Below are 230,686 nucleotides of genomic sequence, written 5' to 3' on the forward strand. Positions count from 1 at the left end.
ACCTCGTCGGGCGCTGCCTTCCCGGTGAGCGTGGAGCACACGTTCGGCACCGCCACGATCCCGGCCAAGCCTCAGCGGGTGGTCGTGCTGGGGGTGACCGACGTCGACACGGTGCTGGCGCTGGGGACCACCCCGGTCGCGACCACCGGCTACGCGTTCTTCCCCGACCGCCTGGGACCCTGGGCGGAGGCGCTGGTGACGGGGGACAAGCCCGAGGTGCTGCAGAGCGACTCCGAGCCCAACCTCGAGCAGGTCGCCGCGCTCGCGCCCGACCTGATCGTCGGGGTGTCGGCCGGGTTCGACGACGGGGTCTACGCCCAGCTCAGCCAGATCGCGCCCGTCGTCGCGCGACCGGCCGGGGTCGCGGCGTACACGGCCAGCCGCAACGACGCGACGCGTCTGATCGCGAAGGCGATGGGGGAGGTGGACCGCGCCGAGGAGCTGATCGCCACGGCCGACGCCGCCTTCGACGCGGCGGTGGAGGCCAACCCCCGGTTCGCCGGCGCCACCGCTACGGCGGTCCTGCCCTACCAGAACCAGTACGGCGCGTACCTCTCGGGCGACGCCCGCGGCCAGGTCCTGGACCAGCTCGGCTTCGAGCTGCCGGCCGAGATCGCGGCGCTCGACAAGGGGGACAGCTTCTTCGTGCCCGTCTCGTCCGAGCGGGTCGACCTGCTGGACGGCGACGTGGTCGTCATGCTGACCGACGAGGCGTCGCGCGCGCAGGTCGAGGGGGACAAGATCCTCGCGGGGCTCCCCGTCGCGAAGCGGGGCGCGATCGTCCAGCCCGACATCGACCTCCGCGGCGCGATGACCTACAACACCGTGCTGTCGGCCCCGTACGCGGTCGAGCAGCTGACCCCGCTGCTCGCCGAGGCGCTGGGCCGCTGAGCGGTCCGGCAGTCAGGTCTGCAGGACGGCCTCGACGTCGACCGAGACGCGCAAGGTGGTGCCGAAGACGGCGATGCCCGCGCTGACCGCCTGGTTCCAGCTGAGCCGGAAGTCCTGCCGCTTCAGCTCGGTGCTCGCGCTGAACGCGGCGCGGACGCCGCCCCAGGGGTCCGGGCCGGACCCGAGGTAGGAGAGCTGCAGCTCGACCGGTCGCGTGGTGCCGACGAGGGTGAGCCGGCCCGGCAGCACCCAGCCGGTGCCCTCCCGCCGCGGGTGCTCGGCCTCGAACCGCAGGGTCGGGTGGCGCTCGACGTCGAGGAAGTCGGGCGAGCGCAGGTGGGCGTCGCGCTGGGCGTTCCCGGTCTCGATCGAGCAGGCGACGATCTCCACGTCGACGCGCGAGCGGGTCACGTCCTCGTCGACGGTGATCGCGCCGGCGAAGTCGGTGAACCGGCCGGTGACGGTGGCCAGCCCGAGGTGGTGGGCCCGCGCGCTCACGGTGGAGTGCGCGGTGTCCAGCACGTAGATCCCGGGCGCGGGCACACCCGTGCCGCCCAGGCGGGTCAGCCTCAGGTCGCCCATGCCCCAGCCGGGCTGGGCCGGGACGACGACGGTCTGCGCCTTCGGCTCGTGGGCCGCCGCGGCGACCAGGAGCGTCCCCGGGCCGGGCGGCAGGCCCGGCAGCGTGAACCCGCCGTCGTCGCCGGCGACCGCACGGGCGAGCTGCTGCCCGTCGGCACCCAGCACGGTGACCGTGGCCCCGGCGACCGGCCAGCCCTCGCCCGTGAGGACGCGGCCCGACGCGGTCGTCCCCGGGGTCGCGGCGACCGGTCCCGTGCCCGTCCGGGTCCCGGGGAGCGGGCCCGTCGTGCTCATCGGTGGTCCACGGACGCGTCCGCGCGCACGTCCTGCTGCTCGGCGCCCGCGCCCAGGGTGACCCGGAGCGCGGAGACCGCGTCCTCCTCGACCGTGACGGGGAGCGCGACGGGCGCGTACCCGGCCGCGGTGAGCGTGTACCGGCCGGCGCCGAGGTCGTCGAACAGGTAGTCGCCGTCCTCGCCGGTGGTCGCCGCGGCCACCACCTGGCCCTCGGCGTCGACCAGCGTCACCGTGGCCTCGCGCACGGCGCGACCGTCGCCGGCGACCACGGTCCCGGCCAGTCGACCGCCCCCGGTGACCACCAGGTCGCAGGCGAGCGCACCGGACTCGGCCACCTCGATGCCGCGGGCCAGCGGCCGGTGGTCGGGGGACTGCGCGGTCAGCACGTAGCTGCCGCCCATCAGCCGCTCGAAGCTGTAGCCGCCGTCGGACCCGGTCCGCGTCGAGCCCACGACCTCGCCGGTGACGTCGGTCAGGGTGACCAGCGCGTCGGCCACCGGCTGGTCGCTGTCGTCCTGGCGCTCGTGGCGCAGCACGCGCCCGGTGATGGCCGAGCGGCCGGCGAGGGTGACGTCACGGACCACCGGCTGGTCGCCGATCGCGACCAGGCTGGCGGTCGGGGCGAGCTGGGCGGCGGCGACGATCAGCAGGAAGGTGCCGCCGTGGGCCAGGGGGAGCGTGTAGCGGCCGTCGGCGTCGCTGACCGTGCGTCCGACCTGGCGCCCGGACTGGTCGGCCAGCGTGACCTGCGCGTCCGCGAGCGGGCGGGAGGCGCTCTGGCGCACGACCCCGGAGACCTGCAGCTGCGGCGGGGCGGGTTCCGGCTCGGGGTAGGGGTGCGCCTGCGTCGGCGGGATCCTGGGGTCCAGCTCGTGGCTGACGCCGTCGACCGCGCGGCGGGCCGTGCCGTTGGCCGGGCCCCCGGCGCTGACCAGGCCGTTGCTCCGGTTCGGGTGGACGCCGTGGTGGTCGGTGGTCTGCTGGACCGTCCGGGCCTGCTCGCTGCCCGCGTGGTCCTCCGGGGCGTTCCAGTGCTGCTCGACCTCGCCGCCGAACGCCTCGGCGGTCTGCTCCTGGCGACCGCGGAGGACGACCTCCTTGAGGAAGAGCGAGACGACGAAGGCCAGCAGCGCGAAGGGCGCGGCGACGAGGAAGACGTCGGCGATCGAGGCCCCGTACGCGCTCTGCACGATCGTGCGGATCGGCCCGGGCAGCGCCGAGAGGTTCGGGATGCCCCCGCCGCCCGCCGCGCCCGCCTGGCCGGGGTCGATCCCGGCGGCGGCGAGGCCGTCGGTGAGGTGGCTGGTGACCCGGTGCCCGAGCAGGGCCCCGAGGGCGGAGACGCCGATGGCGCCACCCAGCGAGCGGGTAAAGGCGATGAAGGAGCTCGCCGCGCCCAGGTCCTGCGGGGCGATGATGTTCTGCACCGCGAGGACCAGGTTCTGCATCATCATGCCCACGCCGGCGCCGATGAGCAGCATGTAGGGCGCGACGACCCAGTAGTTGGTGTCGTACGCGATCGTGCCCATGAGGCCGAGCCCCGCCGTGAGCAGGACGCCGCCGGACACGACGAAGGCCTTCCACCGACCGGTCCGGCTGATCACGAGGCCGGAGATGGTCGAGGACAGGAAGAGCCCCGCGATCAGCGGGATCGTCTTGACCCCCGCCATCGTCGGGGTCTCGCCGCGGGCGAGCTGGAAGTACTGGCTGAGGAACACGGTCGCACCGAACATCGCGATGCCGACGAAGAGGCTGGTCAGCGCGGACATGACGACCGTGCGGTTGCGGAAGAAGCGCAGGGGGATGATCGGCTCGGGCGCGGTGCGCTCGGCCAGCACGGTCAGGGCGATCAGAGCGACGCCGCCGCCGACCATGAGCCAGGTCTGCCAGGACCACCAGTCGAAGCTCTTGCCGGCGAGCGAGACCCAGATGAGCAGCGAGGAGACGCCCGCCGCCAGCAGGATCGAGCCGAGGTAGTCGATGTGCACCTTGCGCTTGACCACCGGCAGCTTGAGCGTGACCTGGAGGGCGATGAAGGCGGCCACCGCGAACGGGATGCCGACGTAGAAGCACCAGTGCCACGACAGGTGCTGGGTGAGCGCCCCGCCGATCAGCGGGCCACCGACGGTGGCGAGCGCGAAGGTGGCGCCGAGGTAGCCGGAGTACTTGCCGCGCTCGCGCGGCGCGATCATCGAGGCCATGATCACCTGCGCCAGCGCGGTGAGGCCACCACCGCCGATGCCCTGCACGACGCGCATCGTGATCAGCGTGCCCATGTTCTGCGACAGCCCGGCCACGGCGGAGGCGACCACGAAGAGCACGAGCGCGATCTGGACCAGCAGCTTCTTGGAGAAGAGGTCGGAGAGCTTGCCCCAGATCGGGGTCGAGATGGTCGTGGCCAGCAACGCCGCCGTCACCACCCAGGTGTAGCCGGACTCGCTGCCACCGAGGTCGGGGATGATCACCGGCAGCGCGTTGGACACGACCGTCGAGGACAGGATCGCGACGAACATGCCGAGCAGGAGGCCGGTCAGGGCCTCCAGGATCTGGCGGTGCGACATCGTGAACTGCGGAGCGCCGTCGTGCGGAGCGGTCTCCTGGGTGGTCGCCGTGGGTGGGGCGATCGTGGCTGCTTGACTCATGATTCCTTCGTTTCGGTGTTCCGGCCGGCGGGCGGCTGTTCGTACGCCGCGACGCTGCGGGTGAAGCGGTCGAGCAGGGAGACGAGCGCGGCGACCTCGTCGTCGCCCCAGTGGTCGAGGCGTTCGGCCAGCCCGGCGCTGAGCGCGGCCCTGCGCCGCTCGAGCTCGGCCGCACCCTCCTCGGTCAGGCCGATGCGGCGGCTGCGGGCGTCCCGGCTGTCGGTCTCGGCGGCCACCAGCGCGAGCCGGCGGAGGGAGGCCAGCTGTCGGCTGACGGTGGACCCGGTGAGCCCGAGGTCACGGGCGAGGTCGGACTGGCTCGGCTGACCGAGCCGTTCGACCGCGTCGAGCAGGAGCACGCCCGGCGTCATCGACGGGCCCCGGACGAGGTCGCGCTCGACCTTGACCAGCCCCGCCAGGGTGCCGACCAGCTCGTCGCAGGCCGTCACCGTCGCCACCTACGCCTCCCCCGGGGTCGAGCGCGGGCTGGGCCCGCGTCTGCCTGACGTGCTGATCCTCCGCATATCCGCACTATGCAAACTGTAACTCAAGAGGAGGAATTCCCTCCGCTTTGCGACGTCGATCACGATTCTGGTCGGACGTGCGCGGCGAGACAGGGCAGAGTGGGTGATCGTGAGCCAGGCGTCCCGGATCCCGCTGCGGGCCGACGCCGCCCGCAACCTGCGCCGGATCCTGACGGCCGCCGCCGAGGCCTTCGCCGAGCAGGGCGGCGACGTGGCCATGGAGGAGGTCGCCCGTCGGGCCGGCGTGGGGGTCGGGACCCTCTACCGGCGCTTCCCCGACCGCGAGGCGCTCGTCGTCGCGGTCGTCCGTGACAGCTTCCAGACCCTCGTCGACACCATGCGCGAGGCTCAGCAGCAGGAGCCGCGGGCCTGGGACGCGCTGGTGCGGAGCATGAGCCACTCCCAGGAGCTGCGGCTCTCCACGCCCCCGAGCGGTCCGCTCGCGGCCCCGTCCCGCGCCGCGCTCGTGGCCGACCCGGTCATCCGTGGTCTCCGTGACGACTTCGTCGAGGTCCTCGAGCAGCTGGTCGAGCGGGCGCAGGCCGAGGGCGACCTGCGCGACGACGTCGGCGCTGGCGACGTGGCCCAGCTCTTCGCCCTCGTCGTCAAGGCGGGGCGTCCCGGCGGCGGGCGCGGCGCCGACCTCGCGTCGGGCCGGGCCCTCGCCGTGGTCCTCGACGGGCTGCGGACGGGTGGACGCACCACGCTGCCCGGCCGGCCCCTGGCCCCCGGGGACCTCGCCCGGCCCTGACGGCGGCCGCCCGGCGCGGATCGGCTCAGGAGCGGCCGATCTCCTCCTCGAGCTCGTGCCGGTTGAGCCGGCTCGGGCGGAAGGCGCGCAGGTCCACCAGGACGGGTTCGGTCGCCACGCCCGGGCCCCCGGCCCCGACCCAGTCGACCAGCGCGGCCGTGGTGGCCTCGTCGAGCACCTCGCCGACCCAGACGGCTGCCCCGCCACGCTCGAGCCCGCTGGTGCCCGGGACGACCACGACCACGTTCGAGTGGTCGCAGGCGTCCAGGCACGTGCTGCTGACGACCCGGGTCGAGCCCGGGTCGACCTCGTCGCGGAGGCGCCGCAGCTGGGCGCGGTGGTCGAAGCCGGGGTGCTTGGTCCGGTTGCCGCAGTCGCCGCCGCGGCACACCACGACGACCTGGCGGTCGTCGACGTCGGACGCCGGGGTCCGTCGGCGCTGGCGTCGGCTCATCGAGGTCCGTCCTGGTCGGGGAGCGGGGCTCCTCGCGGGTCGGGGCGGCGGCCTCGACGGGGCAGGGGCCATGGTGCCTGCCCCGGCCGGCCCGCCGCCCGGGCGTCCGTCGTCGGCCGCGCGTGGTGTCCACGACCGGTCGCCGACCCGCTCCTAGCGCCTACGATGGCTCGCGGTGTGCCGGGAAGTCTGGTCGGCGTGGTTTCAACGACCCCTCCGGAGGCACCATGAGCACCCCTACCCGTCCGAGCAGCGTCTTCCCCCGCGGGTCCTGGGCCGAGGCGTCCCGGATCGCCGCCGTGCTGCGGGGCGAGACCGTGGGTGGGGCGCTCCTGCTCGGCGCGACGGTCGTCGCGCTCGTCTGGGCCAACTCGCCGTGGTCGGCCGCGTACGCGGGCCTGCGCGACCTCGAGGTCGGGCCGGCCGCCCTGCACCTCGACCTGAGCCTCGGCACCTGGGCGGCGGACGGGCTGCTGGCGATCTTCTTCTTCGTGGCGGGCCTGGAGCTCAAGCGCGAGTTCGTCGCCGGCGACCTGCGTGATCCCCGGCGGGCCGCCCTGCCCGTCGTGGCGGCCGTCGGTGGCATGGCCGTGCCGGCCCTGGTCTTCGTCCTGGTCAACCTCCGCACGGGCTCCGGAGCCCTGGCCGGCTGGGCCATCCCGACGGCGACGGACATCGCCTTCGCGCTGGCGGTGCTCGCGGTGGTCAGCACCCACCTGCCGAGCGGGCTGCGGACCTTCCTGCTCACCCTCGCGGTGGTCGACGACCTGCTGGCCATCACGATCATCGCGCTCTTCTACACCCGCGAGCTCCACCCGCTGATGCTGCTGCTCGCGCTCGTCCCGCTCGCGGCCTTCGGGCTGCTGGTCCAGAAGCGGGTGCGGTCCTGGTGGCTGCTCGTACCGCTCGCCGTCGTGACGTGGGCCCTCGTGCACGCCTCGGGGGTGCACGCGACGGTCGCCGGTGTCCTGCTGGCCTTCACGGTGCCGGTGATCCGCAGCCGTGCGGCCGGCGGGCCGGAGGCGGGACCCGGCATGGCCGAGCACTTCGAGCACCTGGTCCGGCCGCTGTCGAGCGGCTTCGCGGTGCCGGTCTTCGCCTTCTTCGCCGCGGGCGTGACGGTCGGCGGGGTCTCCGGGCTCACCGAGTCGCTGTCCGACACGGTGGCGATCGGCATCGTCCTCGGGCTGCTCCTGGGCAAGACGGTCGGTGTCTTCGGCGCCACCTACCTGATGGCGCGCTTCACGCGGGCCTCGCTGGACGAGGACCTCTCCTGGGTCGACGTCGCCGGCCTCGCGGTCCTCGCCGGCATCGGGTTCACGGTGTCGCTGCTGATCGGCGAGCTCGCGTACGGCAGCGGCAGCGAGCGCGACGAGCACGTCAAGGTCGGCGTCCTGCTCGGTTCGTTGCTCTCGGCGCTCGTCGCCGCGGTCGTGCTGCGCCTGCGGAACCGGGTCTACCGCCGGCTGTGCGAGGCCGAGGAGCTCGACAGCGACGCCGACGGGACGCCGGACGTGTACGAGGTGCCCGGCAAGAGCGTCTGAGCCCGGGGTCCCGGAGGCGCGGAGGTCGTCCCCGAGCGGCCGGGCGCCGGGCGGTGCGCCCTCCGTGACGACGGGGCGGTGGGTTGCTGCCCACCGCCCCGCCGGTCCTACCGACCGGTCAGGAGACCGTCACGGTCTTGCTGAGCGGCGTCGAGCTGACGGAGGTGCCGACCTTGAAGGTCCGCTTCCCGCTGCCCAGGACCCACTGCTGCGTCCTCGTGCTCCACGAGGAGAGCTCCCGGGCGGAGACGGTCATCGAGAGCCGGGTGGAGGCTCCGGGCTCGAGGTCCGCCCGCGCGAACTGCACCAGGCTCCGCTTCGTCTGCTGGACGGACTTCGGCAGACCCTTGGCCGTGCCCACGTAGACCTGGGCGACGGTCGCGCCGCGCTTCTTGCCGGTGTTCTTCACCTTGACCGACACGGTCACGGTGCCGTCGCCGGCCGGGGTGACCGTCAGCCCGGACAGCGCGAACTTCGTGTAGGACAGCCCGTGGCCGAAGGGGAAGAGCGGCTTGACGCCCTTGTCGACGTACCAGCGGTAGCCCATGTCGAGGCCCTCCGACCAGAGGATCTGGCCGTCGTCCCCGACCGACCGCTCGGGGTGGCCGGCGAACGGGGTCTTCTTGTTGCTGGCCGGGAAGGTCATCGGCAGCTTGGCGCTGGGGTTGGCCTCCCCGTACAGCAGGTCGGCCGTCGCCGTGCCGCCCTCCTGGCCCGGGTACCACATCTCGAGCACCGAGCGGACGTCGCGCAGCCACGGCATCAGGACGGCTCCGTCGGTGTTCAGGACCACGACCGTGTTCGGGTTGGCGGCGGCGACCTTCTTGACCAGCGCGTCCTGGTCGGGCCCGAGCGTGCCGACGTCACCGGCGGTGGTCGTCGTGTTGGCGTCGTCGACGAACACCACGGCGGTGCTGGCTCCACGCGCGGCCTTGACCGCGGCCTTGACGTCCGCGTCGTGCGCGGCCCAGGCGAAGCGGAAGCCGGGCGCGGCAGCCGTGTTGGTCGCCGGGGTGTAGGTGAGCTTGATGGAGTGCGGGCCCTTGGTGAGCGGCACCGAGGCGCCGCCGTTGTCGAGGCCGAGGTACTGGCCGTTGACGGTGGGTCCGTTGGGGTAGGTGTTCTGGAGGATCGTCGAGGGCGCGGTGAGCGTCTGCGCCACCCCGTCCAGCGTCAGCGTCGAGTTGACCGCCGCGCCACGTCCGCCGCCCTGCTGCAACCCGGGGTTGATGCCCTGGTTGTAGCCGGCCGGGTCACCCGTCTGCGCGCCGGCCGGGCGCTGGAGCCACAGCGAGTAGGTGTCGGCGGCCGGGGTGTTCAGGTAGCCGGTCCAGGTGTAGGTGTGCCCCTTGACCAGGCCCGCCTGCTTGCCCGGCAGGGTCGCGTCGACGGTGGTGGCGACGACCTTCCCCTCGGCGTCGGTCTCGACCCGGGTGAGACCCGCCGTCGTGCCCGCCTCCGTGGTCGTGAGGGCGGTCGACGGGACGGTCTTGCCGACGCGGTCGATGCCCGGCGCGTACGTGATCGTCGCGTTGCCGGCGTCCTGGCGCAGCACGTCGAGCGGGCTGATGTTGTTGCGCTGGCCGAAGCCGCGGGCACGCTCGCCGTTCGGGGCGGCGGGCATGAGGTCGGCGGTCGGTCCGACCACGGCGATCTCGGACTTGCGCGTCCGCTTGAGGGGCAGGGTGCTGCCCTCGTTCTTCAGCAGGACGCCGGTCTCCTCGGCCAGCTCCCGGGCGAGCCGGTTGCCTGCCGCCTCGTCGACCTGGCCGTCCGCCGGGCTCGCCGTCCGCGGCGGCACGCCGGTCTTGGCGGTGCTGGGGTAGGTGCTGTCGTCCAGCAGGCCGAAGCGCTGGTACTGGTAGAGGACGCGGGCGTCGGCGCTGTCGAGCGCGTCGGCGTAGCGCTTGTCGAAGGCGCTCGAGCCGGGGTCGACGAGCGGCTTCAGCTTCGCCGACGTCAGGTTGGACGTGGCGAACTCCTGGTCCATGCCCTGGAGGAGGTCGCTGGTGGCGTGCGAGCCGCCGTAGTCGCTGGTGACGAAGCCCTTGAAGTCCCACTGCGCCTTGAGGATGTCGTTCAGCCCGCCGGAGTTCTGGCAGGCGTAGTCGGGCTGGTCCTCGAAGCCGGCGATCTGGTAGATCGCGTACGAGCACATCAAGGAGCTGACCTGGCCCTGCTTGACCGCGGCCTCGTACGGCGGGAGGTACAGCTGGCGGGCGGCCTGGTCGTTGACCACCGACGTCGCGTTCTGGTTCTGCCCGTCGTAGAAGGCGAAGTGCTTGACCTGCGAGAGCAGGCCCTGGCTCTGGATGCCGTTGATCTCGGTCTGCCCCATCTCCGCGGAGACGAAGGGGTCCTCACCGTTGGTCGTCATGTTGCGCTGCCAGGTGGGGAAGCGGGCGAGGTCGATCTGGGGACCGTAGACGAGGTCGACGTCCAGCGCGCGGCCCTCCTGGCCGACGGCCTGCCCGAAGCGGGAGAAGGCGTCGCGGTCGAACGACCCGGCCAGCCCGAGGCGTCCCGGGTAGGCGGTGGCGTCCTTGTAGACGTTGATGCCCTGCGCGTCGGCCTCGCGGAAGTCCGGCACGCCGAGGCGTGGCACGCCGAGGATGATGCCGGCCGAGCCGTGCGGGTCGGGGTCGGTGCCGCCGTGCACGAGCTGCAGCTTCTCGTCGACCGACATCGCCGAGAGCAGGTAGTCCACGGTCGCGGTCCGTGGGGCCCCGGTGACGATCGGCGGTGACGTGGCGCCGTCGGGCGCGGCCAGCGCGGTCGAGGTCAGCCCGGACAGCGCGATGGCTGCGCACCCGGTCGCGGCGAGGAGCCGCCGTCGAGCAGTGGTCATGAAGGTTGTCGCCTCTCTGCAACAAGTATGAGTAAAACCTTTGCAGAGGCTATGAATCTTCATCTCGGCCGTCAATGGTCGAGCCGCCCATCACCGGAGGTGATGAGGGCATCGCCAGATCACGGCTTCTGCGGCGTCGTCGGTGAGACCAGGCTCGACCCGTGCGGCGCGCAGCGCGCCGCCTCCGTCGGGAAGGATCCCATCACGCTCATGGAGAGCAGCCTCGTCTACAGCCAGTCCCAGTGGGACATCGTGCTGGCCAGCTTCGTGCTGGCCGGCTTCGCGCTGTTCGCCACCTTCGTCTACCTGCTCGCCACCCGCAGGGAGCTCTCGCCGCGCTACCGGCCCGCCGGGTCGGCCGGCGCGCTCATCGGCCTCGTCGCCTCGGCCGCGTACCTGCTGCTCACGGTGTCGTGGCTCAGCGGCTTCGACTTCGACCGGTCCACCGCGACCTTCCACCCGTCGGACTCGGTGCTGCAGTTCCGCAACGCCTACCGCTACGTCGACTGGGCCGTGACGGTGCCGCTGCTCACCTTCGAGCTGCTCTTCGTCTCGACGCTCACCGGCGCCCGGGCGCGCAAGAACCGGCTGGTCCTCGGTGCGCTCGCCTTCCTCATGATCGCCACCGGTTTCCTCGGCGCCGACACCTTCAACAGCACCACCGGGCGTCTCGTCTGGGGCCTGGTCTCCACGGTCTTCTTCGTCCCGCTCTACGTGACCCTGCTGCGGACCGCCTTCCGCTCCGCCCGTGAGCTGGGCGAGCCGGCGGGGCCGTCCCTGCGGCGCGCCGGGCTGATGCTGTCCTGGACCTGGGGCGTCTACCCGCTCGCGTACTGCATCCCGTTCTTCTTCGCCGACTCGCCCGGCTGGGTGGTCGCCGCGCAGCTCGCCTTCACCCTGACCGACATCGCCGCCAAGGTCGGCTACGGCTTCTTCATCCACGCGGTCGCCAAGGCGCGCACGGCGCTCGACGTGTCCGCCGGCGAGACGGTCCACCCCGAGGACGTCTACGTCGACCAGGTCAAGGTGGCCGACGCCCGCCTGGTGGCGTGACCCTCCTCCACAGGACACCCGTCCGGCCGGCGCCGCAGTCCGGCGCCGGCCGGCCCGGGCCCGCACGGGTCCTGCGGCGGGCGACCTCCGCCTCGCGGCTGATGGCGGCCGCCCTCGTCGCCGTGGGTCTGCTGGCACCGGGCGGTCTCGCCGGGCACCAGACGCCGCTGCTCGTCGCCGGCTTCGTGCTCGGGCTGCCGCACGGGGCGGTCGACCACCTGCTGCCGGTGCGGCACGCCTGGGTGCGCCGCGGTCTGCGTCCGATGCTCGTGGTGCTGGCCGCGTACGTCGGGGTGGCCCTGCTCGCGTACGCCGGGCTCCGGCTCGCCGGACCGGTCGTGCTGCCCGTGCTGCTGGTCGTCTCGGTGCTGCACTTCGGCGCCGGTGACCTCGAGGTCACCGGCGCCGGGCGCGGCCGCGGCGGTGCCGTCCGCCTGCTGCTCGCGGCGGGCCGCGGGGCTCCCGTCGTCGCCGGGCCGCTCCTCGCCTGGCCGGCGGCGACCGGGTCGGCCCTCGCGGTGGTCGGGCTGGGGGCGGCGCCCGGCACCGCAGCCGCGACGGTCGCCGGCTGGGTCCTGCTGGGCCTGGCGCTGGCCGCCGCCGGGCTCGCCCTGCACGACGGCCGACCCGGTGACGCGCTCGACGTCGCCCTGCTGGTCGCGCTGTTCGTCCTCGTCCCGCCGCTCGCCGCCTTCGGGGTCTACTTCGGCGCCTGGCACGGGCTCCGGCACACCGCACGCCTGCTGGCCGACGACCCCGCGAACGCCGACGACCTCGACGCCGGACGGCTCCTCGCGCCGCTGGGCCGCTTCGTCCGGGCGGCCGCCCTGCCCAGCGTCGTGGCGCTCGGCACGGCCGGGGCCCTCGTGGCCCTGGCCGGCTCGGACGCGAGCCTGGCCGCGCCGGTCTTCGACCTGCTGCTCGCCCTCACCGTGCCCCACGTCGCCGTGGTCGCCCTGCTCGACCGCGACGACCACCGGGACGATCCCGCGACGAGCACCGTGAGCCGTTGGTCGCGGTCCGAGGTCCCGGCTCAGGCGCGGGCCGGGACCAGCAGCCGCAGCGCGGCTCGGAGGCGGTCGAGGTAGGCCTCGCGGGACCCGACCTGGTGCTTGAGCCCGACGGACACGCTCGTCAGGGTCTGCGCCACGAGGGAGGCGTCGTCGACCCGCGCGGCGAGGGCACCGGCGACCAGCGCCTGGAAGCGCTCCGGGGCCTCGTGGGCGGAGGGGTCGAGCAGCTCGGGGTTGTCGTCGATCACCCCGGGGACGTCGCGCGCGAGGGGTCCGACCCAGCGGCCCGCCCACCGGTCGTACGCGGCGAGCAGGCGTCCGGGCAGCGGCACGGCCTCGTCCGCCAGCAGCCCCTCGACCGCGCGCAGGTCGTCGGCGAGCGCGCGGGAGACGGCCTCCCGGAACAACGCCTCCTTGCTCCCGAAGAGGAAGTAGAGGCCCTGCCTGGAGATGCGCGCCTCCCGGGCGACCGCGTCCATGGAGGTCGCCCGGTAGCCGTGGCGGGCGAAGGTCTGCAGCGCGGAGGCGAGCACCGCCTCGCGCCGACCGTCCTCCACCTGGGTGCCCTCGTCCACGGCCCGACCCTAGCAAGCGGGTGGACGTACTAGACAGAGTTCGACCACTGCGTACAGTCGCGTTCATGGACCAGCCGCTCGTCACCACCCGCTACGGCCCGTCGAGCACGGCCGACGACGTGCTCGAGGGTGTCGACCTCACCGGCGTGCGTGCCGTCGTCACCGGGGCGTCGTCCGGGCTCGGGGCGGAGACGGCCCGCGCCCTGGCGGCGGCGGGCGCTGCCGTGACGCTCGCCGTGCGCGACGTCGCCGCGGGCACCCGGGTCGCGGACGCGGTCGAGGGCGGCGGCGCCCGGCGCCCGGAGGTGGGGCACCTCGACCTGGCCGACGGGTCGTCGGTCAGGCGGTTCGTGAGGGCGTGGGAGGGTTCGCTGCACCTGCTGGTGCTCAACGCCGGCGTGGTGACGTCGGGCCTCGAGCGCACCGCGGAGGGCCGCGAACGGCAGATGGCGACGAACCACCTCGGCCACCACGCGCTCGCCGTCGGCCTGCACCACGCGCTGGCCCGCGGCGCCGCGGAGCGTGACGGGAGCCGCGTCGTCGTGCTCAGCTCGACCGCGCACATGCGGGCCGACGTGGACCTCGACGACCTCGACCTCGAGCGCACCGCGTACGACCCGCAGGTCGCGTACGCGCGGTCCAAGACCGCCAACGTGCTGTTCGCCGTCGAGGCGACCCGGCGCTGGCAGGGCGACGGCGTGGTGGCCAACGCGGTCAACCCGGGCGGTGTCGTCACCGGGCTGCAGCGCCACTTCTCGCCGGGGCAGCGCGCCTCGCTCGAGGCGGCCGAGGCCGCCGGGGCCTTCGTCTGGAAGAGCGTGGGTCAGGGCGCGGCGACCACGGTCGTCGCGGCCGTGGCGCCCGAGCTCGCGCACACCGGCGGGCACTACCTCGACGAGTGCCGGGAGGCGTACACGGTCGACGACGACGCCTCGCTGGTCGACCACCCGCACGGGGTCAAGCGCTGGGCGCTGGACCCGGGCTCGGCCTCCCGGCTCTGGTCGCTGTCCGAGGGGCTGACGCGTCCCTGACGCACGCCGCGGCGGCGCCGGCGCCGCTGGTCACTCCGCGGCCCGCGCACCGGGGAAGGCCGCGACCCACGTGTGCTCGAAGATGATGTTGGTCTGCGTGGACGCCACCTCAGGGTGCGCGGACAGCTGCTCGAGGACGAAATCGCGCAGCGCGGAGCTGCCCGGCACGGCGACGTGGACGAGGAAGTCGTCGTCGCTGGCCAGGAAGTAGAGGTCCAGCACCTCGGGGCGTGACCTCATCCGGGTGGTGAAGTCGCGCAGGAGGTGGCGCGCACCCGCCCGCAGGCGCACCGCGACCAGGGCCTGCAGCGGGCTGCCGGTCGCCTCGAGGTCGATGTCGGCGTGGTAGCCGCGGATGACGCCGCGCTCCTCGAGCTCGCGCACGCGGCTGTGGCAGGTCGAGGCGGCCAGCCCGACGCGGGCGGCGAGGGTGCTGTTGGGGATGCGCGCGTCGGCGCTCAGCACCTCGAGGATGCGCCGGTCGACGTCGGTGAGCTCGCGGGCGGCGGGCGAGGTCCGCCGTTTCTTCGGCCCGGGTGTGCCCGCCTCGCCGGTTCTCGCAGATTCGTCGGTCTTGTGTCCGTCCACCGGCAGATCCTCCCAGGGTGCTGGTGCCGGGCACGACTTCCTCCCTAGGTTCGTGCCGACGGCCCGGTGCGGACCGGGTCGTGACGTCGAGGAGGTCGGTCAGCATGTCGGTCGTGGGAGTCCCCGCAGAGATCAAGGACAACGAGAACCGGGTGGCGCTGCAGCCGGACGGCGCGGCCGAGCTCGTGCACGCGGGCCACGAGGTCGTCGTCCAGGCCGGCGCGGGGCTCGGGTCGCGCTTCGCCGACGAGGAGTTCGTCGCCGCCGGCGCGACCGTCGTCGCGAGCGCCGACGAGGTGTTCGAGCGCGCGGACCTGATCCTCAAGGTCAAGGAGCCCGTGGCCGCGGAGTACCACCGCTTCCGCGAGGGCCAGCAGCTCTTCACCTACCTGCACCTGGCGGCCGACCGACCGCTGACGGAGTTCCTGCTCGAGCGCAAGATCGACGCGATCGCGTACGAGACCGTGCAGACCCCGGACCGGCGGCTGCCGCTGCTGACGCCGATGAGCGAGGTCGCCGGGCGCATGGCCGTCCAGGCCGCGGCGCACCACCTCGAGAGCCCGCGGGGCGGTTCCGGGGTGCTGCTCGGCGGCGTCCCCGGGACGCCGGCGGCCAAGGTCACGATCATCGGCGGCGGCGTCGCCGGCACCGAGGCGGCCAAGATCGCCGTGGGCATGCGCGCCATCGTCCGGGTCTTCGACACCAACCCGTCGCGCCTGGCCTACCTGTCCGACGTCTTCGAGGGTCGCCTCGACCTCGTGGTCCCCAACAAGGCCCGCCTCGCCTCCTACATCGCCGACTCCGACGTGCTCATCGGCGCGGTGCTCGTGCCCGGCGCCAAGGCACCCAAGCTGGTCAGCCGCGAGACGATCGCGACGATGCGCCCGGGCAGCGTCGCGGTCGACATCGCCATCGACCAGGGCGGCTGCTTCGAGACCAGCCGCGCGACGACGCACTCCGACCCGACCTACGTCGAGGAGGGCGTCGTGCACTACTGCGTCGCCAACATCCCCGGCGCGGTCGCGCGCACGTCGACGCTCGCGCTGACCTCGGCGACCTTGCCGTACGCCGTCGCCGTCGCCAAGGACGGGGTCCGGGGCGCCGCCCGGTCGTCGGCCCCGCTGGCCGCCGGCCTCACGACGCTGGCCGGGGCGCTGACCAACGAGCCCGTCGCCGCGGCCCACGGGCTCGCCTTCACCCCGACGGCCGACGCGCTCGGCTGACCCCTGATCGAGGGGCGGTTCGGCGGTCGGCAGCGGGCACCCGGGCACGGGTGCCCGCTGCCTCGGCGGAGTCGTCCAGGCGTGGAACGACACGCACGTAGTCGTGTGACAGTTGTGACAGATGTGAATCCTGTGGTTCCTGCGGCGGCCGTTGTTGGCGGTGCACGATGTCTGCCCACCCCCGTTCCGCTTCCCCAGGAGCAACCGTGCCCGTCCTGCCCAAGGTCCCCCTGCGTCGACCTCGAGCCCTCCGTCCGCTGACCGCCGCCGTCCTCGGCGCCGCCCTGCTCGTCCCGCTCGCGCCGGCGCTGCCCGCCTCCGCAGCCCCGTCCGCACCCCACGCCGCGCCCTCGAAGCCGGCCAAGCCCACCACCAAGCCCGACCGCGCCACGCGGGCGACGCTGGCGGCGTACGGCGACGCCGACGACTCCGGGCGGGTGCACCTGACTGGCTTGCTGCGCTGGAGCAACGGCAAGGGCCTCGGCCACAAGCAGCAGGTCGAGCTGTGGAGCCGTGTCGGCAGCCGCTGGTCGCTGGTCCGCCGGGCCACGACCGACCGCTCCGGCGAGGTCGAGCTGAGCGTCCGGCCCACGGCGAACACGACCTACCAGCTGCGCTTCGCCGGGTCCCGCAGCAGCGAGCTGTCCTCGCCCGCGAAGGCGTCGACGAGCCGTACGCTCACGGTCCACGCCGTCGCCCGCGTCGCCCTCACCGCTCCGGCCACGGCGAAGCGGGGGGAGCGGTTCGGCATCACCGGCACCGTCGCCCCCGGCGGTTCGCGGCGCGTCACCGTGCTCGGCAACGGCCAGACCTTCACGACCCTCACCACGCGCGCGGACGGCACGTTCTCGGGCCACGTCCGGCTGCGGATGACCACCACGCTGACCGTGGTGCTGCCCGGCAGCCCGACGCTCGACGAGACGGCCAGCGGCCCTCGCCGCGTCCGCGTCTCCTGACGACGAGCCGGCGCCGTCCCCGCCCTGCGGCGGGGGCGGCGCCGGTGTCAGGGCCGGCCGAGGCGCTCGGCCAGGTCGACCAGCGAGGACACCTCGAGGTCGGGGGCGACGAAGTGCGGCGGGTAGGTGTTTCCGGTCCGGTTGACCCAGCCCGTCGCCAGGCCCGCGCGGTGGGCGCCGTGGACGTCCCACGGGTGCACGGCCACCAGCATCAGCCCCGCCGGCTCGACCCCGCACCGCTCCGCGGCCCAGCGGTAGGAGCCGGGGCCCGGCTTCCAGGTGGGCGCGTCCTCGACCGAGAGGAGCTGCTCGAAGAGGCCGTCCACGCCGGCGGTGCCGAGGAGCGTCGCGCAGGTGCTGCGCCCACCGTTGGTCAGGGCCACGACCCGTTGCCCGGCCGCGGCGAGGGCCTGCAGGCCCGGCGCCACGTCGGGGTGCAGCGGGATCGTGGCGAAGGCCTGCAGCAGGTGCTCCTTGGCCTCCGCCGCCGGGCGCTGGAGCGTCACGCCCTCGAGGGCCTGGTCCAGGAGCGCGTCGGCGACGGCGGCGAACGGCGCGTTGTCGCCGGTGGCGGCCAGGGCGAACCCGTCGCGCAGCACCTGGGCGAACCAGCCGGCGGCGAGGTGGCCGGGCGCGCCGACCTCCTCGAACCGTCCGGCCAGCGCGGAGGTGTCGGACAGCGTCTCGTTGACGTCGAAGAGGACGACCTCGGGTCGCACGGCTGCTCCTGTCGGCCCGGGCCCGCCTTTTTACGTACGGGGTCTTGGACGGCTCTCGGCGGGATGGAAGGCTGTGCACCTGCGGCTCGGTCCCAGGGCACACCTGATCGGATGGCTCCTACCCGGTCCGCGGCACCACACACGCGAAACCCGAGGAAAGAAGCGCCATCTCCATGACGACCGAGGCCCAGCAGCCCGAGCGCGAGGAGCACGTCGACAACTCGACGCGCGAGACCCACATGAACACGCCCGAGGCGGGCGGTTGCCCGGTCGACCACGGCCGGATCAGCCACCCCACCGAGGGCGGCAACTCCAACCAGCGGTGGTGGCCCGAGTCCCTCAACCTCGCCATCCTGCGCAAGCACGGCGCCGCCTCCGACCCGATGGAGGCCGACTTCGACTACGCGGCCGCCTTCGCCACGGTCGACCTCGACGAGCTGCGGGCCGACGTCAAGCAGGTCATGACCACCTCCCAGCCGTGGTGGCCCGCCGACTTCGGCCACTACGGCCCCTTCTTCATCCGGATGGCGTGGCACAGCGCCGGCACCTACCGGATCGCCGACGGCCGCGGCGGTGCGGGCGCGGGCATGCAGCGCTTCGCCCCGCTGAACAGCTGGCCCGACAACGCGAGCCTCGACAAGGCGCGCCGCCTGATCTGGCCGGTCAAGCAGAAGTACGGCCGCCGGCTGTCGTGGGCCGACCTGATCGTCTTCACCGGCACGGTCGCGCTGGAGGACATGGGCCTGCCCGTCTTCGGCTTCGCCGGCGGTCGTCGCGACGCCTGGGAGCCCGACCAGGACGTCTACTGGGGCCCCGAGACCACCTGGCTCGGCGACGAGCGCTACACCGGCGACCGCGAGCTGGAGAAGCCGCTCGCCGCGGTCCAGATGGGCCTCATCTACGTCAACCCGGAGGGCCCGAACGGCAACCCGGACCCCATGGCCTCGGCCCGCGACATCCGCGAGACCTTCGGCCGGATGGCGATGAACGACGAGGAGACCTTCGCGCTCATCGCCGGCGGTCACACCTTCGGCAAGACCCACGGCGCGGCCGACCCCGAGGGCCACGTCGGCCCCGAGCCCGAGGGCGCCCCGATCGAGCAGCAGGGCCTCGGCTGGGCGAACAGCTACCGCTCCGGCAAGGGCGGCGACACGATCACCAGCGGCCTCGAGGTCACCTGGACCTCCGAGCCGACCAAGTGGGGCCAGAAGTACCTGGAGAACCTGTACGGCCTGGAGTGGGAGCTCGGCAGGGGGCCGGGCAACGCCTGGCAGTGGTCGCCCAAGGACGGCGCCCGCGCGAACACCGTGCCCGACCCGGAGACCAACGAGCCGACCCGGACGCCGGGGATGCTCACCTCCGACATCGCGCTCAAGGTGGACCCGGTCTACCGCGAGATCGGCGAGCGCTTCCTGAACGACCCGGGCGCCTTCGCCGACGCGTTCTCGCGCGCCTGGTTCAAGCTCACGCACCGCGACATGGGCCCGATCCAGCGCTACCTCGGCCCTGAGGTGCCCAGCGAGGAGCTGATCTGGCAGGACCGCGTGCCCGCGGTCGACCACCCGCTCGTCACCGACGAGGACGTGACCGAGCTCAAGCGGCGCGTGCTCGACTCGGGCCTGACGGTCTCGCGGCTCGTCGCCACGGCGTGGGCCTCGGCGTCGACCTACCGCAGCAGCGACAAGCGCGGCGGGGCGAACGGCGCGCGGATCCGCCTGCTGCCGCAGAGCAGCTGGGAGGTCAACGAGCCCGACGAGCTGCACCGCGCGCTGCGGCTGCTCGAGCAGGTGCGGGAGGACTTCAACGCCGCCAGCACCGGGGCCAAGATCTCGCTGGCCGACCTGATCGTGCTCGCGGGCGACGCGGCGGTCGAGAAGGCGGCGGCCGACGGCGGCCACCCGGTCCAGATCCCGTTCGTCCCGGGCCGGACGGACGCCAGCCAGGAGCAGACCGACGTCGAGTCGTTCGCGCCGCTGGAGCCGTCGGCCGACGGCTTCCGGAACTTCCTCGGCAAGGGTCACCGCCTCCCGGCGGAGTACCTGCTGGTCGACCGGGCCAACCTCCTCGGGCTGACCGCCCCGGAGCTCACCGTCCTGGTCGGCGGGCTGCGCGTCCTCGGCGCGAACGTGGGGGAGTCGTCGTACGGCGTCCTCACCGACCGCGTCGAGGTGCTGAGCAACGACTTCTTCACCAACCTGCTGGCCTTCGGCACGGAGTGGAAGCCGGTCGAGGGCACGCCGGGCACCTACCAGGCCGTGGACACCGCGACGGGCGCGGTCCGCTGGACCGGCACGCGCAACGACCTGGTCTTCGGCTCGAACTCCGAGCTGCGGGCGGTGGCCGAGGTCTACGCCAGCGACGACGCCGCGGACAAGTTCGTCGGCGACTTCGCGCGCGCCTGGAGCAAGGTCATGATGGCCGACCGCTGGGACCTCTGAGCGGTTCCCTGACCGTGCCGAGCGGTAGGTTGCCGCGGGCTGTCCCGGCGTGTCGGGCGCCGCAACCTACCGCTCGGCGGTTCAGTCGGCGAACCGCAGCAGGACCTTGCCCGACGCCACCGGGTCGAGCGCGGTGGCGAGGGCGGTGAGCGCGTCCGCGACGGCGTACTCGTGCGTGACGACCCGGTCGACGGGCAGCGAGCCGTCGGCGAGGGCGGCGATCACCGCGTCGATCTCGTCGTTGAAGCGGAACGAGCCCACCAGCTCCAGCTCGCGGGCGATCGCCGTCGCGACGGGCACGGGCTGCGGCCCCGGGGGGAGCAGGCCGACCATCACGACGCGTCCGCCCCGGGCCGTCGCCTCGACCGCCGTGGCCAGGCCGGCCGGGCTCCCGGACGACTCGACGCTCACGTCGGCGTGCACCCCGGCCAGCGCCTCGGTGTCGGTGGCCAGGAGGGTCCGGCTCGCCCCCAGGCCGCGGACCCGCTCCAGCGGCTCCTCGTGCAGGTCGACGACGACGACCTCCGATGCCCCGGCGCGCACGGCCACCGCGACCACCAGCGCCCCGATCGGCCCGGCCCCGACCACGAGCACCCGGCGGCCGCGGACGTCGCCGGCCCGGCCGACGGCGTGCCAGGCCACGCTCGCCGGCTCGACGAGCGCCGCCGTACGCAGCGGGAGCCCGGCCGGCAGCACGCGGAGCATCCGCGTGGGCAGGGCCAGGTGGCGGACGAAGCCGCCCTGGGTGTGCGGCAGGTGCGCGGCGCTGCCGAGGTAGGTGCCGGCGGGGGAGAGGTTCGGTCGGTCGAGCGGGTAGGGCACCGAACCGTCACCCGCGTCCGGGCGGGCCGGGTGCACCGCGACCGGGGTGCCCGCGGGCGGGCCGGAGCCGTCGGCCGCGGCCGTCCGTACCCGTCCGACGACCTCGTGGCCGAGCAGCAGCGGCTCGCGCAGGATCGACGCACCGGCCGCGCCGTGGCGCCAGTAGTGCAGGTCGGACCCGCAGATCCCGCCGTACGCGACCTCGACGAGCGCCTCGTCCGGTCCGGGCGGGCGGACGGGGACCGTCTCGAGCCGGACGTCGCCCGCCGCGTGCACGACGAGCCCGAGCGCCTCGGTGGGCAGGGCAGGTTCAGCCACGTCGCGCTCCTGGTCGGTGTGCGACCCGGCCCGGCGCCGCCCGCAGCCGCACCGTACGGCACCTCGTCCGGGGCTCGGTCGTTCCGGGTCCCTCGGCTCCGGGTCCGGGGGCTGTGGTGGGGTGGGCGTCCGTCGGGGAGGTTCAGAGGGACGTGAGGAGCGGCTGGTGCGAGGTCGGACCGTGTGGGTCGGGACGAGCTGGAAGATGACCAAGACGCTCGGCGAGGCGCGGGCGTGGGTCGACACGGTGGTCACCGGCCTCACGGCCTCCGCGCGGGCCGCGGCGCCGGCCGGGGTGCAGCCCTTCGTGCTGCCGGCGCACACGGCCCTCGCGAGCGTCCGCGACCTGCTGGGCCCGGCCTCGCCGCTGCTCCTCGGCGCGCAGAACGCGCACCAGGGCCCCGAGGGTGCGGGGACCGGCGAGGTGTCGATGCGGATGGTCGCCGACGCCGGGGCGGAGCTGGTCGAGCTCGGCCACTCGGAGCGCCGGGCCTCCTTCGGCGAGACCGACGCGACCGTCGCCCTGAAGGTGCGCGCGGCGCTCGACGCCGGCCTGCGGCCCCTGGTCTGCGTGGGGGAGCCCGGTCCGGTCCGCGACGCCGGTGAGGAGATCGGCTTCGTCGCCGCCCAGGTCGCTGCGGCGCTCGCGCCCGTCCGACCTGAGGAGCGCGGACGGGTGCTGCTCGCGTACGAGCCGGTGTGGGCGATCGGGGAGCACGGGCGCCGGCCCGAGACCGCGGAGGTCGCGCCGGTCCTGGCCGAGGTGGCCCGCCTTGGTGGCGGGGGGTCGGACGGTGAGCGTCCGCTCGTCCTCTACGGCGGCAGCGTCGACCAGGGCAACGCCGCCGCGCTGCTGGAGGACCCGTCGACCGACGGGCTGTTCGTCGGCCGCGCGGCGTGGGAGCCCGAGGGCTTCCTCGGGCTCCTCGCGATCGCGGCGTCGGTCGCCTCCGCCGCGCGGCCCTAGGCCGACGTCGGCTGGAACAGCCGCGTGTCGTAGTAGGTGGCGAAGCGCCTCACCAGGCCCTCGCCGTCGACGTCGAGCAGGCTCGCGCCGCGGTAGGTGATGTCGCGCCCGCCGGCCAGACGCGCCTCGCTCGTCCACTCGAGCACCCCGACCTCGCCGTCCAGCACGCGGCTGAAGGTGGAGCGCACGTGCTCGAAGGTCGTGAGGTACTCCGACCAGAAGGTCCGTGCACCGTCGTGCCCCTCCAGCTCCTGGCCGGTCTCGGGCCGCAGCAGCACGATGTCGGGGGAGAAGGCGGCGGACACGAAGGCCTCCACGTCCCGGTCCTGCTCGAAGGTCGTGAGGCGGTCGGCGAAGTCCTGCGCGTGGTCGGCCATGGCCGTCTCCTCGTCGTCTGGGGGTGTCGTGCGGGTCGTGCTCGTGCCCACCCTTCCCGACGGCGGGCGCGGGTCGATGCGCAGGGACGCGTCGGCGTCAGGCCGGCCTCAGCTCCCGACGGGCTTCGTGGACCCCCGCACCACCAGCTCGGGGTCGCCGGCGTGGTAGCGGGCGCGCTCACCGGTGGCGAGCTCGCTCTGCAGCATCGAGAACGCGTGGACGCCGAGCCCGCGGAAGTCGAGGCGCATCGTGGTGAGCGGCGGCGAGAAGTACGCGGCGGCGGGCATGTCGTCGGTGCCCACGATCGAGAAGTCGTCGGGGGCGCGGAACCCGCGGGTGGCCATCCCGCTGAGGAAGCCGAGCGCGATCTCGTCGTTGCCGCACAGGACGGCGGTGAAGTCGTCCCCGGGCCGCAGCCGGAGCCCGGCGAGCTGTCCCGAGCGCGGTGACCAGTCGGTGGCCAGGTCGACGACCACCGGCTCGAGGCCGGCGGCGTCCATGGCGTCGACGTAGCCGCGGGTCCGCTCGTGCGCCTCGTTGCGCCCGGCCGGTCCGGCGACGTGCACGACCTTCGTGTGGCCGAGGTCGAGCAGGTGCCGGGTGCCGCGGAGCGCCACCTCGTGGGAGTGGATGCTGGCGACGGCGTCGTCGGTCTCGGGGCGGTCGGAGATCGTCACCAGCGGCGTGCTCGCCCCCATCCGGTCGCGGAGCAGGTCCTCGACACCCGCGTACGGGGTGACGACGACGATGCCGTCGACCGGGATCGACAGCAGGTGCTCGAGCGTCTGGGAGACGTCGGCGCGGAAGCCCGGGTCGTCGCGCTCGACCTCCATCTGGGTGATCGTCAGGGTCAGCCCGGCCGTGCGCGCGGCGAGCCCGAGACCGGTCAGGGCCTCCGCGCTGCCGTAGTTGATCGGGCCCATGGAGAGGACGCCGACCAGGTTCGTGCGCTGGTTGCGAAAGCTGCGGGCCGACTGGTTGCGCCGGTAGCCGAGGTCCTCGACCGCCGCGGCGATCCGGTCGCGGGTGTCGTCGCGCACGTAGCCGACGCCCGTGAAGTAGCGCGAGACCGTCTGCGTCGAGACACCGGCCAGCCGGGCGACGTCGGCCATGCTCGGGCGTCCCGCGGGCTTCGCCGACGGGCGTACGGGGGCCTCGGTCGCGGTGTTCACAGGGGACATCGTCCTCGCATCCACGTCGGCTCGGTTGGGGCGTGAGGAACCGTTGACGGCTCCTCAGCCGGCTGTTAGGTTATCGGTCACCCCCGCAAGTTACCGATAACTTGTGGCGGGTTCGCCGGAGTCGTCGCCGACCCTGCCGGGGTCGAGGGGCGTCCACCCACGTCCCGAGAGGCCGTCTCCCCATGCCGCAACGCCGCCGCGTGATCGTCGACACCGACGCCAAGAACGAGGCCGACGACCAGTACGCGATCGTCCACGCGCTGCTCTCCCCGACCCTCGACGTGCGGGGGATCGTCCCCGCCCACTTCGGCTCCGAGCGCAGCGCGACCTCGATGCTCGACTCGCGCGCGGAGGTGGACCTCCTGCTGCGCCTGATGGGTCGCGACGACGTCACCGTCGCCAACGGGGCCGAGCACGCGATCCCCGACGCGGCGACGCCCGCCCCGTCGCCCGGCGCGGACCTGATCGTCGCCGAGAGCCTGCTCGCCTCGGCCGACGACCCGCTGTTCGTGACCTTCCTCGGCCCGCTGACCGACATGGCGACGGCGATCCTGACCGACCCGGCCATCGTCGAGCGCGACGTCGTCGTGGTGTGGATCGGCGGGATGGGCTACGACGTCGACTGGTCCTACCCCGCGATCGAGTTCAACCTGCGCAACGACATCACCGCCGCCAACGTCGTCTTCGACTCCGGCATCACGGTCTGGCAGGTGCCCGCCCCCGTCTACACGATGGTGTCGGTCGGCTACGCCGAGCTCGAGGAGAAGATCGCGGGCACCAGCGAGCTCGCCGACTACCTGATCGCCCAGCTCGTCGAGTTCAACGAGGCTCACCACGGCGAACCGATCGAGTCCCGTTCGCTCGGCGACTCGCCGGCGATCTCGCTCGTGCTCAACCCCCGCGGCGGCGTCTCGCGCACGGTCGCGTCGCCGCGCTTCGGGGTCGACGGCGGCTACCTGCCCGGCGCCGGCCACCCGGTCAAGGTCTTCGACGCCGTCGACGTGCGCTACCTGCTCGAGGACATGTTCGCCAAGCTCCGCCGCTTCGGTCGCGACTCGGGCGGCTCGGCCGGCTCGAGCGGCCCGATCGGCTCGGCCCCGCAGGCCTCCTGAACCTCCGTCCCTCGCTCGACCCGCCGCTCGCCCTTCAGATCAAAGGAGACTGGAATGACCCGCTCGACCTGGACCCGCCGAGGGTTCCTCGGCCTCTCGGCGGCCGCGGCCGTCGCCGGCACCGCGGCCTGCACCGGCACCGGCACAGCCGGTGGCACCGCCGGCGGCGCGGCCTCCGGGCCGGCCTCGAACAACCTGCGCCTCTTCACCTACGAGGACGACACGACGATCGCCAACCTCAAGGCCGCCGTCGCGACGTTCGACAGCCAGAACGGCACGACGACCAGGGTCGACAGCCTCCCGGGCTCGGGCGCGGCGGTCTACCCCGACAAGCTGCGCGCCGAGCTGCTCGGCGGGTCCGGCCCGGACATCTGGCGGATCTGGGGCGGCCAGATCGGGGCGCCCTTCGCGAAGGCCAAGCAGGCGGCCGACCTCGCGCCGTACTACCAGAAGTACGGCTGGGACACCAAGATCAACACCAACGCGATCGCCGGCATGACCTTCGACGGGATGAAGGCCGGCCTGCCGATCGTCGTCGCCGCGATCGGGGCCTGGTACTCCAAGGAGTCGATGGACAAGGCCGGGGTCTCCGACACCCCCAAGAGCTACGCCGAGCTCGAGGAGATGAACGACAAGCTGGTCGCGGCCGGCATCACCCCGTGCACCCTCGGCGGCAAGTACGGCTGGGACGTCATGCGCCTCTTCGAGTACCTCCTCGAGGTGTCGGCCGGGCCGGACCTGCACGACAAGCTGCTGAGCGGCGAGGAGAGCTGGGACCGCCCGGAGGTCGTGACCGCGTTCACGAGCTTCAAGAAGTGGCAGGACAAGAAGTGGCTGCCCAACGGCGTCCTCGGCCTCGACCCGAGCGACGTCGAGACCGACTACGTGTCGGGCAAGGCCGCGTACACGCTCACCGGCACCTGGACCGAGGCGCAGGGCATCCAGGCCGCCAAGAAGAGCTCCGACGACTTCGGCACCTTCCAGCTGCCGACCGACCAGACGCCGGAGCGCCACTCCGGCTTCGTCGAGGGCTACATGATGAGCGCGCGCTCGGGCAACCCCGACAAGGCGGCGGCCCTGCTCGACTACCTCGTCACCCCGGACCTGCAGGCGACGCTGCAGATAACGTCCTCGACGGTCACGGGTGCGGAGCCGGACAAGAGCAAGCTGCCGCTGTCCTACGAGTGGACCGAGATCAACAAGACGAGCCCCTTCTACACGATCCAGGACCAGGCCTTCCCCAAGAAGACCGCCGACCAGTACTTCGCGATCCAGAGCGACGTGCTGCAGGGCAAGACCTCGCCCGCCGACGCGGCCAAGGCCATGCAGTCCGCCGTCTCGGCGATGGCGAAGTCCTAGGAGCGGCGTGGCGACCGCGACCGCGCTCGCCCCGGCCACCCGCGAGGGGGCCGGGGCGGGCAGGCAGAACAAGAAGCGGTACGGCGGGCTGCGGCCCTGGCTCTTCGCCCTGCCCGCCCTGGCCGTCTACGTGACGTTCCTCGTCTACCCGGCCGGGACGTCGCTGTTCTTCAGCTTCACGAACTGGGACGGGCTGAGCCCGACCTACGACATCGTCGGGCTGGCCAACTACGAGGCGATGACCAAGGACCCGGTCGTCGTCCAGGCCCTGCTGAACAACCTGGTCTGGACCGTGGTGACCATCGTCGTGCCGGTGGTCATCGGCCTGACGCTGGCGATCCTGCTCAACGGCAAGGTGCGGGGCAAGACGCCGTTGCGGCTGCTCTTCTACACCCCCTGCGTGCTGCCGCTGGTCTCGATCGCCTCGATCTGGGGCTGGCTCTACAACCCGGACTACGGCGTGATCAACGAGACGCTGCGCGCGGTCGGCCTCGGCAGCCTGGCCCAGCCGTGGCTCGGGCAGGACTCGACCGCGCTGGCCGCGGTCATGGTCCCGGCGATCTGGCTGCGCGTCGGCTTCCCGATGCTGCTCTACCTCGCGGCCCTCCAGGGCATCCCGGCCGAGCAGTACGAGGCGGCGACCGTGGACGGCGCGACCCGCTCGCAGCAGCTGTGGTTCATCACCATGCCGAGCCTGCGGCCCGCGCACTACATCGTGCTGGCGCTGTCGCTGATCGACTCGTTCAAGGTCTTCGACATGATCTACGCGATGACCTACGGCGGACCGGGCACGGCCACGCAGGTCATGGGCACCTGGATGTACGCGAACGTCTTCCAGTACTACCAGGCCGGCTACGGCACGGCCATCGCCGTCGTGATCACCGTCATCGCCGTCGCGGTGAGCATCCCCTACGTCCTCTCCCAGACCAAGGAGCACTCGTGAGCGCCTCGGCCCCCGGGCTCGCCGCCGCCGCGGCCCTGCCCGACGCCGTCATCGGCGAGGACCCGCTGGCCCGTCGTCCGCGGGCCAAGGGCGGCGTGGTGGCGACGATCATCCTGTCGGTGGTCGCGATCTTCTGGATCTCGCCGCTGCTGCTGCTCGTCACCACGGGCCTGCGGCCGCTGTCGGACTTCGTCGCCAACGGCCCGCTCTCCTGGCCGAGCGAGTGGACGTGGGCGAACTTCCGCGAGGCCTGGGGGATCGGCAAGTTCGCCGACACCTACCGCAACTCGGCGCTGCTGCTGGTGGTCAAGGTGCCGCTCGGCGTCCTGATCTCGGCGATGCTCGCCTTCGCGCTGGCCAAGCTCAACATGCGCTTCCGCCGCACGGTGATGTTCGCGGTGTTCCTCGGGCTCACGATCCCGATCTACATCACGATCGTCCCGGTCTTCATCATGCTGCGCAGCGCGGGCCTCACCGACAACGTGCTCGGCCTCGTCGGGCCCTACCTGGCCTTCGGCATCCCGCTCGAGGTGCTGATCCTGCAGTCCTTCTTCCGCCAGATCCCCGACTCGATCATCGAGTCGGCCCGGATCGACGGGGCGTCGGAGTGGCGGATCTTCTTCACCCTGGTGCTGCCGCTCTCGCTGCCCGCGCTGATCACCGTCGCGATCCTGGACGCGGTCGCGACCTGGAACGAGTTCCTGTTCGCCCTGATCATCCTGAGCTCGGACACGAACAAGACCATCCCCGTCGGGCTGCTCAGCTTCCAGGGACAGTTCTCCAACAACAACACCGGCCTGGCCGCCGGCATCCTCATCGCCGTCGTGCCGATCCTGCTCGCGTACGCGCTCCTGCAGCGCTGGATCGTCGGTGGGCTGACCGCCGGGGCCGAGAAGGGCTAGGTCGTGCCTCTCGCACCCCGGGCGGCGCAGTGGCAGGAGGTCGAGCTCACGCTCGAGGGCCCGGACGCGGCGAACCCGTACGTCGAGGTCGAGGCGTGGGCCGACCTCGTGCACGAGGACGGCTCGAGCGTCCGTCGCCCGGTGTTCTGGGACGGCGGGCGGACCTACCGGGTGCGCTTCGCCTCGACACGGCCCGCGGGTCGCTGGCGCTGGATCGTGCACTCGGCGTCGGCGGAGCACCGCTTCGCGCCGTCCGCCGGCGAGCTCGAGGCCGCGCCTCCCGAGAACGGGAGCGCGCACCCGGGTCTGCGGCACGGGTTCGCGACGATCGCGCCCGGGGCACGGGCGATGACGTACGCCGACGGCACGCCGGGCTTCATGGTGGTCGACACCGCCTGGGCGATGCCGTTCCGCGCGACGCCGGCCGAGGTGGAGACGTACGCCGCGGACCGAGCCGCCAAGCACTTCACCACCGTCTTCCTGATGGCGGTGCAGCCCGACCGCGGGGCCCGCGGGCCCCGGGCCCGCGGTGTCGAGCAGGGCTTCGACGTGGCGTTCGAGGACCTGCCCGACGGCCACCTGAACCACCTCGTCCCGGCCTACTGGCGCTGCTTCGACGAGATCAGCGCGATCCTCCTCGCGCACGGGCTGACCCCGGCCCTCGCGCCGGTGTTCCACGGCTTCGGGTGGAAGGGCCTTGACGCGGCCGGTCCGGCGGTCGAGCCGGGGGAGTACGCCCGCTTCTGCCGCTACCTCGTCGCCCGCTACGGCGCGCGGCCGGTGGTCTTCCTCGTCGCCGCCGACGGGACCGGTGAGGAGCAGGGCGTCGAGGCCGGCGGTCGCGAGATCGAGGCCTGGGACGCGTACGCCCACCCCGTCGGCCTCCACCACCGCCCGCACTCGCTGAACCGCGCGCACCAGGACGCGGCCTGGCTCGACTTCCAGTCCTGCCAGACCGGGCACGACGGCGACCACGCCCCCGACCGGCTCGCGACCATGTGGGCGCAGCGGCCGGTGAGGGCGGTCATGAACGGCGAGCCCACCTACGAGCACGGCGGACGACGGGGCAAGGCCGCGGGCTGGTGGCAGGGCCACGAGGCGTGGTCCAACGTGTGCGCCGGCGGGCTGCTGGGGGTCGCGTACGGCGCGGGCAGCCTGTGGCAGTGGCGCACCTCGCCGACCGAGGAGGGCCACGCGCCGTTCTTCCTCGCCGAGGGGGCCGGCTGGCGGGAGGCGCTCGACTTCGAGGGCGGCCGGTACGTCGGCCTGGTCGGCCACGTCCTGCGCGGGATCCCGCTGCACGACGCCCACCCCTGCTGGGACGTCGTGCTGCGCAGCCGGGGGCTGATGGTGCCCGGCCGGTGCTTCGTCTCCTACGCCGAGCACGGCGGGGACTGGGTCTTCCTCGACGCCGACGGGCGGGTCCCCGGGCGCTACTGGCTCGTCGACCCGACGACGGGCGAGGTCGTCGGGTCGGGCGTGCGCCCGGGCAACGGCGGCGTGGTCCCCGGCGAGCCGGAGCGGCCGATGGTGCTGATCTGCGCGGACGAGCCGCCGGCCGTCGCCTCCGTCGGGTGACCCCGGGCGGGTCCCTTTGCCGCCGGGGCGCGGGGTCCTTACAGTGACCCCCACCTGCCCCGGTAGCCACAGGCGTTCCCGGGGCGGAGGTCGCAGACCGGGCACGAGGCCGCGATGCGTGAGGCTCTTCGAGGAAGAAGGGGTGTCATGGCCGAGCTGACCCGTACGAGACCGGGCGTGACCGCGGCGCCGGTCGAGGACCCACCACCCCGCCGCCGCCGGACGGCCGCCCGCCGGGAGGCGCTGGCCGGCTACGCCTTCATCTCCCCGTGGATCGTCGGCTTCTGCGTCTTCACCCTCGGCGCGATGGTCTACAGCCTCGTCATCTCCTTCAGCCGCTACAACCTGGCGACCAACCGGGCCAAGCCGGTCGGGCTGAAGAACTACCGGCTGCTGGTCGAGGACCCGTCGGTCGTGCGCTCGCTGGGCAACACGCTCTTCTTCGCGGTGATGGCCGTGCCCCTGGAGATCGTCTTCGCCCTGCTGCTCGCGGTCCTGCTGAACCGCGTCGGACGCGGCGCGGGACTCTTCCGCACGCTCTACTACCTGCCGAAGATGACGCCGTCGGTCGCCACCGCGTCGGTGTTCCTGCTGCTCCTCAACGGCAACACTGGCGCCATCAACCGCTTCCTGGCGATCTTCGGCATCGAGGGGCCGCAGTGGCTCCTCGAGCCCGCCTGGGTCAAGCCGTCGATCGTGCTGATGACCCTGTGGGGCGTCAGCGGGACCATGGTCATCTTCCTCGCCGCGCTGAAGAACGTGCCGCGCGAGCTCTACGAGGTCGCGGCGCTGGACGGTGCCGGCCCGGTCGCGCGGTTCCGGAACATCACCCTGCCGATGATCTCCGGCGCGGTGTTCTTCAACGTGATCGTCCTGACCATCGCCGCGCTGCAGGTCTTCGACTCCGCGTACCTGCTCTTCTGGCGCGACCAGCAGCAGGCCTCGCCCGAGGCGTCGCTCTTCTACGGCGTCTACCTCTACATCCAGGCGTTCCGGCAGTTCAACTTCGGCTTCGCCTCCGCGATGGCCTGGCTGCTGTTCGTGATCATCATGGTGATCAGCATCGTGCAGGTGCGCGTCGGCAACCGCTACGTCTACTACGAGGGGGACCGCTGACATGGCGACGACGGAGTCCTCCACCCCGGTGAGCACGGCCGGGCAGCTCGTCGGCCTCGAGGCCGCGGGCCCGCAGCGCAGCGCGACCCGGACCCCGCCCCAGCGCGCGGGCGGCGCGGGCGTCGGCCGCCGCGTCGCGACGGTCGTCCTGTGGGTCCTGCTCGTCGGCTTCGCGCTGCTGTTCCTCTACCCGCTGGTGTGGCTCCTCGCCGCCAGCCTCAAGCCGCGCGGGGAGGTCTTCGACAACAAGCTGATCCCGGACACCGTGCTCTGGAGCAACTACGTCGAGGTCTTCGACCGCCTGCCGCTGGCCAGCTGGGCGGTCAACAGCGTGGCGATCGCGATCATCGCGGCGCTGCTCGTCACCTTCTCGAGCTCGCTGGTCGCCTTCGGCTTCGCGTACTTCCGCTTCCCGGGGCGCAAGGTGCTCTTCGGGCTCGTGCTCGCGACGATGATGCTGCCCGGCGCGGTGACGATGGTCCCGCAGTACCTGATCTGGCTGAAGCTCGGCCTGGTCGGCACCTGGGTGCCGCTCTTCGGCGCGAACCTCTTCGGCTCGGCGTTCTACATCTTCCTGCAGCGGCAGTTCTTCCTCGGGCTGCCGCGCGAGCTGTTCGAGGCGGCCCGGGTCGACGGCGCCAGCTACTTCGGGCTGTTCCGGCGCATCGCGCTGCCGCTGTCGGTCCCGTCGCTGATCATCATCTTCCTGTTCGAGTTCCAGGCGAGCTGGAACAACCTCCAGGCGGCGCTGATCTACCTCAACGCGGGCTCGGTCGAGGGCTTCACCGTGCCGCTCGGCATCTCGTACGCCATGACCCAGTTCAGCCCCTCGGCCGGCGGCCAGGGCGACTACCAGTACGTGATGGTCGCGTCGCTGCTCGTCACCCTGCCGATGCTTGCCCTGTTCACCTTCGGCCAGCGCTACTTCGTCGAGGGCGTCGCGACCCAGGGGCGCAAGGGCTGACCGGGGTCCGTCCGCAGCTCGGGGCCCGTGCACCGGCGCAGCTCCACAGGTCGATCACGGAGCGCCGGAGGGCGTCCCCTGACGGCATGGTCGACGTGTCCCGGTCGGGGCTACGGCGTCCCCCGTCCCTCGTCGCGGGTGTCGGCGCCGACCTGCGGCGCCGACGGGCGGATGCCCTGCAGGGCCGCGTTCGCCAGCAGCCGGGGGTTTCCCCGCCTCGCCCAGACGGCCCCGAGGGCGTACCCGGCCGCACCGATGACGTAGAACCAGCGCCATCGGCCCTCCTGGACGAAGAAGTTCGCGAGGAACAGGACCGCGGCGACGACGAACGTCCAGAACACCCGCTGCCTCGCGGGCCTGCTCGCCGTGAGGTCGACCAGGATCTGGGCGATCGAACCCGTCCCCGCCGGGAGAGGTGTGCCGCGGCGCAGGGCCTTGCTCACGCGTCGTGCTTCGGCTGGGTCGGTCTGCTCCATGAGTGGCCGGAGCCGGCCGTTGCGCTGCCTCTTCCAGGCCACGAGCGCGACGACGAGGAGCAGCACCACGGGGCCCAGGGCGAGCGCGAGCCCGGGTGGCCACCACCAGCTGCGGCCGGCCAGGTGGTTCAGGACGAGCATCTCGATCACGAGCGCCACCAGCAGGACGCCGCCGACGCCGGCGAACCTGATCACGTAGCGCCGTCGCCACATCCGGACGTTGCGCGACGAGACGCTCGATGCCACGCGACCATTCGAGCACGGGGCCCGGTTCCGTGCAGCGATGACAGAAGTATTGCGACCCCGCCGACCGGGCTCGAGGTCAGCGGTGCGAGGTCAGCCGGTGCCAGGCCCGGCCGCAGCATCGGGTGAGTTCCTGCACCGTCACGGTGCAGGAACCCACCCGGTGGTCGACGATCAGCCGCCGAACTGGTCGTACGCGCGCTTGGCCGCGGCCTGGGCGTCGGTGAGGGCCTGCTCCGGCGACTTCTGCCCGAGCAGCACGGCGCTGAGCGCGTTGCGCAGCTCGCTCTGGATCGCCTGGCCCGCAGGCGAGGAGCCCTGCGACTTCGCGGCGCCGACCACCTCGTAGTAGGTCGCGATGGTCTCGTCGAAGCCCTTGTTGCCGCTCGACTTCACGAACTTCTCGCGCAGCGTCTTGTCCACGCTCGGCGAGCCCGTGAAGAGGCCCGTGTTGATCGAGCCCGGCTTGCCGGCCAGCGTGGCGGCCCGCGCCTCGGCCGCCGCCGTCCAGTTCGCCTCGTTGGTCAGGTCGACCACGTAGGCGCAGGCGGCGTTCATGTTCTTCGCCCCGGCCGGGATCACGAAGGAGGTGCCGCCGGAGACCGACAGCGGCTGCCCGGTCTGGTCCTTGAAGGGCGTCGCCGAGATGTCGACGTCCTTGGTGTACGGGCTCAGCACGTTCACGTACCACTGCGCGTCGATCTGCGCGCCGACCTGGTCCTTCACGAACTGGTTGTTCTTGCCGAAGGTGTCGAAGGCGTCCCCGAAGCTCTTCGCCTTGGCGTAGCCGCCCTGCGCGTCGTAGAGCTGCTTGAGGTACGCGATGGCGCGCGCGTTGTTCGGGTTGTCGAGCGTCGGCACGCCGGCGTCGTCCATGACCTGGCCCCCGAAGCCGAGCACCCACGCCGAGATCTGGCCCTCGGCGACCGGGTCGAAGCCGAGCCGGGTCGGGTTGCCGCCCTCGGTGACGGTGAGCTTCTTGGCCGTCGCCAGGAGCGCGTCGGTCTTCGAGGTGTCGAAGTCGGCGGCGGTCAGCCCGGCCTGGTCCAGCACGCGCTGGTTGAGCATGATCGCCGAGGGCTGGAAGAACTGCGGCGCGGCCCAGACCTTGTCCTTGTAGGTCACGTCCTTGACGACCGCCGGGTACCAGTACGACGACGGGTCGACGCCGTAGAGGCTGAAGCAGGAGTCGAGCGGGACGATCAGGTCCTGCGCCGCGTACGTGGCGACGTACTGACGGTCCATCTGCACGACGTCGGGCAGGGTCTTGCTCGCCGCGCGCGTCGTGAACTTCTGCGAGTCGAAGCCGGTCTCGTCGAGGTTGATCTTGACGTCGCCGATCTGCTGCTGGGCGCTGGCGAGGCGCGCCTTGCCGACGTCGTCGGCGTTGTTGAAGCCCCACACGCTCAGCTCGCCGCTCACGTCCTTGGTGAACTGGGCGTCCTCGGCCGACCCCGCGTCGTCGCTGCCGCCGCCGCACGCGGCGAGCGGCAGGGCGCCGAGGGTGAGCGCGAGCGCCGCCAGCAGCGTGCGCCGGCGGGCGTTGGTCTTGCCTGGTCGAGACGTCATCGTCTGCTCCCGTCGATGGTGGTCACCGTCCCAGCATCGTGGCAGGCCGCCGTGCCCGCCCGCGACGCGCCGTCGCGTCGAGCACCGGGAGGTAGCGGCTCAGCCGGGCAGCAGGCCGAGCCGGTGCAGCGTCTCCTGCACCCCGGCTGCCGAGGTCCACAGGTACGCGTCCCAGCCGGCCCGGAGCGCGGCGTCGACGTTCACCTGGCGGTCGTCGAAGAAGACGACGCGCTCGCCGGGCACGCCGAGGGCCGAGGTGACGGCGGCGTAGATCGCGGCGTCGGGCTTGGCGAGACCGAGCTCGGCGGAGAAGAACCAGTCGTCGACCCAGCGTCCCCAGTCGGCGGCACGGGACGCCCGGGCCATGGGGTGCGGGGCGTTGGACAGGATCGCGACCCGGACGCCGGCGTCGTGCAGCGCGGCCAGGGTGGCGCGGGCGTCGGGCCTGATGGTCGACCAGACCCGTGCGTCGGTCTCGGCCAGCGCGCGGCGCACGGTCTCGTCCTCCGGGTCGTCCGCCCGCCCGGCCGCGGCGAGCACCGCGCGCCAGTAGGTGTCGGCGTCGTTCCCGCGGTCGTGCGCGTCACGGTGCGCCCAGTAGGCCGTCGCCAGCGTCGGCTCGTCGAGCCCGGCCCGCTCGGCCAGGTCGGCGAGCAGCCGGCCGGGGGAGGCGAGGACCTCGCCGAGGTCGAAGACGACGACGCGCGCGTGCTCCCTCGCCACGGTGGGCGGGGTGGCCGCGCTCAGACGACCGGGGGCTCGCCCGGGCCGCGCAGGTCGCGGCGCTCGACCACGGTCGTGTGGCTGGAGCGCTGACGCTGCGACTGCAGGACCAGGGTCAGGATGATGGCGAGGACGCCGCCGGCCATGCAGATGTAGCCGATGGCGGTCAGGTCGACGCCGCTGAAGCTGTCCTTCACGCCGAAGGCCAGGATGCCGCCGACGACCAGCAGCGCGATGCCCGTTCCGAGTCCCATGTGCCGGACGCTATCAGCGGCGACCGGCGCGCGGGCCCGTTCCGTCGAGGACCCCCGGTCGTGTCCCGGGGTCGAGCTCGTGCACGCCGTCGGTGCGTGCCGCGCGGGGTCGGCCGCGCGCCGCGAAGTCGCGGGCGCGGTGGCTCGAGAGCGCCAGGAGCAGCAGCACGGCGGTCGCGGTCGCGGGCAGCCCGAGCAGGCCGGAGCGGGTCGTGGCGCCGGTGCGCGAGCCGAAGGCGAGGAGCGTGGTCAGCACCGCCGAGCCCATCAGCCAGACGCGTGCCCAGTTGCGCCCGGCCAGGGTCGCGAGCCCGAGCGCCAGCTCGACCAGGCCGAGCAGGGCGAGGAGGAGGGCGACCAGCACGGACACGACCTCCTGCGCCAGCACCTCGAGCAGGTCGGGGTCCTGCGCGGTCAGCCGCAGCAGCGTCTGCGGGGCCACGAAGACGGCGACGGCGGCCAGCGCGAAGAGCACGCTCCGCGCGAGCGCGACCACGCCGCCGAACACGGTCTGGCTGGGCCGGCGGTCCCGGCTGTCCGTCGGCCCGGCGGCCGCGGCCTCCGGAGGGTCGGGCGACTCGCCGACCTCGACGACGGGGAGGTCGCCGTCGGTCTCGATGCGGTCGCCGCCGCCGTTGCGGGCGTGGAAGCCCGAGGAGAAGTGCCGGATCACCTCGACGTGGACGCCCGGGACGGCCGTGGTGAGACCCGCGACGACGAAGTCGCGCTCCACGTCGGTGTCGGCGGCGATCTTGTGGGTGACCTGGAGCGTGAACAGCGACAGCCCGACGCTGCGGTCGTACGTGCCGGCCGCGAGCCAGTCGACGGCGACGCCGCCGGGGAGGAACCAGCCCTCGGGGCAGCGCCAGAAGCGGACGTGGTGCCGCTTGGACGGGCTGCCCTCGACCTGCTGCTGGTAGGCGAAGTCCTGCTGGCGGTCGAACAGGTGCAGCGGGCTGACCGGTGCGGCGGTGTAGCTGCACCGGCGCAACGTCGTCGAGACGATGTGGAGCCCGGTGCGCAGCGACAGCTCGTCGGCCCGCGTCCAGCCCGCCGCCGTCATCGCCGCGTGCACCTCGGCCTCGCTGCCGCGCAGCGCCAGGTTGACCGGGTCGCCGAGGAGGCCGTCGCTGGTGCGCGTACGCCCGATGAAGTAGCCGGGGACGTAGATGAAGGTCAGGATCCGGTGGATGCGGGGGAGCGTGAGGTAGGTGACCACGAGCCAGAAGGGCAGGAGCAGCAGCAGCGGCCACCCGGGTCGGATCCCGAGGCGCAGGAGCAGGTAGGCCAGCCACACGGCGGCGACCCCGGCGAAGGCGAAGAACACCCCGTCGAGGCGGCGCAGCACCCGCGCCGGCAGCCGGTGGTGGACCGGTGCTGCCGCGTCATGGAGGGCGGCCACGCTCATCCAGGGATCGTAAGGTCGCCCCGGCGCGCCGCAGGACGACGGTGACCACGCTCGCGTGGTTTCCGGACCTCCGAGGTCGGCGACCGTAGGCTCTCCCTGGCCCGTCCGTCGTGCGACGCAGGGGCGGGCGAGCAGGAAGCAGGTCTCCACGTGGTGCTGGCGGTGGTCACGGCGCTGGCCGCGGCGTTCTCCTTCGCCCTCGGCTCGGCGCTGCAGCAGCGGGTCGCCGGGGACAGCAACCCCGACGAGGAGAGCCACAGCAGCTTCTTCGCCCGGCTCGCGCGGCGCCCCTCCTGGCTGGTCGGGCTGCTGCTGAGCGCGGTCGCGTTCACGCTGCACGCCTTCGCCCTCAGCCGGGGCGACCTCGCGCTGGTGCAGCCGGTCATCGTCAGCGGCATCGTCTTCGCCGTCGTCATCCGCTCCGCGCTGGAGCACCGCCTCCCCGACCGCTCCACGCTGTTCTGGCTGATCGTGACCTGGGCGGGGCTGGCGCTCTTCCTCGCCGTCCGGCCCGGGACCGCCGACTCCCCGCCGAAGAACGGCCTCGGCGCCGCCCTCGTCGGTGTCGGGGTCGGTCTGGTGCTCCTGGCGATGGCCGCCGCGCGCCGCATCCAGGCGACACAGCTGCGCGGTGCGCTCCTGGCCGGCGCCTCCGGCGTGCTCTTCGGCCTGGTCGCGGGGCTGGTCAAGCTCGTGCTCGCGCGGTTCGGCGAGGGGCTGACCGCCGCGATCCTCTCCTGGCCCCTGTGGGCGCTCGTGGTCACCGGGCTCTGGGCGGTCCTGCTCAACCAGCGGGCCTACCAGGCCACGCGGCTCTCGGTCACGACCCCGGTCCTGAACGTCGCCGAGGTGGCGGTCGCGATCACCTTCGGGCTGCTGGTGCTGGGCGAGAACCCCGGTCAGAGCCCGCCCGTCGTCATCGGTGAGCTCGTCGGCCTCGCGCTGGTCATCGTCGGGGTGTTCAAGCTGGCCCTGCGCGAGGAGTCCGCCACCTCGGAGCCGGCGCCGGCCGTCGAGGCGCAGGCGCGCTGAGCGGGCCGGGCGGGTCGCAACGAACGTGTAAAGGCTCGCTGCCCGGACGCCCGCCTGGTGGGTTCGGGTGAATTCGCGTGGAACACTGATCCGCGCCGCCGGGGCGGCAGGAGATCCTTCGGTGCCCGGCGCTCGCCCGACCACAGTTCCTGGCGACCTCGCTCGCGATCGGAGTACGCATGTCCTACGTCCCCACCCGACGACGTCTGCTCGCCCTCGGCGGCGGCGTCGCCGCCTCCGCGCTCCTCCTGGCCGCCTGCGGAGGTGGCGGGAGCAGCAGCGCCGGCAGCTCCGGCGGGACCGGTGGCTCCGCCAGCGGCTCCATCGTCGTCGGCACCACCGACAAGATCACCTCGCTCGACCCGGCCGGCTCGTACGACAACGGCTCCTTCGCGGTGATGAACCAGGTCTACCCGTTCCTGCTGAACACCCCGTACGGCAGCCCGGACGTCCAGCCCGACATCGCCACGTCGGCCGAGTTCACCTCGCCGACGGAGTACACGGTCAAGCTCAAGCCGGGCCTGAAGTGGGCCAACGGCCACGACCTCACCTCCTCGGACGTGAAGTTCACCTTCGACCGCGACGTCAAGATCGCCGACCCGAACGGGCCGTCCTCGCTCCTGTCGAACCTCGACAGCGTCAGCACGCCGGACGCGACCACCGTGGTCTTCAAGCTCAAGGCCGCCAACGACCAGACCTTCGCGCAGGTCCTCTCCTCGCCCGCCGGCCCGATCGTCGACGAGGAGGTCTTCTCGCCCGACGCGGTGACCCCGGACAAGACGATCGTCGACGGCAAGGCCTTCGCCGGGCAGTACACGATCGCCAGCTACGACGTGAACAACCTCATCCAGTACAAGGCGTACGAGGGCTACCAGGGCCTGCTCGGTCCGGCCAAGACCGGCACGGTCAACGTCAAGTACTACGCCGACGCCTCGAACATGAAGCTCGAGGTCAGCAACAACTCGATCGACGTCGCCTTCCGCAGCCTCTCGGCGAACGACATCGCCGACCTGCGCACCAACGACAAGGTCAAGGTCGTCGACGGGCCCGGCGGCGAGATCCGCTACATGGTCTTCAACTTCGACACCATGCCGTACGGCGCGAAGACCTCCGACGCGGACAACGCCAAGTCGCTGGCCGTGCGCCAGGCGGTCGCCGACCTCGTGGACCGCAGCGCGCTGTCCGACCAGGTCTACAAGGGCACCTACACGCCGCTCTTCTCGCAGGTCCCCAAGGGCCTGACCGGCGCCAACGAGGCGTACAAGGAGCTCTACGGCGACGGCAACGGCGCCCCGAGCGTCGACAAGGCCAAGCAGGCGCTCTCCGACGCCGGCGTGAGCACCCCGGTCGACCTCAAGCTGCAGTACAACACCGACCACTACGGCCCGGGCTCGACCGACGAGTACGGCCTGATCAAGACCCAGCTCGAGTCCTCGGGGCTGTTCAAGGTCGACCTGCAGTCCACCGAGTACGTGCAGTACTCCAAGGACCGCGTCAAGGACGCCTACCCCGTCTACCAGCTCGGCTGGTTCCCGGACTACTCCGACGCCGACAACTACCTGACGCCGTTCTTCTCCAAGAACAACTTCGTGGCCAACCACTACGACAGCGCGCCGGTGCAGAAGCTGATCGGGGAGCAGCTCGTCGAGACCGACAAGACCAAGCGGGCTGACCTCATCGGTCAGATCCAGACCGCCGAGGCGAAGGACATCTCGACGCTGCCGCTGCTGCAGGGCTCGCAGGTCGCGGTCGTCGGCTCGAACGTGAGCGGCGCGGACCAGACGCTCGACGCGTCGTTCAAGTTCCGCTACGCGGCGCTGTCGAAGAGCTGACCTTGACCGTCCTCGACACGGGGGACGCGGGAGTCGCGACCGCCGCCTCCACGGGGAAGACCCGTGGGGGCGGCGGTCTCGGCCGCTACCTCGTGATCCGCTTCCTGCTGATCATCCCGACCGTCTTCATCCTGGTCACCCTGGTGTTCCTGCTGATGCGCACGACCGGTGACCCGATCACGGCCGCGCAGGGCGGCCGGCTGCCACCCGAGCAGCTCGCGGAACGGATCCACGCCGCCGGCTACGACCGGCCCCTGCTCGTGCAGTACGGCGACTACCTGAGCCACCTGCTGCGCGGCGACTTCGGCACGACGCTGAGCGACAACCGGCCGGTCACGCAGGTGCTCGTCACCTACGGCACGGCGACGCTGGAGCTCGCGGTCTACGCGCTGGTCGTGGCGTTCATCGTGGGCATCCCGCTGGGCATGCTCGCGGCGTACCTGCGCGACCGCTTCGGCGACGCGGTGCTGCGGGTGTTCGCGATCCTCTGCTACGCCACCCCCGTCTTCTTCGCGGGCCTGCTGCTCAAGCTGGTCTTCGCGATCGAGCTCGGCGTGCTGCCGGTCTCGGGCCGGGCCAGCACCGGCACCGAGCTGGACCTGCAGCTGCTCGAGGGCAAGACCGGCATCTACCTGGTCGACGCCATCCGGCTGGGCGACCCCGCCGCCGTGGTCGACGTCCTGCAGCACGCCGTCCTCCCCGCCGTGGCGCTCGGCCTGCTGACCGCCGGCATCTTCCTGCGCCTGGTGCGTACCAACGTCATCGGGACGCTCGGCACCGAGTACGTCGACGCCGCCCGCTCCCGCGGGGTGAGCGAGTACCGCCTCGTCCGCAAGCACGCGTACCGGCCGGCGCTCATCCCGATCATCACGGTGATCGGCCTCCAGATCGCCCTGCTCCTGGGCGGTGCGGTGCTCACCGAGACCACCTTCGAGTGGAAGGGCCTCGGCTTCCAGCTCGCGCAGTACCTCACCGCCCGCGACTTCGTCGCCGTCCAGGGCATCGTCGCCCTGCTCGCGGTGATCGTCGCGGTCACCAACTTCGTGGTCGACGTCCTCGCGGCGCTCATCGACCCGCGGGTGCGCTACTGATGGCCACGTCCACCGCCCCCGGACCCCGGGCGGCCTCCGTGCCCACCGTGCGCCGTCGCCGCACCTGGCGCGACCTGCCCGTCGCGCACCAGCTGCGCCAGAGCGTGGGCGTCCAGCGCGGCATGCTCGTCGTGGGCCTCGTCCTGACCGGCGTCTTCGTCCTCGTCGCCCTGCTGGCGCCGCTCGTCGCGCCCTACCGGTGGGCGCAGCGCGAGGCCGACGGTCGCGCCTTCGACACGCTGCATCCGCCCGGCGGCGACCACCTGCTCGGGACCACGCAGGGCGGCTACGACGTCTTGTCCCGCGTGCTGTGGGGGGCGCAGACCGCGCTGCAGACCATGGTCATCGCCGTGGTGCTGTCGATCTTCGTCGGTGTCGCGCTCGGCCTCGTCTCCGGCTACGTCGGCGGCTGGCTCGACCGGGTGCTGGTCGTCGTCGCCGACGCGATCTACGCCTTCCCGACGCTGCTGCTGGCGATCGTGGCCTCGATCGCCATCTCGGGCGGTCAGTCGAGCAAGTGGGGCGGCATCTTCGCCGCGGCGGTCTCGATCACCGTGGTCTTCATCCCGCAGTACCTGCGGGTGATCCGGGCCGAGACCGTCCGCATCAAGGCCGAGGCGTACGTGGAGTCCGCCAAGGTCGTCGGCGCCTCGACCGGGCGCATCATGTTCCGCCACGTGCTGCGCAACGCGACCCGCACGCTGCCGCTGATCTTCACCCTCAACTGCAGCGAGGCGCTCCTGACGCTGGCGGGCCTCGGCTTCCTGGGCTTCGGCATCGAGCCCAACTCCGGCGCGGAGTGGGGCTACGACCTCAACCGCGCGGTCGGCGACGTCACCAGCGGCGTCTGGTGGACCGGGCTCTTCCCGGGCCTGGCCATCGTGCTCGCCGTGCTCGGCGTGACGCTCGTCGGCGAGAGCCTCAACGACCTCGCCGACCCGCGCCTGCGGGGCCGGCGCAGCGTCACCGCCGCGAGCGGGACGGTGGCGGCCACCTCGGTCGTCCCCGGCGGCACGCTGGACTCGGCGGCGGGGCTCGAGGCACCGGACGACGACGCCGACGGAGGGCGGGACCGATGACCGAGCGCACGACCGACCGGCAGGGGCGCACCGGCCCCGTCGTCGACATCCGCGACCTCCAGGTCAGCTTCGCCAGCGACGCGGGCTCGGTGAAGGCCGTCGACGGCGTGAGCCTGCAGGTGGCGCCGGGCGAGGTGCTCGCGGTCGTGGGCGAGTCCGGCAGCGGCAAGACCGTGACGGCCAAGAGCATCCTCGGCCTGCTGCCCGCGAGCGCCACCGCGTCGGGGGTGGTGCTGCTGGCCGCCAAGGACGGCGGCGACGCAACCGACGTCGTGGCGGTCCCGCGCTCACGCCTGCGCGAGCTGCGCGGCTCCGACGTCGCGATGGTCTTCCAGGAGCCGTCCACGGCGCTCAACCCGGTCTACACCGTCGGCTGGCAGATCGCCGAGGGCCTGCGCGCCCACACCTCGATCAGCCGGCGCGACGCGCGGGCCAAGGCGATCGAGGTCCTGGGCCGGGTCGGCATCCCCGACCCCGAGGAGCGCGTCGACTACTACCCCCACCAGTTCTCCGGCGGGCAGAAGCAGCGCGTGGTCATCGCGATGGCGCTCGTGCTCGACCCCGGCCTGATCGTCGCCGACGAGCCGACGACGGCGCTCGACGTCACCGTGCAGGCCGAGATCCTCGACCTGCTGCGGCGCTGCCGCGACGACTTCGGCACCTCGATCCTGCTGATCACGCACAACCTCGGCGTGGTCGCGGACCTGTCGGACCGCGTCGCGGTGATGTACGCGGGCGAGGTCGTCGAGCAGGCCAGCACCGCCGAGCTCTTCGCCCACCCGCAGCAGGACTACACCAAGAAGCTGCTGGCGGCCGTGCCGTACGTGGGTCAGGGCCGGGCGAAGACCGCAGCCCGCGCCGCCGCCCGGGAGGCCGCCCAGGCCGGCGGGACCGAGCCGGCGACGGTGGTCGAGGCCGACGGGCTGCGCATCACCTACCCGGGCCGGCTCGGCCGGGCGGGCTTCACCGCCGTCGACGGCGTCTCGTTCCGGCTGCGGTCGGGCGAGGTGCTCGGCCTGGTGGGGGAGAGCGGCTCGGGCAAGACCACCATCGGGCGGGCGATCGCGGGTCTCACCAAGGTGACCGGCGGGTCGCTGACGGTGCTCGGCCAGGAGATGCGCGGGGTCAAGGAGCGCACGTTCCGTCCGCACCGGCGCGACATCGGGTTCGTCTTCCAGGACCCGGCCTCGAGCTTCAACCCGCTGCTCACGATCGCCGACTGCGTGGCGGAGCCGCTGGTCGTGCACGGGCGCGCCGACGACCCGCGCGCCGCCCGCCAGCGGGTGGACGAGCTGCTCGAGGCGGTGCAGCTGCCGCGGGCCTACGGCGACCGCTACCCCCACGAGCTCAGCGGCGGCCAGCGGCAGCGGGCCAGCCTGGCCCGCGCGCTCGCGCTGGACCCCACGCTGCTCATCGCCGACGAGCCGACCTCGGCGCTGGACGTGAGCGTGCAGGCGCGGGTCCTGGAGCTCTTCGCCGAGCTGCAGGCCGAGCTGGGCTTCGCCTGCCTCTTCATCAGCCACGACCTCGCGGTGGTCGACCTGCTCGCCGACCGGATCGCCGTGCTCTACCGCGGTCGGCTGGTCGAGGAGGGGACGGGCGAGCAGGTCCTGGAGGCGCCGGAGCACCCGTACACGCAGCGCCTGCTGGCCTCGCTGCCCGTGCCCGACCCGGTCGCGCAGAGCGCGCGCCGCGCCGAGCTCGCGCGCATCCAGGCCGTGGCGGCCGACCGGCGCTGACCTCCGGCGGACCCGGCGCCGGCGGCGGTCGGGACCGGCTGGGATGATCGGCCGGTGGTGACCTCGCGACCTGGTGACGGCGGCCTCGCGCCGCGCACCTTCGGTCGCGGGCCGAGCCTGCTCGACCCCATCGCGCCGGACTGGGTGGTGCGGATCCTCGCGCCCAAGAAGGCGCCGGTGCCGTGGGGCGACATGGTGCGCTCGATGCTCACCGTCCCGGTCGTGCTCGGCGCCGGGCTGCTGCTCGGCCAGCCCGGGCTCGCCGTGTTCGCCGGCATGGGCGGCCTCGTGGGGGCGTTCGGCGACAACGGCGGTCCGTTCCGGGCGCGGTTCCGCCGCATCCTGCTCGGCGGCGGCGCAGGTCTGGTGGGTCTGCTGGCCGGGCGCTGGGTGGAGGCGGGCCCGCTCGCCGTGCTGGCGTTCGCGGTGCTGGGCGTCGTGTCGGCGCTGCTGAGCTCGGTCAGCTCCAACCTCTCCTTCGCCGCCCTGCAGCTGCTCGTGTACGCCGCGGTCGCGGCCGCGCTCCCGGCCGGGGTCGGCGTGCACGTCATCGCCTTCGCGTACGCCCTCGGCCTGGGCTGGGCCGTGGCGCTGTCCTTCATCCAGACCCGGCTCGAGCCGCCGGTCAACCAGCCCCGCGCCGCGGAGGTCGCGGTGCTGCACGGGCTCGCCGAGGAGCTGCGCCGACCCGACGGCCAGGCCGACGCCCGGACCGTGCACGACCGGAGGGCCACGCTGACGCGCCAGCTGTCCGCCGCGTACGACGACGTGGTCACCGCGCGCTCGACCTCGGCCGGCCGGCGCGACGACCTGCGCCGGCTCGCGTCGGCGCTCACCGCGTCCTTCTCGCTGGTGACGGCCGTCTTCGACCTCCGGCTGCGCTCGGCCGCGAGCCACCCGGAGCTGGCCGAGCTCGTCGACCGCCTCGCCACGCTGGTCGGTCAGCGCCGCGACCGGCAGGTGCGCGCCGCGCTCGACGCCCTCGAGGACGAGGTCGGGCGGGCCAGCGTCGACGAGGTCGACGCCCGCCCGGTCCTGACGACGCTCACCCAGGTGGTCCGCACGGTCGAGGGGCGCGCCGACTCGACCACGGGCAGCGACCGTCCGTCACTGGCGAGCTTCGCGCCCGGGCGCAAGGCCTGGACGTTCGCGGCCCGGCTCGGCGTGACCATGGCGGTCGCCGAGACGGTGCGCCTGCTGGTGCCGCTCGAGAAGCCGTACTGGATCGTCCTCACGGCCGCGCTGGTGCTCAAGCCCGACCTCGGGTCGGTCTTCGCCCGCGGGGTCCAGCGGACGCTGGGCACGCTCGTCGGGGTCGTCATCGGGGTGGCCATCGTCGCCGTCGTGCCGCACGGGGTGTGGCTGCTGCTGCCGATCGCGGCCTGCGCCTTCGCGTTCCCCTACGGGCGCAGCCTCAACTACGGGCTGCTGTCGACCTTCGTCACGCCGCTGGTGCTGCTGCTCATCGACTTCGGCACCCGCGTCGACGGCCGGGTGGCGCTCGACCGGCTCCTCGACACCGTGATCGGGGCCGGCGTCGTGCTGGTCGTGGGCTACCTGTGCTGGCCGGGGACGTGGCGACCGCGCCTCGGCGAGCACGTGGCGGCCGGGGTGGAGGCGCTGGCCGGCTACGCCCGCGTCGCGTTCGGCTCCGACCGCAGCCTCGTCGGCCCCGCCCGCCGGCGCGCGTACGCGGCCATGTCCGACGTGCGCGCGGAGCTGCAGAGCACGCTGGCCGAGCCGCCGCCCCTGTCGCGGCAGGCGGCCGCCTGGTGGCCGATGATCGCGCAGCTGGAGAAGACGACCGACGACCTCAGCGAAGCCGCCGCCCGGGCGAGGCACCCGGCGGCCCGACCCCCGGGAGACGACGTGGCACAGCTGGTGGCGGGCTTCGACGACCTGGCCGCGTCCCTGCGCGGGCACCGCGACCCGCGGGACCTGCCCGACCCGGCCTCGGCGCTGCTGGACGACCTGGCCGGCGACCTGCGCGGTGCCCGCGGGATCGCCCGGGGGCCGCGTCATGACTGAGCCGGCGCTCGGCGCCCGAACGGCGCTGGAGCTGGCGGACTGGCGACGGCGGGTGGCGTCGCTCTACGCCGCCGTCCGGGCCGAGGCCGACCCGCGGACGGCGCACGAGCTGTGGCGCCGGGGCCGGGACACGCTGTTCGCCGAGCACCCGCAGAGCGCGCTGCGGGCCGACGACCCGCTGCGGAGCACCGGGCTGCCGCTGTGGCCCTACGACCCGGCGTACCGCTTCGAGCTGCCGGTCCTCGCGCCGCCGGACCCGGACCGGGTCCTCGAGCTGCCGAGCGGGGAGACCGGCATCACCACGCTGCGTCCGGTCGGGGTGGTCGAGCTGCCCGACCCCGTCGGGGCCACGGTCACCGTCTGGTGGCTGGAGCAGTACGCCGGGGGCCTGTTCCTGCCCCTGCGCGACGGCACGGCCGGCGTCGAGAGCTACGGCGGCGGTCGCTACCTGCTCGACACCGCCAAGGGCGCCGACCTCGGTGCTGCGCCGGGGCGGGAGGGCGACCGGCTGGTGGTCGACCTCAACTTCCTCTACCACCCGTCCTGCCGCTACGACGACGCCTGGCTCTGCCCGCTCGCCCCGCCCGACAACACGGTGCCGGCGCGGGTCGAGGCGGGGGAGCGGATGCGCTGAGCCCGGGCCGTCCGTGCGGGACGGCTCCCCCGACGGGGCGTCCTCGGCACGGTCGGTCCGGGCTCAGCTGGTCTGCGGCTCGGCCGGGTCGGCTCAGCTGTTCTGGGCCTCCCAGGTGAAGCCGATGGCGGCGGTGCCGCCCTGGGTGTCGTTCGTGGTCTCGGTGCGGACGCTGTAGGTCAGCTGGTAGGTGCGGGTCTCGGGGTTGGCGACCGTGCCGGCGCCGGTGGTGTTCCAGGTGCCGAGGCCGTTGGAGAAGTTCGTGGCGGCGGAGGAGAAGCCGGCGAGCGTGCCGTTGTAGACCGTCGAGCCCGAGGTGGCCGGGGTGTAGCCGGTGCAGCTGCCGAACGAGCCGCCGGTGCCCTGGGTGATGGTCAGGTTGATGTCGCTGGCGAGGGCCTTGGTGGTGGCCGCGCCGGTGCCGTAGAGCTTGACCGCCGAGGGCAGCGAGCCGGTGGAGGACACCACGATGCAGCGGCTGCCGGTGGAGCCGGGCTTGAGGTTGGAGGCCGTGAAGGCGGCGGTGTTGTTGTCGTCGTCGCTGAGGGCGACGGTGCCGGTGGCCCAGTTGCTCGTCGGGTTGGCGGTGGTGGCGGAGTAGGCCGAGTAGGAGGACTGGGCCACGACGAGGCCGGAGGCGGCGAGGGCGACCGGGACGGCGACGAGGCTGACGATCGTGGCGACCCTGCGCGACGGGCGGCGGGCGGCGGTGGCGGAGGTGGTGTTCATGGCGGGGGTCTCCTGACGAGGTCTTGGTGTCCTTCGAGCCAGCCCCCGCTTGCTCCCCGGCCTCTCTGGGCTGGTGAGAAGAACTCTGCCCAGCCGACCTCCATGCGCCCTCAGCCCGACTGACATCGTTTCCTCAAGAGCGTCAAAAGATTGAAGGCTCAATCTTCGATGCTCAAGGAACCCTCAAGCCGGGACCGGCCGACCCTCTGGACGAGGTCGACGGGCGGGCCGCCCGGACCGGACGGCTCAGCCGGCGGAGGCGTACAGCGCGCTGACCTGCGCGGCGGTGAGCGCCGCGGGGAAGAGCGCCGCGTCGTCGAGCGTGCCGGCGAAGAAGCGGCTGCTCGGGGTGCTCGTCCAGTTGTCGATGTTGTCGTAGGCGATCCGCAGGTACCCGTTGGTGACGCCCTCGCCGGCGGTCGTGCTCGTGTCCGAGGCGATCAGCGCACCGTCCAGGTAGAGGCGCATGCCCGCGCTCGACAGGGTGGCCACGGCGAGGTGCCAGCTGCTGTCGTTGTAGGCCTTGGGAGTCACGAGCGTCTTGACCGCGCCGGTGTAGACGCCGAACACCACCTGGCCGCTGTTGGTCATGTAGAGGTGGCGGTCGTAGATCCCCGAGGCGCCGGTCTGCTGGTTGCCGAAGCCGATGAGCTTGCCGCCCGTGGTGGTCGTCGTGCGGAACCAGATGGCGAGGCTGAACGTGTTCGGGAGCGCGCCCGTGATCTGCGGCGAGCTGAGGTAGCCCGACGAGCCGTCGAACGTCATCGCGCGGCCCGTGTCCTGGGCGCAGGGCTTGGCCGTGGTGGTCGTCTTGCCCGCCGAGCCGTACACCCCGGTCCGGTTGTTGCCCGAGCCGTCGGTCGCGGAGGTCGTCGTCGACGACGTCTCGTCCATGCGGTACCAGATCGACGGGCCGAGGCCGGCCACCGCGCTCGCGCAGGTGGCGTAGCCCGAGAGCCCCAGGGAGACCGTGCTCGTGGTCGTGGCGACGAACTTGGCGTCCGCCGTCGTGGCGAGCGCCGTCACCAGCAGCCCCGCGCCCAGGGCCACGCCGAGCCGGCGGAGACCGGCGTGCGCGCCGGACCACGCCGTCGACGTCGACGCGGGCGTCTGCGCCTCGTCGTCCGAGGCGGGTGGTGTCGACCCGGCGCCCGGGTCGTCGGGCTCGTCGTCGTCGCCGAAGCCCCGGTCGCGGCCGCTCGTGGCGACGGCGAGGGTGAGGACCAGGCCCGCGCCGACCAGGCCCAGCGGGAGCCAGCGGCCCTCGCGCAACCAGGTGATCGGCAGGGCGATCCACGGGACGCGCAACGTGCCGATGCCGACGACGGCGCTCAGCGGGACCGGGCTGGAGTCGTCGGCGTTGTTGGCGTCACCACGCGTGACGAGCAGTCCGTCGTCGTCGACGCGGACGAAGCGGTGCATGCGCAGCCGGTCGGGGTGGTCGGGGTCGTGGAAGAGCAGCACGCTCGACAGCGGCGGCACGTGGTCGCCGAGCGGACGGGAGACCGCGACGTCCCCGACGTGCAGCCGCGGCATCATCGAGCCGCTGCTCACCGTCGTGGGGTGCCAGCCGATCGCCGCGGGCAGCGCGCCCCATGCGGCGAGACCGAGCAGCCCGACCAGGAGCGAGCGCGCGAGGGTCACGGCGGCGAGGTGCCACCAGGTCCACAGCCGGGGTGGCTGTCCGCTCGTCGGCGCGGTCAACTGTTCTGCGCCTCCCAGGTGAGGCCGAAGGACGACGTGCCGCCCTGGGCGCTGTCCGGGGTCGTGGAGCTGACCGTGTACGCGAACTGGAAGGTCCGGGTCTCCGAGCCGTTGCCGGTCGGGGCCCAGCTGCCCAGCCCGTTGGCGTACGTCGTGGCCGCGCTGGTGAAGCCGGCCAGCGTGCCCGAGTAGAGCGACGATCCGGAGGAGAGCGCGGTGAAGCCGGAGCAGGAGCTGTACGACCCGCCGGTGCCCTGGGTGACGGTCCAGCTGACGTAGCTCGACAGGCTGCGGGTGGTGGCCGCGTCGGTCGTGTAGAGCTTGACCGCCGACGGCAGCGAACCGCTCGACGTCACGGCGATGCAGCGCGAGCCCGAGGAGCCGGGCTTGAGGTTGCTGAGGGAGAGCAGCGCGGAGCCCGAGTCGTCGTCGCTCAGCACGACCGTCCCCGCGGCGAGCGTGCTGCCGGTGTTGCTGACCTTGGCGCTGAAGCCCGAGTACGACGCCTGGCCGACGACCGCGCAGGTGGCGAGGGCGGCCAGCGGCCAGACCAGCCAGTGGCTCAGACGTACGGCGCGGCGGGACGGGGACTTCACGCGGGCTCCAGACGGTGACGTGCGGTGTGGGGCGCCGCCCCCGCGGCACCTCCGAGGGTAGCGGAAACCGCGGACCGACCGCGGCAGCCGACGGGCGGACGAGGCCGTCCGGGCGGGTGGCTCCGTGTCCGGGGCACACTCGGAGGGGTGACGTCCTCCTCCGCGAGACCCACCCGGCGCACCGTCCTGATCGGGGCGGTCGGCGCGGCCGCCGGCCTGGCGGGCTGCGGCGCCCCCGCCGGCGACGCAGCCTCGAGCACGCCCAGCGCGCCGACGCCGGAGTCGACGCCGAGCGCCACGACGGGCAGCCCCGCCCCGACCCGTACGCCCTCACCGATGCCTTCACCTACGCCCTCGGCCACGCCGGAGCCGGCGCCGACGGGCAGGCCCGACCCCGAGGTGGACGCGACGGTCGCCGACGACCTCGACGTGCCCTGGGGCCTCGCCTTCTTCGCCAACGGCGACGCGCTCGTCTCCGAGCGCGACACCGCCCGGTTGCTGCGGGTGACGCCGAAGGGCAGGGTCACCCGGCTCGGCGAGGTGCGCGGGGTGCAGCCGGCGACCGGCATCGGGGAGGGCGGCCTGCTCGGCGTCGCCCTCGCGCCCGGCGACGAGGACACGGTGTTCGCCTACCTGACGTCGGGCTCCGACAACCGCGTCGTGCGGCTGAGCATCGCGCGCGGGAAGGTCGGCCGGCCCCGGGCGGTCCTGACCGGGATCCCGACGAGCGTGCACCACCACGGCGGGCGGCTGCTCTTCGCCCCCGACGGGTCGCTGTTCGTGAGCACGGGTGACGCGGAGGACTCCGCGCTGGCGCAGCAGCGCGGCTCGTTGGCCGGCAAGATCCTCCGGATCCGTCCGGACGGGCGCGCGGCGTCGGGCAACCCGTACGGCAACCGCACCTGGACCTACGGCCACCGCAACGTCGAGGGGCTCGCCTTCGACGCCGACGGGCGGCTGTGGGCGACCGAGTTCGGTGACAAGCGGGCCGACGAGCTGAACCGCGTGGTCAAGGGCCGCAACTACGGCTGGCCGCGCGTCGAGGGCCGCAGCGGCGACGACCGCTACACCGACCCGGCGGCCACCTGGTCACCCACGAGCAGCTGCTCCCCGGCCGGCCTGGCCATCACCCGCTCGACCGCCTTCGTCGGCGCGTTGCAGGGGCGCTGCCTCTTCTCCGTCGCGCTCGACGGGACGCGGGCGTCGAAGCCGCGCCGGCACTTCGCCGACGACCACGGCCGGATCCGCAACGTCGTCGCTGCGCCGGATGGTTCGCTGTGGATGACCACGAGCAACACCGACGGCCGCCGCACGCCCGGCAAGGACGACGACAAGATCCTGCGCGTCACGCTGTGACCCACCTCCCCGAGCACCGCGAGCGGTAGGTTGCGGCGCCTTTTCCGCCGCCGGAGCCGCCGCAACCTACCGTTCGGCGGAGCGGGCGAGGCCGCCGTCAGCGTGTGGGAGCGGAGCTCAGCCCGCGACGACGACCGCGCCGAGCAGGAGGCGGCGCGCGAGGCCGTCGCCGAGGTCGCCGGCGGTGGCCCGGCCCTCGTCCAGCAGCGCCTTGACCGGGGCGACGTCGTCCTCGTCGAGCGCGACCTCGCCGGCCCGGCTGCGCAGCACGCTGCGACCGCCGGCCTGGTCGAGGGTCGCGGCGAGGTGGTCCCGCAGGTGCAGGGCGGTGCCGTCGGCGAGGGCGTCCAGCGTGCCGAGCTGGGCCAGCGGACCCACGGGGGCCGGGCGCCGCGAGTCGCGGTCCGCGCGGCGCAGGGCGGCCGCCACGGTGTCGAGGTCGGCGGTGCGGACGGCCTCCAGCAGGGCGGCACGCACCTGCTCGACATCGTCGGCCAGGGTGTCCGCCCGCGTCGGGTCGGTGCCCAGCGCGAGGGACCCGCGTACGGCGGCGTCCCCAGCCAGCCTCGCGAGCGCCTGGGTGGTCAGCTGCTCGGCGAGGGCGTAGCGGGTCCAGGTGTGCACGCCGAGGGTGAGGTGCGTGCTGACGCCGCCCAGCGCGGTGGCGGCGTGCAGGAAGCCGCGCGGCAGGTAGAGGCAGTCGCCGGGCTCGAGGACGGCCTTGATCAGCGGGGGCTCGGCGGCCGCGCGCTGCACGGCGGTCCGCCGGTCGGTCCACGGCTGGTCGCGCAGCGGCGCGTCCCAGACGGGGGCGTGGATGCGCCACTCCTTGGTGCCCGAGACCTGCAGCACGAAGACGTCGTGCACGTCGTAGTGGTCGTCGAAGCCCTGGTTCTGCGGCGGGGTGACGTACGCGTTGGCCTGCACGGGGTGGCCCAGCTCGGCGGCCAGGGCGCCCACGAAGTGGATGATCGGCGGCCACACGCGGTGCAGGGCCTGCAGGACCATCGTCGCGCCGTCGCCGAAGAGGCCGACGAGCTTGCTGTCGCTCACCTGGTCGGCGATGCCGGCGCCCACCCCGCCCGGTGCGGTGAAGGCCCGGTCCCCGAGGGTCTGCCCGCTCTTGGCCACCCGCAGGAACGGGGTACGCAGCCCGCGCTCGGAGACGAGCTCGTCCACGGTCGGCTCGTCGAGCAGGTCGGTGAAGGTCCCGCCCAGGTCGGCGGCCCGGCTCAGCAGGGCCCGGCGACCCCAGTACTCGTCGGCGAACGTCGCGCGGTCGACGGCGACGAGCCGGTCCAGGGCGGAGGTGGGTCTGTCGGGCACGGGGTCCTCGCGTGGGTGGTGCGGTGCGTGGGGAGATGACGACGGTGCCCGGCCCGAGGGCCGGGCACCGTCGTGGTGCTGCTCAGGCGCCGCCGTCGGCTCCGCCGTCCTGGACGCCCGGGGTGCCCTCGGCGCCGCCGTCGGCCGGACCCTCGGCGCCGCCGTCGGCACCGCCGTCCTGGACGCCCGGGGTGCCCTCGGCGCCGCCGTCAGCGGGACCCTCGGCGCCGCCGTCGGCACCGCCGTCCTGGACGCCCGGGGTGCCCTCGGCGCCGCCGTCGGCGGGCCCTTCGAGGCTGCTGTCGCTCATGACTCCTCCTGGTGCTCGTGCGGCTCCGCCCGCTCGCGCTGCGGGCCGCGCTCCTGCGCCTGTCGGCGCCTGGCTCAATGCAACCACCCGCCTCCGGACGTCCTCGGGGGAGGGTCGCGTGCACCCTCGGGCGGGTCCTGCGGCCGCCGTCCCGGGCTTCAGCGGGGTGCGAGGAGGACCTCCCTCGGCGCTGGGGCGGGCGGTGTCTGGACGTCCGGGGGAGCACGTGGCGTCGTGGAGCCTCGCAGAGCGGGCTGTCGCGGCGTTCGAGGGAGGGAGGAAGACGCCGTCCGGGGCCCCGGAGCGGGCGCGAGGAGGAAGGAACTGTCGGTGCCCGCAACTAGCATCGCGGGCGTGCAGGGGGACGAGGTGCTGGCCGACGCGGAGGCCGCGTTGGCGGGCCTCCTGGCCGCCCCCGACGAGCAGCCGCTCGACCCTTCCGACGACCTGTCCGACGACCCCTCCGACGACCCGGAGCCGGTCCGACCCGACGCGACCTCGCGCGGGCCGGTCGGCGCGCTGAGCGACGCGGCGATCAGCGCGCTCGTGGGGTCCGAGGCCTTCGCCCGGGCGCTCGTCCTCGTGCGGTCGGGCCACGTGAGCCACGTCGAGGTCGACGACGCCGCGCGGACGGTCTCGGGCCGCGTTCGCGGGACGCACCGCGACGACTACGAGGTGACGGCCTACCTCGCCACCTCGCCGGCGGGCACGACGACCGTGCACCGCAGCCGCTGCACCTGCCCGGTCGCCCTCGACTGCAAGCACGCCGCGGCGGTGCTGGTCGTCGCCCGCCACCAGCAGGGCCCCGGTCCGCGGGTCGAGCGGCCGGAGTGGGAGCGCGTCCTGGGCCCGCTGGTCACTGCACCGCCACCCACGCCGGCCGTGGAGGTCGCCCCGCTCGGGCTCGAGCTGGGCGTGGAACGCATCCCGGCCCACCGCGGCTACGCGGGCCGGCTCGACCTGCGCGCCCGCCCGGTCCGCCGCGGGCGCGGCGGTGGCTGGGTCCGGTCGGGGATCTCGTGGGAGGACCTGGACTTCGTCGCCCGCTCCTACGTGCCCGCGCACCGCGAGCTGCTCCTGCAGCTGCGGGCCGCGGCCGGCTCGAGCGCGCGGCAGGCCCTGCCGCGCAACGCGTGGCTGTCGCTCCAGGCGGTGAGCAGCGCCTTCTGGTCGCTGCTCGACCAGGCGGGCGAGGCCGGCCTGGAGGTCGTGGTCGAGGAGCCGCTGCAGGGCCTCGACGTGCGCGACGGCGCCGACGTGAGCCTCGACCTGCGCCGGGTCGAGCAGGTGGGGCTGCTGGTCGGGCCGCGGGTGCGTCTCGGCGGCTCCGGGGTCGAGCTGACGTCGGTCGGGGTGCTGGGCGAGCCGGCCCACGGCGTCTTCTCCCTCGGTGCGGACTCGCGCGTCGTGCTGGCCCGGCTCGACCGGCTGCTGCCCCGCGAGCTGCGGTCCCTGGTCGTCGGCGCGCGACCCCTGCTGGTCCCGCGCAGCGACGAGCGGCGCTTCGTGGACGAGTTCGTGCCGGGGCTGCGGCGCCACGCCGCGGTGACGTCGAGGGACGCCAGCGTGGCCCTGCCCGTGGACGTGGCGCCGCGGCTGTCCCTGACGGTGACCCCGCGCGAGGAGCACCGGGTCCGGCTCGACTGGTCCTACCGCTACGTCGCTCCCGGCACGGACGTCTCCTACGACCTCGACGACGACGCCCCCGGGCTGGTCCGCGACGGCGCGCGCGAGCGTGCCCTGCTCGAGGGCCTGCCGCTGCCGTACGCAGTCACGCCCGTGCTGCAGGAGCCGGGCTCGGAGCCGGCGACGCCCGCCGCGCACGCGCTGCTCGACGGCCTCGACGCGGCGTTGCTGGTCGAGCGCACCCTGCCCGAGCTCGAGGCGGCCGGGGTCGAGGTGCTGGTCGTCGGCGACCTGCCCGGCTACCACGAGGCCGTCGACGAGCCGGCGATCGCGGTCAGCGCCACCGAGCGCGCGGACACGCCCGACTGGTTCGACCTCCACGTGGAGGTGAGCGTCGAGGGGGAGCAGGTGCCCTTCGACCAGCTGTTCGTCGCCCTCAGCCAGGGCGAGGAGCACCTCGTGCTGGACAGCGGGGTGTGGTTCAGCCTGCGGCGCCCGGGCCTCGACCGTCTGCGCGACCTCATCGAGGAGTCGCGCGCGCTCGACGACCGCGAGAGCGCGGAGCTGAGCCTCAACCGCTACCAGGTCTCGCTCTGGGAGGACCTGGTCGAGCTCGGGGTCGTGGCCACCCAGGCCTCGCGCTGGAACCGCTCGGTCCGCGGCCTCCTGGACAGCGAACCCCTCCCGACGCCCGAGCTCCCGTCCACCCTGCAGGCGACGCTGCGGCCCTACCAGCGCGAGGGCTACGCCTGGTTGCACACGCTCTGGTCGCACGGCCTCGGCGGGATCCTGGCCGACGACATGGGGCTCGGCAAGACGCTGCAGACCCTTGCGCTCGTCGCGCGGGCGCGGCAGGAGCAGGCCGAGGACCCCTCGTACGGCGGGGACGCGCCGGCGCCGCCCTTCCTCGTGGTCGCGCCGACCAGCGTCGTGCCGGGCTGGGTGAGCGAGGCCGCCCGCTTCGTGCCCTCCCTGCGGGTGGTCAGCCTGGCCTCCCGCGCCCGCCGGCGCGCCCCGCTGGCCGAGGTCGTGGCCGGCGCCGACCTGGTCGTCACCTCCTACGCGCTGCTGCGCCAGGGAGCGGACGAGATCGCTGCGCTCCCGTGGTCGGGGCTGGTGCTCGACGAGGCGCAGTTCGTCAAGAACCACCGCTCGATGACCTACCAGGCGGCGCGACGCGTCGACGCCCGCTTCACGCTGGCCATCACCGGCACGCCGCTGGAGAACAGCCTGATGGACCTGTGGTCGTTGCTCTCGGTGACGGCGCCGGGGCTCTTCCCCTCGCCGCAGCGCTTCTCCCAGTTCTACCGGCGCGCGATCGAGCGTGACCGCGACGTCGAGCGGCTGCACCAGCTGCGTCGCCGGGTCCGGCCCTTCCTGCTGCGGCGGACCAAGCAGGCCGTCGCCGCCGACCTGCCGCCCAAGCAGGAGCAGGTCGTGGAGGTCGAGCTGGGCCCGCGCCACATGCGCGTCTACCAGACCCACCTGCAGCGCGAGCGCCAGAAGGTGCTCGGGCTGCTCGACGACCTCGACCGCAACCGCTTCACCGTGCTGCGCTCGCTCACGCTGCTGCGACGGCTGAGCCTCGACCCGGCGCTCGTCGACGAGGCGCACGCCGACATCCCGGCGGCCAAGGTCGAGATGCTGCTCGAGGACCTCGCCGAGCTCGTGGCCGAGGGCCACTCGGCCCTGGTGTTCAGCCAGTTCACGAGCTTCCTCGGGCGCATCCGCGACCGCCTCGACCAGGCGGGCCTCCCGCACGCCTACCTCGACGGATCGACGACGCGCCGCGAGGAGGTCGTCGAGCGCTTCCGCTCGGGCGAGGCGCCGGTGTTCCTGATCAGCCTCAAGGCGGGCGGCTTCGGCCTCAACCTCACCGAGGCCGACTACTGCTTCGTCCTCGACCCCTGGTGGAACCCGGCGACGGAGGCGCAGGCCGTGGACCGGGCGCACCGCATCGGCCAGACCCGCAGCGTGATGGTCTACCGGATGGTGGCCAAGGACACCATCGAGGAGAAGGTGATGGCGCTCAAGGCCCGCAAGGCCGAGCTCTTCGGCTCGGTCTTCGAGGCCGACGGCCTCGGCGGCGGCGAGCTGGGGGCCGACGACATCCGCGACCTGCTGGCCGCCTGAGGACGCCTGCGGGGCTGCTCCTCGCCCGGGCGTCGACGTACGCGTGTGCTCCCCGTCCGGACCCCGCCGTCAGCGTCTAGGTCAACCTGCGCGAACACGCACCCTCCTTGAGCCAATGCTGAGGATCGCTTAGGACGAGGCGTCGGTGCAGTTGAGGCTTCAGCGACAGGATCGTCGTCAGCCGGGCGTGCGGGAGGCCCGGTGAGGACAGGCTCAGCCGGACGCCGGAGCCGGGCACCAGGTGCCCGGCCGAGATGGCGGCGGAGCGAGGTCGTCGCCTCGGGGGAGGTCCGACCGTGTCTGGGGTCGTCGGTGGCGCCGCGAGGTGCGCCGTTGGCTTGGGGGTCAGCACGGCTGGACCGGACAGGGACGTCCGGCTCGGTCACCAGGGGGGATCGACGGGCTCGGGGGTGGACGATGACGTACGACGTCGTCCGGAGGTCGGCGGACCAGCAACAGGCGCCGTGGGGGGCTGCGACGTCAAGGGGGATGCAGGGGCGTTCGGGAGAGCGCAGGGGCCGACGGGCACCGGTTCGACGAGGGGGAGGACCGGCGCCGATGGACGGGCAGGGCGTAGGGGACGCCGTGACCGTTCCGCGGGGGACCTGGGCAGGACCGGACGGTGCCGGACGTGGGCCGGTCCCGGGAGATCGACGTACGGGACCGGCCCACGCCGGCGCATCAGGAGGACCGATGGGCGAGCACGACGCCATGATGGCGCGGTTCGTCCACGACTACCTCGAGCTGCTCGACCACCGGGTCTCCTCGATCCGGCACCACCTCGACCAGCGCAACTTCATGACCGCCCACGTCGCTCTGCTCAGCCTCGAGTCGACCAGCGTGATGGTCGGGGCCGAGGAGCTCGCCTCGGCCGCCGGACGTCTGCGCGAGGCCGTCGAGGAGGGTGAGCGCGACGAGGTCGACGACCTGATGGCCGACGTGGCCGGCGAGGCGGAGCGGACCCGGGAGCAGCTCGGCGAGGGCGGCACCGCGCCCCGCGCGGACCAGCCGGAGCCGTAGCGGGTCAGCGACGCGAGTCGGCCAGCCGGTAGCCGACGCCGCGTACGGTCTCGATGTAACGGGGCGAGGCCACCGGGTCGTTCAGCTTGCGCCGGAGGTTGGCCATGTGGACCTCGACCGCCCGGCGGTCGGAGTCGCTGACGTAGCCGCTGGTCGCGTAGTCGCCGCGCAGCTCGAGGGCCAGCGCGTCCTTGGAGATGACCCGGCGTGCGCCCGACATGATCGCCAGCAGCAGGTCGAACTCGCTGCGGGTCAGCTCGAGCGGGGCGCCGTCGAGGTCCACGAGCCACATCTCGGAGTTGATCCGCAGGCCGTTGTGGCTGAGCCAGCCACCCGCCGCGTCGTCCTCGGCCTGCGGCGGGGCCGCGGGCGTCGGTGCCGCCGCAGCCGCCGGCGCGGGCTCGGCGGGTGCCGACGAGCCGGCCGCGGCCTGCACCGGGGTCACGTAGCGGCGCAGCATGGCCTCGATGCGGGCCCGCAGCTCCCGCGGCCGGAAGGGCTTGGTGAGGTAGTCGTCGGCCCCGGCGTCGAGGCCCATCAAGGTGTCGATCTCCTCGTCGCGCGCCGACAGCATGATGATGTACGTCGAGCTGAAGGACCGGATCTGGCGCGCGACCTCGAAGCCGTCGATGCCCGGCAGGCTGATGTCGAGGGTCGTGAGGATCGGGTCGTACGCCCGGACCGCGGCGATGCCCTCCTGGCCGGACTCGCAGGTGTGGCAGCGGAAGCCGGCCTGGTCGAGGATGGCTGCGAGGAGGTTCCGGATGTCCGCGTCGTCCTCGATCACGACGGCGACGCGTTCCGGCTCGGCTGCCATGGGAGTCACCGTACCGACCCGATGGTCATCGCTGCGGCAGCACGCCCGGACGCGGGCACCTTCGAGGCCCTCCGGGACTCAGGCACCGGTCACCGCCGGCTCCGTCGCGGGTCGTGCCGACGCGGGGTGAGGCCGGTCGTCGGAGCGCGGGAGCGTGAAGTGCAGGGTGGCTCCGCGCTCGGCGTTGTTGGTCGCCCAGATCCGTCCGCCCGAGCGCTCCACCAGGCTGCGGCTGATGGCCAGCCCGAGCCCGAACCCGCCCTGCTCGCGCGCGTCGCTGGAGTCCACCTGCTCGAAGCGGTTGAAGATCCGCTCGAGCCGGTCCTCGGGGATGCCGCGGCCCTGGTCGGCGACCCGGAACTCGACCACGTCGTCGTGCGTCCGGGCGTCGACCGACACGAGCCCACCTGGGTAGGAGAACTTGAGCGCGTTGCCGATGAGGTTGATGAGCGTCTGGACCGCCCGGTCGGGGTCGGCGTGCACGGCGCCCTCGAGCGGGCCGACGCTGACCTCTACGTCGGCCTCGGTCGCGAGCACCTGCATCTGCTCGACGGCGGCCGAGACCACGTCGCGCGCCTGCTGCCGGCCGGGCTGCAGCACCAGCACGCCGGACTCGATGCGCTCGATGTCGAGGATGTCGTCGACCAGCCGGTTGAGGCGGTGGGCGCTGATGGAGGCGATCTCGAGCATCCGGCCCGCGGCCGGCGGCAGGCGACCGAGCGCGCCGCCGGAGATGAGCCCGAGCGAGCCCTGGATCGCGGTGAGCGGGGTGCGCAGCTCGTGGCTGACCATCGAGACGAACTCGGACTTGAGCCGGTCGACCTCGCGGCGCTGGGTCACGTCGCGGAAGATGACGACGGCTCCCACGACCGCGTCCTCCTCGGTGAGCGGCGTCGTCGTGACCTCGACGGGCAGCATCCGCCCGTCCGCGCAGACGTAGCTGTCCGCCTCGGCCGTGCTCACCAGGCCCTCGCGCACCGCCTCGATGATGTAGCACTGGTCCTTGGGCATCAGCCCGCCGTCGGGCGCGCGCTCGTGGAAGGTCGCGTGCGCGTCCCGGCCGATGAGGTCGGCCGCGGCGTAGCCCAGCGCCCGCGAGGTGGCCGGGTTCACGAACGTGATCATCCCGTCGGGGTCGACGCCGTAGATCCCCTCGCCGACCGAGTCGACGAGCAGGTCGGTGCGGGCCGTGATCTGGCGCAGCGACCGCGTCCGCTCGGCCACCCGCTCCTCGAGCTGGCGCCGGAGCCGGTCGTTGTCCAGGCCGAGCAGGCTCTGCCGGGCGAGCACGGCGATCACCACGAGCAGCAGCAGGACGACCGCCGACGGGCTGACCCGGTCCGCGCCGAAGGCGGCGAGCGTGACGCCCAGGCCGATCAGGAAGAGCGTGAACAGCACCGCGGTGCTCAGCAGCGGCGAGCGCTCGCGGGTGCTGGCCTCCGGTTCGGGCAGGCGCAGCGACGGCGCCCAGATGGCCAGCACCAGCAGCAGGTAGCCCGACAGCCAGCCCGCGTCGACGAGCGATCCGTAGCTGAACTGCCGCCCGGAGGCCGCGACGAAGGCGAACGCGAAGTCGGAGGCGGCGAAGCAGTAGAAGCTCGCGGCCACCAGGCCGAGCATCAGGTGGTCGCGCCGCGAGCGTAGGTGGAGCAGGGTCGCCAGCGTGGCCAGCACGACGTCGGTCACGGGGACGACCAGCAGCGGCCAGCCGCCGGGGTTGTCGACCAGCAGGTCGGGGAAGAGGGTGACGTCGGCGACGAGCAGGATCGAGCCGCCGATGACGATCCCGTCGAGCACCATCCGGGTCAGGTCGGTGGTCCGGCGGCGGCTGCTCGGGAACTGCACGAGCCCGGCGACCGCGACCGCCAGGGCGAGCGTGAGGACGAGGTCGCCGGGCATGACGCGTCCGGGTGCGGTGGCCCGCGGCAGGAGCAGCTGCAGCAGGTTCGACAGCGACGCCAGGAGGCAGGCCGCGACGAACAGCAGGTACGCCCGCCGGCGCCGGCCCCGGTGGGCGAGGACCCGCGGGCGGAAGCCGAGGGCCGCGACGAGCCCGCAGCCGGCCAGCGTGGTCAGCGTGACGGTCTGGCGGACGCGGTGCGGCAGGTCGCTGGCCAGGACCACCACCAGGACGGCGAGCACCAGGGCCACGGCGAGGCCGGTCAGCCGGAGCCGTCGGGCCGCCCGCACATGGGCGTCGAGCTGGCCCTCCATGCCGTAAAAATAGCATCGAGAGGCTGCCTCACGGGCTGGTCCGGAGGGCTCGGCGAGCAGTCCTCCACCTCTGCCCGACCTCTCCCCGCCCTCCGCCCGACCTCTGTTCGCCCAGGGCCGGCGGCCGTACGATGTCGGGCGTGACGGAGCAGGTCCGGCGCGTGCTGGTCGTGGACGACGACGAGCTGCTCCGCGAGGTCGCGAAGGCCTCGCTCGAGCTCGTCGCCGGCTGGGAGGTGAGCACGGCGTCGTCCGGGCAGGAGGCCGAGGAGATGGCCCGCGAGCAGCACCCGGACCTGATCATGCTCGACGTGATGATGCCCGGTCAGGACGGGCCGACGACGTTCGCGCGGCTGCGCGAGGACGAGCGCACCGAGGACATCCCGGTCGTCTTCCTCACCGCGAAGAACAACACCGAGGGCTGGCAGGGCAGCGGGGTGGCCGGCGTGATCGCCAAGCCCTTCGACGCGATGCGGCTCGCGGCCCAGGTCAGCCGGCTGCTGGGCTGGGACGCGTGAGCGCCGGCAGCGGGCGCGCGGAGCTGCCCGGGGACGGCTGGGCCGACCCGTCCCCGGACGGGCCGGAGGCCCTCGCCGACGAGCGGCTGCTGGCCGCCTTCGAGCGGCGCGCGACGGCCGCGAACCTGGACCGTGTCGTCCGCGTCGCCGCGCTGCTCGAGCGTGGCGAGACCGGCACCCTGGACGAGGCGGGCCGGCAGGAGGCGGAGAGCCTGGCGCACCAGGTGGTCGGCTCGGCCGGCACCTTCGGCCACCCCGCGGCGTCGCTGGACGCGGCGAGGCTCGAGCGCTTCTTCGGCGTCGGGGCGCCGGTGCACGAGCGGCCGTGGGAGGAGCGGGAGCGCGCCCGCGCGACGCTCGACCGGCTCACCGCCGAGCTCGGCGGCTGAGCCCGCGGCTGCTCAGCGGCTGGTCAACAGCTGTTGAGCGGCCGCTCGCGGTGGGGGACCGACAGCCTAGGTGCGCCAGCCGTAGACCTGCGGCGCCGGCGGCCGCACGGGGACGTCGCGCCGGTGCAGGGCCCACGCGGCCACGACCCCGCCGACCGCGCCGCCGAGGTGCGCCTGCCAGCTGACGCCCGCGGCCCCGGGGAGGACGCCCCAGAGCAGCCCGCCGTAGACGAGCAGGATCACCACGGCCAGCGCGACCTGCCCGGGGCGGCGCGACCACACGCCGCGGACGAGCAGGTAGGTCAGCCAGCCGAAGATGACCCCGCTGGCCCCCAGCACGATCGTCCCGGCGGGGGTGAGGAGCCAGGCGAGCAGACCCGAGGACACGACGCTGACCAGCGTGGAGACCACCCAGCGGGCCACGCCGCCGAGGAGGACGAGCAGGCCGAAGGCGAAGAAGGGGACGGAGTTGCTCGCGAGGTGGTCCCACCCCGCGTGCAGCAGCGGCGCGGTGAAGATCTCGGGCAGGCCGTCGACCTCGCGGGCCCGGATGCCGTACGCGTCCAGGGCGTTGCCGCTCAGCTGGTCGAGCACCTCGACGACCCACAGGCCGGCGAGGAGCAGGGCCATCACGAGCACCGCGTGCAGCGGGCGGACCGGCTGGCTCTTCATGCGCTCCTCCGTGACGGTGGGGCCTCCAGGGTGCCCGGGACGGGCAAACCCGGGTCTGGCTCCAGACGCTCGGAGCGTCCTCCTGGGGACCGGGTGCGTGCCGCTCGTCCACAGGCCGTCGTCGGACCACGGAGTCGTCCACAGGACGCCGCCGGCACCCGGCACGACGAGGGCCGGTCGCACCACAGTCCCGACGTGACCACCTCCTACCGCCCCGCCGCCTCGCCCGACCGCCGGCCCGACGCCCCCGTCCGGCTCCGGGTCCGCGAGCCCGCCGACCTGCTCGCCACGGTCCCGTACCTGCTGGGCTTCCACCCCACCGAGTCGCTCGTGGCCCTGTTCCTGCGCGACGGCCGGGTGCTGCTCGCCGCCCGCTTCGACCTGGCCCGCGGTCTGGCGGAGGAGGTCGCCGACCTCGTCGAGCAGCACGCGGTCACCGGCCTCGTCCTCGTCGCGTACGCCGCGGACGGCCCGCGGGGTCGCGCGGTGCTGGAGGAGCACCGCGCCGCGCTGGCGGGCGTCGAGCTCGTCGATCTGCTCCTCGTCGACGGCCGGCGCTGGTGGTCGCTGACCTGCACCACGGGCTGCTGCCCCGCCGAGGGCCGGGCGTACGCACCGGCGGAGCACCCGATCAGCGCCGAGGCCGTGTACGCCGGCCTCGTCGCCCGCCCCGACCGGGAGAGCGTGGTGGACACCGTCGCCGGGCCCCCGGAGCCGGACTGGGCGGGGCTGCGGCTCCGCGTCGCGGCGCTCGGGCCGCAGGTGGGCGCGGGCACGGCGACGCAGCGCCAGGACCTCCTCGGCCGCGCGGTCGTGGACGCGCTCGCCCGGGTCCCGGAGCCCGGGAGCGGCGGTGCTGCCGCACCCGCGGACGACGACGACCTGCTCGTGCTGGCGCTGCTGGCCCGAGAGACGGTCGTGCGTGACGTCGCGTGCGCGCTGGTGACCCGCGAGGACGCCCGGCGCCACGTCGACCTGTGGTCGGCCGTGGTCCGCCGGGTGCCGCCCGAGGTGGCCTGCGGCCCGCTCGGCGTCCTCGGGATCGCCGCCTGGGCCGACGGGAACGGCACGCTGCTCAACGCCTGCTGCGAGCGGCTCGAGCGCCTCGACCCGGCGTACCCGATGGGCCGGCTGCTGTCCGACGTGAGCCGCCGGGCGCTGGCGCCGGCCTGGTGGGACGCGATGGCCGACGGCCTCCGGCACGACCTCGGCATGGCTCGCTGAGCCGGCGGCGTCCCACTAGGGTTCGGGCATGACGCGCTTCGTGGTCTGCGGCGAGACCCTGATCGACCTGGTCCGGTCCAGCACGGAGGAGGCGACGCCGTTCCGCACCGTCTGGGAGGCCCTGTCCGCGGGCGGCCCGATGAACTCCGCCGTCGCGCTGGGCAGGCTCGGGGCGCAGACGCAGTTCCTCGGGCGGCTGTCGGACGACGCGTTCGGTCCCCAGCTGCGGGCCCACATCGAGGAGGCCGGGGTCGGGCTCGACCTCGCGACCGAGTCGTCCCAGGCGACCTCGGTCGCGGTGGTGAGCCTCGACGGCGAGGGCGTCGCGACCTACACCTTCCACTTCAACGACACCGCGAACTTCGGCTGGCGGGCCGACGAGCTGCCCGCGCTCGGCGAGGGCGACTGGCTCCACATCGCGTCCTTGTCCTGCGTCGTGAGCCCCGGTGCGGAGGTGCTGCTCGACTGGATGCCCGGCGTGCGGAGCGGGGTGTCCTACGACGTCAACGTGCGCCCCACGGTCATCACCGACCCGGGGGAGTACTGGGCGAAGGTCGAGCCGTGGCTGCGCGCGGTCGGCGAGCGCGACGGCATCGTGAAGGCCAGCGACGCCGACATCGACTTCCTCTCGCGCGTCCTCGGCGGCGGCGACGCGGTCGACGTCGCGGCGGGCTGGGTCGAGCGGTACGGCCTCGGCCTCGCGGTCGTCACCCTCGGCCCGGGCGGCGGCGTGGCGATCGAGCCCGGCGGGCGGCGTACGCACGTCCCCGGCTTCCCGACCGAGGTCGTCGACACGGTCGGGGCGGGGGACACGTTCATGGCCGGGTTCCTCGAGGCGCGGGTCGCCCAGGACCTCGACCTGGAGGAGTGCCTGCGGCGCGGGGCTGCGGCCGCGTCGATCGTGTGCTCGCGCCAGGGCGCGCAGCCGCCGACGGCCGCCGAGGTCGACGCGCTGATCGCCGCCGCGCGGGGCTGACCCGCCGGCGGGACCGCTCGAGCCCGCGCGGCGGCACCTGACCGAGCGGCGTGGTCGAGGACGCCGACCTCGTCGAGGCCTTGCGACGGGTTGGAGGAGCGTCCTGCCACGCCCTCAGAGCCGTTCTCTTCGCGCTCTCGTTGAATCGTGCCAGAGCGGCTCGGACGTCAGGCGCCGTCACCCGGCAGGTTGACGCTCATGCAGGCTCGTGGTCTGCTGCTCTAGAACGTTTCATTCGACACCGAGGAGCCTCATGCCCGACTGGTCCGCCGTCCTGGTCTCGCCGAACGCCGACTTCGACGGCGCTCCGCTGCTGCGGACCGAGCTGCGCCTCGACACCGGCCACGGAGCGGTCCGGCGGGCGGTGCTGCGGGCGACCGCGCACGGCGTCCTCGAGGCGTTCCTGGGCGGCGAGCCGGTGGACGACAGCGTGCTCAGCCCGGGCTGGACGAGCTACGAGTGGCGGCTGCGCTACGTCGAGCGCGACGTGACCGCGCTGCTGGGCCGGGCGGCGGGTCCGGACCTGGCCGCCCCGGTCGTGCTCGGCGTCGCCCTGGGCAACGGGTGGTTCCGCGGCCGCCTCGGCTGGGCCGGCGGGCGGGCCTACTACGGCGACGAGCTCGGGGCGCTCGTGCAGCTCGACGTCACCTTCGACGACGGCCACACCCAGACCGTGGGGACCGACGAGAGCTGGACGGCCGGTCCGTCGGCGACGACGGCCAACGACCTCTACGACGGGCAGACGATCGACGCCCGTCGCCAGGACGACGCCTGGCTCCGGCCCGGCCACGTCGACCCGGCGTGGACCGGCGTGCACCGCGGCGAGCTCGACCTCGCCACCCTCGAGCCCTACGTCGGGCCGCCGGTGCGCCGCGTGCTCGAGGTCGCGCCCCAGCGGATCTGGACCTCCCCGGCCGGACGCACGCTGGTCGACTTCGGGCAGAACCTCGTCGGCTGGCTGAAGGTCCGCGTCCAGGGACCTGCCGGGAGCACCGTGACCCTGCGCCACGCCGAGGTGCTCGAGCACGACGAGCTCGGCACGCGTCCGCTGCGCAGCGCGGCGGCCACCGACCGCCTCGTGCTCAGCGGCGGGGCGGACGAGTTCGAGCCGACCCTCACGTTCCACGGGTTCCGCTACGCCGAGGTCGAGGGCTGGCCCGGCGAGCTGACCGCCGACGCCCTCACCGCGGTCGTGGTCTCCTCGGACCTGCGCCCGACGGGGGAGTTCGCCTGCTCCGACGCGCTGGTCACCCAGCTGCACCGCAACGCGGTCTGGGGCACCCGGGGCAACTTCCTCGACGTGCCGACCGACTGCCCGCAGCGCGACGAGCGGCTCGGGTGGACCGGTGACATCGCCGCCTTCGCACCGTCGGCGGCGTACCTCTTCGACGTCGACGACTTCCTGCGCGACTGGCTGCGCGACCTTGCCGCCGAGCAGCGCGCGGCCGACGGCATGGTCGCCTGGGTCGTCCCCGACGTGCTCAAGTACCTGGTCGGCGACGACGTCGGGGCGAGCCCCTTCGGGACCCCGGACTCGACGGCCATCTGGAGCGACGCCTCGGTCTGGGTGCCCTGGGCCCTGTGGCAGGCGTACGGGGACCGCCGGGTGCTGGAGGACCAGTACGACTCGATGGCCGCGCACGTGCGCCGGGTGGAGACGCTGCTCTCGCCGACCGGGCTGTGGGAGCACAGCTTCCAGTTCGGCGACTGGCTCGACCCGACCGCCCCGCCGGAGGACGCGGCCCTGGCCAAGGCGGACCCCAGCGTCGTGGCCACGGCGTCGCTGTTCCGCAGCGCCGACCTGGTCGCGCGGACGGCGGAGCTGCTCGGTCACGACGACCAGGCCCACTTCCGCGCGCTCGCCGAGCGCACCCGGGCCGCCTTCGTCGAGCACTACGTGGACGCCGAGGGGCGGATCGCCAGCGACGCGGTGACCGTCTACGCGCTGGCCATCGCCTTCGGCCTCCTGGACGCCGGGCAGCAGGAGCGGGCGGGGGAGCGCCTCGTCGAGCTCGTGCGCGCGGGCGGCCACCACATCCAGACCGGCTTCGCGGGGACGCCCTTCGTCACCGACGCCCTCACCGCGACCGGCCACCTGGACGACGCGTACGCGCTGCTGCTCCAGCGCGAGTGCCCGTCGTGGCTCTACCCCGTGACCATAGGGGCGACGACGGTCTGGGAGCGGTGGGACTCGATGCTGCCCGACGGCACCATCAACCCGGGCGAGATGACGAGCTTCAACCACTACGCGCTCGGGGCGGTCGTGGACTGGCTGCACCGCACCGTGGCCGGCCTCGCCCCGCTCGAGCCCGGCTACGCGCGCGTCCTCGTCGCCCCGCAGCCCGGCGGCGGGCTGACGTGGGCCCGCACCGCGCTGGAGAGCCGGCACGGCCGCACCGCCGTGGCCTGGAGCCTGGAGGAGGGCGGTGAGCTGCAGGTCGACGTGACGCTGCCCGAGGGGGTGACCGGGGTCGTGCGCCTGCCCGGCCAGCCCGACCGCGAGGTCGGCAGCGGCGAGCACCACGTCCGGAGCAGCCCGGCCGCCGCCGTGCTCTGAACCGTTATCAAGCCGAGGTGACGAGGCCCCTCCGACCTGTTGACGTCGGACGGGGCCTCGGCTACCGTTCCCTTATTGAAACGATCCAGGCACCGCGGCCCGGACGGCTCTGGCCTCTGCGCGGATGTCGTTAACTCCGGAGGTCCCATGTTCCGTCCGACGCTCCGACGAGGGCTCGCGCTGGTCGCGCTCGCCTCGTCCGTCGCCCTGGCGTCGTCCGGCTGCAGCGCCGGCAGCCTCGGCAGCAGCAGCGACGCCGGGGGCAGCGGCAGCGCCGCCGCCACCGAGATCACGTACCTGATCCCGAGCGACGACGCCACGGTCGCGCAGACCAAGGCGCTCATCTCGGCCTTCCAGGCCGCCAACCCGGGCATCACCGTCAAGACCGACACCCGCCCGGGCGGCAGCGACGGCGACAACATCATCAAGACCCGCCTCGCCACCAGCGACATGGCCGACGTCTTCGTCTACAACAACGGCTCGCTGCTGCAGGCGATCAAGCCCGAGCAGAACCTGACGCCGCTGGACGACCAGCCCTTCGCCGGTCAGCTGGACGACAACTTCGCGGCCTCGTCCAAGGGCACCGACGGCAAGCTGTACGGCGGCCCGATCGGCACGGCCTTCGGCGGCGGCGTGCTCTACAACATCCCGGTCTACAAGAAGCTCGGCCTCGAGATCCCGAAGACCTGGGACGAGTTCATCGCCAACAGCAAGAAGATCAAGGACGCGGGCGACGGGGTCGCGCCGATCGAGCAGACCTACGGCGAGACGTGGACCTCGCAGCTCTTCGTGCTCGGCGACTACGCCAACGTCGAGGCGGCGGTGCCCGACTTCGCCAGCCGGTACACGGCCAACCAGGCGAGCTACGCGAACACCCCGGCCGCCCTGGCGGGCTTCCAGCACATCCAGGAGGTCCGCGACGAGGGCCTGCTGAACAAGGACTACGCCTCCGCGACGCTGAACGACGGCATGAAGGCCGTGGCCGAGGGCACCGCCGCGCAGTACCCGCAGCTCGGCGGCTCGGCGGCCAACATCGAGAACCTCGCCCCGGGCAAGACCAACGACGTCGGCATCTTCGCCCTCCCCGGCGACGACGCCAGCAAGAACAACCTGACGGTGTGGCCGGGCACCTCGGCGCTCTACATCCCGAAGTCGACCGAGGGCGACAAGGCGGACGCGGCCAAGAAGTTCGTCGCCTTCGCCGCCACGCAGCAGGGCTGCGACGCCACCCTCGAGGCCTCGCCGCCGCAGGGCCCGTTCCTGTCGAAGGCCTGCTCGCTGCCGGCCGACGTCTCCCAGGTCGCCAAGGACACCCAGGCCTACTTCGACGCCGGCCGGGCGACGCCCGCGCTGGAGTTCAAGTCCCCGGTGAAGGGCCCGAACCTCGAGCAGATCTGCATCCAGGTCGGCACCGGCCAGGAGAGCGCCGACAAGGCCGCGTCGCTCTACGACGCCGACGTCAAGAAGCAGGCCCAGCAGCTGAACCTCCCCGGCTGGGACTGACCCGCCGCCCCTCCGGCCGGCTACCGGGCACGGTCCGCCCTGCGGTCTGCGCGACCCGGAGCCGGCCGGAGGGCTCGCTCCCACCCAGCACGACGCACCTCAAGGAGACTCCGATGGCGAGCACGGTGGACACGCCGCAGGGCCTGCCGCACGCAGCCCCGGCGGTGGCCGGGACGACGGCGGCCGGGGCTTCCGGCCGGAGGCGACGGGGGCCGTACCCGTACTGGTTCCTGCTGGTGCCCGGCGTCATCTACCTCATCTTCTTCGTCGTGCCGACGCTCTCGTCGTTCTACTTCTCCTTCACCCGCTGGGACCTCTTCACCTCGCGCTGGATAGGGCTGGAGAACTACAAGACGTTCTTCGCCGAGCAGGCCCTGGTCATCGGCCTGCGGAACACGGTGGTCTACGCGGTCCTCACCTCGGGGATCAAGGTCGTGCTCGGCATGGCGCTGGCCGTCCTGCTGACGTCCAGGATCATCGCCCGCGGCTACCTGCGCTCGGTGATCTTCTTCCCGGTGCTGGTCAGCGTCATCGGGGTCGGGCTCACCTTCACGGTGCTGATGAACCCCGAGAAGGGGCTGATCAACACGACCCTCGCGCAGGTCGGCGTGGACGGGCCGGGCTGGCTCACCAACCCGAGCCTCGCGCTCGTCTCCGTCGCGCTGGTCGACGTGTGGAAGGGGGTCGGACTGGCGACCGTCATCTACATCGCGGGGCTCGTCTCGATCGCGGGGGAGTACAACGAGGCGGCCCAGGTGGACGGGGCCACCCGCTGGCAGACCTTCCGCAGCATCACGCTGCCCCTGATGCGCCCGGCGACGGCCTCGGTGATCACGCTGTCCCTGATCGGCGGCCTGCGCTCGTTCGACCTGATCTGGGCCATGACCCGCGGCGGGCCCGGCTTCGCCTCCGACGTCATCGCCTCGGTGATCTACAAGCAGTACCAGGCCGGCTTCTACGGCCTGTCCACGGCCGGCTCGGTCGTGCTGTTCCTGCTGGTGACGCTGATCGTGGTCCCGCTGACCCGGTGGCTGAACCGTGGCGAGGAGTCGTAGATGAAGAACACGCGTGGGGTCGTCATCGGCGGCTCGGCCATCGTCCTGACCTCGGTCTTCTTCCTGGTGCCGTTCCTGTTCGTGCTGTCCATCGCGTCGCAGGACCGGGTCCAGTCCAACGAGCTGCGCCTGGCCTGGCCGCGGAACTTCCAGCTGTTCCAGAACATCGCCGAGGCCTTCTCGGCGCGGGACTTCCTGATGGTGATCGCCTTCATCAACAGCGTGATCCTCACCGTGGTCAGCGTCGGCGCGCTGGTCCTGCTCGGCGCGATGGTCGCGTACGTGTGGCAGCGTCGCCCCGGTCGCTTCGGCAGCCTGGTGGGGATGCTCGTGCTGGCCGGGCTGATCGTGCCGCCGGCGATCGTCCCGACGATCTGGGTGCTGCAGCGCGTCGGGCTCTTCAAGACGATGCCTGGGCTGATCCTCATCGAGATCGCGTACGGGCTGCCCTTCTGCATCCTGCTCTTCCGGGCCTTCATCGCGCGCGTCCCCCGCGAGCTGGACGAGGCCGCGGTCGTGGACGGTGCGTCACCGCTGCAGGTCTTCTTCCGGGTGATCTTCCCGGTCCTGCGCTCGGTCATGATCACCGTGATCATCCTGCAGACGGTGTTCGTCTACAACGACTTCCAGAACCCGCTCTACTTCCTGCCGGGCACCCAGAACGCGACGATCCAGACCACGCTGCTCACCTACCAGAGCCAGTTCACGAGCCAGTACAACCTGCTCTTCGCCACCATCCTGCTCGTGACGATCCCGCCGCTGATCATGTTCGTCTTCTTCAACCGCAAGATCGTCGAGGGCATGGCCGCCGGCTCGGTCAAGGGCTGAGCGGTGGGGCCGCGGTCGTCCGGACGTCGGCCGGTCGCGGTGGGCCTACGACCCGGCGGGGGTCCGCTCGTGCGCGCTGCTGCGCCGGACGACGAGCTCGGGGGTGAAGCGGACGCCCTGGTGCTCGTGCGGGGTGTCGTGGTCGGCGGCCTCGATCTCGGAGAAGAGCAGCTCGGCGGCGCGCTCGCCGAGGGCCTCGCGGGGCTGGCGGACCGAGCTCAGCGGCACGGCGGCGGACGCGGCGAAGGAGATGTCGTCGTAGCCCACGAGCGCGACGTCGTCGGGCACCCGGAGGCCGTGCGTCACGAAGCCCTGCAGCAGGCCGATGGCCAGCAGGTCGTTCATGGCGAAGACCGCCGTCGGCCGCTCGACGTCGGGCAGGGCGACGATCTGGTCGGCCGCGGCGACCCCGGACGCCGACTCCATGGTCGGCGTGGTGATGAAGAGCAGCGAGGCGTCGCCGCCGTGCTGGCCGCGGGCGATCTCCGCGCCCATCCGCCGGTCGCGCACCTGGTGCAGCGTCCCCGGCCCGCCGACCACGGCGACGTCGGTGTGGCCCTGGCGGAACAGGTGGTCGACGGCCAGCCGCCCGCCCTCGACGTCGTCGACCGACACCGAGCAGTAGCCCCCGCCGATGCCCGCGCGGTCGAGGATGACGACGGGGATGCCGCGCCGGCGGAGCGCGTCGGCGCGCTCGCTCGGGCCGCTCACCGGCGCCCACAGCACACCGCCGACCCGCTGCTGCTCGAGCACCCGCAGCTGCTCGCTCTCGCGCTCGGCCTGCGAGGCGCTGTTGCTGGCCTGCACGTGGTAGCCGTGGCCGAGCACCCAGTCCTCGGCCCCGCGCAGGACGTCGGTGAAGAACGGGTTGCCGATGTCCATCACGACCATGCTGATCACGCGGCTGCGGCCGGCGCGGAGCTGGCGGGCGGACTCGTTCGGCACCCACCCGAGCTTGGTGATCGCGGTCTCGACACGCTCGCGCGTGGCCGGGCTGACCAGGTCGGGGGAGTTCACGACGTTCGACACCGTGCCGAGCGACACCCCGGCGAGGGTGGCGACGTCCTTCATGCTGGTCGAGGACCTGCGGGGCACGAGCTCTCCTCCGGTGCGCGACGACCACGCCGGGAGGTACCGGCGTTGAAGGTTTCAGCACCCTACCGCGGGGAACGCTCCCGCTCCGTGACCCGGCCCCGCCTCGCGCTGCGACGCCCCGTCCCCACGCTTGACAGCCCCCAGCCCCGGGCCTACTGTCGACCGCAGTTCGTGGAACGTTTCAACGACGAGGCCCGCGGGTACCGGAGGCGTGCCGGCCCCGGTGCCGGTCGCCGCGCCCGGCGAACGTCACCCACCTGCCCCGCCTCCAGAACGGACCCCCGATGACCACCTCGTCGACCGGCGCCCCGACCAGCGTGTCGACCGGCTTCGCCGCCATCGCCGACGTCCTCGCCGAGCAGGCCATCGAGCTGCCGTCGTGGGCCTTCGGCAACTCGGGCACCCGCTTCAAGGTCTTCGCGACCCCGGGCACGCCGCGCAGCGTCCAGGAGAAGATCGCCGACGCCGCGCGGGTGCACGAGCTGACCGGGCTGGCCCCCAAGGTCGCGCTGCACATCCCGTGGGACACCGTCGACGACTACGGCGCCCTGCGTGCGTACGCCGAGGGCCTGGGGGTGCGGATCGGCACGATCAACTCGAACACGTTCCAGGACGACGCGTACAAGTTCGGCAGCCTGACCCACGTCGACGAGACCGTGCGGCGCAAGGCGGTCGAGCACCACTTCGCCTGCATCGACGTCATGGACGCCACCGGGTCGCGCGACCTCAAGATCTGGCTGGCCGACGGGACCAACTACGCCGGCCAGGGCGACCTCCGCGGCCGCCAGGACCGCCTGGCCGAGAGCCTCGCGACGATCTACGACCGGCTCAGCGGCGACCAGCGCATGGTGCTGGAGTACAAGTTCTTCGAGCCGGCGTTCTACCACACCGACGTCCCCGACTGGGGCACCTCGTACGCGCAGGTGAGCGCGCTGGGCGAGCGGGCGATGGTCTGCCTGGACACCGGCCACCACGCGCCGGGGACGAACATCGAGTTCATCGTCATGCAGCTGCTGCGGCTCGGCAAGCTCGGCTCGTTCGACTTCAACTCGCGCAACTACGCCGACGACGACCTCATCGTCGGGGCGGCCGACCCCTTCCAGCTCTTCCGGATCCTCTTCGAGGTGATCCGCGGGGGCGGGCTGGGTCGCGACTCCGAGGTCGCCTTCATGCTCGACCAGTGCCACAACGTCGAGGACAAGGTCCCCGGCCAGATCCGCTCGGTGCTCAACGTGCAGGAGATGACGGCCCGAGCGCTGCTCGTCGACCGTGACGCGCTGGCCAAGGCGCAGGCCGACGGCGACGTCCTCGGCGCCAACGGCGTCCTCATGGACGCCTTCTACACCGACGTCCGGACCGACCTCGCCGCGTGGCGCGAGTCGCGCGGCCTGCCCGCCGACCCGATGCACGCGTACGCGGTCTCGGGCTACCAGCGCCGCATCGAGACCGAGCGCGTCGGCGGCACCCAGACCGGCTGGGGGGCGTGAGATGACCAACCCGACGGTCACCGAGCTGCTGGAGCGCAGCCACCGCCTGGGCGCGGAGAAGAAGAACACCAACTACGCCGGCGGCAACACCTCGGCCAAGGGCCGCGAGACCGACCCGGTCACCGGGCAGGCCGTCGAGCTGCTCTGGGTCAAGGGCTCCGGCGGGGACCTCGGCACCCTGACCGAGCCGGGGCTGGCCGTGCTCCGGCTCGACCGGCTGCGGGCGCTGGCCGACGTCTACCCGGGTGTCGAGCGCGAGGACGAGATGGTGGCGGCGTTCGACTTCTGCCTGCACGGCAAGGGTGGTGCGGCGCCGTCGATCGACACGGCGATGCACGGGCTCGTCGACGCCGCGCACGTCGACCACCTGCACCCCGACTCCGGCATCGCGATCGCCACGGCCGCCGACGGCGAGCAGCTGACGAAGGACGTCTTCGGCGGCCGGGTGGTGTGGGTGCCGTGGCGCCGCCCCGGCTTCCAGCTCGGCCTCGACATCGCGGCGGTCAAGGACGCGAACCCCGACGCGGTCGGCTGCGTCCTCGGCGGGCACGGCATCACCGCCTGGGGCGCCACGTCGGCCGAGGCGGAGGAGCACTCGTGCTGGATCATCGACACCGCTGCGGCCTACCTGAGCGAGCACTCCCGGCCCGAGCCCTTCGGACCGGCGCTGCCCGGCTACGGGGCGCTGCCCGAGGCGGAGCGCCGGGCCAGGGCGGTCGCGCTGGCCCCGACCGTGCGCGCGATCGCCTCCCACGACAGGCCGATGGTCGGCCACTTCACCGACGACCCCGCCGTCCTCGACTTCCTGGCCGCCGCCGAGCACCCACGCCTGGCCGCGCTGGGCACGAGCTGCCCCGACCACTTCCTGCGTACGAAGGTCAAGCCGCTCGTGCTCGACCTGCCGGCCGACGCCGACGTCGAGGCGGTGAAGGCGCGCCTGCGCGAGCTGCACGAGGCGTACCGCGCGGACTACCAGGCGTACTACGACCGGCACGCCGACGCGGGCAGCCCGGCGATCCGCGGGGCCGACCCCCTGGTCGTCCTCGTCCCGGGCGTGGGGATGTTCTCCTACGGCGCGACCAAGCAGACCGCGCGCGTCGCCGGCGAGTTCTACCTCAACGCGATCAACGTCATGCGCGGCGCCGAGGGCGTGTCGACGTACGCCCCGATCGACGAGGCGGAGAAGTTCCGCATCGAGTACTGGGCGCTGGAGGAGGCCAAGCTCCGGCGGATGCCGAAGCCCAAGCCGCTGGCCACGCGCGTCGCCCTGGTGACCGGCGCCGCGTCCGGCATCGGCAAGGCCATCGCCCACCGCCTCGCCGCGGAAGGGGCGTGCGTGGTGATCGCCGACCTCGACGTCGACAAGGCGCAGGCCGCGGCCGCGGAGATCGGCGGCACCGACGTCGCCGTCGGCGTCCGGGCCGACGTCACCGACGAGGACGCGGTCCAGGAGGCCGTCGACACGGCGGTCCTCGCCTTCGGCGGGCTCGACCTCGTGGTCAACAACGCCGGGCTGTCGCTGTCGAAGTCGCTGCTGGAGACCACCGCGAAGGACTGGGACCTGCAGCACGACGTCATGGCCCGCGGCTCGTTCCTGGTGTCGAGGGCGGCCGCGAGGGTGCTCATCGACCAGGGCCTGGGCGGCGACATCGTCTACATCTCGAGCAAGAACTCCGTCTTCGCCGGCCCCAACAACATCGCCTACTCCGCGACGAAGGCCGACCAGGCCCACCAGGTGCGCCTCCTCGCCGCCGAGCTGGGGGAGCACGGGGTCAAGGTCAACGGCATCAACCCCGACGGGGTGGTGCGGGGCTCGGGGATCTTCGCCGGCGGCTGGGGCGCCAAGCGTGCCGCGGTCTACGGCGTCGAGGAGTCCGAGCTCGGCGCCTACTACGCCCAGCGCACCCTGCTGAAGCGCGAGGTGCTGCCCGAGCACGTCGCGAACGCGGTCTTCGTGCTGTGCTCGGCCGACCTCAGCCACACCACCGGCCTGCACGTGCCGGTCGACGCCGGCGTGGCGGCGGCGTTCCTCCGGTGAGCGCCCCGGACCCGGTGTTCGTGGCCGTCGACATCGGCGCGTCGAGCGGGCGGGTGATGGCCGCGCGAGTGGTCGACGGACGCGTCGTGCTCGAGGCGGTGCACCGCTTCGACAACGGGGCGGTCCGCCGCGACGGTCACCTGCGCTGGGACCTGAGCGGGCTGTTCGAGCAGGTGCTCGTGGGCCTCGCCGCGGTCGTGGAGCGCCACGGCGGCGCAGCGAGCATCGGGATCGACACCTGGGCCGTCGACTACGGGCTGCTCGACGCCGACGGCCGGCTGCTCGCCGAACCCGTCGCCTACCGCGACGACCGCACCCACGGCGTCGCCGGCCGCATTCACGCGCGGATCCCGGCCGAGCGGCTCTACGCCATCAACGGGCTCCAGGAGCTGCCCTTCACGACGCTCTACCAGCTCCTCGCCGAGCAGTCCGAGCCCGGCTGGGCGCAGGCCCGCCACGCCCTCCTGCTGCCCGACCTGCTCGCGTGCTGGCTCACCGGCGAGCGCCGGACCGAGGTGACGAACGCGTCCACGACCGGGCTGCTCGACGCCCGTACGCGCACCTTCGACGCCGGCCTGCTCGGCGCCCTCGGGCTGCCCGCCGACCTCTTCGCGCCGTTGATCCGGCCCGGCGAGACGCTCGGCACCGTCACCGCGGAGGTGGCCGCGAGGACCGGGCTCGACCCGGCCACGCGGGTCGTCGCGGTGGGCTCGCACGACACGGCGTCGGCGGTCGTCGGGGTGCCCGCGCAGGACCGGGCGTTCGCGTACGTCTCGTCCGGCACGTGGTCGCTGGTCGGCGTCGAGCTCGACGAACCGGTGCTGACCGAGGAGAGCCGCGCGGCGAACTTCACCAACGAGGGCGGCGTGGACGGCCGCGTGCGCTACCTGCGCAACGTCGGCGGGCTCTGGCTGCTGCAGGAGTCGCTGCGCACGTGGCGCGAGCAGGGCCACGAGGTCGACGCCGACGTCCTGCTCGCCGAGGCGGCCGTGCTGCCCGCCGGCGGACCGGTGGTCGACGTCGACGACGAGCGGTTCATCGCGCCGGGCGACATGCCCGCGCGGATCCGCCAGGCGTGCGGGCGGGCCGGCCGGGAGGCGCCCGGCACCCCGGCGGAGGTCGTGCGCTGCATCCTCGACTCCCTCGCCGTCGCATACGCCCGCACGGTCGCGCAGGCGGTCGAGCTCTCGGGCGCCGAGGTCGACGTGGTGCACGTCGTCGGGGGTGGTTCGCAGAACGCGCTGCTCTGCCAGCTCACCGCCGACCTGTCCGGGCTCGAGGTGCGCTCGGGGCCGGTCGAGGCCACGGCGCTGGGCAACGTCGCCGTGCAGGCCCGGGCGGCGGGGGTGCTCACCGGCGACCTCGAGGACCTGCGCGCGGCGCTGCGCGTCGGCCTCGACCTGCGGACCTTCACCCCGCATCGCTCGACGGTCGGGGTGGGGAATGGTCAAACGTGAGACCAGGCCCTGAGAGGATCGCCGCGTGAGGATCGCGCTGTTCGTGACGTGCCTGGCCGACGGGCTCTACCCCGACGTCGGGCGGGCGACGGTCCGGGTGCTGGAGCGCCTGGGCCACACCGTCGAGTTCCCCGAGGCGCAGAGCTGCTGCGGCCAGATGCACGTCAACACCGGCTACCAGAAGCAGGCGGTGCCGCTGGTCGAGCGGTTCGCCGACGTGTTCGCGGGCTACGACGCCGTGGTCGCGCCGTCCGGGTCCTGCGTCGGCTCGGTGCGGCACCAGCACGCGATGCTCGCGCGCCGCTTCGGCTCGCGCGACCTCCAGCAGCAGGTCGACGTCGTCGCCGCCAAGACCTACGAGCTGTCGGAGCTGCTCGTCGACGTGCTCGGGGTGACCGACGTCGGCGCGTACTTCCCGCACACCGTGACCTACCACCCGACCTGCCACTCGCTCCGCCTGCTGCGCGTCGGCGACAAGCCGACCCGGCTGCTGCGGGCCGTCGAGGGCCTCGAGCTCGTCGAGCTGCCCGACGCGGACCAGTGCTGCGGCTTCGGCGGGACCTTCGCGCTCAAGAACGCCGACACCTCGACCGCGATGCTGGCCGACAAGATGCGTCACGTCCTGGACACGGGCGCGGAGGTCTGCAGCGCCGGTGACAGCTCCTGCCTGATGCACATCGGCGGCGGCCTCTCCCGCATCCGCGCCGGGGCCCGCACCCTGCACCTGGCCCAGATCCTGGCCTCGACCCGTGAGGACGCCGCATGAGCGCCGTGATGCTCGGCATGCCCGGAGCGCCCCCGACCTCACCGCGGGGCACCGGCCACCTCCGTGGCGAAGAGTCGTTCCCCGCGGCGGCGCGCCACTCGCTCGCCGACACCCAGCTGCGCTCGAACCTCGGCCACGCCACCCGGACGATCCGCGGCAAGCGCGCGGCCGTCGTCGCCGAGCTGCCGGACTGGGAGGAGCTGCGCGAGGCGGGCCGCCAGCTCAAGGTCCACACGATGGCGCACCTGCCCGACTACCTCGTGCAGCTCGAGGAGGCCGTGACCGCGCGCGGCGGGGTCGTCCACTGGGCCCGCGACGCCGCCGAGGCCAACCGCATCGTCGTCGACCTGGTGCGGGCCACCGGGTCGGACGAGGTCGTCAAGGTCAAGTCGATGGCGACGCAGGAGATCGCGCTCAACGAGGCGCTCGAGGAGGCGGGGATCGCCGCCTTCGAGACCGACCTCGCCGAGCTGATCGTGCAGCTCGGCAACGACCGCCCGAGCCACATCCTCGTGCCGGCGATCCACCGCAACCGCGCGGAGATCCGCGAGATCTTCCTGCGCGAGATGGGCGACGTCGACCCGGCCCTCAGCGACGACCCGGCCGCCCTGGCCAACGCCGCCCGGCTGCACCTGCGACGCAAGTTCCTGTCGGCGCGGGTCGCGGTGAGCGGGGCCAACTTCGCCGTCGCCGAGACCGGCACGCTGGCCGTCGTCGAGTCGGAGGGCAACGGACGGATGTGCCTGACCCTGCCGGAGACGCTGATCACGGTCATGGGCGTCGAGAAGCTCGTGCCCCGCTACGCCGACCTCGAGGTCTTCCTGCAGCTGCTGCCCCGCTCGAGCACGGGAGAGCGGATGAACCCCTACACCTCGATGTGGACCGGGGTCACCCCCGGCGACGGGCCGCAGGAGTTCCACCTCGTGCTCCTCGACAACGGCCGCAGCGCGGTGCTGTCCGACGCCGAGGGCCGCGACGCGCTCAACTGCATCCGCTGCAGCGCCTGCCTCAACGTCTGCCCCGTCTACGAGCGGGCCGGCGGGCACGCGTACGGGTCGGTCTACCCCGGCCCGATCGGGGCGATCCTGTCGCCGCAGCTGACCGGGGTGGAGGACAACGCCTCGCTGCCGTACGCGTCCTCGCTCTGCGGCGCCTGCTACGACGTCTGCCCGGTGAAGATCAACATCCCGGACATCCTCGTGCACCTGCGTGCCGAGCACACCGAGGCGCAGGCGGCCGCGAGCCGGGTCCCGACCGCCGAGGCCGCCGCGATGCAGGCGGCGTCGCTGGTCATGCGCAGCCCCCGCCGCTGGCGGCTCGCCCTGCGCGGTGGGCGCCTCGGACGGCTCCTCGGGCGGCGGCGCGGGGTCATCGGTGAGGTCCCGCTGCCGGTGCTCAAGCAGTGGACCGACGCGCGCGACCTGAGCCGGCCGCCGACGAGCACGTTCCGGGACTGGTGGGCGCGCGAGCACGGCGACTCCGGTCCTACCGACGGAGGCGGGCGATGAGCGCGCGCGACGAGGTCCTGGCCCGGATCGCCGACGCGCACCGGCTCGCGCCGCCGCCCGACCTGCCGTACGCCGCGCTGACCCGCGACTACCGCCGGGCGGACGCCGGGCCGCAGGACGGCTCCGCGGAGCTGGTCGAGGTGCTCGTCGACCGGTTGCTCGACTACAAGGCCCTGGTCCGGCGCACGACCGCCGACGGGCTGGCGGCGACGGTCGCCGAGGCCCTGCGTGAGCGCGGGGTGCGGTCGCTGGCCGTGCCCGAGGGCGTCGAGGCGGGCTGGCTGGACGCGGCGGCCGACGCCGGGCTGGAGGCGGTGGCCGACCCGGGCCCGGACGGACCGCTCAGCGTGGACGCCCTCGACCGCGTCGACGGCGTGCTGACCGGCTGCGCCCTCGCGGTGGCGGCCACGGGGACGCTGGTGCTCGACGGCACCGCGGGCCAGGGCCGTCGGGTCGTGACGCTCGTGCCCGACTACCACCTCTGCGTGGTGCGGGCCGACCAGGTCGTCGCGGACGTGCCGCAGGCGGTCGACCGGCTCGAGCCCACCCGCCCGACGACCATGATCAGCGGGCCGAGCGCGACCAGCGACATCGAGCTCAACCGTGTCGAGGGCGTCCACGGGCCCCGGACGCTCGAGGTGGTCGTCGTGGAGGGGCCGGCGCTCCCTCCCGATGCCTGAGTACTGCCTCGTCGGTCGAGTCGACCCGAGCCGGCTCGACGAGTACCGCGAGGTCCACGCCCGCGTGTGGCCCGAGCTCCTCGTCGCGCTGCGCGACGCGGGGTGGCGGCGCTACTCGCTCTTCCTCCGCGACGACGGCACCGTGATCGGCTACGCGGAGGCCGACGACCTGGACGAGGCGCAGGCCCGCGTGGCGCAGACCGCGGTGAACCGCCGGTGGCAGGCGGCCATGGCCGGGCTGTTCGTGACCGAGGGCGCGCCGGACGAGGCGTGGGAGCGGGTGCCGCAGGTGTTCCAGCTCGAGCGGCAGCTCGCCGAGGCGGGGCAGGCGTAGCACCGCTCCACCGCTCGGGCCGGGCGTCGGACCGGGGCGCGGAGCCGCCGCGGACACGCCGGCCGGCCGGGGCCGGACGTGCCACGCTGCGGGCATGCCCAGCGACCCGACCCAGGACCTCGCCACCTCCGACCTCCAGGCCGTGCGCCGGCTGCTCGCCGACCTGCGGCAGCAGCTGACCGCGACGCTCGACGACCTCGACGCCCGGGTGGACGCGGCCCTCGCCGCCGACACGGCTCCGACGCGGGCGTACTCGCGCCCGGCGCCCGTGCCCCCGCGCCGCATGGAGCAGATGACGCGCACCCCGGAGCCGACGGCCGACCTCGACGACCTCGTCGACGTGCTCGCCCCGCGCCTGCTGGAGCGGCTGGTCCCCGGGCTCCGGGACGCCCTGCGCGAGGACGGTTAGGCCGGAGGCTCCACGCCGACCTGCGACCGCGGGCTCAGCCGGCGGCCGGCGCCACGTCCAGCGCCCAGATCACCCCGAACCGGTCCCGAAGCTGGCCGGCGAGCGGCGCCCAGGCGGACGCGCCGAGCGGCTGCCGGATCTCCGCGCCCTCGAGCAGCCCCTCCCAGATGCGCGTGACCTCCTCGGCGTCGGTGCCGTGGACGTAGACGTAGAAGGCGTTGGCGCCCTGGTCGTACGGCTGGCCCGGCCACACGTCGAAGGCCATCACCCGCAGGCCCGCCGGGCTCGTGACCTGACCCCACACGACGCGGTCCGCCCAGGCGGGCTCGTCCGAGGCGCCCATCTGCCCGTAGGTCATGGCCGTCACCTCGCCGCCGAAGGCGGACGCGTAGAGGTCCAGCGCGGCGCGGGCGTCGCCGTCGAAGTTCAGGTGGGTCGTCGTCTCGATGGTCATGGCGTCTCCTCGTGCTCCCCGGCGGCCCCTGCGGCCGCCGTCGAGGACGAGTCTTCCGGCAGATGCGGTCAGATCGTGTCCTGAACTTCGACCAGACTGACGGCATGGCCGGCCCCTCCTCGCGCATGCTCGCCCTGCTGTCGCTGCTGCAGGTGCGTCGCGACTGGGCGGGCGACGAGCTCGCCGGCCGGCTGGAGGTGAGCCCGCGGACGGTGCGGCGCGACGTCGACCGGCTCCGCGAGCTCGGCTACCGCGTCGAGTCCCTGCGCGGGCCGGCGGGCGGCTACCGGCTCGCGGCCGGGTCGGACCTGCCCCCGCTGCTCTTCGACGACGACCAGGCCGTGGCGCTCGCCCTCGCTCTCGCGGTGGCGCCGGCGTCCGGGGCCGACATCGCCGAGCCGGCGGCGCGCGCGCTCGCCACCGTGCGCCAGGTGATGCCGCCGCGGCTGCGGCACCGGGTCGACGCGGTGCGCGCGGTGACCGCCGCCGGCACCGTGCAGGCCGACCCCGAGGTGCTCGCCGCGGTGAGCGGGGCGGTCCAGCGCGCCGAGGTGCTGCGGTTCGAGCACCGCTCCGACGGCGACGGGGAGGCGCCCGCGGTACGCCGCGTCGAGCCGTACGCGGTCGTCGCCCGGCACGCCCGCTGGTACCTGCTCGCCTGGGACCTCGACCGCGACGACTGGCGCACCTACCGCGTCGACCGGATGGTGCCGCGAGCCCGGACTCGGGTGCGGTTCACGCCGCGAGACGTCCCGGGCGGCGACGCGGCCGTGTTCGTGGCCGCACGCTTCAAGGGCTCCGCGCGCGAGGACGCGTGGCCCTGCCGTGGGACCGTGACCGTCGCCCCCGCGGCGCTTCGCACGGTCGCGCCGTACCTGCCCGAGGACGCCTTGGTCGAGGACGTCGACGCCGAGCGCCGTCGCCTCACCCTCGGGTCGTGGTCCTGGGTCGGCCTCGCCGGCGTCGTCGCCGGCCTCCCGGTCGAGGTCACGGTCGAAGGACCGCCCCCGCTCCGTGACGCCGTGCTCGCGCTCGCGGACCGGCTGCGAACGGCCGGCGGCGGCTGATCGTCGACCGGTGCCGACGACCGGGCTCAGAGGTCGAGGATGAAGCGCAGGGCTTGGTCGACGGCCCGCATCGCCGCGAGGCCGACCGTTCCCCGATGCCGCACGACGCGTTCGGTGGAGACGACGCGCAGCTGGTCGCACCGTGCGTACGACACGTGGTCCAGCCCCGCGGGCCCCGGCTCGAGCTCCACGTGGCTGCGCAGCCCGTACGCGGCCGAGGTCACCGGGACGACGACGACCAGTCCGCCCGGTCCGTTGTTCAGGACGTCGACCGACACGATCACGGCAGGCCGTCGGAAGCCCGGCTCGTGCCCGAGGGGTTGTCCGAGGTCGACGTCCCAGACCTCCCCCCGCCAGATCACCTCAGGACGTCCCAGTCCCGCTGCTCGGCGACGTGCTGGTCCCAGCGCGAAGGATCCGCGCGGAGCGCCTGGTAGTCCTCGTTGAGCCCGCGCAGGAACTCCTGCCGCTCCAAGGCCTCGATGGCGGCGTGCAGGACGTCGATGACCGGCGTGTTGCGCTGCCGCGCCAGCGACTGCAGCCGCTCGGAGTCGGGTCGCCGCACGCGGACCGTGGTGGTGTCTGCGCTGGCCATGGACCGAAGTGTAGACGATTTGTAGACCAGGCAGCGGGATCCGGACCTGCGAGGATCGGCGGGTGCCCCGACCCGTCCAGGCCCCCGGATCCCCGACCGCCGCCGCACCGCGCGGCCGGATCTCCCTGCTGCTCGGGGCGGTCGTCGGGCTCCTCGTCGGCACGCTGCTCACCAACCTCAGCACCGCCCTGCTCGAGCTGGACGAGAGCGGGACCCTAGGCGCGGCGTGCGAGCACGCCGAGGCGACGATCGCCGGGGCTCCCGGTGGGCTGCTGGTCGGGTTGGACGCCGCGGCCTGCTTCGTCCTGCTCCGCCGGCGCCGTCGGTCCCTCGGGCTGGCCCTGGTCGGCGGCGCCGCGGGGGCAGTCCTCGCCCTCGTCGTCGTGAGCACGTTGCTCTGGCCCCTCGCGACGAACGTGCTGCCCGTCTTCGTCTGCGCGTACTGAGCCGGGCACGCCTCAGCCGGTCTTGGTGAACCCCACCGGCATCGCGTCGAGCCAGCGGCTCGGGTGAACCGCCGTGGTGGCGGCACCGGGGGTGCGGCGCACGGCCGCGAGCGCATCGGCCAGGGCCGGCGCGACGGCCGCGGGGGAGTAGCGCTCGAGGGCCCAGGCCCGGTTCGCCGCGCCGAGGTCGTCGGGGTCGCCGCGTGCGAGCACCTCGGCGACCTGGTCGACGACGAGCAACGGGCGCTGCTCGGGGACCCGCCACGCGCCGGGCGCCTCGAACAGCTCGACGCCGCCGCCGCCGTCGTAGCCGACGACCAGGCAGCCCGACAGCATCGCCTCGACGACGGGCAGGCCGAAGCTGTCGGTGTGGGACAGCGACACGAACACCCGGGACTCGGCGAGGGTGCGGACGACCTCGGCGCGGGTCAGGTCGGCGATCACCCGGACGGGCTCCCCGCTGGTGCGCGGGTCGACCTCGAGCAGGCGCTCGAGCAGGCGCCCCTCGTGCGGCCGCTTCTTCGGCAGCAGGGCGACCCCGCGCTGGACCTCGGCGGGGCCGAACAGGTCGGGGTCGACCGGCGGCGGCACCCGGTGCACCGCGAGGTCGGGGTGCAGGGCCGAGATCACCGCCACGGACTCCCGGGAGACCGTCCAGACCGACGGCGCCGGGTCCCAGCCCGGGTAGGCCGACGCGGGCGCGTCCCAGGTGGCGTAGGTGTAGAAGTGGTTCTGGTTGAACACGGCCTTGCGGGCCCCGGGGGCCGGGTCGACGCCGGGCACCACCGGCGCCTCGGGGTAGAGCACCACGTCGTCGGCGCCGACCTCGAGGGTGGGGCCGCTCACCACGGGCACCTCGCCCATCCAGGCGGGCACCTCGGGCGCCGGCAGCCACAGGGACGCCTCGACCCCGGCGGCCCGCAGGAGCGCGATGTGGCGCAGGTGGACGTCGACCCCGCCGCTCAGGTGCGGGGTGGCGAAGCTGGCGTAGAGGACCCGGCCGGACACGCGCCTCAGTCTGGCGCGGAGGTCGCGGCGTCGGCGACCGGCTCCGCCCGGGCGGCCCGCACGAGCGCGTCGAGGGCCTCGCGGTCGCGCCCCGGTCCCGGACGGGCGCCGCCGGGCTCGGTGACGTAGAAGGTGTCGATCGCCTGCCCGGCCAGGGTGGACACGTGCGCGGAACGGATCGAGAGGCCGGCCGCGCTGAGCGAGGCGCCCAGCGACCACAGCAGCCCAGGGCGGTCGCCCGTGCGGACCTCGAGCACCGACGCCGACTCGCTCGCGTCGCCGACCGCCTCGACGTGCACCTGCGCGGGCTCGGGCCGGGCCCGGGACTCGCGCCGGCGGACGGTCTCCAGCGCGCGCCGGTCACCGGTGGCGAGGCGCTCGAGCTGCTGGACGAGGAAGGCGGCGTCGGGCACGTCGGCGACGCGCTCCGCGTCGAGGCGCCAGGTGTTCACCGCGACGGCGCCCCCGGGCAGGTCGACGGTGTGCAGGACGGCGGCGCGGACCTGCACACCGGCCGCAGCGAGCAGGCCGGCCGTGTCGCTGAACAGCCCCAGGCGGTCCGGCGCGGCCACCAGCAGCTCGACGCCGCCCGGGCGCGGGGCGACCCGGACCCGCGGGCGCTCGTCGAGGGCGACCGAGCGGGCCAGCCCGACGTCGACCAGGGCGGCGAGGTCGGGCCGCGCGGCCGGCCCGTCGACGAGCATCCCCTCGACGTGGTCGGCGAGTCCGTTGATGAGGGAGGCGCGCCACGGCGACCACGCGGCCGGGCCCGCCGCGCGGGCGTCGGCGGCGGTCAGGGCCCGCAGCAGCCCGAGCACGTCGCTGCGCCCGCCCACGGCGGTGACCAGGGCGTCCTGCGTACGCGGGTCCGCGTGGTCGCGCCGGGTCGCCAGCTCGGCGAGCGTCAGGTGCTCGCGGACGAGCAGCTCGACGAGGTCCACGTCGGCCGGGGCGAGACCGATCCGGTCGGCCGCCGCCCGGGCGATCGGCGCGCCGACGGCCGGGTGGGCGGGACCCGCCCCGGGCAGCTTGCCGATGTCGTGCAGCAGCGCGGCGAGCAGCAGCAGGTCCGGCCGCTCGACCTCGGTGAGGTGGCGGTGGGCCTCGACGACGGTCTGCACCGAGTGCCGGTCGACCGTGTGCCGGTGAAGCGGGTTGTGCTGCGGGCGCGACCGGATCGGCGCCCACTCGGGCAGCCAGCAGGTGATGGCGCCGGCCAGGTCGAGCGCCTCCCACACGGGTAGGAGGGCGGGGCCGGCCGCGAGCATTTCGACGAGCGCCTCGCGCGCGGGCTCGGGCCACGGGTCGGGCAGCGGGCTCACCCGCGCACCGATGTTCGCGGCGGTCACGGGGGCGAGGGTGAGCCCCTCACGGGCGGCGAGGGCGCCGGCGCGCAGGCCGACCAGCGGGTCGTCGGCGGCCTCGGCCCGCAGCAGCCCGACCTCCTGCACGCCCGCCCCGCCGGAGACGATCAGCCCGTGGCCCACGGTGCGGTACTCGGGTCCGCGCTCGCGCCGGCCGAAGCCGAGCACCCGGCGCACGGGGGCGGCCTGGCGGGCGGCGCGGACGGTCAGGTCGACGGCGTGCGCCACCCGGCGGGCGTTGAGGCTGACCTCGCGGCGCAGGTCGTCGGGGTCGTCGTGGCCGAGGGTGCGGGCGACGGCGTCGACCTCGCCGGCCAGCAGCCGGTCGAGCGGGCGGCCGGCGGCGAGGTGCAGGGCGTCGCGCACGTCGAGCAGGCGGCCGTACGGCGCCTCGACCCCGGCGTGCGGCCGGTCGGTGAGCCAGGTGGCCGCGAGCGCGCGGAGCATCGTCATGTCCCGGAACCCGCCCCGGGCCTCCTTGAGGTCCGGCTCCAGCAGGAAGGCGGCGTCGCCGGCGCTCGCCCAGCGGTCCTCGAGGGCGTCGAGCAGCTCGGGGAGCCGGCGGCGGGCGTTGGTGCGCCAGGCCCCGAGCAGCGCCGTTCGGGCCCCGCTCACCAGGTCGGCGTCGCCCGCGACGAGCCGGAGGTCGAGGAGACCCACGCCCGCGCTCAGCTCGCGCCCGGCGACGGCACCGCACTCGGCGGGCGTGCGGACGGAGTGGTCCATCTTGACCCGGGCGTCCCACAGCGGGTACCACAGGCGCTCGGAGAGGGCGTCGATGCCGCCCGCCGCGCGGGCGAGCCGACCGTCGTGCAGCAGTACCAGGTCGAGGTCGGAGCGCGGGCCGAGCTCGCGGCGGGCGAGGCTGCCGACGCAGGCCAGCGCGACGCCGGAGGCCGGGGCCGCGACCGAGGCGAAGAGCGCCGCGAGCCCCTGCTCGACGACACCGGTCATCGAACGCCGGCGGCCCGGCCCCGCCTGGGCTTCCCAGGGGGACCGGACCGCGACGTCGAGCCGTCGTTCGGTGAGGACGGACCTCAGGTCGAGCTCGTCCTCAGGCACGGGCGTCAGAGGGCGTCGGCACCGCGCTCGCCGGTGCGGACCCGGACGACGTCGTCGACCGGGACGGACCAGACCTTGCCGTCGCCGATGCGACCCGTCCGGGCGCTCTTGACGAGCACGTCGACGATGTCGGTCGCGTCGTCGTCGGACACGAGGACCTCGAGGCGCACCTTCGGCACCAGGTCGACGGTGTACTCCGCGCCCCGGTAGACCTCCGTGTGGCCCCGCTGACGGCCGAAGCCGCTGGCCTCGCTGACGGTCATGCCCTCGACCCCGAAGGACTCCAGGGCGCTCTTCACCTCGTCGAGCATGTGGGGCTTGATGATCGCGGTCACGAGCTTCACGCGTTGACCTCCTTGTCGGCCTCGGTGTCGATCTTGTCAGCAGGGGCGGTGCGGTGGGCGAGCGTGGAGCCCAGCGCACCGGTGGAGCGCAGCGTGCCGGCGAGGTTGCCGAGGTCGTACGCGCTCTCGGCGTGCTCGACGCTGTCGACGCCCTCGAGCTCCACGTCCTCCGCGACCCGGAAGCCGACGGTCTTCTCGAGGACCAGGCCGATGATCAGGGTCAGCACGAAGCTGAACACCAGGACGGCGAGCGCCCCGACGACCTGGCGCCAGAGCTGGTCGACCCCGCCTCCGTAGAAGAGCCCGTCGACGCCGGCCGGGGCGGCGGAGGTGGCGAAGAAGCCGACGGCGATGGTGCCCCAGAGGCCGCCGACCAGGTGGACGCCGACCACGTCGAGCGAGTCGTCGACGTTCAGCTTGTACTTCAGCCCGACGGCCAGGGCGCAGAGCGCGCCGGCGATGGCGCCGAGCAGGATCGCGCCGACCGGGCTCACCGAGGAGCAGGACGGGGTGATCGCGACCAGGCCGGCCACGATGCCCGAGGCGGCGCCCAGCGAGGTGGCGTGGCCGTCGCGGATGCGCTCGGTGATGAGCCAGGCGAGCGCGGCGGCGCCGGTGGCGACCATCGTGTTGACCCAGACGACCGAGGCGGAGTTGCCCGCGGTGAGGGCGGAGCCGGCGTTGAAGCCGAACCAGCCGAACCACAGCAGGCCGGCGCCGAGCATGACCAGCGTCAGGTTGTGCGGGCGCATCGGGTCGCGCTTCCAGCCGGCGCGGCGGCCGAGCACGATGGCGAGGGCGAGGCCCGCGACACCGGCGTTGATGTGGACCGCGGTGCCGCCGGCGAAGTCGATCGCCTTGAGGTTGTTGGCGATCCAGCCGCCGACGTGGGAGACGGTGCCGTCGTCCTCGGTCACGCTGAAGTCGAAGACCCAGTGCGCGACGGGGAAGTAGACGATGGTGGCCCAGACGACCGTGAAGATCATCCAGGTGCCCCACTTGGCCCGGTCGGCGATGGCGCCGGAGATCAGGGCGACGGTGATGATGGCGAAGACGGCCTGGAAGCCGACAAAGGCCATCGTCGGCAGCCCGGCGCCGGTGTCCTCCATCAGGCCCTTGAGGCCGAAGTACTGGCCCGGGTTGCCGAGCAGCCCGGCGCCGACGTCGTCGCCGAAGGCCATCGAGTAGCCCCAGAGGACCCAGACGACGGAGATCGAGGCGAGCGCCCCGAAGCTCATCATCATCATGTTCAGCACGGTCTTGGCCCGGACCATGCCGCCGTAGAACAGCGCGAGGCCCGGCGTCATCAGCAGCACGAGGGCGGCTGAGGTGAGGATCCAGGCGGTGTCGCCAGAGTTCACGTCGAGTGGAGTCATGCTTGCTTCTTCCTGCAGTGAGGACCTGGACGGAGACGGACGGACTGCTGCCGGGGGACCTGCCCGAACCGCCGTCGTGGCGGCAGGGGAGGATTGCGACTCGAACTCTGCTGGTCGCGTGTTGCACCGGCGGTGCCGTCGGTTACGGCGGCATGACAGTTCTCACGCGTTCGTGACGGACGCGTTTCACGTGTGAGGTCGCGCCGGACTCCGGTCCGCGACCGCTCGAGAGAGGCGGCGGCATGGCCTGGCTGGTCACCGGAGGAGCGGGCTACATCGGCTCGCACGTGGTGCGCGCGTTCCGCGAGGCGGGCGAGGAGGTCGTCGTGATCGACTCCCTCAGCAGCGGCCACGCCGGCTTCGTGCCCGACGACGTGCCCTTCGTGCGCGGCACGATCCTCGACGGCGACCTCGTGCGGCACACGCTGCGCGACCACGCCGTCTCCGGCGTCGTCCACCTCGCCGGCTTCAAGTACGCCGGCGTCTCGGTGAGCAGGCCGCTGCTGACCTACCAGCAGAACGTGACCGGAACCGCCACGCTGCTCGAGCAGATGGACGCCGAGGGAGTCGGCCGGATCGTCTTCTCCAGCTCGGCGGCCACGTACGGCACCCCCGACGTCGACCTCGTCACCGAGGAGACGCCGACGCACCCGGAGTCGCCGTACGGGCAGAGCAAGCTGGTCGGGGAGTGGTTGATCGCCGACCAGGCGCGGGCCGCCGAGCTCGCCGGGGGGACCCTCGCCCACACGTCGCTGCGCTACTTCAACGTGGTCGGCTCGGCGACGCCGGACCTCTACGACACCAGCCCGCACAACCTCTTCCCGCTGGTGCTGCAGATGCTGCAGCGCGGCGGCACCCCGCGCATCAACGGCGACGACTACGATACCCCCGACGGGACCTGCGTGCGCGACTACGTCCACGTCGCCGACCTCGCGCACTCCCATGTGGTGGCGGCGCAGGCGCTGGAGTCGGGACGCCCGCTGGAGCCCGTCTACAACCTGGGCAGCGGCGACGGCGTCTCGGTCCGCCAGATCATGGACGTCGCCGCCGAGGTCACGGGCATCGACTTCACCCCGGAGGTCGCCCCGCGCCGGCCCGGCGACCCGGCTCGCATCGTCGCCTCCGGCGAGCTCGCCGCCCGCGACCTGGGCTGGGAGATGCGGCACTCGCTGCACGACATGGTGGCCAGCGCGTGGGCGGCGCAGCAGCGCCACTCCGGCTGAGCCAGGGGCCCGCGCACTAGGCTCGCCCCGGGTCGCGCCACGACGGCGCGCCAGCGAGGAGGCACAGCGTGAGCAACGTGGTCGAGGTCGGCGACATCCGGGACTGGCAGGGCCTGTCGGTGGTGGACGCGACCGGCTCCAAGATCGGGTCGCTCGAGGGCGTCTACTTCGACACCTCCACCGACCAGCCGGCCTTCGCCAGCGTCAAGCGCGGCGTACCCGCCAAGCTCGTCTTCGTGCCCCTCGCCGGGGCGACGGTCAGCCCCAAGCAGGTCCGGGTCACCACCGACAAGAAGACGGCCAAGGACGCCCCCGCCATCGACACCGACGGCGAGCTCACCTCCGAGCTCGAGCCGACGGTCTACAGCCACTACGGGCTCACCTACGAGCGCGGCGCCACCGGCGAGCGCCGCCTGGGCCGTCGCTGACGCCGCTCCTCGGGCCGACCGTCGAGGGCGGTCGGCGGTGACCGGGCGCAGGGTCCTGCTCGGCCTCGACCTGCTCGCCAAGGCCGCGCTGGTCGTGCTGCTGCTGGTCGCGCTGGCCCACCCCGACCTCGCGAACCTCAAGGCCAAGGGTGCCGGGCTGCGGCTGGTCATCTACCCGCTGGGCGCCTTGGCGGTGCCGATGTGGTGGTGGCTGCAAGGACGCCGGGCTTGGGCCGGACGGCGCTTCCCCTGGGGCGCCGACCTGCTCGTGACGCTGCCGTGGCTGTCGGACCTGCTGGGCAACCGGTTGGACTTCTTCGACACGGTGACCTGGTGGGACGACGTCAGCCACTTCGGGCACTGGCTGCTGCTGACCGCCGGGGTGCTCGCGGCCTGGGCGCCCGGCCGGCGGATCGGTGCGGGCGCGCTGATCATGGTCGGGCTCGGCTTCGGGGCGACGGCGGCGGTGCTCTGGGAGCTGGGGGAGTACGCCGCCTTCATGCGCTTCCTCCCCACGTACGCCTACGCCTACCCCGACACCCTCGGCGACCTGACGCTCGGGACGAGCGGTTCGCTGGTGGCCGGCCTCCTCGTCGCCGTCCACCGCCGCGTACGCCCGCCCGTCCGCGACTGAGTGCGAGAACGCTCCCTGCGCCTGTCGAAGGGCCTCGAAGAGGTTGGCGTTCTTGCAGCACGGAGGAAGGCCGACCCGTCTAGGGCCCTTCGACAGGCTCGGGGAGCGTCCCCCGTGCACCTCGGCGAGGTCGGAAGCATTCCTGAACCTCGACGGCCCGCGCCGCGGGGCGGTCTAGACTGCGGGCATGTCCGGGACGCTCCTGCTTACCTAGCCGCGCGGCGCACGCTGCGCGGCTGCCCCTCGTGCCGTCTGGCAGAGGGGTTTTTTCATGCCCGGACCGCAGAGGACGAGGAGATCGACCATGAGCACGACGGAGGCCGAGCCGGTCCACGAGGCCGCCCACGACGCCGACCGCGTGGAGCCCGACCGCTACGACGCCGTGGCCGCGCAGCAGCGCTGGCAGGCGTACTGGGAGTCGGAGGCGACGTTCGCGGCCCGCGACACCCTGGACGAGCAGGGCTCGAAGCCGCGCGCGTACGTGCTCGACATGTTCCCGTACCCCTCCGGGGACCTGCACATGGGCCACGCCGAGGCGTTCGTCATGGGCGACATCCCGGCCCGCTACCTGCGGCTCAAGGGCCACGAGGTCCTGCACCCGATCGGCTGGGACTCGTTCGGCCTGCCTGCGGAGAACGCGGCCATCCAGCGCGGCACGCACCCGGCCGAGTGGACGTACGCCAACATCGAGACCCAGGCGACGTCGTTCCGCCGCTACGGCCTGAGCCTGGACTGGTCGCGGCGCCTGCACACCTCCGACCCGGAGTACTACCGCTGGACGCAGTGGTTGTTCCTGCGCTTCCGCGAGCGCGGGCTGGCCTACCGCAAGGCGAGCTTCGTCAACTGGTGCCCCAAGGACCAGACCGTGCTCGCCAACGAGCAGGTCGTCCAGGGCGCCTGCGAGCGCTGCGGCACCACGGTGACCAAGCGCCAGCTGACGCAGTGGTACTTCCGCGTCACCGAGTACGCGCAGCGCCTGCTGGACGACATGGCCGAGCTCGAGGGCGGCTGGCCCGACCGCGTGCTGGCCATGCAGCGCAACTGGATCGGGCGCTCCGAGGGCGCGTACGTCGACTTCGCGGTGACGCTGGGGGACGGTTCGCTCCGCGAGGAGCCGGTGCGGGTCTTCACGACGCGTCCGGACACGCTCTTCGGCGCGACCTTCTTCGTCGTCGCTCCCGAGGCCCCGCTGGCCGCCGAGGTCGTCACCGACGAGCAGCGCCCGGCCTTCGAGGCCTACCTGGAGCAGACCAAGCGGATCACCGAGATCGAGCGCCAGTCGACCGACCGGCCCAAGACCGGTGTCTTCCTGGGCGTGCACGCGACCAACCCGGTCAACGGCGAGCAGATCCCCGTGTACGCGGCCGACTACGTGCTGGCCGAGTACGGCACGGGTGCGGTCATGGCCGTGCCCGCGCACGACCAGCGCGACCTCGACTTCGCCCGCGCGCACGACCTGCCCGTGCGCGTCGTCGTCGAGACCGGCCTGCCCGACCCCTCCGAGACCGGTGTCGCCACCCCCGGCGACGGCGCGTACGTGTCGTCGGGCCCGCTGGACGGCCTGGCCGACAAGGCGGCCGGCGTGGAGCGGATCGTCGCGCAGCTGCAGGACGACGGGGTGGGGGAGTCGGCGGTCACCTTCCGCCTGCGCGACTGGCTGCTGAGCCGCCAGCGCTACTGGGGCGCGCCGATCCCGGTCATCCACTGCCCGGCCTGCGGCGAGGTCGCGGTGCCCGACGACCAGCTGCCCGTGGAGCTGCCCTACCTGACCGGCGCTGCGCTGGCCCCGAAGGGCACCTCGCCGCTGGCGAGCGCGACCGACTGGGTCAACGTCTCCTGCCCGCAGTGCGACGGCCCGGCCAAGCGCGACACCGACACGATGGACACCTTCGTCGACTCGTCGTGGTACTTCTTCCGCTACTGCAGCCCCGGCGCCACCGACGCGCCCTTCGACCCCGACGACGTGCGTCGCTGGATGCCGGTCGCGCAGTACGTCGGCGGCGTCGAGCACGCGATCCTGCACCTGCTCTACATGCGTTTCTTCACCAAGGTGCTCTTCGACATGGGCCTGGTGGACTTCGTCGAGCCGATGCGACGCCTGCTCAACCAGGGCCAGGTGATCAACCAGGGCCGGGCGATGAGCAAGTCGCTCGGCAACGGCGTCGACCTGGGCGCGCAGATCGACCAGTTCGGGGTCGACGCGATCCGCCTGACCGTCGTCTTCGCCGGGCCCCCGGAGGAGGACATCGACTGGGCCGACGTGTCGCCGGCGGGTTCGCTGAAGTTCCTGCAGCGGGCCTACCGCCTCGCGGTGGACGTGACGAGCGCCCCGGGCACCGACCCCCGCACGGGTGACGGCGCGCTGCGCCGCGAGACGCACCGGCTGCTGTCGGAGGTGACGAACGCCGTCGAGACGCAGCGCTTCAACGTGGCCGTCGCCCGCGTCATGGAGCTCGTGAACGCCACCCGGCGCGCGATCGACGCCGGACCGGGAGCAGGCGACGCCGCCGTCCGCGAGGCCGCCGAGGTCGTCACGGTCGCGCTGAGCCTGGTCGCGCCGTACGCGGCCGAGGAGATGTGGGAGCGCCTCGGCCACACGCCCTCGGTCGCCGACGCGAGCTGGCCTGAGGCCGACGCCTCGCTGCTGGTCGCCGAGACCGTCACCTGCGTGCTGCAGGTGCAGGGCAAGGTGCGCGGGCGCCTGGAGGTCTCGCCCGACGTGAGCGAGGACGATCTGCGCGCGGCCGCGCTGGCCGACGAGGGCGTCGTCCGCGCCCTGGCCGGGCGCGAGGTGGCCAAGGTCATCGTGCGGGCGCCCAAGCTCGTGAGCATCGTCCCGGGGCGGTAGCCCCGATCAAGACCGGCTCGGTCCCTCCCACCTCGGGGAGGACCGGGCCGGTCGACGTGTGCGTCGGGGTCAGGACGAACCTCAGGATCCGCCCAATGTTGAAGGCTCAACCATCCCTGCGCTGGTGTAGAGCCGTTGACAACGGTGTCCAATGGTTGAAGCGTCAATCTTCTGAGGAAGCCCCGCCCGGGGCCGTGACCCCCAGGAGACCCCGATGTCCGCCGCCCGCCCCGTCCCCGTCCTCGCCCTGCGCGTGGTCCTCGTCCTCGTGGCCCTGGTGCTCACCGCCACGGTCTCCGGCCGCGGCACCGCGGCGGAGGCTGCACCGACGGCCGGCACGACGGCGAGCTCGACGCAGAACGTGGGCCCGGCCCTCGGGTGGGCCCAGGACGTCGTCTACGTGCAGGACGACGCGTCCTCCCGGTGGCCCGTGGCGGCGGCCACGAAGGCCCTGAGCAAGGGCTCGTCCCTGCGCCTGGTCCTGGTCGCGCGCTGCCCTGCGCCGGGCGCGGACGGCGCCCCCGTGCAGTGCATCCGGGTGTCGTCCAAGGACCTCGGCGGCGGGACGCTCGCCGGCACCACCGACTGGACCTTCGTCAAGAGCACCAACAAGCTGAGCACGGCCACCGTCCAGCTCAACGACCGCTGGGCCAAGCACGCCTCGTACGCCGACCGGCTGAACATCGCCGAGCACGAGCTCGGCCACGGTGTCGGGCTGCCCCACGTCAAGCGCACCTCGAGCATCATGAACGCCGTCGCCCACGGCCGGACGAAGCCGGACGCCGGGGACCTGCGCGCGCTGAAGGCGCGCTACTGAGCGGTGCGCCTCGGGCTCTGCGCGGGCGCGCCCGTGGGCCTCAGGAGGTCCCGGCCAGGGTCGCCAGCAGGCCGAGGTGGTCGCTGCCGGGCATCCGCACCGTCTCCAGCGACGTCGCGGTGAGCCGGTCGTCGACGAGGACGTGGTCGATCGGCAGCAGCGGCGGGAAGGCCCGGTCCGCCGGCCAGGTCGGCACCCACCCGGCCCCCACGAGGTCCGCGGCGCTGCGCATGCCGTCGGCGCGCAGCCGCTGCAGCGGGGCGTGGTCGTCGATCGCGTTCAGGTCCCCGGCGACCACGAGCGGCATCGAGAGGTTGTCGCGCACCGCGGTCTCCAGCGCGGCGTGGTCGCCGGCGAAGGCACCGCCCGCGCAGTACGGGTTGCACGGGTGGACGCCGAGCAGGCGGAGCGGGGAGCGCCCGGGCACGTCGACCGTCATCACCCACTGCGTCGCGAGCGAGCCGGGGAGCGGTTCGGCGTCGGTCAGCGGGTAGCGGGAGAAGATCGTCGTGTCGCTGGGCGGGCCGCCGAGGGCGCCGACCGCGTACGGGAAGCGTGCGTCCCACCCCGGCGTCTGGAGCCGCTCGAGGAAGCCGCGGTCGGTCTCGCTGAGGACCACCACGTCGGCGCCGGAGGCGACCTCGCCGAGGCGTTCGGTGTCGGCCCGGCCGAGGTAGACGTTCTGGGCGAGCACCGTGAACGACGGGCCGACGACCGGCCGGTCGTCCGGCACGAAGAACGGGGCCACCCAGCTGACGTGCAGCGCCGTCAGCGCTGCGACGAGGACCGTCAGGAGGGCGACGGGTGCGCGCCGCCGGCTCAGGACCAGCGCGACGACCAGCAGCAGCAGGGCGAGCAGGTAGAGCGGCAGGCCGTACGGGACGAAGGACGCCAGCAGCGCGCCCAGGTCGTCGGTCGGCGCGCCGACGCGGAGCAGCGTCGTGCCCACGGCGGGCACGAGCAGCAGCAGCGCCGCCACGAGCGTCGCGCGTCGCCGGCGAGGGCGGGTGGGCGTGCTGTCCCAGGCCGGGCGTTCGGCGGTCCCGGCCCTCACGCGGCCCGGCGTGCCCGGCGGCGCAGCTGCTTAGTCATGCGGATCTCCTGCGGGTTCGGCTGGTAGCGGCACGGCCGGCGCTCGTCGGTCTCGGCCCAGCCGTGGCTGCGGAAGAAGGCCCGCGCCCCCGCGTTCCCCTCCAGCACCCACAGCGTGGCCTCGGGCTCGCCGCCGTCGTACATCTCACGAACGGCGAACTCGAGGAGTGCCGAGCCGTAGCCCCGGCGCGTCCGGTGGGGCGCGATCCCGAGGTGCAGCACCTCGCCGGAGGAGGAGAAGGCGACGTAGCCGAGCGCGTCCTCCTCGCGCTCGAGGACGAAGACCCGCGCCGACGGGTCGTGCAGGAGACGCCGCCAGCGGCTCGTGACCTCACCGACCGGGTAGGGGTGCTCCTCCGGCGGGAAGAGGTGCTCCAGGTGCTCCTCGCCCGCCGCCCGCTCGATCCGGGTCAGCAGCCGGGACTCGTCGGGGCGGGCTCGGCGGATCCGCAGCCCGGTCTCGGCGTCCTCCAGGGGCGGGTGGCGCAGCTCCAGCTCGTCGATCAGCTCGTGGGCGACCGCGTCGGCCCGGGTGAAGCGGCCCCGGCGCAGCGAGAAGTTCGACTTCTGCACGCACCACGCCTCGGCCACGCCGTCCTCGGAGCCGACCACGAGGCCGTTCTCCCCGGGCGCCACGAGCGTGATGTCGTGCCAGTCGAAGGAGCGCGACGAGAACGGGTTGCGCACGTGCACCCCGTCGTCGTCGGCGACCAGCCGCGGGTGCAGCCCGAAGCGCCAGGCGTAGAGGAGGGCGAGCAGCGCGAGGAGCCCCAGCGCGCCGGGGATCCACGGGGACCCTTCGCGCCGGTAGATCAGGTACGCGAGTCCCGCGACCGCGGCGGCGGCGAGCACGGCCAGCGCGACGACGGCGGTCAGCGTCGCGGGTGCAGCACGCCAGACGCGCCTCGGACCCACCACTGATGCGACACCTTCCCGACACCGACCGTTCAGCCGGACTGTAACGGTCGACGCCCCCGCTGCGTGGCTTCTGACGCCCTGCGGACGAAGCGTCCGGACCTGCACGGGCGCAGCACAGGGATCAGGTCGGCGACGAGGTTCAGGTGCGGACGGGCCGCGGGCCGGTCGTCCACAGGGCTGGTCGGGGAGGCGGTGCGCCGTCCACAGCCGCCCGTGCGGGCGGCACGGCGGGTGCGCACGTCCGTACAAGACCGGTGTGGCCCGACGACACCCTCCGCCCGACCCCGAGACCGCCGCCCTCGCCCGGGCGCGGCTGGCGCGTCTCCTCGGAGGTGGGGACGTCGGGCCGCGACGGGCGGCCGGGGTGCTCGACGACGACGCGACCGACCGTGTTCCTCGGGCCGCGGGGGTGCCGGGGGTGCAGGACGACGGTGCCGGGTCGTCGGAGCCCGGCCGCCCGGTCGGACCCGAGGACCTGGAGCCGGCCCGGCGGTTCACGCCGTGGCACCTGGCGGTCGTCGCCGCGGTCCTCGTGGTCGGGGTCGTGTGGGGCGGCTGGTCCTGGCTCCAGGCCCGGCCGGAGGCGGTCGCGGCGCCGAGCGTGGTGCAGAGCGCCGGTCCGACCAGCGCACCCTCCGTCCTGCCACCGTCTCCGGCACCCGGTGCGGGCTCGGCGGGTCCGGGGCCCGCCGGCCAGGGGGAGGCGAGCGCCGCCGGTCCCGTGGTGCACGTCCTGGGCGCCGTGCGGAGCCCCGGCCTCGTGCGCCTCGAGCCGGGCGCCCGGGTGGAGGACGCCATCGAGGCCGCCGGGGGCCTGCGTCGCGACGCCGACCCCGACGAGCTCAACCTCGCCCAGCCGCTGGAGGACGGCGTGCAGGTCGTCGTCGGCACGACGAAGCACCCGGCGGGGGAGGTGCGGGTCGCCGGTGCCGGTCCGGGTGGGTCGGGCTCGGGGGGTTCGGGCTCAGGGAGCTCCGGCGGCTCGTCGGGCTCGTCCGGCTCGTCCGGGTCCTCGGGGGCCGGCACCGGCTCGGTGGTGGACCTCAACCGGGCGAGCGTCACCGAGCTCGACGCGCTGCCCGGCGTCGGACCCGTGACCGCGCAGAAGATCCTCGACTGGCGCGAGCAGCACGGCCGCTTCTCCCGCGTGGAGGAGCTGCAGGAGGTCGACGGGATCGGTCCGAAGACGTACGCGCGGCTCGCCCCGCACCTGCGGGTGTGACCGCGGTCGTGGACGCGACCCCGGACGCGGGCGTCGCGCGCAGCGTGCACGACCTGCGCATGGTCGCGGTGGCCGCCGGAGCGTGGGCCGGGGCCGGGCTCGGGACGTCGGGCTCGGCGCTCGTGTGGGGCGCGGTGCTCGCCGTCGCGGCGCTGGTGGCCCTGGTGGCGTGGCGTCGTGGCTCGGTGCTGCTGGTCGCGGTGGCCGCCGCGCTCGCCGTGACGGGCGGGACGGGGGCCGTCCGGGCGGAGGTCCTCGCCTCCGGCCCGCTCGCCGGGCTGGCCGACGAGCGGGCCGTGGCCACGGTCGTCGTCGAGGTCCGCGGCGACGCCCGGGTGCACCCGGCGCAGGGCGTGCGCCCGGCCTACGCGAGCCTCCCCGGCCTCGCGGTCGCGGTGGACGGCCGAGGACGGGCCTGGCGGGTCCGCACGCCCGTGCTCCTGGTGGTCAGCGGCGCGGCCGTGGACGGCTGGAGCCGCTGGCCCGTCGGCACCCGGCTGCGGGCGGAGGCGCGGCTGGAGCGCGCCGACCCCGGCGACCCGTACGGCGCGGTCCTGCGCGTGCGAGGAGACGCGACGGTCGTCCGCGCGCCGCCCGCCTCGCTGCGGCTGGTCGAACGGGTGCGCCAGGGTCTGCGCACCTCGGTCGCCCACCGGGCGCCCGAGCCGCGCGCGCTCGTCCCGGCGCTCGTCCTGGGCGACACGTCGGCGCTCACCCCCGAGGTGGTGGACGACTTCCGCACCACCGGGCTCTCGCACCTCACCGCGGTGTCCGGGGCCAACCTGACGCTCCTGCTCGCCTTCTGCCTGGTGCTGGCGCGCTGGGTCGGGGTGCGCGGGCGGGTGCTGCGCGTCCTGGGCCTGGCCACGGTCGTCGTCTTCGTCGGGCTGTGCCGCACCGAGCCGAGCGTCCTGCGGGCGGCGGCGATGGGCCTGGTCGCGCTCGCGGCGCTGGGCGCCGGCGGGCGCGCGGCCGGGATGCGCCACCTCGCCGTCGCCGCGACCGGCCTGCTGCTGCTCGACCCCTACCTCGCCCGGTCGGTCGGCTTCGCGCTGTCGGTGCTGGCCAGCGGGGGCATCGTCTGGTGGGCGCGACCGTGGAGCTCGCTGCTCGGGCGGTGGCTGCCGCGCCTCGTCGCCGAGTCGGTGGCCGTGCCGCTCGCCGCGCACCTGGCCACGCTGCCCGTGGTCGCGGCGATCAGCGGCCGCGTCAGCGTGTCCGGGCTGCTGGCAAACGCGGTGGCCGGCCCGTTCGTCGGCCCGGCGACGGTGCTGGGGTTCGCGGCGGCCGCCGCCTCGCTGCTCAGCGCTCACCTGGCCGCGGTGCTGGGGTTCGGGGCCGCGTGGTCGGCGCAGCCGGTCCTCTGGGTGGCGCACGCGGGCGCCGCGCTGCCCGGGTCGGCCCGTGACTGGCCGGCCTCGCCCTTCGCGCTCGGCTGGCTGGGTGCCGCTGCGCTGGCGGCCGGGCTGGTCATGCCGTTCGTGCTCGTGCGGCGCCGCTTGGTGGTCGCGCTCGCGCTGCTGATGGTCGTGGCCCTCGTCCTCCCGCCGCGCCGGCCGGGCTGGCCGCCGCCGGGCTGGGCGCTCGTGGCCTGCGACGTGGGTCAGGGCGACGGCCTCGTCCTGCGGGCGGGCCCGCACGACGCGGTCGTCGTCGACACCGGCCCCGACCCGGCCGTCCTGCAGCGCTGCCTGGCTGAGCTGGGCGTGCGGCGGGTGCCGCTGCTGGTGCTGACGCACTTCCACGACGACCACACCGGCGGGCTCGACGGCGTCCTCGGGACCCGTCCCGTCGGGCAGGTCTGGGTCTCGCCGCTCGCGTCGCCGAGCGGGGAGGCGACCCGGGTGCGAGCGGAGGCCGCCCGCCTCGGGGTGCCGGTGGTCACCCCGGCCGTGGGCGCCGGCGGCAGCGTCGGCGAGGTGGCGTGGCAGGTCCTCGGGCCGCTGGCCGGACCGGCCGCGGACGTGGCCGCCGAGGACGAGTCGGGCCGGGAGAACGACGCCAGCCTGGTGGTCATGGCGACCGTGGGCGGCGTGCGCGTCCTGCTCACCGGGGACGTGGAACCGGCGGGCCAGGAGGCCATCGTCGCCGCGGGGGCCGACCTGCACGCGGACGTGCTCAAGGTGCCCCACCACGGGTCGTCACGGCAGGACCAGGCGTTCCTCGCCGCGACCCACGCCCGGGTCGCGGTCGCCAGCGCCGGGGTCGACAACGACTACGGCCACCCGGCGCCGAGCACGGTCGCACGCCTGCGTGGGCTCGGGATGCAGGTCCTCGCCACCAACGAGCACGGCAGCGTCGCGCTCGAGGCGAAGGACGGGCGCCTGCTCGTGGCGACCGAACGGTGAGCGGTCCAGCGGAGGTCGGGTCGGTGGTGCGGTCCTCAGCGCGCGGCCGTGAGCCCGGTGACGGGGTCGAGCCGGAGCCGCCGGCTGCCGCACGTCAGCACGACGACGTCGCCGGGTTCACCGGGGGTCGTGGCAGCCGAGGCCGGGTCGGGCTGCCCGCCGGCGAAACGCGCGCGCACCTCCCGCTTGTCCCCGCAGACGAAGCGCCACAGGGCGGGGCCGCCGCGCAGCGGCACCGCGACGACCTGGTCGGCCGTGCGGTCGAAGCGGTTGGTGCCGGCGAGCACGACGACGTCGCCGTAGCGGGCGCCCACGAGCGGGCGGGGCTCGCCGGCCGGGCCGAGGGAGCCGGACAAGCCCGTCGGGAGGCGGGGGAGCGTGGACCCGACCGTGCCCTCGTCGTCGTCGGAGGACCCGGTTGGCCCGGGGCGGCGGAGCGCGACCGGCGACACGGAGACGCCGGTCTCGCTGGTCCCGACCTGGTGGTAGCCCGAGAAGGTCGCCACGGTGTCGCAGCCGGAGCCGCTGACCGCGACCGTCTGCGTCGGGGTGGCGGACGGCGCGTCGGCGGCGGGCGGGTAGACCCAGGTGGCGCAGGTGAAGTGAAGCTCCTCGACCGGGCTGCCGTAGCGCAGCTCGGTGACCCGCTGAGCCGCCACCGTCTGGGCCGTCCACCAGAGCTCGAGCACCGCGACGACGCAGAGCGCGAGGGCGGCGTACCAGCGCCACCGGCGGCGGGCGCCCCGTGGCCAGCACTGGACGACGAGCCAGACGAGCACGCCGAGGAGGGCGCCGAAGAGCCAGAGCCGCACCGAGGCGGAGGTGAGCAGGGCAGCGAACCTCAACCCCTCGGTGTTGGCGGCGAGCGCCTGCGCCTCGCGGCGCAGGTCTGGCGCGAGGAGCCAGCGCCCGACGGCGAGCGGCCCGGGCAGCAGCAGCACCCAGGCGACCACGAGGACGGACCCCGTGCGGCTGGTGACGGGCCGGCGCGGCGCCAGTCCGGCGACCAGCGCGTGCGAGACTGCCCACGCGGTCGAGGTGAGCCACACCAGCAGCCCGATGACGGCGAGGGCGGTCGCGCCGGGGCCGGCCACCAGCTGGAGCAGCAGCGAGCCCAGGGCGACGAGCGAGCCGACCAGGGCGGGCAGCAGGAGCCAGACGCGGCCGAGGTGCTGGCCGCGCCGGACCAGGAGCGTCAGGGCGGCGCTGCAGACGAGCAGGAGCCCCGCGCCGAGCGGCCGGTCGAGCAGCGACAGGGGTCCGAGCTGCTGCAGCCACCAGTCGTGGGCGGGGAGCGCCCCGGTCTCGGGCACGCCGCGACCGACGACGACGAGCCACTGGACGCCGAGCAGCAGCGCCAGCGGGACCGTGGCGGCGAGCCGGACCGTGCGTCGGACCTGCGCGAGCTCATGTCCTGGCCACGGGGACCCGAGGACGGGCTCGACCTCGCGCTTGCTCGCGTACGCGTGGGTGAGGGTCACGGCGTCGCGGCCGGCCGGACCGGCAGGGTCAGGGCGCCGCCCGGCAGGGCTGCGGGCACGGCCGGTCGGCCGTGGCCCTCGGTCGGCCAGTCGACGTCGACGACCTCGAGCGCCGTGCGTCCGAGGGCGCCGCCGAGCAGGACGTGCGGCAGCGACTCGTCGAGGACGACGCCGAGGCTCAGGTCGGTGAGGTCGGCCAGGGTGCGCCGCCGCACGGCGTCGGTCGTGCGGGCCGACAGCTCCCGGGCGAGCCGGTCCAGCAGCCGCTCGCCGAGACCGTCGAGCGTGTCGGGTCCCCCGGGTGCTCCCGGGCGTGGCGGTCCTCCGTCGCCGGCCGCGTCGCGCAGGCGCGCGTCGGTGTCCACGAGGTCGTGCAGCGCCGAGGGTGCGTCCACGAGGGCGACCCCGAGGAGCAGCTCGACCTGGTGCACCGTCCGGGCGTCGAGGGTGTCGAAGGGGCCCAGGCGCAGGCGGACGTCGACCGGCTCGTGGGTGAGGACCGCGTACGAGGCGCGGGTACGGGGGAGCAGCGGCGGCAGCACCAGGCTGCCGGCAGACAGCACCTCGACGGGTGCGCCCTCGCGCTGCAGCAGCACCGAGGTGCGCTCCGCGACGTAGCCCACCGTGTCGACGCGGTGGGCCGCGCTGACGAGCCGGGTGGGGAGGGCCGGGACGGCTCCGGAGGCGGCCTCCGCGTCCGCGCGTCGGCGCAGGACCCGCAGGAGCAGGACCTCCAGCAGCGGCGCGACCACGACGACCCCCTCGTCGGACGGACCCGACCTCCGGCGAGCCAGGTATACACCGGCCCGACGGCACGCGCCCGGTCCTGGCGTCCGAGGGCGGTGGGCGTGTCGGTGGGTCCTGGCATGCTGTCGCCCGTGGCCGCGTCGAGAGCTGGGTCGAGATCTGCTCCCCGGGCCGGGGCGCGGTCCACGGGGTCGCCGTTCGGCCGCACGACCCTCGTCGCAGGGCCCGAGGGGCTGCTGGCCGACCGCGCCGTCGCCGACCTCCTGGCCCGCGCCCGCAAGGAGTCGCCCGAGGTCGAGGTCAGCAGCACCGAGGCCGCCTCGCTCGACGGGTCCCGGCTGACCGAGCTCAGCGGGTCGTCGCTGTTCGCCACCCGCAAGGCCGTGGTGGTCACCGACCTCGCGAACCTCTCGCCCGACGTCGCGCCCGACCTGCTCGACGTCGTCAGCGCCGCGCTGCCCGACGTCGCCCTGGTGCTCGTCCACGGCGGCGGGCAGAAGGGCAAGGGCGTCCTCGACAAGCTCAAGGCCCTCGACGTGGTCGTCGTCGACTGCCCGCCGGTCAAGACCTGGGAGCTGCCGCAGTTCGTGGCCGCCGAGATCCGGCACGCGGGCGGGACGGCCGACGCCGGGGCCGCGCAGGCGCTCGTCGACGCGGTCGGCGCCGACCTCCGGGCGCTCGCCGCCGGGGCCTCGCAGCTCGTCTCCGACACCGAGGGGCACGTGCGCGCGGAGGACGTGCGGCGCTACTTCGGCGGCCGGGCCGACGTCACGAGCTTCGCGGTCACCGACTCCGTGCTGGCCGGCAACACGGGTGCGGCGATGGAGCAGCTGCGCTGGGCGCTGACGACCGGGGTGCCGCCGGTCCTGGTGACGAGCGCGCTCGCCTCCGGGATCCGTGGGCTCGGCAAGCTCCTGGGGGCCCCGCCCGGGCAGCGCGACGTGGACCTGGCCCGCGAGGTCGGCGTCCCGCCGTGGAAGCTCAAGACCCTCCGGGCGCAGGCCCGCGGCTGGGACTCCCGGGGGCTCGCGGTCGCCCTGCGCGCCGTGGCGACCGCCGACGCCGACGTCAAGGGTGCGGCCGAGGACGCGGCGTTCTCCCTGGAGCGCGCCCTGCTCGCGGTGGCGGCGGCCCGCCGGAGCTGAACGCCCGGACGCGTGCCGAGGCCGAAGCGCTCGGCGCGAGGTCCGGACGCACGACGTCCCGGCCACCCATGGGGTGACCGGGACGACGGTGGAGCGTAAGGAGCGCGGGCGCGCTCAGACCAGGCTGGCCGCCTGGCTCGCGATGGCCGACTTGCGGTTCGCGGCCTGGTTGGCGTGGATGACGCCCTTCGAGGCGGCCTTGTCGAGCGCGCGGTTGGCGGCGCGAGCGGCCAGGGTCGCCTTCTCGACGTCGCCGGCCTCGGCGGCCTCGCGAAAGCGGCGGACGTGGGTGCGCAGGGCCGACTTGACGGCCTTGTTCTTCTGGCGCGCCTTCTCGTTCGTCTTGATGCGCTTGATCTGGGACTTGATGTTGGCCACGGGGCGTCTGATCCTTGCGGGTGTGCGGAGCGGTCTGCTGGCAGAAGTCTGAGCGCCTGGCTCGCAGGCACGATCTGACAGACTACCAGCGTGTCCCCGTGGGGCCCAACCTCGCGAGCGGCGGGGGTGCTGGGCCAGGCGTGGAATGATTCCGTGGTGATCCCTGCCCCGACTCCCGGCCGCACCGATCCCTCGCTGATCCGCAACTTCTGCATCATCGCGCACATCGACCACGGCAAGTCGACGCTGGCCGACCGGATGCTCGGGATCACGGGGGTCGTCGACGCACGCTCCGCCCGCGCCCAATACCTCGACCGCATGGACATCGAGCGCGAGCGCGGCATCACCATCAAGTCCCAGGCCGTGCGGCTGCCCTGGCGGCCCTCGACCGCCTCGGACGCGGACGCCCCGCACATCCTCAACATGATCGACACCCCGGGCCACGTGGACTTCACCTACGAGGTCTCGCGCTCGCTCGCCGCGTGCGAGGGGGCCGTGCTGCTCGTCGACGCGGCGCAGGGCATCGAGGCGCAGACCCTCGCGAACCTCTACCTCGCCCTCGAGGCGGACCTGCACATCATCCCGGTGCTGAACAAGATCGACCTGCCGAGCGCGCAGCCCGACAAGTACGCCGCCGAGCTCGCCGGGATCATCGGCTGCGACCCCGGCGACGTGCTGCGGGTCTCGGCCAAGACCGGGACGGGCGTCGACGCCCTGCTCGACGCCATCGTCGCCCAGGTCCCGGCCCCGGTCGGCGACCCGGACGCGCCGGCCCGCGCGCTGATCTTCGACTCCGTCTACGACACCTACCGCGGCGTCGTGACCTACGTCCGCGTGGTCGACGGCGAGCTGAACCAGCGTGAGCAGGTCCAGATGATGTCGACCCGGTCGACCCACGAGGCCCTCGAGGTCGGGGTCATCTCCCCGGAGCCGGTCAAGTCGCCCTCGCTCGGCGTCGGCGAGGTGGGCTACCTGATCACCGGGGTCAAGGACGTCCGGCAGTCGCGCGTCGGCGACACGGTCACGCAGACCTCGCGCCCCGCGACCCAGGACCTCGGCGGCTACAAGAACCCCAACCCGATGGTCTACGCCGGGCTCTACCCGATCGACGCCTCCGACTACCCCGAGCTGCGCGAGGCGCTGGACAAGCTCCAGCTCAACGACGCGGCGCTGACGTACGAGCCGGAGACCTCCGGCGCGCTCGGCTTCGGCTTCCGGATCGGCTTCCTCGGCCTGCTCCACATGGAGATCGTGCGCGAGCGGCTCGAGCGCGAGTTCAACCTCGACCTGATCTCCACGGCACCGAGCGTCGTCTACCGCGTCGTGCTCGAGAACGGCACCGAGCTGACGGTGACCAACCCGTCGGAGTACCCGACGGGCGGCAAGATCGCCGAGGTCTACGAGCCCGTGGTCAAGGCGACGATCCTCACCCCGGTCGACTTCATCGGCACGATCCTCGAGCTGTGCCAGACGCGCCGCGGGGTGCAGCACGGCATGGAGTACCTCTCGGCCGACCGCGTGGAGATCCGCTACACGCTGCCCATGGCGGAGATCATCTTCGACTTCTTCGACGCGCTGAAGTCGCGGACCAAGGGCTACGCGAGCCTCGACTACGAGCTGGACGGCGAGCAGGAGTCCGATCTGGTCAAGGTCGACGTGCTGCTGCAGGGCGAGCCGGTCGACGCCTTCTCCGCGATCGTGCACAAGGACAAGGCGTACGCGTACGGGCTGATGATGGCGGGCAAGCTCAAGCAGCTCATCCCGCGCCAGCAGTTCGAGGTGCCGATCCAGGCGGCCATCGGCGCCCGGGTCATCGCGCGCGAGACGATCAGCGCGATCCGGAAGGACGTCCTCGCCAAGTGCTACGGCGGTGACATCACCCGCAAGCGCAAGCTGCTGGAGAAGCAGAAGGAGGGCAAGAAGCGGATGAAGATGGTCGGCCGCGTCGAGGTCCCCCAGGAGGCGTTCGTCGCCGCGCTCGCGACGACGGAGGCCGCGCCCAAGAAGTGAGCCGCCGGTGAGCGCCGCGACGGACGGCGGCGTCGAGGAGGCCGAGGCCCGGCGGCGCCACATCCAGGCGCTGCTCGCCCGGCCCTCGAGCTCGGGCAGCCGCCGGCTGCTCGTCTGCGCCGGCGTCGGCCTGGTCGTCGCGGTCGGGCTCGTCCTGGCCGGGCTGCTCCGCTACGCCGTCCTCGCCGGCCTGATGTCGGTGGCCGGGACGTACGTGGTGTGGACCTACCTCGCGCTGCGCCGCTTCAAGGGGCAGGGCACCCGGGCCCACGCCCAGCGGGAGGACCCGCGCTCGGGGTTGCGGCAGGTCGCGGCGACGCTGGTGATCCTGGGCAACCTGGCCGCCGTCGTGACGCTGCTGGTGCTGGACAAGAGCAGGGACGCCGACGTCGACGCCGTCCTCGCGGTCGTGGCCGTGGTGCTGTCCTGGTTCCTGCTGCACACGCTCTACGTGCCGCACTACGCACGCCTCTTCTACGGCCCGCCGGAGCACGGCCTCCCGGCCCTGGTGCTCACCGAGCCGGGGACTGAGGAGGAGGTGCGCGTCGCCGGCGGCATCGACTTCAACGCACTGGGCTACTGGCCCGCGTACGCCGATTTCGTCTACTTCGCCTTCAACCTGGGGATGACCTTCCAGGTCTCCGACACCTCGGTCTCGCACCCCGCCGTCCGGCGCCTGGTGCTCGGCCACTGCCTGCTGTCGTACTTCTTCGCCACCGCCATCACGGCGACGGTGCTCAACCTCGTCATCGGCCTGGTGTCCTGACCCTTCTGAGCCCGGCCCTCGCCCGCGACGACGAAGGCGTCGGACCAGAGCGCGGGCCGCGTCGGAGCGGAGCGACGACAGAAGACTCGCTCAGTCGATCCCGGAACGTTCAACGCCCTGCACCAGCTGGCGCTGCAGCACGACGAAGACGACCAGCACCGGCAGGATCGCGACCGCCGAGCCCGTGAAGACCTGGGCGGTGTCGACGCGCTGCGAGGACGTGTACGCGCTCAGCGCGACCTGGACGGTGCGGTAGGCCGGGTCCTGACCGATGAGCAGCGGCCAGAGGAACGAGTTCCAGGCGTTGAGGAACGTGATGGTGCCGACGGCGGCGCAGATGCCCCACGCGTTCGGCAGCACGACGCGGGTGAACGTGCGCCAGCGCCCGGCGCCGTCGATCGCCGCGGCCTCCTCGAGCTCGACCGGGAAGCCGGAGAAGAACTGACGGAACAGGAAGGTGGCGAAGGCCGAGAACAGCACCGGCACCACGAGCCCGCGCAGGCTCGAGATCCAGCCGAGGCTCGACACCATGACGAACGTCGGCACGAAGGTCACCGTCGTCGGCACCATCAGCGTGAGCACGGTCAGTCCGAGGACGAGGCGGCTGGCCCGCGAGGGAACTCGCGCCAGGCCGTAGCCGGCCATGGCCGAGATCGCCACGGTCAGCACCGTCTGGAGCACCGAGACCACCGCGGAGTTGAGCAGGCTGCGGGCGAAGCGGACGTTCTGGTCGGCGAAGAGGCGACGCAGGTTGTCCAGCGAGGGGTCTGCGGGCCACCACACCCACGAGGCCGACGCGAGCTCGGCCGGCGTGGCGAGCGCGTTGCGCAGGATCACGTAGAAGGGCAGCAGGAAGACCAGCGCGAGGGCGGAGAGCAGCACGTACCGGGCGGCGTCGCGCCCGCGGCGGCGGGGACCGCGCGTCACCAGGGTGCTCACGAGCGCCGACCTCTCCGAGGCCCTTCGACAGAGCCTGTGCTGAGCCTGTCGAAGGGCTCAGGGGGCGTCTTCCGCCGACGCGTTCTCGCACCGTCGCCCCGCTCGCGCAGCGCCCGCAGCTGACCGATGCCGAGCACCGCGACGACGACGGTCAGGATCACCGTGCCGGCGCTGCCGAGGCCGAGGTCCTGGGTGCCCTGGCCGAGCGAGACCAGGTAGAGGTAGACCAGCGGCGGACGGGCGTAAGGCGGGTAGGTCCCGACCTGGGTGAGGGTGTTGTAGAACTCGTCGAAGGCCTGGAACGCGCCGACGGTGAGCAGCAGCAGCACGGCGACGGAGGTCGCCCGCAGTTGCGGCAGCGTGATCCAGCGGACGACGCGCCAGCCGGTGGCGCCGTCGAGCGCGGCGGCCTCGTAGGTGTCGGTCGGGATGCGCTGGAGCCCGGCGAGGAACAGCACCATGTAGAAGCCGGCCTGCAACCACAGCCGCAGCGTCACGAGCACGACCCAGTAGAGGTAGTGCTCCCCGCTGAGCCAGCCGACGGGCTCGAGCCCGAGCGCGCGCAGAGCCGAGTTGACCAGCCCGAACCGCGCCCCGTTGAAGATCGACAGCCGCCAGACCAGGGCCGCGACGACGTACGAGCAGGCGGTCGGCAGGAAGAAGGCCGAGCGGAAGAACGCCTGCGCGACCCGGGCCGGGGCGACGAGCAGCGCCAGGCCCAGCGAGAGCGCGAACGTCGTCGGCACGATGAGCACGGCGAAGCCGACGAAGGTCGCCATGCTGAGCAGGAACTCGCGGCTGGTGAGCAGGTAGGCGTAGTTGCCGAGCCCGACGAACGAGGTCGGCGTCACCGTGTTGCGCGCGTCGAAGAACGACAGGTAGACGCTCCACAGCACCGGGACGTAGACGAACACCAGCAGCCCGACCACGAACGGTCCGGTGAAGACCCAGAACCACAGCCGGTCGGAGCGTCGGCGTGCGCCGGGGCGGAGCGTCGCCGCCGTGCTCACGGGAGCCTCAGCCCTTGGCGCGGGCGATCTCGGTCCTGGCCGTGGCCGCGACCTTGCCGATCTCGTCCTCGGGGTCCGCACCCTTGGTGATCACGCGGGTGAGCGCCGAGGTCAGGGCGTTCGAGAGCGCGGGCGTGAACAGCTTGCTCGGGGCGTGGCCGAGCTGGTCGACGAACCGCGCCGCCTCGGCGCCCGCCCCGGTCGCGATCTTGGTCGCCTGGGGCACCAGCCCCGGCTTGGCCGGGATGTGGGTGCCGTAGGAGTTCGAGAAGTCGACCTGGTCGGCCTCCGAGTCGACCCACAGCCACTTCACGAAGGCCCTGGCCGCCTCGGGGTCCTTGCCCTTGGCCGTCACGATCGAGCCGTACGAGCCGAAGGGGACCGCCGGTCGACCGTTGGCCCCGATCGCCGGGAAGGGCAGCACGCCGAAGTCGTCGCCGAGCGCGTCCTGCACGTCGGGCAGCGTCCACAGCCCGGTCCACTGCATCGCCGTCTCGCCGTTGGTCAGCGGGCTCGCGTCGAACCAGTCGGCGGAGGCGCTCTTGACCAGTGCGCCCGACGCTGCGAGGTCCCGGTACGCCGCGAAGGCCGCGTACCCGTCGGCGTCGTCGAAGCCGATCCCGCTGGAGTCGGCGTTCAGCTGCTCGTGGCCGGACGCCCAGACGAGCATCGAGGCGAGCACGGCGACGCCGGAGTCGTTGCCGGCGAAGAAGCCGCCCATGTCCTTGGTCGTGACGGCCTTGGCCGCCGCGACGAGGTCGGCGAAGGTCTGCGGCGGGGCGACCCCGGCCTTCTCCAGCACCGACTTGCGGTAGAAGACCATCTGCATGTCGACGGTCTGCGGGATCGCGTAGACCTTGCCCTCCCAGGTCATCGCGTCGAGGACCGGCTTGGAGAACTGGCTCGCGGCGTCGCCGAGGGTGTCGGTGAGGTCGACGACCTGGCCGGCCTTGATCATGTCGAGCGTCGGCCCGTTGCCGTACTCGAACACGTCGGGCACGTCGGCGGTCAGCAGCGCGGCGGAGGCGAGCTTGTCGTAGTCGCCCGGGTTCCACCGGACGTCGACCTGCGCCTGCGGGTACGCGGCCGCGTAGCGCTTGACCGCCGCCTCGACGCCGTCCTCGCCGTACTCGTGGTACCACTGCGACAGCGTCGGCCGGGCACCGCCGGAGGTGCCGCCGGACGCGCTCGAGGAGCTGTCGGCGCCGGGACGGCCGGTGTTGCTGCCGCAGCCGGCGAGCCCGGCGGAGCCGAGGCCGGCGACGAGCGCGGAGGCACCGAGGCCGGACAGGAACCGGCGGCGGGGGAGCCCCGACGCGGTGGACGGAATACCCATGCGGCGGACTCTAGTTGGGCTCACTGACGATCCCGGGCGCCGGACCCGGGGCGGAGGGTGGAGTCATGCGCGCGCTGGTCTACGAGTCCTACGGCAGCCCCGCGGAGGTGCTGCACGTCGGCGAGGCGCCCGAGCCGCACGCCGGGCCGGGCCAGGTGCGCGTCCGGGTCCGGGCCGCCGGCGTCAACCCGGTCGACTGGAAGCTGATGGGTGGCGCCATGGCCGGCGGTGCGCCGCTCGAGGACCCGGTCGTGCCCGGCTTCGACGCGGCCGGCACGGTCGACGAGGTGGGCGAGGGCGTGACCGGCGTCGCCGTCGGCGACGAGGTCCTCGGGCTGGGCAGCGGGGCGCAGGCCGAGCTGTCGGTGCTGTGGGCGTGGGCGCCCAAGCCGGCCGAGATCGACTGGAGCGTCGCCGCGGCCGCCCCGACCGCGGTCGAGACCACCGAGCGGGCCCTGCGGCTCGTCGGGGTCGAGCCGGGCCAGATCGTCTTCGTCGACGGCGGGGCCGGCGGCGTCGGGGCGGTCGCGGTGCAGATGGCGGTGGCCCAGGGCCTGACCGTGGTCGCCTCGGCGAGCGAGGCCAACCAGGGCTACCTGCGCGAGCTCGGCGCCACGCCGGTCGTCTACGGCGACGGCCTCGTCGAGCGGGTGCGGGCGGCCGCGCCGGGCGGCGTGGACGTCGTCTACGACGTGGCCGGCAAGACTCCCGTCGAGGACCTCCTCGCCCTGGCCCCGCAGCCCGGCAAGGTCGTCTCCATCGCCAACTTCACGCTGCCCCAGCACGGCGGCATCAGCACCGGCGGCGGGCAGCCCGGCGAGCGTCGCGGTCCGGAGTCGATGGCGCTGGCCGCCGACCTGCTGCGTCGCAACGCCGTCGTGATCAAGGTCCAGACGTTCCCCTACGAGCGCGCCGCCGAGGCGTACGCGACGAGCACCTCCGGCCACGTGCGCGGCAAGCTCGTGCTGCTGCCGTGACCCGGCCCGTCCGGGGGGCGTGAGCGTGCCGTCCGCGCTGCCGCTCGGCGACCCCGCCCCCGCCGACGGGCACCTGCCCGCCGAGGTCCGCGGGGCCGTCGGCCAGACGCCCCTCGCCGTCTACCTGCACGTGCCCTTCTGCACGACGCGGTGCGGCTACTGCGACTTCAACACCTACACCGCACCCGAGCTCGGGCCCGACCCGGGCGCGAGCCGCGCCGGCTACGTCGAGCGTGCGATCGGCGAGCTCGACCTCGCCCGTGAGGTGCTGGGCCCCGACGCGCCGCCGGTGTCGACCGTGTTCGTCGGCGGGGGCACGCCGACGCTGCTGCCGCCGGCCGACCTCGGACGGTTCCTCGCCGCGGTCGAGGAGCGCTTCGGCCTGGCCGACGACGCCGAGGTGACCACCGAGTCCAACCCGGACTCCGTCGACGCCGCGGGGCTGGCGCAGCTGCGGGAGGCCGGCTTCACGCGCGTGTCCTTCGGCATGCAGTCGGCGGTGCCGCACGTGCTGGCCACGCTCGACCGCGTCCACACGCCCGGCCGGGCCGCGCGTGCGGTCGCCGACGCCTGGGCCGCGGGCTTCGACCACGTCAGCCTCGACCTGATCTACGGCACCCCGGGGGAGTCGGCGCAGGACTGGTCGACGAGCCTGGACGCCGCGCTCGCGGCGGGCCCGGACCACGTCAGCGCCTACTCGCTGATCGTCGAGGAGGGCACCCGGCTGGCCACCCGCGTACGCCGCGGCGAGCTGCCGATGCCCGACGACGACGCGCTGGCCGACGCCTACCTCGCCGCCGACGACCGGCTGTCCGCGGCGGGCCTGACCGCGTACGAGGTGAGCAACTGGGCCCGCGACGACGCGGCGCGCTGCCGTCACAACCTCGCCTACTGGCGCGGCCACGACTGGTGGGGCGTCGGGCCCGGCGCCCACAGCCACGTCGCCGGGCTGCGCTGGTGGAACGTCAAGCACCCCGCCGCCTACGCTGCCCGCCTGGCCGCCGGCGAGTCGCCCGCCGCCGGCCGCGAGCTGCTCGACGCCGACCAGCGCCGGGTCGAACGGGTGCTCCTCGAGCTCCGGCTCGCCGAGGGGCTCGAGGAGGACGTCCTGACGGCGAACGAGCGCCGGCGCCTGCCCGACCTGGTCCGCCGCGGCCTGCTCGAGCCCGCGGATACGTCGCCGTCCGGCCGCGCGGTCCTCACCCGGTCCGGCCGGCTCCTCGCCGACGGCGTGGTCCGCGACCTGCTCGACTGAGCCCGCCGGGGAGACGCTCCCGCGCCGCTACCCTGGACGACCGTGCCCCCTGCCGAGCCCGCGACCGACCCGGGCGACCTCACCTCGCTCACGCCTGCCTCCTCCCGCGAGACCAAGGACGGCAAGAGCAAGGGCGGCAGCCTCTTCACCGTCATCCTGGCGTTCGCGGCCAACCTGGTCATCGCCGTGGCGAAGACGATCGCCGCCGTGCTCACCGGCTCGGCCTCGATGCTCGCCGAGGCCGCGCACTCGTGGGCCGACACCGGCAACGAGATCTTCCTGCTCATCGCCGAGCGGCGCTCGGGCCGGACCCGCGACGAGCAGCACCCGCTCGGCTACGGCCGGGAGGCGTACGTCTGGTCGATGTTCGCGGCCTTCGGGCTCTTCAGCGCCGGGGCGATCGTGTCGATCAGCCACGGCATCAGCGAGCTGCGCGACCCCGAGCCGGGCGGGGACTACGTGGTCGCCTACGTCGTGCTGGGGATCTCGTTCCTGCTCGAGGGCACGAGCTTCCTGCAGGCGCTTCGCCAGTCACGCAAGGACGCGAAGGCCTTCGGCCGCACCACGCTCGGCTTCGTCCTCAACACCTCCAACCCGACGCTGCGGGCGGTCTTCGCCGAGGACTCCGCGGCACTCGTCGGCATCCTCATCGCCGGGGCCGGGATCGTCCTGCACGAGGTCACCGGCAACGCGGTCTACGACGCCGCCGGCTCGATCGGGGTGGGCCTGCTGCTCGGGGCCGTGGCGGTCGTGCTCATCGACCGCAACCGCCGCTTCCTGATCGGCGAGGCGGTGCCCGCCGATGCCCGGGCGCGCGTCCTGGCCTTCATCCTGGCCCAGCCCGAGGTCGCCCGCGTCACCTACCTGCACCTGGAGTTCGTCGGGCCGTCGCGGCTCTACCTCGTCGCGGCGATCGACATCACCGGCGAGGCGAGCGAGACCACGGTCGCCTACCGGCTGCGCGAGGTGGAGCGCGAGCTCGAGGTCGAGGACGTCGTGGAGGAGGCGGTGCTCACGCTGAGCACGCCCGAGGAGCGCTCGCTCACGGCCTGACCTCAGGAGCGGGCGGTCACGAGCGCCAGCGCCTCGTCGACGCCGTCGACCACGTGCACCGCGTCGGCCATCGGCGAGTCGCGGGCCAGGGCCTCCAGCAGCGGCCAGGCGGGCAGCGTGCGCGTCCAGTGCTCCACGCCGAGCAGCACGAGCGGCGCGGAGCCGAGCCCGCGCGTGGCGTAGTAGCGGTCGTTCGCGGACTGGAAGACCTCCTGCACCGTCCCCGAGGCCCCGGGCGCGAACACGATCCCGCCGCCGCAGCGGTGCAGCAGCGTGTCCTCGCGCAGCGCGTTGGCGAAGTACTTGGCGATCTGCGTGCCGAAGACGTTCGTCGGCTCGTGGCCGTAGAACCAGGTCGGCACGCTCAGGCTGGTCCCGGCCCCCTCCGGCGACCAGCGCCGACGGACCGCGAAGGCCGCCCCGGCCCAGGCGTCGACGTCGACGGCGTAATCCGGCGACCCGGCGAGCTCGCCCAGCGCGCCGGCCAGGGCGTCGGCCCGCTCCCCGTCCGCGGCGTCGAGGTACGGGGCGAGGTAGGCGCCGAGGTTCGCCGCCTCCATGGCCCCCGGCCCGCCGCCGGTCAGGACGACCTTCCCGGCGCGTCCGAGCCCGGCACCGAGCCGCGCGGCGGCCGCGTAGGCCGGGTCGCCGCGTCGCAGCGCGTGCCCGCCCATCACTCCGACTACCCGGGCGGGGTCGAGCGGCCCGGTCGTGTCGTCCAGCGCGCCGTCGATGCTGTGGTCGTGCAGCGTCGCGGCCAGGTCCGCGGTCAGCGTCCGCCCGCGCCGCGACCGGCTCCACGCCCAGGTGGTCGCGTCGGGGCTCTGCGCGTAAGGCGGCTGCGTGCCCGAGGCGTCCACGCCGTAGAGCTCCTCGGGGGAGTAGAGCGTCGGCCGGTAGGGGTCGAAGGGCACGTCGGGCAGCGCGGGGAAGAGCAGCGCCCCGCGGGCGCGCAGGTCGGCGGCGACGTCGACGGGCTCGGTCGCGAAGCGGCAGCCGAGGAACACCGAGCCGCGCACGTCGCGGTGCAGCAGCTCGGCCGTCCGTCCGGTGAGGTCGAGCGAGGAGACGAACCAGTCCCGCAGCGCACCGGCTCGCGCCGAGCGCGCGTCGAAGGTGGCCAGGTCGTCGACCTCGACGCTGCGGGTGCTCACCCGTCCATCCTGGCGGCTGCCCGCCGGGAGCCGCAGCGGCGCACCGGAACGGCTGCGGCACGGCCTCGTCGGGAGCGCGGCTGCGGCGCCGGTAGCGTCGAGGGCATGGAAGAGCGCATCCTCGGTCGAACCGAACGTCCCGTGTCCGTCGTCGGCCTGGGCACCTGGCAGCTCGGCGCCGACTGGGGCGACGTCGAGGAGTCCGACGCCCTCGCGGTGCTCGACGCGGCCGTCGAGGCCGGGGTCACCGTCTTCGACACCGCCGACGTCTACGGCGACGGCCGCAGCGAGAGCCTGATCGGGCGCTACGTCGCCGATCACGACGACATCGACCTGACGGTGGCGACCAAGATGGGACGCCGCCTCGACCAGGTGCCCGAGAACTACGTCCTCGACAACTTCCGCGGCTGGGTCGACCGCTCGCGGCGCAACCTCGGCGTCGACCAGCTCGACCTCGTCCAGCTGCACTGCCCGCCCACCGCGGTCTTCTCCTCCGACGAGGTCTACGACGCGCTCGACACCCTCGTCGAGGAGGGCGCGATCGCCGCGTACGGCGTCAGCGTCGAGACCTGCGACGAGGCGCTCACGGCGATCAGCCGCCGGGGGACCGCGACGGTGCAGATCATCCTCAACGTGTTCCGCCGCAAGCCGCTCGACTTCGTGCTGCCCGCCGCGGCCGAGGCCGGGGTCGGGATCATCGCCCGCGTGCCCCTGGCCAGCGGCCTGCTGAGCGGCCGCTACGACGAGTCGACGAGGTTCGCCGCGGACGACCACCGCACGTACAACCGCCACGGCGAGGCCTTCGACGCCGGCGAGACGTTCTCCGGGGTGGACTACGCCACCGGCGTCCGCGCCGCGCAGGAGTTCTCCCGCCTGGTGGCCGACCTGCCGTTCGAGGCGACGCCCGCGCAGGCCGCGCTGGCCTGGGTCGTCCAGCAGGCCGGCGTCACCACCGTCATCCCGGGCGCCCGTTCGCCCGAGCAGGCCCGGGCGAACGCCGCCGCGGGAGAGCTGCCGCCCCTGGGGGACGACTTCCTCGCGGCCGTCGCCGACCTGTACGACCGCGACCTTCGGGAGGCCGTGCACCCGCGCTGGTGAGGCGCGGGCGCACGGTCCTCGCCCCGCCTAGCGGGGAGTGGCCAGCTGGGCGATCGACGGGAAGCCCAGGGGAGCCGTGTGCCAGGTGAGCGTCGAGGTGCCGGACGTGATCCGCACCCGCAGCCGGTGGGGCGTCTCGACGAGGACGACGTCGACGGCGAGGCCGTCGGCGTCGACCTCTGCCCGGCTGGCGACCAGCGCGCCCCGGCCGTCGCGCACGGTCAGGTCGGAGCGCAGCCAGCCGTCGCGGGCGACCGGCACGACCAGCTCGTCGCCGTTCTCGACGAGGCGCAGGACCCAGCCGTCGGTGGTCTCGTCGACCCCGGCCACGGCCAGGCCGCGCCCGTCGGCGCCGACCGGCGGCACGGCCACGTCGCCCAGCGGGTCGGGCCGGTCGGTGCGGATCGTCTGGTCGATGAGCCGGTCAGCCAGGGCCGCGTCGGCCTCGGCCGAGCCGGCGGCGTCGAAGGCGGGCAGCAGGTGCGCCCACGCGGCGTCCAGGACGCCCTGCATGTTCGCGGTCGCACCGGTCGTGACCAGCACGGCGTCCTGCTCGGGCAGCAGCACGACGAACTGCCCGTACGCCCCGTCGCCGCGGACGGTGCCGTGCCGGCCGCGCCAGAACTGGAAGCCGTAGCCCTGCCGCCAGTCGGGGTTCGGCTCGGCGGGGTTGGGGGTGTGCAGGCTCGTCGCGAGCGCGGCCCAGCCCTCCGGCAGGACCTGGCGGCCCGCGTACGTGCCGCCGGAGAGGTAGAGCTGGCCGAAGCGCGCGAGGGCCTCCGTGGTCAGGTGCAGCCCGCTGAACCCGATCTCGCGCCCCGCCGGGTGCTGGTCCCACGTGCCGGGCTCGACGCCGAGCGGCTCGAACAGCCGCGGGCGGAGGTAGTCGGTGAGCGTCTCGCCGCTGACCTCCTGCACGACGGCAGCCAGGGCGTGCGTGGCGCCGTTGTTGTAGCAGAAGACGCTGCCCGGGTCGGACTCCGGCTCGAGGGTGAGGAAGCCCTGGACGGTGTCGTGGGGGTCGGCTGCGTACGCGCGCTCGAGGGTGTCCTCGTGGTGCCCGGTGGCCATGGCCGCGAGGTCGCGCAGGGTGAGGGCCGCGGTGCGCGGGCCGACCTCCCCGCGCGGGGCGATGCGGTCGACCAGGCGGTCGGTGAGCTCCAGGCGGCCCTCGGCCACGGCGAAGCCCAGCGCGGTCGAGGTGAAGCTCTTGCTCAGCGAGTAGAGCAGGGTCTTGTCGTCCGGGGTGTACGGCGCCCACCAGCCCTGGGCGTACACGCGCCCGTGCCGCAGGAGGGCCAGGCTGTGCAGCTCCTGGTCCGGCGCGGCCGCGAGGGTGTCGAGGAAGGCCGTGACGCCGGCCGCGTCCACCCCCACCTCGCTCGGCTTGGCGGTGGGCAGGGCGAGGTCGTCGTCTCTCACCCGGCGAGGTTAGGCGTGGCCCTGCCGACGGGCGGGAGAGGGGCCGGGTGAGGCTTCAGATGAGGTGCGACCCGGGTGCGGCACGGCCGCACCCGGGTCCTCGTGGCGGTGACGCCGACGGCTCAGGCGGCGACGTCGCGGCGGGCGCGCCCGAGGTTGGAGCCGTGCTCGCGCGCGACCGTCTCGGTCTCGGCGCGCAGCTCGGCGGCCATCTCCTTGAACTGGTCGAGGGCGGGGTTGACCCCGACGAGCGTGAAGTCCGCCTCCGTCACGGTGAGGTCCAGGCCCCAGACGTCGGCGAGGATGCGGCGCATCCACGGGGTCGCGTGGTCCCAGCCCTCGCGCGGGGTGCCCGCGCGGTAGTTGCCGCCGCGCACGACCACGAGCTCGGCCGGCTTGCCGGCGAGGGTCGTCGTGCCGGGACCCATGCGCGGGTCGGTGATGACCAGGTCCACCCAGGCCTTGAAGTGCTGGGAGACGCCGAAGTTGAACAGCGGGACGGCGAACAGCAGCGCGTCGGCCTCGACCAGCTCGTCGACGAGGGTCGCGGCCAGGGCCACGGCCTCCGCCTGAGCCGGGGTGCGCTGGTCCTCGCCGACGAACCCGGCGGTGACGGCGTCGCCCCAGGCCGTCGCCGGGATCACGTCGGTGCCCACGTGACGACGCAGGACGCGCTCGCCCGGGTTGGCCTCGGTCCACGCGGCCTCGACGACGTCGGCCACCGCGCGGCTGTGCGAGCCCTCCACCCGGAAGCTCGAGTCCAGTCGGAAGAGAGTCATGGTGTTCTCCACTACTAGGTTCTGAGTCGCTAGGATTTTCCTAGCGGATAGCCCGATGCTAGCACGGCTAGACTGGGCCGCAAGGAGGCAGCGATGACGCAGACGGTGGACCCCGCGAGCGGCTCGACGACGGGCGAGGCGGGTGCGTGCGCGGCCGTGGCGTCGGCCTGCGCGGAGGCGGCCCCGACGATCGTCCGCTGCGACGCGGCCCTGACCCACGTCTTCGAGATCCTCGGCAAGCGCTGGAACGGCGTGATCGTGGGGGCGCTGTCGACCGGGCCCGCGTCCTTCTCCCAGCTCGCCCGCGGGGTGATTGGCATCAGCGACTCCGTGCTCTCCGACCGGCTGTCCGGCCTGGCCGGCGCCGGGATCGTCACCCGGGTCGTCGAGAGCGGTCCACCGGTGTCGGTGTCCTACGAGCTCACCGACGCGGGACGCGCCCTGCTGCCCGCGATGGACGAGCTCCGGCGCTGGGCCGAGCACCACCTCGTCTGAGCGGTCGGCCCGGGCCCTGAACGAGCTGTAGGCCCGTGCTCCAGGTCAAACTTTTACCTTCTCAGCGCTTCTGAGTTCATTTCTCAGTTTCCTCCCACGGCCGCACCCGCCCGGGTGAGGATGGCAGCGGCTCGGGGGGGCTGGCCGAGGCGACGACGCCTCTCTCCCGTGCACGCGCTCGTCGCACTCGGGGGGAACGTCATGCGCGCACCAGGGCTCGACCCTGCCGTCTTCGTGCACCCGCAAGGGGTGTGCGAGTCGGCGGACGTCGGCGTCGGCACGAGGGTCTGGGCCTTCGCCCACGTCCTCGACGGCGCGCGCGTCGGCGCCGGCTGCAACGTCTGCGACGGCGCGTTCGTCGAGGGCGGTGCCGTCCTCGGGGACCGCGTCACGGTCAAGAACCAGGTGATGGTCTTCGCCGGGGTGACGGTGGCCGACGACGTCTTCCTCGGCCCGGGCGTCACCTTCACCAACGACCTCAACCCGCGCGCGCACGTGCGCCACTCGGTCGACGAGCTCGTGCCGACCTGGGTCGACGAGGGCGCCACCCTGGGCGCCCGCGTCACGGTCGTCTGCGGGGTCACCATCGGCGCGAACGCCTTCGTCGGTGCGGGTGCCGTGGTCACGCGCGACGTGCCCGCGTACGCCTTCGTCGTCGGCAACCCGGCCCGCCAGATCGGCTGGGCCTGCCGCTGCGGGCGCCGTCTGGACCCCGACCTGCGCTGCTCCTGCGGCCGGGCGTGGGCGCTCGACGGCGACGGCCTCGTCGAGAGCGGAGCGCTGTCGTGTACGTGACGCTGCGCGGCGCCGCGCCCACGAGCACCACGCCCGCGGAGAGCCCCGCCTCGGCCGCGGGCGTGGCCCCGGCGCCGGGTCCGGAGGCAGCTGCGCGGGCCGGGCGCGCCGGTCGCCGGGTCCCCGGGGTCGTGCTCGCCCTCGGCTTCACCAGCCTCTTCACCGACATCTCCTCGGAGGCGGTCACGGCGATCCTGCCGCTGTACGTGACCGCCGTGCTCGGCCTCGGGCCCGCGGCGTACGGCTTCGTCGACGGCGTCTACCAGGGGGCCGCCTCGCTGGTCCGAGTCCTCGGCGGCTGGTGGGCCGACCGCAGCGGGCGGCCCAAGCTGGTCGCCGTCCTCGGCTACGGCATCTCCGCGGCGTCGCGGGTGCTCCTGCTGCCGGTCACCGGGGTAGCCGCGCTGACCGGTGTCGTCGCCCTCGACCGGGTCGGGAAAGGCCTGCGCACCGGTCCGCGCGACGCGATGATCGCGGCGGCGAGCACGCCGGAGCGGCTCGGGCGCAACTTCGGCGTGCACCGCGCGCTCGACACCGCCGGTGCCGTCGCCGGTCCGCTGCTCGCCTTCGGGGTCCTGTCGGCCGTCCCCGCCGGGCTCGCCGGCTACCGGGCCGTCTTCGTGCTCAGCGTCGCGGCCGCGGTCGCGGGGCTGGCGGTGCTGCTGCTCGCCGTCCCGCGCCGGGTGGGGGACCCGGCGACGGGCGGCGTCGCGGTGGGTGAGGTCGGCGGGCCGGGCGCCGGGGACGTCCCGGCCCGCTGGCGCTGGCGCGACCTCGCCGACCGCCGGCTGCGGTCCCTGCTGGTCGCCTCCGCGCTGCTCGGCCTGCTCACGGTCGGCGACGGCTTCCTCTACCTGGTGCTGGCCGACGCCGGCGGCATCGGGCTCACCTGGTTCCCGCTGCTGATGGTCGGCACCAACGCGGCCTACTTCGTCCTCGCCGTGCCCGTGGGGCGGCTCGCCGACCGCGTCGGCCGCGCCCGGGTGCTCGTCGGCGGCCACGTCGTCCTCGTCGTGGCGTACGTCGTCGCCGCGACCACCGGCTCCCACCTCGTCGGCGTCGTCGGCGTCCTGCTGCTGCTCGGCTGCTTCTACGCCGCGACCGACGGCGTCGTCAGCGCCCTGGCCAGCCAGGCGGTGCCGGCCGCGAGCCGTGCGACGGGGATCGCCTCGGTCCAGACCGCGGTGGGGCTCAGCCGCTTCGCCTCCTCGGTCTGCTTCGGCCTGCTCTGGCAGCTCACGAGCCGTTCCGTCGCGCTGCTCGCCGTCGGCCTCGCGCTCGCGGTCGCCGTCCCCGTCGCCGCCCGGCTGCTGCGCGGCGTCGCCCGGCCGGTGGTGGAGGTCGCGCCGTGACCCGGGGCCGGCTGCTCGTGCTCGGAGGTGTCGTCGCGGCCTGCGTGGCGCTCGTCGTCGTCTACGTCCTCCAGGTCCGCCACGCCGGGCAGGTCAGCGCGGCGACAGCGCCGCCGGTCGCCACGGTGCCGATGGGCGGGGTGCTGGCCGTGCCGCACGTCGTGTTCCGCAGCACGACCCTGGGGGCCGACTACGGCCGGCTCGCCGCCGTCCCGCTGTCCGACCCGTCGGGTCCTCGGGCGCTCGGCGGCGTCAGCTGCGAGCGGGTCTACGCGACCGCCTCGAGCGGGGTGTGCGTGACGGCCTCCGGCGGCATGGCCCCCACGTACGCGGTCTCGACCCTCGACGCCGGCCTGGCCCCGACCGCCTCCGCCGCCCTGGCGGGGCTGCCGAGCCGGGCGCGGATGTCGAGCGACGGGCGGCTCGTCGCGACGACCACCTTCATCAGCGGCCACTCCTACGCCTCCGCCTCCTTCTCCACCGCGACCGTCATCCGTGACGGCGGTCGGGCGCTGCCCAACCTCGAGACCTGGACGACCTTCCTGCCCGACGGCCAGCGCCTGGTGGCCGCCGACCGCAACTACTGGGGCGTCACCTTCGCCGCCGACGACGACACCTTCTACGCGACGGCGGCCTCGGGCGGCACGACCTGGCTGGTGCGCGGCAGCATCCGGGCGCGGACGATGCGCGCCCTGCGCACCGACGCCGAGTGCCCCTCGCTCTCGCCCGACGGGCGCCACGTCGCGTACAAGAAGCGGCTCGGCAACCCGACGCCAGGCGTCTGGCGCCTCGCCACCCTCGACCTCGCCAGCGGCGCGGAGACGCTGCTCGCCGAGACCCGTGACGTCGACGACCAGATGGAGTGGTTCGACGACGCCTCTGTCCTCTACGCCCTGCCCCGCACCGGCACGGAGGCCACGACCTCCGACGTCTGGCGCGTCCCCTCCGACGGGACCGGCCAGCCGGCCGTGCTCGTCCCGAACGCCTCCTCACCCGCGGTCGTGGCCGCACCCGCCGCCGGCCCCACGCCCGCGGCGGTTCAGACCCCCGAACCCCGCACCACCTCCTAAGGAGTACGACCGATGACGATCTGCTCGTCCTTGACGACCTCCGCCCGACGGGCGCGCTGACGTGGCGACGCTCTTCAAGCTCAGTCCTCGACGCTCGTCCGCCCGGCTGCCCGGCCGCGGCGTCGTCAGCGGGCTGCTCCGTCGTCGCGACGACCCGCAGCCGGGCGCCGGGGGTGGAGACGGTTCTCGGCCCCACGTGCTGATGATCGTGCAGAACCTGCCCGTGCCGCTCGACCGACGGGTGTGGCTGGAGTGCCGGACGCTCGCCGGAGCGGGATACGACGTCACCGTGATCTGCCCCAAGGGCCCCGGTGACCCCTCCTTCGAGGTGATCGACGGGATCGCCATCCACAAGTACCGCCCGGCACCGCCCACCACCGGCTTCGTCAGCTACGTGTGTGAGTTCGGCTACAGCTGGGCGCGGACCGCGGTCCTCTCGGCGAAGGTCTGGCGCGAGCACCACTTCTCGGTCATGCAGGCCTGCAACCCGCCGGACACCTACTGGCTGCTCGCCCGGCTCTGGCGCAGCCGCGGGGTCAGGTTCGTCTTCGACCAGCACGACCTCAACCCCGAGCTCTTCGAGTCCCGCTTCGGCAAGCCGAAGCGCTTCCGCGACCGCGCGCAGTACTACGCGCTGCGGTGGCTGGAGCAGATGACCTACCGCACGGCCGACATGGTCATCTCGACGAACGAGTCGTACCGCGCGATCGCGATGGGCCGTGGCGAGCGCGCCGCCGAGGACGTCGTCGTGGTCCGCAGCGGCCCGGAGACCCACCGCATGCGTCCCCTGGAGCCCGATCCGGCGGTGGTCCGCGACCCTCGCAAGACCCTCGTCTACCTCGGGATCATGGGACCGCAGGACGGGGTCGACCAGGTCCTCGTGGTCATGCACGAGCTGGTCCACAGGCGGGGTCGCACCGACGTCCGCGCGGTGCTCATGGGGTTCGGCGACTGCTACGACGACCTGCGCGCCATCTGCACCCGGCTCGACCTCGACGACTGCGTCACCTTCACCGGCCGTGCGGACCTCGACATGATCGCCGACGAGCTGAGCCTCGCCGACGTCGGCGTCTGCCCGGACCTCAAGTCGCCGCTCAACGACGTCTCGACCATGAACAAGACCATGGAGTACATGGCCTACGCGCTCCCGTCGGTGGCGTTCGACCTGGTGGAGACGCGCGTGTCGGGCGGCGACACGGTGCTCTACGTGCCCTCGGGCGACGTCAGCGGCTTCGCCGACCAGGTCGAGCGCCTGCTCGACGACGACGAGCTGAGGCGCTCCATGGGGCGCGACGCGCGCCGCCGGGTGGTCGACGAGCTCGACTGGCGCGCCCAGACCGGTCCCTACCTCTCCGTGTTCGGGCGGTTGACCGGCGGGCCCTCCGCCGTCGCCGAGCCCACGGGACGCGTGTTCTCCTGGCTCGCGGCGGTGCCCGAGGAAGCGACCTGCGACCACCGCGGGCGGCCCTACGCGACGCTCCTGGACCGTGCTCCGGTCCTCGCGCCGTCGGTGGTCGAGGAGCCGTTCGTCGAGCGGGCGACGGCCGACGAGGTCCTGCTCGAGGACATCCTCCTCGACGGGCCGCCGTCGACGTCGACCTTCGAGCGGAGCCTCGTGTGATCGACCTGCTGGAGACGGTCCAGGACCGGGTGGTCCCGCCGGCACCACACGGTGCTGTGTCGATGTCGGTCGTCGGGTGCGGCTACCTCGGCGCCGTGCACGCCGCGTCGATGGCGAGCCTCGGGCACGACGTCGTGGGTGTCGACGTCGACGCGGCCAAGGTGGCCGAGCTGGCGTCGGGTCGCTCGCCGTTCTTCGAGCCCGGGCTCGGTGCGCTGCTCGTCGACGGCACGCGGGCGGGGACGCTGCGCTTCACCACGGACCCGGCGGGAGCGCCCGGCGCGACCGTGCACTTCGTCTGCGTCGGGACGCCGCAGCGTCGCGGGGAGAACGCCGCGGACCTGCGTCACGTGGACGCGGCGGTCGCGCAACTCCTGCCGCAACTGAAGCCCGGCGACCTCGTCGTGGGCAAGTCGACCGTCCCGGTCGGCACGGCCGAGCGCATCGCCGAGCAGATGGCGGCCGTGGAGCCGGCGGCGACGCTCGTCTGGAACCCCGAGTTCCTGCGCGAGGGCCATGCCGTCGAGGACACGCTGTCACCCGACCGGCTGGTCTACGGGGTGCCCGAGGGCGCGGCGGGGGAGCGGGCGGTCGCGGTGCTCGACCGTGTGTACGCCAAGGCGCTCGCCGCCGGGACGCCGCAGGTCGTCACCGACTACACGACCGCCCAGCTGGTCAAGGTCGCGGCGAACTCCTTCCTGGCCACCAAGATCAGCTTCATCAACGCGATGGCCGAGCTGTGCGAGGCCACCGGGGGCGACGTCATCCAGCTGGCCGACGCGATTGGCCACGACGCCCGCATCGGGCGGCGGTTCCTCAACGCCGGGCTCGGCTTCGGCGGCGGCTGCCTGCCCAAGGACATCCGGGCCTTCATGGCCCGCGCGGGCGAGCTGGGCGTCGACCAGGCGCTGACCTTCCTGCGCGAGGTGGACTCGATCAATATGCGGCGCCGCGTCCGCATGGTCGACCTGGCGCGCGAGGTCAGCAGCGGCTCGATCGTCGGGCGCCGGATCGCCGTGCTCGGAGCCGCCTTCAAGCCGCACAGCGACGACGTGCGCGACTCACCCGCGCTGAGCGTCGCGGCCCAGATGTCCCTGCAGGGCGCCGACGTCGTGGTCACCGACCCGCAGGCCGTCCCGAACGCGGCCGCGAAGTGGCCAGACCTGGTGTTCGAGACCGATCTGGCGACGGCCGTCCGCGACGCCGAGCTCGTCCTCGTGCTGACCGAGTGGCCCGAGTACGTCGCGCTCGACCCGGCATGGCTCACCCCGCTCGTCGCCCGGACCCGGATCCTCGACGGCCGCAACGCCCTCGACCCGGCTCGCTGGCGCGCGGCGGGCTGGACCTACCGCGCGCTCGGGCGGCGCTGACGCCCGCGATACCCGTCACGCCCCCACCCGTACGCCGCTCACCAGGACGAAGGACCAGACGATGAGGACCAACCTCCACCACCTGCTCCAGGAGGCCGCGGCCGCCCGGCCGCAGGCGCCCGCACTCACGTGGAAGGACACCACCGTCACGTACGGCGAGCTCTGGCAGACGTGCGACGCCGCCGCGGGCGGGCTCGGCGCGCTCGGGCTGCGCCGCGGCGAGCGGGTCGCGGTCTTCCTGGACAAGCGCGTCGAGACCGTGGCGACCTTCATGGCCGCCTCGGCCGCCGGCGCGGTGTTCGTGCCGGTCAACCCGGTCCTCAAGGCGGCCCAGGTCTCCTACATCCTCGGCAACTGCGACGTGCGCGTCCTGGTGACCAGCGCCGACCGCCTCGTCACGGTCGCCGGGGAGCTCGCCGCCTGCCCGGCGCTCGAGCACGTGGTCGTGGTCGGCGACCCGGACCGGGAGCTCCCGGCCGTCGACGGGCACCTCACGCTCACCCGCTGGGAGAAGCTGCTCGTCCCCGGGGTCGGCGTCACCGGCACGGCCCCGCTCGACCTCGACGTGGCGGCGATCTTCTACACCTCGGGCAGCACCGGCAGGCCCAAGGGCGTCGTGCTCAGCCACCGCAACCTCCTCGTCGGCGCGGAGAGCGTCAGCTCCTACCTGCACAACACCGCCGACGACGTCATCCTCTCGGCGCTGCCGCTCAGCTTCGACGCGGGTTTCAGCCAGATCACGACGGCCTTCGCCGTCGGTGCGCACGTGGTGCTCCACAACCACCTCGTCGCCTCCGACATCCCCAGGCTCGTCGCGAAGCACGGCGTCACCGGCCTCACCGCCGTACCGCCGCTCTGGCTGCAGATCATCCAGACGGCGTGGCCCGAGGGCAGCACGAGCACGCTGCGCTACTTCGCCAACACCGGCGGGCGGATGCCACGTTCCACGCTCGACCGGCTGCGGTCGCTGTTCCCGACCGCGCTGCCCTTCCTCATGTACGGGCTCACCGAGGCCTTCCGGTCCACCTACCTCGACCCGGCGGAGGTCGACCGGCGCCCGGACTCGATCGGCAAGGCCATCCCGGACGCGGAGATCCTCGTCGTGCGTCCGGACGGCACGCTCTGCGCACCGGGGGAGCCCGGCGAGCTCGTCCACCGCGGGGCGCTCGTCGCCCTCGGCTACTGGGAGGACGAGGCGAAGACCGCCGAGCGGTTCAAGCCGGTCCCCGGCGACCGACCGGCCTGGCGAGCGCTCGAGATGGCCGTCTACTCCGGCGACACCGTCGTGGCCGACGAGGAGGGCTTCCTCTACTTCGTCGGTCGCGCCGACGAGATGATCAAGACCTCCGGCTACCGCGTCAGCCCCACCGAGGTGGAGGAGGCCGCGTACGGCACCGGACTGGTCGCCGACGCCGTCGCGCTCGGCGTGCCGGACGAGCGGCTCGGCGACGCGATCGCGATCGTCGTGACACCGGCGCCCGGCACCGAGCTCGAGGCCAAGACGCTGGTCGCCGCGCTGCGCAAGCAGCTGCCGCTCTACATGGTCCCCAGCCAGGTGGTCGTCCGGCCGAGCATGCCGCGCTCGCCGAACGGCAAGTACGACCGCCCGCTCGTCCGCGCGGAGCTGCTCGCATGAGCACCGCCGACCTGCTGGCGTCGTTCGGGACCGTCAAGGGCGAGCTCGCCGTGGGCGGGGTGCCGGTCAGCCTGCTCGCGGCGCGGGTCGGCTCGACGCCGTTCTTCGCCTACGACCGCCGGCTGCTCACCGAGCGGGTCTCGCTGCTCCGCTCGGTGCTGCCCGACGGCCTCGACCTCACGTACGCGATGAAGGCCAACCCGATGCCCGCCGTGGTGCAGCACCTGGCTGGCCTCGTGGACTCGATCGACGTCGCCTCGGCGGGGGAGATGGCCGTCGCGCTCGACACCGGCATCGACCCGGGCCGGGTCAGCTTCGCGGGCCCCGGCAAGACAGCTGCGGAGCTGCGGCGCGCGGTCGCTGCGGGCATCGTCGTCGAGCTCGAGTCGGTGACGGAGACCCGCCGGCTGCTCGCCGCGGGGAACGAGCTCGGGGTGCGGCCGCGCGTCGCCTTGCGGGTGAACCCCGACTTCGCCGTCAAGGGCTCGGGGATGCGGATGGGCGGCGGGCCCCAGCAGTTCGGGACCGACGTCGAGCAGGTGCCCGACCTCGTCGCCGAGCTCGTCGGCGCCGACGTCGACCTGCTGGGCTTCCACGTCTTCGCCGGGTCGCAGAACCTGCGGGCCGACACCATCGCCGAGGCCCAGCGCCGCACGGTCGACCTGGTCGTCGGCCTGGCCGACCTGCTCCCCACCCCGGTGCGCTACCTGAACCTCGGGGGCGGGTTCGGCATCCCGTACTTCCCGGCCGACGCCCCGCTCGACCTCGGCCTGGTCGCGGGCAACCTCGCGGCCCTGCTGGACGGGCCCATCGCGACGCACCTGCCCGAGGCCCGCACGGTGGTCGAGCTCGGGCGCTACATCGTCGGCGAGTGCGGCGTCTACGTCACCGAGGTGGTCGACCGGAAGGTCTCGCGCGGCAAGACGTACCTCGTCGTCGACGGCGGCATGCACCACCAGCTCGCCGCCTCCGGCAACCTCGGCCAGGTCATCCGCCGCAACTACCCGCTCGTCGTGGGTAGCCGTGCCGAGCAGGAGGCGACGGAGACCGCGACCGTCGTCGGCTGCCTGTGCACGCCGCTCGACCTGCTCGGCTCCGACGTCGAGCTGCCCCGTACCGAGGTCGGCGACCTCGTCGTGTTGTTCCAGGCGGGGGCCTACGGCCTCACCGCCAGCCCCACCCAGTTCCTCGGGCACCCGGCTCCGGCCGAGGTGCTCGTCTGACCCGCTCGAACCCGACCCGAAGGACAGCTCCATGACCGCCACCGCAGACCCCACCACCGGCTCGCTCGCCGAGGTCACCGACGTCGTCGTCGAGACCCTGGGCATCCAGGACCGCGCCGGCAACCTCGACGCCTCGACGCCGCTCTTCGGGGCCATGCCCGAGCTCGACTCGCTCGCGGTGCTCGAGCTCGTCTCCGCCCTCGAGGACCGCTTCGACATCGTCGTCGGGGACGAGGAGTTCGGCGGCGAGATCTTCGAGACGCTCGGCTCGTTGGCCGCGTTCGTCGACGGCAAGCGCGGCTGAGCGGCACCTGGCTCCACGTCCGTGACAGCAGGTCGGGCGAAGCTCTGCGGTCGAGCCGCACCCCGCACGAGACGGGTCTCCTCGGGCACCTGACGGACCGAGACCTGCCCGCCCGTGATCGACTTCAACCCCGGAGGTTCCATGCCCAAGCCGAAGCGCTCAGTGCCGACGCGCGGACGTCGACGGGTCAGCTGGCGCACCGCGTCCCTCGGACTCGCGGTGCTGCTGGCTCTAAGCGGTCTCGCGGCCTCGGGCGTGCTCGGCCCGCAGCACGCCGAGGCCTCGTCCCTGCTCTCGTCCACCAGACCGAAGGTCGAGGCCTTCGACGACTCCGTGTCCGTCACGGTCGGCGTCGCGTTCACGGTCCGTCGGCCCGGCACGATCGTCGCCGTCCGGTTCTACAAGGGCAAGGGGAACACCGGTACGCACCAGGGCGGTGTGTTCGACGCGTCGGGCGAGCTCGTGGCCCGAGCCACCTTCCGGTCGGAGACGGCGACGGGGTGGCAGTACGCGGCCCTGGACCGGCCGGTGGCTGCGAAGGCGGGCACGAGGTTCACGGCTGCCGTGCTGATGCCTCGTGGGCGCTACTCGGTGGACGAGAACTTCAGCTGGCCCACCGACAACCCCGACCTGGGCGCCGGCGGAGGCACCTACCGGTACGCGCGAGCGCTGGAGCTGCCCGACCAGTCCTACGCGGGCAACAACTACTGGGTGGACGTGAACTTCAGGCCGGCCGTCCCCGCCAGCGCGCCGGCCGGACCCACCGCGAGCACGACGGTTCCGTCGGCGCGACCGGAAGCGGCCGTGCCGCCCGGGTCGTGCGTCGGCGAGCCCGGTCGACCCGGCGGGAAGGACCCCTGGGGCGGTTGCTGGCCGGGACCGCAGAACACGGGCTACCCGCACGGGCTGGCGGGTGACACCCGGCGGCCCGTCACGCTCACCGCCTACACGGGCCCGCAGCAGATCCGCTCCTGCGGCGTCGTCATCGACAGCAAGATCGTCACCGGCGACCTGCTCATCCAGGCCGGGAACGGGGCGAAGACGAAGGACAAGCCCTGCGTCGTCATCCGCAACTCCCTGGTCAGGGGAGTGATCTACAGCGAGGAGGGTGGGTACGGCCCCACCGTCGTCAGCGACACCGAGGTGGCCCCGAAGGGGTTGTCGTGGTGGGAGAACGTCGGCCGCACCAACATCTTCGTCACCCGGGTGAACTCCCACGGCTCGCAGGGCGTGATCAAGTGCGAGCAGAACTGCGAGGCGGTCGACAGCTGGGTGCACGGCATGCAGCTAGGCGGCGCCTACCACTACAACGCGTTCGGCTCGAACGGCATGGCGTCCGGACGCTTCGTCATCCGCCACAACTGGGCCTCGTGCGGCGATTGGTCCTCCGGCGACGGCCGGACCGCCCAGGACGCCGGGTGCTCGGCCGCCATCGGCTTCTACGGGGACTTCGACCCCAACCGGAACATCTCGATCGAGCGCAACTACCTGGTCAGCTCCTTCAGCAAGGGCAACAAGATCAGCACGGACCGCAACCGGCAGTCGGGCTACTGCCTCAACCCGGGCTACTACCCGGGCAAGCCCTTCCCACGCGCGACCGACGTCAAGGTCGTCGACAACGTCTTCGGGCGGGGCGACTCGGGGAGGTGCGGGGTGTTCGGCCCGACCAACAGCCTGAACAAGAAGGGTGACACCACGACCGGGAACACCTGGTCCGGCAACCGCTACGAGGACGGCACGCCGATCGCACGCCCGGAGGAGTGAGACCTCTCACCGGACCCGCTTCGCGAACCCCTTCAGCTCCAGGAGCGCTCGGCGGCGCGGAGCCGGTCCCGTCAGGATCTGGGCGCGGACGGAGGCGAGGTCGTCCGACGCGGTCACGCTGTACCGCGGGACCAGCCAGCTCCCCGGCAGCGCCGGTCGTCGGTCGCTGCTGTGGACCCGGGCGTACCCCAGCCGGCGCAGGCCCGCCAGGGTGCGCCGGTCGTACCGTCCCAGCGGTAGCGCGGCTTCCACAACCGGGTGGCGGGCGGCCTCCTCGATCACCGTCCGCGCGGTGACCCACTCGCGCTCCTGCCGCTCTGGACCCAGCCCGCGCCAGGGCACGTGGTCCATCCCGTGGCTGCCGACGGCCATGCCCTCCCGGCGCAGCAGGCGGAGGTCCTCGCGCCCGAGGCTGCCGGGCTCGTCGAGCCGGCCGGCGAGCGCGAAGAAGGTCGCGCGCAGACCGCGTCGACGGAGGGCCGGCAGGGCGATCTCGACGTCCGAGGCGTTGCCGTCGTCGAAGCTGATCGACACGTCGCGACGGTCACGGACCTCGTCGAGGACCTCGGCGAACAGGCCCTCCTCGATCCAGTAGCCCGCCTCGTCCGTCTCGAGCGGCCGGGCGGGAGCACCGACGCCGTGGAAGCAGAGGTTGATCATGCGGTCGTCCCGCGTGCGCCGACGGCGGTGCGCGAGCTCTCGTCGCGGCCCCAGGCCTTCGAGGCCGACGCCCGGCGGGCCCGCTCGGCTGCGACGACGGTGAGGACGGCGTACACGAGGCCGGCCGGCAGCAGGCGCGGGTCGCGGAGGACGACCGAGCGCAACCAGGAGGCGCGAGCGGCGGGTCGCGTGCCCAGGGCGCGCGACCGGAGGTCGGCGTTCGCCCGGCGCACACGGACCAGCCGGTTGAGCAGGTCGCGCGTGCGGTAGGGGGTCTGCACCACGACCTCGACCGAGCCGATCACGGCGCGTCGGTCCCGCGCGACCACCGAGTCGAGGAACAGGTCGTCGGCCATCAGCCCGGGGAAGTCCTCGAACAGCGCGCGCCCCGACCTCGAGAGCATGATCGCCCCGCGCCCGAAGAGCGCGTCCTCGTAGACCGGCAGACGGGCGTTGATCGCCGCCCAGCACCTCACGACCCAGGGCCGGCCCTCGGTCGCCATGCGGCGGGCGGGGACAGCGGCCTGCAGGTCGTCGTCCGCGGCGAGGGCGTCGGCCAGCCGCCGGACGCCGTCCGACGGCAGCACGATGTCGGCGTCGAGGTAGAGCCGGGGGAAGCCGACCGCGACCGCGTCGCCGTGGTTGAGGGCGTTCGCCTTGCCCGCCTCGGCCAGCTCGACCACCCGGACCCCGGGGCGCCGGGCCAGCCCTGCGGTGTCGTCGTGGCAGCCGTTGGCGACGACGACGACCGCGGCGGCCTCGTCCTGCGCGGCGAGCGCGTCCAGGCACCGGGTGATCACGGCGCTCTCGTCGTGGGCCGCCACCACCACGCTCGGCGTCCGGCCTACCGGACCACCGCTGCGTACGCCTGCAGGCACCACGTCGGACCCCCGTCCCGCGTCTGTGGGTCCAGCGTACGGACGGCGCCGACGCTCGGGGAGAGGTTCGGAGAACTCGGCCCGCCACCCCTGGCCACGCCGTAGCGTGGCGCTCGTGGAGCGGGCGGGGACCTTGTCCGTCAGGCCGATCGAGCCTGCCGACGTCGAGCGCGTGGCCGCGTTCCTGGCGCGGACGATGCCCGCCGGACCACCGGCCCGGACGTGGGCGCGTGCGGCACGTGCGCCGTGGGGGACCGACCAGCCCAACCACGGCTTCCTGCTCGAGCACGGCGGCGACGTGGTGGGGGCCAACCTCGCCTTCTACAGCGAGCGCGTGCTGTCGACCGGGGCTCAGCGCTTCTGCAACCTCGCCGCGCTGTCCGTCCTGCCCGAGCACCGCGCCAGCGCCGTCCGTCTGGCTCGTGCACTGCTGGCGCAGCCCGGCCACGCGTTCACCGACCTCTCGCCGAGCGGGCAGGTCGTGGACATCGACCGTCGGCTCGGCTTCCGCCCGCTCGACACCACCACGGCCTTCGGCGTCAACCGCCCGGGCGGCCGTGCGCCACGGGGCGTCCGGGTGGTGACCGGCGCCGACGCGATCGACGGCCTGCTCGAGGACCCGCGCGAGCGTCAGGTCCTCGCGGACCACCGCGACGCGCTCGCCGCCCGGCACCTGCTCGTGGTGCGGGGCGAGCGGCAGTGCTACGTGCTCTACCGGCGGGACACCAGGAAGCGGCTGCGGTGCTTCGCCACGCTGCTGCACGTCTCCGACCCCGAGCTCTACACCGACTCCAGGTCGGCGGTCGACCGCGTGCTGCTGCGCGAGGGCGCGCTCGTGACGTTGGTCGAGCTCCGGGTCCTCGGGGGGCGGGTCCCGCCCGGCGCCCGCCTGTACGCGGGCCGTCCCAAGCTGGTGAAGGGCAAGGACCTCCCGCTGGACGAGGTCGACGACCTCTACAGCGAGCTCACCTGCGTGCCGTGGTGAGCCGGGGCGGCCGTCGCGTCACGCACCCGTCCGGATGACCCGGAGCCGGTGCTTCATGGACTCGTAGCCCTCCCGGCCCAGCACGCGCAGGCCGGTCTCGCGCAGCGCGGTCCGAGCGCCGTCGCGCAGCAGCCGCCATGGCTGGCGGAGCACGGCGTCCGTCACCCTGAGCCCGGTGCTGGGCACCGGCGCCTCGTCGAGGAGCGAGCCGAACTGCGCGCGGTAGGCGTCGGGCGCGACCAGCCGGCCGCGGACGCGGTTGCTCACGTTGCTCCCGTGCACGACCTGGAGCCACGCCGGCGACCCGTGCAGGCGGACGACCGGCATGACCTGCGCGAACTCGTTGTGACGCTCGGACCACGAGGTCCGGGCCCCCGACCATGGTTCGAGCACGGAGCAGAAGGCGTTGTCGGGGTCGGTCCGCAGGTACAGCCCACCCGGGCCCAGGACGAGGCCCCGGGTGAGGTAGACCGCGCGTGCCGCGGGCAGCGGCGCCACGGTCCGGAGCCGCGCGAGGAAGTCCGTCGCCAGGCCGTCGTCGTTGTCCAGGTTCGTGGTGAGCAGGTGGCTGCCCGGCCGGGGGACCGCCGCGGCGAGGTCCTCCGCCAGCTCGGCGGGCCCGACCTCGGTGCGCAGCACCGCTCGGAGCAGGCCGCGGTCGACGTAGGGCCGCAGACGGTCGAAGAGCCAGCCCGGGCTCTCGGGGTCGACGTAGACGATCCAGGTGAAGGGTGTGGTCTGCCGCGCCACGGACGAGGCGCAGTACCGCTCGAACAGGTCGGCGCGCTCGGTCAACCAGCCCTCCCGGGCGCGGATGAGCCCCTCGACGCCGGGCGTCGGCAGGTTGAAGCGGGTCAGCAGGACGTGGTCGACCCCCGTCGGGCTCACTTCTCCTCCCCGTCCGGGGTCGGTCCGGTGGTCGTCGCGCGGGGTGCGGCGGAGGCGGACCGCCGGCGCCTCAGCAGGAGGCGGTCGATCCACCAGATGCCCGTCAGCGACAGGCTGATGCCGAGCGCGCCCGTCGCCGCCGCGGCACGCATCGTGCTGCCGTTGTGGTAGGTGATGCCCGCGTCCGACGACGGCAGCGTCGTGATGCGCCAGCTCTGCTTGACGTCGGCCTGGTCCTGGTAGTCCTGGACGAGCTGCTCCAGCCGGGCGAGCGTCTCCGCCGAGCGGGCGGCCACGACCTGCGGCGAGGGGTCGACCACCTGGACGTCGATCACGGGGACGGGGTAGAGCGGCTTCCACTGGCTCCCGTCGTTGACCATCCGGACCCTCACCGCCGAGCGCTCGCCCTCCCCGTAGAGGCGCGTGTCGGAGGAGACGGTGCGGAGCCCGGGATGGGCTCCGTTGTACTGGCGCACGAACACCCCGGCGATCTGAGGCATCTCGTAGGGCGCGTTCACGAGCGAGTTGTCGTAGTACTTCTGCGTGGGGGCCAGGACCACGACGCTGTACCCGGCCCAGTAGACCCCCGCACGGTGGGTCGCGGCGTACGTGCCGGCCACGGTCAGCACCGCTCCGAGCAGCAGCAGGTACCAACGGCGCACCAGCAGCGCGACCAATCCCCGTGACGTCACGTGCAACCCCCTGCGCGTCATCCTGGCACCCCGTGAAGGCCGTCGTGCGGTGTTCTGGCGGGCTCCTCCCGGGTGCACGAGAACCACCTCCGGACCCCCTCGGAAGGTGAATTTCTGACCCCTTCGGAGTGCCAGCGGGGCTCTCGACCTTGTGCGACGATCGATCCGCACCGTGGACAGCGGGGGTTCGGCAAGGGGGAGCACGGGTGCAGATTCACGTTCTGTGGGGCGCTCTGCGCCGCCGCTGGTACGCGCTGGTCGTCACCGTCCTGCTCGCCGCCGCGGGCACCTACCTGGTGGTCCACGCCGTGGGCCCGACCTACCGTGCGACGGGCGCCGTCCTCCTGCTGCCACCGGAGACGACCCTCGAGCAGGCCGACCCGAAGCAGTCGAACACCAACCCCTTCCTCGCGCTCGGCAGCCTCAGCCAGGTCCGGGACGTGACCGTCCGGTCGGTCACCTCGCAGGCGACCATGGCCGCGATGTGCCTGCCGCAGCCCGACCCGGCGTACGCCGCCATGCGGGCCAAGCTGTGCAACGACGACCCGGCGGTGAAGTTCCAGGTCGGGCCCGACGACACCAACAGCGCGCCGATCGTCCTGATCACGGTCGACGCGGACACGGTCTCGGACGCCCAGGTCGCTCTCCGGGCGATGATGGACCAGGTCCCCGCCGCGCTGACCCAGCTGCAGGGGCCCATGGTGCTCAAGCCCGAGGCGATCATCACCTCGACGCCGCTCGTGACCGACGCCCGTCCCGAGGTCGTCCGCAAGAACCAGATCCGGACCGGCATCGTGGCCGGCGCAGGGATCCTCGGCCTCGGCCTGCTGCTGCTGGCGCTCCTCGACCACCTCCTGCTCACGCGCCAGGGCCGGCGGCCCGGCGAGCCGTCGGCGGGCGGGACGGCCGAGGACGGCTGGTGGGCGAGCGGGGACGACGCGGCGTCGATCGACCGCGAGGCCGAGGCGCTGGGTCAGGAGGTCTCCACCGGCTGGGACACCGACCAGAGGCAGGTCGAAGCCGTTGGCCGGGGCTGACGGGACGTCCGGCTCGGCGACGACCCACCTGCCTGTCCGCGGCGCAGGTCTCGACGCCGCGTCGGTCCTGACCGTGTTCGTGGTGCTGCTGCTCGCCGTCCCGTCGCCGATGGTCGTCGCACCGCTCGGGACCGCCGGGGCGCCGTCGACGATCGCCGCCCTCGGCGGGTTCGCGCTGTGGGCCTGGTTCCACGTGCAGCGCACCGCACCCGGAGCCGTCGACCGGCAGCCGGTCCGGCTCGCCGCCCTCGGGTGGCTGCTCGCCATCCTCGCCGTGTACGCGTACGCCATGGGCTCGCCGCTCCCGGGCGACGAGATCAGCCCGGCCGACAGCGGGTTGTTGAAGGCCGTCGGCCTGGTCGGGCTCGTCGTGCTCGCCAACGACGGAACCCCGACCTTCGAGCGGCACCGGGCGCTGGTGCGGCGGCTGCTGATCGGGGTCGGGCTGGTCGCCGTGCTCGGGGTCGTGCAGTACTCGACGAAACAGCTCTTCGTCGACCGGCTGAGCATCCCGGGCCTGACCAACGGGACGGCCGACTGGGTGCTCTCCACCCGCAGCGGCCTGATCCGGCCGAGCGGCACCGCGACCCACCCCATCGAGTTCGGCGTGGTGCTGACCATGGTGCTGCCGCTGGCCATCACCTTCGCCCTCCGGTCGCCCACGCGCCGGTGGCTGTACCGGCTGCTGCTGGCGCCGATCGCGCTGGCGGTCTTCCTGTCGATCTCGCGGTCGGCCGTGCTCTGCGCGCTGGTCGCGCTCGTCGTTCTCGCTGTCCGCTGGTCGGCGCGGGTCCGCCTCGGAGCGCTCGTGGTGACGCTCGGCGCGACCGCGGTCGTCTACCTGCTGGTGCCGGGCGTCCTCGGCACGATCGGACGGCTCTTCACCGGCGCCGGCAACGACCCGAGCATCACGTCGCGGACCGACAGCTACCAGATCGTCGAGACGTTCTTCGAGCGGAGCCCGGTCCTCGGCCGGGGCTTCGGAACCTTCCTCACGCGCTACTGGATCCTGGACAACGGCTACCTCGGGCTCCTGATCGAGGGCGGGGTCGTCGGCCTGGGCGGTCTGCTCCTGCTGATCGCCACCACGCTGGTCGCCGCGAGCACCGCCCGGCGGGCGGCAGCCGCGTCGTTCGACCAGGAGGTCGCGCACGCGCTGCTGGCCGCCGTCGCGGCGGGCGCCTGCAGCCTGGCCTTCTTCGACACCTTCGCCTTCCCCCAGTCGGCGGGGTGCTTCTTCCTGCTCATCGGGCTGGTCGGTGCCTCGCGCCGGCTCGCGCTGCAGGACGCGACGACGACGCGTGTCGCCGCGGTCGAGCGGCGCCGGACCGAGGAGGTCGTCGCGTGACGTCCGAAGAGCCGCGGCAGCGCCGCGACCGGGTGGCGGTCGTCGTCGTCCTCTACAACAGCGCGCCGCTCCTGCCGGACCTGGTCGAGTCGCTCCCCGCCGGGCTGACCGGCGTGGACTTCGAGCTGGTCGGGGTCGACAACGCCTCGCCCGACAGCAGCGTGGAGACGTTGCTGGAGCTGGCTCCCTGGGCGACCGTCGTCCGCACCGGCCGCAACGGCGGGTACGCGGCGGGCATCAACGCCGGGGTCGCCGCGGCCCGCCCGCACGACGCCGTCCTCGTGCTCAACTCCGACGTGCGGCTCCGTCCGGGGTGCGTCGCCGCCCTGCTCGAGGGGCTGCAGCGCACCGGGGCGGGCATCGCCGTGCCGCGGCTCCTGGACGCCGATGGGGCGCTGATCGACTCGCTCCGGCGCGAGCCCACCGTCCTGCGCGCCATCGGGGACGCCGTGCTCGGGGCGCAGCGGGCCGGACGATTCGCCACGCTCGGCGAGAACGTGACCGACCTCGACGCGTACGGGCGGGCTCAGCGCAGCGACTGGGCCGAGGGCTCGACCCAGCTGATCAGCCGGGAGTGCTGGGAGACGTGCGGCCCCTGGGACGAGTCGTTCTTCCTCTACTGCGAGGAGACCGAGTTCGACCTGCGCGCGCGCGACCTCGGCTTCTCCACCTGGCTCGTGCCGGAGGCGCAGGCGGTCCACCTCGAGGGCGGCTCCGGCCTCTCCGACCGTCTGTGGGTCCTCCAGGTGACCAATCGCGTCCGGCTCTTCCGGCGGCGTCACGGCCGGGTCGCGGTCGACCTCTACTGGGCCGCCACCCTGCTCCGCGAGGCGACGAGGGCGATGCTCGGGCGCTCCAACAGCAGGGCCGCGACGAGGGCCCTGCTCCGCCGCGGCGACGTGGCACGCAGCGCTCCGACCCCGGCAGCCGTGTGACGTCGAGGCGACCCGCCCTCCCCAGAGCCGGTCGCCTCAGCGGGCGCGACGGGGGCGGGTGACCGCACGTGCGCGGGCCAGGGCCGGACGCAGGTGGTCCGGCACCAGGTCACGTGCCGCGGGCCTGGCGCCGCGACGGACGAGCCCGGCCGCCAGCCCCACCCGTACCGGTGTCGGGAAGGCCGAGAGGTGGGAGCGGACGGACCCCTCGGGCCCACGGCTCCAGCTCGTCCGCTCCATGACCGCCAGCACGAGGACGTCCACCTCGTCCTCCCGTCGGTCCACCGGTCGCGACCGTCCCGGCGCCGCGGCGCCGGCCGTGGACCGCACGAACTCGTCGAGCGCCGCCCGCCAGCCGGTCCCCGTGTGCGACGACGCGATGCTGGCCTCGACCGCAGCACCTGACGTGGTGCGCAGGGTGGGGTCGTCGAGCAGCGCGGCGAGCGTGGTCTCGAGCTCCGCCGGCGTCGTGGGCCGGTGCATGTGGTCCTCGACCTCCGGCGTGTCGGCCCCGAAGACGTCGCAGCCGGCCGGGTGGCCGGCGTAGGTGACGACCGGGGTGCCGAGGCTCCCGACCTCGAGGAGCGAGGTGAGCGAGCTGAAGGGGAACGAGTCGAGGTAGACGTCGGCGGCCTGCTGCACGAGCGACGGGTCGTCGAGGAGCCCGAGCGCCCGGACCCGGCCGGAGGTGGAGCGCTCGGCCTCCGCCCACTCCCCGTCCGGCTCCGGGCCCGCCGCGAGCAGCACGGCGTCGGGGTGCGCACGGATCGTCGGCAGCACGAGGTCGAGCAGGCTCGGGCCCGAGACCGGACAATACTTCGAGGCGTCGGCGGCGGTCACCACGAGCACCTGGCCCGCGGCCAGGCCGAGGCGCTGCTTGGCCTCGGTCCGGCTGCTGGTCCGACCCCGAGGGTCCAGGGGTCGCGCGAGGGTCGCGCACCGCGACGGGTCGACCCCACGTCGTCCGACCGCCAGCTCAGCCCCGCTGCGGCGCATGTTGAGCAGCACGGAGGTGTAGCTCGTCCCCAGCCAGAAGACGTGGTCGGCGTGGTTGACGTACGTGACCGGCGGCAGGTCCGGCACGCCGGTGAACGCCAGCCCGGGGACGACGTCGTAGGGGTGCGCGTGCACGAGGACGAGGTCGCTGGTCCGGGCCAGGGTGCGGAGCCGGGCTGCGCGGCGCAGCAGGCCGGCGACGGTGTCGACCCGCTCGAGGGTAAGCCTCGAGCCCTCTCGTGCGGTCAGCTTGGCGGGGACGGCGACCGGACCCTGCCGCGTCAGGCAGACGTGGTGGTCCCGGGTGGTGTCCTGGTCGGCCCAGGACGCGACGAACTGCGTGGAGCCGCCCGTCTGGTACGCCTGCGTGACGACGTGCAGGACGCGGGGCCGGTCGCCCGGGGCGTGGGGCGCCCGTCCTGCCGCTCGCGGCACCGAGCCGGCGAGCTCCAGCACCATGTCCTCGAGCGCGGCGTCCGCGAAGTGGCCCCCCGGGTTGAACCAGGCCTGGTCCGCCGCGGTCTGCACCCAGGCGGCGGCACGGGCTGCCCTGCCCGACCCGAGATCGGCCTGCGCCCGGTCGCGCAGACGCTCGAAGGCGGCGAAGTTGCGGCCCAGCCGCTCTCGGGCGGCGGTGCGGGTCGGGTCGAGGACGGCGGCGCTCATGCGGACCGGCCGCTCGCACCCACCAGCGTCGGCACCCGCAGCCGCAGGTCCACCGGGCGGTGGCGGGGCCCGGTGAAGGCCTGGGCGCCGCCTACCGCGAGCGGCCCCAGGACGCACCAGGCGCCGCTTCCCTGGCTGAACCCGGCGAACGCGGGTCCGGCGGAGTCGTCGCAGAGGGTCCGTGCGAGCTCGAGGTCGACGTTCGTCACGACGAAGGAGCGGTCCGGACGCGCGTCGACCCGGGCGAGGACCTCGGTGGCCCCGACCACACCCACCGTGATGGCGCGGTCCCGTCGACGGAGGGCGACCTCGCCCCCGTGCGTCCAGGTCGGGCGACGGTCCTGCTCGCCCGCCACGTTCAGCACCGCCACCGGGGTGTCGTCGGGGCTGCACGCGAGCAGGGCGTCCACGGTCTCCCGGACGTCTGCGAGCACGGCACCGCGACGGCCGTGGAGCCGGTGCCACGAGGAGGTGGTGAGCGAGTCCTTGATCCACCGGTAGCGCCAGCGCTGACCGTCGAGCGGTCCGGGCAGCGTCACCCGGCGGCCGCCGCCCACGACGCCGCAGGTCGTCCGGACCGGTACGCGTTCCGGGTACCTCGCCCCGACGCTGGCGTGGGCGACGTCGAGCCTGGCGAGGTTGGTGGTCAGGCTGTTGTGGGTCAGAGCCACGTCGACCGCAGCGACACGGCCCCCGAGCCGGCCGATCCGGAGCCCGTACTCCACGGCGTACGCGTGCCAGGCGAGGTCGGCGTCCTCCGCGAGCGGCTCCTCGAGCACCGTGCTGCGGGCCACGGCGAAGAGCACCTCGTCGAGGCTGTCGACGTCGACGGGCTCCAGGGCGGGGTCACCGGCGAGGATCACGCGGTCCCGGATCCGCCCGGCGAGCCGACCCGTGCTCGTGATCCCGGCGGCACCCGCCACGTCGACGTCCCCGCGCAGGAGCAGCCCCGCCGCGCGCTCCAGGTCGACCAGCGAGTGCAGGTAGACGTCCTGGTGGACGAAGACGACGACGTCGTGGCGTGCGCGGCGCGCCCCGTGGTTGAGGGCCGCGCCCGCGGACGCGAACTCCCCGCGGCGGTTGTCGACCGCGATCACCTCAGTCTCGGGTGCTTCGGCCTGCGCCGCCCGCACCGACGTCAGGAGGCAGTCCTCGAGGACGCGGCCGTCGTTGTAGACGCATACCAGGGTCACCGGACGGCGGAGCCCTGCTGCGCGGGTGGTGTCCGACGTGGTCACGCGGTCCTCCTGGTGTCGACGAGTCCGGTCAGCGAGGCCCGCTGCCGCCACAGCAGCGCGAGGGCGCCGATCGTGGCGACGCCTCCGCAGGCGAGGCAGGCGACGAGGGGGCTGGAGATCGCCGCCGAGAGGGCGGAGGTGGCGACCAGCAGCAGGAGCGCGACGGCGCCCGGCAGGGCCACGGGCAGGACGACGTCGCCGAGGGTGAGCCCGTGGCGTCGCAGCAGCCCGACGTAGATCGGCAGGACGACGGCCATGACCGCGAGCTGGGCTCCGGCGACGCCGCGCAGACCCTCGTGGCTGCCGATCAGCAGCGCCGGCACGAGCACGGCGAGCCAGACGGCCTGCACGACGAGCAGAGAGCGGGAGCGGCCGTTGATCACCAGGTAGTCGTAGGCGAGCTCACCGAAGATCCGCGCCGCGGCGCCGAGGCCGAGGAGCTGCAGGGCGAGCGCGGCCGGCAGCCAGGCCGAGCCGTACACCAGGCGCACGAGCGGCTCGGCGGCGCCGGCGATCAGCGCGCAGACCGGGAGGCTCGCGGAGGCGAGCAGCGCGAGCAGGCGCCGGAACTCGGTGCGGGTCGCCGGGACGTCGCCGCGGAGCCGGGCGAAGACGGCCGGCCCGACGGTGCGGAGCGGGAGGGAGAAGATGAAGACCGGCCAGCTCGACAGGTTGAAGGCCAGCACGTAGAAGCCGAGCGTGGTCGCACCGAGCCTGCTCCCGGCCACCACCTGGTCGACGTAGCCCACCGCGAAGACGAGGATGCTCGTCCCCGCCAGCGGCAGCCCGAAGCCCAGGAGCCCGGGCAGGAGGTCGCGCCGCAGCCCGAGACGGAAGCCCTCGGGGCACAGACGCGCGAACCCCGCCGCGGTGGCTGCCGCGCCCACGACGCGGCCGACCGCGAGGCTCATGGCGCCGAGCCCGGCCAGCGCGAGACCGAGGGAGCAGGCGGCCCCGAGCCAGATGCCCAGCTGGTCGACGACGACGCGCTCACGCTGGCGGAACTCCCGCTGCATGAGGGCGGCCGGGGTGGCGACCAGGCCGCTGAGCAGCACAGACAGCGCCATCACCCGGACGACCGGCGTGGATCCCGGGGAGCCCATCACGGCGCAGAACCAGGGTGCGAGCAGCACCATGGCCCCCGTCATCAGGGCGCTCATCGCCAGGGACAGCGACGCGACCGTGGGTGCGATCCGGCCGGGCTCCTCGGACCAGCGGACGATCGCGAGGCTGACGCCGAGCTCGTTGAAGCTCAGGACCGCGGTGAGGGCGACCGTCGCCACCGCGAAGGTCCCGAACTCGGCGGGACCCAGCATCCGCGCCAGCGCGATCCCGACCGCCATCGTGCCGAGCTTTGACACGACCGTGTTGAGAAAGCTCCACCGCAGGGCACCCGTGGCCCGGGCGGTCAGCCCGCCGGGGGCCGGCGTCGTCGTCGTCACCGCGCCGGCGCAGAACGGACCGCCTCGCGCAGGGCGAGCACCACCCGGTCCTGCTGGTCGGTCGTCAGGTGCGGGTGCAGGGGGAGCGAGAGGATCTCGGCCGCCGCGCGCTCGGCGACCGGGAAGGCTCCGGCGCCGCGCCCGAGCCCGGCGTACGCCCTCGTCAGGTGGAGCGGCACCGGGTAGTGGATGCCGGCCCCGATGCCCGACTCGTTGAGCCGCCGCAGCACGAGGTCCCGGTCCTGCACGCGGACGACGTAGAGGTGCCAGACGTCGACGTTGCCCTCGGCCGACCGCGGCACGCGCACGCCGGGGACGTCGGCCAGCATCGACGTGTAGCGCGCGGCGGCCTCGCGGCGACGCTCGTTCCAGGCCGGCAGGCGGCGCAGCTTGGCGTTCAGGACGACGGCCTGCACGGTGTCCAGGCGGGAGTTCATGCCGATGACCTCGTGGTCGTACTTGCGCGCGGACCCGTGGTTGGCGATCAGGCGCACCCGGGCGGCGACGGCGGCGTCCTGCGTCGTGACCGCCCCGGCGTCGCCGGCGGCACCCAGGTTCTTCCCGGGGTAGAAGCTCGTCCCCGCCGCGGCGGCGAGGCTGCCGGCGGAACGCCCGAAGCGGGTCGCTCCCTGGGACTGGGCGGCGTCCTCGACGACGGGGATGTCACCGGCCACCGCGAGGACCCGCTCCACCGGGGCGACCTGGCCGAACAGGTGCACCGGCACGATCGCCTGCGTGCGCGAGGTGATCGCGGCCGGCACCAGGTCGGGGTCCATGAGCAGGTGCTCGGGGTCGACGTCGACGAGCACCGGCGTCGCCCCGATGCGGGAGATGGCCTCCGCCGTCGCGATGAACGTGTTGGCCGGGACGATCACCTCGCCGCCCGCGCGCACCCCGACACCGCGCAGCGCGAGCTCGACGGCGTCGGTGCCGTTGGCCACCCCGACGCAGTGCGCGACGTCGGTCGTGTCGGCGTAGGCCAGCTCGAACTCCCCGACGGGCTTGCCGCCGATGAAGGCGGTCGTCGCGAAGACGTCGGCCAGCCCGGCCATCACCTCCTCGTGGATCTCCTGCTGCTGCGCGGCGAGGTCGACCAGCGGTACGGCGGTGCTCACGAGGTGCTCCCGATCGAGGTGGTGGTGCGGACGGAGGAGGTGGTGCGCGGTCGGGCGGGCACGCCGACCCAGGTCTGGTCGTCGGGGAGGTCGGTCAGCAGGACCGCGCCCATGCCCAGCACGGCACCCGCGCCCACGGTGGAGTCCTCTCGGACGCTGCTGTTCATCCCCAGGTACGCGGCGCGCCCGACGTGGACGTGGCCGCCGAGGACGACCCCGGAGCAGAGCGTGGCGAAGTCGGCCACGGAGTCGTCGTGGGTGAGCACGACGCGAGGCATGACGACCACGTGCCGGCCGAGGCGCACGTCGGTGGTCAGGACGGCTCCGGCCAGGACGACGCTGCCGGACCCGACCCGGCAGGTCGCGGGCACCGACGCGAGCGGGTGCACGTAGGTCGCGTAGCGCTCGTCGGTGACCCCGAGCCCGGCAAGCCGGTCGACCACCGTGGCCCGTCCCGCCCCACGGCCGACGCACACGAGGAGCTGCGCGTCCGGATGCGCGGCGGCGTCCTCGAGCGTGCCGAGCACGGGGACGCCGCCGACGAGGGTGCCCTGCAGGTTCGGGGCGTCGTCCAGCACGCCGCGGACCTCGTGGCCGGCCGGGTCCTCGGCCAGCGCGGCGAGGACCTCGCGGGCCAGCCCGCTCGCAGCGACGAGGACCAGCGGGACGCTCATGCGGACCGACCGGCGTCGACGAGCACGTCGACCACCCGCCCCTGCTGCGTCTCGTCCATCTGGTGGAAGAGCGGCAGGATCAGCGTGGAGTCGGTGAGGTGCTCGGTGTTCGGCAGCGAGCCGGGTGCGGCGAGGTCGGCGTACGGCGGCTGGCGGTGGGTCGACATGATGCCGCGACGCGCGGAGACGTCCGCGTGCGCGAGCCGCTCGAGCAGGCCCTCGCGGTCGAGCGGGTAGTCCTCGCCGACCTCGACCCAGAAGGACTGGAAGTTGCTCTCGCCCCACGCCGGGTCGGCGACGGTACGCAGGCCGGGGACCTCGGCGAGGAACTTCGCGTACGTCGCCGCCAGCTCGCGGCGGCGGGCCACGACCTCGGGCAGCCGCCCGAGCTGCACGAGGCCGACGGCGGCCTGCAGGTCGGTCATGCGGAAGTTGAAGCCGACCTCGTCGTAGCTCTCCGGTGGCGCGAGGACGGAGGCGTGGCGGTCGACCGCGGAGACGCTCATCGCGTGCTCACGGAGCGTTCGGGCCCGGTCGGCCCAGTCTCCCCGCGAGGTCGTGATCATCCCGCCCTCACCGGTCGTGAGGATCTTGCGCGGATGGAAGGACCAGGCGGCGATCTCCGCACCGGCCCCTACGGGTCGGCCGCGGTAGGTCGAGCCGGCGCCGCACGCGGCGTCCTCGACGACCACGATCCCGCGCGGGTCGCAGACGGCGCGGATCGCGTCAAGGTCGACGGGGACACCGCCCTGGTCGACGACGACCACCGACCGGGTGCGAGCGGTGAGCGCGGCCTCGACCGTCTCGGCCGTCAGATTGCCGGTCGCGAGGTCGACGTCGGCGAAGACCGGGACCGCGCCGACGTAGCGCACGGCGTTGCTCGTGGCGATGAAGGAGAACGACGGCACGACGACCTCGTCGCCGGCGCCCACGCCGACCACGACCATCGCGAGGTGGAGCCCGGTCGTGCAGGACGAGACCGCGACGGCGTGCCCGGCCTGCACCGCCGTGGCGAACGCGCGCTCGAACTCGGCCACCCGCGGTCCCTGGGCGACCCAGCCCGACCGCAGGACCTCCGCGACCGCCTCGACCTCCTCCTCGCCGAGGTAGGGGAGCATCACGTTCACGCGGCTCATGCCATCGCCCCGGCCGGCTCGCCCGCGCGCTCGTCCTGGCCCGGGTCGAACCCGAGGGCCTTCTCGCTGCGCCACCAGTCGACGAGCCGGCGCAGGCCCTCGTCGAGCCCGATCTCGGCGGTGAAGCCGAGGTCGCGGGCGGCGGCCTCCGTGCTGGCGAGACGACGGGTCACCCCGTTCACGGGCCGGTCCGGGCCGTGCTCGACCCCGAGGTCGGAGCCCATCACCGCGAGCAGGCGCTCGGCCAGGCCGAGCAGCGAGGTCTCCTCGCCGCGGGCGACGTTGTAGACGCCCTCGACGACCGGGCTCGTGGCCGCCAGCAGGTTGGCGCGCGCGATGTCGGTGGTGAAGACGAAGTCCATCGTCTGGGCCCCGCTGCCGAAGATCAGCGGCGGCTGCCCGGCGGCGATGCGCTCCATCCACCGGATCAGCACCTCGGTGTAGAGGCCGTGGATGTCCATCCGCGGGCCGTACACGTTGAAGTAGCGCAGGGCGACGTGGTCGAGCCCGGACATCGCGCGGAAGCTGCGCAGCATGCCCTCGTTGAAGGTCTTCGCCGCGCCGTAGAACGTGTCGTTGTCGTACGGGTGCTGGTGCTCCGTGGTCGGGAACTCCTCGGCCAAGCCGTAGACCGACGCCGACGACGCCGCGACGAGCTTGCCGACCTGGTGCGCCGCGGCGGCCTCGATCACGTTGAAGGTCCCGTCGACGAGCACCTCCAGGGCGAGGCGGGGCTCCTCCGCGCACTGCGTGATGCGGATGGCCGCCTGGTGGAACACGACGTCGGCGCCCACGGTGAGGTCGTTGACCAGGTCGCGGTCGCGCAGGTCACCGACCACCAGGCGTACGCGCGGGTCCTCGAGCGGACCGCGCAGGTTGCCCCGGCGGCCGCGGACGAGGTTGTCGAGGATGCGGATCTCACCCGCACCCGCGTCGAGCAGCTGGTCGACGATGGTCGACCCGATGGTCCCGGCCCCGCCGGTGACGAGCGCCGTGGCCCCCCGCAGCTCGACGCCGCTCATCGGACGAGCTCCGGCTCGACCCCGGGCAGGCCGACGACGGGCACCGTGCCACCGCTGGCCAGGCTGGCGCTCGCGGCCTCGAGGACCGACAGCACCCGCAGGCCCGAGCGTCCGTCGGTCAGGGGCGCGCGGCCCGCCTCGATCGCGGCGGCGAACTCGGTCGCGACACCGGCGAGCGCCTCGGCCTCCTTGAGCGCCGGGACGACGACGTCGCCCATCCGGTAGGAGACGGTGACGGCCTCGCGCTGCACGGCGGCGTCGACCGCCTGCGTCCGCAGGTCGACGCCCCGGTCGTGGACCGATATGCGCTGGGCGGGGTTCATGTCGTCCCACACCAGGGTCCGGCGGCTGCCGCCGACGACCATCTGCCTGATCTTGGTGGGGGAGAGCCAGTTGACGTTGACGTGCGCGATCGCGCCGTTCGCGAGCGGCAGGTCGAGGTAGCCGACGCAGGCCTTGCCGGCGCCGAGCGGGTCGGCCCCGTGCGCGGTGACGTCGCTCGGCCGGAGCCCGCCGGGCAGGATGAAGTCGAGGATCGACAGGTCGTGCGGGGCGAGGTCCCAGAAGACGTCGACGTCGGGCTGGACGAGCCCGAGGTTGATGCGGGTCGAGTCGATGTAGAGCACGTCGCCCAGCTGGCCGGAGGCGATGGTGTCGCGGATGTACTGCACCGCCGGGGTGTAGCAGAAGGTGTGGTCGATCATCAGCACCTTGCCGGCCGCCTCGGCGGCGCTCACCATGACGGCCGCGGTCTCCGCGTTGTCGGCGAGCGGCTTCTCCACCAGGACGTGCTTGCCGGCCTCGAAGGCGGCCAGCGCGAGCGGCGCGTGCGTGCGCGCCGGGGTGGCGATGGCGACCGCGTCGACGTCGTCGCGGGCGAGCAGCCGTTCGACCGAGGTCTCGACCTCGACGGTGGACCGCGTGCCCACGACCTTGCGGGCGCGCTGCTCGTCCAGGTCGCACACGGCGACGAGGTCCCAGGCCGGGTTGGACCGGAAGTTGCGGACGAGGTTCGGACCCCAGTAACCAGCGCCGATGACGGCGATCGAGTACATCTCTCCCCCAAGAGGTGTCGGTGGTGCGGTGGACGCAGGTCGCGTCAGATCTGGACGAGGACGTCGACCCAGAAGTTGGTCGAGCTCGGGACGGTCGGTCGGACGTCGCCGGCGCTGCTGACGCCGCCGCTGACCGGCACGGTGAGCGGGCCGGACGTGTACGAGCCCACGTACGCGAAGGTGGTCGTCGACCACCGGCCGACGGGTGCGTAGGTCGACGCCGTGTAGGTCGTGCCGGCGCTGACCGCGACCGGCGTGGCGAAGGTGGCGGTGCGCCACCCCGTGGCGGTCTGGGTCGTGGTCGCGGTGCCCATCAGGGTGCCGTCCGGCGCCCAGAGCTTGACCGTCCGCGCGGTGTTGGTCGAGGCGGCGTAGTAGCGGACCGCGGTCACCTTGCCGGCGCGCGAGGAGCTGAAGCGCACGCCCACCGTCGTCGGCGTCGTGGACGTCGAGGTCGCCGACGGCGTGCGCGCCGTCGTGTACAGGCTGAAGGTCTGCGAGGCCGTCGTGAACGACCACGACGCGGGCGACGTCATCGGGACCCCGCCCGAGCTCGTGGCGCTGACCGTCACCGTGTACGTCGTCGAGCTCGTGAGGTCGGCGCTCGGGTCGAAGGTCAGCGTGCGGGTGGTCGCGCTGTAGGTCCCCGAACCCGCGACGGTGGACCCGTTCGGAGCCTTCACCGTGATGCTCAGGCCGGTGGTCGTGACCGCTCGGGCGAAGGTCGCCGTGACGTTCGTGCCGAGCCCGACGTTGGTCGCCCCTGCCGCTGGTGCCCTGGACGAGAGGGTCGGCGGATCGGTGTCGGCGATCGTGAACGACCAGGTCCGAGGGCTGGTCATCGCCAGGCCGGACGTGTTGCTGGCGGTGACCGCGGCGGTGTAAGTACCGGCGCTGGCCAGGGCCGCACCCGGGGCGAACGTCACCGTGCGCGTGGCCGGGTCGTAGGCCGTGGTGCCGGTGACGGCGACGCCCCCGCTGGTCCGGAGGGTGAGCTGGACGCTCGCCGGGTCCACGTCCCTCGCGAAGGTGGCGGTGACCTTCGTGCCGGCGGCGAGGTTGGTCGCGCCGGAGCCCGGCGTGGTCGACGTCACCGCGGGCGCGACGGTGTCGGCCGTGGTGAAGGTCCACGACGTCGGAGCCGCCATGGCGACGCCCGAGGTGTTCACCGCCGTGACCGACGCCGTGTGACCGGTGGACCCGGCCATGGGCGACGAGGGCGTGAAGGTGACCGTCCTCGAGGCTGCGTCGTAGGTGGTGGCGCCGCCGACCGAGGCCGAGGTGCTGGTGTTCTTCACGGTCAGCACCACGCTGGCCGGGTCGACGGCCCGGGCGAAGCTGGCCGTCACCTTGCTCGTCGCCGTCACGCCCACGGCGCCCGGCGAGGGGCTCGTGGTCGACACCGTCGGGGGCTGGGTGTCCGCCGTGGTGAACCCCCAGGTCCTGGGAGCGGCCATGCTGATGCCCGACGTGTTCCGCGCCGACACCGAGACCGTGTAAGCCGTGCTGTCGGCCAGGCCCGAGGTGGGGGTGAACGTCGCGGTGCGCATGGTCGCGTCGTAGGTCGTGGAGCCTGCGGCGACCGCGGAGGTGTCGGACCGCGCGACGGTGAAGAGCACCGAGGCGGGGTCCACGGGCGAGGCGAAGGTCGCCGTCACCGTGCTCGCCGTCGGCACGCCGGAGGCGCCGTCGGCCGGGCTGATGGTCGTCACGCTGGGCGGCTGGGTGTCCGCGGTCGTGAAGCTCCACGCCCTGGGTGCGGACATCGCGACCCCGGACGCGCTGGCCGCCGAGACCGTCGCGGTGTAGGTCGTCGCTCCCGAGAGCGGGGCCGCCAGCGTGAAGGTGGCCGTCCTGCTGGTCGCGTCGTAGCCGAGCTGGCCGCCGACCAGGCCGCCGCTCGCGTCGCGCAGGTCCAGCTGCAGCGATGCGGGGTCGATGGCGCGGCTGAAGGTCGCGGTCACGCTCGTGCCGAGCGGGACGCCGGTGGCGGCGCTCGCCGGGGTCGTCGAGGCGACCTGCAGAGGGGTGTCGTCGTTGGTGTCGAAGACGACGTCGACGTAGTAGTTCGAGCTCGCGTACGAGTGGTCGGGGAAGCCGTCGCCGTAGACGTAGACGCTGCCGGGGTCGACGCTGGCCAGCGGGGTGTTCACCACGGGGTTGGCGAAGTAGTTCAGGTCTGCGGCGTAGTGCCCCTTCGGGGCGTAGTAGGCGGCGACGTAGGTCGTGCCGGCGACCACGGGCACGTTGGCGCTGAAGTCGGCGGTCTGCCAGCCGGTGCCGGAGTCGTCGAACGTGAGGCTCGCGAGCTTCTGGCCGGACGCGGAGTAGAGCGTCCCCGTGTGGGTGCCGGTGTTGTTCGCGTCGCGCCAGTAGCGCAGGCCCTTGACGAAACCGGTGGTCGTCGGCGTGAACCTGAGCCCGAGCGTCACCGCGTCGCTGTCGCCGCCGTCGGACTGGACCGGCTGCGTGGTGGTCTCCATCAGGGAGCACGGGCAGGCGGCGGCGCCGGACGTCGTGAAGCTCACGCTGACCGACCCCGACATCTTGGGGCCGCCGGTGCTGACCGCGTCGCTCACGGTCATCGTGTACCTGGTCCCGGGCGCCAGGTCGGTCGCCGGCACGAACGTCGCCGTCGTGCCCTGGGACTCGGTGCCCGTCATCCCCTCGACGGCGGCGCCGTCGGAGGCGCGGACCACGCTGATCCGTGCCGAGCCCGGCTGCACCGCGGTGTTGAACCTCACCTGCAGGTGGTCGTTCACGGGCACCGACCGGGCGCCGTCACCGGGCGAGGTGGACGAGACCGTCGGCCTCGTGCCCGCGCTCGGCACGAAGACGGGGTCCACGAAGTAGTTCGCGTCGGAGGTGTTGCCGGGCGCGTCGCCCGGTGAGTAGGTGTAGCGACCGGCGCCGGCCGGCGTCGACAGCGGTCCCTTCACGACCGGGTTGCTCAGCCCGCCGGAGGTGTAGCCGTACCGACCCGTCGACGACGTGTAGCTGACGACGTAGGTCGTGTCCTTCGTGACCTGCTGCGGGGAGGCGAAGCTCGCCTCCTGCCAGCCGGACGTCGACTCGGTGGTGGTGACCGCCTGGGCCACCTTGGTCGAGCCGGACCACAGGTTGACCGTGTGCGGGGCGGTCTCCTCGGGCCGCTTCCAGAACCGGACGCCCGTGACCTGACCGCTCTGGGCCGGCTTGAACGCGACCCCCAGCTTCACGCCCCCGGAGTCGTCGGCCGGGCCGGCGCTCGGCTGGTCGGAGTCGTCGAACAAGGTGCAGGGGCAGTCGTTCGGCGTCGCGTCCGGGTCGACGGTCGTGAAGCTCCACTGCACCGGGGCGGCGAGCGTCGCCGCGTTGACCGTCGCGGTGTAGACCGTGCTGCTCGCGAGGCCCTGTGCCGGGTTGAAGGTCGCCGTCCGGCTCGCGGCGTTCCACGTCGTCGTGCCGGTGATGACGTTCTGCGCGGCGTCGACGACCTGGAAGGAGATGCTCGCGGGGTCGACGACCTTCGAGAAGGTCGCGGTGGCCACGGCGGTCGTCGCCACCGAGCTCGACCCGGACCTCGGGCTGGTCGCGGTCACGGTGGCCGGGATCGTGTCGTCGGGGGAGAACACCGCGTCGACGTAGTAGTTCGACTGCTGGTAGCTGTTCGTCGGGAAGGTCGACCCCTGGGCGAAGACGCCGTTCGTCACCCCGGCCCCGCCCGACGCGACGAGCACGCCTGCGTCGTAGGGCCTGCCGAAGAAGTAGGAGTCGGCGGAGTAGTGCCCCTTCGGCGCGTAGTAGGCCGCCACGTACGTGGTGCCGGCCTCGATCGGCACGGCGGTGCTGAACTGCAGGGTCTGCCAGCCCGTCGCGCTCTCGTTGGTGAACGTCCCGCTGGCGAGCTGGGTGCCGGAGGCGGAGTACAGGGTCCCGGTGTGCGTGCCGGTGTTCGCGGTGGCCTTGTAGAACCGGATGCCGCTGACGTAGCCGTCGCGCGTCGAGGTGAACTTGGTGCCCACGGTCACGGGGATGGCGTCACCCGGGTCGGCGACCCTCGGGGTCGCGACGCCGAAGATCGAGCACGGGCAGCCGGAGCTGACCGCGACGTTCACCGGGACCGAGGTGCGGGCCGAGTCGTCGGTGGCACGCACCTGGACGGCCGAGGCGCCGTTACCGGTCAGGATGCCCGAGTAGGTCCAGCTCGTCGTCCCCGTCGCCGGGTGGAAGCTGGCGCCGCCGTCGACCGACACCTCGACGCCGGCGACCCGACCGCCCTGGTCGGTCGCCGTGCCGGTGACGGTCAGGAGCGACCCCTGGGTCAGGGACTGACCGGCAGCCGGAGTGGTCACGGTCACGGACGGCGCCACGGTGTCGGTCGAGGCCGTCACCGCGGTCAGGCCCGGGGCGAGCGTCGTGGCCGGCGCACCCATGTCGGTCAGCAGGTTGAGCGTCGCCTGCCGCACCCGTGGGTCGGCTGCGGGGCGGTCCGAGCCGTCACCCGACGAGTCCAGCCCCCACGACCACTGGATCGTGCCGGCGGAGAAGACCAGGGCGCCGCTCGCCGCACGGTAGAGCGTGATGTGGTGGGTCGTCGAGCCCGGGCTCACCGTCGTGCCGAAGTCGCGCAGGTACTCGGGGGTGTCACCCACCGCCGTCGACATGTCGATGAGGCCGGCAGGCCGGTACCCGTTGTCCAGGTCCTCGTTCGACTCGTAGCCGACCGTGTGGTCGGCGAGCGTGGCCTTCGTGCCGGCGGCCATCGACGCGAGCGACGTCCCCCGCCAGACGCGGAGCTTGCCCTCCTCCGCGCTCACCTGCATGGGGAAGTCGTCGGAGTTCGCCTGGTAGAGGGTGCCGATGAGCGCGTTCTCCGGGCCGAACCCGTAGCCCAGGTCGCCGAACCGCGGGTCACGCCAGGTCGCCGTCGGCTCGACGGGGTCGATCGGCGCGTTCGCCCAGGTGTCCTTGTAGTCGACGATGGTGCGGTTCGGGGTGTTCGAGCCGTCCTGCGAGGGCTCGAGACGGGTCTTCCAGTACACGTCGTTGCCGCCGAAGAACGCGAGGTTGACACCCTGGTCACGGGCGTCGGTGACGTTCTTGCGCTGCTCCTTCGTCCAGTACTCGTCGTGCCCGACCGAGAGGAAGACCTTGTGCTTGGGCAGCAGCGCCGGGTCGGCCGCCACGTCGAGGCCGGAGACGTACGAGACGTCGATCCCGTTCTGCTCGAGGAAGCGGATCATCGGGTACTCGTTCGAGAACAGGAAGTCCCGCCCGTACGCGGCTCCGCGGGTCGAGTAGGGCCGGTTGTAGCTGATCTTGTAGGCCCGGCCGTTGGCCTTGCCCTCGTAGAAGTCGGAGCCGCCGTACTTGTTGTAGGCCTGCCAGGTGGAGTCGGAGGTCTGGAACAGCGCCTTGGAGGTGTTCCCGTCGTTGCGGACGACGAAGGGGATGTGCGAGTCGCCACCGTCGCTGCGGATCAGCCGGGCGATGTAGACGCCGGAGACCGAGGTGGACGGGACGTTCCAGGACGCGGAGACGCCCCACGTCCCGCAGTCGTACAGCTCGGTGCTGGCGTCGCTCGCGCACGGGGGCTGGACCTGGGGGAGCGGGACGGACGGGGCGATCGTCGTGATGTCCCGGGCGCCGGCGCCCTGGTACCAGCCGAGGCGGTAGATCTTGATCGAGTACGCGCGGGCGTCGGTGTTGATCTTGAAGTCGATCCTGGACCCGGCGTTCACGCTGGTCGCCGTGGCGAACCCCTGGATGCTGTCGTCGCCGGCGCCGAAGATGTCCCAGTCGTCGGTGCTCCCGGGCAGCTGGTTCTCGCAGGCGACCGCGTTGCCGGTGCACGCGGCCAGCGCGCGGTCGGCCGGCAGCACCAGCGTGAGCGCGACGGTGGACAGGGCCACCAGGACGGCGAGGGCGGCTGTCCTGGGCGACCTGCGCGTGCCGCCCGAGGCGGCTCCATGGTGCGTGCGCGTCACGTCGTCCCCCCGGACCGTGCGGCCGCTCGCGCGGCTCGTCCCGCCACCCCCCGCGGCGGGACCCGCTCACGGATGCCGACGGCGTCCGACGAGGCACGCCCTGGTCCAGCACCCGACTCGCAGGTGGTTGGACACTAGGTCGGTCGCGCTGCCGCGAACGAGAAAAGCAAGAATCTCCTGAGAGACTCCTGCACGTGTGGGTCTTTGACACCGCTCGTCCGGTCGAGGGGCAGCGCCGGTAACGCTGAACGTGCCGTGGACGATGACCACGAGGAGGCACGCGGGGACCTCGTCGGCACGCACCACGAGCCGGGCACGGCTCGCCCACAGCCAGGAGCGCCCCATGCGTCGACCACTGACCGCGCTCGTGTTCCTCGTCCTCGCGGCTCTGCTCGGCGGCAGCATCGCGGCCGGCGCGGCGACGCCGAACGACACCTCCTGCCGCAAGGCCACCGTCTCCGGCTCGCCGAGCACCAAGGAGCTGCTGGCCTACGACGCGTGCCGGTTCGACAAGCTCGACGCCGCCGTCGCGGCGCTGAAGCCCACCCCGGCGCCGGGGTCGACCCCCGCTGCGTCGAGCACGCCGAGGCCTTCTGGCGGACCCACGTCGACCGTCCCCAGCCCGACGCCCAGCCCGACCCCCAGCCCGACGCAGCCGGACGTGCGCCCCGCTGCGTGCGTCGGTGCGGCGAACACGCCGGGAGGTGCGGACCCGTGGGGAGGTTGCTGGCCCGGCCCGCAGAACACGGGCTACCCGCGGGGCGTCGCCGGTGACACCCGCAAGGCCGTCACGCTCACCGACTACACGGGCCCGACCACGATCCGCACCTGCGGCGTCGTGATCGACTCGAAGACGATCAAGCAGGACCTGCTGGTCGAGGCCGGGAACGGCACCGACCTCACGAAGCCGTGCGTCACCATCACCAACAGCCTCGTCCAGGGTGTGATCTTCTCGGAGCGGACGACGTGGGGGCCGGTCGTCGTCCGTGACAGCACGGTGAGGCCGAACGGCCTCTCCTGGTGGGAGAACGTCGGACGTTCCAACACCCTCGTCGAGCGTGTCGACTCCACCGGCTCGCAGGGGGTGGTGAAGTGCGACATGAACTGCGTCGTCCGTGACTCCTGGGTCCACGGGATGCGGCTGGGTGGTGCGTACCACTACAACGCGGCCGGCGGGAACGGGACCGACCGCTTCACCGTCGAGCACAACTGGTTGACCTGCGGGGACTGGTCGTCGAAGGAGGACGACGTCGTCAGCGGGAGCAACGGCGACGCCGGGTGCTCGGCCGTCATCGGCTTCTACGGCGACTACGCCCCCTTCACCAACAGCACGATCCGCCGCAACCACCTGCTGTCGACGTTCGACATGAGCACCTCCGGCAAGAACCAGCAGTCGGCCTACTGCCTCAACCCCGGCTACTACCCGGGCAAGCCGTACGGCACGGTGTCGAAGGTGGCGATCACCGACAACGTCTTCGGGCGCGGCGGGTCCGGGCGGTGCGGGGTCTTCGGGCCGGTCAACAGCATCGGGAAGGACCTCGGCGACAACACCTGGTCTGGCAACCGCTACGACGACGGGACGGCGATCCCGGTCGAGCTCGGCTGAGCCAGGGTCCCACCTGACACACTGAGGCGGTGCGGAGCGTCGTTGTCCTGGGCAGCACCGGTTCGATCGGCAAGCAGGCCTTGGAGGTCGTGGGACGGCGTCCGGAGGAGTTCCGCGTGGTCGGCCTGGCGGCCGGGGGAGCGTCGGTCGAGCTGCTGGCGCGCCAGGCGCTGGAGACCGGGGCCCGGGTCGTCGCCGTCGCCCGGGCGAGCGCCGTGCAGGACCTCCAGCTCGCCTTCTACGCCGAGGCGAGCCGGCGTGGATGGTCGAGCGGCGAGGCGACGCTGCCTAGGATCCTCGGCGGTCCCGACGCCGCGACCGAGCTCGCCGGGATGGACTGCGACGTGGTCCTCAACGGCATCACCGGCTCCACCGCGCTGCGACCCACGCTGGCCGCGCTCGCGGCCGGGACGACGCTGGCGCTGGCCAACAAGGAGTCGCTGGTCGTCGGCGGGCCGATCGTGCTGGCCGCGGCCGCGCCCGGGCAGATCGTTGCCGTCGACTCGGAGCACTCGGCGATCGCCCAGTGCCTGCGGGGCGGGCGCGCCGAGGAGGTCGACCGGCTCGTCCTGACGGCGAGCGGGGGACCGTTCCGTGGACGTACGCGGGCGGAGATGGCCGACGTGACCCCGGCCGAGGCGCTGGCGCACCCGACCTGGGACATGGGCCGTGTGATCACCACGAACTCGGCCACCCTGATCAACAAGGGCCTCGAGCTGCTCGAGGCCCACCTCCTCTACGGTGTCGACCTCGACCGCATCGACGTCGTCGTGCACCCGCAGTCGCAGGTGCACTCGATGGTGCAGTTCGTCGACGGCTCGACGCTGGCGCAGTGCTCGCCGCCGGACATGCGGCTGCCGATCGCCCTCGCGCTGGGCTGGCCCGACCGGGTGCCCGGGGCGGCCGCGCCCAACGACTGGTCCCGCGCGCAGACGTGGACCTTCGAGCCGCTCGACGACGAGGCATTCCCTGCGGTCGAGCTGGCCAGGACCGCCGGGCGCCACGGGGGCAGCGCGCCTGCGGTCTACAACGCCGCGAACGAGGTCTGCGTGGACGCCTTCCACGAGTGTCGCCTGCCGTTCCTCGGCATCGTCGACGTGGTCTCCCGGGTCCTCCGGGAGCACGTGGCGGCGCCTCCGGAGGGCCCTGCCGCGCAGCCCGGGGCCTCGTTGGTCGGCAGCGCCGACCTGACCCTGGAGTCGGTGCTCGCCGCCGACGCCTGGGCCCGCGCGAGGGCAGCCGCGCGGGTGGAGCAGGTGGGCGGCCGCCCAGCAACGGCGCGGGACTAGGCCGGCAGGCAGGCCAGCTGCTCCGGGGTCAGCCCGGCGCGGATCCGGGCGTCCTCGTCGGCCGTGAAGGGCTCGGCCGCCGGCATGGTCTTGATCGGGTTGCGTGACGTCCAGGTGAAGGTGACGGAGTACCGGTCCTTGTCCTCCGCCGGGCTCGCCCGGTGAAGGATCCTCGCCGGGTCGGCGAGCACCGCCGTCCACCGGGGCCCGACCGCCTTCACCCACTCCGCGGGCGGCACGACCTTCTCCATCTCGACGTCCGGCACGAAACCGGCCACGTACCTGAGCTCCTTGACGGCGGGGTCGGACACGGGACGCGGCACGTACTGCAGCGCTCCGCCCTGCGGTGTCACGTCGTCGATCCAGACCAGGATCTTGAAGACCTTGTGGTCCTCGATGTCGCGGTGCCACTGACGCGTGCCCTCGACCCGGCCGTCCGCCACTTCGCGGTAGACCGCGGCGCCGTAGTAGGTGACCGGCAGCCCGACGTAGTTCTCCACGAGGTCGAGCAGCTCCTGCTGCAGGCCCCAGCGCCACAGCGCGGCGTCGGCCATCAGCTCGTCGTGCGCCGGCTTCAGCGCGCTGGCTCCCTCGGGGTCGCGGCCGGCGAGGGAGGCCTTCAGGTCGTCGAGGATGACCTTCAGCCGCTCGGTGCCCGGGATGCCGAGCGCGTCGAGCGACGTGACGGCGACGCCGGTGGTCTCGACCTCCTCGATCAGCGCCGCGGTGGACGGGCTGATCGTCGGCAGGTGGGGGCGGTGCTCCCGCACCCGGGCCTCGTACGCGTTCTGCACCAGCCGGTTGACCGGCGCGAACCGCGCGATCACCTGACGCTTGGCACGGTTGGTCACCCGGTTGAGCGTGCTCGTCATCGTCCCGCCTCTCTGATGGCCCCGTGCGTCGGGGACCCGGGCGCCCTGAGACCTGGGTCCGTCCGTCGGACCGGACGTGGCGGGCGGCCTGCTCGAAAATTAGCGTCGAGGCCGTTGCGCGACCGGATGTGTGAAGAACCTTCCCGGACTCCTCCCGTCGCGAAGACCAGAACCACGAGGGAGCCGTCGGGGGGGCCGCCACGGTCGGAGGACCGGCCGGAGATCGCCACGCACGACCGGCACCGACGTACGCTCGTCGTCGGTCAGCAGCGCCGACCTCACCCTCGAGGCGGTGCTGGCGGCCGACGCCTGGGCGCGCTCGCGCGCCGCGGCCCTGGTGGACCAGCCGGTGGAGCAGCAGACGTAGGAGGAGCGCAGCGGTGGACCTGGTGATCTACGTCCTGGGGGCCGTCGTCTTCTTCGCCCTCGTGATGGCCTCGATCGGCCTGCACGAGATCGGGCACCTGGTGCCGGGCAAGCTCTTCGGGGTCAAGACGACGCAGTACTTCGTCGGCTTCGGCAGGACGCTGTGGTCGACGCGTCGCGGCGAGACCGAGTACGGCGTCAAGGCCGTCCCGCTCGGCGGCTACGTGCGGTTCGTCGGGATGTACCCGCCGGACAAGGCGCACCCGGACCAGGTCCGCAGGACGCGGACGGGGCTCTTCCAGACGATGACCGACCAGGCCCGTGCCGCGGAGTGGGAGGACATCCGGCCCGAGGACGACGGCCGGCTGTTCTACCAGAAGCGCGGCTGGCAGAAGGTGATCATCATGGCCGGGGGGCCGATGATGAACATCCTGCTCGCCTTCGGCCTGCTGCTCGGCGTGACCGCGACCTACGGGGTCAACCGGCCGCAGCTGACCGTGGCCGAGGTGCAGGAGTGCATCGTCCCCGGCGACGCCACCGACACGTCCTGCGCGGGCAAGGCGCCGACGCCCGCGGCGCAGATGGGGCTGCAGCCGGGGGACCGCGTGGTGGCCTTCAACGGCCGTCCCGTCGACTCCTGGGCCGACGTCTCCACGCTCATCCGCGGCAACCTCGACCGACCCGCGCAGCTGACCGTCGAGCGTGGCGGGCAGCGCGTGGTCCTGCCCAGCGTGAACACCGTGGTGCAGGGCGTCCCGGACGCGCTCGACCCCTCCAAGCGGGTGGCCGCCGGGTTCCTCGGCGTCGTCCCCACGGTCGAGCGCGTGCGTGGCGGGCCGGTGGCGGTCGTCCAGGACATGTGGACCATGACCGAGCAGACCGCCGTCGCGCTCGTGCACTTCCCGGCCAAGGTCTTCTACACCGGCTACAACCTGGTCACCGGCAAGCCGCGCGACCTGTACGGGCCGATGAGCATCCTCGGCGCCAGCCGGGCGGCGGGGGAGATCGCCTCGACCAACCAGATCGGCACCGCCGACAAGGCCGCGGCCCTGTTCTCGGTGCTCGGCTCGGTCAACCTGTTCGTGGCCCTGTTCAACTTCGTCCCGCTGCTGCCGCTGGACGGCGGGCACATCGCCGGGGCCCTCTGGGAGGCCGTGCGCCGGCGCCTGGCCGCCCTGTTCAAGCGACCCGACCCGGGTTACGTCGACACGGCCAAGCTGCTGCCCGTCGCGTACGTCGTCGGCCTGCTGATCGCGGTCTCCGGCTTCGTGCTGATCCTCGCCGACGTGATCGACCCGATCCGGCTGTTCTGAGCCGCGCCCGGGCGCCTGCCCGCCACCCGCGCGACTACGCTGGACCACGCCATGACCACCGTGAACCTGGGCCTGCCCGCCCTCCCCCCGCCCGTGCTCGCCCCGCGCCGCAAGACGCGCAAGATCAAGGTGGGCAAGGTGGACGTGGGCGGCGACGCCCCGATCAGCGTGCAGTCGATGACCACCACGCTGACCTCGAACATCAACGCCACGCTCCAGCAGATCGCCGAGCTCACCGCGACCGGCTGCGACATCGTGCGCGTCGCCGTGCCGAGCCAGGACGACGCGGACGCGCTGCCGGCCATCGCGGCCAAGTCGCAGATCCCCGTGATCGCCGACATCCACTTCCAGCCCAAGTACGTCTACGCGGCCATCGACGCGGGCTGCGCGGCCGTCCGGGTCAACCCGGGCAACATCCGCGCCTTCGACGACCAGGTCAAGCAGATCGCGGCCGCTGCGAAGGACCGGGGCACCTCGATCCGCATCGGCGTGAACGCGGGCTCGCTCGACAAGCGGCTGATGGCCAAGTACGGCAAGGCCACGCCCGAGGCGCTCGTGGAGTCGGCGCTGTGGGAGGCGAGCCTGTTCGAGGAGCACGACTTCCGCGACTTCAAGATCAGCGTCAAGCACAACGACCCGGTCGTGATGGTGCGCGCGTACGAGCTGCTCAGCGAGGCGTGCGACTACCCGCTGCACCTCGGCGTGACCGAGGCGGGGCCGGCCTTCCAGGGCACGATCAAGTCCTCCGTCGCTTTCGGGGCGCTGCTGAGCAAGGGCATCGGCGACACGATCCGCGTCTCGCTCTCGGCCCCGCCGGTCGAGGAGGTCAAGGTCGGCCTGCAGATCCTGCAGTCGCTGAACCTGCGCCCCCGCAAGCTCGAGATCGTCTCCTGCCCCTCGTGCGGGCGCGCCCAGGTCGACGTCTACACCCTCGCCGAGAAGGTCACCGCCGGGCTCGAGGGCATGACGGTCCCGCTGCGCGTCGCCGTCATGGGCTGCGTCGTCAACGGTCCGGGCGAGGCCCGCGAGGCCGACCTCGGCGTGGCGTCGGGCAACGGCAAGGGCCAGATCTTCGTGCGCGGCGAGGTGATCAAGACGGTGCCGGAGGCCGACATCGTCGAGACCCTCATCGAGGAGGCCATGCGCCTGGCCGGCGAGATGCCGGCCGGCGAGAGCGGGGCCCCCGAGGTCTCCGTCGCGGGCAGCGCCCCGGTCGGCGTCTGAGCGTCCGGGTCCCGGGTAGGAGGACACGGTGACCGCCACCCGGACCGGTGACCAGGCGGGCGTACGCCCTCGCGGGAGGGTCCGTGTCCTGGGTCGCGACGACGTCCCCGCGGCGATCCGCGTGCTCTCGGAACGTCCAGTCGAGAACGTCTTCGTCGCCGCCCGCGTCCGGGCGGCCGGGCTCGACGCGTCCACCCTGGGCTGCCAGGTGTGGGGCTACGAGCGCGGCAGCACGCTGACCGCGCTGTGCCACGCCGGCTCCAACCTCGTCCCGGTCAACGCCGACGACGAGGCGCTGGAGGCCTGGACCGAGCACGCCGGCCGGCAGCGGATGTGCGCCTCGATCATCGGGCCGGCCGACGTGGCGACCCGCTTCTGGCACATGCTCGGGGACCGCTGGGGCTCGTCGTGGGCCGACGTCCGCGACGTCCGGCCGCACCAGCCGGTCATGACGATCACCGGTGAGCCGCTGGTGGCGCCCGACCCCCGCGTACGCCGCGTGACCCTGGAGCACTGGGACGCGTACACCGACGCGGCGATCCGCATGTACACCGAGGAGATCGGCGTCTCGCCGGTCTCGGGCAACTCCGCCGGCTACCGCTTCTACGTGCGCCAGCTGATCACCAGCGGACGCGCATTCGGGCTGTTCGACGGCGACCGCGTCGTGTTCAAGGCCGACCTCGGCTCCGTCTCGGGGACGGTCTGCCAGGTGCAGGGCGTCTGGCTCGACCCGTCGATGCGCGGTCAGGGCCTGGCGCCCGGCGCGATGGCCGCCGTGGTCAAGCTCGCGCGCACGATGGTGCCGACCGTGTCGCTCTACGTCAACGACTACAACCACGCCGCCCGGGCCACCTACGACCGCGTGGGCTTCCGCCAGGTCGGCGAGTTCGCGACGATCCACTACTAGGCCACCCGGACGGACGGGCGTCGGTCTGGCGGCCCGCGGCCGTTAGCGTGGCCCCCATGTCCAAGGTCCTCACCAGCCTGCCCGTCGGTCAGCGGGTCGGCATCGCGTTCTCCGGCGGTCTCGACACCTCGTGCGCGGTGGCGTGGATGCGCGACGCGGGCGCGGTCCCGTACACCTACACCGCCGACCTCGGCCAGTACGACGAGGACGACCTCGTCGGCGTCCCGGGCCGCGCCAAGGTGTACGGCGCCGAGGAGGCACGGCTCGTCGACTGCCGCGCGGCGCTGGTCAACGAGGGCATCGCCGCGATGACCTGCGGCGCGTTCCACATCCGCTCGGGCGCGCAGACCTACTTCAACACCACGCCGCTCGGCCGCGCGGTGACCGGCACGCTGCTGGTCCGCGCCATGCACGAGGACGGCGTCTCCATCTGGGGCGACGGGTCGACGTTCAAGGGCAACGACATCGAGCGGTTCTACCGCTACGGCCTGCTCGCCAACCCGGGCCTGCGCATCTACAAGCCGTGGCTGGACGAGCGCTTCGTCACCGAGCTCGGCGGGCGCAAGGAGATGTCGGAGTGGCTGGTCGCCCACGACCTGCCCTACCGCGACCCCACCGAGAAGGCCTACTCGACCGACGCCAACATCTGGGGCGCCACCCACGAGGCCAAGTCGCTGGAGCAGCTCGACACGACGATGGAGATCGTCGAGCCGATCATGGGGGTCCGCTTCTGGGACCCCGAGGTCGTCGTCGAGCCCGAGGACGTGACGCTGACCTTCGAGGGCGGGCAGCCGGTCGCCATCAACGGCACCGAGTTCGCCAGCGACGTCGACCTGGTGCTGGCGGCCAACGCGATCGGCGGCCGGCACGGGCTCGGCATGTCCGACCAGATCGAGAACCGGATCATCGAGGCCAAGAGCCGCGGCGTCTACGAGGCCCCCGGGATGGCCCTGCTGGTGCTCGGCTACGAGCGGCTGCTGTCGGCGATCCACAACGAGGACACGCTCGACGCGTACTTCACCCAGGGCCGCCGGCTCGGCCGGTTCCTCTACGAGGGCCGCTGGTTCGACCCGCAGGCGCTGATGCTCCGCGAGGGCCTGCAGCGCTGGATCGCCTCGCCCGTCACCGGGACGGTGACCCTGCGGCTGCGGCGCGGCAACGACTACACGATCGTCGACACGACGGGCCCGTCGCTGTCGTACCAGCCCGACCGGCTGTCGATGGAGCGCAACGCGAACGCGGCATTCGGCCCGACGGACCGCATCGGGCAGCTGACGATGCGCAACCTCGACATCGCCGACACGCGCACGCGGCTGCAGGGCTATGCCGAGCGCGGCCAGCTGGTCGCCAAGGACCACCTGCGCTCCGACATCACCCTGCACCTGGACCTGGGTGACGTGAGCGACAACCTCAGCGCGTACGCCAGCAGTGCCGAGCTCGAGAGCGGCAACCCGGGCGACCCCGAGACGCTCGACCGCGCCGCGCTGGAGTCGGGCACCGACTGAGCCGGGTCGCGGACGAAGCGATCGGAGACCGTTTGGGACCGTTCCCGCAGGGCTGACGAGGGTTCAGACAGGCAGCGCCCCAGGCTCGGAGGAGCCCGGAGGCGCCGGACCGCACCGAGGCGGCCCAGCCTCGGAGGTCTGGAGCACCATGAGCCATCGGATCCTGAGCCGGGGGGCCGCCGTGCTGGCGGGTGCCGCCCTGCTCGCCGTCGCGTCCGCGGGCGTGACGCCCGCCCTGGCGGTGACAGCGAGCCCGCTGCCCGGCCGCACGCACCTCTACGTCCCACCCGCGCCCGACGGCGCGAAGGACCAGATCCAGCGGCTGAGGGCGAACGGCCGCGACCGCGCCGCCGCGCTGATCAAGGCCGAGACCCGCACACCCCAGGCGGTCTGGTTCACCGACGGCACGCCCGCGGAGGTTCGCCGAGCGGTCCGGGCCGCCAGCACGCGGGCGCAGGAGAGCCGGACCGTGCCGACCTTCGTCGTCTACAACGTCGCTGGCCGCGACTGCTCGCAGTACTCCTCGGGCGGGGCGGGCTCCGACGCTGCGTACCGCGCCTGGATCGACGGCTTCGCCCAGGGGTTGATCCCGCGGCAGAAGGTGGTCGTCGTCGTCGAGCCCGACGGCCTCACGAACCTGCCCGCCGACTGCCCCGCGGCCTACCCGGGCCAGGACGCCGGCGCCTTCCCGAACCCGGCGCCCGGCAGCCTGACCGCCGGGCGCATCGCCGACATCGCCTACGCGGGCCGGACGATCCAGCAGGCCGACCGCAAGGCGCTCGTCTACCTCGACTCGGGCCACAGCGCCTGGAAGAGCGTGGCCGACGCGACCGCCCGCCTCAGTGCGGCGGGGGTCCGGGACGTGCAGGGCTTCTCGCTCAACGTGTCGAACTACCAGTTCACGCCGAACCTGTCGGCGTACGGCACCTGGATCTCCAGCTGCCTCGCGCTGCACCCCGACGCGGCCACGACGACCCCGACCGACTGCGGGGACCAGTACTACAGCGGGGGACCGGCCAACGGGGACGTCGGCGTCGCGCTCGACCCGCAGCAGGTATGGAGCGCGACCGCGACCGACCCGACGGCGAACACCGCGGGGATCGACTCGCGCTACGCCGCCGAGCTCGCCGCGGTGAAGGTGAAGCCGAAGGCGCACTTCGTCGTCGACACCAGCCGCAACGGTCGCGGCCCGTGGGTGCCGGCCGCCGGGACGAGCTATCCCGACCCGCAGGTCTGGTGCAACCCGCCCGGGCGCGGCCTCGGCGAGCGACCGAAGACGCACCCGGCCAAGGCCTACCCGCAGCTCGACGCCTACCTGTGGATCAAGACCCCGGGACAGTCCGACGGGCAGTGCAACCGTGGCGTCGCCGGCTCCACGACCGACCCGGAGTGGGGCGGGCGGACCGATCCGGCCGCCGGGGTGTGGTTCGGGCGGCAGGCCCTCCAGCTCGCACGGCTCGCCGAGCCGGAGCTGCTGCCCCGGCGGTAGCGGCTGGTCCACGAACCGTCGACCGGTAGGTTGCCGCGCTCCGCCTCGCGTGTCGGGCGCGGCAACCTACCGCTCGTGGGGCTGGTCGGTCACGCGGGCGACGAAGTCGGTGATCTCCCGCTCGGCCTCCGCCCGGGTCGTCGGCTCGTTGTGGACCTCGTGCCGTACGCCGGTGAAGACGCGGGTGCGCACGTCGGCATGGCCGGAGCGCACCAGGCGGTTGGCCACGTGGTAGGCGCCCTCGCCGTAGTTGGTGACCGGGTCCTGGTCGCCGGCCAGGACCAGCACGGGCAGGTCGGCGGGGACGTGGGCGTACCAGTCGTCGCCGTTGACCTGGTCGTAGAGGTCGACGAACCCCTGCAGGAACCGCGCGCTCAGCGGGGCGCCGAAGTTGTTGAAGGGGTCGCGGGCGTGGTCGGCGACCACGTCGGCGTCGAGCGCCACCCACGCCGTCGGGCCGGCGCCGGGCCCGTAGCGGTCGAGGAACCCGTCGAACAGCTGGCCCACGAGCTCCGCCGGCGCCGGGTCGGCGGCGTGGTCGCCCGTCGCCAGCGCGGCGAGCGCGGGTCGGTCGAGCACCTGCTCCATGCCGTGCATCTGCGCGGCGATGCCGCCGAGCACCAGGCCAGAGAGCCGCGCCTCGGGGTCCGTGGCCACGGCGCGGGCGATCATCGAGCCCCAGCTGTGGCCGTAGACGACCCACGGCAGCAGCGAACCGTCACCCAGCAGCGCCCGGGCCTTGGCCTGGAGCGTGAGCTCGTCGGCCACCACGACCCGGGCCGCGTCGTCGCCCGCGTCGGCCCACACGCCCGACTCCATCGCCGTACGGCCGTGCCCGGCGTGGTCGCCCGCGACCACGACGACCCCGGCGTCGAGGAGCGTCGTCACCAGGTGCAGGTAGCGGCGCGAGTGCTCGCCGAGCCCGTGCACGACCTGCACGACCGCGGTCGCCGGGACGACGGGCTCGTAGACCCACGCCTGGACGGTGTCGCGGCCGTTGGCCGAGGTGAACGAGATCTCCTGCAGGGTCACGCGGACCGCCTCTCCCCGGCGTCCTCGCCGGTGCCTGCTGCTGGTGCCTGCTGCTGGTGCGCGTGCTGACGCTAGCGCCACCCCCTGACAGAGTGCCCAGGGTGAGCCGGGAGGCGTGGTGACCGCGGAGACCGACGGGCCCCTGGCGCCCGGCTTCCGGCGCTTCTGGTGGGGCGAGGCGGTCTCGGGCTTCGGCAGCGCCGTCACCGGCCTGGCCCTGCAGACCCTCGTCGTCGTCACACTCGGCGGCACGGCCGTGCGGGTCGGCTGGCTCAACGCCGCGACGTGGCTGCCCTACCTCGTGCTCGGCCTCGTCGTCGGCGCCCTCGTCGACCGGGTCCGTCGCCGCCCCGTCATGGTCGTCACCGACGTGCTGCGCGCCGGCCTCCTGGCGGTGGTCCCGCTCGCGCACCTCGCCGGGGTCCTGACCCTCCCGCTCCTGCTCGGGGTCGTGCTCGCCTTCGGGACGGCGTCGTTGGTCAACGACGCCGCGTCGCAGTCCTTCGTCCCGCGGCTCGTGCCCCGCGCCGCCCTTCAGCGCGCCCACGCCCGCCTCGACGGGGCCGCGGCGCTGGCCCAGACCGCCGGCCCCGCGGTCGCCGGCCTGCTCGTCCGGCTCGTCGGCGCCCCGCTCGCGGTCCTCGTGGACGCGGCCTCGTACCTGTTCTCGGCCGTCGTCGTGGCGACCCTGCGTCACGTCGACGAGCCGCCCCGCTACTCAGGCGACCGGCTGACCGCCCGGGTGCTGGGGCGCGAGGTGGCCGACGGCGTGCGCTGGGTCTACGGCCACTCCGGCCTGGCCCGGCTGGCCGTGGCCACGCACGTCTGGTTCGCGGCGCAGTCCGTGCTGGTCGTCGTGGTCGCGCCGTACGCCCTGCTGCGGCTCCGGCTCACCCCCCTCGAGCTGGGGCTGGCGTACGCGGTCGCCGGCGTCGGCGCACTCGTCGGGGCGGCGGTCAGCACGGCGGTCGGCCGGCGGCGCGGCACCGGGCAAGCGGTCGTCACGTCCTACCTGACCAGCGCCGTCGGGGCGCTGGTGATGACGGGCGCCCTCGCCGTGCCGGCCGGCTGGGCGGCGGCCGGCGTGCTGGCGGGCGGCCAGCTGCTGCACGGCTGGGCGATGGGCCTCAGCAACTCCCACTAGATGAGCTATCGCCAGGCGCTCACCCCCGACGCGCTGCAGGCCCGGACCAACACGACCATGCGCTCCCTCAACCGCGCCGTGGTCGTCGTCGTCTCCCCGGCGGCCGGGCTGCTCGCCGTCACAGCCGGGTACGGCTGGAGCCTGGCCCTGGCCGCCGCGGTGTTCGCGGTGTCGGGGCTGCTCCTGCTCGCGTCGCCCTTCCGGCACGCCCGCACCGGCTGAGCCGCCCGGGCGGGCCGGTCGAAACGCGCTCGGGGGCGCGCACCGGCGTCGGTAGGGTGACCCGGTGATCGCCAGGATGTCGGAGCTGTTCGTACGCACCCTGCGGGAGGACCCGGCCGACGCCGAGGTGCCGAGCCACACCTGGCTCGTGCGCGGCGGCTACATCCGCCGCGCGGCGCCCGGCATCTACTCCTGGCTCCCGCTCGGGTTGAAGGTGCTGCAGAACGTCGAGCGCATCGTCCGCGAGGAGATGGACGCCATCGGCGGGCAGGAGGTGCGCTTCCCCGCGCTGCTGCCGCGCGAGCCGTACGACGCGACGGGCCGCTGGACCGACTACGGGCCCAACATCTTCCGCCTCAAGGACCGCAAGGGCGCCGACTACCTGCTCGGGCCGACGCACGAGGAGATGTTCGCCCTCGTGGTGAAGGACCTGTACTCCTCGTACAAGGACCTGCCGTTGACGCTCTACCAGATCCAGACCAAGTACCGCGACGAGCCGCGGCCCCGCGCCGGCATCCTGCGCGGGCGCGAGTTCGTCATGAAGGACTCCTACACCTTCGACATCGACGTCGACTCGTTCCGCGAGCAGTACGCGAAGCACCGCGCGGCGTACATCAAGATCTTCGACCGGCTCGGCTTCGAGTACGCGGTCGTCTCCGCCATGTCCGGGGCGATGGGCGGCTCGGCCAGCGAGGAGTTCCTGGCGCTGTCGGAGACCGGTGAGGACACGTTCGTGCGCTCGCCGGGCGGCTACGCGGCCAACGTCGAGGCCGTCCGCACCCCGCTGCCCGACCCGGTTCCGTACGACGACGTCCCGGCCGCGCACGTCGAGGACACCCCCGACACCCCGACCATCGCGACGCTCGTCGCGGTGGCCAACGAACGCTTCCCGCGCAGCGACCGGGACTGGACCGCGGCCGACACGCTCAAGAACGTCGTCCTGATGGTCACCGAGCCCGACGGCACCCGTGCGCCGCTGGTCATCGGCCTGCCCGGCGACCGCGAGGTCGACCTCAAGCGGGTCGGCGCCCAGCTGGAGCCGGCCGAGGTGGAGGTGTTCGACGCCTTCGCCGACTACCCGATGCTGGTCAAGGGCTACATCGGCCCGCAGGTGCTGGGCAAGGACTCGGGCAGCGGCATCCGCTACCTGACCGACCCCCGCGTCGGCGAGGGCACCCGCTGGATCACCGGGGCCAACGTCAACGGCCAGCACGTCTTCGACCTCGTCCGCGGCCGCGACTTCGACGCCGACGGCTCGATCGAGGCGGCCGAGGTGCGCGCCGGGGACCCCGCGCCGGACGGCTCGGGTCCGCTGGAGCTGGCCCGCGGCATCGAGATGGGCCACATCTTCCAGCTCGGCACCCGCTACGCCGAGGCGCTGGGCCTGCGCGTGCTCGACCAGAACGGCAAGCTCGTCACGGTCACCATGGGCTCGTACGGGCTCGGCGTCTCCCGGGCGGTGGCCGCGGTCGCGGACAACACCTGCGACGAGAAGGGCCTGGTCTGGCCGCGCGAGCTCGCGCCCTACCTCGTCCACGTGGTCGTCGCCGGCAAGGACCCGGCGGCCCTGGCCTGGGCGACCGACCTGGGCACGCAGCTCGACGAGGCGGGCGTCAGCGTGCTGCTCGACGACCGCAAGGCGAGCCCGGGGGTCAAGTTCGCCGACGCCGAGGTGCTCGGGATGCCGACGATCCTCGTGGTCGGCCGCGGCTTCGCCGACGGCCAGGTCGAGCTGCGCGACCGTCGCAGCGGCGACCGCCGCGACCTGACCCTGGACGACGCGCTGGCCGAGACCATGGCCCACGCGCACGGCCGGACCAGCATCGATGCCACGGCGCTCGGCTGAGCGACGGGTCGCTCAGCCCACGTGCACGTGCGGCCGGCGTGACCGGTCGCGCTCGGCCCGCCGCAGCACCTCGCGGGTGACGGGCGCGGCCTCGCCGACCCCGAAGAGCAGGAAGCGCAGCAGGTTGACCACGGGGTTGCCCTCGGTCCACTCGAAGTAGACGTGCGGGCGCCGGCCGGTCCGGTCGCGCACCTCGAGCATCAGCGCGGCGATCGCGTTGGGCACCGAGGACGCCTGGAGGCGCAGGACGCGGTAGCGACCGCAGCGCACCTCGCCGGTCACGTCGAGGCGGCTGACGAAGTCGGAGGGGTCGGTGACCGTGATCTCGACGAAGATCACGTCGCCGTCGGGCAGGTCGTTGTCCCGGGTCACCTGGCGCAGCTTGTCGCTGTACTCGTCGCGGTCTCCGCGGTCCGGCTCGTTGGCGACGAAGCGGATCGTGCGGTGGGCGCAGTCGCGCACGAAGCGGCTCGCCAGGTCGTCGAAGGTCACCTCGGTGACGCGCAGCTCGAAGGCCCGGCCGACGCGGGAGGCGAGGGAGACGAGCAGGATCGCGGCGATGAAGATCGCGGCGATCTTGACGCCGTCCGGGCGCTCGACGACGTTGGCCGCGGTCGTGTAGCCGAAGACCAGGGCGACGGCACCGAAGGCGACCGTGCGCCCGCGCTGCCCGGCGTGGTGCGCGGCGAGGGTCACCGCGAGCGCCGCCGAGGTGATCAGCACCAGGACGCCGGTCGCGTACGCCCCGCCCTGCGCGTCGACGTCGGCCTTGAAGACCACCGTGATCACGAAGGCGCCGGCGGTGAGGAGGAGCACGAGCGGGCGCACGGCGCGGGTCCAGCCCGGCGTCATGCCGTAGCGGGGCAGGTAGCGCGGGATGAGGTTCAGCAGGCCCGCCATGGCCGACGCGCCGGCGAACCACAGGATCGCCACGGTCGAGGCGTCGTAGACGCTGCCGAAGGTGCCGCCGAGGTAGGAGTGCGCCAGGTAGGCCAGGGCGCGCCCGTTCGCCGCGCCGCCGGGCTGGAACTCCGCGGCCGGGATGAGCAGGGTCGTCACGAGGCTGCTGCTGATCAGGAACACGCTCATGATCACCGCGGCCGTGGTCAGCAGGCGCCGGGCGCCGCGGATCCGGCCCGCCGGACGCTCCGGCGTGTCACCGGGGGCGTCGGAGACGTGGGGCATGATCGCGACGCCGGTCTCGAAGCCCGACAGGCCGAGGGCGAGCTTGGGGAAGACGAGCAGCGCGACGGCCACGACCATCAGCGGGTCGCCGCCGTGCTGCTGCAGCAGGGCCGAGCGCCAGTCGACGAAGAGGGCCGGCGCGCTCGCCACGTGCGCGAGCGCGACCCCGATGACGACGACGTTGAGGGCGAGGTAGGCCCCGACGAGGGCGACGGCGATGCCGATGGCCTCGGTGAAGCCGCGCAGGAAGACCGCGCCGAGCAGCGCGAGCAGCGCGAGGGTGACGACGACCTCGTGCCCGCCGAGGAACGGTTCGAGGTGCGGGTTCTCGGTCAGGTGGGCCGTCGCGTCGGCCGCCGAGAGGGTCATGGTGATGAGGAAGTCGGTCGCCGCGAAGCCGAGCAGCACCAGGACCAGCAGCTTGCCCTTCCAGAACGACATCAGCCGCTCGAGCATGGCGATCGAGCCCTCGCCGTTCGGGCTCTCCTGCGCGACGCGGCGGTATACCGGCAGCGCGCCGAGCAGGGTGAGCGCGACCAGGACGAGCGTGGCCAGCGGCGACACCGCCCCGGCCGCGAGCGCCGCGATGCCGGGCTGGTAGCCGAGGGTGGAGAAGTAGTCGACGCCGGTGAGGCACATGACCTTCCACCACGAGTGCTTCTTCTCGGTGGTGTGCGGCTTGGCGTGCGGGCCGAGGTGGCTGGACGGAAGGCGTCTCGTCGGCTCCGTGCCGTGCATCAGCCAGGCTCGGACGGGATGGTGCTGCACCGGTCCGTCGGGGGCGGTCCCCGTGGTCCGGCGGGGCACGACGGTGGTGGTCACGCGACGCTCGCAATCTCGGCACTCGAGGGACCGCGGGCGCGGTCCCTCCATCCGAGTAGAGCGCGACGAGGACCCCTCTTGGCGAGTCCTTCACGCGATTTCTACGCCTCGACCACGCCGCGACGAGCCCGCCGCCGTGACCCCGCGCTCACGGCTGGAAGCGGTAGCCCATCCCCGGCTCGGTGAGCAGGTGGCGCGGCCGGGCCGGGTCGGTCTCGAGCTTGCGGCGCAGCGCCTTGACGTACTGGCGCAGGTAGTGGGTCTGGTCGGTGTAGGTCGGGCCCCACACCTCGAGCAGGAGCTGGCGCTGACCGACCAGGCGGCCGGGCTGGCGCAGCAGGACCTCCAGCAGCTGCCACTCGGTGGGGGTCAGGTGCAGCTGCTCGGCCTCGGGACCCGCGAGGCGGGAGGCCTCGGCCTCGTCGTCCGCGGCCCGGCGCACCACGTGGTCGGCGAGGTCGACGGCCCAGTCGCCGATGCGGACCGGCTCGGGGGTGCTCGGCTCGCCGACCCGTCGGCTGACCGCGCGGACGCGCGCCAGCAGCTCGTCGACGTTGAAGGGCTTGGTGACGTAGTCGTCGGCGCCCGCGTCGAGGGCCTCGACCTTGGCCCGGCTGTCGAGCCGGCCGGAGAGGATGAGGATCGGCATCGGGGTCCAGGACCGCAGGCTGCGGACCACCTCGACGCCGTCGAGGTCGGGCAGGCCGAGGTCGAGCACGACGAGGTCGGGACGGCTGTCGTGCGCGACCTGCAGCGCCGCGCGACCCGAGCCGGCCGTGACGACGTCGTACGCGCGCGCCTGCAGGTTGATCCGCAGGGCGCGGAGGATCTGGGGCTCGTCGTCGACGACGAGGACCTTGGTCACGACGCCGTCCCGACCGGGGCCGCGTCGGCGGCCTCGTGCCGGACGGCGGCGGGCAGCGAGATGGTCATGGTCAGCCCCCCTCCCGGGGTGTCCTCGGGCTCGAGCGTGCCCGCCATCGACTCGACCAGCCCGCGCGACAGGGCCAGGCCGAGGCCGACGCCGGTGGTGTTGTCGTGGTCCCCGAGGCGCTGGAACGGCAGGAAGATCTGCTCCCGGTCGTCCTCCGGCACCCCGGGCCCGGTGTCGATGACCCGGATCTCGACCCGGGAGCCGTGGCTGCTCGCCCCGACCTGCGGCGGGCTCCCGGCGGGTGAGTAGCGCAGCGCGTTCTGCACGAGGTTGGCGACGGCACGCTCGAGCAGGGCGGGGTCCGCCTCGACCTCGGGCAGGTCGTCGGCGAAGCGCAGCACGACCGGCTCGCCGGCGGGGCCCAGGCTGGCGACCGCGGCGTAGACCACGTCGGGCACGTCCACCTCCTCGACGACCAGGGCCAGCGCCCCGGCCTGCAGCCGGCTCATGTCCAGCAGGTTCTCGACCAGCCCGCTGAGCCGGTCCAGCGAACCCTCCGTCGCGTCGAGCAGCTCCTCGCGGTCGGACTCGCCGAGCCGCAGGCCGGGGGAGCGCAGGGTCCCCACGGCGGCCTTGGCCGACGCCAGCGGCGTACGCAGGTCGTGGCTGACGGCGCTCAGCAGGGCCGTGCGGACGCGGTCGACCTCGGCGAGCGAGCCGGCGGTCGCGGCCGTCGCCTCCAGGCGCTGGTGCTGCACCGCCGACGCGGCCTGGGCGGCGAAGGCCTCGAGCACCCGCCGGTCGTCGGCCTCCAGGGGGTGGCCGGCGAGGACGAGGCTGTACCGGTCGTCGACGTGCACCTCCGCGTCGCCGGCCCCCGGCGTCGCGCTGACCGGCGAGCCGACGGCGGCGACCACGTCCCAGGCGTCGTCGGCGTGCTCGACGGCGGGGCCGCCGCCGCTCTCCGCGCGCCGCTCCAGCAGCGTCACGGACTGCAGCGCGAACGTCTCGCGGACCTGCTCGAGCAGCGCGGGCAGCGGGCGGGACCCGCGCAGCACGCTGCCGGCGAGGGTGAAGAGCGTGGCTGCCTCGGTCTGGGCGCGCAGCGCCTCGCGCGTCCGCCGCGCGGAGGCGTCGACGACGCGGCTCAGCGACAGCGCGACGACGAGGAAGGCGAGCAGGGCGACGAGGTTCTCGCGCTCGGCGACGGTGAAGAGCCGCAGCGGCGGGGTGAAGAAGTAGTTCAGGAGCAGGAAGCCGCCGACGGCGGCGAGCAGGGCGGGCAGCATCCCGCCGACGAGCGCCACCGCGACGACGAGCAGCAGGAAGACCACGAGGTCGGTGGCCAGGGACACGTCGCCGTCGACGAGGAGCAGCCCGCCGGTGACGAGGGGCAGGCCGAGCAGCACGAGGGCCAGGCCGCCGAGGCGGCGCCGCAGGCTCAGCGCGCTGGCCCGCCCGGAGCGCACATGCCGCAGCCAGGGCCGGCTGCGGTGCGCCGTCCGCTCGTGGGTGACCAGGTGCACGTCGATCGCCCCGGACTCCGACGTGGTCGTCACCCCGACGCCGGGGCCGACGAGCTGCGCGAGCCGGCCGCGACGGCTCGCCCCGAGCACGAGCTGGGTGGCGTTCACCCCGCGCGCGAAGGCCAGGAGGGCGTCGGGCACGTCGCTGCCGACGACCTGGTGGTAGGTCCCGCCGAGGTCCTCGACGAGCGCGCGCTGGCGCGCCAGGTGGGTCGGGTCGCCGCTGCGCAGGCCGTCGCTGCGGGCGACGTGCACGGCCAGGAGGTCCGAGGCCGTCGTCCGGGCGGCGACGCGGGCGGCCCGGCGGATCAGCGTGTCGCCCTCGGGGCCGCCGGTCAGCGCCACGACCACCCGCTCCCGGGTCTCCCACGGCGCGCCGATGCCGTGGTCGGAGCGGTAGCGCTCCAGCTGCTCGTCGACCTTGCCCGCCACCCACAGCAGCGCGAGCTCGCGCAGCGCCGAGAGGTTGCCGACCCGGAAGTAGTTGCCGAGCGCCGCGTCGACCCGGTCGGAGGGGTAGACGTTGCCGTGGGCGAGCCGGCGCCGCAGGGCCTCGGGAGCCATGTCGATCAGCTCGATCTGGTCGGCCCGGCGCACCACGGAGTCGGGCACCGTCTCCTGCTGGCGCACGCCGGTGATGTCGGTGACCACGTCGTTCAGCGACTCGAGGTGCTGGACGTTGAGCGTGGTGACGACCGTGATGCCGTGCTCGAGCAGCTCCTCGACGTCCTGCCACCGCTTCTCGTGGCGCGAGCCCGGGGCGTTGGTGTGGGCCAGCTCGTCGACCAGCGCCACCTCGGGGCGCCGCGCCAGCACCGCGTCGACGTCGAGCTCGCTGATCGTCGTCCCGCGGTAGGTGGTGCTCGTGCGGGGCAGGACCTCGAGGTCGCCGAGCAGGTCGGCGGTGTGGCGGCGCCCGTGCGTCTCGACGAGGGCGACCACCACGTCCGTGCCGCGCTCAGCGCGCCGGATGCCCTCCTCGAGCATCTTGTACGTCTTGCCCACCCCGGGGGCGGCGCCGAGGTAGACGCGCAGCTCGCCCCTCACCATGACCCGATCCTCTCTCGCCCGTCGCCCGGGGACGTCAGCCCTGCCGCGGGAAGCGCGTGTCGAGCGCGGCGTTCAGCGTCACGACGTTCACGACGGGCTCGCCGAGGAAGCCGAGGGCCCGCCCGGTCGTGCTCGCGGCGACCAGCTGCTCGACCTCCGCGGTGCTAGCCCCGCGTTCGCGGGCCACCCGGGCGACCTGCAGCCGCGCGTACGCCGGGCTGACGTCGGGGTCGAGGCCCGAGCCGCTGGCGGTCACCGCGTCGGCGGGCACGGCGGGCCGGGTCGGGGCCGTGCCGCGCACCGGGGTGACCACCCCGTGGGAGTAGTCGTCGCCCGGGGTCGCGCACTCCACGCGGACGCCCTCGTACGACGCGACGAAGGGCTGGGCCGGGCAGGCCTGGTTGACGCTGACGACCTTGGTCGCCGGCCCGGTGAGCCCCTCGGTGCGGAAGACGACCAGCACGGCGCCGACGCCGTCCGCGGTGCAGAAGGGACGCGAGCCGTCGACGCCCTCGGTCTCGCCCACCGCGGCGCTGCGGGCGCAGACCTGGGTCAGCAGGCTCTCGCTGCCCTCCGCCGCGTCGGAGCCGGCGGGGGCGGCGGGGTCGGGCAGCGTGTCCACGACGTCCTCGGGACCGAGGTTCGACGCGCTGGTAGCGGTCGGGTCGTAGCCGTCGCCGGCCGCGGAGGGCCGGGTCTGGAAGTACTGCGGCAGCGCCGTGCCGTCCGCGTCGGTGAAGGACTGGCCGATCAGGCTGCTGCCGGCGACGGTGCCGTCGGCGCGCCGCAGCAGCGAGCCCTCGGCGTGGCCCCGCAGGCCGGGCAGCTGGCTCACGGCGAGCACCGCCAGCGGGTAGACCAGGCCGAGCAGGACCGTCAGCACGAACAGGGCCCGTACGGCGGCGAGGTGGGTGGACAACCAGGAGGAACGCATGTCAGGACAACCCCGGGAGGAGAGAGAGGAGCAGGTCGATGATCTTGATGCCGACGAAGGGCGCGACCACGCCGCCCAGGCCGTAGACGAGCAGGTTGCGCCGCAGCATGGCGGCGGCGCCGCCGGGCACGTAGCGCACGCCGCGCAGGGCGAGCGGCACGAGGGCGACGATCACCAGGGCGTTGAAGATCACCGCGGCGAGGATGGCGGTCTCCGGGCTGTGCAGGCGCATGACGTTGAGCGCGCCCAGGCCGGGGTAGACCACGGCGAAGATCGCCGGGATGATCGCGAAGTACTTGGCGATGTCGTTGGCGATCGAGAAGGTCGTCAGCGCTCCCCGGGTGATCAGCAGCTGCTTGCCGATCTCGACGATCTCGATCAGCTTGGTCGGGTCCGAGTCGAGGTCGACCATGTTGCCGGCCTCCTTGGCGGCCGAGGTGCCCGAGTTCATGGCCACGCCGACGTCGGCCTGGGCGAGCGCCGGGGCGTCGTTGGTGCCGTCCCCGGTCATCGCCACGAGGCGGCCGCCGGCCTGCTCGGCCTTGATCAGCGCCATCTTGTCCTCGGGCGTCGCCTCGGCCAGGAAGTCGTCGACCCCGGCCTCCTCGGCGATCGCTGAGGCGGTCATGGGGTTGTCGCCGGTGATCATCACCGTCCGGATGCCCATCCGGCGCATCTCGTCGAAGCGGGCGCGCATGCCGGGCTTGACGACGTCCTTGAGGTGGACGACCCCGAGGGCCTCGGCGGGGGCGTCCCCGCGCCGCTCGGCGACGACGAGCGGGGTCCCGCCGGCGGCGCTGATCGCGTCGACGGCCTCGGTGACCCGCGGGCCGGGGCGCCCGCCGTGCTGGCGGACCCAGGCCAGGACTGCGGCCGTGGCGCCCTTGCGGACCTCCAGGGCCTCCTGGCCGGCACCCCCGGGCAGGTCGACGCCCGACATGCGCGTCTGCGCGGTGAACGGGACCCACGTGGCCCCGGTCAGCTCCCCGGTGCCGCGGGACCGGAGCCCGTAGCCGTTCTTGGCCAGCACGACGATCGAGCGGCCCTCGGGCGTCTCGTCGGCCAGGCTGGACAGCTGTGCGGCCTCCGCGAGGCGGTGCGCGTCCACCCCCTCGGCGGTGACGAGGTCGACCGCCTGCCGGTTGCCCAGCGTGATGGTCCCGGTCTTGTCGAGCAGCAGCGTGCTCACGTCGCCGGCGGCCTCCACGGCGCGCCCGGACATGGCCAGCACGTTGCGCTGCACCAGGCGGTCCATGCCGGCGATGCCGATGGCCGACAGCAGGGCCCCGATCGTCGTGGGGATCAGGCAGACGAGCAGGGACACCAGCACGATGCCGGTCACGCCGTCCGCGTCGAGCACGGCGGAGTCGCCCGCCGCGGCCTGGACGGCGCGGGAGTAGATCGCGAGGGGCTGCAGGGTCGCCACGGCCAGCAGGAACACGATCGTCAGCGCGGCCAGGAGGATGTTCAGGGCGATCTCGTTCGGCGTCTTCTGCCGGCTGGCGCCCTCGACCAGGGAGATCATCCGGTCGAGGAAGCTGGCGCCCGGCTCCTGGGTGATGCGCACGACGACGCGGTCCGACAGCACCCGGGTACCACCGGTGACCGCCGAGCGGTCACCGCCGGACTCGCGGATGACGGGGGCCGACTCACCGGTGATCGCGGACTCGTCGACCGAGGCGATGCCCTCGACGACGTCGCCGTCGCCGGGCACGAGCTGGCCTGCCTCGACGACCACGACGTCGCCGCGGCGCAGCTCGGTGGCCGCGACGGCCTGCTCCTCGACGTCCGTGGCGCCGGGGGTCCAGCCGACGAGGCGCCGGGCGACGGTGTCCTCGCGCGCCTGGCGCAGCGCCTGGGCCTGGGCCTTGCCCCGGCCCTCGGCCACGGCCTCGGCCAGGTTGGCGAAGGCGACCGTGAGCCACAGCCAGACGACGATCGCCCACGCGAAGACGCTGGGTTGCAGCACGGCGAGGACCGTGGTGAGGACCGAGCCGATCTCCACCACGAACATCACGGGGTTGTGCCACAGCGTGCGGGGGTCGAGCTTGCGGACCGCGTCGGGCAGCGAGGTCAGCAGCATGCGCGGGTCGAGCAGGCCGCCGCCGACGCGGCGGGGAGGCCCGGCGTGCTCTGGCCCGGTCGGCTGCTCCGGGGAGCGGGTGGGGGTGTCCAGGACGGTCACGACAGTGCCTCCGCGAGGGGCCCGAGCGCGAGCGCGGGCAGGTAGGTGAGGGCGACGAGCACGACGGTGACCGCGAGGAGCATCCCCACGAACAGCGGCCCGCGGGTCGGCAGCGTGCCGGCGGTGGTCGCCGCCTTCGGCTGAGCGGCGAGCGAGCCGGCCAGCCCGAGCACGAGCACGACCGGGACGAATCGTCCGAGCGCCATGGCCAGACCGAGCGTCGTGTTGTACCAGGTGGTGTTGGCGCTTAGCCCGGCGAAGGCCGAGCCGTTGTTGTTGGCCGCGGAGGTGTACGCGTACAGGACCTCCGACAGCCCGTGCGGGCCCGCGTTGAGCATCGACGCGCGGGCCGACGGCAGGGCCATCGCGGCGGCCGTGCCCACCAGCACCAGCGCTGGGGTGACGAGGAAGTAGAGCGAGGCGAACTTGATCTCGCGCCCGCCGATCTTCTTGCCGACGTACTCCGGGGTCCGCCCGACCATCAGCCCGGCCACGAAGACCGTGATGACCGCCAGCACCAGCAGCCCGTAGAGGCCGGTCCCGACGCCGCCGGGAGCGACCTCGCCGAGCATCATGTTGAGCATCACGACGCCGCCGCCGGCCGCGGGGAACGAGTCGTGGAACGAGTTGACCGCACCGGTCGAGGTCAGGGTCGTCACGGCGGCGAAGGTGGCCGACTGCGACACCCCGAACCGCGTCTCCAGGCCCTCGCCCGCCACCCCGACCGCGCCGGGCACGGTGCCGCCCGCGGCCGCGAGGGCGAGGTTCGTCAGCCCGACGCTGACGGTCGCCAGGACCGCCATGGTCAACGCGATCGCCCGGCCCTGGCCGGTGTCGCCGGTCATCAGGCCGAAGACCCGGGGCAGGCTGAAGGGGATCAGGAGGATGAGGAGCACCTCGAGGGCGTTGCTGAGGCCGTTCGGGTTCTCGAAGGGGTGGGCGCTGTTCACGTTGTAGAAGCCGCCGCCGTTCGTGCCGAGCTCCTTGATCGCCTCCTGGCTGGCGACCGGGCCGCCGGTCAGGTGCTGGGAGCCACCGGCGAGGGTGGTGACGTCGAGGCCGGAGGACAGGTTCTGCACCGCGCCCGCCGCGACCAGCAGGACCGCGCCGACGAACGCCATCGGCAGCAGCACCCGCAGGCTCACCCGGACGAGGTCGACCCAGAAGTTGCCGAGCGAGGCGCTGCTCGCCCGGGCCAGCCCGCGCATCAGCGCGAAGGCCACCGCGATGCCGACCGCGGCGGAGACGAAGTTCTGCACCGCCAGCCCGGACATCTGGGCGAGGTGGCCCATCGTCGACTCGCCCGAGTAGGACTGCCAGTTGGTGTTGGTCACGAAGCTGACGGCGGTGTTCCACGCCTGCGACGGCTCCACCCCGGGGAACCCGAGGCTCAGCGGCAGGTGGGCCTGGACGCGCAGCAGGCCGTAGAGCACGAGCACCGACACCGCGGAGAAGGCCAGGACGCTCCGCGCGTACGCGGCCCAGGACTGCTCGGCCCGCGCGTCGACCCCGACGAGGCGGTAGACGACGCGCTCGACCCCGAGGTCGCGCTCGCCGGTGGCGACGCGGTGCAGGTGGGCGCCGAGCGGGCGGTGCACCAGCACGAGGACGAGCACCAGGGCGGCGACGAAGGTCACGCCGGCCCAGGTCTCGGCCGCGGGAGTGCCCATCAGAACCGCTCCGGGAAGAGCAGGGCGCACACGACGAAGGCCAGGAGCACGAGCGCCACGCCGAGCCCGACGGCGTTCTCGGCGCTGATCGCCAGGGGAGCCAGCGGGCTCACAGCCGCCCACCCCCTCGGACGACGGCGGCGAGCGCCGCGAACACCACCAGCGTGAGCAGGACGAAGACGGCGTCAGCCATCGGATCTCTTTCGCACCTCGCCATGCCAGCAGCGGGAGGCCCCGTCCCGGCGCGGTCTTCACGCGTCCTTCACGCCGACGCCGTAATCTTCACGGCGCCTTCACGCAGGAACCCCTGCAGGCGGACCGGGAGGAGCAGGGCCCTGGACGCCATGACGGGCCTGCTGGGCGTCGACCTGCCGGTGTGGACGCTGGCCGCGCTCGTGCTCGCGGCGTTCGTCGCCGGCTGGGTCGACGCGGTCGTCGGCGGTGGCGGGCTCGTCCAGCTGCCGGCGCTGCTCATCGGCCTGCCGCCCGGGACGCCCCCGGCGGCCATCCTCGGCACCAACAAGGTGTCGTCGATGTGGGGCACGGCGACGAGCTCGATCACCTACGCCCGTCGCGTCCGGCCCGACTGGCGCACCGTGCTGCCCCTCGTGGTCTTCGCCGCGGCGGGCTCGGCGCTCGGTGCCCAGCTGGCCAAGCTCCTTCCCAAGGACGCCTTCACCCCGATCGTCCTGGTCGCGCTGGTCGCCGTGGGCGTCTACACCTGGCGGCGCCCGCAGCTCGGCCTGACCAACGCCGTGCGGCACTCCGGCGGGGCGCACTACGGGCGGACGGCGGTCATCGGGCTGGTGGTCGGCGCGTACGACGGCTTCCTCGGCCCGGGCACGGGCTCGTTCTTCGTCATCGCGCTGGTGGGGGTGCTCGGCTACGGCTTCCTCGAGGCCAGCGCCAAGGCCAAGATCGCCAACCTCGTCACCAACCTCGCGGCGCTGGCCGTCTTCGCGGCGCACGGGACGGTGCTCTGGGGGCTCGGCCTGGTGATGGGCGCGGCGAACCTGCTCGGCGGCTACCTCGGAGCCCGGACCGCGATCGCGCGGGGCAGCGCCTTCGTCCGCCGCGTGTTCCTCGTCGTCGTCGGTGCGCTGGCCCTCAAGCTGGCGTACGACACGGCGCGGACCTATCTCGGGTGAGCCCCCGGCAGGGCAGGATCAGCCTCTCCCGTCTCGTCGTCCAGGAGCGCCCGTGGTCACCGTCCCCGAACCGGCCCGCAGGGCCACGAGCCTGCCCGCCACCGTCCTCGTGGCCGCGGTGCTGGCCTTCGCCGAGGCGGTCGTGCTGCTCGCGGGCCTGGCGGGCGTGCTCCTCACGCTCGGTCGCCTGTCGCTCGGCCGACCGGGCTCGCTCGGGACGGCGACCCTCGTCCCCGTGCTGCTCACCGCGGTGCTGGTGCCCCTGGTCCTCGCGGTCGCGGCGGTGCTCGGCGGCGTCGGCGTCCTCGTCGACCGTCCGGGCGCGCGGGTGCTGCTGACGGTCACGGTCGCGGTCGCGGTCGTCGGCCTCGGCCTGGTGGGCCTCGTCGGCGCCCTGACCGGGCCGGGGGTCGTCACCCCGACGCTCGGGCTGTCGCTGGCGCTGTCGCTCGCCGTGCTGGTCCTGCTCTGGGTCCCGGCCTCGCGGGCGTGGTTCGTCCGGACGCCGCGCTGACGCTCCCGACCGACGGCTCGACCGGCTCGCCTCAGTCGGGCCAGCCCGGCCAGACCTGCAGCCCGGCGCCCCAGGTGACCGAGGTCCGCACGGTGCTCCGCAGCTGGGTGAGGGCGACGGTGCGGGCGCCGGCCGACCCAGCGGCGGCCAGGGTGAGCCCGACGAAGGGCGCCAGGCGGTACTGCATGCCACGCACCAGGCGGGTCGCGTCGGCGGGGGAGCGCACCGCGGGCGAGGGGGCGTACGCGGGCTCGGCCGGCGGGACGTCGGCCTTGCGGCTCAGCAGGAAGGAGATCTGGGCGTCCAGCAGCGTGCGCGCCGACGCGAGCTCGCCGACCGCCCGCCGCCGGGCGGCGCTGGAGTACTTGAGGACCCCGATCGCCAGCTGGTAGCCGTACACGACCGCGTGCAGCTGGGCGACGAGCTCGGCGGACGCCTCCACGTCGCTGAGCAGCGGCGTCGCCCGGTGCTCGCGGGCGCGTCCGACGCCGGGCGTGCGCGACGCGCCCAGAGCGGCGGCGTAGGTCTCGGCCGCGACCGCCAGCGAACCGGCCACGAGGGCCTCGAGGCCCGACGCGGCCGCGGCTGCCCGGCGCTGGGCGGCGGCCTGCGCCGACTCCGCCCGGGCGAGCGCCTTCATCGACGCCGCGAGGCTCTGGCCGGACACGTCCGGGGGCGCGGCCGAGGGCGAGGGGACCGCGGTCGTCGGGCGGGTCGTCGGGTCCGGCCCGGCGAGGGCGACGGCGTGGTCGGCGTGGGCGTCGCGGAGGAAGGTCAGCAGGGCCCTGCGGTCGGCACCGAGGTCCTTGCGGTGCGGCCCGTCCAGGACGGCGGCGGCGCGCACCGACAGCGCCTGCTCGCTCGCCGCACCGGCCGGGACGGTCGGCGCCGGGGCGGGGGAGGCGGACCCGGGCGTCGGGCCCGCGGGCCCGCTCGTGGCCCGGCCGGAGGTCCCCGGGCCCGGCAGCACGGTCGGTGAGGTCGTGCACGCCCCGAGGAGGGGAGCGCCCAGCCCGAGGCCGAGGCCGATCCGCAGCACGTCGCGCCGGGCCCAGCGGGAGCGGTCGTGCCCGAGGGCGGCGTGGGGTGCTTCGGGCACCGCACGAACGTACCCGAGGCCCTCGGCCACGTCGGTATGCTCGATCCTTCGACCGCTGCCGGGTGCAGCGGCCACCACAACTGCTGGGCACAACAGGATCGAGGGGCAGCACGCCATGAGGGACCAAGCGATCGAGGCCGTCGTGGGCCCCGTCCTGGAGGGCTTCGGCCTCGAGCTGGACGCGTTGGAGGTCGTGCCGGCGGGCAAGCGGCGTGTCGTCCGCCTGGTCGTGGACGGCGACGGGCCCAAGGGCCGCGGCCCGCTGCTCGACGACATCGCCTCCGCGAGCAGGGCGGTGTCCGACGCCCTCGACTCCTCGACCGCCATGGGCCAGGCCGCGTACACCCTCGAGGTGTCCTCGCGCGGCGTCGGCCGGCCGCTGACCGAGGAGAAGCACTGGCGCCGCAACCGCGGCCGGCTGGTCAAGGTCTCCCTCGCCGACGGCACGGAGGTGACCGGGCGGATCGTCGCGGCCGCCCCGGACGCCGTCCGGCTCGAGGTCGCGGGTGCCGAGCGCGAGGTCGCGTACGCCGAGGTGTCGAAGGCCCTCGTCCAGGTCGAGCTGAACCGCCGCCTGGACGACGACGAGGACGACGAGACGGAGGTCGACCTCGAGGACGACGACGCCGAGGACGACGACGCCGAGGACGACGCCGAGGACGAGGACGTCACGGACGGCGAGCAGGACGGCGAGCAGGACAGCGAGCAGGACGAGGACGAGGAGGAGCGGCGCTGATGGACATCGACATCTCCGTGCTGAAGGTGATGGAGCGCGAGAAGGACATCCCGTTCGACACGCTCGTCAGCGCGATCGAGGAGGCCCTGATCGCGGCCTACGAGAAGACCGACGACGCCGTGCCCGGCGCGCGCGTCGACGTGAACCGCCGCAACGGCCACGTCGCCGTGATGGTGCCCGAGCGTGACGAGGACGGTCGGACCGTCGGGGAGTACGACGGGACGCCCGAGGGCTTCGGCCGAGTGGCCGCCGCCACCGCCCGCCAGGTGATCTTCCAGCGCCTCCGCGACGCCGAGGACGAGCAGAAGTACGGGCACTTCTCGGCCAGCGAGGGCGACATCCTCACCGGCGTCGTCCAGCAGGGCCGCGACTCGCGGACCGTGCTGGTCGACCTCGGCAAGGTCGAGGCGATCATGCCGCTGGCCGAGCAGGTGCCCGGCGAGCGGTACACCCACGGCACCCGGCTGCGGGTCTACGTCGTCGCCGTGCGCCGCGAGCTGCGCGGGCTGCAGGTCGTCGTGAGCCGGACGCACCCGGCCCTGGTCGAGCGGCTCTTCGCCCTCGAGGTCCCCGAGATCGCCGACGGCACCGTCGAGATCAAGGCCACGGCGCGCGAGGCCGGGCACCGCACCAAGATCGCCGTGACGAGCCACAACGGCGACGTGAGCGCCAAGGGCGCCTGCATCGGCCCGATGGGCTCCCGCGTCCGCGCGGTCATGCACGAGCTCGGCGACGAGAAGATCGACATCATCGACTGGGCGGAGGACCCGGTCGCCTTCGTCGGCCAGGCGCTCTCGCCGGCCAAGGTCACCTCGGTCACGGTCGTCGACGAGGCCCTCCGCTCCGCCCGCGTCGTGGTGCCCGACTACCAGCTGTCGCTGGCCATCGGCCGCGAGGGCCAGAACGCGCGGCTCGCCGCGCGCCTCACCGGCTGGCGCATCGACATCCGTCCGGACACCGAGCCGCAGCCGGCGGGTGACTGAACCCGCACCGGTCGGCGGCCCGGGCGGCCCGGTCCGGACGTGCGTCGGCTGCCGCCGGCGCGACGCCCAGGACCGGCTGCTGCGGGTGGTCGCCGAGGGGACGGGCGTCCGGGTCGACCCCCGGCGCCGCGCGCCGGGGCGGGGGGCGTACGTCCACCCCGACCCCGCGTGCGTCGCGCTGGCCGTCCGCAAGCGGGCGTTCGGCCGGACGCTGCGGGCCCCGGTCGACGCCGCGGGCGCCGGCGAGAGCCTCCTCGCGCACCTCGGGACAAATCCGTCCGGTACCGCGTTGGGCCCAGGGGCCGGCAGCGGCTAGAGTTGAGCGGCGTGAACGGGTTCGTCCCGTTGCGCGCCCGGGTCTCGATCGAGGCCCGCTGACACCAGGAAGTGAGCGTTCGCTCATGAACTCGCGATGAAGATTGCTCGATGAGCATTTTCGGCTGACTGGTCCGCGCCAACTCGGGTTGCGGGCCGACTACGTAGGAGATTCGTGCCCAAGACCCGTGTCTACGAGCTCGCCAAGGAGCTCGGAGTCGACAGCAAGGCCGTCCTGACGATGGCCAAGGACATGGGGGAGTTCGTCAAGTCCCCCTCGTCCACCCTGGAAGCGCCGGTGATCCGCCGCCTCCGCGAGAAGCTCGCCCCCTCGGACGCCCCGGCCCAGACCTCGTCGGCCCCGGGCGCGCGTCCGGCCGCCCGGCCGACCCCGGCCGCCACGCCCCTCGCCCCCGGTGCCCCGCGCCCGGGTGTCCCGGGTGCCCGGCCGACCTCGGCCCCGTCCACGCGGAACGCCCCGGCGCCGTCCGCACCCTCCACCCGTACGCCCGGCCCGTCGGCCCCGTCGACGCGCACCCCGGCGGCGCCGAGCACGCCGGCGACGCCGGCCCGCGACGTCGCAGCCGCACCGGCGGCGGAGACCACCGCGCCGGCCCCGGTCGCGCAGACCCCGCCGAGCCCCGCCGCGAGCACGGCTCCCTCGACCCGCAACGCGCCGACCCCGTCGTCGCCGACCCCGGCGCAACGGGGGGTCACCCCCGGCTCGGCGCGCCCCGGTGCGCCCCGCCCGTCGTCCCCGGCCCCGGGCGGCCGCCAGGACGAGCGTCCCTCGACCTCGGCGCCCCGTCCGGGCGGCACGTCGACCGGCGCCGCGCCCGGCCGTCCCGGTGCTCCGGGCGCCCGCCCGGGTGCTCCCGGCGCCCGTCCCGGTGCCCCGGGTGCTCCCGGCGGTGCCGCCCCGCGTGACCGCCGGACCACCGGCACGCCGCGTCCGGGCAACAACCCGTTCGCGCCGTCGCAGGGCATGGGCACGGCTCGTCCGACCCGTCCCGGCGCCCCGGCTGCCCCGGGTGCCGACGCCGCCCGTCCGGGCGGTCCCCGCCCGCCGGCCGGCCGTACCGGTGCTCCCGGCGCCCCGGGCGCCCGTCCGGGCGTCCCCGGCATGCCCCGCCCCAACCCGGCGATGATGCCGCGCCAGGCCTCCGGCCAGCTCGGTGCTCCCGCCGGCCCCGGTGCGCGTGGTCGTGGCGCACCCGCCGGTCGCGGTCGCCCCGGCGGCGGCGCTCCCGGTCGTCCCGGCGGTGGCCCCGGCGGTCCTCCCGCGGGTCGCGGTGGTCGTGGTGGCCGCGGTGGCACGCAGGGTGCCTTCGGCCGCGCGGGCGGTCCCGTCCGTCGTGGTCGCAAGTCGAAGCGTCAGCGTCGTCAAGAGTTCGACCAGATGCAGGCGCCGGAGATCGGTGGCGTCCGCGTCCGTCAGGGCGACGGCTCGACGATCCGGCTCGCCCGCGGCGCCTCGCTGACGGACCTGTCGGAGAAGATCAACGTCGACGTGTCGAACCTGGTCCAGGTGCTGTTCAACCTGGGCGAGATGGTGACGGCGACGCAGACCGTCGCCGAGGACACGCTCCAGGTCCTGGCCGGCGAGCTCAACTACAAGATCGAGATCGTCTCCCCCGAGGACGAGGACCGCGAGCTCCTCGAGAGCTTCGACATCGAGTTCGGCGAGAACGAGGGTGGCGAGGAGGACCTCGCGGCCCGCCCGCCGGTCGTCACCGTCATGGGTCACGTCGACCACGGAAAGACCAAGCTCCTCGACGCGATCCGCAAGACCAACGTGGTCGCCGGCGAGGCCGGTGGCATCACGCAGGCCATCGGCGCGTACCAGGTCTCCACCGAGGTCGACGAGACGGAGCGCAAGCTCACCTTCATCGACACCCCGGGTCACGAGGCGTTCACCGCCATGCGTGCCCGCGGTGCGAAGTCGACCGACATCGCGGTGCTGGTCGTGGCAGCGGACGACGGCGTGATGCCGCAGACGATCGAGGCGCTCAACCACGCGCTCGCCGCCGACGTCCCGATCGTCGTCGCGGTCAACAAGATCGACCGCGAGGGCGCCGACCCGACGAAGGTGCGCGGCCAGCTGGCCGAGTACGGGCTCGTGCCCGAGGAGTACGGCGGCGACACGCTGTTCGTCGACGTCTCCGCGGTGACCGGCCAGGGCCTGGACGACCTCCTCGAGGCCGTCGTCCTGACCGCCGACGCGGCGCTCGACCTGCGCGCCAACCCGGACATGGACGGGCAGGGTGTGGCCATCGAGGCGCACCTCGACAAGGGCCGCGGCCCCGTCGCGACCGTCCTCGTCCAGCGCGGCACGCTGCACGTCGGCGACTCGATTGTGGCCGGCACCGGCTACGGCCGCGTCCGGGCGCTGCTCGACGACCACGGCCAGAACGTGGACGAGGCGCCGCCGTCGTTCCCGGTCCAGGTCCTCGGCCTCACGGCCGTGCCCGGCGCCGGCGACAGCTTCATCGTCGTCGACGACGACCGCATGGCCCGCCAGATCGCCGAGCGGCGTGCGTCGCGGCTCCGGATGGCGGCCCAGGCGGCCGGCACCAAGCGCAAGACGCTGGACCAGCTGTTCGACCAGCTCGAGAAGGGCGAGGAGCAGGAGCTGCGCCTCATCCTCAAGGGCGACGGTGCCGGTTCGGTCGAGGCGCTCGAGGACGCGCTGTCCAAGATCGATGTCGGCGACGAGGTCAGCCTGCGGGTCATCGACCGCGGTGTCGGTGCGATCACCGAGACCAACGTCAGCCTCGCGGCGGCCTCCGACGCGGTCATCGTCGGCTTCAACGTCCGCCCGCAGGGCAAGGCGACGGAGATGGCGGACCGCGAGGGCGTCGACATCCGCTACTACTCGGTCATCTACGCCGCGATCGACGAGATCGAGGCCGCGCTCAAGGGTCTGCTCAAGCCGATCTACGAGGAGGCCACCCTCGGGCACGCGGAGATCCGCGAGATCTTCCGCAGCTCGCGGGCCGGCATCATCGCGGGCTGCATGGTGCAGGACGGGTCCATCCGCCGCAACGCCAAGGCGCGGCTGCTGCGCGAGGGTGTCGTCATCACCGACACGACGATCTCCTCGCTCCGCCGGGAGAAGGACGACGTCACCGAGGTCCGGGAGGGGTTCGAGTGCGGCATCACGCTGAACAACTACTCGGACATCCGCCAGGGCGACGTCATCGAGACGTACGAGATGCGCGAGAAGGCGCGCTCGTAGGTCTGTGGTCCCGGGCGGAGGTCGGGCCTCCCGGCCTCCGCCCAGCAGAAGAGGGTCCCGTCTCGCAAGCTCGACGGGACCCTCTTCCGCAACGCCCGCCACACCCGAGGCCGGGAGGCCCGACCTCCACCCTGGTCGCTGTGGTGGGTCCGCGGGCAGGTTTCTGCCGTGGCTTCGGTGCACCGGGCTCGGCTCCTCCACGAACCGCTGACGTACGACGCCGGATCTTCGCGACCCGGCGTCGGACGTCAGCGGTTCGTGCGTTCCCCGGTCAGTACGTGGCGGCGACCAGCTCGGCGAAGAGCTCCTCGGCGTCGACGCCGAGGCCGCGCCGGACGAACCACGACGTGACGTTCACGCAGTCGCGGTGCAGGAGGTCGAAGCCCTGCGGGTTGGCGACCAGGTCGACCAGCTGGGGCACGTCGATGACCACGAGGCGCTCGCCGGCCAGCAGGAGGTTGTACGGCGACAGGTCGCCGTGGACCAGGCCGGCGCCGGCCATCAGCCGCATCGCGTGCCCGAGCTGGTCCCAGACGTCGCGCAGGAGGTCGGGGTCCGGACGCGTCGCGGCCAGGCGCGGGGCGACGTCGCCGTCCACCTGGACGTACTCCATGAGGATCTCCAGCCCGTCGACCTGCACGGGGTAGGGGACCGGGACGCCGAGGTGCCACAGCCGGACCAGGGCGTCCCACTCCGCCTGGGCCCACTGACCGGCCGCGACCGCGCGGCCGTGCCGGGTGCCGCGGGCCGTGGCGCGCACGTCGCGGGTGTTGCGCGTACGCCGCCCCTCGACGTAGGTCGAGCGGCGGTGGAAGAGGCGGTGCTCGGCGTCGCGGTAGGTCTTGGCGACCAGGAGGCTGTGCCGCCCGAGGTCGCCGGGCGACGACCCGGGCACGGCGCGCTCCAGGAGGCGGCAGTCGGCCTCCTTGCCGCTCTTGAGCGCACCGAGGTCGGTGTCCCAGGCGGCGCGGGTCGTCACGACCCAGTCGGGTCGCGGTTCAGGGCCGCGGGAGAGGCCGGTGACCTCGAGCCAGGTCGACCAGCGCTGGCCGGGTCCGGGGTCGTCGAGGGCGGTGTAGGCGAGGTCGGGGAGGAGGCGGAAGGGGTCGAACGGGTCAGGCAGGTCCGGAGAGGACACAGGAGGGCTCCACGAGGTGCGAAGGGGTGGGGGCGCAGGCCAGGGCCAGCACGGTCATGACGGCCTCCCTCCTCGTGGTGCGGGCGCGCAGGGCGCGCCCGTCGCCGGCATCCTCGGCCGCGCCGTGCGCCCGGCGCAACGGGTTTTCCGGCTGAGGCAGAATCGGGGGTTCTGCCGCAGGACCACGCACCACCCCCGCGCACCACCCCGTTCGTTGAAGGAGGACGCATGCCGTCGCCGAGAGTGCTCAAGCTGGCCGACCAGATCAAGGGGATCGTCGCCACGATGCTCGAGCGTCGCGTGAAGGACCCGCGCCTCGGCTTCGTCACCGTCACCGACGTCCGCCTGACCGGCGACAGCCGCGAGGCGAGCGTCTACTACACGGTGCTGGGCAGCGACGGCGACTACGCGGCGACGGCCGCGGCGCTCCAGTCCGCGACCGGGCTCATCCGTTCGCAGATCGGCAAGCAGCTCGGGCTGCGCTTCGCCCCGACGATCGCCTTCTTCCCCGACGTCGTGCCGGAGAGCGCCCGCCAGCTCGACGAGGCGTTGGCTGCGGCGCGCGAGGGTGACGCGCGCGTGGCCGAGGCGGCCGTCGGGGCGACGTACGCGGGCGAGGCCGACCCCTACAAGCACGACGACGAGGACGACGAGCTGGACGACGAGCTGGACGACGAGCTGGACGACGAGCTGGACGACGAGCTGGACGACGAGGAGCCGGACGAGGCGGCCGACCCGGCGGACCGTCCGGCCCGCTGAGGTGGACGACGCCCCCTCGGGCGTGCTCGTCGTCGACAAGGCGGCGGGCCTGACGTCGCACGGCGTCGTCGGCCGCGTCCGGCGCCTGCTCGGCACCCGCAAGGTCGGCCACGCGGGCACGCTCGACCCCATGGCCACGGGCGTGCTCGTGGTCGGGGTGGGCCGGGCGACCCGGCTGCTCGGGCACCTGACGCTCACCGACAAGGCGTACGAGGCGACGGTCCGGCTGGGTGTCGGGACGCTCACCGACGACGCCGAGGGCGACGTCGTCTCGACCCCCGGTCTCACCGGGCTGGACGACGCGACGCTGGAGGCGGCCCTCGCACCGCTGCGCGGCCCGATCCTGCAGGTCCCCACGGCGGTGTCGGCGATCAAGGTCGACGGCGTCCGCTCCTACGCCCGCGTGCGCGCCGGCGCCGAGGTGGACCTGCCCGCGCGGCCGGTCACGGTGCACCGCCTCGAGGTCCTCGCCCGCCGTGACGCCCTGGTCGACGGCGTCGCGGTCGTCGACCTCGACGTCGTCGTGGAGTGCACCTCGGGGACCTACGTGCGGGCGCTGGCCCGGGACCTCGGCGCCGCGCTCGGCAGCGCCGGGCACCTGACCGCCCTCCGCCGCACCCGGGTCGGTCCCTTCGGCCTCGACGAGGCCGTGGTGCTCCCCGAACCCGGACCCGACGCGGTGCGGCCCGTGGTCGAGCCGATCGCGGAGGCGGCCGCGCGCTGCTTCCCCGTCGTCCGTGTGGACGCCCGCCAGGAGGCCGACGTGCGCGTGGGACGACGGCTCGCCGACGTCGAGCTGGACGCGCTCAGCGCGCTGCTCGCCCCCGACGGCACCTTCCTCGCGCTCTATCGGCCCGGGCCCGACGGCGCCCGTCCCGAGGCGGTGTTCGTCGGCTGACCCGGTCCGGGAGGCCCGGGAGCCCGGACCTCAGGGGTGCCACCCGTCGGGCGCGTCGCGCAGGAAGATCTCGGCGGCGACGGGGCCGATGCCCTTGAACTGCTGGAGCCGCTCCGCCACCTCCTCCTCGCTGCCCGCGCCCTCGGGCAGCCGCGACAGCCGGCCGTCGTAGCGGTCCTGCACGTCGTGGGCGAGCTGCACCAGCTCGGCGGCCTTGGAGTCGTCGAAGCGGGTGTAGCGGGCGGCGTCGAGCAGCCCGACGAGGTGCGCGGTCGACGCGTCGGCGAGCTTGTCGGGGGTGAGGACCCCGTCACCGTCGAGCTCGGCGAAGGCGGCCGCCGCCCGCTCCTGGCTGATCCGGGCGCCGAAGAGCAGGCAGGCGACCAGCCAGCGGAAGAGCACCCCGTCGTCACCGCGGCCGCGGCTCCCCAGGTGCAGCCCCAGGTCCCGGGCGTCCGTGCGGTCCTTCTTGTCCTTCGTCACGGCGTCAGTCTGCGCGCCGGCCCCGGGTACGCTCGCCGGGTGGTCGACGCGCCAGCCGGAGGGACGACTCGACGCCCCGTCGTCGTCATCGGCAACTTCGACGGCGTGCACCGGGGCCACGCCGAGCTGCTGCGCGACGCCCAGGCCGAGGAGCCGGACGCGCCGCTCGTGGTCGTCACCTTCTGGCCGCACCCCATGTCGGTGATCCGCCCCGACCAGGCCCCCGCGCTGCTCTGCCCGCTCGAGCGGCGCATCGAGCTGCTGCGCGCGCACGGCGCCAGCGACGTCGTGGTCGTCGACTTCACCCCCGAGGTCGCGTCCTGGAGCCCCGCCCGCTTCGTCGACGAGGTGCTCCGCCCGCTCCACCCGATCCGCGTCGTCGTGGGGGAGAACTTCCACTTCGGCTTCCGTGCGGCCGGCACCGTGGAGAAGCTGACCGAGCTGGGGCGGGGCTCCTTCGAGGTCACCGCCGTCCCCTTGCTGACCGACGGCAGCCAGCCGAGCTCCTCCACGCTCATCCGCCAGGCCGTGGCCGAGGGCGACCTCGGGCGGGTCCGCGAGCTGAGCGACCACGGCTACCGCTTCAGCGGCGTCGTGGTGCAGGGCGACCAGCGCGGCCGCGAGCTGGGCTACCCGACCGCGAACGTCGCCGTCCCGCCCGGCCTGGCCGTGCCCGCCGACGGGGTCTACGCAGGCTGGGTCACCCGTCTCGACCAGGCCGACGCCCCCCGCTGGCCCGCCGCGATCTCGGTCGGGACCAACCCGACCTTCGACGGCTGCGAGCGGCGCGTGGAGTCGTACGTGCTCGACCGCACCGACCTCGAGCTCTACGGCGTGCCGATCGCCGTCGACTTCTACGCCCGCCTGCGCGGCCAGGTGAAGTACGCCGGCGTCGAGGCCCTCGTCGAGCAGATGCACGACGACGTCGAGCACGCCCGCCAGGCGCTGCGGACCTCCTCGCCCACGCGCTGACGCGGCCCGGGGGACGACCCCGGGATGATGCGCGATCCGCCCTGGTCAGGACGGATTTCGGTTGGACGAGCGGCGCCGGTATGCTCGGGTTTGCCGTTCGATCGGCCGCGGACGCCCAAGAGCTCCCTCGCACACCGGGTGCAGACCCGCCTCCCTCGAGGCGGACCCAGGGAGCGCCGCGCAACGAGATCCCTGGAGGGGAAGCATGGCGCTCGACGCTGCCGAGAAGAAGCAGATCATGGAGAAGTACGCGACCCACCCGGGTGACACGGGTTCTCCCGAGGTGCAGGTGGCGCTCCTCAGCCGCCGCATCGCGATGCTGACGGAGCACCTCAAGGAGCACAAGCACGACCACCACACCCGTCGTGGTCTGATGCTCCTGGTCGGCCAGCGGCGCCGGCTCCTGAACTACGCCGCCAAGACCGACATCAACCGGTACCGCTCGATCATCGAGCGCCTCGGTCTGCGTCGGTGACGTGACGAGCGGTCCTGCGGGGGAGACCCGGCGGGACCGCTCTTCTGGTTGACCCACAACTCCACAACCGGCCCACCAGCCGAACCCACCCAGACCGCATCCCGCACCGCCCAGCCCCCCGAGCTCGGCACCCGAGACGCCCGGTCTCCGGTAGTGGCCTTCGGGAGCACGCGCGAGATCCTCGCCCGACGCCCCCGCGGACCTCGATCGAAGACCGGCTCCCGATGCGAACCCCGGAGGGCGCGGCGCACGAGGCCCCACCGCTGCACGGATCAGATCCCGAGCAGCGGCAGGGCGGCGCCGCACCACACCGGTGCGTGGATGTGGTCCCCATCCGGCACGACCCGTACGACGGGCGTGCCTGCGAGAAAGGACCCCCATGGAGGGACCCGACCTCAAGTTCACCGAGGCCGTCATCGACAACGGCGCCCACGGGCGCCACGTCGTGCGCTTCGAGACGGGCCTGCTGGCCCGTCAGGCCGCCGGCTCGGCGACCGTGTACCTCGACGAGGACACCATGCTGCTCTCGGCCACCACGGCCCAGAGCAAGCCCCGCGACGCCATCGACTTCTTCCCCCTGACGGTGGACGTCGAGGAGCGCATGTACGCCGCGGGCAAGATCCCCGGCTCGTTCTTCCGCCGCGAGGGCCGCCCGAGCGAGGGCGCGATCCTCACCTGCCGCCTGATCGACCGCCCGCTGCGTCCCTGCTTCGTCAAGGGCCTGCGCAACGAGGTCCAGGTCGTCGTGACGGTCATGGCGCTCAACCCGAACAAGTCCTACGACGTCGTCGCGATCAACGCGGCCTCGCTGTCCACCCAGCTCGCCGGCCTGCCGTTCACCGGCCCGGTCGGTGGCGTGCGCGTCGCCCTCATCGGCGACGACTGGGTCGGCTTCCCCGACGTCAGCCAGCTCGCCGAGTCGACCTTCGACATGGTCGTCGCCGGCCGCGTCACCGCCAACGGTGACGTCGCCATCGCGATGGTCGAGGCCGAGTCCACCGAGCAGACCTGGGACCTGGTCCGCGCCGGCAAGACCGCGCCGACCGAGGAGGTCGTGGCCGCCGGCCTCGAGGCCTCCAAGCCGTTCATCAAGGCCCTGTGCGACGCGCAGGCCGAGCTCGCCGCGCAGTTCCCCAAGGACACCGCGGACTTCCCGATCTTCCTCGACTACAACGACGACGTGTACGCCGCCGTCGAGGAGCGGGCCTCCGCCGGCCTCTCCGAGGTCATGTCGATCGCCGACAAGCAGCAGCGCGAGCAGGCGACCGACGACCTGAAGGACGAGGTCCGGGGCCACCTGGTCGCCAACGGCTTCGAGGGCCGCGAGAAGGAGATCAGCGGCGCCTACCGCGCGCTGACCAAGAAGCTCGTCCGCCAGAAGATCCTGACCGACGGCTTCCGCATCGACGGCCGCGGCGTCCGCGACATCCGCACGCTGTCGGCCGAGGTCGCCGTCGTGCCGCGCGTGCACGGCTCGGCGCTGTTCCAGCGCGGCGAGACCCAGATCCTGGGCATCTCCACGCTGAACATGCTGGGCATGGAGCAGAAGCTCGACACGCTCGCGCCGCAGACGACCAAGCGCTACATGCACAACTACAACTTCCCGCCGTACAGCACCGGTGAGACCGGTCGTGTGGGCTCGCCCAAGCGCCGCGAGATCGGCCACGGCGCGCTCGCCGAGCGTGCCCTGGTGCCGGTGCTGCCGACGCGCGAGGAGTTCCCGTACGCCATCCGTCAGGTCTCGGAGGCGCTCGGCTCCAACGGCTCCACCTCGATGGGCTCGGTCTGCGCCTCGACGCTGGCCCTGCTCAACGCCGGTGTGCCGCTGCGCGCGCCGGTCGCCGGCATCGCGATGGGCCTGGTCAGCGACACCGTCGACGGCCAGACCCGCTACGTCGCGCTGACCGACATCCTGGGTGCCGAGGACGCGTTCGGCGACATGGACTTCAAGGTCGCCGGCACCTCGCAGTTCATCACCGCGCTGCAGCTGGACACCAAGCTCGACGGCGTCCCGTCCGACGTCCTGGCCGGCGCGCTGACGCAGGCCAAGGAGGCGCGCACCGCGATCCTGGAGGTCATGGCCGAGGCCATCGACACCCCGGACGAGATGAGCCTCTACGCGCCGCGGATCATCACGATCACGATCCCGGTCGACAAGATCGGCGAGGTCATCGGCCCGAAGGGCAAGGTGATCAACCAGATCCAGGACGACACCGGTGCGCAGATCAGCATCGAGGACGACGGCACGATCTACGTCGGTGCGGACTCCGGCGACAAGGCCGAGGCCGCGCGGGCGATGATCAACGCGATCGCCAACCCGACGATGCCGGAGAAGGGCGAGCGCTACCTGGGCACGGTCGTCAAGCTGACCGCGTTCGGCGCCTTCGTCTCGCTGCTGCCGGGCAAGGACGGCCTGCTGCACATCTCGAAGCTCCGCCCGCTCGCGGGCGGCCAGCGCGTCGAGAGCGTGGAGGACGTCCTGAGCGTCGGCCAGAAGCTCCAGGTCGAGATCAGCGAGGTCGACGACCGCGGCAAGCTCTCGCTCGTCCCGGTGGTCGAGGAGCCGGTCGCCGTCTGAGCACGCACTCCTCCCACGACGCACGGCGTCGTCCAGCGATGGACGGCGCCGTGCTTCGTACGGTGCTGCCCCACGGGCTCACCGTCGTCACGGAGGCCATGACCTCCAGCCGCACCTTCAGCGTCGGCGTGTTCGCCGGTGTCGGGTCGCGGCACGAGAGCGCGGCGCGCCACGGGGCGTCGCACTTCCTCGAGCACGTGCTGTTCAAGGGCACGCGCCGGCGCACCGCCGAGCAGATCTCCGCGGCCGTGGAGTCGCGCGGCGGCGAGCTGAACGCGTACACCACCAAGGAGTACACGTGCTTCTACGCCCGGGTGCTCGCCGACGACGGTGACGTCGCGGTCGACGTCCTGACCGACATGGTCACCGCGTCGCGAGTCCGCAGCGCCGACGTCGACGCCGAGCGCGCGGTCATCCTGGACGAGATCGCCATGCACGCCGACGACCCGTCCGAGGTCGTCGCCGAGCAGGTCGCCGACGCGGTCTTCGCCGGGTCCGGGCTCGGCAAGATGGTCATCGGCTCGCCCGCCTCCATCGAGGCGATGTCGCGCGACCTGGTCGTGCGCCACTGGCGCCAGCACTACCGGCCGGGCTCGCTCGTGGTCGCGGCCGCGGGCGACGTCGACCACGACCGCCTCGTCGAGCAGGTCGCCGCGCTCGACGCCATGCCGGTCGACGGACCCGAGCCCCGCCCGGTCCGGGCCCTGCCCGCGGTCGAGCGCCCCGCGCTCGTCGTCACGCGCCGCCGCGTCGAGCAGGTGCAGGCCGTGCTGGCCTACCCGGGCGCCGGGCTCTTCGACGACCGCCGCCACGCCGCCGGCCTGCTGGCCGCCGTGCTCGGCGGAGGCATGGCGTCGCGGCTGTTCGTCGAGGTCCGCGAGCGGCGCGGCCTCACCTACGGCATCGACGCGGGGGAGACCACCTACTCCGACGCCGGCATGTGGAGCGTCGAGTTCGCCTGCGCGCCCGACCGGCTCGCCACGATCCTCGACGTCGTCGCCGACCAGCTCGACCGGGTCGTCGCCGACGGCGTCACCGCGACCGAGCTCGCCGACGCCAAGAGCCAGATGCGCGGGCAGACCGTGCTGTCCTACGAGAGCCCCTCCAGCCGGATGGGACGGATCGGCACCGCCGCCCTGCTGGGCGACGGGCGGTCGCTGGACGAGGTCCTCGCCCGCTATGACGCGGTCACCCCCGAGGAGCTGCGCCTGGAGGCCGCCCGCCTCTTCGGCCAGCGGCCGACGCTCGGGCTCGTCGGGCCGCGCGTCCCGTCCGCCGTCACGCGCCGCTGGGGCTGAGCCGCGACCCGGCCGCCGTCGTCCGGTGGTCGAGAGGCGCGACCGGCGGGCCCGCCCCGGGCCGCGGCGTGCCGTAGCGTTCGCGGTCGTGCTGATCGGCCGCGAGGACGAGACCGCGACCCTCCGGGCGGTCCTCGACCGCGTCCGTGCCGGCGGGAGCGAGGTCGTGGTCGTGTCCGGCGAGCCGGGCATCGGCAAGACGGCCCTGCTGCAGGAGCTCCGCTCGGCCGCGACGGGGGTGCGGGTGCTCGCCACGACGGGCGTCGAGGGCGAGTCCGACATCCCGTACGCGCACCTGGCCGACGTGTTCCGGGGCGCCCACGACGACATCGCGGCGCTGCCCGAGCGGCAGGCGGCCGCGCTGGCGAGCGCCTTCGCCTTCGGCCCCTCCGTGCCGGCGGACCGCTTCGTCATCTCGGTCGCCGTCCTGACCCTGCTGAGCGCGGTGGCGGCCCGCGGTCCGCTGCTGCTGGTCGTGGACGACCTCCAGTGGGTCGACCGCGCCTCGCGCGAGGCCCTGCTCTTCGTCGCCCACCGGCTCCAGGCCGAGCCGGTCGGGATGGTCCTCGCGGTCCGGCCCCGGGCCGAGGTCGTGGCCCGGCTCGACCGCTTCCGCCGCATCGAGCTCCGCGGGCTCGCCCCCGCCGACGCCCGGCGGATGGTCGAGCAGGTCAGGGACGTCCGTGGCCGCGCCGACACCGAGGCGCTGGTCGTGGGCTCGGGCGGCAACCCGCTGGCGCTGCTCGAGCTGCCGCTCGCCCGCCGTGGCCGGACGGGGCTCCTGCGTCGCCGGGGGACCCCGATGCCGCTGACCGCGACGCTGGAGACGTTGTTCAGCGACACCGCGCACGAGCTGCCCGGGCGCACCCGGGACGCGCTGCTGCTCCTGGCTGTCCTGGGGCCGGTGCCCGACGCGGTGCTCCGGCTGGCGCTGCTCGGCCACGGACTGGCTCCCGAGGACCTCGACGAGGCCGTGCGCGCCGGCCTGGTGGTGCACGAGCTCGGACGCCCGGACTTCCGCCACCCGCTGGTGCGCTCGGCGGTCTACCAGTCGAGCGCGTCGGAGCGCCGCCGCTCGGCGCACCTCGTCGCCGCGCGCGCCCTGGATGGCGCGGCCGTGCCCAACGCCGAGGAGCGTCGGGCCTGGCACCTGGTGTGGGCGGGGGCGAGCGCCGACGAGGACCTCGCCGCGCGGCTGGAGAGCACCGGCGACGCCCAGCTGCTGGCCGCCGACTTCACCTCGACCGGGCACCTCTTCCAGCTCAGCGCGCTGCTCAGCGACGACGACGCCACCCGGGCCGGGCGCCTGGTCAAGGCGGCGCACGCGACGCGGCTGGCCGGCGAGATCGACGAGTGCCGCTCGCTCATGGTGCAGGCGAGCGGGCTGGCGTCCGACCCGGCGACCGTGCTGTTCCTGCAGTACCTCATCTGCAGGCTCGACCTGTGGGCCGGCGACCGGCTGCAGAGCCGCGACCGGTTGCTCGAGCTCGTCCGCACCCACGAGGCCGCGGGCGTCGTGCTCGACCCCTACATGCACTCCGACGTCGCCCTCGGCAGCGTGGAGATCGGGGACTTCTCCGTCGCCGACGACCTCTCGGCCGCCGCGGTGGAGCGCGCGGTCGCCGGCGGCGGACCGGTCCCGCTGGGGATCGCCGTGGTCCGCGCCATGGTGCGGGCCTTCCTGGGCGACCCGGGGGCGACCGTGTCGCTGGAGGCCCGGGCCGGTGAGCTCGACGTGGTCGACCCGGTGACGACCGACCGCGACGAGCAGGTCCTGCTGCTCGCCGGCGTCGCCCACCTCGCCGCGGAGGACGTCGAGCGCGCCGGGACGCTGCTGCAGCGTGCCGTCGTGACCGCGCGGACCCACGGGGCGGTGGGCATGCTGCCCTTCCGCCTCGGGCGGCTCTCGGCCTTCGAGTTCTGGGTCGGGGACTGGGGCATGTCCGCCGCCCACAGCCACGAGGCGCTCACCCTGGCCGGGGACACCGGCTGGCGGGGCGAGCGGCTGCACAGCCTGCTGGCCTGCGCCCGCACGGAGGCGCTCACCGGTGCCGCGCAGCGGTGCCGCGGCCACCTCGACGAGGCCCTCGCGCTCGCCGAGGTCGAACGGAGCTCGGCCTACCTCGCGACGGCGTACGCGGGCCTCGCCTCGCTGGAGCTCGCCTCCCAGGAGGTCGCGGCGGCCGCCGCCGCCGGTCGGCGCGTGGAGGACTTCTCCCGGCGCTCCGGCATGGTCGACAACCCGCTGGTCTGGTGGACGGGCGACCTGGTCGAGGCGCTCGTGGCCGACGGGCAGGTCGAGGAGGCCGCCGAGCTGGTCCGCGGCCGCGCCGAGGTGCCGTCCGCCCGTCCGGTGCTCAGGGCCGTCCTGGCCCGCTGCCGCGCGCTCGTGCAACCCGACCGCTTCCTCGAGCACGTGGATGAGGCGCACCGCTGGCACGCGCGGGCGCGGATGCCGTACGAGCGGGCGCGGACCGACCTCGTCCTCGGGCGGATGCTGCGCCGGCAGCGGTCGGCGGGAGCCCGCGAGCCCCTCGCCCGGGCGCTGCGCACGTTCGAGCAGCTCGGTGCGCTGCCGTGGGCCGAGCAGGCGCGCTCCGAGCTGCGCGCGTCCGGGGTCCGGCTCGCGGCGCCGACCCGCGGGCTCTCGGAGCTGACCCCGCAGGAGCTGCAGGTGACCCTGGCGGTCGCGCGGGGGCTCAGCAACAAGGAGGTCGCCGGCCAGCTCTTCCTGAGCGTGAAGACCATCGAGTACCACCTGGGCAAGGCCTACCTGAAGCTCGGCGTCGCCCGGCGCGGCCAGCTGGCCGCCCTGCTCGCGACGCAGGCCCCGTGGGTCGAGCCCGCCGCCGGGCACCAGGGGCCCTAGGCGGTGCGGACCAGGGTCCCGCGGACCAGGGATTCCTCTGATGCGGGGGCGGGCGACGCGCTCGTAACGTCGTCCTCGAGACCGGGCCCGCACACCGACGAGGGGGGACGATGACGACGCCGTACCGGGGGGAGGCGGTCATCGAACGGGGAGTCCTGCGTGCGGGCCCGGTGCTCCGGGGCCTGTGGCGCCCGGTCAGGCCCGGCGTGCGGCGCGGCGGGGCCCGGCTCGCCCTGTGGGCGTTGGAGTCCACCCGGGCCGCGGCACGGGTGCTCCCCGGGCTGCGGGTCCCGGGCTGGGTGCCGCTGGCCGGCTCGGTGGCGGGGCGCACCTGGGCGACGCCCGTCCTGCCGCGCCGGGGTCCCTTCGGCCCGACGATGTCCAGCCCCACCGTGCTGGAGATCACCATCGACCCCACCTGCGGGGTGACCGAGCCCCAGGAGCTGGCGCCGGTCGCGCAGCAGGTCTTCAAGGGTCGTCCCCGCTTCGTGGTGAACGTCGGGTTCTCCTGCGGGCGGTCCCGGGGGATGGCGCCCGGCCCCTACACCGATCCCCGCTCCCGCTGGTTCAACCTCTTCGCGGGCTGCTACCAGATCGACGTGCCCCGGTCGGCGTGGACGCACCCCTTCGGCTACCGCCGGTCCGGGACGGGGTTCTCGATCTGGCCCGAGGACGTCGCGCGGCTCGGCCAGGCCGACTGGAACTACTTCTCCAACTACATGTACGGCGTGCCGCTGGACGCGATCCGCCGCCTCGGCGCCGCGCCGGTCGCGCTGCGCCACGAGGGACGCACGCAGGTCGGCGCGCGCTGGTGGGACCGGCTCTCCGGCAGCGGGATCGAGGTCTCCTCGGCCTTCGTCTCCACCGCCGACGGGCAGTCGCTCGAGCCCGACCGGACCTTCCTCCAGGAGCTCTGGCGGGCGTCGTTCGGTCAGCCGAGCAGCTCCGCGGAGCCGGCCTCGAGCTTCTTCCGCACCCCGATCAGCACCGAGCTGCTGGTCTGCTTCGACGAGGCGTACGACGCCCGCCGCCTCAAGACCGACGTCTACCGGACCTTCGTCTTCGGCGGGTCGGTGAACGACTGGTGGGCCGCCCAGCAGCCGGAGGGCGGTCACGGCGAGAACCAGCGCTTCCTGGGCTACCAGCTCGACCAGGTGCGGCAGGTGCTGGCGGAGGACTTCGCCGACCTCGGGTTCGACAGCGCCACGCCGACGGCGGCCGGGGTGGGCGGGCCGTCCGCGGAGCCGCTGGTGGGCACGGCGCCCGCGATCGCCCGGCCGGGGTGAGGGGGGCGAACGGCTAGGTTGGGCGCCAGACCCGCCGAGGTCCCCGAGATCCCCGAAGCCCAGGAGTGACGTGACGCTGAAGGTCGCCGTGCTCGGCGCACGAGGTCGGATGGGCGCGGAGGTCTGCCGGGCCGTCGAGGGGGCCGACGACCTCGACCTGGTCGCCGCGCTCGACGCGGGGGAGGACCGGTCGGGCGCCGAGGGTGCCGACGTCGCGGTCGACTTCACCCACCCCGACGCCGTGATGGACAACCTGGCCTGGTGCGTGGGCCACGGCATCGGCGTCGTGGTCGGCACGACCGGTTTCACCCCGGAGCGGCTCGACCGGGTGAACGAGCTGCTCGGCCACCACCCGCGCGTCGGGGTGCTCGTCGCCGCCAACTTCTCGGTGGGGGCAGTGCTGATGATGCACTTCGCCGAGCGGGCGGCCGCCTTCTACGAGAGCGTCGAGATCATCGAGCTGCACCACCCCGGCAAGGCCGACGCGCCGTCGGGCACGGCGGCGGCGACTGCGGCCCGGGTCGCCGCCGCGCGCACGGCGGCCGGCCTGGACGCACCGCCGGACGCGACCTCCTCCGGGCTCGAGGGCGCGCGCGGCGCCCGCGCGGACGGCATCGCCGTGCACAGCGTCCGGCTGCGCGGGCTGGTCGCGCACCAGGAGGTGCTGCTGGGCTCGGAGGGGGAGACGCTGACGATCCGCCACGACTCGCTCGACCGCGTCTCCTTCATGCCGGGGGTGCTGGCCGCGGTCCGTGCCCTGCCCGAGCGGCCCGGCCTGACGGTCGGGATCGAGTCCGTGCTGGGCCTCACGTGAGCCGTCGCCGACCGCGGGGCGAGCGCGGGGCGGCCGGGGCGCGGTTCGCGATCGTCTTCGTCGTCGTGGCCGCCGTGCTCGCCGGCCTGTTCTACGCCGGGGACGCGTACGCCCACCGCCGCGTCGAGCGCGAGGTCGCGGCGACGCTGCAGGGCGAGCTGGGCACGCCCGGTCTGCCGAGCGTGGAGATCGAGGGCCGTCCCTTCCTGACCCAGGTCGTCGCCCGGCGCCTCCGGGAGGTGCACGTGGTGGCCGACGACGTCGGCCGGACGAACGGCGCCGCGCTGCCCGTCGCGCACGTGGACCTGACCCTGCGTGACCTCACCACCACCGACTGGTGGAGGACCATGAACGTCGCCCGCGCCGACGGGACCGCGCTCGTGGACCACGCCGCGCTGGCGCAGGTCGCCGGCGTGCCCCTCACGTACGCCGGCGACGGGCGCTACCGGATCGAGGCCGACCAGAGCCTCTACGGCCTCACGGTCAAGGCGACGGTCACCGGAGGCCTCGCGCTCGACGTCGCCGCCCAGACCGTGACGCTGTCGGACCCGACGATCCAGGTCGCGGGCTACACGCTGCCCGACGTCGTCGCCGACCAGCTGATCAAGGCCGTCGTCCGCCCGATCCCGCTCGAGGGCATCCCCTTCGAGCTCCAGGTGAGCTCGGTCGACGCCCGCGACGACGGGCTCCACGTGGGGCTGACGGGCGCGGACGTCCCGATCCGGCGCTGAGCCGACCGGACGCAGCCGACCCGGACCGGCCACACCTCGCCGAGCGGTAGGTCTCCGCGTCCGACGCGTCGTACGAGGCGCGGCAACCTACCGCTCGACGAGGAGGAGGTCACGCCCCGAGGCCCGCGTGCAGGCGGAGCTGCTCGAGCGTGACCGAGCCGTCCTCGGCGCCGATCGTGCGGCTCGCGCCGTCGGGCTCCCAGCCCGCCACGGCGAGGAACCGGCGCAGCTCGACGTCACCGGCGAGCACCCACCACCGGGCGCGGGCGAAGCCGTCGGCCCGCAGGGTGTCGGCGCAGGCGTTCAGGAGGCGGGAGCCGTGGCCCTGGCGCCGTGCCGGCGGGTCGACCCAGAACTGGTCCACCTCGCCGTCCGCCCCGGCCCGGGCGTCCGGGTCGTCCGAGGGGCCGGTCGTCGCGAAGCCCACCACCCGGCCCTGGCCCGCCACGGCGACGAGGACGCGACGGCGGGCGTCGGCCGGACGGGCCAGCACCTGCTCCCAGGCCCGCACCATGGCCGGCTCGTCGACCTCGGCGAGCAGCGCGCCGCCGAGCTCCGGCGGCAGGTCGAGCCAGGCCCGGCGCTGCACCGCCGCGACCGCGGACGCCTCGCCCGGCCAGGCGAGCCGTACGGAGTCCGCGACGGGCTGGGGTTCGGGCACGCGGTGATGCTACCGAGACGCCGGTGTGGTCCAGATCACGCGGCACCAGCCGTAACGACCCCGGCGACCGACGCGATGTCCTGGTCGAAGTCGGCGCCCTACCTGAACCCCCGAGCAGGCATGGCGCCGACTTCTTCGCGTCCCGACCCGCCTGGAGCACCTCGGCGGCACCGCCCTAGGTTGGCGGGGCCCGTCGACCGGCGGGCGTCGGCACCCCGAGGAGCACCCGATGGCGGCTGAGACCGACCGGACCGACCAGACCGACGAGACCGACCAGTCCCAGCAGACCGAGGGAGACGGCGCCTCCGGCGTCTCCCAGGCGCTCACCGGGCGGATGCTCATGGCGGCCGTGGTCTCGGCGATCTCCGCGCTGCTGTACGGCTACGACACCGGCATCATCTCCGGCGCGCTGCTGCAGATCCGGCGCGACTTCGAGACCGGCAACGGCATGGAGCAGGTGATCGCGGCCAGCATTCTCTTCGGCGCGGTGCTCGGCGCCTTCACCTGCAGCCAGCTCTCGGAGCGGCAGGGCCGCCGCAAGACGATCCTCATCGTCTCCGGGGTGTTCGTGCTGGGCACGCTGCTCTGCTCCGTCGCCCCCAACGCGACGGCGCTCTCGCTGGCCCGGATCGTGCTCGGGTTCGCGGTGGGCGGCGCGACCCAGGTCGTCCCGATGTACGTGGCCGAGCTCGCGCCGGCCCGCAAGCGCGGACGCCTCGTGCTCACCTTCCAGCTCGGCATCGGCGTCGGCATCGTGCTCGCCACCCTGGTCGGCGCCAGCGAGGCCTCGCCCTGGCGCGTCTCGGTGGGAGCCGCCGCGGTGCCGGCGGCGATCATGCTCGTCCTGATGCTTCGGCTGCCCGAGAGCCCGCGCTGGCTGGTCAAGGCCGACCGGCGCGACGACGCCCGGGAGGCCCTGCGCGGCGTGCGCGAGGACGGCAGCGACCTCGACGCCGAGCTCGACGAGATCGTGGGCCTCGAGGAGGAGGAGCGCTCCGCCGGGCGGGAGAACCGCGGCTGGCGCGGTCTGCGGAAGCCCTGGGTCCGCCCGGCGCTGGTCGTGGGCTGCGGCATCGCCGTCTTCACCCAGCTCAGCGGCATCGAGATGATCATTTACTACGCGCCCACGATCCTGACCGACAACGGCTTCTCCGAGAGCGCCGCCCTGCGGGTCAGCCTCGCGCTGGGCGTGACCTACCTGGTGATGATGATCGTGGGCCTGACGATCGTCGACAAGGTCGGGCGCCGTCGGCTCACGCTGATCATGGTCCCGGGCGCCGCGCTCGCCCTGGCCGTGCTCGGCACGCTGTTCGTCACCGGCCACAGCGGCCGCGGCGACATCGGCCTGATCGTCGCCTGCCTGGTCGTGTTCATGTTCTTCAACGCCGGTGGGCTGCAGCTGATGGGCTGGCTGACGGGCAGCGAGATCTACCCGCTGGGCGTGCGCAGCGCCGGCACGAGCGCCCAGTCGATGACGTTGTGGGCCACGAACATGCTGATCACCCTGACCGTGCTGACCATGATCGAGGGCATCGGCGTCGGCCCGACCATGTGGGTCTACGCCGGCTTCAACGTGGCGGCCTGGATCTTCGTCTTCCTGCGCATGCCCGAGCTGACCGGGCACAGCCTCGAGGGTATCGAGAGCCGGCTGCGCGAGGGCCGCTTCAAGCCCAAGGACTTCTGAGCCCGTCGCTTGGGAGGGTCAGGAGTAGTACGGCTGGGTCTGCGCCGGGTCCGTCCGCACCACGTCGAGACCCGGGGTCCCGAGGAGCGCCGCCACCGCGGCCTCCTCGGCACCGACCCCCGCCCAGTGCGGGTCGACGTCGGCGGCGAGGCACCACCGGTGGTCGGTGGGCCAGACGAAGGCGGGCGGCACGAGCAGCCCGTCGCCGACGTCGCGCTCCCAGTCCTGGAGGTCGTCCAGCCGACCGTGGAGGAGCGCGTAGCGGCGCACCGAGCCGAGCTCGGCGTCGACGAGGTCCAGCAGGGGCAGCGCGGGCGGGATGGCGATGCTGCCGCCGTAGCCCTCCCAGACCGCACACCAGCAGTCGTCCGGCGTCGAGGTGAAGCCCGCGAGCACGGAGAGGGCCCGCCGGGCCTGGTCGAGGTCGCTCGGGCGGTCGTGGGGCAGGTCCTGGTCGGCCTCGGACTGCCCGGGCCGCACGGGGTCGGGGACGAAGCGCAGCCGCGCGTACGCGGCGAAGCCGTCGGGCCCGAGCCCCACCAGCCGCGTCCAGGGCACCGGGCTGCGGAGCAGCCAGTCCGCGGGTCCGAGGTCGTGCGACCAACGCAGGGCCATCAGCGAACCGTACGAGCCGCCGGAGGAGAAGGGATCCACAGGGCCGCCTGAACCCCCGAGCAGACGGACCCTGTGGACCCCCTTATCTTCTCGCAACGGCCGGCGCGCCACCGTGGTTCCGTCGAACTCTCAGGTTCGTCCGGGAGCGGTAGGGTCGAGCGTCGTGGCTGGTACCCGACTGCAGACCCCTCCGCCCCTGGCACGCGACGCGATGCGCGTGACCCCGCTCGGCGGCCTCGGCGACATCGGCCGGAACATGACCGTGGTCGAGCACCACGGGCAGCTCCTGATCGTCGACTGCGGCGTGCTGTTCCCCGAGGACGACCACCCCGGCGTCGACCTGATCCTGCCCGGCTTCGGCGCGATCGCCGACCGCCTGGACGACGTCGTCGGGCTGGTGCTGACCCACGGGCACGAGGACCACATCGGCGCCGTGCCCTACCTGCTCAAGCAGCGTCCCGACATCCCGCTCATCGGTTCACGGCTGACCCTCGCGCTGCTGCGCGAGAAGTTCAAGGAGCACCGTCTCCGCAACACCGTCGAGCTCGTCGTGAGCGACGGCGAGCAGACGCAGGTCGGGGCGTTCGACCTCGAGTTCGTCGCGGTCAACCACTCGATCCCCGACGCGCTCGCCGTGGCGATCAGCACCGAGGCCGGGCGCATCCTGCACACCGGCGACTTCAAGATGGACCAGCTGCCCCTCGACGGCCGGCTGACGGACCTGCGGGCCTTCGCGCGGCTGGGGGAGGCCGGCGTCGACCTGTTCCTCGTCGACTCGACCAACGCCGAGGTGCCCGGCTTCACCACCCCCGAGCGCGACATCGCCCCCGCGCTGGACCGCGTCTTCGACCGCAGCAAGCAGCGCGTCATCGTCGCGTGCTTCGCCTCGCACGTGCACCGCGTGCAGCAGGTGCTGGACTCCGCCGTGGCCCACGGGCGCAAGGTCGTCTACGTCGGCCGCTCGATGGTGCGCAACATGGGCGTCGCCCGCGACCTCGGCTACCTCAAGGTGCCGGCCAACACGCTCATCGAGATGCGCGACATCGAGAAGTTCCAGCCCCAGGACGTCGTCATCGTCTGCACGGGCTCGCAGGGCGAGCCGATGTCGGCGCTCTCGCGGATGGCCGCGAGCGAGCACCCCGTGATCGACCTGAAGCCGAACGACACCGTCGTGCTCGCCAGCTCCCTGATCCCCGGCAACGAGAACTCGGTCTACCGCGTGATCAACGGGCTGACCCGGCTCGGGGCCAAGGTCGTGCACAAGGGCAACGCCCTGGTCCACGTCTCCGGCCACGCCAGCGCGGGCGAGCTGCTCTACTGCTACAACATCGTCAAGCCGCGCAACGTCATGCCGGTCCACGGCGAGGCGCGCCACCTCGTGGCCAACGCCGACCTCGCGGTGCAGACGGGTGTCCCGCGCAAGCGCACGATCCTGGCCGAGGACGGCACCGTGGTCGACCTGCACAGGGGCAAGGCCTCCGTGGTCGGCAAGGTCGACGCCGCGTACATCTTCGTGGACGGCGCCACGGTCGGTGACATCTCCGAGGCCGCGCTGACCGACCGCAGGATCCTCGGCGAGGAGGGCTTCGTGTCCATCGTCGCGGTCGTCGACACCCGGACGGGCAAGGTCGTCAGCGGTCCCGACATCCACGCGCGCGGGTTCGTGGAGGGCGACACGGTGTTCGACCCCGTCCGCCCGCAGATCGTCACCGCGCTCGAGGCGGCGCTGGCCGACGGGACCGACGACACCTACCAGCTGCAGCAGGTCATCCGGCGGCGGATGGGGCGCTGGGTCAACGACACGCTCCGTCGGCGGCCGATGATCGTGCCGGTGGTCATCCAGACCTGACGGGTGCGCCCGGGCCCGGGTCTCCGGGCCCGGGCCGTGGGTCGTGCGCGCAGGGACGCGAAGACCCGCCCACCCCGAGGGGTGAGCGGGTCGTCGTCCGATCAGGGTGCGGGCGTCAGCCCGCGGCGACCTTGCCGGCCTTGATGCACGAGGTGCAGGCGTTCACGCGCTTGGCGCGGCCCGACACCGCGGCGCGGACGGTCTGGATGTTCGGGTCCCACCGCCGGTTGGTCTTCTTCTTCGACCACGGCTTGTTGTGGCCGAAGCCGGGGGTCTTGTTGCAGATGTCGCACACCGCAGCCACGTGAAGTCACTCCCGCACAAAAAGATCTGGTTAAGGTCAAGCACCGGTGACGCCTCTGGCGGTCCGGGCAACTTCCTCAGCGTACCCGACGTCGCCGGAACCGGTCGAATCAGCGAGACTGCGGCGATGAGCGCGAGCGAGGAGGCGCACCAGGCGCGGCAGGCCGTGCCCGACGAGGAGCGGCTCGCCCGGCTCCGCGACGAGACCCGCTTCGAGCTCGGGCTGCTCCACGAGCGGGTGGGGGCGCTGCTCGCGGCCGAGGCCTTCCTCACCATCGCCTACACGGCCGCCATGAGCAACGGGGCGGGCTGGGGCGAGGCCTTCGCCCGCGTCGCGGCGCCGGTGCTCGCGGCCCTCGGCCTGCTCCTCGCGCTCCTGGCGCTGCCCGGGGTGGTGACCACCGCACGCATCGTGCTGGCCCAGACCGCGGTGCAGGACCAGCTGTTCGCCCGCCGGCGGAGCGACGACGGCCCGTACCACGGGGTGCCGGGACGACCGGCGGCGCTGGCCGACCAGCGGCGCGGCCTGCTGTTCTTCCGGGCGGTCCCGCTGCTGTTCGCGGCGGTGTGGGTCGTGCTCGGGGTGCTCGCCGTCGTGCTCGTGACGCACTCGTGACGTAGGCGCCCTCTACGGTGGTCCCGTGGCCGGGCGCAGCAGGACCGGGCGCAGCGGGGCCGAGGCGTCGGCCACCGACGTGCGCCCCGCGGACGCCGCCTGGCGCACCCCCACCTTCCGCCGGCTCGACGCCCGGCTGGACACCGTCGTCGGCGGCCGGACGGCGACCCAGCTCGAGGGCCTGCGGGTCCGGACGGTCGGCGACCTGCTCCACCTCGTCCCGCGTCGCTACTTCGCCGGCACCGAGCTGTCGGACCTCTCGACGCTGGAGCCGGACGAGGAGGTGGCCGTCCTCGCCGAGGTGCGGTCGGTCCGGGCGCACAACCTGCCCTCCGCGGGGCAGCACACCGGGCGCAAGCCCCGCCTCGAGGTGGTCGTCACCGACCGCCGCGGCTACCTGACCCTCACCTTCTTCGGCGCGCCGCACCTCATCCGCTACTGGGAGAAGGACCTCCGGGTCGGGGCGCGCGGGCTGTTCGCGGGCAAGGTGCGCATCTTCAACAACGCCTTCCAGCTGTCGCACCCGGACTTCGTGATCCTCGGCGACGACGGCGCCGTGATCGGCGGCGCCGCCCGCAACGAGGACATGGCCGCGATCGCCGGCAGCGCGCTGGTGCCGATCTACCCCCAGACCGGCAAGCTGCGGACCTGGACCATCGGCTCCTGCGTCGGGCTCGCGCTCGGCTCGGTCGAGGGCCTGCCCGACCCACTGCCGGACAGCGTGCGGGAGGCCGCGGGCGTCGTCGACCTCGGCTCGGCCCTCCGCGGCGTCCACCAGCCCACGACCCGCGACGAGCAGCACCGCGGGCTCGACCGGCTGCGGTTCGACGAGGCCTTCGCGCTGCAGCTCACGATGGCCCGGCGCCGCGCCGACGCCGCCGCTCACGGCGCCATCGCGCGTCCACGGCGACCGGGCGGCCTGCTGGAGGCGTTCGACGCCCGGCTGCCCTTCCGCCTGACCGCGGGCCAGCAGGAGATCGGCGAGGAGCTGTTCGCCGAGCTGGCCGGCACGGCCCCGATGCAGCGCCTGCTGCAGGGCGAGGTCGGCTCGGGCAAGACCCTGGTGGCGCTGCGGGCGATGCTCGCCGTGGTCGACGCCGGTGGCCAGGCCGCCCTGCTCGCCCCCACGGAGGTCCTCGCCGCCCAGCACCGGCAGACCATCGCCCGGATGCTCGGCGACCTCGCCGAGGGCGGGACCCTCGGCGCGGCCGAGCACTCCACCGACGTCGTGCTGCTCACGGGGTCGCTGCCCGCGGCCCGGCGCCGCGACGCGCTGGCCCGGGTCGCCTCGGGCGAGGCCGGCCTGGTCGTCGGGACCCACGCGCTGCTCAGCGAGGACGTGGCCTTCGCCGACCTCGGCCTCGTCGTCGTCGACGAGCAGCACCGCTTCGGCGTGGAGCAGCGGGCCGCCCTGGGGGCCAAGGCCGTCGCGGGCTCCGGCGCCCGGCCGCACGTGCTGGTGATGACGGCGACCCCGATCCCGCGCTCGGTCGCCATGACCGTCTTCGGCGACCTCGAGACCTCGACGCTGAGCGAGCTGCCGGCCGGCCGGGCCGAGGTGAGCACGGTCGTGGTCGACGTCCGCCGCCAGCCCGCCTGGGTCGACCGGGCCTGGCACCGGGTCCGCGAGGAGGTCGCCGCGGGCCACCAGGCGTACGTGGTCTGCGCGCGCATCTCCTCCACGCCCCCGCCTTCGGCGGCGGCGCGGGCCAGGGCGCTCGAGGAGGGCGACGAGGCGGGCTTCGAGCCCGAGGACGCGCCGCCCGCCGTCGCGGTCGAGGACCTCTACGCCGAGCTCTCCGCCGGGCCGCTGGACGGGCTGGCGGTGGAGATGCTGCACGGCGGGCTGCCGAGCGAGGAGAAGGACGCGGTGATGGCCCGCTTCGCCGCGGGGGAGACCGACGTGCTCGTGGCGACCACCGTCATCGAGGTGGGAGTCGACGTCCCCAATGCCACCGTCATGGTCATCTGCGACGCCGACCGCTTCGGCATCTCCCAGCTCCACCAGCTGCGCGGCCGGATCGGCCGCGGCGGCCACACCGGGGTCTGCCTGCTGCTGACCACGGCGGTGCCCGGCACGCCGGCGCGCGACCGGCTCGACGCCGTCGCCTCGACGCGGGACGGCTTCGCCCTCGCCGAGGTCGACCTCGAGCAGCGCCGCGAGGGCGACGTCCTCGGCTCGAGCCAGTCCGGGCGCCGCTCGAGCCTGCGGCTGCTGCGGGTCCTCGACGACGCCGACCTGATCGACGCGGCGCGCGGGCTGGCCGAGCGCTGCGTGGCCGACCCGGAGCTGGCTGACCACCCCGGCCTCGCCGACGTCGTCACCGACGTCGAGCGCAAGGCCGCCGGCGACTGGCTGGAGCGCACGTGAGCCGCATCATCGCCGGCAGCCGGCGGGGTCACCGCCTGCAGACCCCGCCCGGGGACGCGACGCGCCCGACCAGCGACCGGGTGCGCGAGGCGCTGTTCTCGGCCCTGGCCTCGTGGTCGGGCACGGCGTCCGCCCCCGTCGAGGAGTCCCTCGCCGGCCTCGCGGTCCTCGACCTCTACGCCGGCTCCGGGGCGGTCGGGCTCGAGGCGGCGAGCCGGGGTGCGGGTCCGGTGCTGCTGGTCGAGTCCGACGCCCGCACCGCCGGCGTCGCGCGGCGCAACGCCGGCGACCTCGGGCTGGCCGCCTCCGTCCGCACGAGCGCGGTCGAGACGCTGGCCCGCGCCGTGGCCGACCGGGCGTACGACGTGGTCTTCGCCGACCCGCCGTACGCGCTCGGGGCCGAGCGGCTCGACGCCGTGGTCGCCGACCTCCTGGCCCAAGGCTGGGTCGCGCCCGACGGCCTGCTCGTGCTGGAGCGGTCCTCGCGGACGCCCGCCCCGACGTGGCCCGGCGCGGTGGGGGACAGCTGGACGCGTGCGTACGGCGAGACCGTGCTGCACTTCGCTAGCGTCGGCCCATGACGACCGCCGCCTGCCCCGGCTCCTTCGACCCGGTGACCCTCGGCCACCTCGACGTGATCGGCCGCACCGCCGCCCTGGTCGAGCACGTGGTCGTGGCGGTCGGGCGCAATGCCAGCAAGCGCTCGCTGTTCAGCGCCGAGGAGCGCGTGGCCATGCTGCGCGAGGTCTGCGCGCCCTGGCCGAACGTGACCGTGGAGCTGCTCGACGGGATGCTCGTCGACTTCTGCACGAGCCGCGGGATCACCGTGGTGAGCAAGGGGCTGCGCAGCGCGGCCGACACCGACTACGAGGTGCAGATGGCGCAGCTGAACCGCCGGCTCAGCGGGGTCGACACGCTCTTCCTCGCCACGTCGCCCGAGCTGTCCTTCGTCTCCTCGACCCGGGTCCGCGAGCTCGCGGCGTACGGCGCGGACCTCTCCGCCCTCGTGCCGCCGCTGGTCGCGGAGCGCACCCGGGCCAAGGTGCGCGCCGGGTCCTGAGGGCCCGTCAGTCCGGCGACCAGGTGTCGCCGGTGCCTATGCTGGACGCCCGCGAGGATGGTCCACCAGACCCCGCGAGGCGTGCGGGGGACGGCGCCGACCGCACGAGGAGATCGAGGAAAGCAGGGTGAGCATGCCCACCACCACCGCCACCGCCGAGGAGAAGCTGGCGCAGCTGCGCCAGCTCGTCCTGAACGCCCGTTCGATGCCCATGTCGGCCTCGTGCGTGATCAACCGCGGCGAGGTGCTGGACGCCATCGACGACGTCGTCGCGCACCTGCCCGACGAGATCGCCGGCGCCCAGGAGGTCATCGACGAGAAGCAGTCGGCGATCGCCGAGGGCGAGGCCAGGGCCGGGCGCATCGTCGAGGAGGCCCGCGAGCAGGCGACCGAGCTGGCGCGCCAGAGCGAGGTCGTCAAGGTCGCCGAGGAGATCGCGGCCAAGGTGAGGGCGGACGCCGAGGCGGAGGCCGAGGCGCTGCGGCACGAGACCGACGTCTTCATCGACTCGCGGATGGCGAGCTTCGAGTCGGTGCTGCACAAGACGACCAGCCAGGTGCACACCGCCCGCGCCCGCCTCGCCGAGCGCAGCGGCCTCGACGCCGCCCGTCCGCGGCCGAACGCCGGCTGAACCACCCGCCCGTCCATCGGCAGAGGGTCCACCGCGGGCCGACGTCCGCGCAAGTTGGCCCGCGTCGGAGGCCCCGCTAAGGTTGAAGGTCGGTCCACCCGCCGTGCACGCGCGGGCCGGCCCGACGAGGGCGCTCCCGGCGCCCCTCCCACGTCCTTGCCGCGGCCCCTGGGCCCGGTCGACCAGAAGGAGCTGTGCCATGAAGCCGTCCCAGCACCCGGTCGACCCCCGCTCGCCGCTGGTCTTCGACGTCCGCGCGCTCGGCCGTCGCGCCGGGGCCATGACGACGGTGCGGACGAGCGTGCCCGCGCCGGCGGGCCTGGGCAACGACGTCATCGGCGTGCCCGAGGGCGCTCCGGTCGAGCTCGACCTGCGCTTCGAGGCCGTCGTCGAGGGCGTGCTCGTCACGGGCACGGCCGAGCTGGAGGCCGTGGGCGAGTGCGTGCGCTGCCTCACCGAGGTGCGGGCGCCGGTCGACGTCGACGTCCAGGAGCTCTTCGTCCACGACGCCTCCCGCGAGGAGGGCTACGAGGACGAGGACGAGGTCAGCGTCCTGTCGGGCGACTACGTCGACCTCCAGCCGGTGCTGCGCGACGACGTCGTGCTCGACCTGCCCTTCCAGCCGCTGTGCCGGCCGGACTGCGCGGGCCTGTGCCCGACCTGCGGCGTCCGGCTCGACGACCACCCCGGCCACCACCACGACGACGCCGTCGACGCGCGCTGGGCGGCCCTCGGCGCGCTCGACCTCGACGACGTTGCCGACGCGGCACCCGACGGGGTGGAGCAAGCCGCTCCGCATCCGTACAATCGACCCGGCCCATCGCAGGGCGAGGAACTGTCCCGCTGACGCGGGGCATCCGGCAAGACGAGAAGAGAGAAGCACCATGGCTGTCCCGAAGCGGCGTCTGTCGCGCAGCAACACGCGTAGCCGCCGGTCGCAGTGGAAGGCCGTCGCGCCGACCCTCGTGACCTGCGCGAACCCGGCCTGCCGGCAGAAGCACCTGCCGCACACGGCCTGCCCGAGCTGCGGGTCCTACGGCCCCCGCGCCAACCGCCGCCAGGTCCTCGAGTCCTGACGACCGTGTCAGGGGCGCCCGCGGGGCGGCTGCCGGCCCGGCAGCTGCTGGTCGAGCTCGGGCTCGAGCTCGACCCAGGGCTCCTCGAGCGCACCCTGACGCACCGCTCGTACGCCTACGAGCAGGGCGGCCTGCCGACGAACGAGCGGCTCGAGTTCCTCGGGGACTCGGTGCTCGGGCTCGTCGTGACCGAGCACCTCTACACGACCTACCCCGACCTGTCGGAGGGTCAGCTCGCCAAGCTGCGCGCCGCGGTGGTCAACTCGCGCGCGCTGGCGGACGTGGCCCGGGGTCTCGACCTCGGCGCCCAGGTCCACCTGGGGCGCGGCGAGGAGAGCACCGGCGGGCGCGACAAGTCCTCGATCCTGGCCGACACGATGGAGGCCCTGATCGGGGCCGTCTTCCTCGGCCACGGCATCGACCAGGCGCGTCGCTTCGTGCACCACCTCTTCGACCCGCTCATGGCCGAGGTCGCCACCCGTGGCGCCGGCCTGGACTGGAAGACGAGCCTGCAGGAGATCGCGTCGCTGTCGGGCATGGGCGTGCCCGCGTACCGGGTCGTCGAGTCGGGCCCTGACCACGCGAAGAGCTTCGCCGCGACCGTGTCGGTCGACGACCTGCAGTACGGCCCCGGGGCCGGGCGCAACAAGAAGGAGGCCGAGCAGAACGCGGCCGCCCTCGCCTTCGCCGACCTCAAGGCCCGCCAGGGTGACGCCGCCCTCGACGGCGCCGCCCAGGGCACCTCGGCCTGACGGCCGACCCGCCCCACCCCTCAAGCGCGTCGTGCCCGAGCTCCCCGAGGTCGAGACCGTCCGCCGCGGCCTGGCCGGCCTCATCACCGGGCAGCGCGTCGAGCGGGTCAGCGTGCTGCACCCGCGCCCGGTGCGGCGCCACCTCGCCGGTCCCGACGACTTCGCGGCGACGCTGACCGGGCGGACCTTCGTCGAGCCCGCCCGCCGCGGCAAGTACCTCTGGCTGCCGTTCGCCGACGGCGACGCCCTGCTCGCCCACCTGGGCATGAGCGGGCAGTTCCGCCTCGACGCGCCCGAGGCGCCGCTCGCCCCCAACACCCGCGTGCTCTTCGACCTCGAGGGCGGTGCGCAGCTGCGCTTCGTCGACCAGCGGATGTTCGGTGGGCTGTCGCTGTCCGTCGGCGGGGCCGCGCTGCCGGCCGAGGTCGCCCACATCGGGCGCGACCCCTTCGACCCCGAGTTCGACCCGGTCGCGGTCGGGCGGCGGATCCGCGCGCGGCGCACCGGCGTCAAGCGCGCGCTGCTCGACCAGCAGGTCGTCTCCGGGATCGGCAACATCTACGCCGACGAGGCGCTGTGGCTGTCGCGCACGCACTACGCCCGCGGCACGTGGTCGCTGTCGGCGGCCAAGGTGGCGGAGGTGCTGGACGCGGCGACCACGGTGATGGGCCGTGCCCTGCGGGCGGGCGGCACCTCCTTCGACGCGCTCTACGTCGACGTCAACGGCTCGAGCGGCTACTTCGACCGGGCCCTCGCCGTCTACGGCCAGGAGGGCCGGCCGTGCCCGCGGTGCGGCACGCCGGTGCGGCGCGAGCCGTTCATGAACCGTTCCTCGTTCCGCTGCCCGCGCTGCCAGCGCACCCCGGTCGCGTCGGCGCGAGCCGCGTGAGGGGCCCGCGCGGCGTGGCCGCTCGGGGGACCGGGAACCCCCGCCGCGGCAGTATCGTCATCCCACTGTGAAACGCCTCGGCCACTACGTCTTCGTGCGCCACCGCCAGAACTGGAACCTGCTGTTCCGCTTCGGGCTGGTGGGCGGGTCGGGCGTGCTCGTGAACCTGCTGGTCCTCGTCGTCCTGCGGCGCACCGGGCCCCACTTCGACGACGTCCTCATCGACCTGCCGCTCACCAGCTTCAACATCCGCTGGTACCACCTCTACTCGACCATCGCCTTCCTCGTGGCGAACCTCTGGAACTTCCAGCTGAACCGGCACTTCACGTTCCGCAGCGCGAAGCACTCCGGGTGGTTCCGCGAGTACGGGCCCTTCCTCGCGGTCGGCTTCGTCGCCCAGCTCATCGGGCTGGGCCTGCTGACCCTGCTCATGCACCCCGGGTCCTTCCTGGCTCTCCCGCGCACGCTGCTGGACGACTCGAGCGGTCTGCGCAACCGCCTCTACTGGGCCCAGCTGATCGTCATCGTGGTCACCGTCCCGCTCTCGTTCGTGGTCAACAAGCTCTGGACGTTCTCCTCCGTCCGCGGCGGTCAGCACCCGACGCTGACCGAGGAGGGTGTGGCCGAGGAGCACGACGGCACGACCCCCCCGCCGAGCCTGGCCACGACCGCGGCCGACCCGGCCCCGCGCACGGGCGGTCCCGGCACCCCCTGACCCGTCCGGCTCGCCGGTCGCCCGCCGCGTACGGACGGCGCCCGAGGCCGACGGGCGGCGCGCCGCGGGCGCTGCGGGCGCCGGTGCGCTGCGCGGCTTAGCCTGGCGTTTCCAGACCGGGGCCTTCCTCCGGTGGACCGCCGCCGCGGGTCACCGCCCCACCGGTCGTGCGGCCCGCCCGCACGGCCCGTCCACCCACCCCCTGTGGGTCGAGAGGCCGCCGCGTGTACCTGAAGAACCTCACCCTGCGCGGGTTCAAGTCGTTCGCCTCGGCGACGTCGCTGACCTTCGAGCCCGGCATCACCTGCGTGGTCGGGCCCAACGGGTCCGGCAAGTCCAACGTGGTCGACGCCCTGGCGTGGGTGATGGGCGAGCAGGGTGCCAAGTCGCTGCGCGGCGGCAAGATGGAGGACGTCATCTTCGCCGGCACCGCCGGCCGGGCGCCGCTCGGCCGCGCGGAGGTCGCGCTCACCATCGACAACACCGACGGCGCGCTGCCGCTGGAGTACACCGAGGTGACGATCTCGCGGACGATGTTCCGCAACGGCGGCTCGGAGTACGCCATCAACGGCCGGCCCGCCCGCCTCCTCGACGTCCAGGAGCTGCTGAGCGACTCCGGCATCGGCCGCGAGATGCACGTCATCGTCGGCCAGGGCCAGCTCGACACGATCCTGCAGGCGACCCCGGAGGTGCGCCGCGGCTTCGTCGAGGAGGCGGCCGGCGTCCTCAAGCACCGCAAGCGCAAGGAGAAGGCGCTCCGCAAGCTGGAGGCCTGCGAGGGCAACCTCGAGCGGCTGTCGGACCTGCTGACCGAGATCCGCCGCCAGCTCAAGCCGTTGGGCCGTCAGGCGGAGGTCGCCCGCAAGGCCGCCGTCGTGCAGGCCGAGGCCCGCGACGCCCGCGCCCGGCTGCTCGCCGACGACCTCGTCCAGGCCACCCTCGCGCTGGAGTCCGAGGTGGCGGGCGCCGAGGCGCTGCTGGCCCGGCGCGGGTCGCTGGAGACGGCGCTCGCCCAGGCCCGCGAGTCCGAGGCGGCCGCCGAGGAGCGGCTGCGCGAGGCGACCCCGCGGCTGACCCGCGCGCAGGAGACCTGGTACGCCCTGGCCGGTCTCCGCGAGCGCGTCACCAGCACGATCTCGATCGCCACCGAGCGGGTGCGGCACGCCAGCGACCAGCCCGACGAGGTGCGCACCGGCCGCGACCCCGAGGCGCTCGAGCGCGAGGCCGAGGCGGTCGCCGCGCAGGAGGCGGACCTGCTCGCCGAGGTCGCCCGCCGCTCGGCCGCCCTGGCCGAGGCCACGGCGGCGAGGGCCGCCGCCGAGGAGGCGCACCGCGCCGAGGAGCAGCGCTACGCCGCCCTCGTGCGCGCGGCGGCCGACCGGCGCGAGGGTCTCGTCCGCCTCCACGGCCAGGTCGAGGCGCTGCGCAGCCGCGGGGAGGCCGCCGACGCCGAGCTCGAACGGCTCGCGACCGCGCGCGGCGAGGCCGAGCGTCGGGCGGAGGAGGCGACGCTGGCCTTCACCGCCCTCGAGTCGCGCATCGCCGGGCTCGACGACGGCGAGCTGGGCCTGGACAGCCAGTACGAGGAGGCCGCCGCCGCGCTGGAGGCCGTGGAGGTCCGCCGCCGCGAGCTGCGCGAGGCCGAGACGGCGGCCGCCCAGGAGCGGGCCGCGCTCGCCGCCCGGGTCGACGCGCTCGGGCTCGGCCTGCAGCGCAAGGACGCCGCGGCCGCCCTGCTCGCCGAGGGCTCGACCGTGACCGGCCTGCTCGGCTCGCTCTCGACGCTGCTGCGGGTGGAGCCCGGGCTGGAGACCGCGGTCGCCGCCGCCCTGGGCACGCTCGCCGACGCCGTCGCGGTCGAGGGGCTCGACACCGCCTTCGCCGCCGTCGACCACCTGAAGACCGAGGACCTCGGGCGGGCCGGGCTGCTCGTCGTGGGAGCACCCACCCCGATCCGGTCGGAGGACCGCGACGGGGCCGACGTGCTTCCCGACGGCTCACGCTGGGCCACCGACGTCGTCCAGGCGCCCGAGCCCCTCCGGCCGGCCCTCGCCCGCGCCCTGCACCTGGTCGCCGTCGTCGAGGACCTCGCGGCGGCCCGGTCGTTCGTCCAGGCGCGGCCCGAGGTCACCGCCGTCACGCGCGCCGGGGACGTGGTCGCCGCGCACCTGGTGTCCGGCGGGTCGAGCGCGCAGCCGTCGCTGCTCGAGGCGCAGGCCGCGCTCGACGAGGCCGGGGAGCGGCTCGCCGCCGCCGAGCACACGCTCGAGCGCCTGCGCTTCACGCGGGCGGGTGTCGAGGACGAGCACCGCGACGCCGCCGAGGCCGTCGAGGTCGCGCTGGCCCGCCTGCACGAGTCGGACGCGGTGATGTCCGCCCTGGCCGAGGAGCTCGGCCAGCGCAGCGCGCAGGCCCGCGGCTCGAGCGCCGAGGCGGGCCGGCTGGGCCAGGCCATCGAGCAGGCCCGGGGGACCCACGCCGAGGACGCCGCGCGCCTCGTGGCGCTGCAGGAGCGCCTCGCCGCAGCCGAGGAGCCCACGGGGGACGAGGAGCCCGACCCGGCGCAGCGCGACGCGCTGGGGGAGCGCGCCCGCCTGGCCCGGGCCGGCGAGATGGACGCGCGGCTCGCCCTGCGGACCCAGGAGGAGCGGGCCCGGGCCCTGTCCGGCCGGGCCGACACGCTGCGACGGGCCGCGCGGGCGGAGCGCGACTCGCGGGCCAAGGCGCACGCCCGGCGCGAGCGGATGCAGCGCGAGGCGCGGACGGCGGCCGCCGTCCGGCTCGGCGCCGAGCACCTGCTCGTCCTCGTCGACCACTCCCTGGCCCGGGCGGCCGTGCAGCGCACGGAGGTCGAGGCCGTGCGCGCGGACGCCGACGCGACCCTCCGGGACCTCCGTGGGCGGGTGCGCGCGCTGGCGGCCGAGCTCGAGACGCTGGTGAACGAGGCGCACCGCGACGAGATGGCGCGCACCGAGCAGCGGCTCCGGGTGGAGAACCTCGTCGAGAAGGCCGCCGCGGAGCTGGCCCTCGACCCGGAGGTCCTGGTCGCCGAGTTCGGCCCCGACCAGCTGGTGCCCGTGCTGACCCGCGCGGACGGGACGGCGCTGCCCGCTCCTGAGGAACTCGCCGAGGGCGAGGAGCTCCCGGCACCGCGACCGTACGTCCGCGAGGAGCAGGCCACCCGGCTGCGCAAGGCCGAGCGCGCGCTGTCGGTGCTCGGCCGGGTCAACCCGCTCGCGCTCGAGGAGTTCGACGCGATGGAGGAGCGGCACCGCTTCCTCGCCGAGCAGCTGGAGGACCTGCGGCGCACCCGCAAGGACCTCGTCGACATCATCGCCGACGTCGACGCGCGGGTGCAGCAGGTCTTCGCCGAGGCGTACGCCGACGTCGAGGTCGCCTTCGCCCGCGTCTTCTCCCGGCTCTTCCCGGGCGGTGAGGGCCGGCTGGTGCTGACCGAGCCGGGCGACTGGCTGACCACCGGCATCGACGTCGAGGCGCGCCCTGCGGGCAAGAAGGTCAAGCGGCTCTCGCTGCTGTCCGGCGGGGAGCGCTCGCTCGTGGCCGTCGCGTTCCTGGTGTCGCTGTTCATCGCCCGGCCGAGCCCGTTCTACATCCTCGACGAGGTCGAGGCGGCGCTGGACGACACCAACCTCGGCCGGCTGCTCGACATCTACACCGAGCTGCGGGCCAGCAGCCAGCTCCTGGTCATCACCCACCAGAAGCGCACGATGGAGGTCGCCGACGCGCTCTACGGCGTCACGATGCGCGGCGACGGGGTCTCGGCGGTGATCTCGCAGCGGCTCCGGGAGGCCGAGGCGGTCGCCTAGAGGTCCGACCGGTGATCCGCCGGTCGCACGGGCCCGCCTACGGCGCCGACGAGGTGACGCGGTGCCGGGCGCGGGCCCCGGCGACGAGCACCACGAGGCCGATCAGCAGCCAGACGCCGGAGCCCGCCACCGCGGAGACCCGGCCGTCGAGCAGGCCAACGACGACGCCGACCACCCCGACCACGGTCAGGACGACGCCGACGACGACCGCCAGCGTGTCGCGCCGGAGGCGCTCGTCCCGGCTCGTGCCCTGCTCGTCGTCGACCACGGGACCACGGTAGGGCGCGTCGTTATCGATTCGAGAGGCGGCGCGACGGCGTGTCCGGGCCGGGCCCCGGCGGCGGGCGACGGACGATCTCGAGGTCGGCGCCACCGGCGTCGACGCACGGCAGTTCCTTCCCCGGAACACCTGACTGTCGAGAGAGGTCGACGACCCATGCCCGCCTTCCCCCGTACCGCCGCATGACCGCCATCGTCGTCGCGAGCCTGCTGCTCCTCACCCTGGTCGTCGCCATCGTGGGCGTCGTCGTCGTCGGCCTCGAGGGCCGCGGCGTCGCCCGGCTGCCCCGGCTGGCCCCGCGCCTGCGCCGCGCGGCGCGCCACCTGAACGGGGAGGCCACGCCGCCGCCCGCGTTCCTGCGCCTGCTGCGCCGCCTGCACGTCATCACCGGCTGAGCGGTCGCGGCACACCTCCGACCGACCGCTCGCGCGGGGCCCGACCGCCCGGCGCGAGCGGGCGGGAGGCCCACCGGCCGCCCCTAGGATGAGCCGGTGACAGGCACAGAGCTCTGGTACGTCGCGGGCGCCATCCTCGTGGCCGCGTTCCTCGTCGTCGGCCTCGTGGCCGGCACGCGGCGACGCGCGCTGCGCCGGGGGAGCGACACCCGCTCGATCACCGGTGCCCCCGGGCACGCGGGCACGGACGACGCCGAGGGCGCGCGTGCGGGTTCGGTGGACCTGCTCGAGCGGCCCGGCACCGAGGCGCCCGAGTCCGTCGAGGTCGAGCCGACGATCCCGCCGCTCGTCCACGAGCGCCCCGAGACCGCCGAGAGCCGCCTCGCCCGGCTGCGCCGGCGCCTGGCCGGCCGCGACAGCGCGCTCAGCCGCGGCCTGTTGATGATCATCAGCCGCGACCGGATCGACGAGCAGACGTGGGAGGACTTCGAGGACGTCCTCATCGCCTCCGACCTCGGGGTCGGGCCGACCACGGAGCTGGTCGAGAAGCTCCGGACGCGCTTCCGCGTCGAGGACGTGTCCTCGCCCGAGCAGGCGCGGGCCGTGCTGCGCGAGGAGCTGCTGGCCCTGGTCGACCCGACGATGGATCGCTCGCTGGCCACCACCCGCGGCGAGCAGCCGGCGATCGTCATGGTCGTGGGCGTCAACGGGACGGGCAAGACGACCACGGTCGGCAAGCTCGCCCGGGTGCTCGTGTCCGAGGACAAGGACGTGCTGCTCGGTGCGGCGGACACGTTCCGCGCGGCGGCCGCGGACCAGCTCGAGACCTGGGGCGACCGCGTCGGCGTCCGGACCATCCGCGGCGCCGAGGGGGCCGACCCGGCCAGCGTGGCCTTCGAGGCCGCGCGCACGGGCGTCGAGCAGGAGGTCGACGTGGTCATCATCGACACCGCCGGCCGGCTGCACACCAAGACGGGCCTGATGGACGAGCTGGGCAAGGTCAAGCGCGTGGTCGAGCGCCAGGCGCCGGTCGGCGAGGTGCTGCTCGTGCTCGACGCCACCACGGGCCAGAACGGGCTCACGCAGGCCCGCATCTTCCGCGACGTGGTGCAGGTGACGGGGCTCGTGCTCACCAAGCTCGACGGCAGCGCCAAGGGCGGCATCGTCGTCCAGGTGCAGCGCGAGCTCGGCGTGCCGGTCAAGCTCGTCGGCCTCGGCGAGGGCGTGGACGACCTGGCGCCCTTCGACGCCGAGGTCTTCGTCGACGCGCTGCTCGAGCCCGCCTCCTAGGCCGGCGGTGGGGTGCGCGCGGGTCGTGCTGTCGTGGCGGGCATGATCCGCTCCCGCGTCCTGCTGCCGACCCCACTGCCGTGAGCGGGCGCGAGCTCGACCTCGTGCTGCTCGGGGCCACCGGCTTCGTCGGCCGGCTCACCGCCGCCCACCTCGCGCGCTCCGCCCCGGCGGGCACGCGGGTCGCGCTGGCCGGGCGCTCGTCCGGGCGGCTGCAGGCGCTGCGCGACGACCTCGGCGAGGCGGCGGCGTCCTGGGAGCTGCGGACGACCGACGTGACCGACGAGCGCGCCCTCGACCGGCTCGCCGAGCAGACCACGGTGCTCGCGACGACCGTCGGGCCGTACGCGCGCTGGGGGCTCCCGGTCGTCCGGGCCTGCGTCGACCGCGGCACCCACTACGCCGACCTCACCGGCGAGACCCTCTTCGTGCGCGACAGCGTCGCCGCCGCGCACGAGGCGGCGCAGGCGTCGGGGGCGCGGGTCGTGCACTCCTGCGGCTTCGACTCGGTGCCCTCCGACCTCGGGGTGCGGCTCGTGGCCGACGCCGCGGCAGTGGACGGCGAGGGCACGCCGGGCGTGACGAGGTTGCACGTGGTGTCGATGCGGGGCGGGTTCAGCGGCGGCACCATCGACTCCGGTCGCCAGCAGCAGATCGCCACCGCCGGTCGGCCCGACCTGCGCCGGGTCGTCGCCGACCCGGAGGCCCTCGTGGGCGCGAATCCCTCCGGCCGCGTCCGCCGCGGGCACCCGACGCTGCACCGCGACGCCGGGCGTGGCGTCTGGACGGGCCCCTTCGTCATGGGCGGCTACAACCGCCAGGTCGTCCTGCGCACGGACGCGTTGCGCGGCTGGGCGTACGGGCCGGACTTCGACTACCGCGAGATGGTCGACACCCGGCCCGGTCCGGTGGGGCTGGTCGCCGCGGCCGCGCTCGCGGGCGGGACCGCCGCGCTCATGGGCGGGCTGTCCTTCGCCCCGACCCGCGGCGTGCTCGACCGGGTGCTGCCCTCACCCGGCGAGGGGCCGAGCGACCGGGTACGCGCCGGCGAGCGGTTCCGGGTCGAGGTCGAGACCACGACCACGACAGGCGCGCGCTACGTCGCCACGGTCGCCGCGCCGTACGACCCGGGCTACGACGGGACGGCGGTCATGCTCGGTGAGGCCGCGCTGGCGCTCGCGCTGGACGACCTGCCCGAAGCCGCCGGGGTGCTGACCCCCATGACGGGGGTCGGGCCGCAGCTCGCCGAGCGGCTGCGGGCCCACCGCTTCGAGGTGGGGGTGCGCCGGGCCTGACGCCCCGGCGCGCGCCCCCGGCTCGGGGCGGGTCAGGCCGCGACGGCGGTGACCGTGGTGGGGACGTTGCCGCGGACGGCGTTGCTGTAGGGGCACACCTGGTGCGCCTTGTCGGCCAGGTCCTGGACCTGCGCGAGCTCGAAGCCGGCGAGCGACACCTCGAGGTCGACGGTCAGCGCGTAACCCTGGCCGGCGGGCCCGAAGCCGACCTTGGCGGTGACGTGGGCGTCGTCGGCCTTGATGCCGGCCTGCTTGGCCACGGCGACGAGCGCGGAGTTGAAGCAGGCCGAGTAGCCGGCGGCGAAGAGCTGCTCGGGGTTGGTGCCCGTGCCCGGCCCGCCGAGCTCCTTGGGGGCGTTCAGGTCGACCTCGAGCAGGCCGTCGCTGGTGCGCGCGTGCCCGCCGCGGCGACCGCCGACGGTGGTGGCGACGGCGGTGTAGATGATCTTCTCCGGTGTGGTGGTCATGCTGAGCGCAACCACGGCGGGGCCCGCGGGCTTCCCGAGGGGCGTGATCAGGCCGGGAGCCGGCGGGCGAGGCAGACGATGCCGGGCGAGGCGGCCCAGTGGCCGAAGGGCGGGACGTCGGTGTAGCCGCAGGCGCGGTAGAAGGCGACGGCGTCGGTCTGGATCCCGCCGGTCGAGAGCACCATCACGTCGGCGCCGTACGCCGCCGCCGTCGACTCCAGCTCGGCGAGCAGCGCACGGGCGATGCCGCGGTGCCGGGCGGAGGCGCGCGTGTACATCCGGCGGATCTCGGCCGGGCGCTCCCCGCCGAGCGCGTCGACCGGTGCGATGCGGCGCCACCCGGCCATCCCGACGGGCTCGCCGTCGAGGCGGGCCAGCAGGAACAGCCCCGCCGGTGGGGTGAGCTCGGCGTCGGTCAGCGGCGAGTCGTCGGGACCGCCGTAGATCGCGCGGTAGTAGGCCTGCACCTCCTCGGTGAGCGTGACGACGTCGGGGTCGGCGTACGTCACGCGCTCCAGGGTGGGCGCGGCGTCATCGATCGGCACGGCTCCTGCTTACCCGGGTGCTCGCCCGGGTGCTCGGCCCAGCCGACGGCGGTCCAGGTCGACGACCAGCGCCCGGTGGTCGGAGACGGGTAGCCGCAGCGAGGCGGTGCCGACCACGTCGCCGACGTCGCCGCGGGCCAGCACGTGGTCGATCTGGCGGACGGGCTCGTCGACGGGGAACGTCAGCGCGGTGGCCAGGGGACGGAATCCGCTGACGCGCCGCGCGGGCGGCGGCGTCATGTTCAGGTCGCCCATGATCAGCGCGGGGCCCGGCGTGGCGGCCATCGCGCGGCGGAGGGCGAGGAGCTGGAGCTGGGACCAGCCGGGCACGAAGGAGAGGTGCGCGCTGGCGACGAGCAGCGGGCCCTCCGGCGTCGCGACCTCGGCCAGCACGGCGGTCCTGTGCTCCTCGCGGCGCAGCTCCAGGCGGCGCGGCTCGCGCCGCACCACGGGGAAGCGCGGCCTGATGAGCGGCAGCCGCAGCTCGCGCCAGGCGGTGACCGGGTGCCGGGAGACGAGCGCGACGCCGTACGCGGTCATGTCGGGTGCGGGCGTGCGCGGCGCGGGGTGCCAGCGGCCGTCGGTGTCGATCGTCATCGCCGCGCAGAAGCGGCTGCTCGCGGCACCCATCGCCCGGGCGGCGACGTCGGCGAGGTCCGCGGCGTGCGAGCGCTCGTTGCCCCGGTCGACCTCCTGGAGGGCCAGCACGTCGGGGTCGAGCGAGGCCACGACGGCAGCGAACCGGTCGAGGTCGACCACGCCGTCCACCGGGCTCGCGCCGTGCAGGACGTTGAACGTCACCAGGCGCACGCGCGCAGCCTAACCACCGGCGCCCGGCTGGGTAGGCTGACCGCGTGTTCGACACCCTCTCCGACCGGCTGGCCGCGACGTTCAAGAGCCTGCGCGGCAAGACGCGGCTCAGCGAGGCCGACATCGACGCGACGGCGCGCGAGATCCGGGTCGCGCTGCTCGAGGCCGACGTCAACCTCGCCGTCGTCCGCGACTTCGTCGCCCGGGTGCGCGAGCGGGCCAAGGGCGCGGAGCTCACGGGCGCGCTGAACCCCTCGCAGCAGATCATCAAGATCGTCGACGAGGAGCTCGTCGCGATCCTCGGCGGCGACACCCGCACGATCCGCTTCGCCAAGAACCCGCCGACGGTGATCATGCTCGCGGGCCTCCAGGGCGCCGGCAAGACGACGCTCGCCGGCAAGCTGGCCCGCTGGCTCAAGGGCCAGGGCCACTCGCCGCTGCTCGTCGCGGCCGACCTCCAGCGCCCGAACGCGGTCAACCAGCTCCAGGTCGTGGGCCAGCGGGCCGGCGTCCAGGTCTTCGCGCCCGAGCCCGGCAACGGCGTCGGGGACCCCGTCGACGTGGCCCGCCGCGCGATCGACGAGGCCAACCGGCGCCTGTTCGACGTCGTGGTGGTCGACACCGCCGGCCGCCTGGGCATCGACGCCGACCTGATGCAGCAGGCCGCGGACATCCGCGACGCGGTGAACCCCGACGAGGTGCTCTTCGTCGTCGACGCGATGATCGGCCAGGACGCGGTCAACACCGCGAACGCCTTCGCCGAGGGCGTCGGCTTCGACGGCGTCGTGCTGACCAAGCTCGACGGCGACGCCCGCGGTGGTGCCGCGCTGTCGATCGCCCGCGTCACCGGCAAGCCGATCATGTTCGCCTCCAACGGCGAGGCGCTCACCGAGTTCGACGTCTTCCACCCCGACCGGATGGCCAGCCGCATCCTCGGCATGGGCGACGTCCTCACGCTCATCGAGCAGGCCGAGAAGACCTTCGACGCCGAGCAGTCGGCCAAGGCCGCGGCCAAGCTCGCCTCCAAGGAGGGCAAGGAGTTCGGCCTCGCCGACTTCCTGCAGCAGATGCAGATGGTCCGCAAGATGGGCCCGCTGTCGAAGATCTTCGGGATGCTGCCCGGCATGGGCGACTTCAAGGACCAGATCGCGAACATCGACGAGCGCGAGGTCGACCGGCTCGAGGCGATCATCCACTCGATGACCCCCGGCGAGCGCGACGACCCCAAGATCATCGACGGCTCCCGGCGGGCGCGCATCGCGAAGGGCGCCGGCGTCCAGGTCTCCGACGTGAACGGGCTGGTCAACCGCTTCTTCGAGGCGCGCAAGATGATGAGCTCGCTGGCCGGCGGCAAGATGCCGGGCATGCCCGGGATGCCGGGCATGGGCGGCGGCGGCGCCAAGAAGCAGCCGGCGAAGGCCGCGGCCAAGAAGAAGGGCCACAAGGTCTCGGGCAACCCGGCCAAGCGCAACAACCCCGCGGTCGCCGCGCCCGCGGCCGGCTCCGCCTTCGAGCCGGAGCAGCTCGACGAGAAGGCGCTGCAGGAGGCCATGGCGAGCTTCCAGCTGCCGTCGAACCTGCGCGACCGGCTCAAGTAGTGCGCTGCGGGTCCGACGGGGTCGTCCCCCGGGCACGGCGTCGTCGTTGACCCGTCTCCACCGTCCTCTCCACCTGTCCGCCGTCGTCCTGCCCGAGGGCGAACGGCGCGAGCTGTACGTGGTCGACGGCCACGTGACGTACGAGCCGGTCCGCGACGCCGAGCGGGTCGAGGGCGCGTACGTCATGCCCGGCCTGGTCGACGCGCACTGCCACGTGGGGCTGGAGTCCACCGGCGCGGTCCCCGACGACGTCGCCGAGCAGCACGCGCTGGCCGAGCGGGCTGCGGGTGCTCTGCTGCTGCGCGACGCGGGCAGCCCGGCCGACACCCGCTGGATGGACGAGCGCGACGACCTGCCGCGGATCGTCCGGGCGGGCCGGCACATCGCCCGGCCCAAGCGCTACCTGCGCAACTACGCCGACGAGGTGGAGCCGGACGCGCTCGTCGAGGCGGTCGAGCGCCAGGCCGCGCGCGGCGACGGGTGGGTCAAGCTCGTGGGGGACTGGATCGACCGCGAGGTCGGCGACCTGGCCCCGCTGTGGCCGCTCGAGGTCGCCCGGTCCGCGATCGCCCGCGCGCACGCCCTCGGCTGCCGGGTCACCGCGCACGTCTTCGGCGAGCAGGCCGTCGCCGAGCTCGTCGAGGCGGGCATCGACGGCATCGAGCACGGCACCGGGCTCGACCCCACGACGAACGCCGCGACCATCGCGCTGATGGCTGAGCGGCAGGTCGCGCTGGTGCCCACGATGATCCAGCTCGAGAACTTCCCGGGCTTCGCCGACGCGGCCGAGGCCAAGTTCCCCGCGTACGCGCGGCGGATGAGGCGGCTCTACGAGCGCCGCCACGCGACCTTCGGCGCGGCGCTCGACGCCGGCGTCCCGATCTACGCGGGCACGGACGCGGGCGGCTACCTCCCGCACGGCATCGTCGGGCGCGAGATGGCGGCGCTCTCCTCCTTCATGAGCGCCGAGCAGGCGCTCGGCGCCGGGTCCTGGCGGGCCCGCGCCTGGCTCGGGCACCCGGACACCCTCGCCGAGGGCGCGCCGGCCGACCTCGTGCTGCTCGACGCCGACCCCCGGGCCGACCTGCGGGTGCTGAGCACCCCGGCGGCCGTCGTCCTGCGGGGACGCCGCGTTGCCTGACCGCTCCTTCTCCCGGGGCCGCTCCCGGATCTGGGCCGCGCTCGCCGCCTTCGGCGTCGGGCTCGCGCCGCTCGGCGTGGCCGCGCCCGCGCAGGCCGCGGACGACGCGGTCGTCGAGACCGTGCTGTCCGTCCCGGGCACGCCCGAGCCGGACGGCACGTCGGTCACCCTCGACGCCACGCTGGTGACCACGGCGCCGGGCACGCCCCGGCCCGCGGTCGTCCTCGCGCACGGCCTGGGCGGGACGAAGGCCGACAGCCTGCCCACCGCGCGGACGCTCGCCCGCGACGGGTACGCCGTGCTCGTCTACACCGCGCGCGGCTTCGGCGCCTCCGGGGGGTTCGTGCACCTGGACGACCCCGCGTACGAGGGCCGCGACGCGGTGGCGATGGTCGACGAGGCGGCGCGGCGTCCCGAGGTCGAGAAGACGGGGTCCGACCCCGTGGTCGGCTTCGCCGGCGCCAGCTATGGCGGGGCGGTCGCCCTCGAGGTCGCCGCGCTCGACACGCGGGTCGACGCGGTCGTACCCGCCTTCACCTACGCCGACCTGACGAGCGCGCTGGTGCCCCAGAGCCGGGTCACCGGCGGTGCGGGTTCGCTGGCCGACGTCACCGCCAGCGGGGGCACCGGCGTGCTGAAGGCCGCGTGGGCCGCGCTGCTGTTCACGGGCACGGCCTCCGCGGGCACTGACACGAGCGGGTCCGAGGAGCCGGCGGCGGGCGGGCAGCCGACCCCGAGCGTGTGCGGGCGGTTCGCCGAGGACGTGTGCCGCGCGTACGTCGGGAGCGCCCGCACCGGCACCCCGAGCGCCGAGCTCCTGGCGCTGGCCCGCCGCTCCTCGCCCGACCTGAGCCGGATCACCGCGCCTACGCTGATGATCCAGGGCGAGGACGACACCCTCTTCGGGCTCGACCAGGCCGACCGCGTCATGCGCGGCCTGCCGGCCACGACCCCGGCGGCCACCGCCTGGGTGCCCGGCGGCCACGACGCCAGCATCTCCGTCGACGACCAGCTCGACCGGGTGACGGCCTGGTTCGACCGCTACCTCAAGCAGGACACCTCGGCCGCCGTGCAGCCCGCCGTGTCCGTGACGGTTCCGGAGACCTCCCTGGTGGGCACCGGCGGCGGGGACGACGACAGCGCGCCGCGCGTGCTCACGGCCGGCACCTACCCAGGACGGGGGAGCCCGGCTCCCGCGGTCCGGACGCTCACGCTCGACGGCGGCGCGCAGACGGTCGTCAACCCGGCCGGCGCACGCCCGGGCGCCCTGACGAACCTGCCCGGCAGCGGCGCGGCGGGCGCGGCGGCCGCCGTCGCGGGCTACCCGCTCGCGGTGCTGCCCGGGCAGGCGGCCACCTTCACCAGCGCCCCGGTCGAGCGGCCGTACGACCTCGTCGGCAGCGGTCGCGTGCGCCTCGACGTCAGCTCGTCGAGCGACGAGGCGGTCCTCTTCGCGAGCGTCTGGGACCTCGGGCCGGACGACCCGCAGACCCGGCGCCCGACCTCGACCGTCCTGCCCGGGCGGGCCGTGGCGCCGGTCCGGCTCACCGGGCTCACCCCGGGCGCGACGACCACCGTCGAGGTGGCGCTGCCCACGGTGTCCCACCAGGTGCCCGTCGGCCACCGGCTGCGCCTCGTCGTCGCCACGACCGACAGCGCGTACGCCGGACCCGTCGACCCCGCGACCTACTCCGTGGCGCTCGCCGACCCGGTGCTGACGCTGCCCGACCTCGGCGGCCTGAGCGCCAGCGGCGGCAGCCGGCTCGACGTGCCGGTTCCGCTGGTGGTGGCGGTCGCCCTCCTCCTGCTCGCGGCCCTCGTCGGCCTGCTCCTGCTGCGCCGCGCCCGCCGGGCGGAGGCCGGGGGACCGGAGCGCCCGGACCTCGCCGACGTGCCGCTGGTCGTCGAGGGCCTGGAGAAGACGTACGCCGACGGGCTGAAGGCGGTCGACGGGGTGACGTTCCGGGCCGAGCGGGGCCAGGTCGTGGGTCTGCTGGGCCCGAACGGCGCGGGCAAGACGACGACGCTGCGCATGGTCGTCGGCCTGATCCGTCCCGACCAGGGCGCGGTGTGGGTCGAGGGCCGTCCCGTGCAGGGCGGGGCCGACGTGCTCGGCTCGGTCGGCGCGCTGATCGAGGGCCCGGGGTTCCTGCCGCACCTGTCCGGACGCGCCAACCTCGAGGCCTACTGGAAGGCCACCGGGCGCCCGACGGAGGAGGCGCACCTCGACGAGGTGCTGGCCATCGCCGATCTCGGCACCTCGGTCGAGCGCCGGGTCCGCGGCTACAGCCAGGGCATGCGCCAGCGCCTCGGCATCGCCCAGGCGATGATGGGGCTGCCCTCGCTGCTGCTGCTCGACGAGCCGACGAACGGCCTCGACCCGCCGCAGATCACCGCCATGCGGCGCGTGCTCGCCGACTACGCCGCGGCCGGCCGCACGGTGCTGATCTCCTCGCACCTGCTCGCCGAGGTCGAGCAGAGCTGCGACCACGTCGTCGTCATGGCCCGCGGCAAGGTCCTGCTCTCCGAGGCCACGTCCACGCTGACCGGGGACGGGCGCCGCCGGTTGGAGGAGGCCTTCCTCGACCTCGTCGGCACCGGACCCGCAGGAGGTGGGCAGTGAGCACGACCGCCGAGCGCCCGGCACCGGCACGCGCCCGCCGGGCCCTGCCGCTGTCCGCCGAGATCCGACGGCAGCTGTCGCGTCGCCGCACGGTCGTCGTCTTCGCCGTGCTCGCCGCCCTGCCCCTGGTGCTCCTGGCCGCCTTCTGGCTCGGCTCCTCCGACGCGACGTCGGCGCAGCGCGGGTTCGTCGACCTCGCCCAGGACAGCGGGGCCAACCTGGTGGTCTTCGCGCTGTTCGCCGCGACCGGCTTCCTGCTCGTGGTCGTCGTCGCCCTCTTCGCGGGCGACCCGGTGCCGAGCGAGGCGAGCTGGTCGAGCCTGCGCTACCTGCTCACCGCGCCCGTGCGCCGCGAGCGGCTGCTGCGCCAGAAGCTGGTCGCGGCCGGGCTGTTCAGCCTGGCCGCGCTGGTCTTCCTCCCCGTGTGGACGCTGCTGGTCGGCGGGCTCGCGTACGGCTGGGGTCCCTACGTCGGCCCGACCGGCGACCAGCTCGCCTACCCGCTGGTGGTGGCCCGCCTGGGTGTTGTGGTGGTCTACCTCGCCCTGTCGCTCAGCGTCGTCGGCGCCTTCGCCTTCCTGCTGGGCACGCTCACCGACGCCCCGCTGGCCGCGGTCGGCGGGGCGGTCGTGCTATGGATCGTCTGCGCGATCCTCGACCAGATCACCGCGCTGGGCGGTCTGCGCCAGGCGCTCCCGGGGCACTTCGCCTTCGCCTGGGCCGACGCCCTCGCCCCCACCGTCGACTGGTCCGGCATGGCCCAGGGCGCGCTGTGGTCGGTCGGCTACTCGGTCGTCTGCGTCGGCGTCGCGACCTGGCGCTTCCTGCGCAAGGACGTCACCAGTTAGCCCGGGACCACCGATCTCCACCCGGGCGGCGAATCGCCCGGTGCGGCATCGTCTGGCATGATGGTCGCTGCACTTGTGCTGGTCGGCGCCCTCTCATCGTCGTCCGGCTCGGGTCCCTCGGGCCCTGATGGACGCGAACCCACCGCGTCGTCCGGGCTCACCCACCTCGTGGCCGACGCAGGAGCGCCCGGTCGCGTACACATACAGGAGTTCCCACACACGTGGCTGTCAAGATCCGTCTGAAGCGCCTCGGCAAGATCCGGTCGCCGCACTACCGCATCGTCGTCGCCGACTCGCGCACCAAGCGCGACGGTCGTGCGATCGAGGAGATCGGCAAGTACCACCCCAAGAACGACCCGTCGGTCATCGAGGTCGACTCCGAGCGCGCGCAGTACTGGCTCTCCGTCGGCGCCCAGCCGTCCGAGGCCGTCGTCGCCATCTTCAAGCGCACCGGCGACTGGCAGAAGTTCTCCGGCGACACCTCGCCCTCGGGCGTCGAGCCGCAGAAGGAGAAGCCGAACAAGCTCGACCTCTTCAACGCCGCCCTCGCCGAGGCCGGCTCCGAGCCCCGCGGCGCGGCGGTCACCAAGTCGGGCCGCTCGTCCGACGCCAAGGTCGAGGGCACCCCGGCCGAGGCGCAGCAGGCCGCTGACGCCGGTGCGGCCGCGGCCTCGACCAGCGCCTCCTGATGCTGTCCGAGGCGCTCGAGCACCTCGTGCGGGGCATCGTCACCCACCCCGACGACGTCTCGGTCCGGGACAAGGACCAGCGGCGTGGCCGGATGCTCGAGGTGCGCGTCAACCCCGAGGACATCGGCAAGGTGATCGGTCGCCAGGGCCGCACGGCGACCGCGCTGCGGACCGTCGTCGGGGCGCTGGCCGGCCGTGACCAGGTCCGCGTCGACTTCGTCGACGTCGACCGCCAGTCGCGCCGCCCGCGCGGCTGACGTCCGCGTCGACCGCGAGCACCGCATGACCCAGCAGCACCCCGAGGGCCCCGTCGCCCGCCCCGACCTTGTCGAGGTGGTCGTCGGGGCTCTCGGGCGTCCGCACGGCATCCGCGGCGACGTCGCCATCGACCTGCGGACCGACGAGCCGGAGCGGCGCTTCGTCGACGGGGCCGTGCTCCGCGTCGAGGGCTCCACGCGCGTGCTGACCGTCGAGTCGACCCGCTGGCACTCCGGCCGGCTGCTCGCGCGCTTCGAGGAGCTCCTCGACCGCACGGCCGTCGAGGGTGCCCGTGGGCTGGTGCTCGTGACCGACGTGCCGGCCGACGAGGTGCCCGAGGACGAGGGCGAGTACTACGACCGTCAGCTCGTCGGGCTCGCCGTCGAGACCACCGACGGCCGGCCGGTCGGGCGGGTGCGCGACGTGCTGCACCCCGGTCCGCAGGACCTGCTCGAGATCGAGACCGGTGCGGGCACCCGGCTGGTGCCCTTCGTCGAGGCGCTCGTCCCCGAGGTCGACCTGGCCGCCGGACGGGTCCTGGTCGTCGACGTGCCCGGGCTGCTCTCCGACCTGCCCGACGAGCCGGGACCGACCGGCACCTCCGCGTGACCCCCGCGCCCGCGCTGCGCGCCGACGTCGTCACGATCTTCCCGGACTACCTCGCCCCGCTGCGGCTGTCCCTCATCGGCCGGGCGGCCCGGACCGGCATCCTCGACCTGGCCGTGCACGACCTGCGCACCTGGACCCACGACCGGCACCGGACCGTCGACGACACCCCGTACGGCGGCGGCGCCGGCATGGTGATGAAGCCCGAGCCCTGGGGCGAGGCGCTCGACGCGCTGGTCCCGGCCGGTGCGGACCCGAGGCCGCGCCTCGTGGTGCCGACCCCCTCCGGGAGGCCGTTCACCCAGGCGGTGGCCGTCGAGCTCGCCGCCGAGCCGCACCTCGTCTTCGCCTGCGGGCGCTACGAGGGGATCGACTCCCGCGTCGCCGCGGACGCCGCGACACGGATGCGGGTCGACGAGGTGAGCATCGGCGACTACGTGCTCAACGGGGGCGAGGTCGCGGTCCTGGTCATGCTCGAGGCGGTCGTCCGGCTGCTGCCCGGCGTCGTGGGCAACCCGGCCTCGCTGACCGAGGAGTCCCACGCGGCGGAGCACGACGGGCTGCTCGAGGGACCGGTCTTCACCAAGCCGACCTCCTGGCGCGGTCTGGACGTGCCCCCGGTGCTGCTCTCCGGCGACCACGGCGCGATCGCGCGCTGGCGCCGCGAGCAGGCGCTCGAGCGCACCCGCCGCGTACGCCCGGAGCTGGCGCCGGCACCCCTGGAGGGGCGCGGGCTCGAGGGACTGACCGTCTCCACCGCCACCCCGGCCGACGCGGGAGAGATCCTCACGCTGCAGCGGGCGGCCTTCGTCGCCGAGGCCCGGATCAACGACTCCCTCGAGCTGCCCCCGCTCACCCAGACCCTCGAGGAGCTCGCCGCCTCGCTCCTGACGTCCGACACCGTCCTCGTCGTCCGGCAGGGGACGCGCATCGTGGCCACCGCGCGCGTGGCCGACCGCGCCGACGGCACCTGGTGGGTGAGCCGGCTGATGGTCGCGCCCGACCAGCAGGGCCGGGGCCTCGGCTCGGCGCTGCTGCGCCGGCTGCTCGAGGCGGTGCCACCCGGCGCCGCGGCGGAGCTCCTCACCGGTGCCGCGAGCCGACGGAACCTCGCCCTCTACCGACGCTTCGGCTTCCGCGTCGTCTCCGAGGGCGTCGACGAGGCCGGGGTCCCGGTCGTGACGCTGCGCCGGGAGCCGAAGGCCTGAGCCGGCGCCGGCCGGCGGGTCGGCTCAGTGCTCCTCGTACGCCTCGAGGACCGCGCGGCTGATCAACGCCGTCCCCGCCGCGTCCGGGTGGTCCCCGTCGTCGGCGAGCAGGCCGGTCGGGTCGTCGCTCCCGTCGCCCTTGAAGGGTGCGTAGAGGTCGACGAGCGTCGCCCGGTGCGCCGAGGCCACGGCGGTGATCGCCGCGTTCGCCTGTCGGGTGACCGTGTCGCTCCAGGCCAGGTAGCCCGAGCGCTCGGCGTGGCGCGCCACGTCACCGTCGGTGAAGACGTTCCAGTAGGTCGTGACCAGCACCCGGGCGTGGCCGTGGTCCAGCGTCTGCACGCGGTCCAGCACCCGGCCGAGGTCGGTCTGCATCTGCGCGACCTGGGGGTCGTAGCAGGAGGCGTCGCAGGACCCTTCGCGGAAGGAGTCGAGCGCGGGCGCGAGGTCGTTGGCGCCCATGGTGATGACCACGACGTCCGCGCCGGCGACGTCGTCCTGCAGGTCGCGGTCGTCGTCGCCGGTGCCCTCGAGCTCGTCGGCCAGCCCGTCGCTGGTCGACCCGGCCTCGCCGTCGTTCGTCGCGTGCACCCTGATGTCGTCCTGCTTCGCCAGCAGGTGCGCGAAGCCGGTGACGTAGTCGTCGCAGTCGCAGTGGTAGCCCGAGGTGACCGAGTCGCCGAGGCCCACGACCCGCAGCGTCGAGCCGGGGGAGGGCGAGGGGCGCGCCGGCGACGCCGACGAGACGGATGGTGCGGCGGCAGCCGGGGCCGCGGGTGTGCTCGACGCCGCGCCCGAGGGTGAGGCAGCACCCGACCCGGACGACGAGGCCTCGGCGGTCCCGCAGCCCGCCGTCACCAGGAGGGCGGCCACGACGGCCCCGGTCCGCATCCGCCAGCTACCCACGTCCGGGAGCGTAGGCAGGCCTGCTGTGCGCACCATGTGGACCGGCGCAGGAGGTCGACGAGCCCCCGGAGGGCGAGCGTCGCGGACGGGGACCGGCGGATGCGGGTGCATACGTGACGAATGACACCAGTGAGGGCACTGGCCTTACTCGCGCCTCGTGGGGCCCTCCCCGTATCGTGGCGGGGTGGCAACAACGACGCTGACCACGTCGCAACGTGCGGCGCGGTCCACGGTCGCGCTCAAGGCCTTGATGGCCGTCAGCGGGATCATCCTCATCGGTTACCTCCTCGCGCACATGTACGGCAACCTCAAGGTGTTCGCCGGACAGGCGGCCTTCGACGAGTACGCGCACCACCTGCGCACCATCGGCGAGCCGGTGCTGCCCCACACGGGGCTGCTCTGGGTCATCCGCGTGGTGCTGCTGGTCGCGGTCGTCGCCCACGCGTACGCGGCCTTCAAGCTCTGGAAGCGCAACCACCACGGCCGGGGCGGCGCCAAGCGCTACCACGCGCCGCGGGCGGCCCGCGGCGTCCAGCGCTCGTACAGCTCGTTCACGCTGCGCTGGGGCGGCATCATCATCGCCCTCTTCGTCATCTTCCACCTGCTGAACTTCACCTGGCAGGTGATCAACCCCGGCGGCGCCTCCGACAGCCCCTACCAGCGGGTGGTCAACGGCTTCAGCGTCTGGTGGCTGGTCGCGGTCTACACGATCGCCATGCTCGCCGTGGGCTTCCACCTGCGGCACGGCACCTGGAGCGCGCTGACCACGCTCGGCGCGAACACCTCGACGGTGGCCCGCCACCGCCTGAACCTCATCGCGTACGCCGTCGCCGGCGTCGTCACGGTGGGCTTCCTTCTTCCTCCCTTCTCCATCCTGGTCGGGCTGGTCAGGTGACGTCACTGACCGTCCGTCCGGA

General features: G+C 73.8%; 197 protein-coding genes and 3 pseudogenes. 124 read left to right on the top strand and 76 right to left on the bottom strand.

The window, feature by feature from the left end:
* Positions 1–24: 24 nt before the first annotated feature.
* Positions 25–891, top strand: coding sequence for an iron-siderophore ABC transporter substrate-binding protein (locus tag BLU42_RS03425; protein WP_197680600.1), 867 nt, complete (start codon positions 25–27; stop codon positions 889–891).
* A gap of 12 nt (positions 892–903) precedes the next feature.
* Here the strand turns inward: BLU42_RS03425 and BLU42_RS03430 are convergent, their stop codons facing one another.
* Genes BLU42_RS03430 through BLU42_RS03440 form a run of 3 tightly spaced genes read right to left on the bottom strand, consistent with a single transcriptional unit; the run spans position 904 to position 4,870 of the window.
* Positions 904–1,767 carry a YceI family protein gene (locus BLU42_RS03430; protein ID WP_091073263.1) on the bottom strand — a complete coding sequence of 288 codons (864 nt, stop codon included), beginning with the start codon at positions 1,765–1,767 and terminating at the stop codon, positions 904–906.
* Positions 1,764–4,412, bottom strand: coding sequence for an MFS transporter (locus BLU42_RS03435; RefSeq protein WP_197680601.1), 2,649 nt, complete (start codon positions 4,410–4,412; stop codon positions 1,764–1,766). Before BLU42_RS03435 ends, BLU42_RS03430 begins: the two co-directional genes overlap by 4 nt.
* On the bottom strand, positions 4,409–4,870 hold the full coding sequence (locus BLU42_RS03440) for a MarR family winged helix-turn-helix transcriptional regulator (RefSeq protein WP_091073265.1): 462 nt from the start codon (positions 4,868–4,870) through the stop codon (positions 4,409–4,411). The genes BLU42_RS03435 and BLU42_RS03440 overlap by 4 nt, the downstream gene beginning before the upstream one ends.
* A gap of 175 nt (positions 4,871–5,045) precedes the next feature.
* On the opposite strand from BLU42_RS03440, the gene BLU42_RS03445 reads away from it, so the two are divergent.
* Positions 5,046–5,687, top strand: a complete 642-nt coding sequence (locus tag BLU42_RS03445) for a TetR/AcrR family transcriptional regulator (RefSeq protein ID WP_091079244.1) — start codon at positions 5,046–5,048, stop codon at positions 5,685–5,687.
* A 25-nt stretch (positions 5,688–5,712) separates the two neighbouring features.
* On the opposite strand, the gene BLU42_RS03450 is transcribed toward BLU42_RS03445, so the two are convergent.
* Positions 5,713–6,141 carry a hypothetical protein gene (locus tag BLU42_RS03450; RefSeq protein ID WP_091073266.1) on the bottom strand — a complete coding sequence of 143 codons (429 nt, stop codon included), beginning with the start codon at positions 6,139–6,141 and terminating at the stop codon, positions 5,713–5,715.
* A 227-nt stretch (positions 6,142–6,368) separates the two neighbouring features.
* Between BLU42_RS03450 and nhaA the strand changes: the two genes are divergently transcribed.
* Positions 6,369–7,685, top strand: a complete 1,317-nt coding sequence (gene nhaA, locus BLU42_RS03455) for a Na+/H+ antiporter NhaA (RefSeq protein WP_091073267.1) — start codon at positions 6,369–6,371, stop codon at positions 7,683–7,685.
* 118 nt (positions 7,686–7,803) lie between these two features.
* Here nhaA and BLU42_RS03460 read toward each other — a convergent pair whose 3' ends face one another.
* Entirely contained in the window at positions 7,804–10,533 is a 2,730-nt protein-coding gene (locus BLU42_RS03460) for a beta-glucosidase (protein ID WP_172825743.1), read from the bottom strand.
* A 210-nt stretch (positions 10,534–10,743) separates the two neighbouring features.
* Between BLU42_RS03460 and BLU42_RS03465 the strand changes: the two genes are divergently transcribed.
* Both BLU42_RS03465 and BLU42_RS03470 read left to right on the top strand, forming a co-directional pair.
* Positions 10,744–11,586, top strand: coding sequence for a bacteriorhodopsin (locus BLU42_RS03465; RefSeq protein ID WP_157719752.1), 843 nt, complete (start codon positions 10,744–10,746; stop codon positions 11,584–11,586).
* Positions 11,583–12,674 (top strand): Brp/Blh family beta-carotene 15,15'-dioxygenase, encoded by a 1,092-nt coding sequence (locus BLU42_RS03470; RefSeq protein ID WP_091073270.1) that lies wholly within the window; start codon positions 11,583–11,585, stop codon positions 12,672–12,674. Before BLU42_RS03465 ends, BLU42_RS03470 begins: the two co-directional genes overlap by 4 nt.
* Here the strand turns inward: BLU42_RS03470 and BLU42_RS03475 are convergent.
* Complete coding sequence (locus BLU42_RS03475) at positions 12,620–13,174, bottom strand: TetR/AcrR family transcriptional regulator (protein ID WP_197680602.1); 555 nt, start codon at positions 13,172–13,174, stop codon at positions 12,620–12,622. The genes BLU42_RS03470 and BLU42_RS03475 overlap by 55 nt on opposite strands.
* Positions 13,175–13,239: 65 nt before the next feature.
* Here BLU42_RS03475 and BLU42_RS03480 point away from each other — a divergent pair, with 65 nt between their 5' ends.
* Complete coding sequence (locus BLU42_RS03480) at positions 13,240–14,205, top strand: SDR family NAD(P)-dependent oxidoreductase (protein ID WP_091073271.1); 966 nt, start codon at positions 13,240–13,242, stop codon at positions 14,203–14,205.
* 30 nt (positions 14,206–14,235) lie between these two features.
* On the opposite strand, the gene BLU42_RS03485 is transcribed toward BLU42_RS03480, so the two are convergent.
* Positions 14,236–14,793, bottom strand: a complete 558-nt coding sequence (locus BLU42_RS03485; protein WP_091073272.1) for an Lrp/AsnC family transcriptional regulator — start codon at positions 14,791–14,793, stop codon at positions 14,236–14,238.
* A gap of 104 nt (positions 14,794–14,897) precedes the next feature.
* Between BLU42_RS03485 and ald the strand changes: the two genes are divergently transcribed.
* The gene (ald, locus tag BLU42_RS03490; RefSeq protein WP_091073273.1) at positions 14,898–16,016 is read left to right on the top strand and encodes an alanine dehydrogenase; all 1,119 of its coding nucleotides are present in this window, start codon (positions 14,898–14,900) and stop codon (positions 16,014–16,016) included.
* A gap of 206 nt (positions 16,017–16,222) precedes the next feature.
* Positions 16,223–16,972, top strand: coding sequence for a hypothetical protein (locus BLU42_RS03495; protein ID WP_091073274.1), 750 nt, complete (start codon positions 16,223–16,225; stop codon positions 16,970–16,972).
* 47 nt (positions 16,973–17,019) lie between these two features.
* Here the strand turns inward: BLU42_RS03495 and BLU42_RS03500 are convergent, their stop codons facing one another.
* On the bottom strand, positions 17,020–17,691 hold the full coding sequence (locus BLU42_RS03500) for a haloacid dehalogenase type II (RefSeq protein WP_091073275.1): 672 nt from the start codon (positions 17,689–17,691) through the stop codon (positions 17,020–17,022).
* A 239-nt stretch (positions 17,692–17,930) separates the two neighbouring features.
* Here BLU42_RS03500 and katG point away from each other — a divergent pair, with 239 nt between their 5' ends.
* Positions 17,931–20,129, top strand: a complete 2,199-nt coding sequence (katG, locus tag BLU42_RS03505) for a catalase/peroxidase HPI (RefSeq protein ID WP_091079252.1) — start codon at positions 17,931–17,933, stop codon at positions 20,127–20,129.
* Between the two features lie 81 nt (positions 20,130–20,210).
* Here katG and BLU42_RS03510 read toward each other — a convergent pair whose 3' ends face one another.
* Complete coding sequence (locus tag BLU42_RS03510) at positions 20,211–21,269, bottom strand: zinc-binding dehydrogenase (protein WP_091073276.1); 1,059 nt, start codon at positions 21,267–21,269, stop codon at positions 20,211–20,213.
* Between the two features lie 166 nt (positions 21,270–21,435).
* Between BLU42_RS03510 and BLU42_RS03515 the strand changes: the two genes are divergently transcribed.
* A complete protein-coding gene (locus BLU42_RS03515; protein ID WP_231918419.1) occupies positions 21,436–22,236 on the top strand; it encodes a triose-phosphate isomerase family protein in 801 nt (266 codons plus the stop codon).
* Here the strand turns inward: BLU42_RS03515 and BLU42_RS03520 are convergent.
* Together BLU42_RS03520 and BLU42_RS03525 are read right to left on the bottom strand one after the other, a co-directional pair.
* Positions 22,233–22,613 carry a nuclear transport factor 2 family protein gene (locus BLU42_RS03520; protein WP_091073277.1) on the bottom strand — a complete coding sequence of 127 codons (381 nt, stop codon included), beginning with the start codon at positions 22,611–22,613 and terminating at the stop codon, positions 22,233–22,235. The genes BLU42_RS03515 and BLU42_RS03520 overlap by 4 nt on opposite strands.
* Before the next feature lie 108 nt (positions 22,614–22,721).
* A complete protein-coding gene (locus BLU42_RS03525) occupies positions 22,722–23,786 on the bottom strand; it encodes a LacI family DNA-binding transcriptional regulator (RefSeq protein WP_172825744.1) in 1,065 nt (354 codons plus the stop codon).
* Positions 23,787–23,977: 191 nt separating this feature from the next.
* On the opposite strand from BLU42_RS03525, the gene BLU42_RS03530 reads away from it, so the two are divergent.
* From BLU42_RS03530 to BLU42_RS03560, 7 genes are all read left to right on the top strand, one after another.
* Positions 23,978–24,907: a nucleoside hydrolase gene (locus BLU42_RS03530; protein ID WP_091073279.1), complete on the top strand. Its 930-nt coding sequence runs from the start codon at positions 23,978–23,980 to the stop codon at positions 24,905–24,907.
* Positions 24,908–24,961: 54 nt separating this feature from the next.
* A complete protein-coding gene (locus BLU42_RS03535) occupies positions 24,962–26,266 on the top strand; it encodes an ABC transporter substrate-binding protein (RefSeq protein ID WP_091073280.1) in 1,305 nt (434 codons plus the stop codon).
* Between the two features lie 7 nt (positions 26,267–26,273).
* Entirely contained in the window at positions 26,274–27,209 is a 936-nt protein-coding gene (locus BLU42_RS03540) for a carbohydrate ABC transporter permease (RefSeq protein ID WP_197680603.1), read from the top strand.
* Positions 27,206–28,111: a carbohydrate ABC transporter permease gene (locus BLU42_RS03545; RefSeq protein ID WP_091073281.1), complete on the top strand. Its 906-nt coding sequence runs from the start codon at positions 27,206–27,208 to the stop codon at positions 28,109–28,111. Before BLU42_RS03540 ends, BLU42_RS03545 begins: the two co-directional genes overlap by 4 nt.
* A 3-nt stretch (positions 28,112–28,114) precedes the next feature.
* Entirely contained in the window at positions 28,115–29,689 is a 1,575-nt protein-coding gene (locus BLU42_RS03550) for an apiosidase-like domain-containing protein (RefSeq protein ID WP_091073282.1), read from the top strand.
* Positions 29,690–29,836: 147 nt separating this feature from the next.
* The gene (locus BLU42_RS03555; RefSeq protein WP_091073283.1) at positions 29,837–30,805 is read left to right on the top strand and encodes a carbohydrate ABC transporter permease; all 969 of its coding nucleotides are present in this window, start codon (positions 29,837–29,839) and stop codon (positions 30,803–30,805) included.
* A 1-nt stretch (position 30,806) separates the two neighbouring features.
* Entirely contained in the window at positions 30,807–31,769 is a 963-nt protein-coding gene (locus tag BLU42_RS03560) for a carbohydrate ABC transporter permease (RefSeq protein ID WP_091073284.1), read from the top strand.
* Positions 31,770–31,879: 110 nt separating this feature from the next.
* Here BLU42_RS03560 and BLU42_RS03565 read toward each other — a convergent pair whose 3' ends face one another.
* The 5 genes from BLU42_RS03565 to BLU42_RS03585 form a co-directional block, all read right to left on the bottom strand.
* Complete coding sequence (locus BLU42_RS03565) at positions 31,880–32,491, bottom strand: hypothetical protein (protein ID WP_091073285.1); 612 nt, start codon at positions 32,489–32,491, stop codon at positions 31,880–31,882.
* 171 nt (positions 32,492–32,662) lie between these two features.
* Entirely contained in the window at positions 32,663–34,057 is a 1,395-nt protein-coding gene (locus BLU42_RS03570; RefSeq protein WP_197680604.1) for an ABC transporter substrate-binding protein, read from the bottom strand.
* A gap of 99 nt (positions 34,058–34,156) precedes the next feature.
* Positions 34,157–34,780, bottom strand: a complete 624-nt coding sequence (locus tag BLU42_RS03575; protein ID WP_157719753.1) for an HAD-IA family hydrolase — start codon at positions 34,778–34,780, stop codon at positions 34,157–34,159.
* A 20-nt stretch (positions 34,781–34,800) separates the two neighbouring features.
* Positions 34,801–35,034 carry a DUF6458 family protein gene (locus BLU42_RS03580; RefSeq protein WP_091073287.1) on the bottom strand — a complete coding sequence of 78 codons (234 nt, stop codon included), beginning with the start codon at positions 35,032–35,034 and terminating at the stop codon, positions 34,801–34,803.
* Positions 35,035–35,047: 13 nt separating this feature from the next.
* Positions 35,048–36,442: an LssY C-terminal domain-containing protein gene (locus BLU42_RS03585; protein ID WP_091073288.1), complete on the bottom strand. Its 1,395-nt coding sequence runs from the start codon at positions 36,440–36,442 to the stop codon at positions 35,048–35,050.
* Positions 36,443–36,592: 150 nt separating this feature from the next.
* Between BLU42_RS03585 and BLU42_RS03590 the strand changes: the two genes are divergently transcribed.
* The 7 genes from BLU42_RS03590 (at position 36,593) to BLU42_RS03620 (ending at position 45,877) form a co-directional block, all read left to right on the top strand.
* The gene (locus BLU42_RS03590) at positions 36,593–37,474 is read left to right on the top strand and encodes a DMT family transporter (RefSeq protein WP_091073289.1); all 882 of its coding nucleotides are present in this window, start codon (positions 36,593–36,595) and stop codon (positions 37,472–37,474) included.
* A gap of 179 nt (positions 37,475–37,653) precedes the next feature.
* Positions 37,654–39,306, top strand: a complete 1,653-nt coding sequence (locus tag BLU42_RS03595; RefSeq protein WP_091073290.1) for an ABC transporter substrate-binding protein — start codon at positions 37,654–37,656, stop codon at positions 39,304–39,306.
* Between the two features lie 2 nt (positions 39,307–39,308).
* Positions 39,309–40,397 carry an ABC transporter permease gene (locus BLU42_RS03600; protein ID WP_091073291.1) on the top strand — a complete coding sequence of 363 codons (1,089 nt, stop codon included), beginning with the start codon at positions 39,309–39,311 and terminating at the stop codon, positions 40,395–40,397.
* The gene (locus BLU42_RS03605) at positions 40,397–41,476 is read left to right on the top strand and encodes an ABC transporter permease (protein WP_091073292.1); all 1,080 of its coding nucleotides are present in this window, start codon (positions 40,397–40,399) and stop codon (positions 41,474–41,476) included. Before BLU42_RS03600 ends, BLU42_RS03605 begins: the two co-directional genes overlap by 1 nt.
* A complete protein-coding gene (locus tag BLU42_RS03610; protein WP_091073293.1) occupies positions 41,473–43,215 on the top strand; it encodes an ABC transporter ATP-binding protein in 1,743 nt (580 codons plus the stop codon). Before BLU42_RS03605 ends, BLU42_RS03610 begins: the two co-directional genes overlap by 4 nt.
* Positions 43,216–43,269: 54 nt before the next feature.
* A complete protein-coding gene (locus tag BLU42_RS03615; protein ID WP_091073294.1) occupies positions 43,270–45,243 on the top strand; it encodes an FUSC family protein in 1,974 nt (657 codons plus the stop codon).
* Complete coding sequence (locus BLU42_RS03620; protein ID WP_091073295.1) at positions 45,236–45,877, top strand: DUF1684 domain-containing protein; 642 nt, start codon at positions 45,236–45,238, stop codon at positions 45,875–45,877. The genes BLU42_RS03615 and BLU42_RS03620 overlap by 8 nt, the downstream gene beginning before the upstream one ends.
* Before the next feature lie 93 nt (positions 45,878–45,970).
* Here BLU42_RS03620 and BLU42_RS03625 read toward each other — a convergent pair whose 3' ends face one another.
* The 3 genes from BLU42_RS03625 to BLU42_RS03635 form a co-directional block, all read right to left on the bottom strand.
* A complete protein-coding gene (locus BLU42_RS03625) occupies positions 45,971–46,606 on the bottom strand; it encodes a hypothetical protein (protein ID WP_091073296.1) in 636 nt (211 codons plus the stop codon).
* A gap of 246 nt (positions 46,607–46,852) precedes the next feature.
* On the bottom strand, positions 46,853–48,310 hold the full coding sequence (locus tag BLU42_RS03630) for a LamG-like jellyroll fold domain-containing protein (RefSeq protein WP_157719754.1): 1,458 nt from the start codon (positions 48,308–48,310) through the stop codon (positions 46,853–46,855).
* A complete protein-coding gene (locus tag BLU42_RS03635) occupies positions 48,307–48,906 on the bottom strand; it encodes a M73 family metallopeptidase (protein ID WP_091073298.1) in 600 nt (199 codons plus the stop codon). The genes BLU42_RS03630 and BLU42_RS03635 overlap by 4 nt, the downstream gene beginning before the upstream one ends.
* 147 nt (positions 48,907–49,053) lie before the next feature.
* Between BLU42_RS03635 and BLU42_RS03640 the strand changes: the two genes are divergently transcribed.
* On the top strand, positions 49,054–50,262 hold the full coding sequence (locus BLU42_RS03640; RefSeq protein WP_231918420.1) for a PQQ-dependent sugar dehydrogenase: 1,209 nt from the start codon (positions 49,054–49,056) through the stop codon (positions 50,260–50,262).
* 117 nt (positions 50,263–50,379) lie between these two features.
* Here the strand turns inward: BLU42_RS03640 and BLU42_RS03645 are convergent, their stop codons facing one another.
* Complete coding sequence (locus BLU42_RS03645; RefSeq protein WP_091073299.1) at positions 50,380–51,588, bottom strand: cupin domain-containing protein; 1,209 nt, start codon at positions 51,586–51,588, stop codon at positions 50,380–50,382.
* Between the two features lie 82 nt (positions 51,589–51,670).
* Positions 51,671–51,898 carry a BatC protein gene (locus BLU42_RS03650; protein ID WP_091073300.1) on the bottom strand — a complete coding sequence of 76 codons (228 nt, stop codon included), beginning with the start codon at positions 51,896–51,898 and terminating at the stop codon, positions 51,671–51,673.
* 330 nt (positions 51,899–52,228) lie between these two features.
* Here BLU42_RS03650 and BLU42_RS03655 point away from each other — a divergent pair, with 330 nt between their 5' ends.
* Positions 52,229–55,657 carry a DEAD/DEAH box helicase gene (locus tag BLU42_RS03655; protein ID WP_231918421.1) on the top strand — a complete coding sequence of 1,143 codons (3,429 nt, stop codon included), beginning with the start codon at positions 52,229–52,231 and terminating at the stop codon, positions 55,655–55,657.
* Positions 55,658–56,350: 693 nt separating this feature from the next.
* The gene (locus BLU42_RS03660) at positions 56,351–56,677 is read left to right on the top strand and encodes a hypothetical protein (protein ID WP_091073301.1); all 327 of its coding nucleotides are present in this window, start codon (positions 56,351–56,353) and stop codon (positions 56,675–56,677) included.
* A 4-nt stretch (positions 56,678–56,681) separates the two neighbouring features.
* Here the strand turns inward: BLU42_RS03660 and BLU42_RS03665 are convergent, their stop codons facing one another.
* Together BLU42_RS03665 and BLU42_RS03670 are read right to left on the bottom strand one after the other, a co-directional pair.
* Entirely contained in the window at positions 56,682–57,494 is an 813-nt protein-coding gene (locus BLU42_RS03665; protein ID WP_091073302.1) for a response regulator transcription factor, read from the bottom strand.
* A 78-nt stretch (positions 57,495–57,572) separates the two neighbouring features.
* The gene (locus BLU42_RS03670; RefSeq protein ID WP_091073303.1) at positions 57,573–59,708 is read right to left on the bottom strand and encodes a sensor histidine kinase; all 2,136 of its coding nucleotides are present in this window, start codon (positions 59,706–59,708) and stop codon (positions 57,573–57,575) included.
* A gap of 140 nt (positions 59,709–59,848) precedes the next feature.
* On the opposite strand from BLU42_RS03670, the gene BLU42_RS03675 reads away from it, so the two are divergent.
* Together BLU42_RS03675 and BLU42_RS03680 are read left to right on the top strand one after the other, a co-directional pair.
* The gene (locus tag BLU42_RS03675) at positions 59,849–60,226 is read left to right on the top strand and encodes a response regulator (protein ID WP_231918422.1); all 378 of its coding nucleotides are present in this window, start codon (positions 59,849–59,851) and stop codon (positions 60,224–60,226) included.
* The gene (locus tag BLU42_RS03680) at positions 60,223–60,615 is read left to right on the top strand and encodes an Hpt domain-containing protein (protein WP_091073305.1); all 393 of its coding nucleotides are present in this window, start codon (positions 60,223–60,225) and stop codon (positions 60,613–60,615) included. The genes BLU42_RS03675 and BLU42_RS03680 overlap by 4 nt, the downstream gene beginning before the upstream one ends.
* A gap of 66 nt (positions 60,616–60,681) precedes the next feature.
* Here the strand turns inward: BLU42_RS03680 and BLU42_RS03685 are convergent, their stop codons facing one another.
* Positions 60,682–61,245 carry a rhomboid family intramembrane serine protease gene (locus tag BLU42_RS03685; protein ID WP_091079272.1) on the bottom strand — a complete coding sequence of 188 codons (564 nt, stop codon included), beginning with the start codon at positions 61,243–61,245 and terminating at the stop codon, positions 60,682–60,684.
* Positions 61,246–61,482: 237 nt separating this feature from the next.
* On the opposite strand from BLU42_RS03685, the gene BLU42_RS03690 reads away from it, so the two are divergent.
* The 6 genes from BLU42_RS03690 (at position 61,483) to BLU42_RS03715 (ending at position 69,430) form a co-directional block, all read left to right on the top strand.
* Positions 61,483–62,511 carry a DUF4192 domain-containing protein gene (locus BLU42_RS03690; protein ID WP_157719755.1) on the top strand — a complete coding sequence of 343 codons (1,029 nt, stop codon included), beginning with the start codon at positions 61,483–61,485 and terminating at the stop codon, positions 62,509–62,511.
* Positions 62,512–62,539: 28 nt separating this feature from the next.
* Positions 62,540–63,487 (top strand): carbohydrate kinase family protein, encoded by a 948-nt coding sequence (locus tag BLU42_RS03695; RefSeq protein WP_091073306.1) that lies wholly within the window; start codon positions 62,540–62,542, stop codon positions 63,485–63,487.
* Positions 63,488–63,740: 253 nt separating this feature from the next.
* Entirely contained in the window at positions 63,741–66,044 is a 2,304-nt protein-coding gene (locus BLU42_RS03700; RefSeq protein WP_091073307.1) for an alpha-L-rhamnosidase, read from the top strand.
* Between the two features lie 147 nt (positions 66,045–66,191).
* Positions 66,192–67,547 carry an ABC transporter substrate-binding protein gene (locus tag BLU42_RS03705; protein ID WP_091073308.1) on the top strand — a complete coding sequence of 452 codons (1,356 nt, stop codon included), beginning with the start codon at positions 66,192–66,194 and terminating at the stop codon, positions 67,545–67,547.
* Positions 67,548–67,660: 113 nt separating this feature from the next.
* Complete coding sequence (locus BLU42_RS03710; protein ID WP_091073309.1) at positions 67,661–68,602, top strand: carbohydrate ABC transporter permease; 942 nt, start codon at positions 67,661–67,663, stop codon at positions 68,600–68,602.
* Positions 68,603–69,430, top strand: a complete 828-nt coding sequence (locus BLU42_RS03715; RefSeq protein ID WP_091073310.1) for a carbohydrate ABC transporter permease — start codon at positions 68,603–68,605, stop codon at positions 69,428–69,430. It abuts the gene before it with no gap.
* Positions 69,431–69,475: 45 nt separating this feature from the next.
* Here BLU42_RS03715 and BLU42_RS03720 read toward each other — a convergent pair whose 3' ends face one another.
* Positions 69,476–70,525: a LacI family DNA-binding transcriptional regulator gene (locus BLU42_RS03720; protein ID WP_231918424.1), complete on the bottom strand. Its 1,050-nt coding sequence runs from the start codon at positions 70,523–70,525 to the stop codon at positions 69,476–69,478.
* 284 nt (positions 70,526–70,809) lie between these two features.
* On the opposite strand from BLU42_RS03720, the gene rhaI reads away from it, so the two are divergent.
* The 8 genes from rhaI to BLU42_RS03760 all read left to right on the top strand — a co-directional run bounded on the left by rhaI (position 70,810) and on the right by BLU42_RS03760 (position 79,204).
* Positions 70,810–72,012, top strand: coding sequence for an L-rhamnose isomerase (gene rhaI / locus BLU42_RS03725; protein ID WP_091073312.1), 1,203 nt, complete (start codon positions 70,810–70,812; stop codon positions 72,010–72,012).
* 1 nt (position 72,013) lies between these two features.
* Positions 72,014–74,050 (top strand): bifunctional aldolase/short-chain dehydrogenase, encoded by a 2,037-nt coding sequence (locus BLU42_RS03730; RefSeq protein ID WP_091073313.1) that lies wholly within the window; start codon positions 72,014–72,016, stop codon positions 74,048–74,050.
* A complete protein-coding gene (locus BLU42_RS03735) occupies positions 74,047–75,507 on the top strand; it encodes a rhamnulokinase (protein WP_091073314.1) in 1,461 nt (486 codons plus the stop codon). Before BLU42_RS03730 ends, BLU42_RS03735 begins: the two co-directional genes overlap by 4 nt.
* Before the next feature lie 25 nt (positions 75,508–75,532).
* Positions 75,533–76,273 (top strand): (Fe-S)-binding protein, encoded by a 741-nt coding sequence (locus BLU42_RS03740; protein ID WP_091073315.1) that lies wholly within the window; start codon positions 75,533–75,535, stop codon positions 76,271–76,273.
* Entirely contained in the window at positions 76,270–77,781 is a 1,512-nt protein-coding gene (locus tag BLU42_RS03745; protein WP_091073316.1) for a LutB/LldF family L-lactate oxidation iron-sulfur protein, read from the top strand. Before BLU42_RS03740 ends, BLU42_RS03745 begins: the two co-directional genes overlap by 4 nt.
* Positions 77,778–78,461, top strand: a complete 684-nt coding sequence (locus BLU42_RS03750; protein ID WP_091073317.1) for a LutC/YkgG family protein — start codon at positions 77,778–77,780, stop codon at positions 78,459–78,461. Before BLU42_RS03745 ends, BLU42_RS03750 begins: the two co-directional genes overlap by 4 nt.
* On the top strand, positions 78,454–78,795 hold the full coding sequence (locus tag BLU42_RS03755) for an L-rhamnose mutarotase (RefSeq protein WP_091073318.1): 342 nt from the start codon (positions 78,454–78,456) through the stop codon (positions 78,793–78,795). Before BLU42_RS03750 ends, BLU42_RS03755 begins: the two co-directional genes overlap by 8 nt.
* A gap of 94 nt (positions 78,796–78,889) precedes the next feature.
* Positions 78,890–79,204, top strand: a complete 315-nt coding sequence (locus BLU42_RS03760; RefSeq protein ID WP_091073319.1) for a hypothetical protein — start codon at positions 78,890–78,892, stop codon at positions 79,202–79,204.
* Positions 79,205–79,238: 34 nt separating this feature from the next.
* Here the strand turns inward: BLU42_RS03760 and BLU42_RS03765 are convergent, their stop codons facing one another.
* Positions 79,239–79,658, bottom strand: a complete 420-nt coding sequence (locus tag BLU42_RS03765; RefSeq protein ID WP_091073320.1) for a VOC family protein — start codon at positions 79,656–79,658, stop codon at positions 79,239–79,241.
* A 104-nt stretch (positions 79,659–79,762) separates the two neighbouring features.
* Between BLU42_RS03765 and BLU42_RS03770 the strand changes: the two genes are divergently transcribed.
* Positions 79,763–80,725 carry a helix-turn-helix transcriptional regulator gene (locus BLU42_RS03770; RefSeq protein ID WP_091073321.1) on the top strand — a complete coding sequence of 321 codons (963 nt, stop codon included), beginning with the start codon at positions 79,763–79,765 and terminating at the stop codon, positions 80,723–80,725.
* A 26-nt stretch (positions 80,726–80,751) separates the two neighbouring features.
* On the opposite strand, the gene BLU42_RS03775 is transcribed toward BLU42_RS03770, so the two are convergent.
* Both BLU42_RS03775 and BLU42_RS03780 read right to left on the bottom strand, forming a co-directional pair.
* A complete protein-coding gene (locus BLU42_RS03775; protein ID WP_091073322.1) occupies positions 80,752–81,087 on the bottom strand; it encodes a type II toxin-antitoxin system PemK/MazF family toxin in 336 nt (111 codons plus the stop codon).
* Positions 81,084–81,320, bottom strand: coding sequence for a hypothetical protein (locus BLU42_RS03780; RefSeq protein ID WP_091073323.1), 237 nt, complete (start codon positions 81,318–81,320; stop codon positions 81,084–81,086). Before BLU42_RS03780 ends, BLU42_RS03775 begins: the two co-directional genes overlap by 4 nt.
* Positions 81,321–81,382: 62 nt before the next feature.
* On the opposite strand from BLU42_RS03780, the gene BLU42_RS03785 reads away from it, so the two are divergent.
* Entirely contained in the window at positions 81,383–81,766 is a 384-nt protein-coding gene (locus tag BLU42_RS03785; protein ID WP_091073324.1) for a hypothetical protein, read from the top strand.
* 12 nt (positions 81,767–81,778) lie between these two features.
* On the opposite strand, the gene BLU42_RS03790 is transcribed toward BLU42_RS03785, so the two are convergent.
* Genes BLU42_RS03790 through BLU42_RS03805 form a run of 4 tightly spaced genes read right to left on the bottom strand, consistent with a single transcriptional unit; the run spans position 81,779 to position 86,920 of the window.
* Positions 81,779–82,774, bottom strand: a complete 996-nt coding sequence (locus BLU42_RS03790) for a glycosyltransferase (protein WP_091073325.1) — start codon at positions 82,772–82,774, stop codon at positions 81,779–81,781.
* A gap of 5 nt (positions 82,775–82,779) precedes the next feature.
* Entirely contained in the window at positions 82,780–85,200 is a 2,421-nt protein-coding gene (locus BLU42_RS03795) for a [protein-PII] uridylyltransferase (RefSeq protein WP_091073326.1), read from the bottom strand.
* A 5-nt stretch (positions 85,201–85,205) separates the two neighbouring features.
* Positions 85,206–85,544, bottom strand: coding sequence for a P-II family nitrogen regulator (locus BLU42_RS03800; RefSeq protein ID WP_091073327.1), 339 nt, complete (start codon positions 85,542–85,544; stop codon positions 85,206–85,208).
* Entirely contained in the window at positions 85,541–86,920 is a 1,380-nt protein-coding gene (locus BLU42_RS03805) for an ammonium transporter (RefSeq protein WP_172825745.1), read from the bottom strand. The genes BLU42_RS03800 and BLU42_RS03805 overlap by 4 nt, the downstream gene beginning before the upstream one ends.
* A 242-nt stretch (positions 86,921–87,162) precedes the next feature.
* On the opposite strand from BLU42_RS03805, the gene galE reads away from it, so the two are divergent.
* The 5 genes from galE (at position 87,163) to BLU42_RS03830 (ending at position 92,870) form a co-directional block, all read left to right on the top strand.
* Complete coding sequence (gene galE / locus BLU42_RS03810; protein WP_091073329.1) at positions 87,163–88,143, top strand: UDP-glucose 4-epimerase GalE; 981 nt, start codon at positions 87,163–87,165, stop codon at positions 88,141–88,143.
* A gap of 68 nt (positions 88,144–88,211) precedes the next feature.
* Complete coding sequence (locus BLU42_RS03815; protein WP_197680605.1) at positions 88,212–88,571, top strand: PRC-barrel domain-containing protein; 360 nt, start codon at positions 88,212–88,214, stop codon at positions 88,569–88,571.
* A gap of 37 nt (positions 88,572–88,608) precedes the next feature.
* Entirely contained in the window at positions 88,609–89,205 is a 597-nt protein-coding gene (locus BLU42_RS03820; protein ID WP_091073330.1) for a hypothetical protein, read from the top strand.
* Positions 89,206–89,509: 304 nt separating this feature from the next.
* Positions 89,510–92,053, top strand: a complete 2,544-nt coding sequence (gene leuS, locus BLU42_RS03825; protein WP_197680606.1) for a leucine--tRNA ligase — start codon at positions 89,510–89,512, stop codon at positions 92,051–92,053.
* Positions 92,054–92,267: 214 nt separating this feature from the next.
* Entirely contained in the window at positions 92,268–92,870 is a 603-nt protein-coding gene (locus tag BLU42_RS03830) for a matrixin family metalloprotease (RefSeq protein ID WP_091073332.1), read from the top strand.
* Positions 92,871–92,910: 40 nt separating this feature from the next.
* On the opposite strand, the gene BLU42_RS03835 is transcribed toward BLU42_RS03830, so the two are convergent.
* A complete protein-coding gene (locus tag BLU42_RS03835) occupies positions 92,911–93,924 on the bottom strand; it encodes an endonuclease/exonuclease/phosphatase family protein (protein ID WP_091073333.1) in 1,014 nt (337 codons plus the stop codon).
* Positions 93,921–94,877 (bottom strand): GNAT family N-acetyltransferase, encoded by a 957-nt coding sequence (locus BLU42_RS03840; protein WP_231918425.1) that lies wholly within the window; start codon positions 94,875–94,877, stop codon positions 93,921–93,923. Before BLU42_RS03840 ends, BLU42_RS03835 begins: the two co-directional genes overlap by 4 nt.
* A 259-nt stretch (positions 94,878–95,136) precedes the next feature.
* Between BLU42_RS03840 and BLU42_RS20815 the strand changes: the two genes are divergently transcribed.
* Both BLU42_RS20815 and BLU42_RS03850 read left to right on the top strand, forming a co-directional pair.
* On the top strand, positions 95,137–96,102 hold the full coding sequence (locus tag BLU42_RS20815; protein WP_091073335.1) for a helix-hairpin-helix domain-containing protein: 966 nt from the start codon (positions 95,137–95,139) through the stop codon (positions 96,100–96,102).
* Positions 96,099–98,450, top strand: a complete 2,352-nt coding sequence (locus BLU42_RS03850) for a ComEC/Rec2 family competence protein (protein ID WP_091073336.1) — start codon at positions 96,099–96,101, stop codon at positions 98,448–98,450. The genes BLU42_RS20815 and BLU42_RS03850 overlap by 4 nt, the downstream gene beginning before the upstream one ends.
* A 35-nt stretch (positions 98,451–98,485) precedes the next feature.
* On the opposite strand, the gene BLU42_RS03855 is transcribed toward BLU42_RS03850, so the two are convergent.
* Both BLU42_RS03855 and BLU42_RS03860 read right to left on the bottom strand, forming a co-directional pair.
* On the bottom strand, positions 98,486–99,931 hold the full coding sequence (locus tag BLU42_RS03855) for a hypothetical protein (protein WP_091073337.1): 1,446 nt from the start codon (positions 99,929–99,931) through the stop codon (positions 98,486–98,488).
* Complete coding sequence (locus BLU42_RS03860; RefSeq protein ID WP_091073338.1) at positions 99,928–100,683, bottom strand: hypothetical protein; 756 nt, start codon at positions 100,681–100,683, stop codon at positions 99,928–99,930. The genes BLU42_RS03855 and BLU42_RS03860 overlap by 4 nt, the downstream gene beginning before the upstream one ends.
* 114 nt (positions 100,684–100,797) lie before the next feature.
* On the opposite strand from BLU42_RS03860, the gene holA reads away from it, so the two are divergent.
* Positions 100,798–101,823 (top strand): DNA polymerase III subunit delta, encoded by a 1,026-nt coding sequence (gene holA / locus BLU42_RS03865; RefSeq protein WP_091079281.1) that lies wholly within the window; start codon positions 100,798–100,800, stop codon positions 101,821–101,823.
* Between the two features lie 114 nt (positions 101,824–101,937).
* Here the strand turns inward: holA and rpsT are convergent, their stop codons facing one another.
* Positions 101,938–102,201, bottom strand: coding sequence for a 30S ribosomal protein S20 (gene rpsT, locus BLU42_RS03870; RefSeq protein ID WP_091073339.1), 264 nt, complete (start codon positions 102,199–102,201; stop codon positions 101,938–101,940).
* 159 nt (positions 102,202–102,360) lie between these two features.
* On the opposite strand from rpsT, the gene lepA reads away from it, so the two are divergent.
* Positions 102,361–104,211, top strand: coding sequence for a translation elongation factor 4 (gene lepA, locus BLU42_RS03875; protein WP_091079285.1), 1,851 nt, complete (start codon positions 102,361–102,363; stop codon positions 104,209–104,211).
* 7 nt (positions 104,212–104,218) lie between these two features.
* Complete coding sequence (locus BLU42_RS03880; protein WP_091073340.1) at positions 104,219–104,977, top strand: DUF1345 domain-containing protein; 759 nt, start codon at positions 104,219–104,221, stop codon at positions 104,975–104,977.
* A gap of 90 nt (positions 104,978–105,067) precedes the next feature.
* Here BLU42_RS03880 and BLU42_RS03885 read toward each other — a convergent pair whose 3' ends face one another.
* Genes BLU42_RS03885 through BLU42_RS03895 form a run of 3 tightly spaced genes read right to left on the bottom strand, consistent with a single transcriptional unit; the run spans position 105,068 to position 108,262 of the window.
* Entirely contained in the window at positions 105,068–105,916 is an 849-nt protein-coding gene (locus BLU42_RS03885) for a carbohydrate ABC transporter permease (protein ID WP_231918426.1), read from the bottom strand.
* Positions 105,913–106,926, bottom strand: coding sequence for a carbohydrate ABC transporter permease (locus BLU42_RS03890; protein WP_157719757.1), 1,014 nt, complete (start codon positions 106,924–106,926; stop codon positions 105,913–105,915). The genes BLU42_RS03885 and BLU42_RS03890 overlap by 4 nt, the downstream gene beginning before the upstream one ends.
* A gap of 7 nt (positions 106,927–106,933) precedes the next feature.
* Entirely contained in the window at positions 106,934–108,262 is a 1,329-nt protein-coding gene (locus tag BLU42_RS03895) for an ABC transporter substrate-binding protein (RefSeq protein ID WP_091073341.1), read from the bottom strand.
* Between the two features lie 65 nt (positions 108,263–108,327).
* Between BLU42_RS03895 and BLU42_RS03900 the strand changes: the two genes are divergently transcribed.
* Genes BLU42_RS03900 through BLU42_RS03910 form a run of 3 tightly spaced genes read left to right on the top strand, consistent with a single transcriptional unit; the run spans position 108,328 to position 111,547 of the window.
* Positions 108,328–109,239, top strand: a complete 912-nt coding sequence (locus tag BLU42_RS03900) for an NADP-dependent oxidoreductase (protein ID WP_091073342.1) — start codon at positions 108,328–108,330, stop codon at positions 109,237–109,239.
* A 25-nt stretch (positions 109,240–109,264) separates the two neighbouring features.
* On the top strand, positions 109,265–110,494 hold the full coding sequence (gene hemW / locus BLU42_RS03905) for a radical SAM family heme chaperone HemW (RefSeq protein WP_091079292.1): 1,230 nt from the start codon (positions 109,265–109,267) through the stop codon (positions 110,492–110,494).
* Positions 110,495–110,536: 42 nt separating this feature from the next.
* Positions 110,537–111,547 (top strand): cation diffusion facilitator family transporter, encoded by a 1,011-nt coding sequence (locus BLU42_RS03910; RefSeq protein WP_091073343.1) that lies wholly within the window; start codon positions 110,537–110,539, stop codon positions 111,545–111,547.
* Positions 111,548–111,549: 2 nt separating this feature from the next.
* Here the strand turns inward: BLU42_RS03910 and BLU42_RS03915 are convergent, their stop codons facing one another.
* Positions 111,550–112,701 carry a hypothetical protein gene (locus BLU42_RS03915; protein ID WP_091073344.1) on the bottom strand — a complete coding sequence of 384 codons (1,152 nt, stop codon included), beginning with the start codon at positions 112,699–112,701 and terminating at the stop codon, positions 111,550–111,552.
* 105 nt (positions 112,702–112,806) lie between these two features.
* On the opposite strand from BLU42_RS03915, the gene BLU42_RS03920 reads away from it, so the two are divergent.
* Positions 112,807–113,799, top strand: coding sequence for an aldo/keto reductase (locus BLU42_RS03920; protein WP_091073345.1), 993 nt, complete (start codon positions 112,807–112,809; stop codon positions 113,797–113,799).
* A gap of 27 nt (positions 113,800–113,826) precedes the next feature.
* Here the strand turns inward: BLU42_RS03920 and BLU42_RS03925 are convergent, their stop codons facing one another.
* Both BLU42_RS03925 and BLU42_RS03930 read right to left on the bottom strand, forming a co-directional pair.
* Positions 113,827–115,221, bottom strand: coding sequence for a serine hydrolase domain-containing protein (locus BLU42_RS03925; RefSeq protein WP_091073346.1), 1,395 nt, complete (start codon positions 115,219–115,221; stop codon positions 113,827–113,829).
* 122 nt (positions 115,222–115,343) lie between these two features.
* A complete protein-coding gene (locus tag BLU42_RS03930) occupies positions 115,344–116,000 on the bottom strand; it encodes an FMN-dependent NADH-azoreductase (RefSeq protein ID WP_091073347.1) in 657 nt (218 codons plus the stop codon).
* Positions 116,001–116,093: 93 nt separating this feature from the next.
* Here BLU42_RS03930 and BLU42_RS03935 point away from each other — a divergent pair, with 93 nt between their 5' ends.
* From BLU42_RS03935 to BLU42_RS03980, 10 genes are all read left to right on the top strand, one after another.
* Complete coding sequence (locus tag BLU42_RS03935; protein ID WP_091073348.1) at positions 116,094–116,495, top strand: winged helix-turn-helix transcriptional regulator; 402 nt, start codon at positions 116,094–116,096, stop codon at positions 116,493–116,495.
* 201 nt (positions 116,496–116,696) lie between these two features.
* A complete protein-coding gene (locus BLU42_RS03940) occupies positions 116,697–117,290 on the top strand; it encodes an acyltransferase (protein ID WP_091079296.1) in 594 nt (197 codons plus the stop codon).
* Positions 117,281–118,642 carry an MFS transporter gene (locus BLU42_RS03945; RefSeq protein ID WP_197680607.1) on the top strand — a complete coding sequence of 454 codons (1,362 nt, stop codon included), beginning with the start codon at positions 117,281–117,283 and terminating at the stop codon, positions 118,640–118,642. The genes BLU42_RS03940 and BLU42_RS03945 overlap by 10 nt, the downstream gene beginning before the upstream one ends.
* Positions 118,639–119,712, top strand: a complete 1,074-nt coding sequence (locus BLU42_RS03950; protein ID WP_091073349.1) for a TolB-like translocation protein — start codon at positions 118,639–118,641, stop codon at positions 119,710–119,712. The genes BLU42_RS03945 and BLU42_RS03950 overlap by 4 nt, the downstream gene beginning before the upstream one ends.
* 61 nt (positions 119,713–119,773) lie before the next feature.
* The gene (locus tag BLU42_RS03955) at positions 119,774–121,333 is read left to right on the top strand and encodes a glycosyltransferase family 4 protein (RefSeq protein ID WP_231918427.1); all 1,560 of its coding nucleotides are present in this window, start codon (positions 119,774–119,776) and stop codon (positions 121,331–121,333) included.
* Between the two features lie 62 nt (positions 121,334–121,395).
* Positions 121,396–122,703 (top strand): UDP-glucose dehydrogenase family protein, encoded by a 1,308-nt coding sequence (locus tag BLU42_RS03960; RefSeq protein WP_197680608.1) that lies wholly within the window; start codon positions 121,396–121,398, stop codon positions 122,701–122,703.
* Positions 122,704–122,764: 61 nt separating this feature from the next.
* Positions 122,765–124,339, top strand: a complete 1,575-nt coding sequence (locus BLU42_RS03965) for an acyl-CoA ligase (AMP-forming), exosortase A system-associated (RefSeq protein WP_091073350.1) — start codon at positions 122,765–122,767, stop codon at positions 124,337–124,339.
* Positions 124,336–125,562 (top strand): pyridoxal-dependent decarboxylase, exosortase A system-associated, encoded by a 1,227-nt coding sequence (locus BLU42_RS03970; protein ID WP_091073351.1) that lies wholly within the window; start codon positions 124,336–124,338, stop codon positions 125,560–125,562. The genes BLU42_RS03965 and BLU42_RS03970 overlap by 4 nt, the downstream gene beginning before the upstream one ends.
* Positions 125,563–125,593: 31 nt before the next feature.
* Positions 125,594–125,866, top strand: a complete 273-nt coding sequence (locus tag BLU42_RS03975; RefSeq protein ID WP_091073352.1) for an acyl carrier protein — start codon at positions 125,594–125,596, stop codon at positions 125,864–125,866.
* 141 nt (positions 125,867–126,007) lie between these two features.
* Positions 126,008–127,630, top strand: a complete 1,623-nt coding sequence (locus BLU42_RS03980; RefSeq protein ID WP_157719758.1) for a DUF4082 domain-containing protein — start codon at positions 126,008–126,010, stop codon at positions 127,628–127,630.
* Positions 127,631–127,636: 6 nt separating this feature from the next.
* Here the strand turns inward: BLU42_RS03980 and BLU42_RS03985 are convergent, their stop codons facing one another.
* Both BLU42_RS03985 and BLU42_RS03990 read right to left on the bottom strand, forming a co-directional pair.
* Positions 127,637–128,290 (bottom strand): polysaccharide deacetylase family protein, encoded by a 654-nt coding sequence (locus BLU42_RS03985; RefSeq protein ID WP_091073354.1) that lies wholly within the window; start codon positions 128,288–128,290, stop codon positions 127,637–127,639.
* Entirely contained in the window at positions 128,287–129,171 is an 885-nt protein-coding gene (locus BLU42_RS03990; RefSeq protein WP_331715254.1) for a glycosyltransferase, read from the bottom strand. The genes BLU42_RS03985 and BLU42_RS03990 overlap by 4 nt, the downstream gene beginning before the upstream one ends.
* A 112-nt stretch (positions 129,172–129,283) precedes the next feature.
* Here BLU42_RS03990 and BLU42_RS03995 point away from each other — a divergent pair, with 112 nt between their 5' ends.
* Positions 129,284–130,153 carry a hypothetical protein gene (locus BLU42_RS03995; RefSeq protein ID WP_157719759.1) on the top strand — a complete coding sequence of 290 codons (870 nt, stop codon included), beginning with the start codon at positions 129,284–129,286 and terminating at the stop codon, positions 130,151–130,153.
* Positions 130,154–130,171: 18 nt separating this feature from the next.
* On the opposite strand, the gene BLU42_RS04000 is transcribed toward BLU42_RS03995, so the two are convergent.
* Together BLU42_RS04000 and BLU42_RS04005 are read right to left on the bottom strand one after the other, a co-directional pair.
* Positions 130,172–131,041 (bottom strand): glycosyltransferase, encoded by an 870-nt coding sequence (locus BLU42_RS04000; RefSeq protein WP_091073356.1) that lies wholly within the window; start codon positions 131,039–131,041, stop codon positions 130,172–130,174.
* On the bottom strand, positions 131,038–131,733 hold the full coding sequence (locus tag BLU42_RS04005) for a hypothetical protein (protein ID WP_157719760.1): 696 nt from the start codon (positions 131,731–131,733) through the stop codon (positions 131,038–131,040). Before BLU42_RS04005 ends, BLU42_RS04000 begins: the two co-directional genes overlap by 4 nt.
* A 206-nt stretch (positions 131,734–131,939) precedes the next feature.
* Here BLU42_RS04005 and BLU42_RS04010 point away from each other — a divergent pair, with 206 nt between their 5' ends.
* From BLU42_RS04010 to BLU42_RS04020, 3 genes are read left to right on the top strand one after another with little or no spacing between them, the layout of a single operon-like run.
* Positions 131,940–132,770, top strand: coding sequence for a hypothetical protein (locus tag BLU42_RS04010; RefSeq protein WP_091073358.1), 831 nt, complete (start codon positions 131,940–131,942; stop codon positions 132,768–132,770).
* Positions 132,757–134,118: an O-antigen ligase family protein gene (locus BLU42_RS04015; RefSeq protein WP_091073359.1), complete on the top strand. Its 1,362-nt coding sequence runs from the start codon at positions 132,757–132,759 to the stop codon at positions 134,116–134,118. Before BLU42_RS04010 ends, BLU42_RS04015 begins: the two co-directional genes overlap by 14 nt.
* A complete protein-coding gene (locus tag BLU42_RS04020) occupies positions 134,115–135,053 on the top strand; it encodes a glycosyltransferase family 2 protein (protein WP_231918429.1) in 939 nt (312 codons plus the stop codon). Before BLU42_RS04015 ends, BLU42_RS04020 begins: the two co-directional genes overlap by 4 nt.
* A 36-nt stretch (positions 135,054–135,089) precedes the next feature.
* On the opposite strand, the gene BLU42_RS04025 is transcribed toward BLU42_RS04020, so the two are convergent.
* The 9 genes from BLU42_RS04025 to BLU42_RS04065 are packed head-to-tail and all read right to left on the bottom strand — an operon-like array spanning position 135,090 to position 150,291.
* Positions 135,090–136,715: a glycosyltransferase family protein gene (locus tag BLU42_RS04025; protein WP_091073360.1), complete on the bottom strand. Its 1,626-nt coding sequence runs from the start codon at positions 136,713–136,715 to the stop codon at positions 135,090–135,092.
* Positions 136,712–137,908 carry a glycosyltransferase family 2 protein gene (locus BLU42_RS04030; protein ID WP_157719761.1) on the bottom strand — a complete coding sequence of 399 codons (1,197 nt, stop codon included), beginning with the start codon at positions 137,906–137,908 and terminating at the stop codon, positions 136,712–136,714. Before BLU42_RS04030 ends, BLU42_RS04025 begins: the two co-directional genes overlap by 4 nt.
* A gap of 41 nt (positions 137,909–137,949) precedes the next feature.
* Entirely contained in the window at positions 137,950–139,395 is a 1,446-nt protein-coding gene (locus BLU42_RS04035) for an oligosaccharide flippase family protein (RefSeq protein ID WP_091073362.1), read from the bottom strand.
* Complete coding sequence (locus BLU42_RS04040; protein ID WP_231918430.1) at positions 139,392–140,510, bottom strand: DegT/DnrJ/EryC1/StrS family aminotransferase; 1,119 nt, start codon at positions 140,508–140,510, stop codon at positions 139,392–139,394. Before BLU42_RS04040 ends, BLU42_RS04035 begins: the two co-directional genes overlap by 4 nt.
* The gene (locus tag BLU42_RS04045; RefSeq protein WP_091073363.1) at positions 140,507–141,184 is read right to left on the bottom strand and encodes a NeuD/PglB/VioB family sugar acetyltransferase; all 678 of its coding nucleotides are present in this window, start codon (positions 141,182–141,184) and stop codon (positions 140,507–140,509) included. The genes BLU42_RS04040 and BLU42_RS04045 overlap by 4 nt, the downstream gene beginning before the upstream one ends.
* The gene (locus BLU42_RS04050) at positions 141,181–142,320 is read right to left on the bottom strand and encodes a DegT/DnrJ/EryC1/StrS family aminotransferase (RefSeq protein ID WP_091073364.1); all 1,140 of its coding nucleotides are present in this window, start codon (positions 142,318–142,320) and stop codon (positions 141,181–141,183) included. The genes BLU42_RS04045 and BLU42_RS04050 overlap by 4 nt, the downstream gene beginning before the upstream one ends.
* Entirely contained in the window at positions 142,317–143,342 is a 1,026-nt protein-coding gene (locus BLU42_RS04055; protein ID WP_091073365.1) for an NAD-dependent epimerase/dehydratase family protein, read from the bottom strand. The genes BLU42_RS04050 and BLU42_RS04055 overlap by 4 nt, the downstream gene beginning before the upstream one ends.
* Positions 143,339–144,397 (bottom strand): Gfo/Idh/MocA family protein, encoded by a 1,059-nt coding sequence (locus BLU42_RS04060; RefSeq protein WP_091073366.1) that lies wholly within the window; start codon positions 144,395–144,397, stop codon positions 143,339–143,341. Before BLU42_RS04060 ends, BLU42_RS04055 begins: the two co-directional genes overlap by 4 nt.
* Before the next feature lie 44 nt (positions 144,398–144,441).
* The gene (locus BLU42_RS04065) at positions 144,442–150,291 is read right to left on the bottom strand and encodes a DUF4082 domain-containing protein (protein WP_091073367.1); all 5,850 of its coding nucleotides are present in this window, start codon (positions 150,289–150,291) and stop codon (positions 144,442–144,444) included.
* 418 nt (positions 150,292–150,709) lie between these two features.
* Between BLU42_RS04065 and BLU42_RS04070 the strand changes: the two genes are divergently transcribed.
* Together BLU42_RS04070 and dxr are read left to right on the top strand one after the other, a co-directional pair.
* Positions 150,710–151,972: a hypothetical protein gene (locus BLU42_RS04070; protein WP_091073368.1), complete on the top strand. Its 1,263-nt coding sequence runs from the start codon at positions 150,710–150,712 to the stop codon at positions 151,970–151,972.
* 29 nt (positions 151,973–152,001) lie between these two features.
* Positions 152,002–153,261 (top strand): 1-deoxy-D-xylulose-5-phosphate reductoisomerase, encoded by a 1,260-nt coding sequence (dxr, locus tag BLU42_RS04075; protein WP_091073369.1) that lies wholly within the window; start codon positions 152,002–152,004, stop codon positions 153,259–153,261.
* Here dxr and BLU42_RS04080 read toward each other — a convergent pair.
* A complete protein-coding gene (locus BLU42_RS04080) occupies positions 153,258–154,133 on the bottom strand; it encodes a phytanoyl-CoA dioxygenase family protein (RefSeq protein WP_091073370.1) in 876 nt (291 codons plus the stop codon). The two genes, dxr and BLU42_RS04080, sit on opposite strands and share 4 nt — an antisense overlap.
* A 380-nt stretch (positions 154,134–154,513) precedes the next feature.
* Here BLU42_RS04080 and BLU42_RS04085 point away from each other — a divergent pair, with 380 nt between their 5' ends.
* The 5 genes from BLU42_RS04085 to BLU42_RS04105 all read left to right on the top strand — a co-directional run bounded on the left by BLU42_RS04085 (position 154,514) and on the right by BLU42_RS04105 (position 160,937).
* A complete protein-coding gene (locus tag BLU42_RS04085; RefSeq protein ID WP_091073371.1) occupies positions 154,514–155,812 on the top strand; it encodes a M50 family metallopeptidase in 1,299 nt (432 codons plus the stop codon).
* Between the two features lie 51 nt (positions 155,813–155,863).
* Complete coding sequence (gene ispG, locus BLU42_RS04090) at positions 155,864–157,036, top strand: flavodoxin-dependent (E)-4-hydroxy-3-methylbut-2-enyl-diphosphate synthase (protein ID WP_091073372.1); 1,173 nt, start codon at positions 155,864–155,866, stop codon at positions 157,034–157,036.
* A gap of 28 nt (positions 157,037–157,064) precedes the next feature.
* Complete coding sequence (locus BLU42_RS04095; RefSeq protein ID WP_172825747.1) at positions 157,065–157,943, top strand: GNAT family N-acetyltransferase; 879 nt, start codon at positions 157,065–157,067, stop codon at positions 157,941–157,943.
* Between the two features lie 56 nt (positions 157,944–157,999).
* Entirely contained in the window at positions 158,000–159,448 is a 1,449-nt protein-coding gene (gene argG, locus BLU42_RS04100; protein WP_091073373.1) for an argininosuccinate synthase, read from the top strand.
* A gap of 148 nt (positions 159,449–159,596) precedes the next feature.
* Entirely contained in the window at positions 159,597–160,937 is a 1,341-nt protein-coding gene (locus BLU42_RS04105; protein ID WP_091073374.1) for a glycoside hydrolase family 6 protein, read from the top strand.
* A gap of 66 nt (positions 160,938–161,003) precedes the next feature.
* On the opposite strand, the gene BLU42_RS04110 is transcribed toward BLU42_RS04105, so the two are convergent.
* Positions 161,004–161,969 (bottom strand): alpha/beta fold hydrolase, encoded by a 966-nt coding sequence (locus BLU42_RS04110; RefSeq protein ID WP_091073375.1) that lies wholly within the window; start codon positions 161,967–161,969, stop codon positions 161,004–161,006.
* 115 nt (positions 161,970–162,084) lie between these two features.
* On the opposite strand from BLU42_RS04110, the gene BLU42_RS04115 reads away from it, so the two are divergent.
* From BLU42_RS04115 to BLU42_RS04120, 3 genes are all read left to right on the top strand, one after another.
* Positions 162,085–163,113, top strand: coding sequence for an MFS transporter (locus BLU42_RS04115; RefSeq protein WP_197680609.1), 1,029 nt, complete (start codon positions 162,085–162,087; stop codon positions 163,111–163,113).
* On the top strand, positions 163,114–163,335 hold the full coding sequence (locus tag BLU42_RS21005) for a hypothetical protein (RefSeq protein ID WP_197680610.1): 222 nt from the start codon (positions 163,114–163,116) through the stop codon (positions 163,333–163,335).
* Positions 163,336–163,411: 76 nt separating this feature from the next.
* Positions 163,412–165,181 carry a proline--tRNA ligase gene (locus tag BLU42_RS04120; RefSeq protein ID WP_197680736.1) on the top strand — a complete coding sequence of 590 codons (1,770 nt, stop codon included), beginning with the start codon at positions 163,412–163,414 and terminating at the stop codon, positions 165,179–165,181.
* Positions 165,182–165,193: 12 nt separating this feature from the next.
* Here the strand turns inward: BLU42_RS04120 and BLU42_RS04125 are convergent, their stop codons facing one another.
* From BLU42_RS04125 to kdpA, 7 genes and pseudogenes are all read right to left on the bottom strand, one after another.
* A complete protein-coding gene (locus tag BLU42_RS04125) occupies positions 165,194–167,188 on the bottom strand; it encodes an amino acid transporter (protein WP_331715255.1) in 1,995 nt (664 codons plus the stop codon).
* 148 nt (positions 167,189–167,336) lie between these two features.
* On the bottom strand, positions 167,337–168,053 hold the full coding sequence (locus BLU42_RS04130; protein ID WP_091073377.1) for a response regulator: 717 nt from the start codon (positions 168,051–168,053) through the stop codon (positions 167,337–167,339).
* On the bottom strand, positions 168,050–170,638 hold the full coding sequence (locus BLU42_RS04135; RefSeq protein WP_091073378.1) for a sensor histidine kinase: 2,589 nt from the start codon (positions 170,636–170,638) through the stop codon (positions 168,050–168,052). The genes BLU42_RS04130 and BLU42_RS04135 overlap by 4 nt, the downstream gene beginning before the upstream one ends.
* Before the next feature lie 34 nt (positions 170,639–170,672).
* Positions 170,673–170,909 (bottom strand): annotated as a pseudogene (locus BLU42_RS21270) (potassium-transporting ATPase subunit C); the annotation flags it as partial.
* Between the two features lie 366 nt (positions 170,910–171,275).
* Positions 171,276–171,572 (bottom strand): annotated as a pseudogene (locus BLU42_RS21275) (potassium-transporting ATPase subunit C); the annotation flags it as partial.
* Between the two features lies 1 nt (position 171,573).
* Entirely contained in the window at positions 171,574–173,670 is a 2,097-nt protein-coding gene (kdpB, locus tag BLU42_RS04145) for a potassium-transporting ATPase subunit KdpB (protein ID WP_269458028.1), read from the bottom strand.
* A gap of 83 nt (positions 173,671–173,753) precedes the next feature.
* Positions 173,754–175,427, bottom strand: coding sequence for a potassium-transporting ATPase subunit KdpA (gene kdpA / locus BLU42_RS04150; RefSeq protein ID WP_091073380.1), 1,674 nt, complete (start codon positions 175,425–175,427; stop codon positions 173,754–173,756).
* Between the two features lie 344 nt (positions 175,428–175,771).
* Between kdpA and BLU42_RS04160 the strand changes: the two genes are divergently transcribed.
* Both BLU42_RS04160 and BLU42_RS04165 read left to right on the top strand, forming a co-directional pair.
* Positions 175,772–176,575 (top strand): sulfite exporter TauE/SafE family protein, encoded by an 804-nt coding sequence (locus tag BLU42_RS04160; protein WP_091073382.1) that lies wholly within the window; start codon positions 175,772–175,774, stop codon positions 176,573–176,575.
* A 52-nt stretch (positions 176,576–176,627) separates the two neighbouring features.
* Entirely contained in the window at positions 176,628–177,089 is a 462-nt protein-coding gene (locus BLU42_RS04165; RefSeq protein ID WP_091073383.1) for a hypothetical protein, read from the top strand.
* Between the two features lie 31 nt (positions 177,090–177,120).
* Here the strand turns inward: BLU42_RS04165 and BLU42_RS04170 are convergent, their stop codons facing one another.
* Positions 177,121–178,188 (bottom strand): DUF4439 domain-containing protein, encoded by a 1,068-nt coding sequence (locus BLU42_RS04170; RefSeq protein WP_157719762.1) that lies wholly within the window; start codon positions 178,186–178,188, stop codon positions 177,121–177,123.
* A gap of 115 nt (positions 178,189–178,303) precedes the next feature.
* Here BLU42_RS04170 and rimP point away from each other — a divergent pair, with 115 nt between their 5' ends.
* From rimP to infB, 4 genes are all read left to right on the top strand, one after another.
* The gene (gene rimP / locus BLU42_RS04175; RefSeq protein ID WP_091073385.1) at positions 178,304–178,924 is read left to right on the top strand and encodes a ribosome maturation factor RimP; all 621 of its coding nucleotides are present in this window, start codon (positions 178,304–178,306) and stop codon (positions 178,922–178,924) included.
* The gene (gene nusA / locus BLU42_RS04180; protein ID WP_091073386.1) at positions 178,924–179,907 is read left to right on the top strand and encodes a transcription termination factor NusA; all 984 of its coding nucleotides are present in this window, start codon (positions 178,924–178,926) and stop codon (positions 179,905–179,907) included. Before rimP ends, nusA begins: the two co-directional genes overlap by 1 nt.
* Positions 179,900–180,223, top strand: a complete 324-nt coding sequence (locus BLU42_RS04185) for a YlxR family protein (protein WP_091073387.1) — start codon at positions 179,900–179,902, stop codon at positions 180,221–180,223. Before nusA ends, BLU42_RS04185 begins: the two co-directional genes overlap by 8 nt.
* Before the next feature lie 174 nt (positions 180,224–180,397).
* Entirely contained in the window at positions 180,398–183,460 is a 3,063-nt protein-coding gene (gene infB, locus BLU42_RS04190; RefSeq protein WP_091073388.1) for a translation initiation factor IF-2, read from the top strand.
* 271 nt (positions 183,461–183,731) lie between these two features.
* On the opposite strand, the gene BLU42_RS04195 is transcribed toward infB, so the two are convergent.
* Complete coding sequence (locus BLU42_RS04195) at positions 183,732–184,598, bottom strand: serine protein kinase RIO (protein ID WP_197680611.1); 867 nt, start codon at positions 184,596–184,598, stop codon at positions 183,732–183,734.
* 228 nt (positions 184,599–184,826) lie between these two features.
* Between BLU42_RS04195 and rbfA the strand changes: the two are divergent.
* A pseudogene (gene rbfA / locus BLU42_RS04200) lies at positions 184,827–185,249 on the top strand (30S ribosome-binding factor RbfA); the annotation flags it as partial.
* Between the two features lie 109 nt (positions 185,250–185,358).
* Entirely contained in the window at positions 185,359–186,255 is an 897-nt protein-coding gene (gene truB / locus BLU42_RS04205; RefSeq protein ID WP_091073390.1) for a tRNA pseudouridine(55) synthase TruB, read from the top strand.
* Positions 186,256–186,285: 30 nt separating this feature from the next.
* On the opposite strand, the gene BLU42_RS04210 is transcribed toward truB, so the two are convergent.
* Positions 186,286–186,738: an HhH-GDP family DNA glycosylase gene (locus BLU42_RS04210; protein ID WP_091073391.1), complete on the bottom strand. Its 453-nt coding sequence runs from the start codon at positions 186,736–186,738 to the stop codon at positions 186,286–186,288.
* A gap of 39 nt (positions 186,739–186,777) precedes the next feature.
* Here BLU42_RS04210 and BLU42_RS04215 point away from each other — a divergent pair, with 39 nt between their 5' ends.
* The 8 genes from BLU42_RS04215 to BLU42_RS04250 all read left to right on the top strand — a co-directional run bounded on the left by BLU42_RS04215 (position 186,778) and on the right by BLU42_RS04250 (position 197,761).
* Positions 186,778–187,710 (top strand): bifunctional riboflavin kinase/FAD synthetase, encoded by a 933-nt coding sequence (locus BLU42_RS04215; RefSeq protein WP_091073392.1) that lies wholly within the window; start codon positions 186,778–186,780, stop codon positions 187,708–187,710.
* Between the two features lie 205 nt (positions 187,711–187,915).
* On the top strand, positions 187,916–188,185 hold the full coding sequence (gene rpsO / locus BLU42_RS04220) for a 30S ribosomal protein S15 (protein ID WP_091073393.1): 270 nt from the start codon (positions 187,916–187,918) through the stop codon (positions 188,183–188,185).
* 379 nt (positions 188,186–188,564) lie between these two features.
* Complete coding sequence (locus BLU42_RS04225) at positions 188,565–190,763, top strand: polyribonucleotide nucleotidyltransferase (protein WP_091073394.1); 2,199 nt, start codon at positions 188,565–188,567, stop codon at positions 190,761–190,763.
* 38 nt (positions 190,764–190,801) lie between these two features.
* Complete coding sequence (locus tag BLU42_RS04230) at positions 190,802–192,061, top strand: M16 family metallopeptidase (RefSeq protein ID WP_091073395.1); 1,260 nt, start codon at positions 190,802–190,804, stop codon at positions 192,059–192,061.
* A gap of 88 nt (positions 192,062–192,149) precedes the next feature.
* Positions 192,150–194,930 carry a helix-turn-helix transcriptional regulator gene (locus BLU42_RS04235; RefSeq protein ID WP_172825748.1) on the top strand — a complete coding sequence of 927 codons (2,781 nt, stop codon included), beginning with the start codon at positions 192,150–192,152 and terminating at the stop codon, positions 194,928–194,930.
* Between the two features lie 110 nt (positions 194,931–195,040).
* The gene (locus tag BLU42_RS04240; protein ID WP_091073397.1) at positions 195,041–196,216 is read left to right on the top strand and encodes a hypothetical protein; all 1,176 of its coding nucleotides are present in this window, start codon (positions 195,041–195,043) and stop codon (positions 196,214–196,216) included.
* A gap of 76 nt (positions 196,217–196,292) precedes the next feature.
* A complete protein-coding gene (gene dapB / locus BLU42_RS04245) occupies positions 196,293–197,030 on the top strand; it encodes a 4-hydroxy-tetrahydrodipicolinate reductase (RefSeq protein ID WP_091079333.1) in 738 nt (245 codons plus the stop codon).
* Complete coding sequence (locus BLU42_RS04250; protein WP_091073398.1) at positions 197,027–197,761, top strand: LmeA family phospholipid-binding protein; 735 nt, start codon at positions 197,027–197,029, stop codon at positions 197,759–197,761. The genes dapB and BLU42_RS04250 overlap by 4 nt, the downstream gene beginning before the upstream one ends.
* 109 nt (positions 197,762–197,870) lie before the next feature.
* Here the strand turns inward: BLU42_RS04250 and BLU42_RS04255 are convergent, their stop codons facing one another.
* Positions 197,871–198,422, bottom strand: a complete 552-nt coding sequence (locus tag BLU42_RS04255; protein WP_091073399.1) for a GNAT family N-acetyltransferase — start codon at positions 198,420–198,422, stop codon at positions 197,871–197,873.
* Positions 198,423–198,651: 229 nt separating this feature from the next.
* Between BLU42_RS04255 and BLU42_RS04260 the strand changes: the two genes are divergently transcribed.
* The gene (locus BLU42_RS04260) at positions 198,652–200,106 is read left to right on the top strand and encodes a sugar porter family MFS transporter (RefSeq protein ID WP_091073400.1); all 1,455 of its coding nucleotides are present in this window, start codon (positions 198,652–198,654) and stop codon (positions 200,104–200,106) included.
* An 18-nt stretch (positions 200,107–200,124) separates the two neighbouring features.
* Here the strand turns inward: BLU42_RS04260 and BLU42_RS04265 are convergent, their stop codons facing one another.
* Positions 200,125–200,760, bottom strand: a complete 636-nt coding sequence (locus BLU42_RS04265) for a hypothetical protein (protein WP_197680612.1) — start codon at positions 200,758–200,760, stop codon at positions 200,125–200,127.
* Positions 200,761–200,932: 172 nt separating this feature from the next.
* On the opposite strand from BLU42_RS04265, the gene BLU42_RS04270 reads away from it, so the two are divergent.
* Complete coding sequence (locus tag BLU42_RS04270; protein WP_091073401.1) at positions 200,933–202,570, top strand: ribonuclease J; 1,638 nt, start codon at positions 200,933–200,935, stop codon at positions 202,568–202,570.
* 115 nt (positions 202,571–202,685) lie between these two features.
* On the opposite strand, the gene rpmB is transcribed toward BLU42_RS04270, so the two are convergent.
* Positions 202,686–202,874 carry a 50S ribosomal protein L28 gene (gene rpmB / locus BLU42_RS04275; RefSeq protein ID WP_091073402.1) on the bottom strand — a complete coding sequence of 63 codons (189 nt, stop codon included), beginning with the start codon at positions 202,872–202,874 and terminating at the stop codon, positions 202,686–202,688.
* Positions 202,875–203,000: 126 nt separating this feature from the next.
* On the opposite strand from rpmB, the gene BLU42_RS04280 reads away from it, so the two are divergent.
* The 11 genes from BLU42_RS04280 (at position 203,001) to smc (ending at position 214,810) form a co-directional block, all read left to right on the top strand.
* On the top strand, positions 203,001–203,489 hold the full coding sequence (locus BLU42_RS04280; protein WP_091073403.1) for a hypothetical protein: 489 nt from the start codon (positions 203,001–203,003) through the stop codon (positions 203,487–203,489).
* A gap of 25 nt (positions 203,490–203,514) precedes the next feature.
* Complete coding sequence (locus BLU42_RS04285) at positions 203,515–205,860, top strand: ATP-dependent DNA helicase RecG (RefSeq protein WP_231918431.1); 2,346 nt, start codon at positions 203,515–203,517, stop codon at positions 205,858–205,860.
* Positions 205,857–206,441 carry a 16S rRNA (guanine(966)-N(2))-methyltransferase RsmD gene (gene rsmD / locus BLU42_RS04290; protein WP_091073404.1) on the top strand — a complete coding sequence of 195 codons (585 nt, stop codon included), beginning with the start codon at positions 205,857–205,859 and terminating at the stop codon, positions 206,439–206,441. The genes BLU42_RS04285 and rsmD overlap by 4 nt, the downstream gene beginning before the upstream one ends.
* Positions 206,438–206,920, top strand: a complete 483-nt coding sequence (coaD, locus tag BLU42_RS04295; protein ID WP_091073405.1) for a pantetheine-phosphate adenylyltransferase — start codon at positions 206,438–206,440, stop codon at positions 206,918–206,920. Before rsmD ends, coaD begins: the two co-directional genes overlap by 4 nt.
* Positions 206,921–207,053: 133 nt before the next feature.
* Positions 207,054–207,551 (top strand): hypothetical protein, encoded by a 498-nt coding sequence (locus tag BLU42_RS04300; RefSeq protein WP_157719763.1) that lies wholly within the window; start codon positions 207,054–207,056, stop codon positions 207,549–207,551.
* Positions 207,552–207,750: 199 nt separating this feature from the next.
* The gene (locus BLU42_RS04305; RefSeq protein ID WP_091073407.1) at positions 207,751–208,398 is read left to right on the top strand and encodes a YceD family protein; all 648 of its coding nucleotides are present in this window, start codon (positions 207,751–207,753) and stop codon (positions 208,396–208,398) included.
* A 37-nt stretch (positions 208,399–208,435) separates the two neighbouring features.
* A complete protein-coding gene (gene rpmF, locus BLU42_RS04310) occupies positions 208,436–208,627 on the top strand; it encodes a 50S ribosomal protein L32 (protein WP_091079348.1) in 192 nt (63 codons plus the stop codon).
* A 5-nt stretch (positions 208,628–208,632) separates the two neighbouring features.
* A complete protein-coding gene (gene rnc / locus BLU42_RS04315; RefSeq protein ID WP_231918432.1) occupies positions 208,633–209,379 on the top strand; it encodes a ribonuclease III in 747 nt (248 codons plus the stop codon).
* 31 nt (positions 209,380–209,410) lie between these two features.
* Positions 209,411–210,268 carry a bifunctional DNA-formamidopyrimidine glycosylase/DNA-(apurinic or apyrimidinic site) lyase gene (gene mutM / locus BLU42_RS04320; protein ID WP_091073408.1) on the top strand — a complete coding sequence of 286 codons (858 nt, stop codon included), beginning with the start codon at positions 209,411–209,413 and terminating at the stop codon, positions 210,266–210,268.
* Positions 210,269–210,335: 67 nt separating this feature from the next.
* A complete protein-coding gene (locus tag BLU42_RS04325; RefSeq protein WP_091073409.1) occupies positions 210,336–210,983 on the top strand; it encodes a GtrA family protein in 648 nt (215 codons plus the stop codon).
* A gap of 224 nt (positions 210,984–211,207) precedes the next feature.
* Positions 211,208–214,810 carry a chromosome segregation protein SMC gene (smc, locus tag BLU42_RS04330; protein ID WP_091073410.1) on the top strand — a complete coding sequence of 1,201 codons (3,603 nt, stop codon included), beginning with the start codon at positions 211,208–211,210 and terminating at the stop codon, positions 214,808–214,810.
* Between the two features lie 37 nt (positions 214,811–214,847).
* On the opposite strand, the gene BLU42_RS04335 is transcribed toward smc, so the two are convergent.
* A complete protein-coding gene (locus tag BLU42_RS04335) occupies positions 214,848–215,078 on the bottom strand; it encodes a hypothetical protein (RefSeq protein ID WP_091073411.1) in 231 nt (76 codons plus the stop codon).
* 194 nt (positions 215,079–215,272) lie between these two features.
* Between BLU42_RS04335 and BLU42_RS04340 the strand changes: the two genes are divergently transcribed.
* From BLU42_RS04340 to BLU42_RS04350, 3 genes are all read left to right on the top strand, one after another.
* Positions 215,273–215,485 (top strand): hypothetical protein, encoded by a 213-nt coding sequence (locus BLU42_RS04340; protein WP_091073412.1) that lies wholly within the window; start codon positions 215,273–215,275, stop codon positions 215,483–215,485.
* 96 nt (positions 215,486–215,581) lie between these two features.
* On the top strand, positions 215,582–216,775 hold the full coding sequence (ftsY, locus tag BLU42_RS04345) for a signal recognition particle-docking protein FtsY (protein ID WP_091073413.1): 1,194 nt from the start codon (positions 215,582–215,584) through the stop codon (positions 216,773–216,775).
* A gap of 80 nt (positions 216,776–216,855) precedes the next feature.
* Positions 216,856–218,070, top strand: coding sequence for a saccharopine dehydrogenase family protein (locus BLU42_RS04350; RefSeq protein ID WP_091073414.1), 1,215 nt, complete (start codon positions 216,856–216,858; stop codon positions 218,068–218,070).
* A 32-nt stretch (positions 218,071–218,102) separates the two neighbouring features.
* Here the strand turns inward: BLU42_RS04350 and BLU42_RS04355 are convergent, their stop codons facing one another.
* From BLU42_RS04355 to BLU42_RS04365, 3 genes are read right to left on the bottom strand one after another with little or no spacing between them, the layout of a single operon-like run.
* Positions 218,103–218,537: an organic hydroperoxide resistance protein gene (locus BLU42_RS04355; RefSeq protein WP_091073415.1), complete on the bottom strand. Its 435-nt coding sequence runs from the start codon at positions 218,535–218,537 to the stop codon at positions 218,103–218,105.
* A 47-nt stretch (positions 218,538–218,584) separates the two neighbouring features.
* A complete protein-coding gene (locus tag BLU42_RS04360; protein ID WP_091073416.1) occupies positions 218,585–219,082 on the bottom strand; it encodes a GNAT family N-acetyltransferase in 498 nt (165 codons plus the stop codon).
* Positions 219,083–219,091: 9 nt separating this feature from the next.
* Positions 219,092–219,892, bottom strand: coding sequence for an endonuclease/exonuclease/phosphatase family protein (locus tag BLU42_RS04365; protein ID WP_091073417.1), 801 nt, complete (start codon positions 219,890–219,892; stop codon positions 219,092–219,094).
* Positions 219,893–219,936: 44 nt separating this feature from the next.
* On the opposite strand from BLU42_RS04365, the gene ffh reads away from it, so the two are divergent.
* The 8 genes from ffh to trmD all read left to right on the top strand — a co-directional run bounded on the left by ffh (position 219,937) and on the right by trmD (position 228,863).
* Positions 219,937–221,490 (top strand): signal recognition particle protein, encoded by a 1,554-nt coding sequence (gene ffh, locus BLU42_RS04370; RefSeq protein WP_091073418.1) that lies wholly within the window; start codon positions 219,937–219,939, stop codon positions 221,488–221,490.
* A 46-nt stretch (positions 221,491–221,536) separates the two neighbouring features.
* Positions 221,537–222,631: an amidohydrolase family protein gene (locus BLU42_RS04375; protein WP_091073419.1), complete on the top strand. Its 1,095-nt coding sequence runs from the start codon at positions 221,537–221,539 to the stop codon at positions 222,629–222,631.
* Positions 222,624–225,254: an alpha/beta fold hydrolase gene (locus BLU42_RS04380; protein ID WP_091073420.1), complete on the top strand. Its 2,631-nt coding sequence runs from the start codon at positions 222,624–222,626 to the stop codon at positions 225,252–225,254. The genes BLU42_RS04375 and BLU42_RS04380 overlap by 8 nt, the downstream gene beginning before the upstream one ends.
* On the top strand, positions 225,251–226,102 hold the full coding sequence (locus tag BLU42_RS04385) for an ABC transporter permease (RefSeq protein ID WP_091073421.1): 852 nt from the start codon (positions 225,251–225,253) through the stop codon (positions 226,100–226,102). The genes BLU42_RS04380 and BLU42_RS04385 overlap by 4 nt, the downstream gene beginning before the upstream one ends.
* A gap of 221 nt (positions 226,103–226,323) precedes the next feature.
* The gene (rpsP, locus tag BLU42_RS04390) at positions 226,324–226,791 is read left to right on the top strand and encodes a 30S ribosomal protein S16 (protein WP_091073422.1); all 468 of its coding nucleotides are present in this window, start codon (positions 226,324–226,326) and stop codon (positions 226,789–226,791) included.
* Entirely contained in the window at positions 226,791–227,048 is a 258-nt protein-coding gene (locus BLU42_RS04395; protein WP_091073423.1) for an RNA-binding protein, read from the top strand. The genes rpsP and BLU42_RS04395 overlap by 1 nt, the downstream gene beginning before the upstream one ends.
* Positions 227,049–227,073: 25 nt before the next feature.
* Positions 227,074–227,658, top strand: coding sequence for a ribosome maturation factor RimM (rimM, locus tag BLU42_RS04400; RefSeq protein WP_091073424.1), 585 nt, complete (start codon positions 227,074–227,076; stop codon positions 227,656–227,658).
* A complete protein-coding gene (gene trmD / locus BLU42_RS04405; protein ID WP_231918433.1) occupies positions 227,655–228,863 on the top strand; it encodes a tRNA (guanosine(37)-N1)-methyltransferase TrmD in 1,209 nt (402 codons plus the stop codon). The genes rimM and trmD overlap by 4 nt, the downstream gene beginning before the upstream one ends.
* Positions 228,864–228,887: 24 nt before the next feature.
* Here trmD and BLU42_RS04410 read toward each other — a convergent pair whose 3' ends face one another.
* The gene (locus tag BLU42_RS04410) at positions 228,888–229,769 is read right to left on the bottom strand and encodes an SGNH/GDSL hydrolase family protein (RefSeq protein ID WP_157719764.1); all 882 of its coding nucleotides are present in this window, start codon (positions 229,767–229,769) and stop codon (positions 228,888–228,890) included.
* Between the two features lie 184 nt (positions 229,770–229,953).
* Between BLU42_RS04410 and BLU42_RS04415 the strand changes: the two genes are divergently transcribed.
* Positions 229,954–230,664: a succinate dehydrogenase cytochrome b subunit gene (locus BLU42_RS04415; protein WP_091073426.1), complete on the top strand. Its 711-nt coding sequence runs from the start codon at positions 229,954–229,956 to the stop codon at positions 230,662–230,664.
* Positions 230,665–230,686 lie beyond the last annotated feature (22 nt).

The organism is Microlunatus sagamiharensis (assembly GCF_900105785.1).
GTDB classification, from domain to species: Bacteria; Actinomycetota; Actinomycetes; order Propionibacteriales; family Propionibacteriaceae; genus Microlunatus; species Microlunatus sagamiharensis.

Bases quoted from the DNA above. Each gene is read 5' to 3' on its own strand.
- BLU42_RS03430 (WP_091073263.1), bottom strand. From the start codon at position 1,767: ATGAGCACGACGGGCCCGCTCCCCGGGACCCGGACGGGCACGGGACCG.
- BLU42_RS03435 (WP_197680601.1), bottom strand. From the start codon at position 4,412: ATGAGTCAAGCAGCCACGATCGCCCCACCCACGGCGACCACCCAGGAG.
- BLU42_RS03450 (WP_091073266.1), bottom strand. From the start codon at position 6,141: ATGAGCCGACGCCAGCGCCGACGGACCCCGGCGTCCGACGTCGACGAC.
- nhaA (WP_091073267.1), top strand. From the start codon at position 6,369: ATGAGCACCCCTACCCGTCCGAGCAGCGTCTTCCCCCGCGGGTCCTGG.
- BLU42_RS03460 (WP_172825743.1), bottom strand. From the start codon at position 10,533: ATGACCACTGCTCGACGGCGGCTCCTCGCCGCGACCGGGTGCGCAGCC.
- BLU42_RS03465 (WP_157719752.1), top strand. From the start codon at position 10,744: ATGGAGAGCAGCCTCGTCTACAGCCAGTCCCAGTGGGACATCGTGCTG.
- BLU42_RS03480 (WP_091073271.1), top strand. From the start codon at position 13,240: ATGGACCAGCCGCTCGTCACCACCCGCTACGGCCCGTCGAGCACGGCC.
- ald (WP_091073273.1), top strand. From the start codon at position 14,898: ATGTCGGTCGTGGGAGTCCCCGCAGAGATCAAGGACAACGAGAACCGG.
- katG (WP_091079252.1), top strand. From the start codon at position 17,931: ATGAACACGCCCGAGGCGGGCGGTTGCCCGGTCGACCACGGCCGGATC.
- BLU42_RS03520 (WP_091073277.1), bottom strand. From the start codon at position 22,613: ATGGCCGACCACGCGCAGGACTTCGCCGACCGCCTCACGACCTTCGAG.
- BLU42_RS03530 (WP_091073279.1), top strand. From the start codon at position 23,978: ATGCCGCAACGCCGCCGCGTGATCGTCGACACCGACGCCAAGAACGAG.
- BLU42_RS03535 (WP_091073280.1), top strand. From the start codon at position 24,962: ATGACCCGCTCGACCTGGACCCGCCGAGGGTTCCTCGGCCTCTCGGCG.
- BLU42_RS03555 (WP_091073283.1), top strand. From the start codon at position 29,837: ATGGCCGAGCTGACCCGTACGAGACCGGGCGTGACCGCGGCGCCGGTC.
- BLU42_RS03560 (WP_091073284.1), top strand. From the start codon at position 30,807: ATGGCGACGACGGAGTCCTCCACCCCGGTGAGCACGGCCGGGCAGCTC.
- BLU42_RS03570 (WP_197680604.1), bottom strand. From the start codon at position 34,057: ATGACGTCTCGACCAGGCAAGACCAACGCCCGCCGGCGCACGCTGCTG.
- BLU42_RS03580 (WP_091073287.1), bottom strand. From the start codon at position 35,034: ATGGGACTCGGAACGGGCATCGCGCTGCTGGTCGTCGGCGGCATCCTG.
- BLU42_RS03585 (WP_091073288.1), bottom strand. From the start codon at position 36,442: ATGAGCGTGGCCGCCCTCCATGACGCGGCAGCACCGGTCCACCACCGG.
- BLU42_RS03595 (WP_091073290.1), top strand. From the start codon at position 37,654: ATGTCCTACGTCCCCACCCGACGACGTCTGCTCGCCCTCGGCGGCGGC.
- BLU42_RS03605 (WP_091073292.1), top strand. From the start codon at position 40,397: ATGGCCACGTCCACCGCCCCCGGACCCCGGGCGGCCTCCGTGCCCACC.
- BLU42_RS03610 (WP_091073293.1), top strand. From the start codon at position 41,473: ATGACCGAGCGCACGACCGACCGGCAGGGGCGCACCGGCCCCGTCGTC.
- BLU42_RS03620 (WP_091073295.1), top strand. From the start codon at position 45,236: ATGACTGAGCCGGCGCTCGGCGCCCGAACGGCGCTGGAGCTGGCGGAC.
- BLU42_RS03625 (WP_091073296.1), bottom strand. From the start codon at position 46,606: ATGAACACCACCTCCGCCACCGCCGCCCGCCGCCCGTCGCGCAGGGTC.
- BLU42_RS03650 (WP_091073300.1), bottom strand. From the start codon at position 51,898: ATGAGCGACAGCAGCCTCGAAGGGCCCGCCGACGGCGGCGCCGAGGGC.
- BLU42_RS03660 (WP_091073301.1), top strand. From the start codon at position 56,351: ATGGGCGAGCACGACGCCATGATGGCGCGGTTCGTCCACGACTACCTC.
- BLU42_RS03665 (WP_091073302.1), bottom strand. From the start codon at position 57,494: ATGGCAGCCGAGCCGGAACGCGTCGCCGTCGTGATCGAGGACGACGCG.
- BLU42_RS03670 (WP_091073303.1), bottom strand. From the start codon at position 59,708: ATGGAGGGCCAGCTCGACGCCCATGTGCGGGCGGCCCGACGGCTCCGG.
- BLU42_RS03685 (WP_091079272.1), bottom strand. From the start codon at position 61,245: ATGGCCCTGCTCCTCGCCGGCCTGTGGGTCGTCGAGGTGCTCGACCAG.
- BLU42_RS03695 (WP_091073306.1), top strand. From the start codon at position 62,540: ATGACGCGCTTCGTGGTCTGCGGCGAGACCCTGATCGACCTGGTCCGG.
- BLU42_RS03700 (WP_091073307.1), top strand. From the start codon at position 63,741: ATGCCCGACTGGTCCGCCGTCCTGGTCTCGCCGAACGCCGACTTCGAC.
- BLU42_RS03705 (WP_091073308.1), top strand. From the start codon at position 66,192: ATGTTCCGTCCGACGCTCCGACGAGGGCTCGCGCTGGTCGCGCTCGCC.
- BLU42_RS03710 (WP_091073309.1), top strand. From the start codon at position 67,661: ATGGCGAGCACGGTGGACACGCCGCAGGGCCTGCCGCACGCAGCCCCG.
- BLU42_RS03715 (WP_091073310.1), top strand. From the start codon at position 68,603: ATGAAGAACACGCGTGGGGTCGTCATCGGCGGCTCGGCCATCGTCCTG.
- rhaI (WP_091073312.1), top strand. From the start codon at position 70,810: ATGACCACCTCGTCGACCGGCGCCCCGACCAGCGTGTCGACCGGCTTC.
- BLU42_RS03730 (WP_091073313.1), top strand. From the start codon at position 72,014: ATGACCAACCCGACGGTCACCGAGCTGCTGGAGCGCAGCCACCGCCTG.
- BLU42_RS03745 (WP_091073316.1), top strand. From the start codon at position 76,270: ATGAGCGCCGTGATGCTCGGCATGCCCGGAGCGCCCCCGACCTCACCG.
- BLU42_RS03750 (WP_091073317.1), top strand. From the start codon at position 77,778: ATGAGCGCGCGCGACGAGGTCCTGGCCCGGATCGCCGACGCGCACCGG.
- BLU42_RS03755 (WP_091073318.1), top strand. From the start codon at position 78,454: ATGCCTGAGTACTGCCTCGTCGGTCGAGTCGACCCGAGCCGGCTCGAC.
- BLU42_RS03760 (WP_091073319.1), top strand. From the start codon at position 78,890: ATGCCCAGCGACCCGACCCAGGACCTCGCCACCTCCGACCTCCAGGCC.
- BLU42_RS03765 (WP_091073320.1), bottom strand. From the start codon at position 79,658: ATGACCATCGAGACGACGACCCACCTGAACTTCGACGGCGACGCCCGC.
- BLU42_RS03770 (WP_091073321.1), top strand. From the start codon at position 79,763: ATGGCCGGCCCCTCCTCGCGCATGCTCGCCCTGCTGTCGCTGCTGCAG.
- BLU42_RS03780 (WP_091073323.1), bottom strand. From the start codon at position 81,320: ATGGCCAGCGCAGACACCACCACGGTCCGCGTGCGGCGACCCGACTCC.
- BLU42_RS03805 (WP_172825745.1), bottom strand. From the start codon at position 86,920: ATGACTCCACTCGACGTGAACTCTGGCGACACCGCCTGGATCCTCACC.
- galE (WP_091073329.1), top strand. From the start codon at position 87,163: ATGGCCTGGCTGGTCACCGGAGGAGCGGGCTACATCGGCTCGCACGTG.
- leuS (WP_197680606.1), top strand. From the start codon at position 89,510: ATGAGCACGACGGAGGCCGAGCCGGTCCACGAGGCCGCCCACGACGCC.
- BLU42_RS03830 (WP_091073332.1), top strand. From the start codon at position 92,268: ATGTCCGCCGCCCGCCCCGTCCCCGTCCTCGCCCTGCGCGTGGTCCTC.
- holA (WP_091079281.1), top strand. From the start codon at position 100,798: ATGCTGTCGCCCGTGGCCGCGTCGAGAGCTGGGTCGAGATCTGCTCCC.
- BLU42_RS03895 (WP_091073341.1), bottom strand. From the start codon at position 108,262: ATGGGTATTCCGTCCACCGCGTCGGGGCTCCCCCGCCGCCGGTTCCTG.
- BLU42_RS03900 (WP_091073342.1), top strand. From the start codon at position 108,328: ATGCGCGCGCTGGTCTACGAGTCCTACGGCAGCCCCGCGGAGGTGCTG.
- BLU42_RS03920 (WP_091073345.1), top strand. From the start codon at position 112,807: ATGGAAGAGCGCATCCTCGGTCGAACCGAACGTCCCGTGTCCGTCGTC.
- BLU42_RS03930 (WP_091073347.1), bottom strand. From the start codon at position 116,000: ATGACTCTCTTCCGACTGGACTCGAGCTTCCGGGTGGAGGGCTCGCAC.
- BLU42_RS03935 (WP_091073348.1), top strand. From the start codon at position 116,094: ATGACGCAGACGGTGGACCCCGCGAGCGGCTCGACGACGGGCGAGGCG.
- BLU42_RS03940 (WP_091079296.1), top strand. From the start codon at position 116,697: ATGCGCGCACCAGGGCTCGACCCTGCCGTCTTCGTGCACCCGCAAGGG.
- BLU42_RS03960 (WP_197680608.1), top strand. From the start codon at position 121,396: ATGTCGGTCGTCGGGTGCGGCTACCTCGGCGCCGTGCACGCCGCGTCG.
- BLU42_RS03965 (WP_091073350.1), top strand. From the start codon at position 122,765: ATGAGGACCAACCTCCACCACCTGCTCCAGGAGGCCGCGGCCGCCCGG.
- BLU42_RS03970 (WP_091073351.1), top strand. From the start codon at position 124,336: ATGAGCACCGCCGACCTGCTGGCGTCGTTCGGGACCGTCAAGGGCGAG.
- BLU42_RS03975 (WP_091073352.1), top strand. From the start codon at position 125,594: ATGACCGCCACCGCAGACCCCACCACCGGCTCGCTCGCCGAGGTCACC.
- BLU42_RS03980 (WP_157719758.1), top strand. From the start codon at position 126,008: ATGCCCAAGCCGAAGCGCTCAGTGCCGACGCGCGGACGTCGACGGGTC.
- BLU42_RS03985 (WP_091073354.1), bottom strand. From the start codon at position 128,290: ATGATCAACCTCTGCTTCCACGGCGTCGGTGCTCCCGCCCGGCCGCTC.
- BLU42_RS04025 (WP_091073360.1), bottom strand. From the start codon at position 136,715: ATGAGCGCCGCCGTCCTCGACCCGACCCGCACCGCCGCCCGAGAGCGG.
- BLU42_RS04045 (WP_091073363.1), bottom strand. From the start codon at position 141,184: ATGAGCGTCCCGCTGGTCCTCGTCGCTGCGAGCGGGCTGGCCCGCGAG.
- BLU42_RS04050 (WP_091073364.1), bottom strand. From the start codon at position 142,320: ATGAGCCGCGTGAACGTGATGCTCCCCTACCTCGGCGAGGAGGAGGTC.
- BLU42_RS04055 (WP_091073365.1), bottom strand. From the start codon at position 143,342: ATGAGCGGCGTCGAGCTGCGGGGGGCCACGGCGCTCGTCACCGGCGGG.
- BLU42_RS04060 (WP_091073366.1), bottom strand. From the start codon at position 144,397: ATGTACTCGATCGCCGTCATCGGCGCTGGTTACTGGGGTCCGAACCTC.
- BLU42_RS04070 (WP_091073368.1), top strand. From the start codon at position 150,710: ATGCGTCGACCACTGACCGCGCTCGTGTTCCTCGTCCTCGCGGCTCTG.
- BLU42_RS04080 (WP_091073370.1), bottom strand. From the start codon at position 154,133: ATGACGAGCACGCTCAACCGGGTGACCAACCGTGCCAAGCGTCAGGTG.
- ispG (WP_091073372.1), top strand. From the start codon at position 155,864: ATGACCACCGTGAACCTGGGCCTGCCCGCCCTCCCCCCGCCCGTGCTC.
- argG (WP_091073373.1), top strand. From the start codon at position 158,000: ATGTCCAAGGTCCTCACCAGCCTGCCCGTCGGTCAGCGGGTCGGCATC.
- BLU42_RS04105 (WP_091073374.1), top strand. From the start codon at position 159,597: ATGAGCCATCGGATCCTGAGCCGGGGGGCCGCCGTGCTGGCGGGTGCC.
- BLU42_RS21005 (WP_197680610.1), top strand. From the start codon at position 163,114: ATGAGCTATCGCCAGGCGCTCACCCCCGACGCGCTGCAGGCCCGGACC.
- BLU42_RS04120 (WP_197680736.1), top strand. From the start codon at position 163,412: ATGTCGGAGCTGTTCGTACGCACCCTGCGGGAGGACCCGGCCGACGCC.
- BLU42_RS04135 (WP_091073378.1), bottom strand. From the start codon at position 170,638: ATGGTGAGGGGCGAGCTGCGCGTCTACCTCGGCGCCGCCCCCGGGGTG.
- kdpA (WP_091073380.1), bottom strand. From the start codon at position 175,427: ATGGGCACTCCCGCGGCCGAGACCTGGGCCGGCGTGACCTTCGTCGCC.
- BLU42_RS04160 (WP_091073382.1), top strand. From the start codon at position 175,772: ATGACGGGCCTGCTGGGCGTCGACCTGCCGGTGTGGACGCTGGCCGCG.
- rimP (WP_091073385.1), top strand. From the start codon at position 178,304: ATGAGGGACCAAGCGATCGAGGCCGTCGTGGGCCCCGTCCTGGAGGGC.
- nusA (WP_091073386.1), top strand. From the start codon at position 178,924: ATGGACATCGACATCTCCGTGCTGAAGGTGATGGAGCGCGAGAAGGAC.
- rpsO (WP_091073393.1), top strand. From the start codon at position 187,916: ATGGCGCTCGACGCTGCCGAGAAGAAGCAGATCATGGAGAAGTACGCG.
- BLU42_RS04225 (WP_091073394.1), top strand. From the start codon at position 188,565: ATGGAGGGACCCGACCTCAAGTTCACCGAGGCCGTCATCGACAACGGC.
- BLU42_RS04230 (WP_091073395.1), top strand. From the start codon at position 190,802: ATGGACGGCGCCGTGCTTCGTACGGTGCTGCCCCACGGGCTCACCGTC.
- BLU42_RS04240 (WP_091073397.1), top strand. From the start codon at position 195,041: ATGACGACGCCGTACCGGGGGGAGGCGGTCATCGAACGGGGAGTCCTG.
- BLU42_RS04260 (WP_091073400.1), top strand. From the start codon at position 198,652: ATGGCGGCTGAGACCGACCGGACCGACCAGACCGACGAGACCGACCAG.
- BLU42_RS04270 (WP_091073401.1), top strand. From the start codon at position 200,933: ATGCGCGTGACCCCGCTCGGCGGCCTCGGCGACATCGGCCGGAACATG.
- BLU42_RS04280 (WP_091073403.1), top strand. From the start codon at position 203,001: ATGAGCGCGAGCGAGGAGGCGCACCAGGCGCGGCAGGCCGTGCCCGAC.
- coaD (WP_091073405.1), top strand. From the start codon at position 206,438: ATGACGACCGCCGCCTGCCCCGGCTCCTTCGACCCGGTGACCCTCGGC.
- BLU42_RS04300 (WP_157719763.1), top strand. From the start codon at position 207,054: ATGCCCACCACCACCGCCACCGCCGAGGAGAAGCTGGCGCAGCTGCGC.
- BLU42_RS04305 (WP_091073407.1), top strand. From the start codon at position 207,751: ATGAAGCCGTCCCAGCACCCGGTCGACCCCCGCTCGCCGCTGGTCTTC.
- rpmF (WP_091079348.1), top strand. From the start codon at position 208,436: ATGGCTGTCCCGAAGCGGCGTCTGTCGCGCAGCAACACGCGTAGCCGC.
- BLU42_RS04340 (WP_091073412.1), top strand. From the start codon at position 215,273: ATGACCGCCATCGTCGTCGCGAGCCTGCTGCTCCTCACCCTGGTCGTC.
- BLU42_RS04355 (WP_091073415.1), bottom strand. From the start codon at position 218,537: ATGACCACCACACCGGAGAAGATCATCTACACCGCCGTCGCCACCACC.
- BLU42_RS04395 (WP_091073423.1), top strand. From the start codon at position 226,791: ATGCTGTCCGAGGCGCTCGAGCACCTCGTGCGGGGCATCGTCACCCAC.
- rimM (WP_091073424.1), top strand. From the start codon at position 227,074: ATGACCCAGCAGCACCCCGAGGGCCCCGTCGCCCGCCCCGACCTTGTC.